Origin of the sequence: Andreprevotia chitinilytica DSM 18519 (assembly GCF_000711875.1) — a bacterium.
Lineage (GTDB): Bacteria > Pseudomonadota > Gammaproteobacteria > Burkholderiales > Chitinibacteraceae > Andreprevotia > Andreprevotia chitinilytica.
This window is the reverse complement of record NZ_JONM01000001.1, coordinates 1-230,686: the sequence shown is the minus strand read 5'-3', so window position 1 is coordinate 230,686 and position 230,686 is coordinate 1. Positions and strand designations below refer to the sequence as shown.

Genomic DNA, 230,686 nt, shown 5'->3' with positions numbered 1-230,686 from the left:
ACCCGTTTGTACTGCCTGCGACCGCGCGCCTAGCCAGAACCGCTGCGCTGGATTTTGTGAACTGTTCCAGCTGCCGGAATTTGCAGCGCTGCTTCCACGCCACTGTTCGGTTTTAGTCCCCTCGCCCATTTATGGGAGAGGGTTAGGGAGAGGGTGTCGAAAAGAACATTGCCCTTAAATACTGCCCTCTCCCCCGGCCCCTCTCCCATAAATGGGCGAAGGGAGAAATACACCGCCCCACTCAACCCAGGCAAAGGCTAGCAAATGAAATGGCCCACCCAACTCCCCCTGATCGCCATCCTGCGCGGCATCACGCCGGATGAAGTCGTCCCGCATCTTCGCGCCTTGATCGATGCCGGTTTCGACGCGATCGAAATCCCGCTCAATTCGCCAGACTGGGAAAAGAGCATCGCGCTGGCGGTGCACGAATTCGGCAAGAAAGCGCTGATCGGCGCGGGGACAGTACTCGATCCAGTTCAGGTCGAAGTGCTTGCAGCGCTGGGCAGCAAGCTGGTCGTCACACCCAATACCGACCCAGATGTGATCCACCGCGCAGTCGAACTCGGCCAGACCACTTGCATCGGCTGCATGACCGCCAGCGAAGCCTTCGCCGCGATCAAGGCCGGTGCGCAGGCGATCAAGATATTTCCCGGTGGCGTGCTCGGCCCGGCGTATATCCGCGCCCTCAAGGCGGTCCTGCCGTCAGAGCTGCCTGTGTTCGCCGTCGGCGGCATTACGCCGGCCAATCTGCACGAGTACCTTGCTGCCGGCTGCATCGGCGCAGGGCTTGGCAATGATCTCTACAAGGCCGGGCAACCGGTCGAACGTACCCGTCAACAAGCACAAGCCTTTGTACAGGCCTACAGGGAAGCCACCCGATGAAAATCACCAAGCTCACCACCTGGCGCGTACCGCCGCGCTGGCTGTTCCTCAAGATTGAAACCGACGAAGGCATCGTCGGCTGGGGCGAACCGGTGCTGGAAGGCCGCGCCAGCACGGTCGAAGCCGCCGTGCATGAAATGAGCGATTACCTGATCGGCCAAGACCCACGCCGTATCAACGACTTGTGGCAAGTGCTGTACCGCGCCGGTTTCTATCGTGGCGGCGGCATCCTGATGAGCGCCATTGCCGGCATCGATCAAGCATTGTGGGATATCAAGGGCAAGACGCTAGGCGTGCCGGTGTATGAACTGCTGGGCGGCTTGGTGCGGGACAAAGTGAAGACCTACAGCTGGGTTGGTGGCGACCGGCCGGCCGATATCATTCGCGATATCCAGGCTCGGGTGGACGTCGGCTTCGACACCTTCAAGATGAATGGCTGCGAAGAAATGGCCATCATTGACAACAGCCGCGCCGTCGATGCGGCCGTCGCCAAGGTGGCGGAAATCCGCAGTGCCTTCGGCAACAAAATCGAGTTCGGCCTCGATTTTCATGGTCGTGTTTCCGCGCCGATGGCGAAAGTGCTGATTAAGGAGCTGGAACCCTACCGCCCCCTCTTCATCGAGGAACCGGTGCTGGCCGAGCAAGCCGAGTACTACCCCAAGCTCGCCGCGCAAACGCATATCCCGATCGCAGCTGGCGAGCGCATGTATTCCCGTTTTGAATTCAAGCGAGTGCTGGAAGCCGGGGGACTCGCGATCCTGCAACCCGATCTATCTCACGCCGGCGGCATTACCGAATGCCTGAAGATCGCCGCAATGGCCGAAGCCTACGACGTCGCCCTCGCCCCGCACTGCCCGCTCGGCCCGATTGCGCTGGCGTCCTGCCTGCACGTGGATTTCGTCAGTTGGAATGCCTTCATCCAGGAGCAAAGCATGGGCATCCATTACAACAAGGGCGGCGAGGTATTGGACTACGTGAAGAACAAGGATGATTTCAAGCTGGAAGGCGGCTACATCAAGCCGTTCACCAAGCCGGGGTTAGGCGTGGAGATTGATGAAGAACTGGTGATCGAGCGCAGCAAACAGGCCATTGCCTGGAAGAATCCGCTATGGCGGCATAAGGATGGCAGCGTGGCGGAGTGGTGATCTAGCAAAACCCTGCTGGCGGCTTGAATTGCACGCTCAGGGCGAGACATCCGACTGTGACAAGCCATAGCGCTGGTAAATCGCAGCGATCTCGCCCCGCTCGCGCAATTTGAGCAAGGCCCGGCGCAATTGCGGCTCTAGCGCGGCGTTGCGCTTGTTCAGCACCAGTCGGAACGGCAACACCGGCCCTTCCAGGCCACTGTGGTAATCGCCGGTGGCGACATCGGCTTGGGCGTGCAACGCGCTCTGGACGGCTTCTCGCACGGCGCACAGCTCGTCGATACGGCCGGCGGCCAACATCCGCAAGCCACTGCCGATATCGTCGAGATCCTGAAAGCGGATCGTTGCATCCGGGATTTCAAACACTTTGCAAGTGCCGCGCAAACGTCCCATCCGCTTGCCGCCAAGCTCCTCAGAGGAATCCGGCGCCGGCGTGCGATAAGTCCAGACGCTCAGTTGCATCTGCCCGATCCGCACCAGGCGCAGGTAGTCGCGCAGCATGGGTTCACGGATAGGCGAGTCATCGATCACGGCCAGATCGGCCCGACCAGCCTGCAACTCGGCCAGTACACGGGCAAATGGCATGGTCTGGATGTCGAAATCCAGCTTGCTTTCCCGGGCCAAGGCGCTGACGATCTCGGTGTAGACACCCGGCTGTGGCTTGCCCGGCTCAAACGAGAATGGCTCGGCCAGTCCCAGCACGAAGCGTAGTTTTTCGGCGGCCATTGCCGGGGCTGCAGCGCACAGGCAGGCCAGTAGCAACACCGGCATTAACGGGTCGAGTATTCGTTTCAAAGGCATCTGATCCACCGATCTTTCCAAATCACCACGGTCTCTTCTGACTAACGCATAGCCAGCCGTTCTTGCTTACGCCCGCTCACGATAGCAGGGCACGCCGATTTACGTTCACAAAAAATCGCCCTAATATGTACATAATTTATGTACATATCGAAAGTGAATACCGTGCTTCAAATCAATGTGACTCAACTGCGCCAGCACCTGCCGCTGTATCTGGGCAAAGTGCAGGCGGGAGAAGAAGTGCAGATCACCATTCACGGCAAAGTCGTCGCCAGACTGATGCCGGAAGTGGATCACTCGGAAGCTGCGCTAGAGCGGCTGGCCGTCTTGCGCACAAAAGCCGTTGTTGGCGATTTGCTTGCTCCTATCGATGCGGGCTGGGGCAGCACCGATGATCATCTGTGATACCCATGCCTTGGTGTTCTGGGCACTGGCACCGGATCGGCTCACCCCCGTGGCCGCACAAACCATTGAGGTTGGCAAAGCGAATGGCACGCTGGGATGCGCCGACATCAGTCTGTGGGAAATCGCCATGCTGACCGAAAAAGGCCGTATCCAGCTGCCGATTCCGACTCAAGCATTCCTCGATGATCTGGTCGATGCGCTCAAGCTAAAGGTCTTGCCGATCTCACCCGCCGTTGCTGCCCTTGCACAAGGGGGCCAGTTCCCGCATGGCGACCCGGCCGATCGCTTGATCGGCGCGACGGCCATGACACTGGATGCCACGCTGGTCAGCGCGGATAGCCAGCTGGCCTTGGTGCCCGGCTTACGGGTGACTTGGTAATGCTCAATGCGCCCCCGTCACTGGCGCAGGCGTTGCTGATGGCGTAGGCGACGGGCTGGTCGGCGAGTGAGCGGGCGTTGCTGAGGGGCTACCCGTCGGGGTCGGGCCACCGGTTGACGCTGGGCTGCCGGTCGGCGGTGGTCCGCTCGTTGGCGCGGGGCCACCCGCTGGTGTCGGCGTCGGGCCCGTAGTCGCAGGACTTGGACGTGGCGCGCCTGCTGCCGGTGGTGGCGGCGTCGACGGCCGCGGCGCAGCGCTCGCATCGGTGAGCGTCTGCCGGCGCGCGGTATCAGACTGCACGTCCGAGGCATGCCGGGCCTGACGCTCGGTCGCCAACGCTGCGGCTTCCGCATCCGGGTTGATGGTATTGGCGCGGATGCGGTCAGCCTGTGCCTGTGCCGCCATGCGGTTGAGCGGCAGGTAATCGCTGCGGAAATTGATTTCCACTGACGAGCTCAGATCCAGATCGGTGTTCATCTCCTCGGTGCTCTGCGAGCGCTGCGTCGAGACATAGCCGATGGTGTTTTCCACCGAGGCGCTCGCCCCCCACGGCCCGACGCCGAAGCTGCCGCTGGCCGACACCTTGTTCTGGAAATTGAAACTGTTGCTGCTATCGTTCTGCGCTGCGCTGCGCGTATCGATGTGGAAGTGCATGGCGGCGTTGATCTTGCCGCTATCCACCACGATGCGCTGCATGCCCATCATCACCATCGTGGAGAGCATCTGCTGCCGTTGCCGCGCCATCTGGCGGCGGGCCAGCGGCACCAGTTGTTCCGGATTACCAGCGTCGATGGTGTCGGTCGGCTCCATGCCGAATACGGTCCGCAGCGCCTCCTGATCCGGCATGCGCCCCCCGTCGCGCAAATTCAGTTCGGGCGGATTGTCCGGGTCGGTGGAATCGGCGTTGTCGATCTGGAATGCATCCGGGAAGTGATCCGCCAGCCAATGCCGCGCCCCGTCGTTACTGAACTGGGTACCGGAAAAACCATCCAGCGAGGCGGAGACGTTGTTCAGCAGTTGCACATACATCTGCATCTGCTGCGAGGTGGAATCGAGCATGGCGCGGAAGACGCCATTGATGAGGTCGGTGACGAAGCGCGGAAACGACACCGCGTTCAGCACGCTTTGCGTGGTCGATGCCAAACGATCGGTCGCCGCGCCGAAGCCCGGCGCGTCTTGCGCACGTGCCAGCGGTTGGGGCGGCTTGCGGGGTTGCTGCGCCTCGATATGTTCACTCGCCCGGCGTTCTTCATCGATCAGTTGCGCCGCCGTTTGCGACACCCGCACCATCGCATGCGCCAGTTCACGGCGTTTGTCCGCCGCCATGTCCTGATAGCTTTTCGTACTCTGCAAATGATCGCGCACCGCCTGACGCAGCCACCCCGGCGGCGTTGCAGCGATGCCGGCCGGCTGCAGCGGCGCGTTCATACGCCGATGCTTCCCACCATCGACGGCACGGCCGGCACTGCGGGCGGGGGCGCGGTGCTCGTCGTGACCGTGGTCTGGGCGCTGCCGACCTGAGTATCACCGGGCACTTGCACCAGCCAGGTCGCCGCCGCATTGATCACCGCCTGAGACCGCGCATCGTGCGGATCGAGCGTGTAGTTGTTGGTGTGGGCGGCCTGGGCCAACCAGGTCAGGATCAGCTGGCCTGCCTGCCCGCGTTCGACATGGGCATGGATTTGCGAGGCATCCAGCCCGCGCTGATTCGCCACCAGGGCCACCAGCGCCCACATGCCGCGCACGTTGAAGGCAGTCTGCACTTCCGGCGCTTTCAGGACTTCCACCCCGTCGCGGATGTTCTGTATCAATTCACCGGCGGCGTAGGTCGCCATGCCGGCCAGCCGCCCCGCCAGAAAATCCGCCACCGCCTGCGCCGCTTGCGATACGCCAATCCCCGCCAGCCCGACGCCAATCTGCCCATAGCCATGCGGCTGCCAGATGGGGGGCTGCCATGCGTTCATCGTGCTGGCCATTTGCGTGCACAGGGCCTGCATCAATGATGTAAACGCCGGCTCCTCGAATACGTGGGCGAACAGTGTTTGCCGCTCGGTCGGGCCAAGCCGCTGGTGGCGGGTGCGCCAGAAGCCGAGCAATTTCTGGCCGACATTGCCGAGCGACTGGTTGATGGTGCCGCCGGTGAACAAGCCGGTAATCAGCTCCACGGCCGGCAAAAGCTGAGCCGATTCGAGTTCACGCGCCAGATACAACGGTCCGGCGGCTTCCAGCGAGGCGATCTGCTGCGGGTCAGAGACATCAGGTGGTAAATCCACCGGGTCGAGCGCATCCAGCGCCTGAGCACCGGCCGGCGCGGGCCGCAAGCCAAGCCGCCACTGCGCGAAGCCGAGGGCGCGATGCAGCCGTGCGGCAATGCGGTCGTCGTGGTCGGGGTGCATCTGCGTGCCCATAGCGACCCGCCTTCAATGCGCGGCAGCCGGTTGCGGTGCCGGGGCGGCTGCAGCTGGCGCAGCGGCAGGTGCCGCACCCGGCCTGTGCGCGTTCGGGTTGTTCGGATCGTACGGCGTGGCATTGCCCTGGATCGACGCGATCATCTGCGGCGTCGCCATCTTTTCCATCGGCAGATAGTCGGATTTGAAATTCACCCGCACCTCGCCGGTCAGGTTGGCTTTCACTTCCGCCTTCGATTCGGATGTTTCGTCCACCGACGACTGCACCGTCGTCACGTGGTCCTGCACATTCTGGTTGGCGGTCGCTGCACCGAAGAAGCCCCAACCGCCACCGGCCACACTGGTATTGACGTTGCGGCTGGCATTGCGGTCATACAACGATGCCCGCGCCTGCCGTTGCGCCTGATCGCTCGCCTTCAGGTCGAAGATCACCTTGGCGTGGATCATGCCGTCAGTCACGACGATGCGGTTGATGCCCAGCATCACCATCGATGCCAGCAACTGCTGCCGGCTCTTGGCGATCTGCACCTGTGCCGCCTGCACCAGCATCCCTTCCTGCTCCGGGTCGGATAGATCATCCACCGGCTTGCTCATGCCGAACTCGGTGCTCAGCGTCTTGAGGAAGGTCGACGGATCGTCACCGCTGGCGGTCAGGCGTGGCGTGGCAGGCTGGCCATTGCTGCCGCCGCTATCGGCCGACGAGGTATCCAGCCCGAGCTGATCCGGATATTTCTGCATCAGCCAATCCCGCGCATTGTTTTGCGAAATATTGTCGCGGGCAAAATCGGCCACCGATTGCGACACGCTCGCCAGTAACTTGCCGTAGGCCTCCATCTGCTTGATGGACGAATTGACGATGGCCTCGAACACGTTATGGATCAACCCGGCCACGAACAGCGGGAAGTCCACCTTCTGCACCAGCTCGCCGAACTGCTGTACACCCTGCTGCACCGCACCGGCCTGGAAATCCTTGCCGGCAAAGTTGCCGACTTCCTTGGATGCGGCAGCCTTGGCATCGTCCACCGCATCCTGTTGGCGGGCCAGCACACCGGGCTGCTCGACCACGTTCTGGCCCGGCGTCAGCTCGCGCTTGGCGAGGCCATCCGGGTTCGCCATATAGGCGGCGACATTGACCATCTGCCGGGCGATATCGCGCTTCTTTTCATCGGCCAGCGCCTGAAAACCCGGCGAGGCTTCCAGCAACTTGCGCACCTGTGGCCGCACGACAGCGAGCGTGTCGTCATCCAGCCACGCCGGCCGGTGGTCAGGCAGGTGCTCGCTCCTCCTCCCCTTCGGATCAGACGGGGGATCAGAGGGGGGACCGAATGGGGGATCAGACCGCCCATAACCGGGCGTGGCGCTGTGCATGATGCCGTTCCTCCGTCAGTGCGCAGCCGGGGCGGCCGGTGTAGCGGCAGGCGCGGGTACGGGTGCTGGTGCGGCAGCCGGGGTTGCTGCGGGCGCAGGCGCGCGCGTACCGGCAGTCGTTTTCGCCATGCCCGGCTGGGCGTTCATCTGGATGGCGGCAATCGCGGCCGGGTCGGCCATCTTGTCCAGCGGCAGGTAATCGCTCTTGAAATTGACTTCCACCACGCCGGACAGCGATGCCTTGGTGCTCAGGTCGGCATTGATATCGGTCTGCGAGGCGCTGGCGAGCTTGAGCACCGGCTGCGAGGTGGTGTTGTAGGTGCCCTTCGAGTAATAGCTCGCATCGCGATTGCTCTGTTGCGACGAGCCATCGCTGCCGGACGAACTGGAGCTTTGCGCGCCCTGGGTATTGCTTTCCATGTTGCCACTGCTGGTGGTGCTGTACTGGTCGCCGTAATCGAAGCGCTGCGCGCTCTGGCGGAACTTCATGTTGTCCTGCGCCTTGAAGTCATACATGACCTTGGCGGAGATCTTGCCGTCGGTCACCACGATGCGGTTGATGCCCATCATCACCATCGTTGCCAGCAATTGCTGGCGGCTGGTGGCCAGTTGTGTACGGGCGGCCGGCACCAGCTTTTGCTCGACGGTGTCGTCGTCCAGACTGCGCAGCGGGCCGCCATCGATGGGCATCTGATTGACGCGGCTCAGCGCGCTTTGCTCGTCCACGCCATCGCGCAGGGTGCAACGCGGCCCCGGTGGCGGACCACCGGAATCGCTGCCGAAGCCGCCGCCGAAGTCGTTGTTGACGGTGATCTGGAACAGATCGGGATACTGATCGACCAGATGATCACGCCCCTGATTGTCCGACACGTTGTCATCGCGGAACTGGTTCAGGCTCTTGGAGACATCCGCCACCAGCTTGGCGTAGGCCTCCATCTGCTGGATCGACGAGGTGACGATGGAGTGGAACACGCCATTGATGAGGCCAGACACGAACTCGGGGAAGTTGATCGCGTTCAGCAACGCGCCAGCCACCGCCGCCCCTTCACGTGCGCCCTGCGCCACGAATTTGCCGTCGCTGTTGGTATTGCTGCTATCGGTTTGCATCGAGACATTCTCGGCCAGCGCACGCACCGCCGGGGCGGTCTGGCTTGGGGCGAGGCGTTGCCCTTCCGGCTCGGCCAGATAGCTGCTGATTTTCACCAGATCATGCGCCAGCTGCCGTTGCGTGCCGTGATCGAGCCTGCCGTAGGCCGGGCTGCGCTCCAGCAGTTGGCGCACGCTGATGCGGGCCTGATCCTGCGTTTCCTGGCTGACGGCGACGGCCTGCGCCCGGGCTGGTGCGGGTGGCGCGGGATAGCGGGAGGCGGCGGTATTCATGGTCATGATGTGTTTCCTTGCGCGATGCGGGGCATTACTCAAGCAAAAACCGAAATTTCAAAACCCAAACCTCGAACCACAGAGGGCACAGAGAACACAGATGAAAACCAAGCGGCCAGCAAGAAGGTTTCTGTAGGAGCGAGCTTGCTCGCGATTGCATCGTGAATTGATGCGCGCCCATCGCGAGCAAGCTCGCTCCTACAGAAAACCTCGTTTTTCATCCGCTCTCTGCGCACGCTCCTTGTTCTTACGTGTGATTTGAGGTTGGTTTTCTCTGTGAACCTCTGTGCCCTCTGTGGTTCAGGATTTGCGGTTTTGCCGTTGCCCGCTCAAGCCATCTGCCGGCTTTCCTCAATCTGCCCGCCAATCTCGAACTCCAGCGGCCGCACATACAAACTGATCCGCGCCGAAGTCCGCGGCGTGACGCGGATGCTGAGCACCGAGAAATTCCCTTCCGTGCCCGCCTCATCCACCCCGAACGCATCCAGCCAGCGCTCCAGCGCCCCCAGTTGGCGTGGCCGTTCCGCCAAACCAAGTCGCACCAGATCGAGAAAACCATCCGGCACGTCCGGTAGCGCTGCAAGCAGGATTTCCAGTTTCAGCTCGACCCCTTCGTGCGTCTCGCGCAGGCCAAGCAGCACCGTGCCATGTGGCAATTCAAAGCGGCCGCCCAGCGCCAGCCCGACCACGCGCATCAGGCCTGGCAACTGGTGGCCGATGCCCAGCTGGTTCATCAGCGGGCTGAGATCAGTCAGCGACAACGGCCCCCGGTGCAGAAAGGTCACGCGCTGGCTGCCGGCCTCGCGCTTGCAACCAATCGAGGTAAAGATCGGCATCAGGCTGGGCATGATCGCGCAGGCCAAACGCGTGATCCGCGCCGTACCTTGCGACAGCGCATCGATTTGCGACGGCAGCAGCTCGTAGTAAATCTTGGCGGCGTAGAGGCCGTCCTCATCGAAGGCGCTGCCGAACCACGCGCCGTAGTTCATCCAGCTCAGGCCATTCATGCCGCGCCATTCTTCGCTGCGGGTATCGAACCAGCGCAAGGCATCGCGCCCGAAGACGCCGTTGATCAGCCGCCGCATTTCGCGGGTGGCTTCGTCGCGGCGCGATGACGGCGACGCGTGCGGCCCCAGCGGTTCAATGGTGAAACGCAGCGCGTTCGGCTCTTGCTCCGAGAACGACGGCTCGAACGGCACTGCGCCGGGCGTGAGCGCGTTGTTGCCGTAGGACGAATCGTCGTCCGGCAGCGCGAAGGTGCGCTTCACCATGTCGCCCACGAAATTGAGCGGATTGCTCACGTGCAAATGGCGCGCGGCATTGGTGATGGAGCGCTCGACATGACGCGCCATTGGCTGTCGGGTGTTGTAGAGGTCTGGCATGGCTGAGTCTCCTGTGAGCCGCCGATCCTGCTTTTCTCCCCTCGCCCATTTTTGGGAAAGGGGCTGGGGGTGAGGGTGGCTGGTTGATCAACCGCCCCCTCTCCCTAACCCTCTCCCCCTAAAGGGGGCGAGGGGACTAAGAGCCTGTTCACGGTCTCGTTGCGGCCCTCTACGCCCCAATACTGATCCCCACCGAATCGAGCACATCCTGCGCGACCGATGGCAAGGCAATCGGCTTCGAGGTGGTATTCGGCGCTTCGGTCGGCTGCGAGTACTCGTCGATGCGCGCCTCCTGGATGCCGCCCACGGCCAGCCATTGCTCGCAAGCGTTGACGAGATCCCAATCGGTCGGGTCCACCGTCGCCTTGCCGCCGCCGAGGCTGCGTAGCTGCGGGCTGCGCAGCACGTCGATGGCGATCACGTCGTTCACATAGCTGGACGACAGATTGCGGGCGTTCTTGGCCAGCCAGCGGATGATCACCGCGCCGGACTGGGCCTGCGTGCGGTAACGCACGCTGTTGCGCGGGCCGCCCAGGTAGCTGGCAGAGACTTGCTCGACCACCTGCCACATATCGCGGGCGCCGAACGAGCCCTTGATGTCCTGATCCGACAGCACACCGATGAACTCGCGGATGGTCGATTGCAGCTCGGTGGCGGCGAAGTAGGCGATGCCGTAGCCGTGCAAGGACAGATTGGCGGCCAGATCGCGGCCGGCCTTGCGTACCTGTTCCTGACTGACCATGCCGGGCGCCTGGCTGCGCAGCATGTTGTCGACGGTGAACTGACGCACATAGGACGACACGGCCGAGACGAAACGCAGCCACAGCTCGTTGAACTCGCGATTGGGCATATTGGTGTTCGGATCGCCGCCGGGCGCACCGAAGGCCCGCATATACAGATCGCGCCGCTCGCTCTCGTTCATCCGCTCGCTGGAACGCTTCAGGTAGCTGTAGAGGTAATCGCCCGCGCCGCCCTTGCCGATCGGCAGCATGCCGGTACGGAACAGATCGACCAGTTTCTCCACCGTCTGGAACAGCCGCAGCTCTTCGAGCATGTAGGAGAAATACAGCGCCTGCACCGCATGCAGATTGGATTCGACGATCTCGACGTCCGACTGGGCTTCCAGATCGGGCAAATCGATTTCGATCGCCGACGGCGGCGCGCCCTGGTCCATGCCGGAGACGTTCTCCAGCGCCACCCGCACGCGATCCGGCAACTGGCGGTCGTTGGCGGTCATGCCATCGGCGGCGATCTGCCGCACCACCGCCCCCAGTTGCTTGGCGCTGAGCGCAATCACTGCTTTGAGCATATCGGCAGTGATATTGGCGTTGTGCAACGCATCCGTCGCGGCCGGATCGACCAGCTTGAGCGCGATCTGGCTATCCAGCGTCACCGGCACGCTGTTGAGCACCAGCAGCTCGAACACCCGCTGGAACAAGGCCCGATTGGCGCGATACTCCCCCTGTGCCACCGAAACCTGCTGCACGAAGCGCGGGTTGGCCGGGTCAAGGAAGTTGTCCATCTCCATCAGGCCTGCAATCGCGACCAGTTCCAGCTCGGCCGCGGCCACGGCGATATCGGGGCCGTTTTGCACCCGGATCATTTCGCCGTTCCAGTTCGGATGCTCGCGATACCAGCGCGGCTGCGAAGTCGGCAGTACGCCATGCACCATCTTGGCTTCGTTCTCGCCTTCGGCTTGCGAACCGGCATGCCCGTCCACAATGGCGAGGAAGAACGGATCGACCGAGGTATTGCTGCCCAGCAGCAACCGCTTTTCCGTCAATTCGTCGGATTCATCGCTGCCCAACCCGCCCTTGCGGTGGGTGGCAATGTTCTCCAGCAGCTGCCGCCGCTCGCGCAAACGCGCCCTGGCGAGAAATTCCGACTGGCTCAGATCGACGAACAACAACACTTGTTTGGGTGCTTCCATGATTCCATTCCCTCCACCGCTTTGGGTTTCCATATTGCTGTTACTGCGATCCGCCGGGCTTGCCGGCGGCGGTTTCCCGCCGGGCGGGGCGTTCGGTTGGCTGCTGCCGGGTGTGGCACTGGCTGCAGCGGCTGGCGCGCTGGGCACCTGTTCCGCTGGAGGCGCTGGCCCGGCGGAGGGTGGATCGGCATTGGCCGGCGTGTTCTCTGCCGCGTCTGCGCCCGGTTTCTTTTTGGGGTTGGTCATGACGAACCTCCGGCGATATCAGCAGGTACAGCGGCGTGATTGGTGGCGCAAACCCCGGCCGACGGCGTCGTCCGGGCTACGGGGTTGCGGATGGCACGGCAATCAAACATTGGGCCGCCCTCCTTTCTCATCCGGCGTTGGCGACGCGACGTCTTCCCACGTCACATCGTCCTCATCCAGCAGCGTATCGAGCTGGTCATCGAGCAAACGCAACGCAGCCAGCGCATCGAGCACGCCATTGCCGGCCCCATCGGTGGTAGTCGCGAAGGGACGGGTCGAGCGGATGAGGACATCGCGGGCGGTAGCCGGGTCGAGCGGCAAGGCGCGGCGAGCGGCGCGGGCCACCAGTAACGCGGCCGTCGCCGTGACAAAGGGCGCGGCAAAGCTGGTGCCGGTGGCCCATTGGTAGACCGGTGCACTGTCTTGACTGCCGCCAACCGCGTTGCCGCTCTCCACGACCACGATCCCGCTGGTCTCGATCCGCTCCCCCGGTGCGCATAGCGCCACGTGCTCGCCACGGGTGGAGAAGTGGCTCAACCGGCCATCGGCATCGACGGCACCGACAGCGATCACACCGGGGTGTGCGGCCGGGAAAAAGCGCTCCGTCGCGCCGGAATTACCGCTGGCCGCCACCAGGATGCAGCCGCGTGCCAAGCCGTAATTGACCACTTCGGTATGCGGCGGCGGGTCGTGTTCACCCAGCATCGATTCCGGCGTGCCAAAACTCATGTTGATCACCTTGGCGCCCAGATCGATCAGCCGTTTCATGCCGCGATCGATATCGGCAATCGAGCCGATACCGACCGGTTTGTGGTTCTTGCCAACGGCCGTGCCCAGCACGCGCACGGGTAGCAAGGTGCTCTGCCCGGCCAACCCCGGCGGCATGCTGTCGCCCAATGCGCCGATGATGCCGGCGCAGCCGGTGCCGTGGCCGACATCATCGTCCGGCTCGTTGTCCGGGTGATGCGGGCCGATCAGGCGCAAATCGCCGCCAACGGCGCTGGCATCGAGCGCAACGGCATCGAAGCCGCGCCGCAGCTTGCCGGCCAGTTCGCGATGTTGCTGGGCCACGCCGGTATCGAGCAGCCCGACAATGACGCCCTCATCGCCCGGCTCGTAGCCGAGCGCTTCCGCAGTGCGGATCATGCGGCGCGTGCTCCAGCCGGCATCGTCACGCAGGGTGTCTGGTGCGGCTTGCGGCACTTCCAGCGACAGCGTGCAGAGATAGTTGGGCGAGACGTCTTCCACGCTGGCGAGCTGGCGCAGCGCATCGACCAGCGCCTCGAATCCGTCATCCGATTGCAATTCCAGCCGCAACACCCGCGCTACACCGCTCAGCATTTCGAGATCGTCGTAAGCCCGTGCGGGCATCGGCACACGCAGGTGGGAGCCGGCATAACGCGCGGCACTGTGCAGCCGGCAGGTGCGCGCCCCGCCGCAATGGTGGCGGATCAGCCGGTCGACCACGCCGCCATCGATGGTGTCGGCAAAGCTGGTCATGCGGCGCAGGCAGTCAGAGAACGTCGGCAGATGATCCGGCACTTCGCCCAGCGGCAGCCGCAGCAACAGGCGGCGACGCATCCGCCCGCCAAAGTGCGGGCCGCCTTCGGGCATCGGGTCAAAAGGCACGTAGTCGCTAAACATGGCGAGCCCCCTGTGACGGGGATTGCGGGCGACTTTGTGCCGAGGGCTGAATGATCGGCGGCGGGACCGGCGGCGGCAACTGCGCCGTGCAGCGTGCGCCGTCATCAAAGGTCAGCTCCGCTTCGCAGCCCAGTTGCATGGCATGCGGCGAGATCAGCAATTCGCTGTCGCTGGCGGCCAGCACGGGCACATTGCCGCCTGCGGCTTGCACCTGCGGCGGCCGCCCGCCCCGCAGCAAATTGAGGCCACGCAAACGCAACAGCGGCGAATTCGGCGGCACGGATTGCGGGTTAAGGTTGGCAGAGACCATTGGACCCACCGAGGAACCCATCAATGAACCATTGAGTTGGCCATTGCCAGGCGCCATCGCCGCATCCCCGCTCGGCGCATTGAGGTGTGGTTCGACATGCATGACCTGCGGCGCGGCGGCGCGCATCAATGCGGCTTGCAGGCGATTGACCGGCACGCGCGTGATGCGGGCGATCACGTCATCGCCGGCGCGGCTGCGCAAATCATTGAGCTGCGACATCGTCTGCACGCCCATGCGCTCCAGCCGGCGTTGCTCATCGGCATTGATGCTGTCGCCCAGCCCGTCCTTGAGACTGACATCGAAGTGCTTTTGCTGCGCGGCGAAATCGACCGAGTTCTCTTCGATCATCGGCTTGGTGATGGTGGTGAGGCTGAATTTGACGGTGCTGGCATCGGTATCACCGGGTGCTGCCGGGCGGAAATAGATGTCGTCATCGACGATCTGCACATAGGCCTTCAGATCGAGCGTCAATTCCTTGACCGCGAAGGTGAGCGGCAACTTGCCGACCCGCGCCTTGAGCGCCATCGACGCCTGCGCCTTGTCGAGCTGATCGGTCAGCGACTGGATGAAGACATCGAACGGCACGCCTTGTTGCTGCAACAGTGGAGGGATGGCATTACTCATGGCCGGGCCTCCTTGCTGGAGCGAACGTTGTTACTCCCCCCTTTGTGAAGGGGGGTGGGGGGGATTTCGACACAGTGCCAAGTTCAGATGCAGTGGCAACTTGAGAAGGCGCAGAAATCCCCCCTCCCCCCCCTTCGAGGAAGGGGGGAATGCCCAAGCTGGGTGTTGAATCCTCATCTTCCCCATCCACCCGCTCCCACCGCGCATGCATCCGCCCCAGCGGCAAATCAAAGCCCCCCGGATCGAGCGTGCGCGGCACGTCGGCGCACAGCAGGCATTGGCCATCGGCAAACACGTTCTGGAATTGCATCGGCAAGGTCAGCTCGACGCTATCGAGCAACAGCGGCACGCCAGCGTCGCGAGCCAGGTTGAGTTCCGACTGCAGCGCGTTGTGCATTTCCAGCAGCACGGCGGAGAGTTCGCGGATCATCAGGCTGGCCTCCCTTCATGTACTGCGGCGGGGGCCGGGGCGGTCGGTGTTGCGACCGGCGCAGCGGCCGGTGGCAATGCGGCTTGTGGTGCTGGCGCGGCGGCTGGGGCAGGCGCATTCAAACCCCGGTTGGCGGTTTCCGCCACGCGGGAATTGCGTTGCAGCAGCGCGATCTTGGCTTGATCCATCAGGCGGTCGAGCGGCAAGGTTTCGCTGACGAAATTGATCTTCACTTCGCCCAGCAGATCGGTCTTGATCGATGAATCGTTCTGCGCGTTCACACCCAGGGTGGACACCATCGTGCTGGCGCCGCCGCTATAAGACAGGCTGCCCCGCTCGCCCCAATTGGCGACGCCTTGCGGGTCGTTGCTGGTGGCGTAGGACACCTTGGCGGAATCCTCCGCACTGGCGCGGAACATCACCTTGGCCGAAATCGAACCATCCTTGACCGCCACGCGGTTCATGCCGAGCAGCACCATCGTTGCCAGCAGTTGTTGGCGATCCGCACCGGTGCGGCTGCGCACGATAGGCAGCAACTGGTTCTCCAACAGCTCAGTAGTGAGTTCGTTCCCTTCGAGATCGAAGTCCGCTAGCCACGCCGGGGACAAGCCTTCTCGCGCCGGAGCCAGTTGCGGGCCGATGGCCGGGTCGCTGGACAGCACCAGATGCACGTCGCCGGGATAGTGGCTGGTGAGCCAGTCCCGCGCCTGATTGAGCGTGACGTTTTCCTCGGTGAACTGGTCGACGGTCTTGGCGACCGCCGACACCAGGCCGGAGAAGCTTTCCATCTGCCGGATCGAGGCATCGACGATGGCATCGAAAGTGCCATGCACCAGACCGGCCACAAAGCCGGGGAAATCGATCTCGTTGACCATTGCGCCAGTGCGGTGGGCGATGGTTTCCGTGGCCGGCTGCTTGGGCGAGGTGGTGGTGGCTGGCGTCGGTGCCGGCGCGGGTACGGGTGCTGCGGGGCTCGGCGTTGGCGCAGCTGCGCTGTTACTGCCGTCGCTCTGGCTGCCGCCCAGACGCTGGGACAGCATGTCGACGGCGTTCAAGGCTTGCGCAGTCGCCGCTCCACCCTGGGTGGGTGGTGGCGGCGGGACGAGGCGCGGGTTCATGATTCGGGCCGCTCAAGCTGGCTATTTCAGCCAGGAACCGTGGCGTTCGAACGTGCCGTTGCCATACAGCTTGAGCTGCGTGACGGCAGTCGCCGCGCCATCCGGCAGGTTGCTGAAGCGGTAGGTGATGGTCACGTTCAGCGCGGCATAGCGCGGGGCTTGCGGCGGATAGGTCAGCGTGTCGTCGTCGATGGCGGCTTCCACCTGCAGCTGGTACGGCAGGCTGTCGGCCTGATCGGTGCGCACGACCGTGACATTGCCGAGCGCGCTGCCGTTGTGCTGCCAGCGCACTGCCAATTTGATCGGCACCGGGCCATCGGACAGGCGCGGCCAATCGTCGAGCGGGACTTCGGCGTGATCCGGCGCGGCGGAGGTGACACTCGGCTGGCCGGCTGGCGATTTGAAGCCCTGCAACTGCTCCAGCCGCCAGGACAAGTTGCCAACGCTGCCGGTCACCGCACTCATGGTCGTGCCGGGCACGTGGGACGGCGAAATCGTCGTTTCAGCATCCGTGCCGCTCACCGTCAAGCCCGCTGCCGTCAAACCGTTGACCCGCGCCCCGCCATGCTGGGGCGATTGTGGCGTTTGCTGGGGACGAGCGGGACGGGTGCGCTGATGCCGGGTCTTGTCCAGCGTATTGGCCTGATTGGCCGATAGCGTGAGCGCGAACGGTGCCACCGTGGCCGGCGTGCGACCGCCCAAACCGTTGGCATGGAGCAATTGCGCGCTGAGCGTGCTGCCTTCGGTACTGACGCGGCCTTCGTAGTACTGCACGAATTGCTGCCACGACATCTTCACCCGCTGGCCAGAGCCGGGATCGGGGTTATGGATGTAGACGGTGGTATCGGAACCATCATCCGCCCCGCCGCTTTCGATCCCGACCACCACGACCACGTGCCCGCCTTGTGGAAATTGCGAATCGACCCACAGCGGGCCGCTGCTGGCGAGCAATTGCCGGAAACCATCCAGCGTGTAGCTTTGCGGCGGCTCGGGAATCAGGTTCCACACATCCGCCAGCGGTTGCCGGTCACGCGGCCACAGGCCGTTGCGGTAGGCATCGATGGCCGGCACCTTGGCGGCAATATCCTGATCACTGATCGAAATCCGGTCACGCCAGCCCACCACCATCGAAGCCGAAGCCGCCCAGCACGACATACCACTGGTCTGCGCCGTGTACGGCACATCGCTCCAGAACACCGAGAACGGCGTGCCCAGCGCCGAGACCAGCCCGAATGGTGCGGCCGTCGCTTGCTGGCGGCCCTGCGTGCCGTCGGCGTGCAGGATCTGGGGTTGCATCACGCCACCTGTGCTGGTGGCACGGCCTTCATAACGGGTGATGAAGTCAAGCCAACGCATGCGCTGGCGACCCGCCGAGCCGGGCCACGGATCATAGATCAGCACATTGGTATCGGAGCCATCCGCCGCGCCATCGCTTTCCATCCCGATGACCAGCAGGATGTGACCGCCGCCGGAGCGGGTGCGGGTGGCGACCCACAGCGGGCCGCTGTTGGCGAGCAACTGCCGGAAGCCATCGAGCGTGTACGACTGTGGCGGCTCGGCCACCAGATTCCACACATCCGCCAGCACATGCCGATCCTGTGGCCACAGGCCATTGAGGTAGGCATCCACCACCGGCACCTTGGCAGCAATGTCCTGATCGCTGATGCAGGTGCTGTCGCGCCAACCGACGATCATGGCCGCCGCCGCCGCCCAGCACGAGCCAGTGCTGCTTTGCTGCTGGAACGGCACATCGCCCCAATACACACGGAACGAGCTGTCATCCAATGCTCTGGCCGGGTGGCGAATGCGCCGACGGTAGGGGCTGGGTTGGATGGGATCGGTGGTAGCAAGCGCCAGTGCGAACGACGAATCGCTGGCGACCAGATGGCCGACATAGCTCAGCACGCTATGCGTGAGCTGGACGATATCGCCCGGCGTGCTGACATCCGGCGCTTCGGTGGTGAGGGCCACGCCGGCACGGGCATAAGCTTCCAGCACCAGTTGCGAGCAATAGAACGAACCGGCGTTTTCCGGCGCAACCGACAGCCGCTGGCCGATCCATTCGCCAATGCGGGTAATCGGGTTCCAGATGCGGTAACCGGCATAGGCTGCGCCGGCGTAGTTGTAGGGCAAGCCGACCTGGCTGCGGGCATAGCTGACGACGGCTTGGCGATGCATATCGTCCAGATTCGGATAGCGGAAGGCCACGGCGAGGATGGCATCGCTGATCGCATCGGCCAGCGGATGCTCGATCACGCCCTGCCCGACTGCTTCGACCACCTTGCCGTCACCGATATAAAGCATGGCGTGGCTAACCGCCGAGATGCTGCCGCCACGGATCAGGTACGACGTGGCGTGGTCGGTGGTGGACACGATGATGTCGCCGGCCTGCAGCGCGGCTACGCCGATCGACTGGCCGCCCGCGCCGGGATCAAGCGGAATGCTTTGCGCACGAGCCGTTGCCAGCCCAAGCGTGGTGGTGCGGCCTTCGATCCAGGCGATCTTGGCTTCAGTCAGGCGCGTGCCTTGGTTTTCGGTATCGGATAGGCCGCTGACGTGCACGCCAACGAGGTGGATTTGCGGCTGGCCGCCGTTGTCGGTGATGTAGTACACCGGCGCGCCACTGGCCCCGGCCAGCGTCTGGATATCGTAGGAAAAGGTGTTGTCCTGCACGGTCTGGATGCGGCCGGAATGCAGGTGCTGCTTGTTTTCGTTGATCAGGTTGTTGATCTGCGGCACGCGGCGCGATTGCGATGAATAGCCGCAAACGATGATCGGGCTGGGCTGCGAGGTGAGCAGCTCTTCCATCAAATCGAACCAACGACCGTTCGGCGCGGCCTGCGGCGTGTTGTCCAGCACGGCGATATCGAAATCGTGGTTGGCGGTGTTGCGGCTGGCCGGAATGCGGAAACTGCTGGCGGCAACGGTATAGCGACCGAAGGGCTCGGCGGTGTCGTTGCGGCCGGGCACGACGATCAGATTGGTTTCGCCCTCGACCACGTGCGCGGCGGTCAGCAAGCGATTGCGGCCAACATAGAACGCCGTGCCGACATGCTCATCCCCCCCGCCCGCCGTCGGCCGGCGAATCTGGCAGATGGCGTGTTGCGGGTAGACGGTGGTGTCGGTGACGCCGAAGAACCAGGACAAGCTATCGCGCAGGAAACCGAGCTGATCCCACAATGTTGGCTGGTTGGACGGCACGATCAGATCAAGCGGCCGGGCGGTGGGCTTGCCGTTATAGGCAAGGCTTTGCGCGTGAGCCGGCCCAGGTGCGGACGAACTTGCCGTTGGCGCAGCCGGGGCCGAAGCGGTCGGGGCCGGGGCTGGCGCTTGCTGGGTTGGTGACTGTTGCGGTGCTTGCTGCGGTGCTTGTTGCCAGAGCCGATGATCGAAGCCATCGTCGTAGTGCGCGTCGGGCGCGGACGGTGTGGTACGAGACGCGGCGCTGCTCGCCGTATGGCCGTTGACCGCGGAGCTGCCGTTGACTGCGCCATTGGCGGGGCTCTGCGCAGCCCGGCCATCTGCCGCTGCACGACGTGTATCGGGGCTCGCCGTTGTGGGGACATTGCCGCCTTGGGCACCACCCCGATCACCGCCCCAAGCCAGACTGGAATCTTCACCGCGTGCTGCGCCGTAACTCGACGACACGTCGGTCGGGCTCGATGTCAAACGCCGCAGGCCACGGCCAGTCAGCCCGGCGATATTGATGAACGGACTACCGGTGGTGGGGGCCTGTACCGAGGTCGGCTCGGCGCGATTGCCTTCCGCATAGGTCGCCAAACCGAAGTAAAGCCGCTTGTTCCCCACGAAATGCGTGAGCACATCGGGCGGAATCAGATAGACCGCCTCGCCACGGCGGGCGCGCATCGCACCGGCGGCCCGGCTGGAATAGAAATTGTTGCGACCGCGCTTGGCACGGTTTTCGGGCTTGAACAGCTCCGGGTCGCTGGCGACCGCTACCTCGAACAGAGGATTGGGCCCGGTGCGGACGGTGAAGCCGACGATGGAGAAACGGTCATCAACCGTTTCCCGGTTTGCGCGAATCAGTGCCATGCCAATCTCCTGCTGGGCAACAGTCATTCATTCAATGACTTGCGATCACTCCACCTGCTCGCCCGGCGGCAGCGAAAGGCTGTCTTCCACCCCTTCCCACCAGCGGTCCTGCGGCGCGATGCCGACTTCCTCAAGAAAGGGCTGCATGAAGGCCGACATACCTTCCAGCGTGCGGAAAAACATGCGCTGATTGGAACGCACATGCTCGACAACGCCACGCCATTCACCGGCGGCATTTTCGATTTCGCGCTCCTCGCACCAGATCCGCACGATGAACACCGCCGTTTGGTCTTGCAGACGCTTTGCCATCCCGAGCTCGCTTGCCGGGTTACCTGTGCCGACAGGCACCCCACTTTCAGTCTTTGTCTGACGGAAGTATGTGCGGGCACTGTCACAGTCTGCTCACATCACGATCACCACAACATCACACATATGTAAGTTTTCAGATAGAAAATGGCAGCCATCACTGTCGAATCACGTATGCATTCGACAGTTACTGAGAATGTGGGCGAGAAGTGACGGGGGAAGTAGCCCGGATACTGTTGCGGCCGAGGGTGGCCGTGTATGGAATACAGCGAGCGAGCAACAAAAAAGGCCGAACGAGTCGGCCTTTTTTGCGAGGAAGTGCGTTGGTGAAGCGGCGTGATGCCGTTTCCTTAGCGGTTCGGCACCACGGCGCTGCCGATGAACTGGACCAGGCCTTCCGACGAATTTTGGGTCGTGGTGGCTTTGACCGAGTTGGCCGTTGCAGCGTGTTGGCCGTTTTGCAGCTGGAAGTTTTCACCCAGCGCACCGGCTTGAGCTGCGCCCATGGCGCCCAGGAAACCAACGGTAGCGATAACAGTAGCAAGCTTTTTCATGATGATGATCCTTTCTGTCTTGTGGTCAGAGCGCGTGATGCCGAGATGAGAGGCGGTTGGCCGTTGACTTGGCATCACGTGAAGGATGTCGTTCGGTTGTGTTGCAATGCGACATCGATGGACGTACTTTAGCCACACACGCTTCGCAAAAAAATAATCAATTTGTAGATTATTTGATTCTTATTTATTGATAATTACAACGATGTTTCCGCGTTGGCCTTGGGGGAATGTGAGGTGTGAGGTGTGAGGTGTGAGGTGTGAGGTGTGAGGTGTGAGGTGTGAGGTGTGAGGTGTGAGGTGTGAGGTGTGGCAAAGGGTGACACCACCGCTGCCTCTGTAGGAGCGAGCTTGCTCGCGATTGCATCGTGTCATCCACCATTGCCATCGCGAGCAAGCTCGCTCCTACAACAGGGCATGGTTGGCACCTAGAAAGGCGCGCTTCCGGCCTTCTTCTCCAGCAACAGCAAACTCTGCGCAATCCTGCCTTCTGCCACGCGCAGCGATTCGCGTACCTGCACCAGCTGTTGCTGCAGCTGCGCACGCAGCACGAGCGGGTCGTCGGTTGGAAACGCATCCGAGGCGGGTTCCACGTCCGTGGAGGGCGGAACCGCAGCAGGCGGCGCTGGCTTGACGGCAGCGTTGGCTGTTTCATCAGCGATGCGGCGATACAGCTGGATCGTTTCCGCCATCGGCGGGATTGCCAGCTCGTGCCGCAGCAAGTCACGACAAGCTTCGAACTGGCGCAAAGCCAGCGCACGCTGGCCGTTCTGCATATACAGCCGCATCAGATCGCGGTGTACATCCTCGCGCAGCGGATCGGCATCGAGAATACGGTGGGCATAGCGGATACCGCAGGCGTATTCGGTGCGGACGGTGGCGTATTCGACCAGCCGGCCAAGCGCATCAAGGTACAACCGCCGCATCCGCTCGCGCTCGCGCAAGGCCCAGTCTTCCTGATAATTGGCCAGCACGTCGGCGCGGTAGAGTTCAAGCGCATCGTTCAGTTCAGCGATCTCGGCCACATCCAGCTTGTGGATCGGTTTGTTGAGCAGGCGGCCGAGCTGGCTTTCGAAGATGTCGATATCCACCCAGCACGGCCCGTCGAAATTGAAGCCGACATCGCCGCGCGAGTTGGACTTGATCACCGACCCCGCCAGCATCGGCGCAGGTTCCACCAGTTTGCGCAAACGCCACAGGGCCGTATTCAGGCTACCGCTGGCATCTCCGGCACGCTCGCTCCAGAGCTGCGCCGCCAGCACACTGCGCGCGACCAGTTTGCCGCGTGCGAGCACCAGCAAGGCGAGCAGTGCCCCCAAGGAATACGGCAACTTGACCTGCCGCTCTGCCAGCGGCCGGCCCAGGCTTGCGGCCAGATGGCCAAACAACATCAGGCGTAGCGTGTCCACTTCTGCCCTCTTTTGCTGCCGCTGGTCGTGCCAGCATGGCTGCGTAATCTGCGCTTGCACAGTCCCACGCCCTAACCCGCCAATAGCGCGAACCAGCAACCGTGCCGCCCGGGCATGCCGCCGGGCGCCGATTTTGAGGATTGCATTCTGGGATGCTTTGTTGCGATGCGAAACGAGAAGCTGACGTACGGAATCATGCCATTGGCAGCCGTGTGTTCAGGATCACATTTGCTTGTTGAAAGGCGGCGATGCGGTTCATGGTGCAGTCAACATCGCCGGATTGAATCCGCCTTGGCGCCTGTCTACGATCTTTTCATGTATCGAGCCCCCTTCGCGGGAGGGGGAACACCCTGGCAGTGTCGTAGGGCGCAATCCCCGAAGGGCATTGCGCCGCATCTGTTCAGTGAATCGACTTCTCAGAAGATCGTGAACAGATTCCTAACAGCAGCCGCCGGTATTGCCCCACGGCGGCGTTTCGCCAAAGTGTTCGACCAGCAGATCGATGAAGGCCCGTGTTTTAGCCGGTAGATAGCTGCGATTCGGGTAAACGGCATACACCCAGACTTCAGGACGCGGAAAGTCCTGCAAGATTGGCACCAGTTCACCACTTTTCAGATATTGCTGGGTGAGGATCAGCGGCTGAATCGTCAGCCCCAAGCCTGCCAGCGCGGCCTTTGCGGCCATTTCGCCGTTGTTCACCCGCAGCTTGGGCTGGATGTTCACGGTAATGGCGCCATCCGGCCCGGTGAAACTCCAGGCCGTACCGTTGTTGGAATAGGCATAAGTAATGCAGGAGTGATCGACCAGATCGTCCGGCGTCTGCGGCGTGCCGTTGCGCTCCAGGTATTCGGGCGACGCCACCATCACGAAGCGGATCGGGCTGAGCCGCCGCGCCACCAGCGACGGGTTGGGATCAGCCGAGATACGGATGCCCAGATCGATGCCTTCGTCGACCAGATCGATCACCCGATCCGACAATTGCAGATCAACCTTCATTTCCGGATAGCGGGCGTAATAGTCGGCGAGCACCGGGCAGAGGTAGTTCACCGCAAAGGTGACTGGCACGCTGACCTTGAGCGTGCCACGCGGCTTGATGGTGGACTGGCCGACCGCGTGTTCCAGCTCGTCCAGATCTGCCAGCACATGCTGGCAACGCTCGAAATACACCCCGCCCGGCCCGGTGAGACTGAGCGCACGCGTGGTGCGGTTCAACAGCCGGATGCCCAGTTTGCTTTCCAGATGCTTGATGTGTTTGCTGACCATGGCAGTGGACATGCCAAGCCGATCCGCCGCACCGACAAAACTGCCGTTGGTCACGACCTGATTGAAAACCCGCATGCTGAGTAAGCTATCCATTCCGTTCATCCATCCATGTTTCGTTCTTTCGAAGTCGTCGCTGATCGGCACTGCGTCGGCGCGGCGACGGTACTGACACGTTGACGTCACTACACCATCTTTCCAACTGCCAACAAATAATTACAAACATAGAAAATAATAGCAAAGTCAATAGTCAACAACCACATTATTATCAATATCAAGGAATTAAATCATCTACATATCCACCATTTATCAACCAAACGAATGCCAATAAAGTACGTCCATCGATGTCGCATTGCAACACAACCGAACGACATCCTTCACGTGATGCCAAGTCAACGGCCAACCGCCTCTCATCTCGGCATCACGCGCTCTGACCACAAGACAGAAAGGATCATCATCATGAAAAAGCTTGCTACTGTTATCGCTACCGTTGGTTTCCTGGGCGCCATGGGCGCAGCTCAAGCCGGTGCGCTGGGTGAAAACTTCCAGCTGCAAAACGGCCAACACGCTGCAACGGCCAACTCGGTCAAAGCCACCACGACCCAAAATTCGTCGGAAGGCCTGGTCCAGTTCATCGGCAGCGCGATCGTGCCGACGCAATCGAGCGCCAACGTCACTCCACAGGCCCAAACTGAAAGCCTGGTTCGCTTTGCCAACGCCGCGGTGCCGCACGATCTCTGATCCTGCTGCTTCGCTGCAACAAAAAGGCCGACTCGATCGGCCTTTTTTTATTGTTTGCGCCCCGCTCTCGCCCTGTCTGCTCTAAAATACAAAGGCATATAAGAAAACATTAATGTACAGAACACATTTAGCGGGCGAGCTCATTCCATGGTGGACTTCAAGACAATTGCTTTAGCAGCTTCGGCAATGTTGATCCTGGCCAGCTGCGGTGGGGGTGGCGGTCAAACCAGTGCCGATAACGCAACCCTCGCCTCTACCACTGTCGCGGCACAAACCAGTGCCGGCTCCGTCGGAAGTGGCACCAGCTTTGCGTATGGGGCCACCAATGTTTCCGACCCCGCCGCCGTGCCAACCGGCGCGGTGTATTACGTTGCCACCACCGGCAACGACACCGATACCGGCGCGGCAGACCATCCCTGGAAAACCATTCAGCACGCCGCCAACGTCGTTCAGGCTGGCGATACGGTTTATGTGCACGCCGGCGTTTATAACGAAACCGTGACCGTTCCGACTTCGGGCTCGGCCAGTGCCGGCTATATCACCTTCCGCAATGTGCCCGGCGAAGCAGTCGTCCTCGATGGCAGCGGGCTTGCCGTTTCGGGCGGGGTGCAGGGCTTGTTCTCGCTGGTCAGCCGCAGCTATGTGCGGGTGATCGGTTTCGAGCTGCGCAACTATTCGGCCAGCGGCAGCGATATCCCGGTCGGTATTTTCGTGAGCGGTGCCGGTAATCACATCGAACTGCGCAACAACCACGTCCACCACATCGCCACTACCACCACGCCCGGCAACGCCTACGGCATCGTCATCTACGGCAATCAGGCGCCAGCCGGGCTGACCAACGTGGTGATCGACGGCAATGAAGTCGACCATCTGACCACCGGTTCGAGCGAATCGCTGGCGCTGGATGGCAACGTGCAGTACTGGCAAGTGACCAACAACGTTGTGCACGACAACAACAACATCGGCATTGATGCAGCCGGCTACTTCGGCACCTCGCCCCAGACCGCTTATGACCAGGCGCGCAACGGGCTGATTGCTGGCAACACCGTCTACAACATCACGTCGATCAACAACCCGGCCTATGGCGGCAGCTATGGCGCGGATGGCATCTATATCGATGGCGGCACGCAGATCGTGATCGAGCGCAACCGGGTCTATCAGACCGACTTGGGCATCGAGCTGGCGAGCGAAAACTACGGCAAGACCACGCACCAGGTCATCGCCCGCAACAATCTTTCCTACTTCAATAACCTCACCGGCATCTCGCTCGGCGGGTATGCGAGCAGCGTCGGCGGGACAAGCTATGTGAGCGTGGTCGGCAATACGTTGTTCGGCAACGACACCCAGCGCACCGGCTCGGGCGAGTTGCAGATCCAGTACCACGCCACCTCCAACCTGATCGAAAACAACGTGCTGTATGCCAACAGCCAAGGTTTGCTGATCAACCACATCGATAGCACGCTGACGCCCGGCACCCTCGACTACAACCTCTATTACACGGCCACCGGCGCCAGCCAAAGCCAGTGGGTATGGAAAAACAGCAGCAAGACCGGCTTCACGGCCTACAAGAGTGCATCCGGCCGGGATGCGCATAGCCAGTTCGCCGACCCGCAGTTCGCCGACCTCGTCGCACCAGACCTGCACATCGCCGCCTTCTCCCCGGCCGTCAACGCCGGCAACAACCTCGGCTCGGTTCTGTTGGGTACGGTGGATTTTGCTGGCAATCCGCGCCTGTCCACATCGCTGGTCTCACAAGGGGCGTATCAGCCTTAGGCGCGTCGAGCGTTTTTATGATGTTTGATACGGCCGGATTGCTGAATACGCCGAATTGACGCTCGCCAACGTGCTTGCTTTGATGCGCTGACCACCAAGAGGAGAAAAAGCGATGAGCAGCGCCGTCAAATCAATCTGGAAGAAACTCGCCCCCAAACCTGCCGGCAAATGGCTGTTTTCCAAGCTGGTGTGCCTGAAAGCGCCTTACTTCGCCAGCATTCACCCGCGTTTTGTCGAGCTGCGCGCCGGCTATTGCGAATTGCGCATCAACAAACGCCGCGCCGTGCTCAATCACATCGGCACCGTGCACGCGATTGCCATGTGCAATATGGCGGAGCTGGCAGCCGGTACGATGGTTGATTTCACCCTGCCCAACTCACACCGATGGATTCCCAAGGGCATGCAGGTCGAGTATGTGAAGAAGGCCGAAACCAATTTGCGCGCCGTGGCGAAGCTGGAGCCAGTTCCGACCTTTGGCGCTGCTACCGATGTGCCCGTGCCGGTAGAAGTGCTCGATGCCGCCAATCAGGTGGTCTTTCGCGCCGTGGTGACGATGTGGGTATCGCCGAAGAAAGGCTGATTGGCTGGCAACATTCAATTTGTTCGCGATAGCCACGGTGGAGCAAGTCATTAGAATGGCTTGGTGAGCCACTTTCCCTAAAGCCCCATGGAACTCCCCAGCCCCGCCGTTCTATTCGCCGGCTTCCTGTTCAGCCTGATTGGCTTCATCGCGTTTCGCTACGGCAAGAAGCAGCAACAAATGAAGACGATGATCATCGGCATTGCGCTGATGGTCTATCCCTACTTCGTGCCAGAAACGTGGATGCTGTATCTGATTGGTGTGGCGTTATGTGCGGGCCTGTATGTGTTTCGCGGGGGCTGAGCGGCGACCACACCGCCCAAGCCCCGATCCATCAAGCACTCTTTCCGGTCGCCGCATACGCTACGGATAACCGCCGCAACAGCGATGCATTCAATTCGCGATTGTGGCGTGACCAGTGCTTGGTGGACTTCTCGATCTCGGCCTTCAACTGCGCCGCCACCTGCCACTCGCCAGAAGTCGCCGCCCAAATGGCATATTCCGCCCGTGCTTCAAAACTCCCGAACCGCTGTACGGCGGACTCGAATTCGGCTTTCGCTTCGGTATTGCGGCCAGCACCACTCAAGGCCCGGGCCAGCAGCAGCGTGATTTGCTCCGCGCGATATCCCGGCTCGTTTGTGCGGATGACTTGCAGGTACGAAATCGCCTGCTCATAGCGTTTGCATTCCACAAATGCCCGCGCCGCGCCAAAACGGATATCCGGATCCGAAGCGAACGGGCCTTTCAGGCAAGCTTCATAATTTGTGGCGGCGTCTTCGGCAAGGCCGGCATCCAGCATGGCAGCGGCAAGGCGCATCTGGTTTTGCGCGGTCGGGGTGTATTCGAACGCCGCACGTGCTTCACGCAATTCGCGGGTCGGGTCGAGCACCTTGGTCGCCGCTTTGACGACTTTCTTCGCACCATGCTCAAGGCGGGAGCTAGGCAGGTAAATGGCGAAGCCATAAACAATGCTGCCCAGCAGCGGGAACGAAAACAGAATCAGCAGCCAGTACATCTGCTGTCCGGTTCGAACCGCGTGAACAGCAAAGTACAAAGCAACGAGCAGATGCAGGCCAAGACCGATGAATGGCATGGTGTGTCCTTAAAAACAGATTTGATTTATTGATGCACGAGCGCGTGGTGCCAGCGCGTCGCTGAGCCGGCTGCCAGCTGAGCGCAATGCTCGTTCGCAAACTCAGACTCAGTCGAACGATGGTCAGCGGTACCCCGATAAGCGGCGAATTCTAGTCTATTGTTTCCTATGCGCGTCAAATTTCAGGATCAGTCGTTCATGAACTGCTGCCAAGTCCATACCAATGAATAAAACCCGATTCAAATGGATGATTTGCTTCTGCATCGGGCTGATATCGCCACCATTGACTGCATACGCGAATGATTACGTCGTCGCCGTCGAAGCGCTGGATTACATGCCGCTTTACGATGGCAGCAAATCCAATGCCTATCACGGCTTTGCCAGGGACTTATTGGATTTGTTTGGAAAACGCTACAAACACACATTCAAATATCAGCCACTACCGGTCAACCGGCTGTTTGCCGAGTTTTATATGGAAGGGAAATACGATTTCAAGTTCCCCGACAACCCGGCATGGCAAGATGCCACCAGGAAAAACAAAACCATCGTCTATAGCGACCCGGTCATCACGCTGACAGAAGGGCTTTTCATCCCGGAAAAGCGCGTCAAACCGGGGAAGCGAAACATCAAATACATCGCCACCATCGCCGGCTTCACGCCGACGCCCTACCTGCCATTGATCGAATCGGGCCAGTTGACGGTCTACACGACCAACAGTTTTTCCAGCTTGTTCCAGATGAGCATGGTCGAACGGGTGGATGGCATCTATACCAATGCATTTGCCGTCAAATATTTCCAGAAGCACCAACCCGCGTCGCAAGAACATTTAGTTCTCGACAAATCATCGCCTTATATAACGACCGTGTTTTCTTTGGCCACCACCAAACACCCCGAGGTCATTGCCCAATTCAATCGTTTTTTGCGGGATGAAAACGGTGAAATCGCCAAATTAAGATCTGCTTATGGCATTACCGCAGAGATGCAATGATTGGCGCATTTTGCACTAAGCCGAATTGACATGGAAAAGCCCCGGCATTACTGCACCGGGGCTTCTCCATTTACAGCATGCGAACCGGAATTACCGGGCAGCCACTGCCGGCGAACTCGCCTTCACCGCCTTGCGAACCTTGGCAACCTCCTTGGACGAGACTGCCGGGGCATTGTTGCCCCAACTGCCGCGAATGAACGTCACCACATCCGCCACTTGCTGATCGCTCAGACGCCAGTCGAACCCCGGCATGGCGAGCGGCGTCGGCGCTTTTTGCGTTGCGGGCATTGTGCTGCCTGTCAACACGATATGGATCAGTGAGGTCGGGTCTTGGGTATTGACCACGCTATTGCCGGCCAAGGGCGGGAAGGTGCGGGCTGCACCATTGCCGCTGGAGCGATGGCAGCCGCTGCAGTTATCCAGATATTCCGGCGCGCCACGGGCTGAGATATCCCCTGCCATCAACGCCTTGGCCGCCGGGCTGCTGGCTGCCGTGGCTGCCAGTGCGGCCACCGAATACGCCGGCCTGGATGCTGGCGTTTGCGATTTCAGGTACGCCGCCATCGCGCCCAGATCCTCGTCGGTCAGATGCTGCGTGCTGTGCGCCACCACATCCGCCATCGCGCCGAACACTGCCGTCCGCTCGGAACGGCCGGTTTTCAGGTAGTCGACGATTTCCGCCTCGCTCCAGCTGCGCAGGCTGCCCTGCTCGCCGACCAGCGCCGGCGCGAACCAGCCATCCAGCGCTGCGCCGCCCAGGAAATGCTTACCGTCCGTTTCCGAGTAGGACTTTTCCTGTGCGCCAATACCGCGTGGCGTGTGACACGAACCGCAATGCTCCAGCCCCTGCACCAGATACGCACCGCGATTCCAGCGGACGGATTTCGTGTCGTCCGGCCGGTAAACGCCAGACGGCAGGAACGCCGTATTCCACAGCGAAATCCCCCAGCGCTGGTTGAACGGGAAACCCAGCGCGGTCTGCGCCGGCTGCTCCGCCACCGGGGCCACGCCATGCATCATGTAGGCATACAACGCCGCCATATCGTCATCATTGATCTTGCTGAACGACGGATATGGCATGGCCGGATACAGGTTGTGCCCGTCCTTGGCCTTGCCCTCCCGCATGGCGCGTTTGAAATCCGCCAGCGTGTAATTGCCGATGCCAAAGGTCGGGTCTGGCGTGATGTTGGTCGAATAGATGGTGCCAAATGGCGAGCCCATGCCCAGCCCACCAGCCAGCGGTTTGCCGCCCGGCGCAGTATGGCAAGCGGCACAATCGCCCAGCTTCGCCACATATGCGCCCTTCTCGATCAAGGCTTGATCGATCTTGGCTGGCGTGCCGGCTGCCTTGGCTTTGGCCTCAGTCCCCAGCGCCTCGGTGAGCTGCGGCTTCATCACCTCGACCGATTCGACATTCAGCGCGACCACAGTCGCCGCCACCAGCACCAGACCGCTGGCGATCAATAATTGCTTTTTCATCGCGCGGTCCTCCTCAAACCAACGGCCCAGGGTTTTTCAGATAGCGCTCGCGGATCGCGTTTGCCGACCAATACGCCAACGCGCCGACCAGCCCGGTCGGGTTGTAGCCGATGTTCTGCGGGAAGGCGCTCGCGCCCATCACGAACACGTTGTGCACATCCCAGCTCTGCAGATACTTGTTGAGCACGCTGCTATCCGGCCGCTCGCCCATGATCGCACCGCCCACGGTATGGGTGGTCTGGTACGGGCGCACGTCGTAGTGGTCGCCGAGCTTTTTCACATTGATGCCGATCGACTCCGGCTTCATCGCCCGGGCGATATCGGCCGTCTTGCCGGTCACGTATTGGCTCATACGGATATCGTTGTCGTGCCAATCGAAGGTCATGCGCAGCAAGGGCTGGCCGTAGGCATCGCGGTAGGTCGGATCGAGGTCGAAATACGCATCGCGGTAGGACATCACCGAGCCGTGCGTGGCGATGTTCACCGTGTGGCCATAGTGTTTCTTGATCGCGTGCTTCCAGCCTGCGCCCCATGCAGGCGTACCGGGCGGCACGCTCATTTGCTGGATCGGCCGGCCGCCGCTCTGGTTCACCATCACATACGCGCCACCGATGAAACCGAGCGGGCCGTGGTCGAAGTGGTCGCCATTCAGATCGTCGATGATCTGCCCGCCGCCGCCTGCGCCAATGAACGGGTTGATCGGCACGTCTTCGTTAAAGAATGCCGATACGCCGCCCATCATCTGGTACGCGTAGTTCTTGCCGACCACGCCTTTGCCGGTGATCGGGTCATACGGCTTGCCGATGCCGGACAGCAGCAGCATGCGCACGTTGTGCATCTGGAAAGCGGAGAGAATGACCAGATCAGCCGGTTGCTCCACCGTGTTGCCCTGTGCATCGATATACGTCACGCCAGTGGCGCGTTTGCCATCACTCGCCAGATTGATCTTCATCACCTGCGATTGCGCCCGCAGCTCGAAATTCGGCCGCTTGAGCAGCACTGGCAGGATGGTCGTTTGCGGCGATGCCTTGGAATAGTTGTAACAACCGAAACGCTCGCAGAAGCCACAGAAATTGCATGGGCCCATCTGCACGCCGTAGGGATTGGTATACGGCTGTGAAGCATTGGCAGCAGGCATCGAGAACGGGTGATAGCCCAGCTCGGTCGCTGCCTTGGCGAATAGGCTCGCGCCATAGACATCCGCGAGCGGCGGCAGCGGGAATTCAGTGGAACGGAAGCCTTCCAGCGGATTGCCGCCACTGTTCAGCATGATCTCGCCGTTCAGATTGCCCGCCTTGCCCGAGACCCCGGCCACCCGCTCGAAGAAAGAAAAGTACGGCTCTAGTTCTTCATACGAGACACCGAAATCCTGGATCGTCATATTGGATGGAATGAAGGATTTGCCGTAGCGCTCGATCACGTGGCTGCGCAAACGCAGCTCTTCTGGCAATACGCGCCAGTGCGCGCCATTCCAGTGCACGCCCGCGCCGCCAACACCGTTGCCCGGCAGGAAGGAGCCAAGCTGGCGATATGGCACAGCGGTATCGCCAATTGCATGCCGCACGCTGACGGTCTCGGTCGCCAGATTCTGGAACAGCTTGTAGCGCATGCCGTAGGTGAGTTCGTCGGCAATGCGCGGGTAGGCGAAATCGGGATTGGTATCGCGGTTTTCGCCGCGTTCCAGCGCCACCACATCCAGCCCGGCATCGGTGAGTTCCATGCCCATGATCGCGCCAGTCCAGCCAAAGCCGATGATGACCGCATCCACGGGTTTCTTTTTGATATGTGCCATGTCGTTTACCCCGCCTGACCGCTGATGCTGACCGGGCCGAGCGGATACTGCTCGCCGTGCCGGCTCACCCAATCGATGAAATCGGCGCGTGCGCCGGGGAAGCCGATCATCTTCCAGCTCCCCATATTTTTGTTGCCGCCGTGAATCGGATCAGCCAGATAGCCTTCCTTGGTGTTTTGCAGCAGAAAAGCGAAGAAATCCGTTGCGCTGGTTGCATCGAATTGAATCTGGCCTTTTTCCAACCCGGTCAATACCTGCTCTTGCTGCGAATGGTTCAACTCGGTAAATATTTTTCCGCCGAATTGTTTTTTGCAGTAATCATCGGTAGCCGCAATACCGGCACGATAGACCTCACGCGGGGGTTGTTTGCCTTGATAGCCAAATAGCGGCGAGGCCGGCAGATACGGCCCTTGCATATACCAATTGGCGGCCAGACCAAAGGCGGCCAGCATTTGCCGATCGATGAATTCCGGCACGCCGGATTCCACTGCGCCGGGGCCGACGTCATCGGCAGGAATCAATCGATCACAGGCGGCGTTGATGAAGCGCCATTCGGGGTCGGTGAAAAACTGGGGGATGTACTTGCTAGCGGTGTTGCTTGATGTGGCGCCAGCGCTGCCGGAGATCACGCTTGCCTGGCCTTGTTCCGGTGGCCGTCCGCATGCCCCAAGGGCCACCAGCGGTACGACGCTGAGCGATGCCTTGAGGAAGCGACGGCGCGATGGCTCGTCGGATGAATGATCCAATTTGATTCTCCTTGTTCGGTGTTGTTGCTTGATCAATCGCGTACACAGCGCGGCCTGAAGTAGATACACCGAATTGGAGATCAGATTCCCACTCAAAATGGCATTGAAAAATCCGCACGAATTCCAAAGCACGAATCCAATCACGAGAAAAGATATCGTTTACGCCTTGCAACGCTGATTTTTAAAGATACGCACCCATGGTCAATCAGCATTAACTTAATGTTTTCGCCAAACGGCTTCACCATTTATCAATGAAATCTCAAATTCAGCCGATTGGAATCCGGGTGAAAAATACACAAAGCCGCCTTTTGGACTAATGCCGCTCACTTAAGGAAATCGTCCCCTCGCCCTCCCGTGCAAGGCTTTAGCCTTATTCAGGGACAGCGGGAAAGGGCTAGGGAGAGGGTGCTTGCAACGACATTGCTCGTGGCACAACCCTCACCCCCGGCCCCTCTCCCACAAGTGGGCGAGGGGAGTCGTTAAGCGAGTGGCATTAGCCCGAAGGCGGCTTTGTAGAACTGCAATCCAACAAGCTACTTCATCAAGAAATCGTCTCAACCCCCTTGGTCAACAACTCCGGCGCCGCGACCGAACCTTTCAGCGCATCACGCAACGACGAACCCATCAACGCCTGCAACAGCCCCAACGCATTGGCCTCCCCGCCCACATTCACCTGCGGCACGATCGGCAACTTGGCTTCCTGGATCGCCTTGGCAAAGGCCTGGCCGAGTTCCTGCGCCAAACGGTAATCCGGGCCACCGTAGGCATCGACTTGCAACTGGGCGGCTTCGGCGGTGGCCTTACCCACCTTGCCGACCCGGTTGGCGTCGGCTTCGGCCAGCAAGTTGATCTGGCGTGCATGCGCTTCGGCCTCGATGGTCACGCGGTCGGCGTCGCCCTTGGCCAGCGCACGGATTTCGTTGGCTTTCTGCTCGGCCTTCATCGCGGCGGCTTTACCCTCGTTCTGCGCGATCTCGATGGCAATGGATGACTGCGTCAGCGTGGTCTGCTGCTTGGCCTTGGCTTCCGCCTCGCGCAATTCGCGCTCGGTGTGGGCCGATTCCTGCTGGCGCTTGTAGGTATCGATCTGCTCCAGCGCGATCTGGCGCAGGCGCAACTGAGTCAGGATGTTTTCGATCTCGTTGTCGCCCGCCGTCGATTTCGGCGTGCCGATCAGCACCTCTTGCAGCTCCAGGTTGTAGAGGCCAAAGCGCTCCTTCATTTCGTTGGCAGCCAAGGTCTGGATATCACTGCGATGCTGCAGCAACTCGATCAGCGTCTTGGTCTGCGCAATGTTCTTGAAGTAGGCACTCACCATCGGATCAAGCGTCTGCTCTACCAGCTTCTGGATATCGCCAAAGCGCTGCACCACCATCGGCGCTTTCTTGTAGTCAATGTGCACCACCACCGACAGCGGCAGGTTCGGCTCGAACGCATCCTTGGTGATCAGAGAAACTTCCTTCAGGTTCTGGTCGAACTGACTGCCAGCGGTGGCCGCTTCCCATTTCAGGATGAAGTTGGTGGTCGGCACCTTGATGATGTGGCCGGCATAGGTGTTGAAGGCGTATTTGCCCGGCAGCAGCGGCTCGCTCCATACCCCGCGCTGCCCGGTGGCGACCAGCTCGCCATGCTGGTAATCCGCGCCGGACACATCCTGGCCCGGCGTGCCGTTGTACGACACCACCACGCCGACGAAGCCGACTTCGATCACCGTTTTTGGCACGCCTTCCACCGTCGCGAACAGGCGGTTCAGGTAGTAAGTCCCCTCCACCAGCACCTGCAATTGGCGACCGCGATAACCACCGGCGGCAAGGAAGCGTTCCGGTTCCTGAAAGTTGTTGTGATACAGCACGGCGCGGACATCGGTGCCGCCCACGGTCGGGGCAATGATCTGGCCATCCGGCAGCGACGGGCCGTCATGCACTGTCACCACCCCCATCAAATCGCGGGAGCCATTGATCACCACCGGTGTGAAGCCCTCGCGGCTGGCGATCAGCTCATGCATGGACTGGATCACCGCGTTGTCATGCTGGCCCAGGCCGTGCGCAAAAATCTTGTCCGGCGTGATGACGACGAATTGCGCCAGATTGATGGCATACACGCCCTCGCGCAGCACCTTGCGTTGCGGGCCTTTTTGGCCGCCGGCAGCGAGGAAGGCGCGCACATCTTCAAACTGGTTGGCGCGGCTGTTGTCGCCCAAGGTTTGCGATGTGCCCAGCACCAGGCCATCCCGCGCAAACACGTAACCAATCCGCCCTTGCGGAATCGTGACCAGATCGCCGAAGTGGATGGCGAACTGAAACGGCACCATGAAGTGAAACCCACCGCGCAGCACTTCAGGCTGAAAGCCCGCCTCGCCCTTGAGCGCAATCAGGCCGGACTGGATCGAACCGGCGGTGCTCCATAACTTTTCGCGGATGCCGATGCGGTTGTTCGGCACATAGACGATGGCACGGGAGATACGGATCAAAACCACAACCAAGACGGCCACAGCTGCAGAAATGGCCCAGGCATAACTCGACATGTGTTGTCTCCAACAGACGTCGCCTTCGGGCTACTGCGCGTCTCGAAATCAGCGGGCGATGCTTTGTGCGGGCTGCTTCTAATGCGTGCGGTGCTTGGATCAATCCGGTACACCCGTACCTTCTTTTTCCAGGGGCCCGGGTGTATCCCCGGGTCGCTCGCTTCGCCTCAAGGGCGACGTTTATCCGGCTCTTGCTGAGCCGTAACTGGGGTATAGGTTATGTTGCGATGCAACACAAATATTTTGTATTTGCCCATATGAAGCCGTGAATCACTGCGGGACAGCGGCGCACACCCACCGCCAGAACAAGCGCATTTCTGCTGCACCGCAACCAAGAACCCTGCCCCTGAAACTTCGTAGGGCGGATCACCCTGCAAAGGGTGTTCCGCCGGTTACCGTGTACGGCGGAAAGCCCTACGACTGGTTCGCATGCCACAACACGTAGCCCGGACGGCTTCGCCGGCCGGGGTGGCACCAGATACCGCAGCCCCCCGGCCGCAAAGCGTCCGGGCTACATGATGCACACCAAGACAATCCGTTACCCATCAACAACATGCCGTTGTCCTCGCAAGCGCCCGGTGGATCATTATTCAGTTGCCGCCCCCAACCTTGACCGGAGGACGCCATGCCCCATCGGCTGCGTTACCGCACTGCCACCTGCGCCCTGCTCCTGCTTTCCTGCATGACCTATGCCGCAGAGAAACAACCCGATCTACACTGGCTCAATCGTCTGTCGTTCGGCGTGACCAGCGACCTCGTCGCCCGCGACAAACAACTGGGTGACCGGGCCTTTCTGGATGAGCAGCTGCGCGCCAAGGGCGACATGCCCATCGACATTCAGGCGCGCATCGAAGCCCTGCCCATCACCCAGAAAACCATCCCCGAATTCGTCGCCCAAGACGAAGACATGAAGCGGCAGGTCAACGCCGCCACGACGGAAGAAGACAAGAAGCAACTCAGCAAAGCGGAAGGCGATTTCACCAATCAGGCCATGCAAGACGCGATGCGCCGCCACCTGTGGCGAGCCATCTACTCCCCGAACCAGCTGCAGGAAAAGCTCACCTGGTTCTGGATGAATCACTTCAGCGTCTACGCTTACAAAGCCAATCTGCGGCTGACCATTCCCGATTACGAAGAAAAAGCCGTGCGCCCGTATGCGCTCGGTCACTTCCGCGATCTGGTGCTCGCCACCCTCAAGCACCCGGCGATGCTGGCTTACCTCGACAACACGCAAAACGCAGCCGGCCACATCAACGAGAACTACGCCCGCGAGCTGATGGAGCTGCATACCCTCGGCGTCGGCAGCGGCTATACGCAACAAGATGTGCAGGAACTGGCGCGCATCCTCACCGGCGTGGGCGTGAACTACAACAACCCGACGGTGAAGGTGAAAGCCGAGCTGCAGCAATACGTGATCCGCAATGGCGCGTTCGAATTCAACCCGCAGCGGCATGATTTCGGCGACAAACAACTGCTCGGCGCCACCATCAAGGGCAGCGGTTTTGCCGAAGTCGAACAAGCAGTCGACCTGATCTGCAAACAGCCCGCCACCGCCCGCTTTGTCAGCCGCAAGCTCGCCACCTACTTCCTCGGCGACAACCCGCCCGATGCACTGGTCGAGAAGATGGCGAAGACCTTCCAGCGCAGCGATGGCGACATCGCCGCCGTGGTGCGCACGCTATTCGAATCGCCCGCCAGCCACAGCCCCACGCCCAATCTGCGCGATCCGTTCCGCTACACCGTCGCCGCCATGCGGCTCGCCTACGACGGCAAACCGGTGAGCAATCTGCGGCCGGTGTTCAACTGGCTGAATCAGCTGGGCGAGCCGCTCTACGGCCGCCTGAGCCCGGATGGCTACGGCCTGACCTCGGCAGCGTGGAACGGCTCCGGCCAACTGGTGAAACGCTTTGAAATCGCCCGCGCCATCGGCAGCAACAACGCCGGCCTGTTCGACCCGGATGGCAGCACCCCGATGGGCATGAATGGCGTGGGCATCATCGGCTTCCCGCTGATCCAGCGCCCGATTTACTACAGCCTGCTGGAACCCACCCTGAGCCCCGCCACGCGGGAAACGCTCGACCGCGCCAACAGCGCGCAGGAGTGGAATCTCTTGTATCTGGCCTCACCGGAGATGATGAATGACTGATCTATCCCGCCGCCGTTTCCTGCAATCCGCCGCGCTCGGCGCCGGTACGCTGGCCATGTCGTGGTCATCGCAGCTCTGGGCCGTGCCCGCCGAGGTGCCCCGCGTGCTGGTCGTCTTCCTGCGCGGTGGTTACGACGCCGCCAACCTGCTGGTGCCCTACACCAGCGACGACTACTACCGCCTGCGCCCCAGCATCGCCATTGCCCGGCCGGACGCCGCCAACGTCAACGCGGCCTTGCCGCTGGATAGCGACTGGGCCTTGCACCCGGCGCTGAAGGATTCGCTCTACCCGTTCTGGCAACGCGGCGAGCTGGCCTTCGTGCCTTTCGCCGGCACCAACGACCTCACCCGCAGCCACTTCGAAACCCAGGACCGCATCGAGCTGGGCCTGCCGGACGATGCCGGCCAGGCGGATCGCAGCGGCTTCATCGGCCGGCTGGTGCAAGTGCTCGGCGGCCCGCCCGCCATCACCTTCACCGGCAACCTGCCGACCATCGCCACGGGCGGCGCAGCAATCCCCAATCTGTCGCTGCGGGACGTGAGCAAGGCCCCGTTCGACGAGCGTCAGTCGCAATTGCTGGTCAGCCTCTATCGCGGCCAGACGCTGGAAGAGCGCGTGCAGGAAGGGCTGCAGATGCGCCAAGGTGTCGCCAAGATGTTCGCCGACGAAATGCAGGCGGCCAATCGCGGCGCGGTCTCGGCCAATGGCTTCGAGCAAGAGGCGCGGCGCATGGGCAAGCTGATGCGCGAGCAATACAAGATCGGCTTTGTCGATGTCGGCGGCTGGGATACCCATATCTATGAAGGCGGCGCGACCGGCCAGCTCGCCAATGCGCTCGGCAATCTCGGCCGTGGCTTGAATGCCTTTGCGCAGGAAATGCAGCCGGTGTGGAAGAACACCGTCGTCATCGTCGTCTCCGAATTCGGCCGCACCTTCCGCGAGAACGGCAACAAAGGCACCGACCACGGCCACGGCAGCGTGTATTGGGCGCTGGGCGGTGCGGTGCGTGGCGGCAGGGTGCTGGGCGAGCAGATGCGCGTGTCGGAGGCGACCTTGTTCCAGAACCGCGATTTCCCGGTGCTCAATGAATATCGCGGCCTGTTCGGCAGCGTGTTCCAGCGGTATTACGGCTTGAATGGCAGCCAGTTGGACAAGGTGTTTCCGGGGGCCAGACCGGGGTCGATTGCGTTGTTGTAGTCCGGCGCGGTACGCGTAAAAAAGCCAGCACCCATCCAAGTGCTGGCTTTTTGCTATCCGTGAGCTTGTTCAAAGTCTTTTTGTGGCAACGGGTCACGCTGCCATCCCCCCTTTTTGAAGGGGGGCTAGGGGGGATTTCTGCGCCATCTCAACATCTACCGACGTCGAAATCCCCCTCAATCCCCCTTCGAAAAGGGGGAGGTAAAACCCTGCAGCGCTTCAAGTTGGCAGTTTGCGAGACTTTGAACAGGCTCTAAAACCCATTACTTCTTGTCCCGCTCCCTGAATTCCTTCAAATCCTTCGCAGACCCGCGGGCGAAGTCAATCGCCGCCCGCCGCTCTGATGCAACCGCAATCCCCGACTGCGCAAGTTGATACGCAGCGGATGCCGGTTCGACCAAGGCGGCCACGATCTGGAACAGCCGGCCTAATTCGGCCACGCTATCCATGCCATATTGGGCGATCTCGTCGTAAGTGTGGCCGGTTCGCGTCGGTGAAGCGCGGGCGAAACGAGGGATAGGACGTGGGGGTGGTGCTGGGGTGCCTTGCGGATTAGACATAGCGTCTCCTGTACAGGTTATGGCTCACCATTCCAACGCCAATCGGAGGTGGCAAGCACTGGGCAGGGTTGGCGTGCCGGCGTACAGGGAACCGGTGCATCCGAAGATGCCCCCACCCAGGCTCGCCATTGAAGACGCACCACGGGTGTTGCAGACATGAAAATGCCGCTGGGCAGCGGCTGTCTGCCTGTACTTAATCCAGGACGCCAATCCTGATTGCGCGACCGCGCAACGAGACGAAGTATTCCGCAGCCGCTTCGACCCGGTCAAGGCCGCAAGCTCGGCGTGTTAGCTCGTAGCCCGGACGGCTTGCCGGCCGGGGTAGCAATGCGGGCAAGTTGCATCCGGCATGGATGCGCTGCACCAACCCCGGCCGGCAAGCCGTCCGGGCTACGGGTCTGCGCAAGCGATAGCTGTGATTCAAGCGCTGCAATCGCGAGCAAGCTCGCCCAGGTTGGGCGGAGACATCGCGATATGCACTTCCATCCTTCCGTCGGTTTTCTGAGCGCATGAATTGTTAAGCGAATCTTCTTTTCCTAGGATTGAAAGCGCTTTCAAAAAGCGAACGACACATCTTCGTGTTGAACAAACAGAACTACTGGAGGAAGTAATGAAAAGAATGATCAGGAACTTAACGATTCTCCTCTTGAGCGGCGGTTCGCTGCTGACCGCCTCGGCAGCGCTGAGCGCGACCACCGGCGATTGGAGTTACTGCGCCGCGGAAAACGGAAATTGCATTTTCACCGGCACGCAGACCGTCCGCTATGGCGCGGGGACGACCTTCGTCACGCAAACGCTGGCATGGGGCGCATCCTGCAACAACGCGGCCTTTGGTGATCCGGTGCCGGGTGTCGCCAAGCATTGCGAGGTCAGCAATAGCTGGAATTCATGCGCCAGCGAAAACGGGACTTGCAGTTTTTCGGATACCGAAACGGTCCGATATGGCGCAGGCACCACTTACAACGCGAACGTCGTCACCGGTGGCGAAGGCTGTAACAACTCCGTGTTCGGCGACCCCGATCCGGGTATTGCCAAGCATTGCGATGCCGCGCCAACCACCTGGACCCAGTGCAGTGCCGAGAACGGACAATGCAGTTTTTCGGGCACGCAGATCGTCTTGTATGGCGCCAACGGCAGCTATACCACCAAGAGCCTGACCGACGGCGCAGCCTGCAATAACGGCACCTTTGGCGACCCCAGCCCGGGCAACGCCAAACACTGCTATGTGCCCGGCCTGCCCGTCCAGTCGTCCGGCTCCCAACCAACACCAACGCCGACACCGAGTGGTTTGCTGTTCAGTCCGTACAAGGATGTCACGATCAATCTGAACTGGAACACGAACGTGATCACTACGAACGTGACCGGAACCACGCAATCGGCGGTGTCCGCCATGCCTGGCAACGACAGCACGCTGACCTGGGCATTTGCAACGGGCAGCTGCGGTAGCGAGAACTGGGGTGGCCTCTTGGGCGCATCCATTGCCGCGGCAAACGTCAATGCCTGGGTACAGGCCGGCAAGAAGTACATCATCTCGACGGGCGGCGCGGCCGGTTCGTTCACTTGTACCAGTGACGCGAATTTTGCGACCTTCATCAACACCTACAACTCAGCCAACCTCGTCGGTATCGATTTCGATATCGAAGCGGGTCAGAGCCAAGCCGATATCAACAACCTGGTGCAACGCGTGATTGTGGCGCAGCAGAATCATCCGAACCTGCGCTTCAGCTTTACCGTCGCAACGCTGGGCGGCAACGTCAGCCCGAGCCTCGGGACTTTTGGGGTCGAGGTGATGAACGCGATCCAGACCTATGGCCTGAAGAATTACTACATCAACCTGATGGCGATGGATTACGGCAGCCCTGGCGGTGGTAACTGCATCACGGACAGCAGCGGCCAATGCCAGATGGGCTCGTCGGCGAATCAGGCGGTCATCGATCTGCACAATCAGTACGGCGTCCCTTATAGCCAGATCGAAGTGACACCGATGATCGGTGGCAACGATTCGGCAGGCGAGACGTTCACCTTGGCCGATGTGGCGACGGTGTCGAATTTTGCCAAACAGAACGGACTGGCCGGCGTCCACATCTGGTCGCTCGATCGCGACAACGATTGCGCACCCGGCTCTGCGTCACCGACCTGCAATTCCTATGGTCAGGCAGGCCGGCTGGGCTTTACCAAGGCGTTCTTGTCGGATCTTGGCTTCTAACGGATTCGGCGTCAGCAAAACGACTCCCCTCGCCCACTTGTGGGAGAGGGGCCGGGGGAGAGGGTCATGCAACATGCAGCTTCCTTTGCAAGCTCGCTCCTACGAATATCAACCACCCACGAAAAAGCCCGCCGAAGCGGGCTTTTTCTTCAACTGGCGCACATCACTGCATGTCATCCAGCTGCGGTGCAGGCTGCGCAGGCACGATATCGGTCGTGGCCTTGGGTTGCTGCATATCGTCGACTTGCTTGGCTGCGTTGAAACGGGTCGACGTATCCAACGCCGCCCCACCCTTCCTGGCTTGGTGCGTATCGAACGGGGTAATCAGATAGGGCAGCCCGAAATTACCCGCGCCACCCGCGGCACTACCCGATGCACCATTTGGACTACCAGCGGCATACACCGCGCTCGCGCCTATGGCGAGGCCCGTTGCCAACAATACGGAGAGGATCTTGTTCATGGTGAATTCCTGATGAGTGATAGGTTGAACAACAAACATCCGCTTTGCAGTTTCCGCCTCAAACAGGGCCTGCTCTGTCGTCCAATCACCAACATTCATGCAGGACAAACACCGATCCTGCACTGCTCATTCACCGGGTATGCAACGCCATGCAAAAACCCGCCGAAGCGGGCTTTCAACGTTGAGTATCCCCAGGCTCGAAGGGCGAACGGCGGGTTCGTGTCGCCGAATGTTTCGCTTGAACTAACTGCTCCCACCGCAAACCACAGCCGGCAAGCCTATAGGCTTATGCTTCAAATTCTTACAAACAAATAAATAAATTTATCAACAAAATACACAAATTTAATTTCATTTTTAGAAAGTAACGGCGTATACCATTCCGAGGTGCTCATCCCCTCAGATCCCCGAGGCCGTGCACCACTCGCAGCGGACGGCGCCACGCTGCACGTGCCATCACGACACACAACCCGACGGCACGTTCCGCGCCAACTTCAGGAGATCGAATCATGAAGCAAACCATGCTAAAAGCCGCAAGCAGCCTGCTGATTCTGGGTGGGGGGTTGATGTGCGCGCAATTCGCTGCGGCGACGGATACCGATATCGTCTCGGCCGACGTCAAGACCTGCAATATCAAAGGCAGCGTGACGATCACCATCGCTGGGGTGAATTATCTGGATGACCTGGGTTGCGCCAATCCGACCGATGAACCGGCACCGGGCGAGAATAAAAACTCAGCCGTCAATACCACTACGGTTGGCGTAACGGCCCTTAGCAATGTCGCGGGGGTAACCGCGCCGTTTGGCGATGCCAAGTACGACAACAGCGTGGCAAACAAAACAATCCTGACTGGCACGGCAGGCGAATCAGGCCTGAGCTTGGTACAAGGGTTGGTGCAAAGCACGGATGTTGCCGGCCAGGTCACATGCACGGCGGTCAGCGGCTCCTCGACGCTCAATTGCACTGCTGCAACCACCCTTGGCACGACTACCGTCAACGGATCGCCAATCTCGATTCCTGCGCAACCGATTCCGTTGAATTACACCATTGCCTTAACTGGCTTGAACGTGGGCATCAATCTGGCCGGCATCCCGGTTACGGTTCCCGTATCAGGAAGCCTGATCCTTAACGAGCTCGTCGTCACCGGCCTCAACACGCACAATGTCACCATCGCCCATAATCCGGTTCATCTCATCTTAAGCGGCAGCGCGAATGCACTTGGCAGCGGGCTGGTTGGCGTGAGCATTAATGTGATCGATGCAACTGCGACCAAGGCTGAATTTGCTTTATTCCTTGCAACGATCGTTGGGGAGTCAGTTGGCCTTCAATTCAAACCCGAATGAGAATGCACCCGGAATCCCAACAATATTAACTGCCCAAACCAATAGTCTTAATTGTCCAAACCAATACCGGGATGCGTTTCTTCCTTTCTATTCAATTAGAAATTGAGCGCAGCGACGATACCTGGTTGAGGTATTACAAAAGGCCACGTACCCGCGTGGCCTTTTTCCTGATCGCAAATCCCTACATCAACACCTTCACCAGCAAAAACCCGCTCGCCACGCTAAAGAACGAACTCGCCAGCCCCGGCAGCATGAAGCTGTGGTTCAACAGCCATTTACCAATGCGCGTGGTGCCGGTCTGGTCGAAGTTGATCGCGGCAATCACCGTCGGGTAATTGGGGATGAAGAAGTAGCCGTTCACGCTGGGGAACATGGCGATCAGCGCCGGCACCGGCAGGCCGAGCGCAATGCCCAGCGGCATCAGGGCGCGGATGGTGGCGGCTTGGGAATACAGCAAGATGGACATGGCAAACAGCGCCAGCGCGAACAGCCACGGTGCAGTGGTGATGGCGGATTGAATGTTATTGGCAAAGAAGGCCATATTGCTCTGGATGAAGGTATCGCCCATCCACGCAATGCCGAAGATGCCGATCACCGCCGCCGCACCGGCACGGAACACGCTGCCCTTCACCACTTGCTCCGGGTTGACCCGGCTCAGCAGCAGGATCAGTGCGGAGGCGCTCAGCATCACGATCTTGATGGCCGGGGCCATGTCCAGTTGCTCGATCTTGCCGTCGACCAGCCATGTGGGGCGCAGCGATGGGAACGAGCCGAGCAGCACCACCGAAAACGCCGCTGCCAGAAACAGCCATACCGAATACTTGGCGCTCTTGGGCAGGTCAGGACGGGCCGCGCCGGAGCGCACTTGCACCTCGCCATTGGCCAGTTTCTGCTGGTAAATCGCATCCTGATCGAGTTCGACGCCGAGCCGGCAAGCGACCAGTGCACCGGCCAGCGTGCCGATCAGGGTGGCGGGAATCGCGATCATCAGAATCTGGCCCAGATGGATGCCGCTGGGCGACAGCAGCGCCAGCAAGGCCACCGTGGCGGCGGAAATCGGGCTGGCGGTGATGCCGGCTTGCGAGGCGATCACGCTGATCGATAACGGCCGCTCTGGCCGCACGCCGGATTCGCGGGCGACTTCGGCGATCACCGGCAGTACCGAATAGGCCACGTGGCCGGTGCCGGCAAACAAGGTGAAGGTGTAGGTGATCAGCGGCGCGAACCAGGTGATCCGCTTGGGATGGCGGCGCAGCAGTTTTTCCGCCACGCGCACCAGATAATCCATGCCGCCGGCGGCCTGCAGACACCCGGCGGCGGTGATGACGGCGACGATCATCAGCATCACGTCGATGGGAGCCGATGCGGGGCGCAGGCCAAAGACGAAGGTCAGCACCGCCAGCCCCAGGCCGCCCATCACGCCGAGCCCGATCCCCCCCAAACGTGCGCCGATCAAGATCGCCGCAAGAACAACTGCAAATTCGAGCCAGAGCATTTGGGGTGCCTCCGAAAGCGTGATTGATGCCGTTATCATGCGACGCGCAGTTAATCCATTGTCATGAAGCAATGCAGCGAAAAATGGTAAATCTGACGTTGACAGCAGTAGTCACCCGATCTTGTTTACGCTAATAGTCACAACAATGTTACATACCAGAAAGAATGCTCCGGTACACTACTGAGTTACCCTGCCCCGAGCGCTTGCTATGTCTCTCTCCCCGGAAAAAGAAAAGTCACTGCTGATTGTGCTGATGCTGGTGATGTTCACCACCATCGTCGACTTCATGATCCTGATGCCACTGTCGCCGTTCCTGATGGCGGAAATGCACGTCACCCCCGCTACGTTCGGCATTCTGGTGTCGGCGTACTCATTGACGGCGGGGGTGTCGTCGCTGCTGGCGACATCGCTGGCCGACCGCTTCGATCGCCGCCATGCCTTGCTGGCTTGCTATGCAGGCCTGATCGTCGCCACGCTCGCCTGCGCGGCGGCCAGCAGTTTTTACACGCTGTTGCTGGGGCGCTGCATTGCCGGCTTGTTTGGCGGCGTGCTGGGGTCGATCTGCTTTGCCATCGTCGGGGATGTGGTACCCAACGAGCGGCGTGGTCAGGCCATGAGCTGGGTGATGCTGGGCTTCTCGCTATCGGCCGTGTTCGGCGTGCCGGCGGGCCTCTTGATTGCCAGCCACACCAACTGGCGCTGGCCGTTTGGCGTGCTGGCGGCATCATGTGCGCTGATCTGGCTGGTGGGGTGGCGCTTGGTGCCGGCCGTGCGCGGCCATCTGGTGGATCAAGCCAAGCGACCGCCCGTCAGCATGTTCACCAGCTACCGCGAATTGCTGGCCGTGCCAAACCACTGGTGGGCTTGCCTGATCACGGCCTGCCTGATGCTGTCCGGTTTCACCATCATTCCGTATATCTCGCCATCGCTGGTGGCCAACGTCGGCATCTCGCCGCACGACCTGATGTATGTCTATCTGGCGGGTGGCGCGGTGACGCTGCTGACCCGGCCGTGGATCGGCGGCATGACGGACAAGCATCCGCGCGCGCATGTGTTGGCATGGCTGGTGTTGGCCAGCTTCGTGCCGATCATGCTGGTGTCGTTGACCTTGCCGTTCCCGTTGCTCGGGCAACTGGTGATTTCATCGCTGTTCTTCATCTTCGTGAGTGGCCGCTTCATCCCCGCGACGGCGCTGGTCACGAGCGCCACCGAATCGCGCATGCGCGGCCGGCTGATGGCGTTCAATTCAGCGATCCAGAATTTTGCCGGCGGTGCCGCTGCGCTGATAGCGGGGCTGATCCTGTCGCAAGACGCCAGCGGCAAGCTGCTCAACTTCGGCTGGGTGGGCGTGCTGAGCTGCGTGTTCGGCGTGCTGGCGATCTGGGTGGCCAGACAGGTGCGGACGGTGTCTTGATGCATTCAACGCGGACGATTCCACGATTTTCTGTAGGAGTGAGCTGGCTCGCGATGACCCTATATCAACCGTCGCTATCGCGAGCAAGCTCGCTCCCACAAAAACCTCGTACATTGATTTTGGGGTGATTCGGGGAACGCATTTACAATACGGGCATTGAACCCACGCCAAAGTCGCCTTAACCGGCGACTTTGCATTTCTGTATCGGATTGGAACACCCATGTTGCGAATCACCGAACTGCGCCTGCCGCTCGATCACACTCCGGAAGAACTCACCGCCGCCATCTTGCAAAAGCTGCGCATTCCGGCCGCCGACCTGCTGGGCTGTACGGTATTCAAGCGCAGTTACGATGCCCGCAAGGGCAAACCGATGCTGCTGATCTACACGCTCGATCTGGACGTGAAAAACGAAGCCGGCCTGCTGAAAAAATTCGCCGACGACCGCAATGTGATGCCCACGCCGGATACCGGCTACCACTTCGTCGGCCAGGCTCCGGCCAACCTGCCGCACCGCCCCATCGTCATCGGCTTCGGCCCGTGCGGCATCTTCGCCGCGCTGATCCTGGCGCAAATGGGCTTCCGCCCGATCGTGCTGGAGCGCGGCAAGGAAGTGCGCGAGCGCACCAAAGACACTTGGGGCCTGTGGCGCAAGAACATCCTCAACCCGGAATCGAACGTGCAATTCGGCGAAGGCGGCGCGGGTACGTTCTCGGATGGCAAGCTCTACAGCCAGATCAAAGACCCCAAGCACCTCGGCCGCAAAGTGCTGACCGAATTCGTGAAGGCCGGCGCGCCGGAAGAAATCCTCTACGTGAGCAAGCCGCACATCGGCACCTTCCGCTTGGTGGGCATGGTGGAAACCATGCGCGCCGAGATCGAATCGCTGGGCGGCGAAATCCGCTTTCAGCAACGCGTGACGGACTTGCTGCTGGAAGACGGCTCAGACGGCCACAAGCAAGTACGCGGCGTGAAGCTCGCCAGTGGTGAAGCACTGCGCAGCGATCACGTGGTATTGGCGCTGGGCCATAGCGCCCGCGATACCTTCGAGATGCTGCACGAGCGCGGCGTGTTTCTGGAGGCCAAACCGTTCTCGATCGGTTTCCGCGTCGAGCACCCGCAATCACTGATCGACCGGGCGCGGCTCGGCAAATATGCCGGCCACCCGCTGCTGGGCGCCGCCGATTACAAGCTGGTGCACCACGCCGCCAATGGCCGCTCGGTGTACAGCTTCTGCATGTGCCCGGGCGGCACGGTGGTCGCCGCGACATCCGAAGAAAACCGCGTCGTCACCAACGGCATGAGCCAGTACTCGCGGAATGAGCGCAACGCCAACGCCGGCATCGTGGTCGGCATCACGCCGGCCGATTACCCCGGTGGCCCGCTGGCCGGCATCGCTTTCCAGCGTGCGCTGGAATCGAAGGCGTTCGAACTGGGCGGCGGCACTTATGAAGCGCCGGGCCAGCTGGTTGGCGATTTCGTGGCCGGCAAACCCTCGACCCAACTCGGCTCGGTCGAACCGTCGTACAAACCGGGCGTGAAGCTCGGCAGTCTGGCCCCCAGCCTGCCGGAATACGCCATCACCGCCATGCGCGAAGCCTTCCCGGCCTTCGATCGCCAGATCAAGGGCTTTGCGATGCACGATGCGGTGCTCACCGGTGTGGAAACGCGAACCTCATCGCCATTGCGTATTACACGTGGCGAAGATTGCCAAAGCTTGAACGTGCGCGGGCTGTTCCCGGCGGGTGAAGGTGCGGGTTACGCAGGCGGGATTCTTTCGGCGGGCGTGGATGGCATCAAGGTGGCGGAAGCGCTGGCACAGCAGGTGTTGGGGACGAGTTGATCAGCCCCGCTCAAACGGCATAAAACAAAACCCCGCGTTTGCAAGCGGGGTTTTTAGTGATGCCGGAGCGTGACCGACCCCGGCTACTTCTTATCCGGATTCTCCGGCGCTTTTTGCGTGACGGGCGAAGAGGCCATCGGCTTGTGCATCTTGTGCATCTTGGCCTTTTTCATGTGTGTTTTCGCCGGTGGCGCATCCGGATTTGGTGCCTTATCGCCGCCACCCATCGCGTTATCACCCATCGCAAAGAGCGATGTCGCAGCAAATACGGTTGCGACCGCTACAGATACAACTTTAAGCATGGTGTTTCTCCTGGAATCCGCGCTTCCATGAGCGTGTAGCTGCAGTATGGGAGTGGGTTTTCAAGGTGCGGCGCACGTAACGTTGCAGTATGTAACCGGGTGTATCCATATTTTTTCACCATGCCTTTCATCTGCCCAACCAACACAAACAACTTGTAAAACAAGCGACAGCTTCAGCCGGTCTTAACCTAAGATGCAGAACAATAAACACCGTTGGCAAATGCCAATACCAATCGGGGAATGAATTGAAGCCATTGCTTGCAGGTCTCGTTGTTTTCGCAGCCGGGATATTCTCAGCCGGGTTTGCCGCCCACGCAGCCAGTTTTGATTGCAACAAGGCCGCCACCCCGACCGAGAAAGCCATCTGTGCCGATAAAACGCTTTCCGCACTGGACGAACAGTTGACCCACGCCTACAAGCAAGCGCTGACACGGGCTGGCGATAGCCCCGCCAAGCTCAGGGCCGGTCAGCGAGCCTGGTTGAAGGATTTAAGCAATGAATGCCGCAATGGCATCGATTGCCTGAAGGGCCGCTATACAGAGCGGATCAAGGAACTCGATAACACGAGCGTCGCCCTGGCAACCGGTACGACCTATACCGGCTCGAAATTCAATATCGGCAACGCCTCGAAACAATACGATTTCGTGTTGAGGATGCGAGATAAATGCGATCCGCCCACCCAAGCGGACGACGGCACGTGCGAAGGCCCCGGACAGGTGCAGATTTATGCCAAGGGCGGTAAATCGCCACTGCAAACCATCAATATGGACAACATCTACGTCAGCTTTTCCAAATCGAAACAGCCATTGACCAATAGCGCTGCGATGTATGACTACCAAGGCGTGATCAATGTCGGCGATTTCAATTTCGACGGACAGGAAGATATCGCGATCCAGAACGGCAATAACGGCTCATATAGCGGCCCGAGTTACGACGTTTATCTGTTCTCGACCAAAACGAAGAAATTTGAATACAACGATTCGTTCAGTAGTTTGATTGAATCCACGCTGGGGTTTTTCCAGGTCGACCCCAAGCGCAAGCGCTTGGCCACCATGGCCAAGGACGGCTGCTGCTATCACGAATTCACCGAATACGCGGTCGTCAATAATGAGCCGGTCGCCGTCGCCCGCCGGATTGAGGACATGCGCAATGGCGACGGAGACACCGTGGTCGTGACCGAAGAAACGCTGGTCAATGGCAAATGGAAGAGCAAGACCAAGCGGGTGAAGCAATAGCGATCTATCGACGCAACACTCAAGCAGCCGGGCAAACATCGCCAAGTTCAATCGGCGCATCGCTTGGCTCGGCATCCGGGGCCGGGAATGCATGGCGGAAGGTGAACGCCGCCGCACTCGGGCCGTGTTCGCGCAATTGCATCAGTTTGGCTTCTGCCTCTGCCACATCCGGTCGATGGCCCTTGGGCACCCACCACAACACGAAGACCGCCTCAGCCACACGCTCGAACCACTCCTTGCGCCGCCGCAGGATTTCGACGTGGGCCGACTTGTAGACGTACTCGTTGAGCGAGGCCACATCCTGCCATACCGACATATTGACCAGTGTGCTGTCGCCCATCGGTCGTAGCGCAGTGGCATCACCCTCATCGGATTGCAAACGCCACACAAAGCCGGGTGATGCTTCCGCCAACGCGTTGATGCGGTCGAGGTTCGCCACGAAATCCGCCATGACCGGCGAATCCAGCGGTTCTTTCATGATGGCGATGTTCAGTTGGGCGAGTTCGTAGCGGGACATGGATGCTCCTGTTGAATGTGCCGGTGAATGTGCAAATCCGGTGACCACCGAAGGCCAGATACATTGCAGTGATGCACCACCACTTCAAGCGGCGCGTTGTGCAATCAACATCGAGTCAATGCGGCAAGGTGCCGCCCCAAGCCGCAGTGACATTGCCGCCAAGCCGCCATTCGCTAAAAGGGCGGCGCGGTGCCATGAGCGGCGGCAAGCGGCTGTCGCCGGTACGCGTGTAATAGGGCTCCACCCACGCGAGTTCATCTTGAAATGTCCAGGGGAACAGCGTCTGCGCGACCGGCGAGACCGTTGCAAAGCTGGCCGGGTTCTGCACCGCATTGATCACCAGATTGGCCAGACGGCCGATGGCATTTTGATTCTCGGCATAGAGATCGATGCCTTGCCGCTGCACCAATTCAGCCGTGAAAACCAGTGGCAGCAATGAGAAGACGTGATAGTGCAGCGCCCGTTCGCCGCGCTTGAGTTCCCGTTGCAATTCGCCATGCGGGCCGATGTCGTGAATCCCTTCACGCGCCCGTGCAATTCCGGCGTCGATCAGATCCTGCTGCTGCGCCACCGTACCGATCGCGACCAGATTCAGCCCGGCCCAGTAGACCAGATTGTTGTGCAAATGGTTGATGGCATCGGCATCACGCGTTGCGATGGCGATGCGGGTCAGCCACGGGGTGATGGCAGCAAGGCGATTCGCGCCCTCCCCTTGCCCGTCTTTAAGCAGACGTAACAGCACGAACGCGAAATCCGTCCCGGCCCAGGAGCGCTCGTAGTAGCCCTGATATCCGCTGATCGGCCCCATCAAAGCATCGGCGCGTGCCCAACCTTCCAGCAGGTCGAGTACGCAAGTCCACTGCCTGGCATCTGCCGCCTTGTTGAGTTGATCGATGAAAGCACGCATGGGCTTCACCGCCTGCTCGTAGCCGGCGGGGTCGTCGTAAAAGCCGGGCGGATCGATCGATTGCAGCGGCGGCGGCACCGTGCAAGCAAGCGCGGCGTGACTGGTGCCCAGCACAACCGTCAGGGTGAGCAAGAGGGTGTAGAGGATTTTCATCTTTGTGCCGCCTTCGCTGATTGGCCGATGTGCTTTGCCGAGCAAAATAACACACAAAATTGTCAGCTTAGTAAGTGAATTTATTATCAATTTCTTTCTTATTTAATAAATATTTCTTTCTAAAACAGTTTGAAATGGGTTCATATCCAAACTAAGTTTTGCTTCGGAGCGAGTAAGTGCTTTCCCAAACAAGTACGTTTGCCGAGAGCGAATCCAGAACCAAAACAGACAGAGGAATGGACATGGCTTCATATGATTTAATCGTCGTCGGTGGCGGCTTGATTGGCCTATCCACGGCCTATAACGCGGTCAGCCCGTACGGCGGGCATCCGGTACTGGACGGCGAAAAAGTGCTGGTGCTGGAGCAAGACGCCTTTTTCAACCAGCGCGGCAGCACGGCCGGCGCATCGCGGCAATTCCGCTTTCAGTATTCCGAGGAATACATGACGCAGCTGGTGATGGCGGCGGTGCCGGAGTGGGCCATGCTGCAAAAGCAGACCGTCACCGAGCTGATCCCCAATGTCGGCTGTCTCTGGTTTGGCGACCCTGATACGCCCACGACGGAAGGCGGCATCAAGCCGGCGATGGAAACCATGACCCGCCTGGGCGTGCCCTTCCAGCGGCTCAACTGTCGCGAGCTGGAAGAGTGGTACGGCTTTCGCAATCTGCCCGGCAATTACAGCGGTTTCTTCCAGCCCGGTGGCGGCATCATCAACGTGCCGGCCACCCTGCAAGCCATGTTCAACATCGCCCACAACCACGGCGTGCACCTGAAAGCGCATCACAAAGTCCTCAAGATCGAATCGGACGGCAAAGAAGTCACCGTCATCACCGATCAAGGCACTTATCACGGCAAGAAGCTGGTGCTGACCACCGGCGCATATGCCAACACCTTGCTGGAGCCGCTTGGCGTGCAGATCAACCTGTCGATCTGGAACATGGTGTCGGCCTACTTCCGCAAGACCCGCGCCGATATCGATTACCCGACCTGGTTCGCCTTCCAGAAAGCCAACGCCGCCAATGCCAACCTCTATTACGGCTTCCCGGAGGCCGACTGGTCGCACCCCGGCTATATCCGCGTCGCGCCGGATTATCCGTACCAGATCATCGATGAACCCAGCCAGCGCGTACCGCCGACGCCGGAGGATTTCGCCGGCACCAGCGCCTGGGTGGCCAACCATATGAGCGGCCTCTCACCCGAGCCGGACTTCACCTCGTCCTGCATGGTCGCGCTGCCGGCCGGCGACCAGCAATTCATCCTCGATACCCTGCCGGGCTATCCGAACATCGTGCTGTTCACCACCGGCTGGGCCGCCAAGCTGGTGCCGCTGCTCGGCAAGATTTGCGTGCAGCTCGCCCTCACCGGCCAGACCGCCTACCCCATCGCCCCATTCGCAATCCCGCCATCCGACATCACCGCAACCGGAGAACGCAAATGATCACGCTCAACGACATCCCTCACAGCACCGGCAGCCAGCCGAATCTGGAAATCGACGTCGCCGTGATCGGCGCAGGCGTATCCGGCCTGTACACCGGCTGGCGGCTGCTCGGCGGCGAGTTCAAACCGGACGGCCAACGCCCTGCCAGCGTGCACGTATTCGATCTGGCCGACCGGATCGGCGGGCGGCTGCTGTCGATCAAACTGCCGGGCATGGATGTGATCGGCGAGCTGGGCGGCATGCGCTACATGACCTCGCAGGAAATGGTCACCTCGCTGATCCAGAACGTCTTCAAGCTCCCCTACGACGACTTCCCGATGGGTGATCCGGCCGATCTGTATTTCTACCTGCGCTGCCAGCGCTTCCACGCCGATGCGTGGACCGATGCCCAGGCCAAGGGCGAGAAATTCCCGGTGCGCTACACCTTCAAGCCGGGGCAGGACGGCTTCAGCCCGGATCAGCTCTTCAACAAGATCGTTTACGACGTGCTGATGGCCGACCCGTGGTTCGCCGAGAACTATTCGTCCTTCGTGCAAAAGGATGGCGAATACATCTACAACTTCCGCCTCACCAGCCGGCAATGGAATGAGATCAAGCCCGAGCTGACCTACTGTTTTGCCGACAGCCCGTTCAACGGCATGAAGGTCAACAACATCGGTTTCTGGAACCTGATCAACGACCGGGTCGGCCAGGATGCCTATGATTTCCTCGCCGATGCTGGCGGCTATTACTCCAACACCATCAACTGGAACGCCGCCGAAGCCTTCCCGTACATGGTCGGGGACTTCTCCAACGCCGGCACCGAATACCGCACCATCAAGGATGGCTACGACCAGATCGCCTACGCGCTGGCGCAGGCTTATACCGGACTATCCGGCTCGCAACTGTGGCTGGAAAACCGCCTGGAAACCTTCACACGCGCGGACGACACCGGCTACCGTTACCAGCTCACCTTCTGGAACGAGCAGGGCAAATATCACTGGCACGTACGCGCCAACACCATCGTACTGGCCATGCCGCGCCGCTCGCTGGAACTGCTGGACCAGCAGAACTTCTTCTTCCACAAGGAAACCGCCAGGGAACTGCAGAAGAACATCGCCTCGGTGATCATGGAGCCGTCGTTCAAGCTGCTGATGGGCTTCGATGAACCGTGGTGGACAGAAGACTTCGGTGCGACCTCCGGCGAATCCGTCACCGATCTGCCGATGCGGCAGTGCTACTACTTCGGCGTCGACCCCAAGAACAGCCACTCGCTGTTCCTCTCCAGCTACAACGACATGCGCACCGTGCCGTTCTGGCAAGTGCTGATGCGCAACCGCGCCACACTCGCCACCTACGAAACCCGCCCCACCCGGCTGGTCTCGCAAGCGCAAATCACCAGCTGGCACGGCCAAACCCGCCTGCCGGGCGACCCGGTGCCCAAGGCCATGGTGGAAGAAGCCATGCGACAAGTGCGTGAACTGCACGGCCCGCAAAACCAGATTCCCGACCCCTACATCGCCCGCCTGCAAGACTGGACCGAAGACCCGTACGGCGGCGGCTACCACGCCTGGTGCGCGCACGTGTCGGTGAAAGACATCATGCCGTACATGCGCCGCCCCAAACCGACGGAGAGCATCCATATCACCGGCGAGGCCTATTCCGATGCGCAAGGCTGGGTGGAAGGCGCGTTCTGCGTCACCGAACTGATGTTGCAAGAATGGTTCGATATGGCGTGGCCAAGCTGGCTGAATCGGACTTACTACCTGGGCTGGTAAGGCAGGCACTGCAGCTTGGTGGCAGAACCGCTCCCGAATTCGGGAGCGGTTTTGTTTTGCCCGGAGACTCCCGTATATTGCATACCATTGAATCGAAGCTGATTGCCGCTCTTCACCTGACTCGCATTCATAACGCATCGCCAGTCCCAAGCGGACAAAATGAATCAGTAACCAAATTTCTGGATAACCACATGCGCCCAGGCTGGAACCCAACTCGCAGAAACAGGAATATTGGCACGAAAGCGCAAGGGTATGGATCAAACAATAAGCTGACCATTCCTGAATCATGGCATCAACCTAAACGATTCTATGAGAACCTAAACGCGTTCAAAGTGATTACTCGCACAATTGCTGAGCGTGATTTCCATTTCTTCATCGAGCCAACGAAGCCCGATTGGTTTTATCCATGTACCGTAGACGACATTTGCAAGGTACTGTCGCATTGCCCTCCTGAAGCGCTTGCTGCATTTGATCTCATCGTTATGCGCCAGCCGACTCGCAAGCAGCGCATCCTGAGTCCTGTTTGGGGACGTGCAATTTTTTTCTTCGATATCAATCAATACAGCGGCCCGGCAATTGTTATTGAGGCGCAAGACCTTAGTCCAATTGGATGGGGAAAATCAATCGATCCTGAACTGACTCGCGAGCTTGAACGGTTACGTCGAGATGGACACGAAGTTCGCAATACGCGACGAGGTCTGGAAATCCGCGTGACGCCGACTTCATTACGCAACACTGCCTTGTATCGCACACTACTGCATGAGCTCGGGCATCATGTCGACTACCAGCGCAGTACCGAAGATGAATGGGATCAAAAAACTCGAACAGAGAAAGAAGATTATGCGCACAAGTATGCGTTAGAGGCATATACCCTTCTTGCAAAACAGGGCGTTTTGCCTTTTGATCTAATCATTGATGAGCAATCTCTTCAATCGGATGATCTAAACCGGGATTGGTTCTACCTTCCCGAAGATGACCAAGCGACCTAAATCACGCCATGCCCATTACCGGATTCAATCACTACAACCTTCGCGCAGACCGCCCGATGCTTGATGTGCTCTGCGATTTCTACGTGAATATAATTGGCTTGCACCTTGGCTATCGGCCGCCGTTCAGTAGCTTCGGCTATTGGCTCTATATCGGACACCAAGATGTACTTCACCTTACTGAAGCGGGACCAGATGAAAAGCGTCTGATAAATATGCTCAACACATTCGATCATGTCGCATTTTCATGCACTGACTTACCAGCATTTGAAACTCGTTTAAGTGAATTCAATATCAGCTACCAAAGTGGCCTTGTACCGTTAACTGGTCAACATCAAATATTCTGCTCTGACCCGGCAGGCAATGGGGTCGAGCTGAATTTTGCAGAAAGCCCATAACTCGTAGGGCGCAATCCCCGCAGGGCATTGCGCCGCAGCTCGATCATCGTAATGAAAGGCAAAGGCGACTTCATTACCGTCAATTGGGGCATCAAGTATATGCTTCGCATGGCAGAATGATCGGCCCTCTGGGTAGCCAATCAGCCATTTTTATTCCAGGCAATAACGCGGCGCAATGCCCTGCGGGGATTACGCCCTACGGGCTGGGCTATCCACAATCGCCCCCCTCTAATACATTAGGCATCGACTACCCTTCCCTGATCGTTACAAAGGATTTTCAATGGCAATTGATTACTACGGTCTGTTCCCCTGCAAGGTTCGCGAGACGATCTCCGATGCTGATCTACTCAGAATGGAGAAGGCCCGCAATCGAGCCAACGCAGTGCTGGACTTGATGCGCAACAATCCACAGACCGCCACGGACAAACCGGAATCGGAGTGGACTTTCAAAGCTGTCGTGCTGGGGCCAAACGGGCCGCAAGAAACCGAGATGCGAATTGCCGACTTGCTTGCCGAGGCTGCGCCGTTGGAAGCGTTGGCCGGCCACTGCGCCAACTGCCCGGCCAATGTCCGCTCGGCTGATTTTGGCTGTGGTGGTGGCATTCATTACCCCATTACGGCGCAGGCCGAGCGTTGGTTGTTGTCGCGACTTCCTGATGACTTGAACTCCGCGCCGGGCCAATTGCTCATTCGGGCAATTGCCGATTTTGGCTTCGACGGCGCCGATATTGATGCCGCCCGCAACCGCAAAGAACTGTATGAAGCCGGCAAGCCGCTGGAGCGGAAATGGGGTGGTTTCTTTTCGGGGAAGACAAGAATTACCTCAAGCCAGATTCTGCATATGGCTTTCGGTGTCGGCAGCCTGCAACCAGCGCATGCAAAACTGATTGCCTATTTTCTTGGGTTTGTTAATGACGATTTCAACATTGCTGATAACCCGGCAAATCAGCCTCAGCGTGGTGACGATGACAGAACGGTTGAGATGAAATATTTCTTTTCGGTCGCGGCACACTCCGGCACGAATAACGTAGCTGTGCTGGTTGATGCCTGACCTGATGGCATCGCATTTGCAGGCGATGCCACCAGCATCATGATCCGGAGGACGAGTTGGGCTTGCTATACCCGTCCTCCGAAATACGCTGGGTCATACTGATCAAGGAAGCTGCAGCGATGCCCGCAGCACTTCAACAGTTTCGTCGCTCACGTAATGCGGCCCATCGAACAGATACACATCCCGACCGCCATAGTTGGCAAGCTGCGCCGTGAGTTCGGCTGGCGTTGCCGCCCGGAAACCGCCGCCGATTTGCGGGCGGAAGGCTTCGGCGATGAGGCGGAGGCGGGCTTTGCCAAGGCGTTTTTCCAGCGCATTCACGTAGTCGAGCGCAACGCGGGGTTCGCGAGCGTAAACACCAACGCCATCCTGAAAGAACACGCCGACATCCGCCGGCAGCCATGTCGCTAGAAAGTTGCCGAGTTCGGCGGGGCCGAGGTTGGCACTGTCGTAGGCACTGATCCACAGCGGACGTGGCAGTTGTGCCAGAAGCGGGCCGAGTTTGCTGGCGTCTTGCCAGGTGGGATCGACTTCGACCGGGAAATACCAACCAACCACATGCAGCGGCGTGGGCTGCGCGGCAAGGCAACGCGATTGGGCGATCAGGCTATCCAGTGAATTGCGGGCTTCTGCCTCGTCGAACTTGCCAGCCAGCCCGAGAATGACATCCTGCGCCCAAGGTTCTTGGGCGATGCGTTGCCAATCTGGCAGTACCGGTACCGGCGCGCCGCCGCAGCCTGCAATAAAGGCACTGCCGCTGACTGTAGTCCATTGCACCAATAAGGTATGCGCGCCGAGCCGATCCCATGTGCCTTTGGGATTGGCGGTTGCGTTGTCGGGTTGCCATGCGATGCCAGCGATGTGTACCGGGGCATGGGGTGGGGTTTGGCAGGCGGAGAGCGAGAGGGAGCTCACCATGAGGCAACACAGGGCAAGCAGGCGGTTTGGCATGAGCGGGAATGGGGGATGCGCGAGTAGGTGTTTGGCAGCTTAGCGCAATTGCGTGTTGCGCCCTCGCCCCGAGACCTCTTCCGGCCATAGCAGGGCAAAGTTAAAACCTTGCACACGAAGGCGAAAGGAAAGAGTCGCGCGACGTTGGGGTTTTCTCCCCTCTCACATCCCGTGCAAGGCTTTGCCTTGTTCAGGGACAGTGGGAGAGGGTTAGAGAGAGGGTGCCAGCAAGGTCATTGAAGGTTGCACGACCCTCACCCCCGGCCCCTCTCCCACAAGTGGGCGAGGGGAGAAAACCCGAGGGCGTTTGAGAACGCCAACCGATCAATAATAAAAAATCCCCCGCAAAAAGAACCCGCTCCCTCGCTCATCACCAGACACCTTGATGCGGTAGTGCATCGAAAGATCAAAGTACGAACGCGGTGCGGTGTAGTGATCCTCACGGAACCAGTAGCGCACGTTCACGCCGACGCCCGCGCCAATCGCCTGCCGGGTAGCAAAGGCGGAGCTGTAGTCGATACCGAGCACGGCATGCGGCCAGACCACGGCTTTGGCGGAACCGATGTCGATGACGGGCATACGGTAGCTGCGGCCGGCACGCCATTCGGATGTGGCGTAGCGGGTGCCGGCTTCGAAGTAATGGCCGGCTTCGGCATTTACGTCTGCTGTCCACCACGACGCCGCATCCACACGCAAATCAGTACCTTCGCCGAGCGAATAGCCGACCCGCGCCAGCCAATCGGATTGGCTGGCATCGCCAAGGCGGATCAGGCGTTCGAACGCGAAGGTGAGGTTTTGCTCGGTCAGCGGCTTCCAGCGCGCACCGACTGCGCCTTGCAGGCTGGCCGAGCCGGTGGCGTAGCCAGCCTTGCTGTAGAGCGAATCGAACAGGCGGGCGTAGAAATCAACGTAAGTCCCGTTGCCGGCGAGTGCGAGCGGACGCCAGAACACTTCCCCGCCCCAATACAGGCTGTCGCTTTGTGGATTGGTCGGGGCGACGCCGGTCAAGCCGCCCGCACCACGATAACTGAGGGAGGTATACGCCCCCCAGCGGCGTTCCAGATCGGCGACGGCACGGCGGGTATCGAACAGGGCTTGCGGCGCGAATTCCAGGCTGCCTGCGTCATTCGCATCAATCGCCTCGCGGAAGTAATGGCTGGCGTCCGGCAGCGCCTCGGCCCGTTGCGCGGTGTAGGCGGCATCCAGCAGCGCTTTGGCCGGCAATTGCTGGGCAGCATCAGCGCGGTTAAAGGCTTGATGGGCGGCCGCTGTGTCGTCGGCGGCCAAGGCCAGATAGGCACGTTCCACGTCTGATAGATCGGTAAAACGGGCGAGTGCAGCGCGGGCATAGCGGCGGGATTCGGCTTGCTCGCTGTTCGCCGCCAAGGCGCTGATCAGCAACTGCAGGTAGCTGCCGTTATCCGGCGCGATCATCACCAAGGCACGCGCTTTGGCGACCGCTTCGGCGTAATCGCGCGCGGCCATCGCTTTGTACGCTGCGGCGGCGAGCGAATATTGCGGATTGCTGGCAAGCCGCGCCGTGCACTCGGTCGCGTCGGCCACGGTCTTGCAATTGAGCGTTGGCGGCACGAGGGCCGTGTGCAGTGCATTGTCGCCAGGGTTGACCACCTGTAGCTCGGCCAGTTTGCGGCGTTCGGCTACATCGGCATCGGGTGAATCGATCGCCAGCAAGGCATCCAGCGCTGTTGCGCCCTCACCCGCCGCCAAGGCAGCGTCGGCCATGATCAGGGAGAGATTGCGGCTGGCTTTTGCATCCAGTTGGCGGTTGCCTGCCAGCACATAGTCGTCCTTCGCCCCGGCGCGATTGCCTTGCGCTTGTTTGGCATAGGCGCGCATCAGCAGCGGGGTGATGTCGTTGCCGTCTCGTTCGATGGCGGCCGTGGCGGCGGCTTCGGCAGCCGGGTTCTGTTGATCGCGCAACAGCGCATCGATCAATAGCAAACGGTAGGACATCACGCCCGGCGCGTAATCGATGGCGGCCTTCGCTGCGGTAGCCGCCTCCGGCCAGACTTGTTTTGACAGCGCCTCATACGCACGTCCGGCGGCGGCCAGTGCCAATTGCCGGCGCAGCAGATCGCGTTGCGCGCTCACCGCGTCATTCGGGCCGTCGCTGGCGAGCGTTTCGTCGGCTAAGCGCAAAGCATCGTCGAATTGGCCGGCGTGCTGCAGGCGGATGATCTCTGCCAGCTTGGCTTGCACCGGTGATACCAGCTGCGGCGCGGTCGAAGGCTGGACGGGTTTCACGGCCTTGCGTACCGAGCGCTTGTTCGCTGCCGCCTGTGCATTGCGCAGCAAGACCTTGAGCCGCGCCACGTCAGGCCGCAGGCGGATGGCTTCGCGGGCGTTCTGAATCGCGGTCGGGTAATCACCCCGGTCGTAGGCTTGGTAAGCCTCGTTGGCAACCTGATACGCCGGCCCGGTCAGTGGCAGTTCATCGGCAAATGCGCTGGCTACGGTCAGGGCGAACAGGCAGCCCACCAGATGGCGCGATTGAGTTCGGGTGTAAGTGGATAAGCGGGTCATACCGGCAGCGGTTCCTCGTCATCGAAGCGGACGAGCTGCGGCGCAACCGCCCTCGCCTGCTGTTCCTTGATCGCCAGCTCGATCGATGCCCGCGAAACCACACCGCGCTGGACGAGATAATCGCCAATGCGGCCATCCCGATCCGGGCGGTAGGCCACCAGCGCATCGTCGAACTGCTCGCGGCTGATGAGGTTGTGTTCGATCAGCACATCACCAATTAACGGCCTGCCGATCGCTTCAAATACCGTCTCGCTGCCACGCAGCAGGCGCAGGCCGGCGCCGATTTCGCTTTCCCGGGCGATGTGCTGGGCGATATCGCACCCCGTGGCGGTGCGAATCTGTTCGATGGCTTCGTCGGATAGCGGGTTGGCAACGGCGAGCTGCAGCAATCCGTCGTCCGACTGGCCAATCGGCAAGGTACGCCAGCGCACGCAATATTCTTCCGGCAGCAGCTCGGCATTGGCGCGCAGTTGCTCGGCATCGACTTGCGCGCGGGGCAGCTCAGCCTGAAAGGAAATCGCCTCGGCCAGCGTTTCGTCATCCAGCCAGCCTTTGGCCAGCAAGATGCGGCCGAGCGGCGCTTTGTGCTGCGCCTGATCGACCAGCGCGGCTTCGAGTTTGTCGGCATCCACGGCTTGCCACGCCAGCAGCAATTCACCCAGCCGTTGCCGCTTTTGCGCCAGTTGGGATGAGGATGGAAAGTCGTGCATGGTTTTGTCCCACACCATGCGTTTACCGAACAACAGATACGCCAGGAACATGCGCCACGCCCGCGCCACGGCCATGAAATTGATCACGTTGCCGACCACCATGCGCGGGATCGACATCAGCCCGTGTTCCCAGCCATAGAGCTTGGTAACGAAGTAAAAGCGCTGCACCACGCGCAAGCCCAGCGCCACGGCGGTGAATGTGGCGACGGCCATCAGCCAGCTGCCGGGTGCGAAGATCGGCGGAAAACGCATCGTCCACACCCCCGTCAGGGTGGCGACGTACAGCAGCATGAACTGGAAGAACAGCAGATAAGCAAAGATGCTCACGAACGAGGTGATGATGCCTTTGCGATCGCGAAACAACAGGTACTTGGTGGCGAGCGAACCGCGCCAGCCCAAGTGCTCCCAGCTCTGCAGCCCGATGCCGAGCACCCAGCGCGCCTTTTGCCGGTAGGCGGTGCGAAAGGTATCCGGGAAGTATTCGCGCACGCACAGCGCCATATCCAGCGTCAGTTCACGCGTGCGGCCAAAGCCGAACCAGCTGCTGCGCAGGGCGCGGAACTGCACCGGGAAGCGGGCAAAGATCGAGTTCATACCCAGCTCGGCCAAGCGTGCGCCGACGTCGTAGTCTTCGGTCAGACTCTCGGTATTGAAGGGTTGGTTATTGGTCTGATCCGACAGCGCCTTGAGCGCCCGGCGCGAGAAGCACGTGCCCACCCCGGCCGACGGCACCATGCCGGACACGCTCTCGCGCACCACCAGATCCTTGGCGTGCCATTCGGCGAACTCATCCATGTAAGTGCCGGCCACCAGCTCGTACCACTCGCGCTCCAGCGAGGTGACGGGCAACTGGATCATGTCCTTGCGGGGCAGCAGGTAATTGAAGAACTGCAGCTCCATCGGGTGCAGCACGTCTTCGCTGTCGTGCAAGATCACCCCGGCGAATTCCATGTTGTTTTCCTGCTCGTGCAGGAAGATGGCCTGGATGATCCAGTTGAGGCAGTCCGCCTTGCAGGTCGGGCCCGGATGCGGCACTTCCACGCGCTTGAGCTGGCGATAGCGGCGACGCATGCGCTCGACTTCGGCGATGGTGGCGGCGTCATTCACGTAGGTGCCGACGAAGACGACATAGCTGCGGTAGTCGAGCACGGTGACCATGTTCTCGATCATCTGCGCGATCACATCGTATTCGAGCCACGCCGGCACCATGATCGCCAGCGGCTGCTCGGCCCGCGCCTTGAGTTGCGCAGCGGTGAGCGGCTTGTAGCTGTTGGCCCGCTTCACCGTGAGCTTGCGGTAGATCTCGCGGGTCCAGTACCAGGCGTCGATGAACAGGTCATCGAGGCTGGAAATCAGGATCAACACCGCTGCAACGGCAGCGAACGATTCCAGCGCACTGTAGTAGTGGGCGAAGTAGATTTGCCAGGGTTGGGCGGTGATCTGATCCATGATTTGGGGCCTGTTTGGGTTTTCTTTGCGGCGTTTGTGATGTCGGAAACTGCTCGCGTGTCGCACATCCCGTAGCCCGGACGGCTTGCCGGCCGGGGGCTTTCCACCGGCGTCACCCCGGCCGGCAAGCCGTCCGGGCTACGGAGTTGGTAATGCGCCTGCGCATAGGATGGGTTAGGCCAACGGCCATAACCCATCGGGCAATGTGACTCGGGACTCCGCCGCGAATAAGGAGCAGATTGCCCTCTCCCCCGGCCCCTCTCCCGCAAGCGGGCGAGGGGAGCAATGCGGTGCGGTGGTGCTTAATGCCCTTCCCCACCCGCCTTGCGCCGCCGAACCTGCGCCACCCGAGCCGCAATCAACACGAACGCCACCACCCCCATAATCACCAGCCACAAGGTCATATGGCTTTCCCACAGCGACTGCGGGTTGCCCTCCTTGGCGAGCTTGCTGCCGGTCGGGTCGTTGGTATCCAGCTGCGATACCGGGCCGCCGTCACCTAATACAGCCACGTTGCCATGCGTCAGGCGGAACGGTTGATCCAGCGTTGGCGCGGCCTGGCCGACGGTGCGGTAAAGGATGCCGGTCTCGCCTGCGGCGGTGACGACTTCAACCGTCGCGACCCGATCCAGCCCGTTCAGCGACAGCACCGGCTCCTTGGCTTCCGCCGTCAAAACCAGGCTGCCGTTGCGGGCAGTCACGGCGGGTTTCACGTCGGCCAGGGCGGTATCGAAGGCCAGGAAGGCGTGTTCAGGCTTGGCCTCCTCGCCGGCTTTTGCCAGCTGCAACGCGGCGCGTTCCGGCGAAACGCCAGCGGCATCGGCCAGCCGGATCACCAGCGGCAAACTGGTGGCCGAGCTGTTCAACCAACCGGCCGGCACCAACACGCTGCTGTCACCGGCATACCGGCCGGCCATGCCGACGAAATCATTGCCAGCGGCGATTTTCTTCAGGCGCAGATGGCTGCTGGGTAGCAGCGACACCGGGAAAGCCGTCGGCTGATCGTGGCAGCGCAGTTGCGTCGGCTGGCGCAAGAAGGCGATGCGGATTTCATTACGGGCAGCCAGGGCATAGCGCGGGATCACGGCGGAAATCCGTTGCGGGCGGCCATCGGCGCGCAGGTGTTCGGCCCCCAGCAGAAAGTCGTTCAGGAAGATCGAGGCCACAGGCGCTTCGCCACCGGTATTCGGCGCGGCGGAGACATCGAAGACGATCTCGGTCGGCAAGCTGCCATCCGCGCCCAAGGCACCGATATCGAAGGTGGCGCTGCGGTCGGCGCGGGCGATCACGTCCAGCGTGCCGGCGGTGCCACCGAACTGAGACAACAACACCGTGGCATCGCCCTTTTCTGGCGCGGTGGCCGCGTTGATCGTCAACGCCTTGCCCTGCGCTACCGGCCGCCACAGGTTGCCGAACAGCCCGGCCACCTTGGCACCCGCATCACCGGCAACAGCGATCACCGGGTTGCCGGCCAGCGCCGACAACTGCACTTGATCCTTGCCGGGCAGTTGCCCCAACAAAGGCGAGGCGCTGGCTTGCCAAGCGGTGTAGGCCGCAGCGGCATCCGGGGCGGATGCTTTGATCTCGGTATTCAGCGCATCCAGCGACTTGCGTAGGCCGTCCTGCAAGGCTTGGTCGTTGACGACCAGATCGGCACGCAGCGGGCCTTGATTCCCCAAGGCAATCAGCGCGCCCCGCTCGGCATCGTTCTTGATGTGGTGCTGCGCTTCGCCGCTCGCCAGCGCGGCAAAGGCCGGGATGCTGCGCAAGCTGGCCGGTACGTTGAGCTTGCTCAGATTGACCGTATCGCCAACGGCTGGCAGCGCCCGCAACTGCACCCGCTTGCCGGCGCGTTCCAACGTCACGCCAACGCGCCATGCGGTGTCATACGACGCCGGCGCAAGTGCCCCCGCAGCGACCAGCAATACCGGCGCAGGCGGCAGCGCGCTCCAGGCCGTCGTCAGCGTTTTGATCGCGTTGCGGTCGTAGCGGTAGCTGAAACGCGAATCCGGCGCGACTTGCAGCGAGTTGCCGGGTGCGCGTTGATCGGTGCACATCAGCTCGGACACGATCGACGACCACGTGATGCCGAAGCGGACAAAACCACCGGCACGCGGCAGGCCGTCGATGCCGACCGACTGGCTGGCATCGCCTTGCGCTTCGGTCAGGCTGCGGGCGGCCACCGGGTAGCCATCTACCGCCAGCGTCATCGAAGTGCGGCCACCGTCGGCACGCAGGTACTTGGCGTTGAACTGCAGCGTGGCATCCGCCAGCGGCACACCGGCCGGCACGGGTAGATAGATTTCGCTTTGTTTGTCCGAGCCGGTGAGCACCGTCGGGCGCACAAAGCCCAGTTCGGCGAGGCTGACCTGCCGGCTAACCCAGTGATCGTCCGCCCATTGCTGGAATTGCTGTGCCGCGCCGCTGGCCGCCCAGGCGGAGCCGGTAAGGGTCAAATAGGCAATCAGCCCGAGTACGGAGATATCGCGCCGCAATGCCGTAGCACTGGGGGTAGTCCTGAAAGAGGGTGTCATGTTTTCGTCCGCGCAAATGAAAAGGAGTCGGGCTGAATCAGGCGGGCTGGCACGTTGCATCGCTGTGCTGTGGGCTACCGAATTCGTCGAAGGGCTGGCCAGTGAGGGCCGCGATGATGCGAGCCGAGGCATGGCCATCGCCGTAGGGATTGCGCACCGTAGCGAATTGCTGATGCACGTCGGGCTGGTCGTACAACTCGTTGACGGCGGCGACGATGCGGGCGCTGTCGGTGCCGACGAGGCGCACCGTGCCGGCCGCAACCGCTTCCGGGCGTTCGGTCACATCGCGCATCACCAGCACCGGTTTGCCCAGCGACGGCGCTTCTTCCTGCACGCCGCCCGAGTCGGTCAGGATCACGTGGGCTTGCTGCATCAGCCGCACGAAGCTCAGGTAATCCAGCGGTTCGATCAGGTGCACATTGGGCAGCCCGGCCAAGGTGGCGCGGACTGGGCCGCGTACGTTCGGGTTGAGGTGCAGCGGGTAGACAATATCGATATCCGGCCGGCGCGACAGATGAGCCAGCGCATCGCAAATCTGCGCAAAACCCGCGCCGAAATTCTCGCGGCGGTGGCCGGTGACCAGCAGCATCTTGCGATTGCGCGGCCGGAATGGCAGGTAGGAATCGAGCTTGGCGCACAGCTTCGGATCACGTTCGATGCGGGTGGCGGTGTGGCGTAGCGCATCGATCACGGTGTTGCCGGTGACGACGATGCGGCCGGCGAGGTTTTCTTCCAGCAGGTTGTCACGCGATCCGGCTGTGGGTGCGAACAGGTAGTCGCTCACCACGTCGATCACGCGGCGGTTCATCTCTTCCGGCCACGGTTGGGAGAGATCACCGGTACGCAGACCCGCCTCAACGTGAGCCACCGGAATGCGGCGCTGGAACGCGGCCATCGCGGCCACCATCGCCGTGCTGGTATCGCCATGCACCAGCACCCGATCCGGGCGAACGGCATCCAGCATCGGATCGATCTTGGCAAACAGGCGCTCGCACAGGCCATTGAGGCTTTGATTGGCGACCATGACATCCAGATCGTGATGGGCCTGGATATCGAACATCCCCATCACCTGTTCCAGCATGCTGCGATGCTGGCCGGTGGTGCACACCACCGATTCGATGCCGGCTGTGTGGCCCAGCGCACGCACCAGCGGCGCCATCTTGATCGCCTCCGGGCGAGTACCAAATATGGAAAGAATCTTCATCGCAGTCCCCAAGCAGGCCCTTGCCGTTAGGCAATCCCGCAGCAATGCGCCCCTCGTGTTTTTTTGTCAGCTGCAAGCTGACAAGACACTCCACTCGGCGCTCCGGACTGATCACATCTGGGAGCACATCAGGGAGCGCATGCGGGCGCGAATCCAATGACAAATCCACGGCCAAGCCTTCTGAAAGCGCGTGAATTTATGACAAGCGGGAATGTAATCGGGGATGCCTTAGAAAACGACCGAATTGACATTTGTTGACAGAATGAGTGCGGGCAGCCCGTAACCTGCAAATTCGCAAGCCCACCACGCATCGCCCCGCGCGAGTCAAACGACCCGCCCTGCGAAGCTGACCGCAATCAAACAGCAGTTTTTGATTGTTAATCCGGGAGGGGTGATCCAGGGATCAGCCAACCGTAGCCCGGACGGCTTTGCCGGCCGGGGTTTGCCTGTCGCAAAACCACGACCGGGTCTGCTCACACGGCGGCGGCCCCGGCCGGCAAAGCCGTCGGGGCTACGGGTTGGGCGAAGCGGGGCTTTCGAACAAACCCGGCAAGATCAAACAAAACGCCGAGCTGGCAGCGGGAAAGGCGTGGATGTCCATATAGCCTTGATGCCGGCGAACGGCGACTTCGACGAAGGCCAAGCCCAGCCCTACCCCATCGCTGGGCAGGCCATCGGCACGGCTGACGCGTTTGAAATGCGCCAGCATTGCCCCCTGTTTGGCCGCATCGATGCCGGGGCCTTCGTCGTGCACGCACAGCGCCCAATCATCGCCTTGCCGCGTCAGCACGCAACGCACCACGCCCTTGGGTGGGCCGTATTTGAGTGCGTTGTCGATCAGGTTGGCGACGGCGCGGGTGAGGATGGAGCGATCCGCCCAGCACCAGGCGGGGCTGTCCGGCACTTCGGTTTCGATACGGGCGCCGCTGGCGCTGGCCCGATCCCAGAATTGATCGGCGGCATCGAATACCACATCGATCAGATCGAGCGTATCTAACGTGTAGTCGCTCGATTGTGCCCGCACCAGATGCACGAAGTCATCCGCCAGCGCCAGGGTACGGCTGGCGTGGGCGGCGATCCGATCCAGCAAAGGATGCGACGCATCGGCGTGATCGCGCCGATGCAGTTCGATCAGCGCCAGAATCGACGATTGCGGCGAGCGCATATCGTGCGAGAGGAAGTGCAGCGCTTCTTCTCGCTGGCGTTGCGCACGCAGCAAGCGGGAAATATCCACGAAGCTGAAAATCCAGCCGATCTGCTCGCCTACGTGATTCCGCCGGGGAATGATCTTGAGCAGCAGGTCTTTATGTGAGGCATCCGTCACCCGATATTCGCGGACTTGCCGGAATGGCTTGGTGAGATCGGGCAATGCATCCGCATCGCTGACGGGGGACAAGCTATCCAGAACCGGCTGCACATGCTGTTCGACGCCGGGGCTCGTGGTCTCGAAATAGCGCTGTGCGGCCGGGTTGGTGAGCAACACCGCGCCACTGATGTCCGTCACCAGCACGGCGTAGTCGAGGCTATTCATGCTATCGCGCACAAAGCGCTGCAAGTCGCGCAGTTGTTCGATGGCATCGCTCATCGCATCGATGCGCCGATCCAGTTCGTCGCCCGGCACCCGGCTCAAGGGTGCAGTGGCGAGTAGTTTGTCCTCGCGCCGGATGCGTACCAGCTCGGCCGCCAGATAACTGAGCGCAAACTCCAGCCGCCGCCAGACCCACAGCGGGTAGACCGCGCCAATGCCGACAAAGGCGGCCAGCGGCGCGAACTGCACGCCAAACAATCGTTGCGCCCACCCGGCCGCCAGATAAGTGGCCGCCATCAACAAGGCCATGGTGAGCAAGGCCCAGCGGGAGCGGATGCTGTACAAGGCCAGCAGAGCGATCAGTACCGGCAAGGCGCAGAACAGCGCGTTTTCCCATGCCTCGGCCTTACGCAGATGCACGCCGCGCTGCAGTGAATCCAGCACATTGGCGATGATCTCCACGCCGGGCATCAAGGCATTCTGGCTGGCAATCGGCGTGGGATAGGCATCGCCCAGGCCGGGCGCGGTGACGCCAATCAATACGAATTTATCGCGCAGGAAACCGGCCGGCAGGCGGCCAGCCAGCACGTCGGCATACGACACGCGTTGAAAATGCCCCGGTGGCCCGGCGTAGGGAATCTGGATCTGATAATCACGCGACCAGAACGCCGACAGGTCCGACCCGCAACAGGCGGCCTCGTCCGGGCGGCGTTTACCCATCCATTGCGCAGGCGGAATCGACATGCCCGCCACATCCAGCAGCGCCAGCGACATATGGCTCCACCAGTTCGGTGCCAGCCCTTCACGCAGGAACACGCTGCGAGCGATGCCGTCGCGATCCAGTTCGATATGGATATGGCCAAAACCCTGCGCGCCTTGGGCGATCGCCCCGGTGGCAAAAACCGGTGCGGGGTCCGCGTGGCCTTGGCGCTCCATGCGCACCGGCAACACCACACGACCGAGCGCCAACAGCGCCTCGCCCAGTTGGCGATCGTCCGCTGGCTGCAATAGATCGGCTTCGCTCAGAATCAGATCGATGCCGACCGCACGCGGTTTTTCGGCACGCATGCGATCGAGCAAGGCGGCGTGAACGCTGCGTCGCCACGGCCAGCGCCCGATGCGATCCAGGCTGACATCGTCAATGGCGACGATCACGATATCGCTGGGCGCCGGCCGGGTATTCAACGCCGCCAGGTGGTCGACCATGGCGTTGTCCAGCCGCCCCAAGCCATTGAGATCGCCAAGGACGAAGACGCAGCCGATGACCAAAATCCAGAACCACGGCCAGCGCGGCAGCGCGATGCGCATGCGTTGAGCAAGCAAGCGCATCAGCGGGTCGACGAAGTCACCGACTGCCCGTTCCCCAAGCGCACCGGCCCGTCGCTCGTGCAGACAGCGGCGTTACCGTGAATGCGTCTGGCTGGCGAGAATGCCGAACGCAAGCCGTACGAATTGATGCTTTGCAGGCGCAGGTAATAGGCCCCGCACGTGGCCGGCAAATCCAGGCTCACGCGAGGTTCGGCGATTTCGACGGTGTATTTGATGTCCGCAAACGTTTGCTCGCTCGCCACTTGCACCAGAAAACGCGTGTTCGGCTCGGCCAGCCAATGCGCTTGCAAGCCGTTGTTGGAATCGAACACCGGTTCCGGCGTGCTCGGTGCCGGCACCGCCCGGAATCGGCTGATATCGCTGAACGGCCCTCGCTCCATCTCGCCGAGTGCGTTGGGCATCAGCGTAGCCACCCGCCAGAAGTATTCGCCCTCTTCGGCGGCATCCACGCCGAACTCGCAGGTGGCGGTATGCGATGTCGAGCTCGTCAGCAACGACGAGAAATCACCGTTGCGTGCGACTTGTAATTGATAGCCGCGGGCATCCGGCAAATCGGTGCACAGCAGGCGCACGCGCCCGAGACGCACGGCTTGATCCTGCTCGGGGGATTGGGCCAGCGGCGGGGCCGGTAGTGTTTTAACGCGCAAGGGCTGCACGCTTTCCATGCCGAACAAGCCGTTCTCGTCCAGCGCCCGCACACGCAGGAAATAGTCACCGTCTTGCAGTTGCGTGATCGTCGGCGGCAACGCGGCGGCATCATCGTTGAACAAGACCTGATCGAACTCGCGATCGGTCGCGATCTGCACACGATAAGCCACCGCACCCGGCACCGGGCTGATGGACAGCAGCAGTGGCAAGCGCTCAACCGGATTCGGGATCGTCGCCAAGTCTGGCGCGGGCAGTAGCGGATGCACGCTCGGCGCAGCGCCGGCACGCAACACAACCGCGCCCTCGCCTGCTGCCAGCATGGCCTCGTGATTGCCTTGCGATGCCAAGGCGACATGCCCTTCCACCACATCCGTCAGCGCCACGCGCCGCTGGCTGGACATCGCCACGCCAAAATGCGTGCCGCGCACGCCGGTCACAGCTAGCGGCGTTTGCACCTCGAAACGCGAACCGTCGCGCTGCGGCGTTACGCTGAAATCGAGCCGGCCATCGTTGAGCTTGAACACCGACTGGCCAAGATTCGCTTCATTGACTTCACGCATGCGCTGCACGCGGAACTCGGTATTGGCCGGCACTTGTACTTCTGAACCGTCATGCAGCTTGAGGCTGGCGAAACTGGCCGGACCGACACGTAAGGTATCCCCTTCGGCAACGACGCCATCGACTGCCAGCACCCGCAGCTGCCGCTTGTTATCGAGCACCGTTACCGTGCCGCGCACGTAAACCACCTTGGCGGTCTGCGCCACGCCGCGCAATTTGGAAACCGGCAGCTGGATGATCGAATCCGGTGGCAAGCGGGTCGGATCGGCCACCTTGTTCAGCTTGGCGAGCACGGGCCAATCGGCCACGCCACCCAGATAGCGGGCCGCCAGTGTGTAAAGGTTGTCGCCGCGTTGCACGCGATACGGCACGGTGCGCTCGGCAGCCAGGCCAAGCGTTGGCCCGATCAGGAGTGATAGCACGCATAGCGCAGTGATCGGCATGGACAGCCTGCGAGCGGGGCGGATCATTGGATTCCTCATGGTGCCTGCTCCTTGGTCATATCCCGGTCGTCCTCTTGCTCGGCCAGCGCTTCGAGCCGGTAGCCCTGCCCATACACGGCGGTGAGCCGATAACCGCGCACCGGGCGCAGATTAAGCTTGGTACGCAGCGACGAGACATGGGTATCGATACTGCGCGTCGGCAAATCCGCATCGATGCCCCACACGGTTTCGAGCAGATATTTGCGGGAGAGCAATCGGCCGCAATTGGTGAACAGGCACCGCGCCAGATCGAATTCCTTCTGCTTGAGCTCGATCTCTTGCCCGTCGAAAGTCAGCGTTCGGGTGGCCATATTGAACTGGTAGCCACCAAACGTGAGCAGCGGATTTTCCTGGCCGGGATAACTGCGGCGAATCAGCGCCTTGATGCGTGCCTTGAGCTCCTGCACCCGCATCGGCTTGACGATGTAATCGTCCGCCCCCGCCGATAGCCCCTCGACGATGTCCCGCTCTTCGGAGCGGTTGGTCAGAAACAGGATCGGCAAAGCGTGCTCGATATTGCTGCGCACCCAGCGCACCACCTCGATGCCGGAAAGATCCGGCAGATGCCAATCCACGATGAGCAGGTCGAAACTATCGCGCCGCAACTGGCGCAGCAGCGCTTCGCTGCGCTCGAACGGGATGCAGGCGTAGCCCATTTCCTTCACAGCACGCTGCACCAGATCGAGCTGGTATGGGTCATCATCGAGAGCGGCGATACGCATGGTGGGGGTCTCACTACCGGAAAACACAGAGCAATTCTGTATTCAATCAGGCATTACCTTAAAAATGCCCTACATTTGTTCCGCCCGGACTTTGGCGGTAGATTCAGCTCGCTGTCAACCAGACCAACATGTTTGCAACTGCCAAACCTGCCAAACCCAAGGAAAGCACCATGCGTTTTCATGCCAGCGGCACATTCGAAGTCAAACTCGTACCACAGCCCCTCGCCCATGCCGACACCGACGCAGCGCTGGGGCGAATGACCATCGACAAGACCTTTAGCGGGGATCTGCAAGCCACCAGCATCGGCGAAATGCTCATGGCGGGCACGGCGGTCAAAGGCTCGGCCGGCTATGTGGCGATTGAACGGGTGAGCGGCACGCTGCAAGGGCGCAACGGCACTTTCGTGCTGCAGCACAGCGGCACGATGAATCGCGGTGCAGCGCAATTGAGCGTGACGGTGGTGCCGGATTCAGGCACCGGTGAGCTGGTTGGGCTGGCGGGTACGCTGACCATCGATATCACGGACGGCCAGCATTTCTATGGGTTTGATTATTCGCTGTCGGCTGCGGACTGAATCGACACGTGTAGGAGCGGATTCCCTTTTTCGACTCAGCCCAGCGGCCAAGTCGCTGGCTCTGCCACGGGCAACGGGAACAAGGTGACGAAATGGCTGAGCACGGCTTCGTCGCCGTCGACGGCCAGATCGCCGGTGCTGATGGCATCAGCGAGCGGGCGACCGCCATAAACCAATGCACCCAGCGTGTTGGGGTCGGTCTTGACGACCACATCAGGCCGATCCGCACTGCCGCGCACCAGCACCATCTGACCATCGGCGATGTCGGCGTGAAACCAGTCCTCGCCTAATCTGATTTCGATACTGGTGTTCAGCCCGGCGGCAGCGTTGCCATCGAACATGGTGCGGAACGAGAGGATGAGGGAATCGATGCTGATCGGAGAACCGATCGGCAGGCATGGCGAGCGGGCTCCCCAACGACCGAGGGCCATGAGGATGGGCCCCAGTTCCAGCCCCCAATCGGTCAATTCATAGACCCAGGACGCCGCCGGTGGTGGCAACTTGCGCCGGCGCAAGACGGATGCCTGTTCCAGCTCGTCCAGCCGTTGCGTGAGCACGTTCGGGCTGATGCCCGGCAGGCCGGCGCGCAGATCGGTGAAGCGCTTGGGGCCAAGCACCAGTTCGCGCACGATCAGCAGCGCCCAGCGCTCGCCAACCAGATCGAGTGCGTGCGCTGCTGCGCATCCATCTTCGTAACTACGTTTACTTACCATGAGGGCATTTTAGCATTGATCCTACCGAATATCTTTTTAGTTGTTATTTAGGAGTTCAAAGTGCTAGGCTACAACCTAACAAGTTCAGATGCCCCACAACAAAGCCAGAGGAAAGCATGTTAAAGAAGGTTGTAATCATCGTCGTCGTGCTGATCGCCGCATTGCTTGTCTTCGCGGCGACCCGGCCGGACAACTTCCGCGTTCAACGCACCGCCAGCATCAAGGCACCGCCAGAGAAGGTTTTTGCACTGATCAACGACTTCCACCGCTGGGAAGCCTGGTCACCGTGGGAGAAACTGGACCCGAGCATGAAGCGGACTTTCAGCGGTGCGGAAAACGGTAAGGGCACGGCCTATGCATGGGAAAGCGAAGGCAAAGCCGGCGCGGGGCGGATGGAAATCACAGAGTCATCTGCGCCATCCAAGATCGTGATCAAGCTGGATTTCAGCAAGCCGCTCGAAGGCCACAACACTGCCGAATTCACCTTGGACGCCAAAGGCGACACAACCAATGTGACCTGGGCCATGTACGGCCCCAGCCCTTATATCGCCAAGATCATGGGCATCTTCTTCAATATGGACAGCATGATCGGCAAGGACTTCGAGACCGGTCTTGGCAACCTGAAAGCCGCCGCTGAAAAGTAAGCGGCAGCGCGTTGCGCGACATTTTCAAAAAAAAGAGGTTGGGTTTGTCGATTTCGCCAAACGCCATTCGTCGTAGTGATAGAGCGAGGATTGACCTCCAGTCGAATCCGGCCGGAAGCCTCGCTCCCAACCCATATTGATCCAAGAAGGACTCACACCATGCGATTCATGATCATCCGCAAAGCAGACAAAGACACCGAAGCTTATGTCATGCCGAGCGAAGAACTCCTCACCGCCATGTTGCAATACATGCAAGAACTGGCCAAAGCGGGCGTGCTGCTCGGCGGCGAAGGCCTCCACCCCACTTCGAAGTCCTCACGCATCAAGTTCTCCGGCGGCAAACCCACCGTGATCGACGGCCCCTTTGCCGAAGCCAAGGAGCTGATCGCCGGTTACACCTTGATCCAGGTGAAATCCCGCGAAGAAGCGCTCGAATGGGCCAAGCGCTGGCCCGCCCTGGATGGTAATGGCTCGGTCGAGCTGGAGCTGCGCCAGCTCTTCGAGAACGAAGACTTCGGCCCGGAACTGACACCAGAGCTGATCGAGCACGAAGCGGTCCTCCGCGCGCAAACCGCGGCACCGCGTTAAACATGAAGGACGGCACAGACCGCCCCTGACAAGCGCATCTAACAGATGCAAACACGGCGCGAGTCGGCCCGTCGCCTCGCGCAAAACCCAACCCCGATGGAGTGCACCATGACACTGAATTTTTATTTGATGTTCAACGGCACCTGTGAGGCCGCGTTCAAGTTCTACGAGAAGCTGCTGGGCGGCAAGATCGAAGCCATGCTGACGCACAGAGGCTCGCCGGTGGAAGCAGAAACGTCGCCGGAATTCCTCGACAAAATCCTGCACACGCGGATGACCGTGGGTAACTACGTGCTGATGGGTTCGGACAGCCCGCCCAATTACCACCAACCGGCACAGGGCTTTGCCGTCAATATCGGCATCGATGATGTGGCCGAAGCCGAGCGCGTCTTTACCGCCCTGGCCGACAATGGCCAGGTGAAGATGGCCTTTGAAGAAACCTTCTGGGCGACCCGCTTTGGCATGGTGGTCGATCGCTTCGGTACGCCGTGGATGATCAACTGCGGGTCGAAGCCGGTCGGCAACGCCTGACGCATCGTTGCCAGTGAACAGCACAAGTATGCTCGGCGGATGGGTTGAATAGCGGCATGCCGTCAGCAACCCATGCCGCCATCAACGCCGTCTGGCGGATCGAATCCGCCAAAATCATCGCCAGCCTCGCACGGATGGTGCGCGATGTCGGCCTTGCCGAAGAGCTTGCGCAGGATGCACTGGTCACCGCATTGGAACGCTGGCCAGAGTCAGGTGTGCCGGACAATCCGGCTGCCTGGCTCATGGCCGCCGCCAAGCATCGGGCACTGGATCAGCTGCGCCGACGCAAACTGCTCGAACTCAAACATGAAGAACTCGGCCGCGAGCTGGAAATTCAGCAAGACCTGGCCATGGCAGATGTCGAGGCGACCATTGAGGATGACGTCGGCGACGACTTGCTGCGCCTCGTCTTCACCGCCTGCCACCCAATCCTTTCCTCCGAAGCCCGCGTGGCGCTCACCTTGCGCTTGCTCGGTGGACTGACCACCGACGAAATCGCCCGCGCCTTTCTGGTGCCCGAGCCCACCATCGCCCAGCGCATCGTCCGCGCCAAACGCACCCTGGCCGAAGCCCGTGTGCCATTCGAGGTACCGCGTGCGGACGAACTCAATGCCCGGCTGTCATCAGTACTCGCCGTCATCTATCTGATTTTCAACGAAGGTTATTCGGCCACCGCCGGCGACGACTGGATGCGCCCAACCTTGTGTGAGGAAGCGCTCCGCCTCGGCCGTATCCTGGCGGAGCTCACGCCGCATGAGCCGGAAGTACATGGTCTGGTGGCGTTGATGGAAATCCAGGCATCGCGCTCACGGGCACGAGTCGGCCCGTCTGGCGAGCCCATTCTGCTGCTCGATCAAAACCGGGCACGCTGGGACTACCTGCTGATCCAGCGCGGGCTTGCCGCGTTGGAGCGTGCCGCAGCACAGGGCAGCGGTTTCGGCCCCTACGCTCTGCAGGCCGCCATCGCCGCCTGTCACGCCCGCGCCCATACCGCAGAAGAGACGGACTGGATGCGTATTACCGCGCTCTACGATGCGCTCTTCCAACTCATGCCCTCCCCCGTTGTGGCGCTGAATCGGGCGGTGGCAGTCTCGATGGCGTTCGGCCCGGCGACAGCGCTCGAACTCGTCGATGCGCTGGTCGATGAGCCCTTGCTCAAGGGCTACCACCTCTTGCCCAGCGTACGCGGCGATCTGCTCGCCAAGCTTGGGCGGAACGATGAAGCGAGAGCGGCGTTCGAGCTTGCCGCATCGCTCACGCGTAATAGTCGTGAACGGGCGCTGCTGTTGGCACGGGCGTTGGCGTGTGCGGGGCGGGCGCTCTGAGTAAGTTGTTCGCAATCCTTCAGTTATGCGCCTGCAGCGCGGTTTTAAAAGCATTACAGCGCGTTCCGCCGCGCAAACGGGGAAAGGACTTTGTCTCGCCAAAGCCCTCTCCACTCCAAAGGCGACCCCCGCTTGGCGGCCCTCCGGGCTACCCTCGGTCGGTCGCGAGCCTAAGGTCTCGCGACACTCCCTCGGCGCTGAGCGAAAGGGGAGAAAAACCCACAGTGCCACCATTGCTGAAAACACTGGCGGTAACTGTTTGCACAGTTTGTTGTTACGTAGGGCGCAATCCCCAAAGGGCATTGCGCCGCATCTGATTCACTGAACCAACTTCTCAAAAGATCGTAAACAGCTTCTCGGCCCTACTCCAACAACCTAGGCCCTGCCCCCTGTTCGGACAGCGCATCCAACGGATTACGCAACTTGCACAACTCCAGCGAGAGGCATCCGCAGCCAATGCAGCCACTCAGCTGGTCACGTAGCTGCGTCAGCGTAGCGATTCGCTCATCCAGCTCCGCTTTCCAACCATGCGAGAGCTCGGCCCAATCCGCCGCATTGGGCGTGCGCCCATCCGGCAATTTCACCAGTGCGTCGTGAATCGAGGCCAACGAAATCCCGATACGTTGCGCCACCTTGATGACCGCAACACGGCGCAATACATCGCGGTGATAGCGGCGCTGATTGCCTTGATTGCGCTGGCTCTCGATCAGCCCTTTGGCTTCGTAGAAATGAATGGCCGATACCGCCACGCCGCTGCGTGCCGCAACTTCGCCGACGGTAAGCAATTTGCCGATTTGGCTTGGATCGAGTTTCGCCATCGCAACCCCTTTACCTTAAGTTAACTTGAGGTTTTACACTTCGAACCGTCATCCCACAACGACCACGGAGCACCCCATGTCCATCGCCACAACGCAGGAACAGCAATTGGTCCGCCGGCTTTACGAAGACTGCTTCAACACGGGAAACCTGGCCTTGCTGCCCGAATTGCTCACCGATGATTTTGTTGGCGGGCGCGGCGAGCAAGGTCCGGCTGAATTTGCCAAGACGGTGGAAACGCTACGCACGGGGTTTCCCGATGTCCGTTTTGAATTGGATGATGTCATCGCCGAAGGGGATCGGGTTGCGGTCAGATGGACCTTTCATGCCACGCATGCGGGGCCGTTTGCCGGCGTGCAGGCAAGCCACAAGCAAGTCACCCAGAATGGCATCGCCATTTATCGGATCAGGGACGGCAAGCTGGCTCAGGCCTGGTTGCAGATTGATCGTTTGGGCATGCTGCAACAGATTGGCGGCTATCCAGCACCAGCGCAAAAATGAGGCTTGGCGGGTCTGTGCCAGAAACCGGGCAGGCCCGCCGTCTTCCTCACTTAATCCCGGAATTCAAATGCCTTGACCGGCAGCGCTGCGGCCGGAATCCGGTTCTCCTGCGCCACCGCACGGGATACTTCTGCATACCGGCGGGACCAATCCGTCAAAGCGGCAATGAACTTCTTTTGCCGTTCATTCAATTGATCCGGCAGCCAGATGGCCTCGCTGAATCCATACTCTTTCGGATCGATATAGCCCCAAAAGAAGTTCTGGCCGCGACGGTTGTATTTGACGTAACGGAAATAGATCACGTTGGGTGGATTGAGCGCATTGGGGATGTTCTTGGCGGCGCGGCCCAGATATGAATCAGGCGGCACGCCGATAAAACGATTCGGGATCGCGCTGATCTGCAGGCATTCCGGGTAGGCGGTCGTGACTTCCTGGCCAAAACGCTCCATCACCAGATTATTGTTGGCATCGTTTTCGCAATTCTTGTCATTCCAGCTGCGCGCTTCCGCCCTATGGGCCGTGCCGCCCAATTGCAGCACCATTTTGAAGCTGCGCTTGCCCGGCTGGTAAAACATGCCGTAATGCAGCTCATCCACCTTCTTGCGGCCTTGGGTATTGGTCGCGAATTCATCATCAGATGCGCCATTGGCGAAAATCCAGTCCCCCGGCGGTAGCAGCATTTCAAAGCCATTCACCTTGATGCTGCCCGAGACCGCCTGTTTCGCCTGCAGCGATTCGACCTCATTATTTGCCTCACCATGCGTATTCGGTTTCGCTGGGCGGCTGGTTTCTGCAACCGGCGCGGCTGTCGGCACGGTTGAAGGAATTGGCGTGGACCGATTGCCCGCTTGCTGCGCCTTTTCCTCTTTGGCCGCCGCCGCAGCTCTTCTGATCCGGGCTGAGCCGACAAAACGGCCGTGCGGGTAGTTGTTGAGGTACTCCTGATAACCCACAGCGGTATCGACCTGCAAGGCGGATTGCCAAGTCTCGCTTTCCAATTGTGCTGCATCGTGCACGCCAGTCTGGCCGCCGGCCGAGTTCTTGGGCGTATTGCTGGCCAGATAGATGTTTTGGGTGAGGCGATTATCTTCGGTGGGGACTTGCTGCTGGTTGGATAAATTGGCTACTTCCAGCCGGGTTTGCATGAAGACATCGATGATCGATAAACCCGGCTCGGTCAATTTTCTGGCGAGGATCGACGTATAGCGGCCATTTGCACCATCGCCATCGTCGGCCGTGCGACCGGGTTCGGTGGCATAAGCCACCAAGGTGCCAGTCGATGCCTGAATGCGCGCCAAGCCCCGGCTGGTGCCCTTGGTTTTACCGGCGAACGGGTTATTGCGGCAGGCATCCAGAATGATGATATTCGCCCCCTGCCGCCCTTCCAGCTGGGCCAGCAGCGAATTGAGCGGTAGCGCTCGCAGCGGAATATCGGCCTCTTTGTTGATCTTGGCTTCCACCGGCATCAGGTAGTTATCGCCATTGACCTGCAAGCCATGACCACTGAAATAGACCAATGCCACATCCGCATTGACCGCCATTTCCCCAAATTGGCTTACCACCTCTTCCATGCGTGATTTGCTGGCGTTTTCGGCATACAACACCTTGAAATTCAATTTCTCCAGGGTGGATTTCATCAATTTGGCATCGTTGATGGTATTGGCCAGACGCGGCGCGTCTTGATAGCTGCCATTGCCGATGACCAAGGCCACCCGGCCCGCGGCCTGAACGGTGACACAGATCAATAGCAGCACTAGCAGCAAACACCATCGGCAACGCATATCGGGAGGCTCGTTTCGCTGGATCGTATGCATTGACTCTAGTCGAAGGTGCACGTCTGCCCAGCACGGCGATGATTCAAATACCGCCAGACGTGCCCAAGCTCGCGCTCACCCTGTATGCCAAGCGATTCATGCAAGCTTGCCGCAATATATTTGCAGGATTCCAGCCGGTACGATGGGCCAGCGGCTTTCGAGCCAGCCCTGCCCTTGTCCAACCCCACCAAGGAACCACCATGAGCGATATCGAACAACGCCTTGCCGAACTGGGCATCACCCTGCCCCACGCCCATCCAGCGGCCGGCAACTACGCCAACGCCGTGCGCAGCGGCAATTTACTGTTTCTATCGGGCAAAGCGCCTTCCGGCGAAAATGGCGTGCTGCCGAAAGGCCGCTTTGGCGCGGAATACGATGTGGAGGACGGCTATCGCTTTGCCCGCAGCGCGGCGCTGCAGCTGCTGGGCGTGCTGCAAGCCGAGCTGGGTTCACTGGCACGCGTGGCGCGGTTTGTCGAGATTCAGGGCTTTCTGAACACCACGGCGGATTTTGAAGACCACGCCAAAGTCCTCGACGGCGCATCGGATCTGTTGAGCCAGGTGTTTGGCGAGCGCGGCGTGCATGCGCGCTCGGTGGTCGGGGCGCATTCGCTGCGCGGTGGCGTGCCGTTGACGGTGCGTGGGGTGGTTGAGGTGATCGACTAATTCAATACATTCGCCGATTGGTTGTTGTAGGAGCGAGCTTGTGCCCCGCAAGCGTGCGATGGCTTGCCATCGCTCAGCGAGGAAATGCTCTTGGGGTGCTCGCGATAGCGCTGGTCAAATCGTCGGTGCAATCGCGAGCAAGCTCGCTCCTACAATTTCTTCTGCGTGGCCCAGCAAACAGGCAGCACGAAGCGCGATGCGAATCAAAGCATCGTCGGCACTCGTCGTGAATCAGGGAATTTCTTGGGGGAATGTATGCAGTGAATGGCGCGCCCGGAGCGATTCGAACGCCCGACCCTTTGGTTCGTAGCCAAATACTCTATCCAACTGAGCTACGGGCGCGCTGACTGCAAAGACTCTGGATCAAGGCACTACGCGATCCAGAAGAGGCCGGATTATGTCAAAAGCACTTCCGCTTGGCAAGGTTGTGATCGCAAAAATATTCGAAAGGGATACAAAGCAATATGCAAATTGTCCCTGGCTAGGCGCACTGACGCAGACAGTACGATCCGTACGGCAAGTCATCGCAACAACGCCAGGGGCAATTTGCATATTGCGCCATCAATGAATCGTCGGCGGCTGGTTTAGCATCATTGCCAGCTCATCGATGATTTCCGCCCAATCGCCATCTTCCTCCAGCTCCTCCGCCAGGAACTCGGCTTGCGCCGGATTCCAGAACGCCGCCTCGGAGATCGGCACGCCGTCATCCAGCCGATGCGTACTCAAGAAGAAATCAATCGCAGGTGGGTCAGCCGGCAGACCCAATTGCTCGAACAATCCGACAAAATCGTGCTTGCTGGTATCCATGGCAGCCTCCGTTTGTCCCGTCACCACACCCCTGTCACTATAGCCATCCATCCCGCGCAGCCGTGCTAGGCTGCCGCTACAGACCCGCCAACGGGCAGAAAAATAAAGTAAAGAGGATACGGAGATGAAAGAAAAGCTTTGCCGGATGATTGGCAGCCGCGCGTTCGCGCTGTTTTTGTTGTTCTGGCTGTCGTTTGGCGCCACCACCAACCTGAACGACGTGCGGGCTTACAACCTGCAGCAAATGGGTGTCGATGCCGTCGTCAGCCACCACACCTTCGGCCTCGGGCTGAGCAAGGCACCGCAGCTGCAGCCTCTGGGTGACACCTTCCGCTATGGCGACCACACCCTCGCCGCCAAACAACCCGGCCAGTTCGTCTTTGGCGCGGTGCCCTACTTCTTCCTCAACCTGGTCGGCATCACGTACGAGCGGAACTACGATCTGGCCGCAACGCTGGTCACGTGGCTCTCTGCCGGCCTGATCGGTGCCTTGGCGCTGGCATTTCTCGACCGCTTGCTGAACCGTGTTTGGGGCTTCAGCCGCAGCGCCAGCTTGCTCGCAACCCTTTCAGTTGGGCTTGCCAGTCCGTGGCTGTGTTACGCCGGTATCGCTCATCACGATCTCATTGCCGGATCGCTGATCATGCTGGCGCTATACGCGATGGAATCAGACCGGATTCAACATAACGGACGCAGCACCAAACTCGCACTCACTGCAGGCGCATTACTCGGCCTGACGGTATTTACCTCGATGCTGCCTGCGTTGATCGTGCTGGTGATGGGGCTATCCATCCTGTTCAGCCGTCCGTTCAAGACCACACTGATTTATGGTTTGGGCTTCTTCATCGGCATCCTGCCGCTGCTGGCCTATAACGGCTGGTACTTCGGCAGCCCGTTCACACCGGCCAACGTGGCCGGTAACTACGCCGATACATTTTTCAGCTTCAAACTCGACCAATTCCTGCATCACCTGAATGCCTATCTCGGCTTTGGCGGTCTGGCGCTGTGGAAATACGCGCCGGTCCTGATGCTGGCACTTGCCGGACTCGTACTGCTGCCGAAGTCACTCAGCCACGTGAAGAAGCTCCTGTTCATCGCCATTGGCATGCATTTCTTCTACCTGCTGAATATCGAAACCCTCGGCACCTGCGAATACGGCCCGCGCTATCTGCTGCCGCTGCTGCCACTACTCGCCCCCGGTGTAGCTGCACTGCTGGATGTGCGCGCCAGCCCGACGGCAGCAATGAGCCGATTGCTGATTGCGGGTGGTTTGCTGATGACGAGCTTGCTCATCAATCTGGTCGGTGCCCTGCAAGGCACGATGTACTGCAATCTGGAGGAATTCGCGCTGTGGCAGCAGATCGGCGCTGTGCCGCATTTGCCGGACGGGCATTTGCCGGTGTTCTGGCTGTGTGCGGGAATTGGATTGGTTGCGCTAGCAGTAGCGACCTGGCAACGATTTGGCTTTGGAGAGAAGCTGGATAGGCTGACGGTGGAGAATTCTTGAGGGGTTTAGGGGTTATCAAACACCCCAACCGCCAACAAATCCCCCTGCGGCTGCGAGTGAAAATAAGCCCAAGCCGTTACCACCTCACCCACGGCATTACGCACCGCAATCTCCTTGCGCACGTAATCATCTGGATGGCCTTCCAGCACATCCAGATGTGCCAATCCATCCGCGTCGACCGCATACAATTCGCCCTCGACCGGGTATAGCGCCTCGTCTTCCACCAGAAAGGGGTAGCTGGTGGCATACAGCGCGTATTGCGCCACGGTCACCGCGGCGCCCTGGCAGGGCGCGCCGTTCAGCCATTTGTGGTTCCAGCCGCCCTGCTTGAGGGTGCCGTAGACGAAGACCTGCTGCGTTGCACTCATCGGAGCACCGTCACCCCGGATGTGGAAGTCGGTGTGGATGGCGCAGTGGATGACACGGATGGCTGGTTGCCAGCGTCTTGGTCATCCAGCATCAGCGCTGCGCTATCGCTGCACGCATCGCCTTGGCAGAGCCGCACGGCGATGCTCGCGCCCACATCAACACGCGCCACGCGGCCTTCACCGCAGTAGCTGGCGACGCGGGTGTTGGGCAATCTCGCATCGCCGGCCAGGCATTCACGCACCGATTCGTGCAATTTGCCAATGGTCTTGCCGCTGACCGGATCGAGCCATTGCCAGCTCATGGCCTTGCTGCTGGCCACGGCAAAACGTGGCAAGTGCCAGTTGACCACCCAGCCTTCCACCGTCGAGGCCTGCACCGCCAGCACTGGGGTTGCGGGCTTTGCCAGCGGCAGGATCACCTCTACGCCAGTGGGATCGCTCTGGCTGCATTCCAACGCGCTGCATAGTTTGACCGACAAGGCATGCGCGCCCGGTGTCAGCCCGGCAAGCGTGACCCGGCCGGACTGTGTGTGCGCGTCACTGGTTTCGAATGCCGCGGATTCCAGCAGCACCTTGCCTTTGTCCAGCACCTGCCAATAGCGGCCAGGCACGCCCCACCACATATTCCAAGCCAGCTCGATCGGCTCGCCTGTGGTCACATTCGGCAGCCAGCCCAGCGTTGGCGCATCGGGCGTGCCGCCGAGCGCATCGGCCCCTTGCCCATCCACCCACGTTTGCGCAGTCATGCTGGTGCAGGCCGGCGGCTGTTTGCCCGCGCCACCGGATGAGGGATTCGACGCGGTATTGCAGAGGCGGATTTCCAGCGCGTGGCGGCCAGCCAGAAGCTGGTCGATGGTGGCCTCGCCGCTTTGGATCGAGACGATATCGATACCACCGCCCTCGCCCTTCTTCACCAGGGGTCGCTGCGTGAAATTGCGCGAGCGCAGGCGCAGCACGCCGTTGTCCCATACCTCCCAATATTGCGCGACGGTGCCAAAGCCGATATCCCAACCGATTTTCACGCTATTGCCATCGAGCTTGTCGGGAATCGCATCGAGCACCGGTTTGATCGGGGCCTCCACGGTGAGCGCAGGAATGCGTTCGCCCTCGTATTCGGTTTGCGGCAAGGGCTGCAGCGAAGGATCGTTTTGCGCGGCCGGCAGCGGAGGTGCCACGGTTTGGCAATCAAGCATGCCGTAGCTCGCCGGTTTGCAAACGCGGTCACCGATGGCTTCCGCCTCGGAAGGGGTGAGCAATACTGCCTGGGCCTGGGCTGCCAGCAGCCCAAACATGATCGCAACGGTAATTCGCATCCGCTCCTCCTGCCTTCGATTTCAAAGGCTCTTTTATCGTTATTCGCAGTGATCCACCAACAACTGCAGGATACGCTCTCCGCGGAACTCGTTAATGCCAATGGAGTAAACCGCATGAATCCGCGCCGGCAGCGGATCGGCATGCTGAAAGCGCATCGCCTCCAGCACTTGGCCGTGCGCGTTAGCCAGCTTGAGCTTGAGATGCCGTTCGCCCACCACGCGCTGCTCGACTACGCGGAACTGCCCTTCAAAGCGCGGCGCCGGGAAGCCCTGCCCCCACACTTGCGATTCGAGCTTTTCCGCCACATGGAATGCGAACGCTTCGGCCGGCAACTCACCATCAGTTTCAATCACCCGCGTCAGCGCGGTTTCATCCATCAACTCGCGACAGACCGCCTCGAACGCCGCCTGAAAACGCGTGAAATCATGGTTGCGCAGACTCAGCCCCGCCGCCATCGCATGACCACCGAACTTGAGGATCAGATCAGGATGGCGCTTGGAGACCAGATCAAGCGCATCGCGTAGATGCAGACCGGGAATCGAGCGGCCGGAACCCTTGATTTCGTCGTCGTTGCCATCCGCGAACACAATGGTCGGGCGATGGAATTTATCCTTCACCCGCGAGGCAACGATGCCGATCACGCCCTGATGCCAATCCGGCCGGTACAAGGCGATGCTGTAACAATCCTCAACGGCGATGCTTTGCAGCGCGACTTCCGCCTCTTCGCGCATGCCGGCTTCGATCTCGCGGCGGGCGCGGTTCAATTGATCCAGCTCGCGGGCCAGCGGCAAGGCGGCGGCCTCGCTACCACTCAGCAAGCAGGCGATGCCAAAGCTCATGTCATCCAGCCGGCCGGCCGCGTTCAAACGTGGGCCAAGCGTAAATCCGAGATCGAAACAGCTCGCCTTCTGCGCATTGCGCCCGGCAGCGGAAAACAGCGCCATCACGCCCGGCGAAGCCCGGCCGGCACGCATGCGCTTGAGGCCTTGCTCGACCAGGATGCGGTTATTGGCATCGAGCTTGACTACGTCCGCCACCGTGCCGAGTGCAACCAGATCCAGCAGCGTCGCCAAGTTGGGTTCGGCTTTGTCGGCGAATGCGCCGCGTTGCCGCAGTTCGGCACGCAACGCCAGCAGCACGTAAAACATCACGCCGCAGCCAGCGAGATTCTTGCTCGGAAACGGGCAGCCGGGCTGGTTCGGGTTGACGATCAGGCACTCCGGCAGCGTATCGCCGGGCAAGTGGTGATCGGTGACCAACACATCAATCCCCCGCGCCTTGGCGGCCGCCACACCGGCGACGCTCGCGATGCCGTTATCCACCGTCACCAGCAGATCAGGCGTTTTTTGCGCGGCGAGCGCGACGATTTCCGGGGTCAGGCCGTAGCCATATTCGAAGCGGTTGGGGACAACGAAATCGACCGTCGCGCCCAGCATGCCCAAGCCTTTCATGGCAATCGAGCAGGCGGTCGCGCCATCGGCATCGTAGTCAGCCACGATCAGGATGCGTTCGCGCTTGGCGATGGCATCCGCCAACCGTGCACCGGCAGCGATGATGTTTTTCATGCTGTCGAACGGCAGCAGGCGTTTGAGTTCGTGTTCCAGCTCGGTCGGCGACGCAATGCCACGCGCGGCGTAGAGCCGGGCGAAAAGCGTATCGAGACCAGCTGCCAGCAAGGATTGCTGCAATTCGGCGGGGACGGCACGGGCGCGGATCAATGACATGTCACACGCCCTCCCACGGCAAATGTTGACCCAACCAGAAACGCCACAACCGCCCCTTGTTGATACTCGCCGCGAGACCAAGCTCGGGGAAGCTGAAAGTCAGCGTGCCGATACGGCCATCCTGCAGGGCAGCCAGCGCCGGGGCGAACCATTGCTCTTCCAGCCGCAGCCAGCCTTCGCGCCAGGCATGCGCGTCACCGTACAACGCGCCGTCACGCAGCGTGTCGTGCAGCACTAGCACATCGCTGTCGCCGCTGAATGCCAGCCGCTCCGGCACCGTTTTGGCGATGCCGCCGGCCGAGTGCATCAAGGCCACCAGCAAATCGTCGTTGCCATAAACCTGCGCGTGCGGCGCGATGGCCTTTTGCGCCAACGGATACTCGCCACCGCCCCACGGCCACACGCTGTTGATCGGTGGCTGGCCGACGCGCACGCGCTCATCGTTCACCGGATGCTGGTACAGGCACATCTGCATTTCATTCAATAACCGGTGCCATTTCAGCGCGCCCTCGCCTTGCGGCAGATGAGTATCGATGCTGGTGCCGATGGCAGTATCGAAGGATGTCCAGACCAGTTTGGGATCAGCCGGCAAGCGCAAGTACCAGCGATACGGCGTGGCGGCGACGAAGCGGAAACCATCTTCGGCAAACAACGTGTTCAAGCCCTCGCACAGTGCGTTGGCGTCCGCTTGCGTGAGCGGAAAACGCTGCACGTCGAACAGCAACAATTGATCGCGATCCGCACGCAAATGCACCGGGTCGGCCCGCAGCCAGTAGCCAGTTTCTTCATCCGGCAAATCGTGATAAAGCGAAATCGGCGCCTCGGCCGTGCCGGGTAGGCCGAAGCGTTGCAACAGAAAGATATCCAGGTCGAGCTTGGGCGCTGCGGTGCGCACGGCATGGCCGAGCAATTTGGACAGCGCCGGCAGTGACAAGCCCGCCACGACGGGCTTTTGGGACTCGGGATCGGGCCAGTTGGCGTGGGGAATGACAAGGTGGAGGTTCATGGCGGGATTTTACCCCATGGCCGCGCAGGGAGCGGTTACCCCTGTAGGAGCGAGCTTGCTCGCGATGGCAATGGTTCCTTCATCGATGCAATCGCGAGCAAGCTCGCTCCTACAAGCATTGAGCTGGGCGTAGCCCGGACGCGTTTTTTGCGGCCGGGGTGGCTTCGTTAACCATTGCCACCCCGGCCGGCAAGCCGTCCGGGCTACGGGTCACTCGGCTTGCGGCAAAACCAAGCCCTGCAACTCCGCCAACGGCGGCAATTCAGCCAGTTTCGCCAGCCCCAGGTCATCCAGAAACTGATCAGTGGTCGCGAGCAACTCCGGCCGGCCGGGGACTTCCTTGTGGCCGATCACTTCCAGCCAGCCGCGCTCTTTCAGCGTCTGGATGATGGCGCTGGAGACGGTCACGCCGCGAATCTCCTCAATCTCGCCCCGCGTTACCGGTTGCTTGTAGGCGACGATGGCGAGCGTTTCCATCACGGCACGGGAGTAACGCGGTGGTTTTTCCGGCTCTAGCCGGTCGAGGTAGGGCTGCATTTCCAGCCGGGCGCGAAAGCGCCAACCGGAGGCGAGCTTGACCAGTTCCACGCCGCGGCCATCCCAAGCGCCCTGTAAGACTTCGAGCTGATCGTTCAGGATCGTGGCGGTGATTTCTTCGGCGAACAGCCGCTTCATGGTGCTGACCGGCATCGGCTCCTGCGCGGTGAGCAGCGCGGTTTCCAGCACGGTGCGGATGTGGGCGAGTTCGCGGTCGGTGAGTTTGGCGTCGCTCATATGAATATCCGAAAACCGTCGCGAGCGGCTTGAGTGCAAGGAGGGCTCGCAGCAAGATCCGAGATAGTACAAGGAGTACAGCGAGGATTGAGCGAGAAACCGACGCAGCAATCAAGCTGCGCAGCAGGTTTGCGGGTATTCATATTCATGGCAGGGGGATGGCTTCCGTCATCTCTTCCGCGCCGAGCAGCCGCACGTAGATCGGCGCGAAGCCTTCATCCTGGCTGACGACGATGTATTTCTCCTTCACCAGCTCCAGCACGGCGATGAAGGTGACCACCAGCAGCGGCACGCGCTGCGTGAGGTCGAACAGTTCTTCGAAGCGGGCAAAACGACCATCTTTCAGCAGTTTGAGAATGGCTGTCATCTGCTCGCGTACCGACAAGGCGCTGGTCGCAATCTTGTGATGCTGGTTGCGCTTGGCCCGCGCCAGGATCGCCTGCCATGCGGCACGCAGATCGCCGGGTTTTACGTCCGGCAATTGCACGATCATCTCGCGCTCGAACAGCACGGCCACCAGCTGAAAATCGCGGCCGACTTGCGGCAGTTGGTCCAGCTCATACGCGGCCAACTTGATCTGCTCATACTCCAGCAAGCGCCGCACCAGCTCGGCACGCGGGTCGTTCTCGTCGCCCTCTTCGCTCGAGGTCGGGCGCGGCAACAGCAGGCGGGATTTGATCTCGATCAGCACCGCCGCCATCAGCAGGTATTCCGCCGCTAGCTCCAGCTGGGTGGACTTCATCGCGTCGACATACACCATGTACTGCCGGGTGACCTCGGCCATCGGGATGTCGAGGATGTCGAGGTTCTGCTTGCGGATCAGGTACAGCAGCAGATCGAGCGGGCCTTCGAACGATTCGAGCAGCACACGCAAGGCATCGGGCGGGATATACAGGTCGAGCGGCAGCTCGTGCACCGGCTCGCCGAGCACGTGGGCCAGAATGTCACCAAGCAATGGTTCGGGGACGGATTCTGTCACGGGCTCTGGCTGGGGCGTGTCGGGCTGGATATCGACCGGGGCATTCATGACCACGATGTTAACCGATCGCCAGTCGGCTCAGGGATACGACGGCTGCTCAATAAACCGCTGATACGCCCCGCCATCCACCAAATTAGTCGGCAGCAAGCCAATCGAGTAACTCAGCGTCAAATAGAACACGATCGGCAAGGCCAGCTTGAATTGCGGCGTATTCAGGATGCGGTCGTAGGCGATCACGATGGCGAATGGCGCGGTGGAAAGCAGATAGCGGCTCAAATCGCCGTGGAATACGAACAGGTTGAAGCCGAAGAACACCAGCGCATAGACGAATAACGTCCGGTGTTGCCACAGCAATAACGTACCCAGACCATAGATGGCGTAGAAGATCAGATACAGCTCGGAACCATGTGTATCGCCGCTGCCGGCCATACTGCGGAGGACTTCGAATGGCTTCAGGTTGATCAGCCCGCTATTCCAGCTGAAATAAGCCCAGAAATCGCCGTATTGCATCTGGAAGAAACTGAACGTGATAAACAACGGCAACAGCACCAGCGGCACCCAGGTGATGCTGAAATAACGGCGGGTGCGGATGAATTCGATCAGGAAGAACACGATGAACAACACGCCGACAATCCGCGTGATGCTCGTCAATCCGGCCAGCAGGATCGCCCAGAAAATCTTGTCGCGCTTATAAGCCAACAGGGTCAGACACACCAGCAGCATGAATAGCGGCTCGGTCGCGCCAATGGTTTTATAGAGCACCCAACGCGCCGGAATGATGGTCGAAACAATTGCCGAAAACAGCGGGCTTTGCACGCACTTGTATTCGAGCAACAGGTAATAGAACGCGACCGTGGCAGCGGCGGCGGTCACCAATGTGACCAGAATCATCGCCATCGGGTAGCTGAATACCAGCGCAAATAGGCGGATCAGCACCGGGTACAGCGGCAAGTGGCAAGCGAAATACGCTTGCGTGGTGCCGTAGCCGGTGAATGGATGATCACGCGGCACGTGGTACAGCGTTTTTGCCACTTCCAGATAATTCGGGCCGTCCCAATAGCGGGCCAGCATTGTCCAGTCGTCGTGGCTGGACAGGATCAACAGCAGGCTCGGCAGGAGCGAGCACACCACCAACAGCAGGATTTGCGCCGGCCGGCGCGAGAAAAGGCGCGCGCATTCCTGTGCACATGCCCGGCCGAGTGCGCAGGCGGCCTGTTTGATTTCGTTCATGTCTCCACCCAACTATTTGTTTTATTTGCCTCTGGGGCGAAGACGATTGTATGTGGAGTGGGTATCGACCGTCATTAACGCGTCATACCACTGTGGCTGGAACGCCCTCCGCGCAGACCACGCCTTTACGCCACAGCCAGCCGGCGATGCGCACAGCGGTTTGGCGGGGCATGCTGTTCGACCACACGTCGATCAGGTTGGCGAGCTTTTGCGCGTAGGGCAGCACGTATAACAAGGGGACGATTTCTTGCCCTTCAACGAAGGCCACCGGGCGGCCAAGGCTGGGCAGGCTGACCGCAAGGCGCAGCTGCACCCGGTCATCCACCACGCATGGCATCTGCACGATGGAGAGCTGCGGCGAGAGCGTGACTTGGCCGCGCAACATGGCGGTCAATCCACCAGCGGGCAGCCCCTGGCGGTCCGCCGGCGGGGCATCGGCCGTCAAAGCCTCACGGAGCGCCAGCAGTAGTGGTGTGTTGCCAGCGGCCAACTCAAATGCCTCGCCGCGCACGCGCCAGAAGGCATGCTCCCGGCCCGGCCACGCTTCGGCGTAATAGTTTTGCGTCCACCGCATGTGTCGCGCCACGGTTTCCACCAAGCGAGCCTGGAAAAAATCCATCGCCAAGCCTTCATCGGCCGAATCGTGCAAGACGGTATGCACCGCTGTGGCAGCTTGCAATGAAAAACGCATGGCTTTTTCGACGCCGCTGGATGACAGCGGATCAAGCGTAAAAGCGGCGTCGCCTAGTTTGAGCCGGCCAGCCAGCCCGCTATTTTCTGCTACGTGCGGACTGGCAGCGCAGGCTTGTACCGCGGTGTGGAACGGGGCCTCGGCCAGACGATGAAACATGCGGCTTTGCGCCAGCGTCGCCCGCAACCAGCCTTCCGGCTTGCCCGGCGCAAAATGGCGCGGGGTGGCCGGATCGCAAAAGGCCATCAACCGATAGCCACCCGTCGCCAACGGCGAGCCCCATAGCCAGCCTTCCGGCATGGCTTCGATGCGCGTTTCCGCATTGGTGGGCACCGCGCATTCGGCCCACAGTGCCAGCAAGGGCGGTGCGGTGGCATGTTGGTTGCGCCCACTGGCCTGCCGGCCGCAGGCATCGAGAATGAAGCGCGCGTTGATATCGAGCGTCTGGCCCTTGTGGGCGACTTGCACCAGCCATGCGCCCGCTTTGCCGGTCACCGATTTCACCGCCGCCGGCAGCATGCAATGCGCCCCGCGTGACTCGGCCAGCTGCAGCAGCTGCTGGTCAAAACACCCCCGGTCGACCATCAGACCCGTACCGCTACCCGCTTCGCGCAGCGCCACTTTCTCGCCACGCCAGATCACACGGGTTTGCAAGCCGGCACGGCGCGGCACGCGGTCCAGCAGGTCGCCGGCATCGAGGTATTCGAGGATATTGCGGATGCCCGGCGTGAGGGATTCACCGAGATTGGGGCGAGGCAGTGTCTGGCGGTCGATCAGGGCCACCTGATAGCCGAGCTGCAGCAGGCGTAGCGCGGCGGTCAGGCCGGCCGGGCCGGCGCCGATGATGAGGATGTCGGTGTTCACACGCAGCAACCTTGCTGTTTCTTTCCTCCCCTTTTTGCAAGGGGGATCGAGGGGGATTTCGACGTCATTGCAACTGGAGATACTACAGAAATCCCCCCTGGCCCCCTATGCCTGGACGAATCAGAAGATTCGCACACCACAAAAAGGGGAATACGGCGTCAACGAGATTGGGGGCAGAGGTTTAGCGTTCGCCACGTCCGTTCCTGCCCCTGCAGAACCAGCATTCAGCAACGACTGACCAAGCAGCCCTTCCGCCCATGCCAGCACTTCATCGAATGCCGGCGTGGCGATGCCAGCGGATCGGCACGCGGGCATCGGCGGGTACGGCAAGCAAAATGAGGTCGCTGTCCGGCACCGCCAACGCTGGATCATCAACAGCGTGAATACCCCCTGCCGATCAATTGCAAGCGCTGGCCGTAATGAACGGTGAGGGAATCGCCCCACAGCGCAGCACGACGTGTGAGCACCGAGACCTGCACATTGGGTCGGGTGGCAAGAATGGCGACAGCTACATAAGCAATGCTGCTGCCGCCACAGATGCAGACCCGCATGGTCAGGCGGTGGCGGGCGCTTAGCGTTGGAGCTGTTGTAGGAGCGAGCTTGCTCGTGATGACAACGGTGAATTAAGCAGCGCCATTGCGAGCAAGCTCGCTCCTACATGAGACTTCCATCCAAAAAAACGCCGTTCTCCTTCGCGGGAGAACGGCGTTTTTTGCCTAAGTGAACGGCACTACCCCGAAGGGGCGTAGGTGCGAGAGAAAACCGACGATTCAGCGGTGCGAATCGTCGTCCTCTTTCCAGCGGCCCGGCAAGGTGGGTTGCCGGCGAGTCGATGCGGGTGGAATGCCCGGCATCCGCGCCACCAGCAGCAACAGCCCCCACAGGATCAGCAGCACCGGCAGCAGCACACTCCAGCTGATGCCGTTGTGCTCATGCGCGAACACCATCGCGCCGGTGCCGATCAGCAAGGGGCCGACCACGACGCTTTGTGCGTTGACGCCATCGACCACCAGCACCGCGATACCGCCCGCGATCAGGCCGAAGATGACGATCCAGTCGGCTTCCGGCAGCAGATGCAATTCGCTCACCAGCCAGCCGGCGCCGATCACGATCAGGGCAATGGGAAACAGTGCGCTTTTCATGCTGGATTCCTCATCGAGTGGATCGGTCGCTTAGGTCGATCGGGGCAGATCAAGTGTAGGACAGCCCCATCGCCTCGCGCACGTCACGCATGGTTTCGCGTGCCAGCACGCGGGCGCGCTCACAGCCATCAGCGACGATGTTCTTGATCAGCGTCGGGTCTTCCAGATACGGCTGGGCACGTTCGAACATCGGCTTCTGCTCGATGAGCACGCTTTCAATCACTGGCGTCTTGCACTCGATACAGCCGATGCCGGCGGTCTTGCACCCTTCGATGACCCAGTTCTTGGTCGATTCATCCGAATACACCTGATGCAGCTGCCAGACCGGGCATTTTTCCGGATCACCCGGATCGGTGCGGCGCACGCGGGCCGGGTCGGTTGGCATCTGCTTGATCTTCTTGGCGACCGAATCCGCGTCCTCGCGCAGCGTGATGGTGTTGCCATAGGACTTGGACATCTTCTGCCCATCCAGCCCCGGCATGCGCGATGCGGCGGTCAACAGCGGTCTGGATTCCGGCAGGATCATCTTGCCGCTGCCTTCCAGATAGCCGAACAGGCGCTCGGTATCGCCGTGGCTCAGGTTCTGCGTGTCAGTCAGCAATGCGCGGCCGGCCTCCAGCGCTTCGACATCGCCACCTTGCTGGTAGCGGGTGCGCAGCTCTTCATACAACTTGCCCTTCTTGCCGCCCATTTTCTTGATTGCGGCCTGCGCTTTCTCTTCGAAACCGACTTCCTTGCCGTACAAGTGGTTGAAGCGGCGGGCGATTTCGCGGGTCATTTCCAAATGCGGCACTTGATCTTCGCCGACCGGTACAAGGTTGGAGCGATACAGCAGGATGTCCGCGCTCATCAGCACCGGGTAGCCCAGAAAGCCGTACATGCCCAGATCCTTGTGCGACAGCTTGTCGATCTGGTCCTTGTAGGTCGGCACGCGCTCCAGCCACGAGACCGGCGTCATCATCGACAGCAGCAGATGCAGCTCGGCGTGTTCCGGCACATGGCTCTGGATGAAGATGGCCGATTGCGCCGGATCGACACCCGCGGCGACCCAGTCGATCACCATGTCCCACACGCTTTTCTCGATGATGCCAACGTCGTCGTAGTTGGTCGTCAGCGCATGCCAATCGGCCACCATGAACAGGCATTCATATTCGCTTTGCAGCTTGACCCAGTTTTTCAGTACGCCGTGATAGTGGCCAAGATGCAGCTTACCGGTGGGACGCATGCCGGAGAGAATGCGATCGGGGAACATGTATTAAGTCCTAAGGTTGTTGTCGCGAATTATTGCTATTGGATGGCGGCGGCTATTCTAGCAGGCCGCGAGCCGGTCAGAACTGGGGAAGCAGGTGTTGCCAAGGCACTTGAACAACAGTGCCAATCACGACCAGTCCGAAAATGATCATGGGTGTCAGCACTGCACCGAGTACCTTCAAATACAACAAGGCGATCAAGATAAAGAAGCCATAGGGCTCGATTTTCGAGACAGCGACGGCTTGCTTGTAAGGTAACAGCGACACCAGAATCCGCCCGCCATCCAGTGGCGGCAGTGGCAACAGATTCAGCATCATCAAGCTCAAGTTGATCAGCACACCGGCTTGCGACATATACAGCAGCGGCAGCGCGAAGTAATTGCCAGCCATTTGCAGCGCCAGGGCCGCCAAGCCGCCCCAAATAAACGCCATTACAAAATTCGCGGCCGGGCCGGCAGCGGCAACCCACAGCATGTCCCGCTTCGGATTGCGTAAACGGCCAAAATTGACTGGAACCGGCTTGGCGTAACCAAACATCAGCCCGCCCGGCAGCAGCAGGAAAATCAGCGGCAGCAAAATCGTACCAACGAGATCGATGTGCTTGAGCGGATTAAGCGAAATCCGCCCCATTTTCCACGCGGTGTCATCGCCAAAGTGACGTGCCACATAACCGTGTGCGGCCTCATGGACCGTAATGGCAAACAATACGGGCAAGGCCCAGATGCACACCGTCTGGATGAAGTGCGCGATATCAAAACTGCCCATTGGGCCTCCTTCGCATTGGATTAGCGCTCACAGCCCGAATGGCGCGAGCGACCCGGTGCCCTGCCGCAGCAGTTCGGGGTAATCGTTGGACAGATCGACCACGGTGGTCGGTTCCGTACCGCAGTAGCCGCCCTCGATCACCAGGTCCACCTCATGCTCCAGCCGATCACGGATTTCCCAGGCATCGGTGAGCGGTTCGTCCTCACCCGGCAGCAACAAGGTGCTGGAGAGCAGGGGCTCACCCAGTTCTGTCAGCAGAGCCAGCGGCACCGCATGATTCGGCACACGCAAACCAATGGTCTGCTTCTTGGGGTGCCAGACGCGGCGCGGCACTTCCTTGGTGGCCCGCAGGATGAAGGTGTAGCTGCCCGGCGTTGCCGCCTTGAGCATCCGGTAAGCGCGGTTATCCACCTGCGCGTATTGGCCGAGCTGCGACAGATCGTGGCACACCAGCGTGAAGTGATGCTTGTCGTCCAGCTTGCGGATTTGCTTGATCCGTTCCAGCGCGTCCTTGTTATCGAGCTGGCAGCCGAGCGCATAGCAGGAATCGGTCGGATACACGACCAAACCGCCCTTGCGGATGATTTCGGCCGCTTGCTTGATCAGACGGGCTTGCGGGGTGTCGGGGTGGATGGAGAAGAATTGGGACATGAACTCTCAAAAACGTGTAGGAACGAGTCAAAAACTTGTAGGAGCGAGCTTGCTCGCGATTGCTCTGTTGCTCTTATAACCAGGCGGCATCCCACAAGGGATAGTCTCCAACCTTTTTCACCAAACCAGCCCTTAACGGATTTGCGATGACGTAGCGCGCAATCCCGAGAACGTCCTCGTCATAACGCAGTGCGCGGTCATGAAAACCCGATTGCCAGAGTTGCCCCTGACGATACAACGCGCGATTCACCGTGACTGCGCTCCGGGACTTTACTCGTTGCACCAACGCGGACAATGCAACCGTATTCAATTCAAGTAACCAATGCCAGTGATCCGGCATGACAACAAAAGCCAAGGTCTTCGCAGGCGCAGAGGCGAGTTCGCGGACAACAATTCGTCCAACCTGCCAATCTGCAAAAAACTGGCTACGTTCATGTGTCACTGAACTAACCAGATAAATCCGGCCGGATTCGCTGTAGCGACCTTTGCGTAACGTATGCCCTTGATGCCTCATTCCGCAGCGCTATCGCGAGCAAGCTCGCTCCTACAGGTCATTGCGGCTTCCTATAAATCGCCGCGCCAACGATGCCAAACCGGCTGGCAACCAATCGGCAAATCCGGATTGCAGCCCGGATCGCGAGCGCCTTCGCCGGTGGCGTGATAATCGGTGCCGCTGGAGGCCAGAAAACCGAACTCCTGGGCCAACCGGCCAAAACGGCCGACATCACCCGCACCATGCACGCCTGAGACCACCTCGATACCCTCGCCGCCCAGCCGTTTGAACTCGGTCAGCAACACGCGCATGGTTTCGTGGCCCATGTCGTAACGCGCCGGATGCGCCATCACCGCCACGCCACCCGCAGCGCGAATCCAGTCGATGGCCTCATGCAGCCGTGCCCATTCGTGTTCGACATAGCCGGGTTTGCCGCGCACCAGAAAACGTTTGAACACGCTCTTGGTGTCCTTGGCACGGCCGATCTCGACCAGGTAACGCGCAAAGTGAGTACGGCTGAGGATTTCCGGGTTGTCGGCGTATTTTTGCGCGCCGGCCAGCGCATCGGGCACGCCAGCCTTGGCAGCCAGCGAGTCGCTCATGCGTTGTGCACGCTCGGCCCGGCCGGAACGCACTTCGGTCAGCCCGCCAACGATCGCCGGATGCGCTGGGTCGAAGCCGAGGCCAACGATATGCAACGTGTGCTTGCCCCAGCTGGTCGAGACTTCAACCCCGCTGACGAATTGCACCCCGAGTTGGGCAGCTTCATCAGCCGCATCCGCAAGGCCACGCGTATCGTCGTGATCGGTCAGCGCCAGCAGCTTGCAGCCGCGTGATGCCGCCAGGCGCACGACTTCTCGCGGTGGCAACAGGCCGTCGGAGACATTGGAATGGCAATGCAAGTCAACAGGGGTCATGGTGCACGATCCGCTTCGAAGGTATCCGCCACATTGGCGGTGAGCCGGGCCATTTCGGCTTCGAGGCGGCGGGCCACCTTGTCGAAACGCAACTTCATCAACAGCACCGCACCAGCCAATAGCAGCGTGACGCCATTGGCGACGATCACCGGCAAGTCATGAATCACAAAGCCGTAGACAAACCACAGCACCACGCCAGTGACAAAAATGCAGTACATGCCGAGCGAAATATCCTTGGCCGAGCGCGAGCGCCAGACCATCCACACTTGCGGGACAAAGGCGATGGTGGTGCAGATGCCGGCTGCCAGGCCGAGCAGATCGGACTGGCTCATGCCGGGAACACGCCCGTAGAGAGATAGCGATCACCGCGATCGCACACGATGGTGACAATGACGGCGTTTTCGACCCGCTGCGACAGCTGCAATGCCGCCGCCAGCGCGCCGCCGGAGGAGATCCCCGCGAAAATGCCTTCTTCACGCGCCAGACGCCGCGCCATTTCTTCCGACTCGGCCTGATTCACTTCCATCATGCGGTCGATCTTGGAGAAATCGCAGATCGCTGGCACATATTCGGCAGGCCACTTGCGGATGCCGGGAATGCTCGCGCCATCCATCGGCTGCACGCCGACGATCTGGATCGCCGGGTTCACTTCCTTGAGATAGCGACCGGTACCCATGATGGTGCCGGTGGTGCCCATGCTGGAGACGAAGTGGGTGATCGTGCCTTCGGTATCGCGCCAGATTTCCGGGCCGGTGGTTTCGTAATGCGAGAGCGGATTGTCTGGATTGGCGAACTGATCCAGCACCAGCCCTTTACCCTCGGCCACCATCGTTTCGGCCAGATCGCGGGCGACTTCCATGCCGGCAACGAGGATCACTTCCGCGCCATAGGCTTTCATCGTCTGCACGCGCTCGACGCTGGAATTGGCCGGCATGATCAGCACCATGCGGTAGCCCATCATCGCCGCAGCCATCGCCAATGCGATACCGGTGTTGCCGCTGGTGGCTTCGATCAGCGTATCGCCGGGCGTGATGGTGCCGCGTTCTTCGGCATGGCGAATCATCGACAAGGCCGGGCGGTCTTTCACCGAACCGGCCGGATTATTGCCTTCAAGCTTGACGAGAATGGTGTTGGATGTGTTGCCGGGCAGGCGTTTGAGTTTGACCAGCGGCGTATTGCCGACAAAGTCTTCGAGATACTTGAACATTCGGCTCTCCAGGATCAGGCGAGTATACCGCCCGGCAGGAGCACCGCACGCAGCGCGTTGTCATGGTGTGGATTTCGCGGATTTTCAATATGCAAAAACCGAAAATCTCGCAGAGAACATGGGGAAAGCACACCCGTTCTCAAATCCTTGTAGGAGCGAGCTTGCTCGCGATGGCCATGTATCAATTAACGAAGCAATCGCGAGCAAGCTCGCTCCTACAAAGGGTTTCTCGCCGTTCTCTGCGAGATTTAAGGTTTCGAAATCTCACGGCTGCCCAACGTAAATCGCGATCTTGCCACGTGCCCGACCCGATTCCGACAGCGCATGAGCGGCCACGATGTCCTTGAGGGCAAACTCCGCCCCCACCACCGGCCGCACCACGCTGATATCGACCAGCACGGCCAACTCGCGCAGCACCGCGGCATCCGGCTGAATGAAGATGAAGGTGCTGCGCACGCCCAGCTCGTCCGCTTTTTTCTGATCGGGCGGGCGCACCACCGAGACCAGCAAGCCATCCGACTTGAGCACGCCCCAGGAGTCATCCTGCACTTGGCCACCCAAGGTATCGAACACCAGATCGACATCCCGCACCACGTCCTTGAAATTGGCACTGCGGTAATCGATCACTTCATCTGCGCCGAGCCCCTTCACGAAGTCGACATTCGGCGTGGAGGTCGTGCTGATCACATAGGCGCCGCGCCATTTCGCCAATTGCACCGCCAACGAGCCGACCCCGCCGGAACCCGCATGCACCAGTACCCGCTGACCAGCTTGCACGTCGCCGACTTTCACGATGGCATCCCAGGCGGTAATGCCGGCCAAAGGCAGCGATGCGGCTTCGATGTGGGAAATGGTCTTGGGCTTGGCGGCAACTTCGTTCGCCCGCACCGCGATGTATTCTGCATAAGCGCCATCGCGCACGATGTCTGGCCGGGAATAAACCGCATCACCCGGCTGAAAATCACGCACCTGCGCGCCAACGGCCTCGATCACGCCAGAGACATCCCAACCCAACGTCAACGGCAAGCGATGCGGCAGCATGGTCTGCAGATGGCCATTGCGAATATGCCAGTCCACCGGATTGATCGACGTCGCTACCACGCGGATCAGCACGTCTTCCGCACCGAGAGTGGGCAACAGCGCCTCTTCGAACCGCAGCACGCTACGGTCGCCATAGTCGTGGATTCGCACAGCTTTCATGATCAGCTCCTTGGGATGGTTGAGTGGCATGCTTCGCAAAACCTTCTGCCACCATTGTAGGAGCGGGCTGGCGTTTTGATCATCGCATTGTCGGCTCGGGCGGGAAGCTGCAATGAAAAAGCGGGGCAAGCCCCGCTTTGTCTCTTTCGCCGTGTGTCTGATTACGCCTTCAGCAGCGCATCCACATACCTTTTCACGCCCTCTTCCACCGTCAGGAACGGCTGGTCGTAACCGGCCTCGCGCAGCAAGGTCAGGTCCGCCTCGGTAAAGCATTGGTACTTGCCCTTGAGCGCATCCGGAAACTCGATGTACTCCAGCAATCCTTGCTTGATCAATTCCTCGTGGCTCAGCGCAGGCTTGCCTTCAGCGGCGCGGCAGGTATTTACCGTGGTGATCGCGATATCGTTGAATGGCTGGGCGCGACCGGTGCCGACGTTGTAGATGCCGCAGACTTCCGGGTTATCCAGGAACCACAGGTTGACTTTCACCACGTCTTCCACGCTGATGAAATCACGGGTGTGGCCGCCTGCCGGATAACCGCCGTATTCGCCGAACAGCTTCACCTTGCCGCTGTCGCGATACTGGTTGAAGTTGTGGAACGCCACCGATGCCATCCGCCCCTTGTGCTGCTCGCGCGGGCCGTAAACGTTGAAATAACGGAAGCCGGCCACCTGCGCGGTGATGCGCTCTTCCTCGATGCGGCGGCGCAAGACCTGATCGAACAACAGTTTGGAATAGCCATAAACGTTGAGCGGTTTTTCGCAATCCGGCGTTTCGATGAAGCCGTTCGAGCCATTGCCATACGTCGCGGCAGACGAGGCGTAGATGAACTGCGCTTCGTTTTCCTGCGCCCATTCGAACAACGACAGCGTGTACTGGTAGTTGTTATCCAGCATGTAGCGACCATCGTGCTCCATCGTGTCCGAACACGCGCCTTGGTGCAGGATGGCGGTCACTTGACCATCGAACGTGCCGGCCGCCAGTTCCTCGATGAAGTCGTGCTTATCGAGGTAATGCGTGATATCGAGATCGACGAGGTTATGGAACTTGTCCCCACGGGTGAGGTTGTCCACGGCGATGATGTCGTTCTCGCCACGCTCATTCAGCGCTTTGACGAGATTGGAGCCGATGAAACCGGCTGCGCCGGTGACGATGATGGTCATGAATGTGTCCCTGTTTTAAGTCATCGCAGATCAAGTGCGATGTGGGTATCTGAAGCAATGTTAAGGGGCGCATCGAAATCGTCGGCGATGCACAGTTTATCTTTCAAAAGCCCCGGAATACGTGGCAGGCGGGCAAATTGAAACGGGATCAACTTTGCAACTGGCCGACCAGCCTTGGTGATCACACACGTTGCACCGTGCTCGACTTCTTCAAGCAAGCGACCCATAGAGATTTCAGCCTCTTCAACACTGACTGTCATTTGCATGATCTTTAAATCCATCACTTACTCTTGCCGCGAGCACACCGCCAGGAACAACCACGCCCCGTGCGGCATCCACTGCTCGGTAAAGCGCCAGCTATGCGCCATGGTCGCGACGGCCGGCGATGGGAAGGCGATGTCCTGATCGTCGTCGAATCCACCGGTGATGCCATTGCACACGCCGCCCGGCGCGTTGAAATAGCCTTCTTCATAGCGCGGATTGTTGCGGCCCCAGCCTTGCAGCATGCAGGCATCGAACGGGTTGGCACCGAGCAGCCAGTTCAGCGCGTTGTCGCCATGCGCGGCGATCATGTCAGCGAACGCTTGATCTTCGCCCGCGAAGAAATCAGCGGTGCGCGCAGCAGCAGCGGCAATGGAACCAAGGCGTGCGTTCTCGCCTTGCCACCAATAACCGGATTCGTTGTCGTGCGGAATGAAGAACTGGTTCTTGCCGGCCTTGCCGATCTGCTTCACGTACTGGCGCGGGTAGCCGAACGGGTTGTTGATTTCGTGCGTGATTTTCAGCTCGAACGCATAGGCGCGGCGCAGGCTATCGCGGATGCGGCCGGCCAGCGGGGAGGCCGGCACGACTTCGAGGTAACGCAGCAAGGCGATATAGAGCAGCCCGGATTCTGCGGCGTGGAAAAACGAGCGCTCGCCATGCGCATCCGCACTGAACCAGCCTTCGTCGTTCTGACGTTCCAGCAGATTGAGCACGCGGCGGGTGGCTGCATCGGCATGGTCGCCCTCGCCAGTAATCGCCAACAACTCGGTCGCAGCCAACAGCGCGCAATAGTCGTCGATGATGTTTTCGACACCGTCTTCCAAATATTCGATGTTGTGCGCTTCGAGATGCGCAAAACCTTTCCTGGCCGCGGCAAGATAGTCCGCACGGGTAAAGTCCTCACCATCCCGGCCCAGCTGCGATGCCCGCGCCAGCGCGGCAATGCTCACACCGCCCCCCTGGCGATAAGCCGCTTGGTAAGTGGCGAACTTCTCGCCCTTCTGCGTTTTGTATTCGCAGATATCGCGGCGGTTTTCGTCCTTGCTCCACACGTCGAACACGGTCATGTAGAAGTAGCCGGCCGGATCTTGCATACGGATCAGGTAGTCCGCGCCATGCAGCGCTTCATCAACCATGCGCTCGTTGAACCATTTGAGCTGCTGCGGCAGGCGGGCCAGCCCGTCGATCAGGTTCCAGACCACGATGGGGGTCTGCTGCGGGTTCATGTACTGCGCGTACGAGAGGTGGCTCAAGTACTTGGAACAGTCACCGGAAGCGTCATACCAGCCGCCGTGCACATCGCGGCATTCATCGCTCCCCCACTTCGGACGCGAACGGTCGGCAATGTCATACAGCCCGGTGCAGCGCTGACCCTTGATGTAGTGGACGATGTCCGACAGCAACTGCGTACCCAGCAGCTTCGGCTTGATCGCGAAGGTATGTGACACCAGCGGCGGGCTCACGCCATCGATGGCGATGAAGTACTCGCCCTCGGCCGTCAGTGCCGAAAAATCCGCAGTACGAAAGAGCCAGGCCGAGCCCGTGGTCGCGCCCCAGTTGGCTACCGGCTTGGCCTCGCCGAGTTGACCCACGAACACGGATTCACGCGTTTCAGCGTTGTAGATGGTGAAGCCGCGGGCGGTGAAGCCGGCCGGCGCTTTAACCAATGCAGTTTTCTTGCTGCCCGGCTCGAAACCGAGGTGATTCAACAGTACCTTCACAATCTCTCCATATGGCCGATTTCGGCCAGAATTCCTCTGATCAACGATTTTTTAGTTTTAATTTCTAATTCAGTCCTGCAACACCTGGTGCGAGCAGGTTTTTGCAAGCCATTTATACAAACCATCTACTGCCAATTAACCAATCAACGCTCAAGCGCAGGATGGGTATCGAACGCTCAACCCATCCTACGACACCCGCGATTCAACTTTCCAATCAGGATTGCGCCCAATCAATGGGCGTCTTGTGGATGGATTGCAGCCAGGCATTGGCCTTGGAGAAATGCCCATTGCCGATAAAGCCACGATGCGCGGACAAAGGCGACGGATGCGGCGACGCCAAAATGCAATGCCGGCTGACATCAATCAGCGGCATCTTCTTCTGGGCATGTGCGCCCCACAGCATGAAGACGATGCCATCGTGGCGGGCCGCCAACTCGCGGATCAGCGTATCGGTGAAATGCGCCCAGCCGGTTTTGGAATGACTGGCCGCGCAATCCGCCTCGACCGTCAGCGAGGTATTCAACAACAGCACGCCTTGCGCCGCCCAGCCAGCCAGATTGCCATGCAGCGGCGGCGTAATGCCCAGATCGCGGGCGATTTCCTGCCAGATATTGCGGAGCGACGGCGGCGTCTTGATACCGACCGGCACCGAAAAACTCAGCCCGTGCGCCTCGCCCGGGCCGTGGTAAGGATCTTGGCCAAGGATGACGACTTTAACGTCTTGCGGCGCAACGGCCTGCAGCGCGGCAAACCAATGATCACGGGGCGGATAGATGATCTGCCCGGCGGCAATTTCATCGTTCAGAAAGGCTTCCAGTTTGGCAAAACGCGGGCTTGCCGTTTCAGCGGCCAGCAAGTCGCGCCAGCCAGAGGGGATTTGGTCGATCAACATATCAATCTGTGGTGGGGTTTTGAGTTGAATGCAGGCGGCGGATTTGCTCACGATGGCGACGGAAGATGGTGCGCTCCAAGGCATCGCGCAGCAGCTCGTCGCCGACGCGCCAAGCTGCGGTGCAACGCCAGTTTCCACCTTCGTTCACCGCGGATTCCAGGTGGATAGGCAGGCTGACGAGATAGGGAAAGAGGTTGCTCAGGGCAATACCCAGCCAGCTGTCGTCCTGATCGGGCTTCGCGGTAGCCCGCCATTCGACATGTTCCAGACCGAGTTTGACTTCGCCGACCGGGGGCAGCTGCGGCGTGAGCACACGAGCCAGCCACAGCAATTGCAGATCGAGCTTGGCATCTTCCGGTCGCACCTCTGCAGCGCCAGCTTGTTCGAACGCGGTCAGCACATCCAGATAGCGGCACGCCTCGAAGGTGGATTGCTGTGATGCCGGCAGCCAGACGACCGGCAACTCGGCAGCAAACCACACTCCATCGGAAAAATCGGCCATTTCGCGGCAACTCCCGGCATCTCGAACCGGGATTATACCGTGCCACCCTGATTTGCCGCGTGCAGCGGCATCGCCCTTTCGCCGAAACGGCACTTTGCTGCATCAGCCCGACTCAGAAACATCCTTGATTTCAATAAGAATTTTCTTGTTTTTCACACCAGACGGCACCCAACTATTTCCATTTTTTCCGCATGTAACCGTCTCCTAAGATTGCTGCAATTTTCACGTAGCCATCGTTCGGAGCCTGATCGTGCAGCAGCGTTACTTCCTCGACCTCCCCCGCTGCACTGCGCCACTCTCCGTCCAATCGTTTGCCGGCACCGAGGCCCTCGGCCAGCCGTACAGCATCACCATTCACCTCACCAGCCCGAATGCCGCCCTGCCCTTGCTGGCGCTGCTCGATCAACCCGCCGCGTTCTCGATCCGCCCCGCTACAGCGCTCACCGGCATCGCCACGATCGATGCCCAATTCCCACCCGTTCAGGCTCTGCGGCAATGGCACGGCGTAGTACGCGGCTTCGATCGGGTGAGCAGCTCTGCGGATGAAACCACCTACCGTGTCGTGATCGAACCGCGCCTTGCGCGGCTCGCCAATCACATCGACACCCGCCTATGGCAAAACCAGTCGCTGCCGGGCGTCATCGAACAGGTATTGCGCGAGCAAGGCGGCTTGAGCGGCGCAGATTTCGTGTTCCAGCTCACGGGGGATTTCCCGGTGCAGGAGCACATCACCCAATACCGCGAAAGCGGCCTGACCTTCATCCGCCGCCTGTGCGAAACCGCCGGCATCTGGTTCGGCTTCACCCAGCAAGACGACCGTGACGTCGTCCACTTCGGCAACGACCTCACGCACTACACCCGCATCAAGACAGCCGTTCCGCTACGAGCTACCGCCGGGCTGGAAAGCCCCGAACAGACCGAAGCGCTGCACGCCTTGCAGGTTCATACCCAACCCGCGCCAGCCTGCATCCAGCAGCAGGATTACAACTACCGCACCGCCAGCCAGCCGCTCTTGAGTGAAACGGCAGCGTCATCCGACCGTCCCGGCCATGTCGGCCAGCAATACCTTTGGGGCGACCACCCCAAGACTCCAACTGAAAGCCAAACCGCCACCCGCCTGCGTTTCGAGGCCGGGCATGCCCAGCAAGTCGTCGCGACCGGTGACGGCAACGTCGTCACCTTTGCCCCCGGCCACGTATTCCACACCGACTCAGCCGATGCCCTGTCTGAACAGATTGCCGAACACGGCTGGCTGATCGTCGCCATCGAGCACACCGCATCGCGCGGCCAAGCCTACGTCAACCATTTCACCGCCATCCCGGCCGACCGCGTTTACCGACTGCCTGTCGAAACGCCAAAGCCCAAGATCGCCGGCACCATTCCCGCTCGCGTCACCAGCCCCAACCGCTATCAATACGCCTTCCTCGACGAACACGGCCGCTATCGCGTCACGTTCAATTTCGACCAAAGCGACTGGCCCGCCGCCGGCAGTAGCCGCCCGGTTCGCCTTGCCAAGCCCTACGCTGGCGACACCTACGGCCTGCATTTCCCACTGATCGACGGCACCGAAGTCCAGATCGCGTTCCAGAACGGCGACATCGACCGCCCCTACATCGCCCACGCGCTGCACGACAGCCGCCACCCGGATCACGTCACCAACCATAACCACACCCGCAACATCATCCGCACCCCGGCCAACAACAAGCTGCGACTGGAAGACGAAAACGGCAAGCAACACATCAAACTCGCCACCGAATACGGCAAAAGCCAGCTCAACCTCGGCCATCTGGTTGACCAGACGCGGCAACAACGTGGCGCGGGGTTTGAGTTGCGCACGGATGAATGGGGGGCAATTCGGGCCGGGAAAGGCATCTTGATCAGCACGGATGCCCAAGCAAAGGCAGGTGGCAAGCAGCTGGACATGGCGGAAGTCACCACCCACCTGCAACGCGCGCTGGAACAAATGCAAGCGTTAGCCGATGCCGCCCAATTCGCCCAAGCCTTCGCCGCCGACATCAACAAGCAAAAAGACCTGCTGGAAGCTCGCCTGCAAAACCTCCAGCAAGCCGTGCTACTGATGCACGCCCCGGCCGGCGTCGCCATGACCAGCGACCAGCAGATGCAACTCTCAGCCGGGGACAACCTCATCGCCACGGCTGGCGGCAACATCGATCTGGGGAGCGTCGGCCAAACCACGCTCGCGGCCGGCAAGGGCGTATCGCTTTATGCCCAGCAGCAAGGCATGAAATTGTTCGCCGGCAAAGGCAAGGTCGAGATGCAGGCGCAAAGCGATGCCATGGACCTCATCGCCGAACAAGACCTCACCCTCATCAGCAGCGACGGCAAGATCAGCATCACCGCCCCCAAGGAAATCACCCTCTCAGCTGGTGGCGCCTACATCAAGCTCAAGGATGGCAACATCGAGATCGCCTGCCCCGGCGGCATTCTCAACAAGTCCGCCAGTTGGCAAAAACAAGGGCCAGCCCAAGCGCTGCCGCCGATTCCCGAGCTCCCCAAATCGGGGCCGCACGCACGCAAATTCGGCTTGATGGGGCTGGATGGCATCCTGCTCGCCGGCGCAGCCGCCACTGTTTACGGGCTGGAAGATGGCAAGAAAATCTGGAGCGAAAAAACCGACCGCAAGGGGCAAACGCCCCTGTTCGAAACCGGCTCACTGGAGAAATACATCGTCGAACTCGGCTTCGACGGCTGGAGCGGCCTCTTTGGCGATACCGAGGAGCCTGAAGACGAGGACGAAGAACCCTACGATCCAGGCATCAGTGACGAGCGCATGGACGGCGAACCGGAAGATGTCGACCCGCTGGCCTTCCTCGACACCTTGGCCGACATCGGCAGCGCCGCCCTGCATGGCGTTGCAGAGGCCGTACTCTGGCACGGCCCGAATGTCACCGCCGGCGACCTGATCCGCGGCGGCATTCGTGGCGGGATTTCCGCCATCCCGCGCCCGGAAGTCGACGAAGCCGACCAGAGCGCCAGCGGCATCCTGAGCAAAGCCGGTGCGCATGCACTGGACGGCGCCCTTGGCGCGGCCACCGACAAAGGCACCGATACCCGCTTCAGTGATCTGCGAAACAGTGCGTTGCGTGACGGCATCCGCGGTGGCATCTCCGCAATCCCCCGCCCAGAAATCGACGAAAACGACCAGAGCGCTAGCGGCACGCTGAGCAACGCGGGAGCCCGTGCATTGGATGGCGCACTCAACGCCGCTGCCGACAAGACCACCGATACCCGCATGGGCGATCTACGCGACAGCGCCCTGCGCGGCGCCCGCGACGCGCTACCAAAGCCCGCGACACCCGCAGCCGGCGCCACACCGCCATTCGTGCCCGACCCACCGAAACCGGAAAAGACCTGAGCCGCACAGGTGCGCAGCCACCAACACGGCCATCAACTCGGGAAGTCACATCATGACCCAAACGTACACCGTACAAAAAGGCGACACCCTCTGGGGCATCAGCCGTCACTTCAACACCGATATCCACCTGCTCGCCCGTCTAAATGGCTTGCGCGGTGAACAAGCCAACCGGCTCACCATCGGCCAACAGCTCACGCTACCGGAAAACGGTGAAGAGCCGGATACCGAACTCACCATCCGCCTGCTCGACCTCGCCTACCGCCCCCTCGCCAAGGCCACGCTCAAACTCGAATTCGACAACAAGAGCCGCGAGCACACCACCGACGGCGACGGCAAAACTCCAATCCTGCCCGTCCACGACCGCTCCTATGGCCTGAAGGTGCATTACCGCGAGCGCGACGGCAGCTACACCGTCATCGCCAACCACCCCACCCTGCCGCTCGGCCGTAAAACCCTCACCCTCACCTCGCGCAAGATGGTGATGGAAGGCACCACCGCGCCCAAAGAACGCAGCGAGCGGACAACGACGCAACAGGTGCGGGAACAGCTCAAGCAAGACAGCAAACCGCTCATCTTGCAGCCCCGCAAAGACGTTCCACCGCCTCCGGCTCAAAAACCACCCACCACTGCCAGCATGCCCACAGCCAAGCCGGCCCCCACAGCTGCAGCCATGCCAGCGGCGCAGCAGCGTGCGCCAACCCTGCCGCCAGAACGCAAACCAGAACCAGCAAAGCCCATAGAAATCCTCACCCGCACCGAAGGTGGCGCACCGACCCACATCGCCGCGCCCGGCTTCGCCAAAGAAAACCTCAAGCTGCACCCAATAAACGAAAAATTCGGCCAATTCATTCTGGATTCAGCCAGGAAATATGGATTCACCCCACAAGCATTGGCTGCGGTGATTGATGCGGAAGTGGGGGCAGAAAAACATGACCGCGAATGGAATCCCAAAGAGGTAAACCCAAACACAAAAGCAAGAGGTTTGGGTCAATTCATCGAAGCGGCATGGTTCGATGTCTGTGCCATCAAAGGCTCAGCAGTAAACACAACCTTGTGCAAAACGTACTCGCAGTACCACCGGTTTATCGCCAAGAAGGGCAGGCTGTATGGCTGCCGCAACACTGCCGGAAAGGACAAGAAAGGCAATCCGATCACCCGAGAAGCCGAGGAGGTCATCTCCAATTGCCGTGAAATTCTGGAATGGCGCAACAATGCCGAAATCGCTATTGAAGCTGCCGCTGCATATGGGGCACATAACCTACGGCTGTTGCAGAAAAATGGATTCCCCGTAGACAAGCTCACTCCATCGGATAAAGCCAAGGTAATTTATTTGGCTCATCACGAGGGATTTGCGGGCGCACTCCGGGCGTTGCGGGGGACTGATACAGATGCAGCAGCGAGAGCGCGACTAATAGATCAGGTAAACACGAAGGCCAATCAATATTTCGCGGACTTCGACAACAGCGCAGTAAAAGCCTATCTGTTCTGGCTATATGTAGACCTCGTTGATCGCAAGGTCGATGTCACCCACTTCGCCGTCAAGCCCGAACAGATCTCACCACCGCGCAACATGAGCGACATCGCCATTGCATTTGGTGGTGGCCCTGCCCCGGCAATGCCGCCTGGAATGCGCGCACGCCGGGATGCGGAAGCCGCCAAGGCAGCAGAGAAAGAGAAAACCAAGCAGGCTAAACAAGCGGTGCAGCTCATGGCACCAAAGGGCGCAGCTAACTCCAGCCCAAAAGCAAAGCCAACAGCCCGCCCTCAGGCACAAAATACACAGACAAGTACAGTTTCGTCGCCGCCAACAACCACGTCGGATGTGGCAAAAAACAATAAACAGTGGCGCGACCCACTCGACTGCAACGTGCTCAGAACCGCCAAGCTAGCCGGAATTATCGGGGCCTGTTACGGCGACAATGTACGCACAGACGAAGAGCAACAACCGAAAGCGCACCAAGGCATCGACTTAGCCTCCGCCATCGGCACGCCGGTATACGCGGTCGCGCCCGGATTAATTGTCGCTGTTGATAAAAGGTTTACCTCCAAGAGCGCCAAAAGCTTTGGCGCCAACGTTTTACTACAAGTAAATGTCAACGATCTGCCCGCAACACAGCGGGCCTATTACCTCAGCCAACGACCTCATGACACCATTCTGTACTTTTTCTACGCTCACCTCAGCCGTATCGACGTTACTTCAGATCGAAATAAAAATGCAGTCTCCGCAGGGGATTTGATAGGAGCGACCGGCTGCAGTGGCAACGCCCATCGGATGAACACAGTGAACTTGGGCGCCCATCTCCATTTCGAAGTGCGCTTCAGGAAAGGCGTATCTCGGGGCTTAGATGGCCGAGTCGATCCATTACCTTTCCTTCTCATCTATCCCCAATATCAACAGCAAGTTGAGCAGGCTAGAAAAGCCCGCAATCAATATTGGGCTGCAATCAACAAAAAGATGCTTCAGCCTACTTCAAAAAAAACCTGACTAGGAATCACCTTAATGCGCACTATTTTTTTAATATCACTCTGCATATTAACCACGGCTTGCCAACCGCCAGAATCAGCTAAGACTACAACGGTCTATGAAAGAACGCAGAATCCGTCAACGGCTAGCGGCATCAGATCATCTTTATCCGCCAGTGCTATTGGTGAAAATATTACTGAGCATGGCGAAGAAATGATCGAGGCTCGACAGCAACAGATTGACGAAGAGTTCGAAGCATTCAAGAAAAAACGTGCGGAAGATCAAGCCAAACTGCCAGACAACCAACGCGACCGCACCGGATACATCGGCACCGAAGATGTATTGGTAGAAAAATCCACCAATACCCGGATGCGAATGGATGCAACAGCCAGCACATGGCAAGGCAAGCCCACCATAGTACGCGAACTTAAAGTGATAGAAGGCGGCAACACCTATGGCTTTGCTGAAGGATTTGTTGATGGATGCAAAGAATCAAAATTTGAAATCAAGAAAAGCACACCCGAATGGATTCAGATATTCGACAACTGCCTAAATGACAATCGAGAAGATCTTCAATACAAATGGCTACTCTACGACAGAAAACATCACACTCTCGTGCAGTTATATTTAATCAATGGTGGCAATGAATTTCAAGAAATGAGGGACAACGACCCAGTGGCCAGTTACAAGAATGGAATATATTCGGTCTACTACCCTCACCTCAAGGATACAATTTATTTCAAAGTCAAAGGATTATTAAAACCTGGCCAACCCTGCCAGTGGAAATCAGGAGAAGATGGAGAGGACAACTCCGAAAAAGGATCAATCTGCCCGAACACTAATACCGTGGAGCCACTCACTGGGAAACCGGCTCAAAAAAACGACGTCACAAAAAAAATGACCACAACATGATTACATATCACCTTCCAAAGCTGTGCAACCTCCTTTTCCGGAAGAAAATTACGCCCTCAATTTAAATAGAACCCATAGAAATTCCATGAAAAATATACATTTAATCTCTATTACCCTACTCTTGGTTGCATGCAAACCACAACTGGCCCCGACAAATAACGTGCAAGTAGCCCAGGAGTCCGCAATCACGAATCGTAAAGTAAATACGCAAGATGCAACTCAAGCATTCAATCAAAACAAAAACATTATTTTCATGTCATCTTATACACAGCCCGATGGCCATACATTTTCACCATATGAAGCTGCAAAATTGACTCGCGACGCACCTGATCGCGACTCAGGAAAGCTAATCGAGATCACAACAGACGCGATAAGACTCTCTGACAAGCAACCCATCATCGGGGATCTTGATAACGACGGCTGGCCCGACGCTCTAGTCAATTACTATATTGATCCCTACGATGGCATGATGACTTTTGGTTTTTATGCGATTTTCCGTGGAGGAGAAAGTGGTTTGAAATTCGTCGCAAATATGCCATCCGGCTTTTCACAATACAACAACAGTTCCACAGAAATAAAAACCATAAAAAATGGTGTCGTACATGGAATTTATTTCGCACAGGATGGTAGTGAACAACCCGTACAGTATGTACTTCACAAAAATTCATTGGTTGAAATTCCAGTTCCAATTGAGATATCACAGCCATTAGCTATCAACGGATACATAGAAGTGGATGAGCCGACAGAAGAACTGACAACAAAACGGGCCAATGCCATTTTTGGAAAAATTTTTGCGAAATCAGATATCACCTTAAGTGCATGCATCGGGCGGTTCGATGATCGGCCAGCCGCCATGCAAATTTACAAAAATGCAAAAGTAGAAGTATCAGGCAACGAAGCTGAGCTAGATACCATGCTTGGTATTCCAAAACAGTTCACGATGAAATTTGGCCTCATTAATATAACAGCAGGAACCACACTAACACCGTTATTGCAAGAATTGAAGAAGTCCAAGAAATTTGATTTCTCCAACACGCACTCGGGCAAGCTGGAGAAACTAAATCTTTTTCCTGACGATGAAGAGGAAAATGAAGAATTATCTTATAACATAAAAGAAAAGCTTGCTTCAGCCAATTATACAAACGAGCTATTCATTCGGCCGTTAGATAGAGATGGATATTGGTTCCTTTACTTTCTTGATGAGCGGCTAGTCGCGATACAAAGCCGTCTTCCATGTTAAACATCAACGCTCATCACTTCTTGATCAAAATTACAGATCAGAGAAAACATAAAATGTATAGCATATCAAAAATATTGCTCGTGCTATTGATTACGGGCTGCCAACCTTCGACACAACCATCTACCATCAAGGCGAAGATTGCCCTTGATGCAGCAACTGCGCACAAAGAATTTGAGAAGAAAAAAGACGTCATATTTACAACAGACATTGATAGCGGAAAAGCTATTGACTATCCATTTGAAGTCCCAAAGACTCCACCATCACGCATTCAAAAAAATCCATTCACTGAAGAAAAAAAGATCGGAGAACCAACGCCTGACATCATGAAAACCGGCCCTCTTGATGAAATCATAATCGGGGATATTAACAATGATGGTTTAGCTGATGCGTTCGTACCCGCAACCGTAGATAACCCCGGGAAAAAGTCATTCTTTTATGCAATATTTCTTGGCTCACCTCAAGGCTTCAATTTTGTGGGAAACTTTGCAGCTGGCACGCAAGATCGACATGAGGCCTCCCAAATAAAACTCATTAGAATCAAAAATGGCATCATTGAAGGAGAGATTATTGACAAATACGTTGGTCGTCCGCTCATCCATTATGGATTTCATGACAACACTCTGTCTGAAATACTAATACCAGTCGCCTTGAAACACCCTTTAGCCATCAATACTTCTGCACTGCCCTTAGACCAAGCAGACAAACTATTTGGAAAAATATTAGCTACACGCAGTCATGTCGAATGTGTAAACACCCCTGTGAGTGATGATGCCTACGAACGGATTTATGCGAGCGCAATCATCGAAATATCAGATGACAAGGCATCCCTACAATCAATCATTGGCATCCCTGAGAAAATGACAATCAAACTTGACTCGATCAACATCACCTCTACAACAACGTTGACTGATCTCACACTCAACTTAAAGAAACTGAACAAATACGAATACATCGTTAACCGTCCAAGCAGATTAAGCGCCTTGCACTTGGTATCAGACCAAACAACTAGGCCAGTATCAAACAATGAAGAGGATGTTTCGGCTTATACAGAATATACCGACACCCTGAGCATCCGAAGCATGGATAGCGATGTAGCTTGGCAACTGTATTTTTTAGGGGAGCGATTGGTAGCCGTAGAGAATCTCGCTCAATGCTAGAAAATCCTTCTTTTTATGTGTCACCCCATCACACGTACACATTGGAAACACCATGGGCGGCATAATCCGTTTATTCGACAAAACCAGCCATAACGGCCACGTAAAATCAGCCAGCTCAACGCTAGATATCGAAGGCCGCATTGCCGCCGTAATCGGGGATATCGTTTCCTGTCCTATTCATGGTGACAACCCGATTGTGGAAGGCGATGCCAGCTGGCTGGATGAAGGGCGGGCAATCGTCGTCGATGGCTGCAAAACCGCATGCGGCAGTGTGGTGATCAGCAGCTTGCCGGAAACGGGATCTGAGTAAGCCATGCCTTGGCCAATTCCCGATATCCCACTCATCGCCCCGCCAAAACGGTTGCGCAGCTGGCGCTGGGCAGCGGCATGCGTCGGCGCAATTCTGCTCGGTATAACCTGTACCGTCTTGTTCTGGCCCAAAGGCACGGCAACGGGTACGCCCTGGTTTTGGACATGCGCCGCGGTATTTCCGCTTACCTTATGGGGACTCGTATTCTCGCTGCGCTTGCATCGGTTCGAACTCGCCAAGCTTGAAGCAGCAAATTGGAACGCGCATCGGGATCAAGCATTGCGGCGATGGGCACAATGGTCGCAACGCGGCTTGGCGATTGCTGATGCGGCGGTCAGTCTGCCGGCCGGGCTAGTGGTAGAAGATTTGGCGGGCATGCACGATAAGCCGCAGCCTGCCACCACGCCATTGATGCAATGGCGCGATGCAGAGAACACCGCAGCCCTGCACGATGCATTGGAATCGTTGCTTGAACGCATGCCTGCACTCCTACAGACCCCCGCTCCATTCGCCGTCCACCTGCAAGCTAGTACGGAAGCATTCGCTATATGTCGGGATGCACTCCATACGGCACTGAATCAATTGGGATTGCAATACCAGCCGGCAACAGCCCTGAAACCAGCCGATTTCTGCGAGCAAATCAATACCTGGCTAGACGCCAGCGAGCCGATGCCTTGGCGTTTGGTCGTGGCCTGCGATATCGCGCCGCAAGACCTGAATGACGATCCGACCTGCAGCGAAACCCTCTCTGCCTTGCTGTTTGCGCCCGACGAAGACGCCCACGAAGCATTGGCGCACTGGCAACGCCCCATGCCCACGATGGGCGATCAGTTCGCTACCGACCTGCCGCATTTGCTTGCAGCAAACGGCGTTCCGGCAGACACGGTTGCGCGGGCTTGGCTGGCAGGTGTGCCGCGCGATTGGCAAGGAACATTGATTTCGGCGGCAGATGATGCAGGTTGCACCCGTCTATTGCAAAACCAGACGCAAAGCATCCATGTGGCAGATCAAGCCGTCGGGCCAGTGGGGCCGGCCAGTTGCTGGCTTGGGCTCGCCTTGGCTGCACTCGCCATGCGCTATGTCTGCGCGCCGCAGATTGCGCTCGGCCAGCAAGACGATCAGGCAATCCTCAATCTGCTGTTGCCCGGTTAGCGCGCTTTTACCTTCTCAATCAAAAAGAATTTGGCAATGCGAATGCAAAAAGGCTTGGCCTTACCCCTGCTGGTGATGTCGCTATCGGTGCCCGTCATCCTGATCGTTTGGCTGCGGCCTTCTCTACTCGATGCGCTCACCCATCCGTTGTGGTGGAAGATTGGCATCACCGTTGGCATATCGTTGCTGTTGGCATTCCTGATCACGCCAATCGTTTTGCGCTTGGTATCAGGCCGCAACGACAAGGTGTTTAGCCAACAAAGCTATCAGCCACCGGCAACGCATCAGATCGCAGAACCTAACGCCTTGCCGGGGCTTATCTCCCTTCGTGCCCACCTCAAATCCAGCTACTCCTGGTTCACCCGCCGCCGCCTGCCCTGGCTGCTTGTCGTTGGTGACATCGTGCTGACGAAGCAGCATTTCCCCAATCTATTTACCCAAGGCTGGCTCGATACGGGTGAGGCTGTATTCATCTGGGCTGGCGATGGTGCGGCAGTCCCCGCCAAGGGCTGGCGGCGGCCGGCTGACGGCATCGTGGCCGTCACGGATGGGGCGATGGATTCGGACGCGCTATCGGTCGAAGTTGCGCATCTCACACAAGCTTGCCGTTATGCCCTGCCGGTGCAGCTGTGGTTATCCCCGGCAGGGGTAGATGGACAACGGCAGACCGGCACAGGGCTGATTTATGGCGGATTCGCGGAGCATACGGCGCGGGATGCAGAGCAAGTCGGAGCAATGTTGCAGCAACTTGTCGCACCATTGGCGAAGTCGGGTGTGGCGGCGATTCGGCAAGGGTTTGGATTGAGTTTCGATGCCGCACTGTCGGCTTATTTAGAGCAGCAAGGCCCGACGCAAGCAGTCTGGATCAGCCGGTTTGCGAGCGGGTTACATCGGCGGCAACGTTTGTGTGGCGCGCGGTTCCTTCCGGGTGCTGCTTCGGTGCCTGCGGGCACTGATGCGCGCTCGGCCATTGCTCCCACCGGACTGGCCATCTTGGCTTCCTCCACCCCAGTGTTGCGCGATCTGTGCGTGGTGCGTCCCGCAAAGCTGGCGTGGAGCGGCGGCGATTGGTTTTTTGGCGGCGTGGCAGTTTGCGCGGGGTTATGGGCTGTCGGGATGACAATTTCATTCGTCGGCAATCAGCGTTTGCTTGCGCAGGCCGAGGCACATGTAGCAACGCTGCAGGCCGCGCCGATACTGAAGCAGGCATGGCCGGCACTGCTGGCGGTGCAGGATGATCTGGCACGGCATGAACTACGTGCTGCGCATGGCGTGCCGTGGCGATTACGTTTTGGGCTGGATCACAACAAGGCAACGTTGGCGGCATTGTGGCAGCCCTATGGAACAGCAAGCGGCAAGTGGTTGGTGCAGCCGGTAATGGGGCAATTGCAGTCCGGTTTGCGGGCGTTGAATTCAGTCCCACTCGATCGTGCAGACGATGATCAATCCGGCACGGATTCAATCGGTCAGCAGGGTTATGAAACGTTGAAAACGTATCTGATGCTGGCGGAGCCAAAACATGCCGATGCGGCCTTCCTTGGGCCACGCTTGGCTGCGGCGGGGCAAGCATTATGGCCGGCTTTGTCGCCGGATAGCGTCAAGCAAATGGCTATGTTTTACGCGGGCCATCTACCCCTGCAACCGCAATGGAAAATGCCGGCTGATGCCGATGCGGTGTACGCCGCCCGCCAGACGCTTTCCGGCTTGATCGATGTAGAGCAAGCCGAAGACACGCTGTATCACGCGCTGCTCGCCAACACCAAGGCGAAGTATCCCGACCCGACCATGGGCAGTTTGCTGGGCGGGCGGGATTCGCGCGGTTTGTGGTCGGTGCAGGGACGTTTGCCGGGGACGTTCACGCGGCAAGCGTACGACGGCTATGTGCGCGAGGCGATCCTGCAGTTATCCAAGCATTCCGCGGTAGCAGGCGACTGGGTGCTGGGGGAGCAGCAGGTGCCGCTGACGGCCCAACCGGAGGAGTTGCAGGCACGGCTAAACCAGCGCTACTTCACCGATTTTGCCTACGCGTGGCAGGCGTTCCTGAATCGGCTGAGCTGGGTGCCAGAAGCCAGTCTCGCGGGCTCAGCAGAACAATTACGCACCTATGCCGATGCGCAGCAGTCGCCGTTGGCTGCACTAATGAAGACGGTGGCGTGGCAGGCGCAGACCGGCATGCAGACAACGACGCTAGCCGATTCACTGGTGGAAAAAGCCAAGGGGGTATTCAAGGACAAGGATGGCGATCCGGCCGCAGCGCGCATCGCAACCACGCCAAGCGGGCCGTTGAGCGAGGCATTCGGCCCCTTGGTACGACTGGTTGATGGCGGCAATGGAAATGGCGGCGAGCAAACATTGAGCCTGCAACGCTATCTGGATCGTGTCAGCGCGACGCGCTTGAAGCTCGATCAAGTCACCGCCGCCACCGATCCGGATGCCCTCGCCCGGCAGCTGGCGCAAAACCTGTTCCAAGGCCGGGCCAGCGATTTGATCGATGCGCGGCAATATGCCGAGCTGGTCGCGGCCAGCCTGGGCAGCGCCTATGCCGGCATGGGGCGGAACCTGTTTCTGCGCCCGCTCGATCAGTCGTGGCAAACCTTGTTGCAACCGGCGGCGGCCAGCATCAATCAATTGTGGCAAGACAGCGTGGTGACGCCATGGAACGGTCGGCTAGGCGGACGTTATCCGTTCGGCGATCTGACCGCGGATGCATCATTGCCGGAGCTGGCGCGTTTCCTGCAGCCCGGTTCGGGCGCCATTCCGCAGTTCGCCAGCACGCAACTGGCCGGCATCCTCACCCGGCGCGGCGAACAGTGGGAGCCCGATCCCATCTATGCGCAGACGCTGCAATTCGATCCGGCGTTTCTGAATGCGCTCAATCAACTGTCTTGGCTGGCGAGCCATCTCTATGCCGAAGGCGACACCCATTACCGCTTCCAGCTGTTGCCGATTCCGGCTGCCAAGTTGATCGAGAGCGAACTCTTGATCGATGCTCAGCGCCTGCGCTACTTCAATCAGAAAGCAGACTGGCAGACGTTCTCCTGGCCGGGCGACCCGGAACAAGCCGGCGCACGCCTCAGCTGGACATCCGTTCAGGCCGGGTTGCGCAAGCAGGATGATTACGCCGGCCGGTGGGCCTTATTGCGGCTGTTGGCAACGGCAAAGGTTGAGCAGATCGATAAGGCCAATTATCGGCTGCAGTGGGATTTGCCAGACGGAGAGAAGTTGCGCTACATCCTCCGCACCGAAGCGGGTGCCGGGCCGTTGGAGCTGCTGCAATTGCGGGGATTCAAGTTGCCGCAGCGGGTGTTTGTAACGAGAAAAGCGGCAGCAGCCAGTGCCGTAAAGGACAAGGCCGGATGAAAATGGCGACACTGATCGATCGCCGGGCTGCCCCGCAAAACCGGGTTACTTACAGGGCGAAAATATCGTCATTTTCGATAAGGTCAAGGCGATGCAAATCGCCTTGCCGTCCATCGGCTCGCCTGCAATCAATTCGCAACAGACCACAACGCAAAACCTGAAATACGGCAGCAGTTTAGGTGTGTCTTGGGCCCGAATAATTCCTCTGTCCAACCGCTGGCCGGCTGGGCCAGATACCCGGCACAGCCCACGTCGGGTAACATGCCGCACAGATCAAATCAGGGTGGAAATGGAAAGATGACGGTCATCGCGGTATTCAACCAGAAAGGCGGTGTAGGCAAGACGACGGTAACCGCCAACCTGGCTGCAGCGCTGGCCCAGAACGGGCATCACCCGTTCGTGATCGACCTCGATCCACAGGCACATCTGTCGCATTACTGGGGGCTGGATCGGCCTGGAAAGCCGCGTCATAGCGTGCACGAATTCTTCCGTGGCTTGGTGCCCCTCTCCGATTTGGCGATCCCGCTCGATAACGGCATCCACTTTGTGCCATCGCATCTTGAGCTTTCCAAGGTCGATGCGCAGATTACCCGCCATCGCGATCATATCTGGCGGCTCAAGCTGGGTCTGACGGCGGAAATGCTCGCTGACAGCACACCGACCCTGATCGACTGCGGCCCAATGCTGGGCGTGCTCAGCTTCGCCGCGCTGCTCGCCGCCGACCTGATCTTGGTGCCCGTCGCGCCAGAAACGCTGGCCCTGAACGGTGCCGCCATGACCGAACGCACTTTGCTGGGTCTGGAAAAGCTAGATACCCGCAAGCCACGCCGTTACCTGCTGAACCGGCACACACCCGGCAGCGTGTCTTCCGAAGCCGTGCTCAAGCAGATGCAGCGCCATTTCTACAACGAAGTCCTGAAAACACGTATCCGCGCCAGCGAATCGTTCGAAGCCGCGGTCATTGGTCAGAGCAATGTGTTCGATATCGAACCGAATGGCTCGGCGGCGCAGGATTTCGGTTTTCTGCTGGATGAGTTGGTGGAAAACGAGCTGGTCACGCTCTAAGGCTCGCCGCAAATGGCATTGCTCGTGGCGCTCAAGGACTACGCGGCAAAGGCATTTCGCTGGCAACGCGGCCGGCAAGGCACGGGTTACGACAAGATGCTGCTGCTCACCGCGCTGTAGCCGATCCCGTTCGATAGCTACCTGATCCGCTACCCCGAAGGGTCGGAAATCCCGCCGCATACCGATCCGGTACAGCAAGGTCGCCATTACCGTTTGAACATCATCCTGAAATCGCCGCGTGCTGGCGGTGAGTTCGTCTGCGCGACACCGATCTATGCATCCAGACGCATCAAGCTGTTCCGGCCTGATGCCTGCGAGCACAGCGTAACCCGCGTGATGGGCGGGAGCCGTTATGTGCTTTCGATTGGGTGGATTTTGGGCCGGTCGACCTAAAACATGCGCTAACGCGTAGCCGGGATGGTGGAGGAATAAGCCATCGCGCCAACCCCGGCCGGCGAAGCCGTCCGGGCTACTTGATGGTTTCAACAACCACGAAGTACTTCTCTACCGGTTCAACGACTTCGAACTGACCGACAAACCCGGCAGGAATCACGGCCGCTTCACCCGGGCCGACTTCCGTCACCACGCCATTTGCATCATGCAACCGCGCCCGGCCAGTCATCACGCAGAAAAACTCGTGTTTGTCCGGCGCGAACTGGATGCGCCAGCGCCCCGTTTCGCAACGCCAGATACCGCAAGAGATGCCGTCCTGCGCGTAATGCTCGAAGGTGGTGCGTAGCGGATTGCCCGCCTCCAAGCGATCCGGCCGCGGGCGGTCGTAGGCCGGTTCGACTGTTTGGCGACCAAAGTGAACGATGCCGCCCATCTCAAGACTCCAGATCGGACGACCAGCCGTCCGGGCGGACCAGCGCGTTGTTGAAGCGGGAATACATACCCTGGAACTGCAGCGGCACCTTACCAACCGGGCCGTTCCGGTGCTTACCGAGAATGCATTCGGCCAAGCCTTTCATGTTGGAATCCGGGTTGTAGTACTCGTCCCGGTACATGAACATGATCAAGTCGGCATCCTGTTCAATGGCGCCGGATTCGCGCAAGTCGGACATCATCGGGCGTTTGTCGGTCCGCTGTTCCACCTGCCGGGAGAGCTGCGACAGCGCGATGATCGGCACCTGCAACTCTTTCGCCAAGCCTTTGAGCGAGCGCGAGATTTCACTCACTTCGGATGCGCGGTTCTGATCCTTGCTACCAGCACGGCCTGCCATGAGCTGGATGTAGTCGATCACGATCAGGCCGAGCTGCCCGCCCACTTGCCGTGCCAGCCGTCGTGCCCGGGTACGCAAATCCAGCGCGGTAAGTGCGCCGGTTTCCTCGATGAAGATCGGTGCTTCGGACAATTTGTTCACGGCGTGGGTGAGGCGCATCCAGTCCTCGTCCTCAAAACGACCCGTCTTGAGTTTGTGCATGTCGATCTTGCCGATCGAGCCGACCATCCGCATACCGAGCTGCGCCGCGCCCATTTCCATCGAGAAAATGGCGACTGGCAGTTTCAGCTCACAGCCGACATGCTCGGCGATGTTCACTGAAAATGCGGTTTTACCCATCGATGGGCGACCGGCGACGATGATCAAGTCGCCTTTTTGCAGCCCGGAAGTCATCTTGTCGAGATCGAGGAAGCCGGTGGCAACGCCGGTGACTTCGGACGGGTTGTCTTGCTTGTAGAGGTAATCGATGCGCTCGACGATCTCTTTCAGGATCGGCGGCATCGAGATGAAGCCTTGCTTGCCTTTGTTCGACTGCTCGGCGATCTGGAATACCTTGGATTCGGCCTCATCCAGCAGATCAGCCGGTTCGCGGCCGTTCGGGTTGTAGGCAGCGTCGGCGATGTCGGTCCCGACGGAGGCCAACTGCCGCATCACCGATTTCTCGCGCACGATTTCGGCGTAGCGGCGGATATTGGCGGCAGACGGCGTATTGGCGGCGAGCATGCCGAGATAAGCCAGACCGCCGACGTAGGCCAGCTCGTTGGCATTGTCGAGCGACTCGGCGACGGTGATCACGTCGGCCGGGCGGTTATGCTCGATCAGTTTGGAGATGTGTTGCCAGATGCGACGGTGGTCATCGCGATAGAAATCGGCCTCGAACAAGATGTCCGCGACGCGATCGAAGGCCTGGTTTTCGAGCAGCAGGCCGCCCAGTACCGATTGCTCGGCCTCAATCGAATGGGGCGGCAGGCGCAGCGACTGAAGTTGCGCCGCATCTTCGGCGGATATAGGATGCTCGGTCATTTTCCGAACTGGCTTCTGTACAGGGAAAGTCGCATATTCTAGCTGCTTTTACCTGCCAAGCCGTCACGCTGATCCCCTACCAAGCCTATGCAGTCGATCCACAAGACCGTTCTTGTCACCCACTCCGCCGCAAAAATGATGGCGCTGGTGGATGCGGTCGAGGACTACCCCAAATTCCTGCCCTGGTGCGGCGGTGTTGAGGTGCACGAGCGCGGCGAGAACACGCTGGAAGCCACGGTGCGGATCGATTTTCTCAAGGTCAAATCGTACTTCCGTACGCGCAATCGCACCGAAGGACAGACGATCGACATGGAGCTGGTCGACGGCCCGTTCCAGCATTTCGAGGGCATCTGGCGCTTCACACCGCTGATGGACGACGCATGCAAGGTCGAGTTCGAACTGGATTACCAATTCCAGAGCCGCACGCTTGAAACGCTGATCGGGCCGGTCTTCGGCAAGATCACCGGCACCTTTGTCGATTGCTTTATCAAGGAAGCGGATCGCCGCCATGGTTGATCAATCCGTCACCCCGGACGAGATCACGGTCGAAGTCGTCTACGCAACGCCCGCGCAGCAGAAACTGGTACAGCTTCGTTTACCTGCAGGAACGACAGCATCCGAGGCAATCCACCGCTCAGGCTTGCTGGCGCTGTTTCCGGAAATCGACCTCACGCGCAACAAAATCGGCATTTTTTCGCGCGCAGTGAAGCCGGATGCGGTGTTGCGGGATCAGGATCGCGTGGAAATTTATCGCCCGCTGATCGCGGACCCGAAAGAAGTCCGCCAGCGACGGGTCGTTGAAGACCGAACCGTGAAAAAAGCGCGCAGAGCATTGGGCCGCTGAGCTGGGCACCGCAGCCATTCGGGCTACTTACCCGCAATAAAAAACCGGCTTGATGGCCGGTTTTTTATTCGCTACGGAAATGTCATCGGAAACGTCGTCGTTATTGTCCGCAGTTATCCGCGATATCTTTCTGGGCTTTGGCGATTTCCTCTTGCTTCTTTTCTGCCGGCAAGAATTCAAGTTCGCCTTTTTCGTTGGTGCTTCTCATCTGCGTCGCGTTTTGCAAGAAACTCAGGCGCGTTCTGGCTGCTTGGCAGGCTTGTTCGTTGACCTTCTTCTTGGCCGCCTCATTCGCAACGGCCGGCGCTGATGCTGCACCGGATGCTTTCGCATCGTCAGTCTTGCGCTTGTAACCAGATAACGAGCTGACCGGCAGATCCTTGGTATTCACCACGGATGCCTTTTTCTTTTGCGCACCAGCCGGCGGTTGATCCGAATAGTGCCAATTGCCGTTATCGTCTTTCCATTTGTAGATTTCGGCTTGAGAACTCGCCGCAACCAGCAAAAACGCAATACCGAATGTGATACTGAATAACAATTTCATGGTCTTCCCCATGTGGCTTCTGCCTGCAAATCTAGGCAAAACAAACGTTGCGGGCAAGCATTCTTACAGTTTGGCCGGTAAAATGCGCACATGATTGCTACACCTGCCGCCGCTGCGCGCTGTTTTCATTGCGGCGAACCTGTTCCAGAGTCCCCGGTTTTTCCCGTCCGCTATCGTCAAATCGAGCAGGCCACTTGCTGCGCCGGCTGCCAGGCGGTGGCGCAAAGCATCATCGACGCCGGCCTTGACGACTACTACACACAACGCGAGCGCCCAGCTCATCGCGCACAACCCTTGCCGGACGAATTGCAACAACAGTTGCAGCTGTATGACGACCCGCAACTGCAGCATAGCTTTGTCTACGTGGAAGAGGCCGATATCCGCGAAGCGGCGCTGCTGATCGAAGGCATCACCTGCGCCGCCTGCATCTGGCTCAACGAGCGTCACATCTCCCGTCAGCCCGGTGTGCTGGCGGTATCGATCAACTACACCACGCATCGGGCACGGGTGCGCTGGGACGAATCCAGAACGCATCTGTCGGCCATCCTGCAGGCCATCGCGGCAACCGGCTATCGCGCCCATCCCTATGATCAGGCCCGCCAAGAAGCGGCCCAGCAGAAAGCGCGCAAATCGTCGCTATTGCGGTTGTGGATCGCTGGCTTGTCGATGATGCAGGTGATGATGTTTGCCGTGCCGGTCTACCTGGCCCCAGCTGGCGATATCGACCCGCAATGGCTCACGCTACTGCATTGGGCCAGTTTCCTGATGACGCTGCCGGTTGCGCTCTACAGCAGCTGGCCGTTCTACCAGTCCGCCTGGCGCGATCTCAAGCAAGGTCGGACGGGCATGGATCTGCCAGTGAGCATCGGTGTGATCTCCGCCTTTGCCGCCAGCGTGCATGCGCTGTTTACCGGTCACGGCGCAATCTATTTCGATTCGGTTTCGATGTTTGTCTTCCTGCTGCTTGGCGGCCGCTACCTTGAGCAAGGCGCACGGCAACGCGCCGGAGCCGCGTTGGAACAGCTGGTGCGTTTGGCGCCAGCATTCGCCCACCATTTACCTGCCTGGCCAACGGAGCGGACCAGCCGGGAGGCAACGGTCAGCAGCCTCAAACCCGGTGACGTCGTGCTGGTGAAGGCTGGCGAAACCTTCCCGGCCGATGGCCTTGTGCTGGAAGGCACCAGCACCACGAACGAAGCCTTGCTCACCGGCGAGAGCCGCCCCGTCGCCAAGCACGTAGGCTCGACGGTCACCGGGGGCAGCAGCAACCAGGTCTCGCCGCTGATCGTCAGCATCGAGCAGGTTGGTGAAGGCACACGCTTGGCCGGCATCGTCCGCTTGCTTGATCGCGCCTTGGCAGAGAAACCCCGGCTTGCCCGCCAGGCGGATCGAATTGCCGGCTGGTTCGTGGCAACGCTCTTGGCCGTCGCCGCAGCCGCGTGGCTGTTCTGGCACTGGCACGACCCGGCGCACGCGCTGCCCATCATGGTAGCGGTGCTGGTCATCTCTTGCCCCTGTGCGCTCTCTCTGGCGACGCCGGTTGCGCTCACGGCGGCAACTGGGCGACTGGCGCAACGCGGGCTATTGGTGACGCGCGGTCATGCGCTGGAATCGCTGGCAAATGTCACTGACGTGGTCTTCGACAAGACCGGCACACTGACCCTAGGCGAGCCGCACGTCGTCGAAGCCTTGCCACTGGCAATGGCTATCGAACAGGCTCGCGCACTTGCAACAGCGCTGGAGGCTGCATCCGAACACCCGCTGGCAAGCGCGTTCGATGGCGCAACCACTTACACCGCACACAATGTCATCAACACCCCAGGCGGTGGCCTGACTGGCGACATCGATGGCATGCGCCACGCAATCGGACATATCGATTTTGTAGCCGACCATTGCGCCGCGCCACGTCCAGCGCTGGCTGGTGACGGATGGATCGTACTGGCGACCCAACATGAATGGCTTGCCGCTTTCCGGCTGGGCGACACGCTTCGCCCCGATGCCAAACAGGCCATCGCGACGCTACAGGCATCCGGCCTCAAAGTGCACTTGCTGAGCGGCGACCGCGCTGCGAATGCCACCCCAATCGCTCAAACCTTGGGCATTGACGACGTGCACAGCGAAGCCACCCCGCAAGACAAGCTGGCTTATCTGAAGCAGTTGCAAGCGAGTGGCGCCCGCGTGCTGATGGTGGGGGATGGCGTCAACGATGCACCGGTGCTGGCGGCCGCGAATGTTTCCATCGCGATGGGAGCGGGTGTGGATATCGCCCAATCCAGCGGCGATGCCATCCTGCTCGATAACCAGCTGGTACGCATCAGCGAAGCATTGCGCACCTCGACAGCCACTCGTCGGGTAATTCGACAGAACCTTGCTTGGGCATTAGGCTACAACCTGATCGCCTTACCGCTCGCGTTAGCTGGCTTGGTCACGCCCTGGCTCGCCAGCCTCGGCATGGCCACTAGTTCATTTATTGTGGTTGTCAATGCGCTCCGGCTAACCGGATACGGGAAAACGTGATTATGGAAAGTCTGTATCTACTCATTCCATTATCCGTTTTACTCGCTTTCCTGATTGGTGCCGTGTTCTGGTGGTGTGTGCGTAGCGGTCAATTCGAGGATCTGGAAGGACCTGCTTACAGAATCTTGCAGGACGATGATGCACCGCACAAAGAAGCGCAAAACAGCGCCGAAACACAAAAAACACCTGACTCGCCGGCTGACGAACGGTAAAATGCACGCCGGCTTCGGCTTGGCTTGATTCGCATCAAACCCGCACCCATTTCGGTGCGCTAATTTGCCGACGCATCCTATTACTTGCCCTTGTCCGGACTCCCTCTCCGACAAGGGAACGCTTTTTTGGGCCGCATGGCGCGTGACGCCGGCTTCAGACCCCAAGCACACACTTTTTTCAGTTTCGGAGCGCTATCGGAGCTTTTTTATGGAAAACCAAGCCACATACAATTACAAAGTGGTGCGGCAATTCGCCCTTATGACAGTCGTCTGGGGCATTGTCGGCATGCTGGTTGGGGTGCTTATCGCAGCCCAACTCGTCTGGCCCGAACTCAACGTCGGCCCCTACTTCCACTTCGGCCGCCTGCGCGCGCTGCACACCAGCGGCGTGATCTTCGCTTTTGGTGGTTGCGGCCTGATGGCCACCTCGCTGTATGTCGTGCAGCGCACCTGTAATGTCCGGCTACTCTCGGACAAACTCGCCGCCTTCGTATTCTGGGGTTACCAGGCGGTCATCGTTTCCGTGATCATCACGTACCCGCTCGGTATTACCTTCAACAAGGAATACGCCGAGATGGAATGGCCGATCAAGGTATTGCTGGCGATCGTCTGGGTGGCTTATGCAGTGCTGTTCTTCGGCACGCTGGCCAAGCGCAAGGTCAAGCACATCTACGTGGCGAACTGGTTCTATGGCGGCTTCATTCTCGCTGTGGCTCTGCTGCACATCGTCAACAGCGCCTTCATTCCGGTTTCGATGTGGAAGTCCTACTCGGTCTACTCCGGCGCCGTCGATGCGATGGTGCAATGGTGGTACGGCCACAACGCGGTGGGCTTCTTCCTGACCGCGGGCTTCCTCGGCATGATGTATTACTTCGTGCCCAAGCAAGCCGGCCGCCCGATCTATTCGTATCGCCTGTCGGTCGTCCACTTCTGGGCGCTGATCTTCACCTACATGTGGGCCGGCCCGCACCATCTGCACTACACCGCGCTGCCGGACTGGACCCAGTCGCTCGGCATGGTGTTCTCGCTGATCCTGCTGGCACCGAGCTGGGGCGGCATGATCAACGGCATCATGACCCTCTCCGGCGCATGGCATAAGCTGCGTACCGATCCGATCCTCAAGTTCCTGATCACCGCCCTCTCCTTCTACGGCATGTCGACCTTCGAAGGCCCGATGATGGCGATCAAGACCGTCAATGCGCTCTCGCATTACACCGACTGGACCATCGGCCACGTTCACTCCGGCGCGCTGGGCTGGGTGGCAATGATCACCATCGGTTCGATCTATTACCTGATTCCGCGCCTGTTCAACCGCGAGCAGATGTACTCGATCAAGTTGATCGAAGTGCACTTCTGGATGGCAACGCTGGGCGTGGTGCTCTACATCTCGTCGATGTGGATTGCCGGCGTGACGCAAGGCCTGATGTGGCGTGCAGTGAACCCGGACGGCACGCTGACCTACGCCTTCATTGACGCGGTCAAGGCCACCCATCCGTACTACTTCATCCGTGTCCTTGGCGGTCTGTGCTACTTCGGCGGCATGGTCCTGATGCTCTACAACGTGCTGCGCACCATTGCCGAAGGCAAAGCGGTGGATGCCCAGATTCCGGCCGTGGCCGCTCACGCCTAATCCCGTGCACATGGCCCCGCGTTCAAGGCAAATCGGAAGAAGAAAACATGGATAAAGTTCAGAAACTCATTGAAGAAAACGTGGCGTGGTTGATCGTGCTGACGATCCTCACCGTCAGCGTGGCGATGTTCGTCGAAATCCTGCCACTGATGTTCTCCAAATCGGTCACGCAGCCCATCGCGGGTGTCAAGCCCTACCCGGCGCTACAGCTGGCCGGCCGCGATATTTACCTGCGTGAAGGCTGCTACAACTGCCACTCGCAGATGATTCGCCCGTTCCGCGCCGAAACCGAACGTTATGGTCACTACTCGGTGGCTGGCGAATCGGTCTACGACCACCCCTTCCTGTGGGGCTCCAAGCGCACTGGCCCGGATCTGGCGCGCGTTGGCGGTCGTTATTCGGATGAATGGCATCGCACGCACTTGATGCACCCGCAAGACGTGGTGCCGGAGTCTGTCATGCCGTCGTTCCCGTGGCTGGCTGCCAACAAGGTCGATGGCGAATCGCTGCCGGCCAAGATGCGAGCCTTACGTACGGTTGGCGTGCCCTATACCGATGCCGAGATCGCCACTGCAACGAAGGATGTAGAAGGCAAGACCGAAATGGATGCCGTCATCGCCTATCTGCAAGGTTTGGGTCTGGCACTGAAGAACAAGAGATAAATCATGGAGCTTCAGGATATTTTTCGCATTGTGGTCACGCTGGCGGGCTTCATCTGCTTCGTCGCCATCTGTGTGTGGGCCTATGGCAAGCGTAGCCGTGAGGGGTTCGATGAGGCGGCCAACGCGCCGATCCTCGACGACGATACGCCGCATACACCCAAGCAATCGTCCTGACGCGCCTTGCGGAGAACTATGAAATGACAGATTTCTACAGCGGTTTCTGGGGCGTTTTCATCGCGGTTATCGTGATCGCCTCGCTGATTTGGCTGGCTTACGTACTGAAAAGCCAGATGGTGCTCAAGCTCAAGAAAGGCGAGCAGGCCCAAGTGCTTCACCACACCTGGGATGGAGACTTGCAGGAATACAACAACCCGCTGCCGGGCTGGTGGGTGGGCTTGTTCTTTCTGACCATTGTGTTTGCAGTCGGCTATCTGGTGGTCTATCCGGGTCTGGTGGTGTTCGGCAATGCCTGGGGTTGGTCATCTGGCGGTCAGTACCAAAAGGAAGTCACCAAGGCGGACAACAAGTACGGCCCGCTTTATAACAAGTTCCTGGCGATGCCGGTGCCGGATGTGGCGAAGGATCAGGAAGCCCATGCCATGGGCAAGCGCCTGTTCTACACCTATTGCATCCAGTGCCACGGCTCGGATGGTCGCGGTGCAAAGGGCTTTCCGAACCTGGTCAACCATGACTGGATGTATGGCGGCAGCCCGGAAAAGATCGTGGAAACCATCAGCGGCGGGCGCCACGGTCAGATGCCGGCGTTTGGCGCTGCGTTTGGCGAAGAAAAGGTCAAGGACGTCGCCAACTACGTGTTGAAGATCTCCGGGAACAACTTCAATGATGCGCGTGCGACACGGGGCGCGGCCACATTTGCCCAGGTTTGCGCGGCCTGTCACGGCCCGGACGGGCATGGCAATCAAGACGTTGGTGCTCCCAACCTGACCCACCCCAGCAAAGTGTGGCTGTATGGCAAGGCGGAATCGACCATCATCGAAACCATCACTAACGGCCGCAATAATGTGATGCCGGCGTGGAAGGACTTCCTCGGCGACGGCAAGGTACATGTGCTGGCCGGCTACGTGTACAGCCTCTCGCACAGCGAAACCAAATAAGAACCAGATGGTCTGCCCATGCAGGCATGGATCGGGCGGGATGCATATCCCGCCCGTTTTTCCTCATAGCACCGCGAAACACGCAAGACCAAGCCGTTTGTTGAAAGGGAAGACCTCCTTTCCTTCCAAGAAACCGTTTTGGATGAACCCATCATGAGCAAGAAACTGGCCGACATCCCCGTCAAGGTGATCCCCGCAGACGGGCCGGATGACGAATACGAGGAAATCCAGCTCTACGCCAAGCACAAGAAGCTGTATCCGCGCTGGATCAACGGCTTCTGGAACAAGTGGCGCATCTTCTTCGTCTTCGCCACGCAGCTGTTCTTCTACGGCATGCCGTGGGCCACCATCAACGGCCGCCAGGCCCTGCTGTTCCATCTGGCCGAGCAAAAGTTCTACATCCTCGGCCTCGTCTTCCTGCCGCAGGATTTCATCTACCTCACCGCCCTCCTGCTGATGTGCGCGCTGGGTTTGTTCGTCTGGACGGCGATTGGCGGGCGACTCTGGTGCGGCTACTCCTGTCCACAGACGGTCTACACGGAAATCTTCCTGTGGATCGAGAAATGGGTCGAAGGCGACCGCCCTGCCCGCATGAAGCTTGATCATGGTCCGCTCACGGCCCGCAAGGTCCGCCTCAAGACCATCAAACACGCCATCTGGATTGTGTTCGCCTTGTGGACCGGCTTCACCTTCGTCGGCTACTTCACCCCGATCCGCACGCTTTGGGCTGAGACCATCACCCTCACCATCGGCCCGTGGGAAGCATTCTGGGTACTGTTCTACGGCTTCGCCACCTATGGCAACGCCGGCTGGCTGCGCGAACAAGTCTGTAAATATATGTGCCCGTACGCTCGCTTCCAAAGTGCGATGTTCGATGCCGATACACTGGTCATCAGCTACGACGCCGAGCGCGGCGAGCAACGCGGCCGGCGTCAGAAAGGCTGCGACTACAAGGCCGAAGGCTTGGGCGACTGCATTGACTGCACCATGTGCGTGCAGGTCTGCCCGGTTGGCATCGATATCCGCGACGGCCTGCAATACGAGTGCATCGGCTGTGCCGCCTGTATCGATGCTTGCGACGAGGTCATGGATAAAGTCGGCTACCCGCGCGGCTTGATCCGCTACACCAGCGACAACGCGCTTCAGCACAAATACACCGAACGCGACATCATCAAGCGCATCACCCGGCCCCGCGTGGTGATGTATAGCCTGGTCCTGCTGATCGCCATGGGTGCAACCGCAACCGCTTTGGTGTTGCGCCAGCCGATCAAGGTCAACGTGTCACGCGACCGTGTCGCGCTAGTGCGCGAAGCCGACAATGGCTGGCTGGAAAACAGCTACCGCCTGCAGATCGAGAACGCCGACGAGGCCCCACACAGCTACAAGGTGAGCGTTGAAGGTCTGCCGGGCGTGAAATGGATTATGGAAGGCGGCGAGCACGTCAAGGTCACACCAGATGCACCGGTTGATGTTGGCATCCGCGTTCAGGCCGACCCGGCCAATGCCGGCCCGGGCAGCCACCCCATCCAGTTCGTGATCCAGGCCGAAGACGACCCGAAACTGGTCACCCATGAGAAATCGAGCTTTATCGGCCGCTGAACCACACGAACGCTCTTGAACACCAGCCCGGCGCCACCCAGCGCCGGGCATTGAAGGAAGCCTGCAATGCCTATCGCCATACCCACCCCATCTCCTGCACACCCTTGGTACAAGATGTTCTGGCCGTGGTTCCTGATGGCGCTCCCCGCCGTCGCCGTGGTTGCCAGCCTTTACACCTTCTACATCGCCGTCCGCACCAGCGACGGGCTCGTTGACGACGACTACTATCGCGATGGTCAGGCCATCAATCAGGAACTCGGCCGCGACAAGGCCGCCACTGCAATGGGCATTTCCGCGCAGGTGATTCTGAGCGAAGACGGCCGCAATATCCGCGTGCTACTGAACAAGGCCGCTGATGGTACGTTGCAACTCGACCTGTTGCACCCGACCATGGCGGGCCAGGACTCCCATCTGAAACTGCAGAGCGAAGGACCGATGCTCTATTCGGGTCAATTGGTTAAACCACTCTCACCCACGCATTGGGATGTCGAACTGGGCGATACAGCTAACCATTGGCGACTGCGCGGTCAGTGGCAGGTGGGTAATGGCGAACCACTGCAGTTGCAGTCGCATTGAGCAGTTTGAAAAAGTGATTTGAGAACGGGTGACTAGCCAACGCAGTCACCCGTTTTCGTAACTGCCTTCAGTGGAAGTCCCTGCTCACCGTCTCCAGCCGCCCCAGCCAAGCGGTCTTATCCACCAAGCGCTTGGCCAGCAGATGTACCACCTCCCCTTGCCGCTGCACCACGCCATACACCGCCATCAAACGCGATTGCAGCAGCTCGCGCCGGAACTGATCGCCCAAGTCCTTCTTGACGATCACGTTGACGTTGCCTGTTTCATCTTCCAACGTCACGAACGTCACTCCGTTGGCAGTGCCGGGATGCTGGCGACCAACCACGATGCCGCAAGCACGGGCAATCCGACAGTCCGGGCAAGCGCGAATTTCTTCTGCGGTGAGCAGCCGCTCCTGGCGCAGCCGTTTGCGCAACAGGCTGAGCGGATGGGCGCGTAGTGTTAGCCCGAGGCTGCGGTAATCGGTCACGATCTCATCGCCCAATGTGGGGGCCTGTATCGCAGGCACCGCATCCATATCGCTGGTGCCCAAATCGCACCGACCATCAAGGCCGCTAACCCGCCACCATGCCTCACGCCGGTGCTGTGCGAATGCCGCCAAGGCACCGGCTTCGGTCAGCGCCGTCATGGCGCGCCGATCCAGCTCGGCCAGCTGCTGTAGCGCCTCCACGCTCTTGAAGCCATCTGCTGGCCGGACGCTGGCAATCCGCCTGCCAACCTCCTCGCCCAGCCCCGTCACGCGATTGAAACCGAGCCGAACAGCGGGTTGGGGCAGCTGTTCGGCTGTCGGCTTGATGGTTGCCGGCGGCCCTGCTCCACTCCCAGCCTCCAATACGCTATCCCAATCGCTGTGCTGCACATCGACCGGCAAGGCCTCGATGCCATGCCGTTGCGCATCCTGAATCAGTTGATAGGCGGAATAGAACCCCATCGGCAGCGAATTGAGCAGGCCACATAGAAATGCAGCGGGTTCGAAGCATTTGAGCCACGCCGAGGTATATGCCAACTGGGCGAAACTCGCGGCGTGCGATTCCGGGAAGCCGTATTCGGAAAAACCTTCGATCTGCTGGATGATGCTTTTGGCGAAAGCTGGCGAGTAGCCATTCTTGGTCATACCATCGAGCAGTTGTTGTTCGTATTCTCTCAGCTTGCCTGTACGCCGCCAGGATGCCATCGAGCGGCGTAAATCATCGGCTTGGCCCGGTGTGAAATTCGCGGCTACTTCCGCCAGCCGCATCACCTGCTCCTGGAAAATCGGCACGCCCAGCGTGCGGGACAACACATCTCTTAGCACTTCCTTCTCATAAGTCACCAGTGCTGGGTTTTGCCGACGTTTCAGATACGGATGCACCATCCCCCCCTGAATCGGCCCCGGCCGCACGATCGCCACTTCAATCACCAAGTCATAAAATTTCGTTGGTCGCAGGCGAGGCAGCATGCTCATCTGCGCCCGCGACTCGACCTGAAACACACCAATCGCATCAGCGTGGCCCAGCATTTCGTAGACCGCCGGCACTTCGCGCGGCACGTGCTCCATGCCGAATGGCTTGTTGCGGATTGCCGAGACCAGCTGCAAGGTGCGGCGGATCGCCGACAGCATGCCCAATGCAAGGACGTCGACTTTGAGCAAACCGACGGCATCCAGATCGTCTTTATCCCACTGGATCACGGTACGTTCCGGCATGGCGGCATTTTCAATCGGCACCAGCCGTGCCAAAGGACCGCTCGAAAAAACAAAGCCGCCGACATGCTGGGATAAATGGCGAGGGAAACCGCGCAAGGTGTGCACGAATTGCAGCAGCAAGCGCACCGACCGGCTATCCGGATCAAGACCCGCTTCGATCATCCGCTGCCCGAGCTGATCGCGGCTTTCCCACCAAGAAAGATTCTTGGCCAGCCGATCCAGCTGATCTTCCGCCAGCCCCAGCGCACGACCGACATCGCGCAAGCAAGATTTGGTGCGGTAGCTGATCACCGTCGCTGCCAGTGCCGTGCGTTCCCGGCTGTATTTTCGGTACAAATACTGGATCACCTCCTCGCGCCGGTCATGCTCGAAATCGACATCGATATCCGGTGGCTCACCCCGTTCTTTGGAGATAAAACGCCCGAACAGCAGATTGCCTTCCTTGGGGTCGACCTCAGTGATGTGCAAGGCATAACAGACGGCCGAATTCGCCGCCGAGCCGCGCCCCTGGCACAGGATGCCCTGGCTGCGAGCAAAGACCACGATGTCATGCACGGTGAGGAAATACGGTTCGTATTCCAGCTCGGCAATCAACGCCAACTCTTCATGCACCTGCTTTTGCACCTTGCCCGGTACGCCGTCCGGGTAACGCTTGACCAGTCCCGCCGCCACCAGATTGGCCAGATGCTCGCTCGCCGTCAGCCCGACCGGCACCAGTTCGGAGGGATAGTCGTACTTCAGCTCATCCAGCGAAAACGTACAGCGCTCGGCGATGCGCAACGTCTCCGCCAGCAAGGCAGCCGGGTACACCAAGCCCAGTTGCAATCGGGAGCGCAAATGCCGTTCGCCGTTGGGAAACAAAGCGTGCCCACATTGCGCCACCGGCTGACCGATACGCACCGCCGTCAGCAGATCCTGCAGCGCCCGCCGAGAACGAACATGCATATGCACGTCGCCGGCGGCCACCAAGGGCAAGCCTGTTTCCTTCCCGAGCCATTGCAACTGGGCCAAGCGCCCACGGTCGTCCGGCCCTTGATGCAGCTCAACCGCGATCCAGCTGCGTTCCGGAAAAAACGTGGCAAACCAGGCGCCATCTCGTAACGCTGGCTGCGCGGATGGCAACCAGAGCGCGAGCAGGTGACGGGAGAAATCCGCGATATCGTCGCGATCCAGCCGGTACTCACCTTTTTCTGCAGCACGCCGACCACGCGTGATCAGCTCGGAAAGATCGCCATACGCCACCCGATCCGGCGCAATCAGTACCAGCTTCAAGCCATCGAGCAGTGTGAATTCCGCGCCGACCAGCAGCTTGAGGCCAGCTTCCTTCGCGGCCTGATGCGCCCGCACAATGCCGGCCAGCGAGCATTCATCCGTGACAGCCAAGGCGGCATACCCCATCGATTTGGCGCGTTCGGCCAGCTCACTAGCCCGCGAAGCACCGCGCTGGAACGAGAAATTGCTCAGGCAATGCAGCTCGGCATAGTCCGGCAGGCCAATCGCAATCGCGGATGAGGTGGGTGACTGATCAGGTACAGGCATCGGACTCACCCAAACAAGCCATGTAGCCACCAGTCCTGCGTGGCCCGGTCTTGAAAAATCCAATACCGCGCGCCAGACGGGCCACTCGCCACGTAATAATCCCGCGCCACCGTGGCATCGTCCCACCAGCCGGATTCGATCCGCTCGGCCCGACTGATGAAAGACAGCGGCTCGCCATGCCAGGGTTTTTCCTGCCGGATCGGCAGCTGTCTGGGGGCCGGCAACAACCAGCCGGGGCGCGGGCCAACCGGCAACGCGGCCGATTCAGCGCCCACAGGTGCAAGTGCCCAAGCGCGTTCGGGCCGGTGATCCTGCACAGTCACGATGCCATTCACCGCATCCTCACCCAGCCGGGCTTTCAGACGCGCCACCAGCAATTCAACCTCCACCTCGCCCGACTCACTACCGAACAAGGTCAATGGCCGGCCATTCAGCGTATGCAGGGTCTCAGCGACCAGCGTGATTGTTTTCACCGGTGCAGCCAGCGCGTAGTGCGCCACCCGCTCGCGCAACACCGCCAGCATCTCGGTAGTGCGCCGTGTCGGCCGGCCAAAGCCGAGGGATAAGGTGGTTGTGGGCAGTTCTTCATGCTGGAAACGAAACTGCACCGTCTGCACGCCCAAACCACGCCCGGTCAGGAACCCGGTCAGCTCGTCGATCAAGCGGCGCGCCAGGATCAGGAATATCTCGACCGTCTCGAACGGCCAATCCAAATCGATGCCGTGCTCGAAGCGATTAGGAGGAATGAAGGGTTCGCGTGGATCAGCGGCCTCGCCCAAGGCCCGCTCCAGCAACAAAGGCAAGGCGGGCGTAAAGCGGCGGGCCAGACCGGCATGTGGTAATGCCAACAATGCACCGACTGTCTCGATGCCCAGTTGGGTCAGGCCGGTTTCACTCTCGGCCGCCAAGCCCAAGCGCTTGACTGGTAACGGAGCCAGCGCCTCTGGCAAATCCGCACTCCTCAGCACTGGATCGCTCAACCCTTGCCAGGCACGCCATTGCGCGGCAAGCGGTGTCGGAGCGCATCCCAACACGGCATGATGCCCCAGTTGCTGCAGCCCATCCTCCACGGCCGTGATCAGGACAGGCAAACCACCGAAATACCGCAGGCAACCACCGATTTCCAGCAGCAAAGTCGCCGGCGACTCGATCACCACCGTTGGCGTGAATTGCTGTGCCCAGCAGGCCAGCGCGATCAGCGTTTCAGCCTCGGCCTGCGGCTTGCGCGAGAGGATGGTCAGCTCGTTCGCCAGCGCCAGCGCGGCAGAGAGCTTCATGCCAACCTGCAAACCGAGCGAAGCGGCTAATTCATCGACCAGAATCAAGCGTTCAGTGCGCCCTTCCGGCGAGACGACGATGCGCGGCAAGACCGACTGGGCCGGCTCAGCGGGCGACTCTTGAGGCGACAGATACACCGCCGTCGCGAAGACATCCAGCGGTAGTTGCGGCAATGCGAGCGCCAGCCAAAGCATGATGCCCCTCCTGAAATGACAACAACACCGGCTCGGTCAATGGCAAACCGCGCCGCTTGAGCACTCTTACCTGCCAGCCCTGCGGCGCTGGCGACACAGCCAGACGCAGCGGCAAGGGCAAGCCATCGACAGCAGCCTGTGGCATGCGGCCAGCCCGCACCAACAACCCACAGCCCCCGCCTTCACGCGCCGCCAGCTGCAGCCGGCGTGCGGCCCGATCATCCACACCGCCACAAAACCAGCCGAGCACCGCGCCGCAGCTGGATTCACGCAATGCTTGCTCCATTGTCCAGAGTGCTTCGGCCACGGAAGGCGGCTGCACCCGGATCAGCCGCTGCAAGCGCAGCCCCGCCTGCTGCCAAGCGGGTGCATAAGGAATCAGCGGCGGGTTCACCAGCACCAGCGCGGCCTGGCGGCTCAAGCGCGCCAGCATCGGCCAGAGCAATGCCAATTCGCCACTGCCGGGGCGTGTCACCAATAGTTCGGTCACAGCGGTGCGCGGCCAGCCGCCGCCGGGCAACACGGCATCCAGCGTGGCAAAACCACTGGCGAGCACATCGCCAGCAGTCATACCGCCAGCATTGCCTTGCCAGATGGCTGGGTGGCGCAATACATCGCGCAAGGCGGAGCTCATGGACTTGCTCGTGAGTAACCAGACAACTCGAGAATACAGAACGATCGTTCTATCATCAAGTTGTAGATTGATGAACGGCGCAACGCGAGCGCCCGCATACAGTCCGCATCAAGGCGGCCTGTGGCAGGTCAATTCACGCTATACAACGCGTTCAGGGGAGTGAATCAGGCTGGGAGAGCGAGTGAACGAGACGACAGCAGGGCCGGGAAAACCAGCTGCTCGATTTCAGCGGGCTCCGTGATCGTCCGGCAAGAGAGGAACAGCGCATCGGCCTCGGGATAGACCTTGCGCAAATAGGCCAGCCATTGCTTGAGCCGGCCGGCACGATGCTTGGGCAGCACTTCGGGCTCGACCTTTTGCCAGAAGAGGCGCAGCAGCGGCTCGATTTCTGCCCAGCTTGCGCCGCCCTGCCCCTTGGCGACACGCGCCAAACCGGGCGATGCAACCATGCCACGGCCGAGCATCACGTCATCACAGCCGGAAACAGTGCGACAGCGGTTCAGGTCATCCAGATTCCAGATTTCGCCATTGGCGATCAGCGGAATCTGGATCGCTTCACGGATGGCCGGCAGCTCTTCCCAATACGCTGGCGGCTTGTAGCCATCGGTCTTGGTCCGGGCGTGCACGACCAACTCTGCTGCGCCGGCCGATTCGATGGCTTGGGCGCATTCGAGCTTTCTGGTGCGATCTTCGTAACCCAGCCGCATCTTGGCAGTCACGATGATGTGTTTCGGGACGGCACGACGCACGGCGGCGACGATGTCGTGCAGCAACTCCGGCTCGGTCAACAGCACCGCACCGCCGCGATGGCGGTTTACCGTCTTGGCCGGGCAGCCAAAATTGAGATCGATCCCGGCCGGATTCAGCGCCGCCAGCTTGGCAGCGTTTTCGCCCAGGCACACCGGATCGGAACCCAGCAATTGCACCCGCACCGGCACACCGGCCGGCGTCTTGCTGCCATGAAGCAATTCCGGCGCGATGCGGTGGAAGACCTTGTTCGGCAGCAGCGTGCCCGACACCCGCACGAACTCGGTCACGCAGATATCCACGCCACCCAGGCGGGTGAGCATGTCGCGCAACACGTGATCGAGCAATCCTTCCATCGGTGCCAGATAAATCCGCACGCAGCTGTCCTTGAATCGAGTGAAGGCGGCATTCTACCTGAGTCAGTCTGCGACAACCCGCCGGGCCGACGATTGACACTGTACGTTCGTTCACCCAAAATGAGCGAACGAATGTTCTGTGAGCGAGTATCAAATGGGCACCCCCAACCGCGATACCGAATACCTGGGCAAGTTGCAGGATTACTACGCCGATTACCGCATCCTTCCGTCCTACGCCACGATCGGCGAACTGCTGGGCATGGCGTCCAAATCGGCGGTTTCGGCACTCGTCAAACGGCTGACACTGGCTGGTTTCATCGAGATGACGCCGGACAAACGCCTCGCGCCTACCAAGCGTTTCTTCGAGCGCGAGCTGGCCGATTTCAACGTCCCGGCCGGTCTGCCCGCCGCTGCCAACGATGCGATGAGCGAATCGCTCTCCATCGATGAATACCTGATCCCCCGCCCTTCCAACACCATCATGGTGAAAGTGCGCGGCGATTCGATGGTGGAAGCCGGCATTCACGATGGCGATATCGCCATTGTGGAAAAACGCCACGCAGCCAGCATTGGCGACGTAGTGGTAGCGATTGTCGATGGCGAATACACGCTGAAAGAACTGGCGCGAGACAAGCAAGGTTATCTGCTGCTGCCAAAAAACATCGACTTCCAGCCGATCCGCCCCAAGGAAGGACTGGAAATTTTCGGGATCATGGTCGGCCTAGTCCGTAAATATCGTTAGGAAACCGGTCATGACCGAAGCTCAACACTCTCCGCTCGGCAAAGCTGTCAGCTATGTCACGCAATACGATCCGAGCCTGCTGTTCCCCATTCCACGCCAAGGCAAGCGTGACGAAATCGGCGTAACCGGCACACTGCCCTTCATGGGCGTAGATATCTGGAACGGCTATGAGCTTTCCTGGCTGAACCCGCGCGGCAAGCCGCAAGTGGCATTGGCGGTCTTTCGCATTCCGGCTGATAGCCCGAATATCATCGAATCCAAGTCTTTCAAGCTCTACCTCAACAGCTTCAATCAGACCAAGCTGCAAAACAGCGAGGCACTGGCAACGCTACTCCGCGACGATCTCTCTCAAGCGGCTGGCGCACCGGTCAATGTCGAGTTGATCGAGGCGGAGCGCTTTACCGGCCAGAAGTTTGCCGAACTGGATGGCTACTGCATCGACAACCTCGATATCGAAGTCGACACCTACAGCCCGCAGCCCGGCTTGCTCAAATGCGATGAGGCCGATGCCCCGGTCGACGAAGCGCTCGTCTCCAACCTGCTGAAGTCCAATTGCCTTGTCACCGGCCAGCCCGATTGGGCCAGCGTGCAGATTCGCTATATCGGCCAGCCGATCAACCGCGAATCCTTGCTGCGTTATCTGATCTCGTTCCGCAACCATAATGAATTCCACGAGCAATGCGTCGAGCGCATCTTTATGGACATCCTGCGCGACTGCAAACCATTGAAACTCGCCGTGTACGCGCGCTACACCCGCCGCGGCGGGCTCGATATCAATCCATATCGCTGTAATTTCAACGGCCCTTTGCCGACTAACCTGCGAACCGCCAGACAATAGCAGCCGCATCGTGCGGCCGCGTTGCTCCGGCGGGCTACTGATCCGGGGAGAAACGCAATGCTGCGCAGCCCATCGAACTAGTCAGGAACGACACGTAATGGCAATTGAACTAGACAAAGGCATCCGCAAAGAGGCCATCGAGTCCATTGAGCGCTACTTTGCAACGCATATGGAAGAGCCAATCGGAAATCTGCAGGCAGATGCCTTGCTCGGTTTTTTTATCGATGAGATTGGCCCATCCATTTACAACAAAGCGGTGCAGGACGTTCAAGAGCGGCTGCAACAACGGATTATGGAAATTGATCTTGAAGTGCACGAAGAAGAGTTTGGTTATTGGCAAAAATACAAACGGCGTCGCTAATCAATCAGTAGCGATACCACCGTGCAATGGCTTGGTGTATTCCGATATATCAACCGGAATTTGCCCAAGCACTCATTGAGGAAAAATATCGTGAACAACCAATTAGAAACGGCAACCTTGGCTGGCGGATGTTTCTGGTGCCTGGAAGCGGTCTTCCAGCGTGTGCGCGGGGTCGAGAAAGCGGTATCCGGCTATATGGGTGGCCATACGCCCAACCCTGATTACCGGGCCGTATGCAGCGGTGACAGCGGTCATGCCGAAGTGGTGCAGATTACTTTCGACGCGAGCGTCGTCAGTTTCGATACCCTGCTCGACATCTTTTTCACCATCCACGACCCAACCACACTGAACCGGCAAGGCAACGACAGTGGCACGCAGTATCGCTCGGCGATTTTTTATCACGATGCGGCACAAGAGCAGGCGGCCCGTGCCAAGATCAAGACGTTGACCGATGCGCATGAATACCGGGACGCCATCGTCACGCAAGTCACCGCACTGCAAACGTTCTATTCGGCTGAGAATTACCATCAGGACTATTTCAACCGGAACCCTAATCAGCCTTATTGCATGGCGGTGGTTGGGCCAAAGGTGAACAAGTTGTTGAGCCACTTCGGGAAATTAACGGCCTAGTTGGTCATGAATTACGAAGCTCAATAGGTAAAATAGCCGGTTTAAAAGTCCGATACTATTTCTTCGAGAAAGAAGTACCGTTTTCCATGCAGGGAATATAGTGCTTTTTTCTGAAGATTCGCTGTAGGAGCGAGCTTGCTCGCGATGGCACTGTTTCATTCACCGTTGCCATCGCGAGCAAGCTCGCTCCTACAGAGTGCCTTTACAAGCCACTGTTTTGGCGGAAATCAAACCCAGCCGAAATGCATGAATGCACGCAACACAATCAACGCATAACCCGCTGCCAGCAAGTCATCCAGCATGACGCCAAACCCGCCCGGCACGCGCAGATCGAACCAACGAATCGGCCACGGCTTGAAGATATCGAACAGCCGGAACAGGCCAAACGCCAACGCCCAACCCAGCCACGTCATCGGCGTAAATGCCAGCACCAGCCACATCGCGACGATCTCATCGATGACGATGCCGCCATGATCGTGCACGCCCAAGTCCTTGCCGGTTTTGTCCGCCGCCCACCAACCCAGCAAAAACACCGGAATGCATAGCAGCGCGATCAGCTGCGGGCCGAGTACCAATGAGAGCAAGCCGTACAAGGGCACGGCCGCCAAAGTGCCCCACGTGCCGGGCGCCTTGCGCGGCAAGCCGCTGCCGAAACCAAGGGCAATGAAATGAGCCGGATGGGAGAACAGGAAACGACGGTCAGGTTGCATGGGCAGGGAAATCTTTGTGTGTTCAGACCGCGAAGTGGTCAAAACCAGAATGGGTGAGTGGGATAAGCTGCCCGGCAGCATCGCAAACAGAAACACCCTGCCCCGTTACCAAACGACCAATGCGGGTTAGCGGCAAACCCAGCGACTCAGCCAACGTAGACAAGACATCCCGTCTTGCGGCCGGTGCGCTGAAGCACAGCTCGTAATCGTCGCCACCTGCCAGTGCGGCTTCTTGCCGAAGCGGCTCAGGCAAACCGGCCAAAGCAGAGTGAACTGGTACAGCGGGCCAGTCCAGCTGGGCACCACATCTGGAACGTTCGCAAATGTGGTTGAGATCACCCACGAGCCCGTCGGAGAGATCAAGCGCAGCAGTTGCCAGACCCCGCAGTGCCAGACCCAACGTAATGCGTGGCGTCGGCAAATCCAGCTGGTCGAGGCATTCGGCAAGCTTGGCATCGTTCAACACCAGCCGACCAGTACGGTGCATCACCGCTGCGGCGGCCGCGCCGAGCGAGCCTGAGACCCACACATCATCGCCAGCCTGCCCGCCGTCCCGGCGCAAAGCCGCACCAGGGGGGACTTCGCCGGCGATCTGCACAGCAATCGTCAACGGACCACGCGTCGTATCTCCACCGATCAATTCCAGCTCGTGCTCGTCAGCCAGCGCAAAGAAACCATCGCAGAACGCAGCCACCCACGCTTCATCAATGGCCGGCAAGGCTATCGATAACGTGCACCAAGCGGGCTTGGCCCCCATGGCTGCGAGGTCGGAAAGATTCACCGCCAGCGCCTTATGGCCTAGTCGGCGGGGGTCGACATCAGCAAAAAAGTGCCGACCTTCGACCAGCATGTCGGCTGAGATGGCGAGCTGCATGCCCGGCGTGGGAGCAAGCAGCGCGCAGTCATCCCCCACACCAAGCAAAGCCCGGCCGCTCCGATTAAGGCGGGGCCGGGCAAAGTATCGGGCAATTAGCTCGAATTCGTTCACAAGTCGGAACTGAACAAGGCGAAATCAGTGGCGGCGCTTGGCGCGGATCGCTTCGATTTCTTCCGGGCGCTTGGCAGCGGCCAGTTTATCCAGCACGCCATTGACGAACTTATGGCCATCGGCACCACCGAAGGTTTTGGCCAGCTCGATCGATTCGTTGACGATGACCGGATATGGCGTCTCCGGCATCTGGATGATTTCGAACGCGCCAGCAAACAGGATGGCGGCTTCAACCGGACTGACTTCGGCGAAATCACGATCCACGTGCGGAATCAGCGCTTCCTTCAACACCGCAGCGTCTTTCAGCACACCGAACAGAATCGCCCGGAACAAGGCTTCGTCAGCGCGAGTGAACGAGGTTTCGCTATCGCGCAGATTGCGCTCGATCGTACCGGCCGTGTCACCCGTCAACTGCCACTGGTAGATGCCTTGCACGGCGAATTCGCGCGCACGGCGACGGGCGGACTTGGGCTTGGCCGGTTTGCCGGCTGCCGGGGTTTGTTGCTCGCTCATGCTTCCAGCGCCTCTTGCAGATTGCGTTGCAGATTGGCCATTTCGACCGCGACACGCGCCGCATCCTGGCCCTTCTCGACCATGCGGACTTCGGCTTGTTCGTCGGTTTCAGTGGTGAGAATGGCGTTGGCGATCGGAATACCGTAGTCCAGGCCAACGCGGGTCACGCCAGCGCCGGATTCATTCGAGACCAGCTCGAAGTGGTAAGTCTCGCCGCGGATGATCGCACCCAGCGCGATCAAGGCATCGTATTCGCCGGATTCAGCCAGCGTTTGCAGCACCAGCGGGATCTCCAGCGCGCCCGGCACGGTGGTGAACAGCAGGTCTTGTTCAGCCACGCCCAGTTCGGCCAGTTCAGCCAGGCAGGCATCGCGCAGGCCGTGACAGACGGGGGTATTGAAGCGCGCCATTACGATGGCAATACGCAGGCCTTCGCCATTCATATCGGGTTCGATCACGGGCAGGGTTCCGCTCATTCTTTTTTTCCTTTTTCAAGGCATTCGAAACCGGTGATTTCCAGTCCGAAGCCGGTCATGCTGGGGATTCTTCGTTCCGGCGACAGCAAACGCATCTTGCCCACGCCGAGATGTTTCAACATTTGCGCGCCGATCCCGTAGGTGCGCATATCCCATTTACGGGGCTTTTCCAGGCTCAGTTCCGGTAAGGCGCGAGCGAGCAAATCGGCGCCCGACTCGTCTCTATGTAGCAGTACCATCACGCCATTGCCGTTTTTAGCGATCGCTTCCAGCGAGGCCGGCACACTCCACGAGTGACCGGTGTGGCTCAGATCGAGCCAGTCCATCACCGACAGCGGCTCATGCACGCGCACCAGCGTTTCCGTATCCGGGCTGGGTTTGCCCTTGATCAAGGCCAGGTGGGTTGCCGTGGAGAGCTTGTCGCGGAAAACAGCCAGCTCGAATTCGCCGGCAAAGGTTTGAATCTTGCGACGACCGGCGCATTCGACCAAGGATTCGGTCTGGCTGCGATAGTGGATCAGATCAGCGATTGTACCGACCTTCAGCCTATGTTCCGCAGCAAATTCAAGCAGCTGCGGCAAACGCGCCATCGTACCGTCGTCGTTCATGATTTCGCAGATGACCGACGCTGGCTGCAAACCGGCCAGCATCGATAGATCGCAACCCGCCTCGGTATGGCCAGCGCGCACCAGCACGCCACCGGGTTGGGCCAGCAGCGGGAAGACGTGGCCGGGGGAGACGATATCGGCCGGCTTGGCATCGAAAGCCACCGCGGTCTTGATCGTCAGCGCGCGGTCGTGCGCGGAAATGCCGGTAGAGACGCCTTCGGCCGCTTCGATCGATACCGTGAAATTGGTGCCATGACCGGAGCCGTTCTGGCTCACCATCAGCGGCAGGTTGAGCTGCTTGCAGCGCTCGGCCGACAAGGTCAGGCAAATCAGTCCACGGCCGTATTTGGCCATGAAGTTGATGATTTCCGGGGTGACAAACTCGGCCGCCAGTACCAGGTCGCCTTCGTTTTCACGGTCTTCCTCATCGACGAGGATGACCATCTTGCCGGCACGAATGTCAGCAACGATGTCTTGAATCGGGGAAATGGCAATGGTCATTGTGCGGACTCCAGCGAGACCATGCGTTCGACATAGCGTGCGATCAGATCGATTTCCAGATTGACCTGACCGCCGACGACCAAACCGCCCAATGTCGTGACTTGCAGCGTATGCGGGATCAGATTGATGGAGAACTCGCAGCCGTCCGCCACATCGCGCACGAAGTTGGTGGTGAGCGATACGCCGTTGACGACTACTGAACCCTTCACCGCCAGATACTTGGCCAAAGCTTTCGGCGCACGCACGACCAGTTCGCGGTTATCGCCGACCGGGTCGAAACCGACCACATCGCCGATGCCATCCACGTGCCCGGAGACCAGATGGCCGCCCAGCCGATCATTCACGCGCAGCGCTTTTTCCAGATTGACCCGACCACCTTCACGATCGAGGCCGACGGTGCAGCGCAGGGATTCGTCCGACACATCGATGGTAAAGCGCGACCCCGGCAGCAGCTCGGTCACGGTCATGCAAGCGCCGTTGTGGGTAATGCTGTCACCCAATCCGATATCGGAGAAGTCGAGTTCTGGCGCATGCACGGTCAGGCGCACGCCGCCGGGGAAAGGTTTCACCTGCTCAATGGTGCCGAGCGCTTGGACAATGCCGGTAAACATCAATGCTTCCTTGTCAGGCGGGGATCGTGAGCAAATCGGGGCGTGACACCCGGATTCAAGCTCGATGACCCATGTTTTCTGCGGGTTTGCGGCCGGTTGCAGCCATCAGGCGTCACCAGCGAGCGTGCTTACAGCAGTAAAGCGCAAGGTGATGCGTTCATCTGCGCCGACCATACGGCGCTCCAGCACCTGCGGGGTGAGCTTGTCGGACAGGCTAGTCAAATTGAATTGCGCCATGCCCTGCCCTTCGCCGATCAATACCGGTGCTTGGTAGAGCACGACCTCGTCAGCCAGCCCCGCCAGCAGCACAGCACCCGCGAGCTGACCACCTGCTTCGACTGTTACTTCATTCATGCCACGCCGCCCCAACTCCAGCAGCAAGGCCGGTAGATCAACGCGACCATCCGGGCCAGCCAGCACGTTGACTTCTGCGCCGGCTGCCTCCAACGCGGCACGACGCTCGCTGTCTGCAGCGGCGACAATCAATACGCCCGGCGTCTGCAACAGCTTCGCCGCTGGCGGCGTGCGCAAAGCGCTATCGACCACCACACGCAATGGCTGGCGGCCAATGTCGAAGTCCCGCACCGTCAGTTGCGGATCATCGGCAAGTACGGTGCCGATACCGGTCAGCATGACGCAGGAACGAGCGCGCAACTGCTGCACATCGGCACGCGCGGCCGGGCCGGTAATCCATTGAGATTGTCCGTTCTTCAACGCGCTGCGGCCATCCAGACTTGCCGCAAGCTTCAGCCTTAACCACGGCCGGCCACGCACCATGCGCGAGAGAAAACCACGGTGATGCTCCAGCGCTGCTGCGTGCAATACACCGGATTCAACCTCGATGCCAGCGGCGGACAAGCGGGCCAAGCCCTGCCCGGCCACCAACGGGTTAGGATCGCGCAACGCAACCACGACACGGGCAATGCCAGCCGCAATCAACGCATCCGCGCACGGTGGGGTGCGGCCGTGATGGCTGCATGGCTCCAGCGTGACATAAGCGGTTGCACCCCGCGCAGCATCGCCAGCTATGCGCATCGCCATCACTTCGGCGTGGGGGCCGCCGGCTTTCTGGCTATGGCCTTCACCAACGACAACGCCGTCTTTTACCAACACACACCCGACGCTCGGATTGGGCGTGGTCATGCATTGGCCTTGCGCGGCCAGCATCAATGCACGCTGCATCCAGACGGCATCGGTCGGCGTGCTCACGACAGGGTATCCAGCCATTCGGCGATAAAGGCTCCCGTTTGCCGGCGCAAGGACGGGCCATATTCGCGGCTGAGCATGCGCAATTGGGCCATGTCGACGCCCGCGGCCTGCAATTCGCCACCGTGACCGATCAACCATTGCTCGGCGCGGCGTTCATCGAACTCCGGGTGGCATTGGAATGCCAATACGTTGGTGCCGACGGCATAGGCTTGGTTGGGATAAGCCGCACTGGACGCCAACAAAGTTGCGCCTTCCGGCAAATCAAAAGTATCGCCATGCCAGTGCAGCATCGAAGTCTGCTCACCGCCCAGCAAACGTGCCGGCGATGCCTTGCCAGCGTCGGAGAGCGTGAGCGGATACCAGCCGATTTCCTTGCCATTGCTGCCGGGGTACACCTTTGCGCCCAACGCCGTGGCGATCAGTTGCGAGCCCAGGCAGATGCCGAGCGCGGGCCGACGTTGTTCCAGCCAGCGGCGGATTGCGGCAATTTCATCGGCCAGCCACGGGTAAAGGTCGGTTTCGTAGACACCAAGCGGGCCGCCCAGCACCACCAAGAGATCGTGATCACCGGCGTTGGCCAACTCGGCTAGCGAATCGATGCCCGCTTCCAGATAACGAATGGCATAGCCGTGTTCCGCCAATGGCGCAGCCAAACTACCGAGGTCTTCGAAAGCGAGGTGGCGAATTGCCCAAAGTGTGCGCATGGTCATTCCTTGCGGGTGACTTCGCGGATCACGTCACGGAAGTCGTCAACATCGGAGAAACTGCGGTAAACCGAGGCGAAGCGGATATAGGCGACCTTGTCGAGCTTGGCCAGTTCGTTCATCACCATTTCGCCCACTTGGCGAGACATGATTTCGCGATCGCCGACCGTGAGCACTTTCTGGATGATGCGGGAGATTGCCTCATCCACCAGCTGGGTCGGCACCGGGCGCTTGTGCAGCGCACGCTGGAAGCTGGTGCGGATTTTGTCGCGGTCGAACTCGACCCGCTGGCCGGTGTTCTTGACCACTTGCGGCAGCCGTACTTCCGCCGTTTCGAAGGTGGTGAAACGCTTGTCGCACACCGCGCAACGGCGGCGGCGGCGCACTACGTCGCCTTCATCCGAAACACGCGAATCGACGACTTGAGTATCGGGAGAACCGCAGAATGGACATTTCATGATGGCTGGCGACGTCGCAGTAAGTGGATGGGAGCGGGCCGAATCCAGATGGGCCAAAAACGATTTGAGGGGCGGACGTTTTCACGCCTCACCCCTCACGCCTAACACCTTTCAGATCAAGCGCCGTAGACCGGGAAGCGAGCGGTCAATGCCTTCACTTTCTCAGCAACGGTAGCCAGATTGGCTTCGTCGTTCGGGTTGTCGAGCACGTCGGCAATCAGGTTGGCGACCTGGATCGCTTCCGCTTCCTTGAAGCCGCGCGTGGTGATCGCCGGGCTGCCGATACGGATGCCGGAAGTCACGAACGGGCTTTCCGGATCGTTCGGGATGGCGTTCTTGTTGACAGTGATGTGCGCCTTGCCCAGCACCGCATCCGCAGCCTTGCCAGTCAGGCCCTTCGGGCGCAGATCGACCAGGAACACGTGCGATTCGGTACGGCCGGAGATGATACGCAGGCCACGCTCGGTCAGCGCCTTGGCCATGGCTTGGGCGTTCTTGATCACCTGTTCCTGATAGGTCTTGAACTCAGGCGTCAGTGCTTCCTTGAACGCAACGGCCTTGCCTGCGATCACGTGCATCAGCGGGCCGCCTTGCAGCGTCGGGAACACGTTGGAGTTGATGCTCTTTTCGAACTCGGCCTTGGCCAGGATCAAACCACCGCGCGGGCCGCGCAGCGTCTTGTGGGTGGTCGAGGTGACGAAGTGGGCGTGCGGCACCGGGTTCGGGTAAACACCTGCGGCAACCAGACCGGCGTAGTGGGCCATGTCGACCATGAAATACGCGCCAACCTTGTCAGCGATTTCACGCATGCGCGCCCAGTCGAAACGCAGGGCATAGGCAGAAGCGCCGCCGATGATCAGCTTCGGCTTGGCCTCCAGCGCGATGCGCTCCATTTCGTCGTAATCGATTTCTTCTTTGTCGTTCAGGCCGTAGGGAACGATGTTGAACAGCTTGCCGGACAGGTTGGCCGGCGAGCCGTGGGTGAGGTGACCACCGTGACCAAGGTTCATGCCCATGACGGTGTCACCCGGCTTGAGGATGGAGAAGTACACGGCCTGGTTGGCTTGGGAGCCGGAGTGCGGCTGCACGTTGGCGTATTCAGCACCGAAAAGTTGCTTCACGCGGTCGATGGCGAGTTGCTCGATCACGTCGACATACTCACAGCCACCGTAGAAACGCTTGCCCGGATAACCTTCAGCGTACTTGTTGGTCAGTTGCGAACCTTGCGCTTCCATCACCGCCGGGCTGGTGTAGTTTTCCGAGGCGATCAGCTCGATGTGTTCGTGCTGACGCACGACTTCGCCCTGAATGGCGGCGGCGAGATCGGGATCGTATTGGGCGATGGTGACGGACTTGGAGAACATGGCGCGGCTTCCGTAAAGGCTCTGAAAGACGCGCATTTTATCATGCGACCGTCGTTTTTCGCATTGCAGCGTAAACCCGGTCGCCATGAATCGCTTTCATGCCCTGCCGGCTACCCGGCACATGCGCCTCGTCACCCACCACAAAGCCGCACGTACAACCGCTTTCTAGAGCCCCTTGACGGCGTAGATCGCCAAGGTGTTGCGCCAGTAACCCTGATAATCCATGCCGCAACCAAACAGGAAGCGGTCTTCGACTTCCAGCCCGACGAAATCGGCGCGCACGCCCGGTGCCTTGCGGTCGTGCTGCTTGTCGACCAGCACGGCCACCAGCACCTCACGAGCGCCCTGTTTCTTGCAGTACTCGATCACGGCAGCCAGCGTGTGGCCTTCATCGAGGATGTCATCGACGATCGCCACAGTGCGGCCTTTGAGTTCTTCGGTCGGCGCAACTTTCCAGTTGAGCGCGCCGCCGCTGGTCTCATGCCGATAGCGTGTGGCGTGCAAATAAGAACACTCCAGCGGAAACCTGAGCTTGGGCAGTAAATGACCGGCGACAATCAGGCCGCCGTTCATGATGGTGTAGACAATCGGGTTGCTGTGGGCGAGGCGCTCGGTCATGGCTGCGGCCATGCGATCCAGCGCGGCGAGCACTTCGGCCTCGCTGTGCAAGCAATCGGCGTTATCGATGATGGTGCGGGCTTCAGGTAGCTCTAGTGTCATGGTCAGTACTCCCCCTGCGGGGCCGGGGCAAAAGTTGAGTGGGAATCAGTGTCCTGCGAAATCGCAGATGGTATGCAACGGAATATTCAGTTCGCGAATCAGTCTGGAGCCACCAAGCTCGGGCAGATCAACGATCACAGCCGCTTCCACGACTGTCGCGCCGAGCCGGGTCAATAACTTGGCGGCGGCGATCATCGTACCGCCAGTCGCAATCAGGTCGTCAATCAGCAACACACGGTCACCGGCCTTGCAGGCGTCAGTATGGATTTCCACCGTCGCCGAGCCGTATTCGAGTTCGTACTCTTCCTGCACGGTGAGGAATGGCAGTTTGCCTTTCTTGCGGATGGGCACAAAGCCGAGATTCAGCTCATAGGCCACGACCGCGCCGAGAATGAAACCACGCGCATCAACACCAGCGACGATATCCAGTTTTTGATCCATGTAACGGTGGACGAACAAATCCACCAACACCCGGAACGTCTTCGGATTTTGCAGCAACGGCGTGATATCGCGAAACATCACGCCAGCCTGCGGCCAGTCCGGCACGGTGCGGATGTGCTGCTTGATGTAGTCGCGATCCAGCGGGCTATCCAAAGGGCTGCTCATGCGGTTTAGCCTTGTTTCAGGTTGCGGTGACACATTACGGGAACAGGGCGAACTTCACGACCCACAGCAAGGCAATCACGATCACGGCCGGGCGCAAGTCCGCGAAGCGGCCCGCCAGCAGCTTGATGGCAGCATAGCTGATGAAACCAAAGGCAATGCCATCGGCAATCGAGAAGGTAAATGGCATAGCTAATGCAGTCACCACAGCCGGTGCAGACTCAGTCAGATCGTTCCATTCGATCTCGGCCAAGCCACGCGCCATCAGCACCGCGACATAGCACAACGCCGGCGAGGTCGCATAAGCCGGCACGGAGCCTGCCAGCGGCGAAAACCAGAGTGCTGCCAGGAACAGGATGGCAACCACCACGGCCGTCAGCCCCGTGCGCCCGCCAACCGCAGTACCGGCTGCCGATTCGACATAAGCCGTCGTGGACGATGTACCCAGTGCGGCACCTGCGGCAATGGCCACCGAATCGGCCAGCAGCGCTTTCTTCAGGCGCGGCAACTTGCCGTCCTTGTCGAGCAGGCCAGCGCGGTGTGCCACGCCAACCAGCGTACCGGTGGTATCGAAGAGATCCACGAAGAAGAACACGAAAATGACGCCAGCCAAACCCGCGTTCAACGCCCCGGCCAGATCCATCTTGAACAAGGTAGGGGCCAAAGATGGCGGCGCGGAAACGATGCCTTCGAACTTGCTCAAGCCAAGGGCGATCGATATGGCGGTGACGGTCAGGATGCCGATGATGATCGAGCCATGAATGCGGCGGCATTCCAGCGCCACGATCAGGAAGAAACCAAAGATTGCCAGCAACACTTTCGGATCATGCAACGGCCCCAGCGTGACCAGCGTTGCTGGCGAGCCGACCACGACGCCGGCGCTCTTCAACGCGATCAACGCCAGGAAAAAACCGACGCCCGCCGAGATCGCGAGCTTGAGCGAATGCGGGATGGCATTGACGATGGCTTCCCGCACCTTGAACAAGCTCACAACCAGAAAGATCACGCCAGAGAGGAACACCGCGCCCAGCGCCACCTGCCAAGGCACGCCCATGCCCTTGACGACGGAGAAGGTGAAATAGGCATTCAAACCCATGCCCGGCGCGAGCGCGATCGGGTAATTGGCCACCAGCCCCATGATCGCCGTGCCCAAGGCCGCAGCCAGACAGGTCGCGACGAACACCGCATGCTGATCCATGCCGGTCATCGACAAGATCGATGGGTTGACGAAGACGATGTAGGCCATCGTCAGAAAGGTAGTGATCCCCGCCAGCACTTCGGTTTTTACATCGGTGCCATGCGCTTTGAGTTTGAACAACGCCTCTAACATCTACTTGTTTCCCGGATTGGATTTGTATCTATCTGATCGACTGATGGATTCACTGACGATGACTGGATTGATCTGGCGCGCAGGCAAGGCTCAATGCGCACCGATACCCAGCAAGGCCATCACGCCCAGCACCGCGAATACGAAGGCAGCGACAAAACGAACCGCCCGCAGCCAATTCATATGTGAGGCGACCCATTTACCCAACCAGACTGCTGGCACATCGGCAATCAGCATGCCGGTCGTGGTGCCCAGCACCACCTGCCATAGCGGCGAGTATTTGACCGCCAGCGTCACCGTCGCAATCTGGGTCTTGTCACCCAGTTCAGCGATGAAGAAGGCTATCGCGGTTGTAAGGAAGGCACCATAGGGTTTTACCACCGCTTCGCCCTCTTCCATCTTGTCTGGAATGAGCGCCCACACGGCCGTGGCAAGGAAACTGATACCGACGATCCAGCGCAGCCACTCCGGCGTGATGATGCCAGCCAGCAAGGTACCGACCCAGCCTGCAGCAAGGTGATTCAGGATGGTGGCGGCAAGGATGCCGGCGACGACAGGTAGTGGCTGACGGAAACGCGCCGCCAGCATCAGCGCCAGCAATTGCGTCTTGTCGCCCATTTCGGCAACCGCGACTACGCCGGTGGATACGAGAAAGGCATCGAAACTCATGGGAAAACTCCGGGGGCGGGCAAATGCAAGAGGCCGCCTCGCGGCGGCCCACCCAATTGGCGCAGCGAGGTGACCTCAAGTCTTGCCAAGCAGATTCCTTGCGAATCGCCAGCTGCACCATGAACCCGGCTTGCGCCGGCCTCAAGTCTGTTGATGCAGCTCCCGCTGTGCGTTGCGGGCGACTACTCCCCTGAAGACCGGCCGGATTCTAATCGCTGCGGCCAATCCGTTCAAGCTTCCAGACGACCACGAATGTGTTCGAGCAGGCCTTCACACCCATCCTCGACCAGATCCAGCACGTGTTCAAACCCTTCCGGCCCACCGTAATAAGGGTCCGGCACCTCGCGCTCGGCATGCTGGCGGGCAAACTCGAGAAACAGCCGCAACTTGTGGCGCTCTGCGGGCGGGCAAGCACGCTCGAGCAAGCGCTGATGACCTTTGTCCATCGCCAGCACCAGATCAAACTGGCGAAAATCAGCCGGCTTGACTTCCCGCGCCCGCAAATATGAAAGATCGTAGCCCCGTTTGGCAGCGTGGGCAGTCGCACGGCGATCAGGCGCTTCGCCAACGTGGTAATCGTGCGTACCGGCGGAATCCACCTCGACACGATCAGCCAAGCCGGCGCTTTCCACCATGCTGCGCAATACGCCGTCAGCAGTCGGACTTCGGCAGATATTGCCTGTGCACACAAATAAAACCGAATACTTTGCTTTTACGTTCATTGCGTTAAACCACCCATTCCGCGCATTTCAACACGCATTGGAAATGTCAAAAATCAAAACCATTTTTTGATGAAAGGACTCACTCCGCAGACCTCGTCATGGCGGGCGCCTCGAACTGCGCATTCATAGCTTGGCAATCCATTGGCTGTCCAGTGCCTCACTTCGTGCTCCGCGCCACGGGTGATTCTCTCGCAATTCGGCGTGCGTTCAGTCCGAATGATTGAACCACCCCGGCAGTAGGGGAGCACACCCGACCTACTGGTTCTAACCCGTATCAACACTCAGGTTTCAGCCATTTCGAGCGCTCATCTTGCTCTGCAGCAGGGCGCAAAACTGGTGCATATACTGATAACCACATCCGCTGCTGATAACTACGCATAGATATGAGGAGAAAGCCTTGACCACTACCGTGCTCATCGTTGATGACAGTCGTGTTTCCAGGATGATGCTACAGACCTACGCCAAAGAGACCCAGCCGGATTGGCATTACCTGGAAGCGGCCAGCGGGGATGAAGCCCTGCGGGTGGCCGAGGCACAAACAATCGATCTGGCGATCATGGATGTCAACATGCCGGGCATGAGCGGGCTGGATGCGGCGGCCTTGCTGCGGGAGCGGCAACCCGCAGCGACCATCGTGGTGTTGACGGCCAATGTGCAGCAATCGACCCGTACCAAAGCCAGCGAGCTGGGGCTGCATTTCGTCGAAAAACCCATTACACCGGACAGCGCCACCCGGATTCTGGCGCTGCTGGGTGAGCGCGATGCTTGAACTGACGGACCTGCAGCAGGACGCGCTGACGGAGCTTTTCAACATCAGCGTCGGTCAGGCCGCTTCGGTCATGAGCAAGATGGTCAACGAAGAAGTCACGCTTTCCGTGCCGGCGGTGCGTTTCATGAATGGCACGGAAGCCGCCGACATCTTCGACAACATTGGCAACCAGCGCGTCTCCAGCGTTTGCCAGCGGTTTTCCGGCACCTTTTCCGGCGAAGCGCTGCTGATCTTTCCGGAAGACAGCAGCCTTGAGATCGTCCGCCTGATGATCGGCAAAACGATACCGCTGGCGCAACTCACCGAACTCGAACAAGACGCGCTGACCGAAGTGGGCAACATCATCCTCAACGCCTGCCTCTGCTCCTTATCGGATTTCTTTGCCCAGCATTTCGACACCGGCATGCCCTGCCTGCGGATTGGCAGCGGCGCAGACGTCATTGGCGAGGAGCACCGCAACGAGCCGGTACTGTTCCTGCATGTCCGCTTCACCCTCGCCGAACGGAGCGTGGAAGGCTACGTGGCTTTTCTGATGAACCTGCCCTCGCTGCATGACCTGCGCGCCGGCATCGATCACTTTCTCGCAGAACTGAACGGTGGGGCCAGCGGCCATGAAACTGGCCTTGAGTGACACCGCGCTGGACCAGGAGCTCCTGTACAAGCTGCTGGATGCGCTGCAATTGGGCGTAATGTTGCTCGATGCCAGCCAGCACATCGTCGTCTGGAACAGTTGGCTGGCCCGCACCAGCGGCCGCCCCGCCGACCAGATACTGGGCCAGCGCTTCGCCGACACCTTTCCGGCGTTGAGCGACGGCCGGCTGATGCACGCCATCGAACAAGCTTTGCAGCGCCGGCTACCGGCGATCCTGTCTCAATCACTGAATCCCGCCCCGTTCGATCTCTATGCGCAAGGTCAGGAAGCCAGCCCGGCCAGCCGGATCAAGCAAGCCATCCAGATTCTGCCCTTGAGCGATGCCGCCGGGCAGCGCTATGTGCTGCTGCAGATTCAGGACGTCACAGCCGCCGTGCTGCGCGAACAATTGCTGGTCGAGCGGGCCGAGGAGCTGCGTCGCCACTCTTATGTCGATGGGCTGACCGGTGTCGCCAACCGCCGCCGCTTCGACGAGCAACTTCTGGAAGAATGGCGGCGGGCCGGGCGGGCCAAACGCCCGTTGGGTCTCCTGTTGATCGATATCGATCATTTCAAGCGCTATAACGACCGGTTCGGGCATCAAGTCGGCGACATCAATCTGCGTCTGGTTGCGCAGACCTTGGCGGCGGCCGTCCCTCGCACCGATGATCTGATCGCCCGCTATGGCGGCGAGGAATTCGTGGCCCTGCTGCCGAATACCGACCTGGATGGCTGCATGCAGGTTGGCCAGAACCTGCTGGAAGCCGTGGCGAAGTTGCGCTTGCCACATCCGGAATCCCCGCATGGCATCGTTACCGTCAGCATCGGCGTGGCCGCCATGCGCGATGAAGAACAGCAAGATGCGAGCACGCTGATTCTGGCGGCTGATTTAGGCATGTACCTGGCCAAACAGCGCGGCCGTAACCAGATCGGCACTGCCGACTGATCCCGGCCGGCAACGACAACGCATTTCGTGGAGTGCCCGCCCTTCATGGAGCAATCATCATGACCTTTGAGCCCTCCAGCGAGCATGACTTCTTCGGCGGCCTGCAAGCATTGGCCGCCAGTGCATTTCCAAAGGAATGCCGCACCTGCGGCCGTGTCTATGCCACCGCCGAAGCATTCCTGCAGGAAACCCGGCCGATCAGCAGCGACAGCAGCGGCTTGAAACAATCCGAGGACGACAACGGGGAATACATTGTCGAAGCCTTTCGGAACTGCGTTTGCGGATCAACGCTCATGGATGTCTTCGCCGACCGGCGCGCGCCGGATGACGCCGACCATCCGCGCCGGCAGCTGTTCGGTGAATTGCTGGAATATCTGGTCGCGAAACGTATAGAACGCGCCGTTGCCCGCCAGGAACTGTTGAAGGTCATGCACGGCGAGCACAGCGATCTGCTGGCGCAGCTCTGGTCAGACAAACTGGCGGAGCGCATCAAGAGCCAAGGCATGGCTGGCCGGTGACGCGTCAGCGGCAATAGGCGGTCATGACAGTGCGGGCTATAATCGCCGTTTTCCCGTATATCGGCTTTGCCCCCTATGTCGCCGCGCCTTGATCTGCTTCAGCCCTACCCGTTCCAGAAACTGCGTACGCTGTTCGCCGGCATCATCCAGAACCCGGCCTTGCCGCACGTCAATCTGTCGATCGGCGAGCCGAAGCATCCAACGCCACAGCGGGTAAAAGACGCACTGGTCGCCAATCTGGATGGCTTGGCCGCCTATCCAGCCACACTGGGTTCGGATGCGCTGCGCACCAGCATCGCCGCCTGGATCGAACGCCGCTATGCCGTCACTGCCGATCCGGCTCGTGAAACCGTGCCCGTCAACGGCAGCCGCGAGGCATTGTTCTCGTTCGCGCAAACAGTGATCGACACCTCTGGCGACGCGACACCGGTCGTGATTTCACCAAACCCGTTCTACCAAATCTATGAAGGCGCAGCCTTCCTGGCCGGCGCTGAACCGTTTTACGTCAATTGCACCGCAGACAACCGCTTTCAGCCGGACTGGGCCAGCGTGCCGGATGCAATCTGGGCACGCACACAGCTGGTTTATGTCTGCTCGCCGGGCAACCCGACCGGCGCGGTCGCGTCGCTGGACGACTGGAAGACCTTGTTCGCTCTATCCGACCGCCACGGCTTCGTGATTGCCAGCGATGAGTGCTATTCGGAAATCTATTTCAGCGGCGTCAAACCGCTGGGGGGTCTGGAAGCCGCCAAATTGCTCGGCCGCGGTTTCGAGCAACTGGTGGTGTTCTCGTCCCTGTCCAAACGTTCCAACGTGCCGGGCCTGCGTTCTGGTTTCGTCGCCGGCGACGCGAAGATCATCGAGAAATTTCTGCTATACCGCACCTACCACGGCTGCGCGATGAGCCCGCCCGTGCAGGCGGCCAGCGTCGTGGCGTGGGATGACGAAACGCATGTCGAAGACAACCGGCTGCAGTACGCGGCCAAGTTCGAGGCGGTGACGCCGGTCCTCAAGTCGGTACTCGACGTCGACCTGCCGGATGCTTCGTTCTACCTGTGGGCGAAGATTCCGCCATCGTTATTGAATGGCTCCGATACCGAATTCGCCCGCCGTTTGTTCGCCGAAGCGCATGTGACGGTTCTGCCGGGCTCCTATCTCGCCCGCGAAGCGCACGGCATCAATCCGGGTGCCGGTTACATCCGCATTGCCCTCGTTGCACCGCTGGCGGAATGCGTTACCGCCGCCGAGCGCATTGTTCAGTTCTGCAAGACCCATACCTCCTAAAACTAAGCTGATTGCATCACGACAAGGAACGACCATGAGTTCACAACTGCAAACCATCATCGATACCGCATTTGAAAACCGCGCCGACATTAATCCAGGCAACGTTTCGGCTGAACTGCGCGATGCAATCAACGAAGTGATCAATGGCCTCGACAAAGGCCAGCTGCGCGTGGCCGAGAAAATCGGCGGCGCCTGGCAAACACATCAATGGCTGAAGAAAGCCGTGCTGCTGTCATTCCGCATCAATGACAACGCCCCGATGCCGGGCGGCTCCACCCAGTATTTCGATAAGGTGCCGAGCAAGTTCGACAGCTACACCGAGGCGGACTTCCGCGCTGGTGGTTTCCGCGTGGTGCCGAACGCCATCGCCCGTAAAGGCGCGCATATCGGCAAGAACGTGGTGCTGATGCCGTCCTATGTGAACATCGGCGCATATGTGGATGAAGGCACCATGGTCGATACCTGGGCCACCGTCGGCTCCTGCGCGCAGATCGGCAAGAACGTGCACCTCTCCGGTGGCGTGGGCATTGGCGGCGTGCTCGAGCCGCTGCAGGCCAACCCGACCATCATCGAAGACAACTGCTTCATCGGCGCACGCTCCGAAGTGGTGGAAGGTGTGATCGTTGAAGAAGGCTCGGTGATTTCGATGGGCGTTTACATCGGCCAATCGACCAAGATCTATGATCGCGAAACCGGCGAAGTCAGCTATGGTCGCATCCCGGCCGGCTCGGTCGTTGTCTCCGGCAATCTGCCGTCGGCCGATGGCACCTACAGCCTGTATTGCGCCGTGATCGTGAAGAAGGTCGATGAAAAGACCCGTGGCAAGGTTGGCATCAACGAGCTGTTGCGCGGTATTTGATCCAACGGCGATCAAAGCAACGCACATGAAAAAGCCGGTGTTTGCGCACCGGCTTTTTTCATTCGTCCGGCTTACCCAAAAAGCTGGGCATCCAAGACCACACTGCTGTCGCTCAGAAAATCACATCGCGTGACACGCCATAACGACGCAGGATGCGGCGCAATTGCTCCAGCGCCTCGATCTGGATCTGCCGCACCCGTTCGCGCGTCAGGCTCAGATTGGCCGCAAGGTCTTCCAGCGTACAGACCTCATAGCCGTTGAGGCCATAACGGCGCTCGATCACCATGCGTTGCTTGTCGTTGAGTTGCTTGAGCCATTCGCGCACATAACGCTCGATTTCGGCGTTCTGCAGGATGGTTTCCGGGCCGTCGTGCTGGTCATCGGGGATGGATTCGCCAATGGTCAGCATCGGATCGATATCGAGCGGGGCATCGAGTGATGCGACCCGTTCGTTCAGGCCCATGATGCGGCGCACGTCTTCGACATCCTTGCCCACGAGATGGGCAATGTCTTCCAGCGTCGGCTCGTGGCCGAGATGCGCTTCCAGATGGCGTTGCGCCCGCAAGTAGACGTTCAGTTCCTTGATCACATGCACCGGCAGCCGGATCGTGCGGCTCTGGTTCATGATCGCGCGCTCGATGCTCTGGCGGATCCACCAGGTGGCATACGTCGAGAAACGGAACCCGCGCTCGGGATCGAATTTCTCCAGCGCGTGCATCAGGCCGATATTGCCTTCCTCGATCAGATCAAGCAGCGTCATGCCGCGGTTGATGTAGTGCTTGGCAATGTTCACGACGAGCCGCAAGTTATGCTCGATCATCTTTTGCCGGGCTTCGAAATCGCCCTGCACCACGCGCCGCGCCAGCGCTCTTTCCTGATCTGGCGTCAGCAAGGGGCTGTGGCCGATCTCGTTCAGGTAAATCTGTGTGACGTCACCGGTGCTTTCGGTGACATACGATGTTTCTGCTTCCTCAGTACCGCGTGACTCGGCTTCCGCCTCGCCTTCGCTTTCTTCATCCGCATCGTCGATGAGTTCCTCGTCATCGAGCGGTGTATCGTCTTCCAGGATATCGATTTGATCGTTCATGGTTTTTCTAACGGAATGAATTTAGCAGGATCGACCGGTTTGCCAAATCTGCGGATTTCAAAGTGCAGCTTGACCTGGTCGGTGTCGGTATTGCCCATCTCTGCGATCTTTTCGCCCTTTTTGACGCTGTCTCCTTCCTTGACCAGCAATTTATTGTTATGCGCATAGGCGGTCAGGAATTCCTTGTTGTGCTTGATGATGATCATCTTCCCGTAACCGCGAAGCCCTGCACCAGCATAAACGATCTTACCATTTGCTGACGCTAGAACAGGCTGCCCCATTTTGCCCGGAATATCAACGCCACGGGTTTCTTCGGTAAATGCCTTGAGTGGTTTACCCACCGTTGGCGACACCCAATCACTCACCTCAGCATCGTCAACCGTGGCGGTCGAATCAGCCTTTGTGCTTGATTTTTCATCGGTTTTAGCACTTTTTACATCAGAAGTCGAAGCGACTGCGGGTGTGGGGCGACTCACCGGCTTACTAGCGTCGTTTTGTGGTTTGGCCGCAACGTCCGGCCCGTCAGATAAACGTGCAACGCTGCTTGCATTTTGCGCGCTATAAGGCAGTTTCACTACCTTCGGGTATTGCAATGGCGCTTGTGGTGCGGGGCTGACGGCAGGCACTGCTGCTGAATCGTCAGTCTTGAGCGGCCTCGTCTCAACAGCAGTCGCGCTAGCGCCGTCCGGCGACGTCAAACGCAGTACCTGATCCACCTTGATGTCGTTGACGTCATTCAGGTTGTTCCAGGCCGCCAGCTCGCGATAGCTGAAGCCGTGATCCAGCGCGATCCGGTACAAGGTATCGCCCTTCTTGACCACGTAGGTGCCAGGACGTGGATCAGTACCTAGCGGCGTGACCGTGGCGGTGCCTGACTTGTTGCGATCGACGATCGGTGCCGACTGGGTGGCAGGGGCGCTTTGCGTGCGATCCACGATCGGCGCGGGTTTGCGCGGTTCGCTTGCGCAAGCGGCAAGCAGTAGAACAGCAGGCGCAATCAGGCGTTGCCAACTCACAAAACATCTCCTAGGTACGAGTTCCAATCCGGCGTCAGGCCAAACCTGGCAACAGCGGAACAAATTTAACTTTTTCCAACCGGCTTTCAAGCAGACCTTCTTCCCGACGCTCGATCAAGCGTAATTCTTGTTCATCAGTGCCGACCGGAAAAATCAGGCGGCCGCCGACAGCCAGCTGATCGAGCAGATTTTCAGGGGGAATCGGTGCAGCTGCAGTCAGCATGATCACATCGAACGGGGCGGACTCCGCCAAGCCCTTGCTGCCATCGGCATGCCGCAGCCGGGCATTGTAGGCGCCCAGCTTGGATAGGCGTTCACGGGCAACGCGAGACAAGCCGCCGATGCGCTCAATGCTGTAAACGGTTTTGAAGAACTGGGCCAACAGCGTCGTTTGGTAGCCGCAGCCGGTGCCGATTTCCAGCACTTTGTCGTGCCGCGCCGCGCCGAGCGCGATTTCGGTCATCCGGGCCACGATATAAGGTTGGGAAATCGTCTGGCCGAAGCCGATCGGCAACGCGGTATCGTCATACGCCTTGTGCGAGATGGCCTCGTCCACGAAGGCATGCCTTGGCACTTCGCCCATGATGGCCAGCACGCGCGCATCGCTGATGCCTTGTTGTTTCAAGCGGTCGATCATGCGTGCACGGGTACGCGCCGACGTCATGCCGGTGCCGCCCAGCTCAGAGAAATTCATTCGTGCAGCCATGATGCGATGTAGTCCCGTTGCGTATAGGCGGTCAAATCGATCGAGAGTGGCGTCACCGACACCTTGCCATTGGCGATGGCGTTGAAATCCGTTTCATCGCCCGCATCGGCAGCGACGCCCGGCGGGCCGACCCACCAGATGGTTTCGCCACGCGGGTTCTGGCTGCGGATCACGGGGGCTGATTTATGTCGGCGCCCCAAGCGCGTCACCTCAAAACCGGCCAGCTCATCGTAGGGACGATCCGGCACATTCACGTTAAGCAGGACTGCGCCCCGGATTGGATCGCGCGCCATCCGCTCGACCAGCTCGGCAGCGACACGGCCAGCGGTGGCGAAATGCTGTGGATTGCGCGAGGCAAGGGATAGCGCCAAGGAAGGGATACCGAGCAGATAACCTTCGGTGGCGGCGGCGACGGTGCCGGAATAGATGGTGTCATCGCCCATGTTCGCACCATGATTGATGCCGGAGACGACCATATCGGGCGGCGTTTCCAGCAAACCGGTGGCCGCCAGATGCACGCAATCGGTGGGCGTGCCATTCACATAATGGAAACCGCTTGGCGCAGTACGCACCGTGAGTGGGCGATCAAGGGTGAGTGAATTGCTGGAGCCGCTGCGATCACGCTCCGGCGCGCAGACAACAACGTCATGCCGCTCAGCCAGCGCAGCGGCCAGTGCGGCGATGCCAGGGGCGAGATAACCGTCGTCGTTGGAAATCAGGATGCGCATCTAGACTCGTTGGCATGTGTTTCACGAAGGCCGCGTCGCGCACGGATGCACCGGATTAGCGCGGCCTGATAGGCGGCTATTCTAGCCCCCTGCCGCACCGCCGCAAAATCGGCTAGTTGCGGCGTTGCACCAGTGTCGTGAGTACGCCCGTCGAGGCGATCAGCAACATGGCCAAATAGCTCGATGGCGGCAGCACATCGCCCCAGATCAGCACGCCGAACAAGGTCGAAAATACGACGGTCAGATAGGCGAAACTGGCCACAACCAGCGACTTGCCCTTGCGGTAGGCACGCGTCATCGACAGTTGCGCGCACGTCGCGGCAAAACCGAGCCCGATGATGATCCAGAGGTTGCTCCAGGTGAGTCTTGTCAGCGGCGTGGACTGGAACAGCATCCAGATCCCTGCGCCAATCGAAGACACGAGCGAGAAATAAAACACCGTGCGCCAATCCGGCTCCCCTGCCCGGCCCAGCTCATGGACATTCATATAGGCCACCGAGGCAAGCAGGCCAGACCCCAAACCGATCAGCCCGGTTACATAGTCTTGCTCGTTAAACGTGGGGCGCAACAGCAACACCACACCAACAAATCCGAACAGCACCGCCAGGACTTGCGAGCGTTGCGGCCATTGCCGCTGCCAACCCAAGGTCAGCAGCAGCAGGAAAATCGGTGAGGTGTAATTGAGCGTGACCGCCGTCGGCAGCGGCAGATGGGCAATCGCGTAGAAATACAGCATCAACGAGATGAAGCCGGAGATGCTGCGCGTGAGGTGCAGCTTGAGCATGGCCGGCTTTACCGCGACCGAGAGCCCCTGTGGCAGCACGATCAACAAGATGCCGGCAAAGCCCGCCAGGCAACGGTAGAACACCAGTTCGGCGGTCGAGAAACGCACGCTGCCGAGTTTGACAAATACCCCCATCACGCCGAAACACAGACCGGCCACGGCCATCCAGAACGGGCCGGAGTCACGCAAGCGCGACCATGAGAAAACAACAGATGAGCGCATTAGAACCTGAAATGAAAGAAGGCAGCGTGAATGCTGCCTTCTTTGGATTATCCGTCACACACCGGATACAAACGATACGGGATAGTCCGGGCTATTGCTTCGCCTGAGCTACCCAACCAACAGCTCACCCATCTCGCGACGGATGAACTGGTGGAAGTGGCGCATGCCGTCTTCCATCGGGCTTTGATACGGCCCGACTTCATTACGGCCGGCCTTGTAGAGTGCCTGCCGGCCCGCCTCCATCCGGTCGATGATCTCGCGATCTTCAACCGCGGTTTCGGCATAAGCCGCTTGCTCGGCCGCGACGAACTCCGGTTCGAACCAAGCAATGTCCTGCGGGTAATAGAACTCGCAGATGTTCTTGTAGCTGCGTGGCCCGGTCGGGATCAGCGTGGAGATCACCAGCGTATGCGGATACCACTCCACCATCACGTTCGGGTAGTACGTGAGCCAGATGGCACCGTGCGGCGGTTGTTCGTCACCGTAATACGCCTGCACCTGCTTGTGCCACTCCGCGTAGACCTTGGAGCCCGGCTTGGCGAGCGCGTTGTTGACGCCCACGGTCTGCACCGAATGCCAGTCGCCGAATTCCCAATTCAGATCGTCGCAGGTCACGAACTTGCCGAGACCGGGGTGGAATGGCTCGACGTGGTAGTCCTCCAGATAAACCTCGATAAAGGTCTTCCAGTTACCCACGTACTCATCCACCTGCACGCTGTGGAACACGTAGTTGGAGAAATCCAGCTGCTTGGCCACGCCGAGGTCTTTCAGATCGGCCTCGATATCGTGACCGTTCTTTTCGAACAGCAGCCCATTCCACTGCACCAGTTCCGTTTCGGGCAAATGCAGGCACGGGTTGCCGGGAAAGTGCGGCGCACCGGCCAGCTTGCCGTGCTGGTCATAAGTCCAGCGATGCAGCGGGCAGACGGTGTGCGCGTTGTTACCGCGGCCGGACAGCATGGTGGCCTGACGGTGACGACATACATTGGAGAGAAGCTTGACGCCGGTATCGGTACGCTTGAGGTACTGCGCGCCGCCGGTCATTTCCAGCACGTGATAATCGCCGCTTTCCGGCACCATCAATTCGTGGCCGATGTACTTGGGGCCGCGTTGGAACAGACGTTCCAGTTCATGCTGATACAGTGTTTCATCGAAATACGACGACACCGGCAATTGGGTGGTCATATCCAGCTGCAATGCTGCAGCCGTAGCCAGATTGGTCATTAGCCAATACCTCCTGGGCCAGAAGGTCTTGCCACTTTGTTATCAGTACGGATAACGATGGGTGGGCAAGCCATCAATAAAAAGCCGGTAACGCCGCCTCGCAGGCTGCAGAAACCGACCGCCGAAAAGCGCGAATTGTCGCGCAATTGCGCTCATCGGGCAAGTTTGGATACGTACGGAAAGCCGTGCTGGATGAAAACGGCGTTAGACATTTAGCATGTCTGTGGACGGAAATCCGCGTTCGGATCAAGTGCCGGTTGGGCCTGCAGCCGCCAAGCCATCCCAGTTGCCCGCTCGCAACTCCGGCAGCCTATCGCCCACCGCTTGACGCCCCTTGACCACCTTGCCGACCACATCGTTCAACGATGGCCAGCCGATCAGGATCGCGCCGGCATAGTGCCCATCGGCCACCACCAACTTGCGGTAGCGATGGCTGGCGGCATCTTCTTCGACGAACACTTCGTCCCCCGCTTCGGGATTGACGCGCCCCATGGACACCACTTCGGCACCGATGACCTTGAGGATGGTCGAGAGTACCGGTTCGGCATACGCCCGTTCCTCGCCTAGCGCGTTACATGCCGCGACTTCCGCCTGCTCGACCGCGACCGGCCACAGCCCAGGCACCTTGCCCTGCCATTCCGCCACATCGCCGGCGGCGAAAATATCGGCATCGCTGGTCCGCATAAAGTCATCGACCACCACGGCGCGGCCGAGATTCAGGCCAGCTGCCTTGGCCAAGGACACGTTCGGCGCGATACCGGCTGCGACAACAAAGATATCGGCCGGGATCGCCACTTCATCCTTAAGCGCCAAGATCTGCTGCCCATCGCCAGAACGGATCAACTTATCCAATTGCGCATCGACGATGATCTCCAGCCCCAGACTTTGCAGATAACGCTGCAACAGCAGGCCGCCCTTCTCATCCAGCTGGCGATGCAACAGCCAGGCGTTGCGCTCGACCACGCTCACATGCAGGCCCATCTTGTGCAATGCATACGCGGCCTCCAGCCCCAACAGCCCACCACCGGCCACGACGGCATATTGCGCGCCGGAACGCTGTGCATAGCTGCGCACGCCCATCGCATCGTTGGCGGTACGCAGCACGAAGCAACCATCTCCCCCGTAGCCATTGATCGGAGGCACGAAACTGCTGCTGCCGGTGGCCAGGATCAGCTTGTCGTAGTTCAGCGTTTCGCCATCAGCCAGCTCAACGGTATGCGTCGTCGGATCGATCCGCTTGGCGGCGGTGTTGAGCCAGACTTCGATATTGCGGTCGGCATACCAGTTATCCGGCAGCAAATAGAGGCCATGCATGGCAGAACGGCCGTAGATCAGCCGGGTGATCCCCATGCGGTTGTAGAGCGCGTGGTTTTCATCCGCGACGACTTGGATGATGCAATCCGGATGCCGGCGGCGCACGTGATCAGCGGCCGTCACGCCGGCAATGCCGTTGCCGATCACGATGACCTGTTTAACCGCCGCGTTGAATGAGGCTGGCAAAGGTGTGGCGTGGGCCGTCGCCCGTTCCGGCTTGAGTGCGATGCTGACGCTGCCGCCCTGTATCCGCGCGCAACAGGCCATCCGCGTATTGGATGCGTGACCAAGCCGGGCCAAGGTGTTTTTCTCGTCGTCACCGATTGGCGATAGATGCTCTGCCCCCGCTTTGACCGCAATGGGATCTGCGCCGCACACGCCCATCCGGCAGCCTGATTCAATGGCGCAACCGCCACGTTCGACCAGCTCCAGCAAGGTTGAGCCGGCTGCGGCTGGCAAGCGCCGTTGTTCCGGTTCGATCACCAACTCAGCCGGCGTTGCTGCACCCGCCTGCCGCAACGCTTCAGCCGCACCGGCGCCCAACTTGGCGGAGACATTGACGTTCTGCTCCGTGGTTTGCTGGCGGAACTGGTTTTCCCGCATCGCGCCGCGTGCGAGCCAAAGCAGCGTCAGCCCCAGCAGCGCGATGCGTACCGCCCAAGGGATGAGATCAGGAATGGCGACCCCGGTCAGCGTCGATACGCCATGCGTCCATGTCGGGGCGGCAAACCAGTAGTAACCATTGAAGGCAGCCGCGCCAAACAACAGCGTCAGACGGTTCTGCGACACCTTGGCAAAGACATCCAGCGTGTGGAACACCGCCAGACTGAGCGCGGCGTACATGGCAAAGCGCAGGTAGGTTTCGGCGATGCCCGCATCCACCGGCACGGTGAAAAACGCGATGATGAAACCCGGCAACGCACCAACGAAGAAGCGCCGGTAACCGGCATAGCGACGGTCTTCATCGTATTGGTCGGCGAGATAAGCCACGCCGGGGTTGAAGTCGTAGCAATTCTTGGTGCAGCCAACACAAGGCTGGCAATGCGCATTGCGGATCAGCACGAATGGCGTCTGGCCGTAAATGCGCTGCACCGGCAGCATGGGGCAAATGCTGCTGCACCAGCCGCTCTTGCCCTTGAACAACACCCCGCCTGTGAACGCACCAACCAGCCCGCCCATGATCAGCAAACCGCTCGCCAAGCCGCTGTGGTCGAACAGCGTCTTACGGCTGGACACCAGCAACAGGAACAGTGCGATCCCGACAACGTAGCTGTATTCGCGGATTTTCGTGGTATGTGCCCGGCCTTGCGTAAAGCCGAACAGACGTGGCGTCTGGTTCAGCGCCGCCATCGGGCAAACATTGCGCCACAGCCCCGGCGCGATGAAAAACACTGCCGGCAGCAGTGGCACAATGACCGACCACCACAAGATCAGCCCGGTCTTGGGCGCCAGCCATAGGGTGAGCGCCATCCCCACCGCACAACTGATGCTCAGCACGCGCAAGGCGTACCACACCCACATCGGCACCCGCGACTGAATCTGCAGGTAGTTGGGGAACAGGGTGACGGGCGCGTCCATTATCGGGTCGGCTGCGACAACATGCCGGTCAGACCACGCAACCGCAACGACAGGATGCGACCCAAGTCGAGCAAGACGACGCGTGCCAATTCTGGCGAGCGTCCGGCCAGCACTTCAAACGCATCGGGCGAGATGCCGTACAACTCGCCGGGCTGCAGTGCCTTGACCGTTGCCGAGCGCGGCTGACTATCGAAGAACGCCTGCTCGCCAAAAATCGAATTCTTGCTGATGACCGATACGCGCCGTGTCGGGCCGCCGCCCCAATTGGCGATGACCTCCAGCTCACCTTCCGCGACGATATAGAACGCACGCGTCCGCTCACCCTCGGTGACCAGCGTGTCTCCGATGGCGAAACGGCGGCGCTCGGCCACTGTCAGTAGTTGCTGCCAATCGGCCGTGGTGGCATTGCCAAGAAAGACCAGATCGGTAGCGGCATCGCCACCCGTTCCTGATCCATAGTCAAAAAATGAGGTGAAATTCATGGGGACTCCACACGCGGGCCATGCCCTTGGTAGAGCCCATTTTTCGCATCAATTCAAGACTTTCATGCCACCAACGCTGCCAGACGGTTTGCTTCATGCAACAGGGCAGCCAATCGCTCCGCACCGGTCAGAATCGCCGCCGGATCGGCATGGCTGAAGTTGAGGCGCAAATAACTCACATCGGGTGTCCCGGCGAAGAAGGCATCGCCCGGCATGACGGCAATGCCGGCATCCAACCCGGCAGCCAGCAAGGCGCGCATATCGACCGGTTGCCGCAGCTTCACCCAGAAGAACAAACCACCCACCGGCACCTGCCAACTCGCCAGCTCACCCAGATGCTGTGACAGCGCCACGTGCATCGCATCGCGCCGTTCGCGGTAGATTGGCAGAACACTTGCAACGTGCGCTGCCAATTCATTGCGCTCCAGGCAGTCGGCTACCAGCGCCTGGCTCAGGCGGTTGCTGTGCAAATCAGCCGCCTGCTTGAGGCGGGTCAGCGGGGTGATGAAATCGGGATGGACGATCAGATAGCCCAACCGCAAGCCGGGGGCGAGTGTCTTCGAAAACGAGCCCTGGTAAACCCAACGGGCACGCCGCAAACGACCGGTAATTGGCTGCGGGGCCGGTGCATCGTAGGCCAGATCGCGATAAGGGTCGTCTTCGAACAAGATGCCATCTGCAGCGTCCAAGCTGGCTGCAACGGCATCGCGCTCGGCATCGCTATAGCAATAGCCAGAAGGATTCTGGAAGGTGGGAGTGAGATAGGTGAAACGAGTTTGCGCCAGCTGCTGCTGTAGCGCCTCGATATCCGGCCCGTTATCGCCAACGGTGAAGCCACGGATATCCGCGCCGAACAAGCGAAACGCCTGCAATGCCGCCAGATAGGCTGGCGCTTCGGCCAGCACCGGCGTGCCCTCGTCGATCAGCAGCTTGCTGACGAGATCGATCCCTTGCTGCGAGCCATTAACGATCAACACCTGCGCCGCAGTGCAATCGAGGCCCAGTGATCGACCATGTGCAGCGACCAGCTCACGCAAGCGCGGCTCGCCCTCGGTTTGGCCGTATTGCCAGATATCCGGCAGCTTGCCGTCCGGCAGGCTGGGTTGATACAAGGCTTCTTCGGCCGGCAGGCCGCCAGCAAACGAGATCATGTCGGGCCGCGTGGCTGCGGCGAGGATGTCGCGAACCAGCGACGAGGTGAGGCGGTCGATGCGGCGGGCCAGCATGGGAAACTCCTTGAACGTGAACAGCCATTGGCAAGCGCCAAGGCCAAAAATTCCTGCTCACGTTGTGCGTGCCGCCGATGTCGCTGATCTACCTTACGCGGATGGGCGCGGCACTCAACGACCCGAACGCAGGTGAAATGCAATTAGGTCATGTATATTGACCAATATTCCGAGCAAGGCAAAACAAAGTCAATATGCTTGACCAAAATTACCCAAATCCCGCTGATCAACCGACTGAAGCGCAAGCCATCGAACTGCTGTTCTACGGCTACCGCGCCTTCACCGCCAAGCCCGATGCCTTGCTGGCCGAACGCGGTCTCGGCCGGGTGCATCACCGAATCCTCTATTTTGTCGGCCAGCAACCCGATGCCGCCATCGGCGAATTACTGGCGCGGCTGCGCGTGAGCAAACAAGCGCTCAACGGCCCTTTGCGCGAGCTACAACAGGTGGGTTTGATCGAGGCCGTATCTTGCGACGAGGACAAGCGGGTAAAGCGGCTGCGGCTCACTCAAGCCGGCGCAGCATTGGAAGCTGAACTCACAGCGAGCCAAGCCAAGCTGCTGCGTACCGTACTGGATAAGGCAGGGCCGGCAGCCGAAGCGGGCTGGCTGCAAGTGATGGTGGAGTTAGCGGCTGCGGATGCCGAACCGCCGGCAGGCCAAGAAGTATCTCAGTAGATAGGGGGCGTTGGCGGTCAATCAGTAGGAAACCGGCACCGGCTCCAGACTGCGCCAGAAATACCACGTCGCCACCGTGCACCACGGCTGCCAGCGTTCGGCCAGCTTGCGGATATCGGCTTTGGGCAGCCGTTCACCTCCGTGATAATTCAGCGCCACCGCCTTGATCAGGCCGATATCGTCCAGTGGCAACACGTTCGGGCGCAGCAGGTGGAACATCAGGAACATCTCGACCGTCCAGCGACCGATGCCACGAATGCTGGTCAGCTCGCTGATGATGGCATCGTCATCCCATTCCACCCAGTCAGCGGGTTCGAGACGCCCTTCTGCGTGGTGTTTGGCCAGGTCTTTCAGGTATTCCACTTTGCGGGCAGAAAGGCCGCAGGCGCGTAGTGCATCGAATTCAGCCTGCAAGACGCGATCGCTTTCCATGACTTCCAGATGCGCCAGCACTTTCCGGTAAACCGAATCGGCCGCCTTCACCGAAATCTGCTGGCCGACGATGGAACGCGCCAGTGTCTGAAACGCATCGCCGCGCCCTTCCAGGCTGATTTGCGGATAGGTGGCGATCAGTTTCGCCAGAATTGGATCGGCAGCACTGAGGTCCGCGCAGGCTTGGTCCCAATAGTCCGGCTTGCCGATCAGCATCAATCGCCCGCCACGGTCAGTTTGTCGATCAGGGTCGAGCCGACGCGCTTGCTGCTCGATGGCAGGATGTCATCGCCGATGCCGACGATGCCCTTGAAGATGTCGCGCAAATTGCCGGCAATGGTGATTTCCTCGACCGCGTACTGAATCACACCCTTCTCGACCCAGAAACCCGCCGCGCCGCGTGAGTAATCGCCAGTCACCATATTGATGCCGTGGCCGAGCAGCTCGGTGACCAACAGGCCAGTGCCGAGTTGCTGCAGTAGTTGTTCGAATGTCGCGGTCGCATCCACTAGCAGATTGTGCGGCCCCCCCGCATTGCCGGTGGTTTCCATGCCCAATTTGCGCGCGCTGTAGCTGGACAGGAAATAGCCGTTCAACACACCCGCCTGTACCAGCTCACGCCGCGTCGTTGCCACGCCTTCGCCATCGAAAGCGCCGCTGGCCTGCCCCCGCAACAGGAACGGGTCTTCAACGATATTGACGATGGGCGAGAACACCGACGTGCCGAGGCTATCCACCAGGAAGCTCGATTTGCGATACAGGCTGGAACCGCTCACTGCCGATACCCAATGTGAAATCAGCGAAGCAGCCACTGGCGCTTCGAACAACACTGGATATTCACCGGTTTTGACCCGGCGTGCGCCGAGCCGGCGTACAGCTCGCTCACCCGCCTTGCGACCAACTGATGCCGCCGAATCCAGATCGGCCTGCGCCCGCGCGCTGGTGTACCAGTAATCACGCTGCATACCAGATTCGTCTTCGGCGATCAGCGCAGCAGAAATGCTATGGCGAGAACTGTCGCCGTGACCGAGAAAGCCTAGCGAGTTGGCATATACCCAGCGCGTCGCCGAGGTATTGACTGTTGCGCCTTCCGAGTTGTCGATCCGCTCATCGACGCCCTGCCCGGCTGCTTCGCACTCTTTAGCCAGCTCAATGGCGGCTTCAACCGGCAATTGCCACGGGTGGTAAAGATCGAGATCAGGGAATGCGGTGGCGAGGCGGGTTTTATCGGCCAAACCGGCGAATTCATCTTCGGCGGTGTAGCGGGCAATCGCCAGCGCGGCACCAACGGAGTCGATCAAAGCCTGTTTGGAGAAATCCGAGGTACTCGCGTGGCCCTTGCGCTGGCCGAGGTAAACCGTGACGCCAACACCCTTGTCACGGTTGTATTCAATGGTCTCCACCTCCCCCAAGCGCACCGACACATTCTGGCCGACGCCTTCCGAGGCATCGACTTCCCCGGCGGTCGCGCCTTGGCGTTGCGCCTCTTCAAGCACGAATTGGGCGAGATCGGTGAGCTGCTGCTGGCTGAAGCTGAATTCGGACACGGGGCTTCCTTGTGAGGTAGGCGGGACTTAGGCTCTGTTGACGTTAGATTAGTTTTTACGCGACCGGGTATTTTGCCCCAAGACCGGGCATTCAACGTGCCGTGGTACGGGTACCATCAGCGGCGAATAACGCAGGATTGGGCAAAAGACCCAGTCGCCCAAAGGGCAAGCCCGCCAGCATGCCGGATGCTTTGTCGCCAATGCTCACAAAGCGCCAGCCTTGCTTGCGCTTGGCTTCGCGCGCCGACAAGCTGGCGGGCTTGCGTAAAAGCTAATCTAACGTCAACAGAGCCTTAGGTTAGGTGTAGTTGGGGTTTAGTAGGATAATAACGCTTTTGGCTCACGCATTCCCGCCATGGCAAAGCACAACAGCAGCAAACAAGACGCAGACGACGAAATCGAGACCGTCAGCAAATCCCAGATGAAGCGCGACTCGATTGCGCTGCAAGAACTGGGGGCCGCACTAATCCCGGTCGACAAGAAACGACTGGAAAGCCTGCACCTGCCAGAGCGCCTGCTGACCGCCATTCTGGATGCCAAGCGTATTACCGCTAACGGCGCGACGGCGCGGCAGAAGCAGTACATCGGCAAACTGATGCGTGATGTAGACCCGGCCCCGATTCGTGAACTGCTTGACGCGATGGCTGGCGTCTCTGATCGCCACAATGCCTGGCTGCATCAACTGGAACGTCTGCGCGACCGCTTGATCGATGACCCGAAGGCACTGGAAAGCTTCATCGTCGAGCACCCACAGGCTGATATCCAGCAGCTGCGCCAACTGATCCGCAATGTGCTGAAAGAGCGCGAGCAACTCAAGCCACCGAAAGCCTTCCGCGAGTTGTTTCAAGTGCTTCGAGAATACATCCCCGAGCCAGCGCTGCCCGGCACCGACGCAGACGCATTCGATGGAGACGAGGCGTGATTGCAAGCCAAACCTTCGCGGCGGTGTTCTTCGATATGGATGGCACCCTGATCGACTCGACCCCAGCCATCGAACTGGTGTGGCGGCGTTGGGCTGAGCGGCACGGCGTTGATGTCGACCTGCTGTTGAGCAAGATCCATGGCCGGCGCGGACAGGAAGTCATTCCGGAAGTCGCGCCGCATCTCGATGTTGCTGAAGAAGTTCGCCAACTGATCGCCGAAGAATCCGTCACCCTGGACGGCACGGTACGGATCGCCGGCGTGGAAACCGCCCTCGCCTCGCTGGGCGACGCGAAATGGTCCATCGTCACCTCGGCCACCCACGGCCTCGCCGCCGCCAAACTGGGCTTTGTCGGCTTGGCTATCCCCAAGCACTTGATTGGCAGTGAAGACGTCAAGAACGGCAAACCACACCCGGAACCGTATCTACTGGCTGCGGAACACCATCAAGTTCAGCCGGAACAATGCCTGGCATTCGAAGACGCGATCAGCGGCATCCGCTCTGCCAAGGCAGCAGGCATGACCGTCGTTGCCCTCGCCACTTCCCATCTGGTCGAACAGCTGACCGAAGCCGATCTGATCATCCGCGATTGGCACGATGTTGCGTTTCATATCACAGCAAATGGCATTCAGCTGCAGGTGCTGCGCGAACATGGCTGAAGCAATGCTGAAGATCGGGTTGGTTTCGATTTCTGACCGTGCCTCCAGCGGCGTGTATGAAGACAAGGGATTGCCTGCGCTAGCGGATTGGCTCTCTCATGCACTGGCAACCCCATTCACACTGGAACAGAAACTGATTCCGGACGAACAGCCACTGATCGAGGCCACGCTGAAGATGCTGGTCGATGAACTCGGCTGCCAGCTGGTACTCACCACCGGCGGCACCGGCCCGGCCCAACGTGACGTAACGCCGGATGCAACGCTCGCTATCGCCGACCGGGTCATGCCGGGTTTCGGTGAGCAAATGCGCCAGATCAGCCTGTATTACGTGCCGACCGCGATCCTCTCGCGCCAAGTCGGCGTGATTCGCGGCGACAGCCTGATCCTCAATCTACCGGGCCAGCCCAAGGCGATTGCCGAGACGCTGGAAGGCGTGAAGGACGAGGCTGGCAAGGTCGTCGTGCATGGCATCTTTGCGAGCGTGCCCTACTGCATCCAGCTGCTCGATGGCCCGTACATCGAAACCCGGCCCGAGGTCGTGACGGCCTTCCGACCGAAGTCGGCCATACAAGCCACGGCCCAAGCCAAGCCATAAACACCATCAAACCCAAGGATTGGAAGTGAGCGAACTGCTACCCTGCGTGGAAATCGAAACCGGCCCCCAGCCAACCGCCAGTGTCATCTGGTTGCACGGGCTTGGCGCTGACGGGCATGACTTCGCGGCCATCGTGCCTGAGCTTGGCCTGCCAGATGGCCTAGCAACCCGCTTCCTGTTTCCGCATGCGCCCCATATGCCGATCACCTGCAACAACGGCTATGTGATGAGGGCGTGGTACGACATCCTTTATTTCGACGAAATCAGTCGCCATGCCGATACCGATGGCGTCAAGGCGTCGATCGAGATAATCCGTGCGCTCATCGCCAACGAAAACGCGCGCGGCATACCGAGCGAGCGCATCATCCTCGCCGGGTTCTCGCAAGGCGGCGCCATTGCCTACACCGCAGGGCTTTTGCATCCCGAACAGTTAGCCGGCATCGTTGCGCTTTCCACCTATTTGCCCGCACCCGAATTGCTGACGAGCGACGCGTTACAAACCAATACCCCGGTTTTCGCAGCTCACGGCACGGGTGATCCGGTCGTACCGTTTGCACTTGGGCAACAGGCAGCGAGCAAAGTGGAACAACTTGGCAACACGGTGGAATGGCATGCGTATCCGATGCCGCATTCGGTCTGCTTGCCGGAAATACAGGCCATTGGCCGCTTTCTGACAAAATTGCTGAGCTGATCTTCGCTGCGCTGCGCAAACAAAAACGGCACTCGAAAGTGCCGTTTTTGCTTAATGCCTTTGCTGGCATGCGGGGCAAGCACTCAGCTTTCCTGTCGTAGCACCTGCACCGTCACCCAAGTCCATTCCACACCTTTTTCAAGCACCGACCCCAAGCTCACCGTAAACACCCGCTCACGCGCCTGCACCCGATAGACACGCCCCAAGCTGTAGTCCGCCGAGCGGATCAACAGCGTATTGACGTTAGCGCCCTCAACTTGATGCGGGATATAGAGCGCCGTACGCATATTCGGCAGCTCAACGCCAAACGGCGACATCTCAGCGACCGAAATCTGCTCCAGTCGATCTTGCTCGTCAGAATGCATGCTGACCGCAACCGGCGTGCTCGACAGCACCTGCACGCCTGCATAGACCTCGTCATCGCTCTTGCGGCTAAGACGCCGAACGACGCAAACCTGCCAGTTTTCATTCGCGCTCAAACGCAATCCGAGCAGCAAACCAGGGCGAACCCACTCGTTGTCGGAAAAACGCATCAGTGCGCCATAACCGCCGTTCGATTCGTTCTGGATCTCCCAAGTCGTCCAGTCTTGCTGCTTGACGGGGACGGTGTATGGATTTTGCGTCTGCTTCGATCGCGTACGCGAAGAAACGAAACCGTACAGGCGCATATCCATGATTTCGTCGTAATCGACCTGCGTCTTGGCTTCGGTGGGCTGCCGCGAGTATTTATCGTTGTCCGAGCGGACATGCGTGTAAATGCGATCCAGGCCGTGCACGATATCTGCCGCCTTTTGCACATCATGGCGCTCGCTTCGCTTCACTTCCGCATTGCGAATGGCCATGGTCCAGAAGACATCGAGGTGCTTCAGCAGCTCGACACTCGCCGGAGATCTGGCCTCGGAGCCCAGCCCCAGATCCTTGGGCGCAGCGCCTTGCTCAACACGGCGCAACACATCCTGCACGTCCGACATCATGTCGAACAGCCCCCAATAACGGAACGGCTCACCGCTGGAATCGGGCTGAATTTTCTGTGGGCCGGCAGGCGCCTGTAAATTGATGCAGAAATGGTGCCGATCCGGTTGGAGCTTGCGCGCCAATTGAATCAGCTTGGACCAGCGATCCAGCCACTGATCAACCCAGTCAAGCTGGCGTACCGAAAGATTGTTGTTCGATACCGTTGCCAGCATCAGGATCTGGATGTATTCGTCGGCGCAAGAAGTCACTTCATCCGGGTGGTGCGCATAGAGCGCAAACGGATTGCTGTCGAAACCATCCACCTCTGAAATACGATAAAGGCGATGGATCAGCGTCCAGAGCTCGCCAGGTACTTTTTCAAAGTGAAAGTAATACCATTTTGCCTGAATCGACAGGTAATGAAGGCTGCGCGCCAATACCTTGGGCATCAGCTCTTCAAATTTGGCTTTTTCCACCGATCCAGGCTCATGCTGGACAAACCGCTGATAAGCCAACACCCACGTCTGCGAAAATCCGCCAATGTCACGCCAAAGCTTCTGTTCAATTTCCTTGGACATGCGTGGATTGGAAATGTACTGATAGCAAATCGCTTCGAAGCCGGATTGCGCCGCCTCATCGATCGCCATCAGCGCCTGCAGCATTTCCACATTCAGTTTGCGCGGCGTGTTCAGGAAATCATCTAGCGTCTGCAATATCTTGACGCGCTGAGTGGGTGGGTCATCCTGGTCCAGCTTGGCGATCCACCCTTGGGCCTGCTTCAGGCCAACCAAGGGAGATTTATCGCGGGATAGCAGATTATTGAGCAATTCGCGCATATCGGTATCGTATCAAGCGGTGGCTTTCATGTCGGAGAGGTTTTCGTTCAACCAGCCCTGGGCGCTTTCCAGATCGTCGAACACCTCGATTTCTGCTTCTGAAATCAATTGATTGAGCCAGGCTGACCAAGTCACCCACTGATCATCGGCAACAATGGCAATGCGCTTGAAATCCCGGCGGTGCGCTCTGACAAACTGGATTTCTTCCACAGCCATATCCAGCGTATAGCCCAGCATTTCAGTCAGATCGAATAACAGGCTGGCTGAACCATGGAATCTGAGCTCATACAACACGTTATCTTCAAATTCACGATAATCGTGAACGGTGAATTCATGGACCACCGCAACATGCAGATAATTGGGTTCGTGGCTGATGGTAATCATAGTGCCTCCGCAAGCCTTTCTCTAATGCTCTGGGTCAGCATAGGCGATTTGCTCCACCGCCGCCCCGGCCATGTTGCACTTGACCAAGGGACGAGGCACACACCACGCCTTGCACACGCCTAAAACCTAAGCTGTCGAGCGCTGATTTTACTGGTCATCACGATTTTGTGACAGCGCTACGCCGACGCAAACCGGCCTATTGCTTCACCGATTGCTACAGTTGCTGCAAATCCAGCAGTAACTGCCGCGTATGCAGGTTCAAATCCCCGAGCACCTCGGCAAATGCTTGCCGCATCAAGATTTTTGTTTGCGCAAGCGCGCGTTCGCTACTGAAACAGCGCTTTGAAACATCCAGCAAGGTCTGACCGTCGTAACTGGGCAATCCGGGCCGGGATGGGACAATGCCGTTGGCCGGCAAATAGGCGTAGCTACTACCAACATCCACCGGCGTGCCATCGACGCAAGTAAGCCAATCTGGCGCGACGCCAAGATCGGCCAGCATGCCCAGTTCAAAGCTGCGCAATATGGGCTCGACCGACTGCCCTTGCTTGAGCGTGGTCAACGCGCGAATAGCGTCAAAATAAGCGACAAACAAAGTCGGGCGCGGCTCATCACGCTGCAACAACTTCATCAGCAGCTCGTTCAGATAGAACCCACACAGCAGCGGCAAACCGACCAATTGAGGCGATCCACCCTGCCACTCTGCGACGTGCAGCGTTTTGACATCGCCTGCGCCAAACCAGGACATCAACACCGGCTGAAACGCCAGCAACACACCGCGCAACTGCGAGCCGGGCCGCTGAGCACCACGTGCCACGATCATCAACCGGCCGTAATCCCGGCTGAAGACATCCAGCAGCTTGCTCGTCTCGCGATAGGGATATTGATGGAGGACAAAGGCCGGCTGCGCATCGATACGCTCGACCTTGCCCCCGGCCTTCCGGCTGCCGCGAACAGATGCCTTCATTGCGATGCGGTTGCGACTCGCGGTTTATTCGTAGCCAAACTGGCGCACCAGTCGGGTATCGTCCGCCCAGCCACTTTTGACCTTGACCCAGACTTCCAGAAACACCTTGGCTTCGAACAGTTTTTCCATGTCCTGCCGCGCCTCACTGGCGATCCGCTTGAGCTTTTCACCATTCTTGCCGATCAGGATGGCTTTCTGGCTATCGCGATCAACCAGAACAGCGGCATGGATATGACGCAACTCGCGGCCATCCTTGGTTTCTTCTTCGACAAATTTTTCGATTTCGACGGTCATGGCATAGGGCAACTCATCCCCCATCAAACGGAAGATTTTCTCCCGAATGATTTCTGCAGCCAGGAAACGCTCGTTGCGATCGGTGATCTGGTCTTCTTCGTAGAAAGGGACCGACTGCGGCAGCATCGGCTCAACGGCCTGCATCAACACGTCCAGCTTCTGCGCTTTCTGTGCGGAAATCGGCACGATCGCGGCAAAATCGCGTTGTTGCGCCATGCTCGACAAGAATGGGAGCAATGTTGCCTTGTCGGTGATTTCGTCCACTTTATTGATGACCAACACGACTGGCGTCTGCTTCGGCAATAGCTTCAGCACTTCCTGATCAGCAGCCCCGAACCGGCCAGCCTCGATCACGAACAAAATCACATTCACGTCCGCGAGCGTGGTCGTCACGCTACGATTCATCGCCTGATTCAAGGCATTGCGATATTTGGTCTGAAACCCCGGCGTATCTACAAAGACGAATTGCGCAGTTTCAGAGGTATATATGCCAGTAACCCGATGCCGAGTCGTTTGCGCTTTCTTGGAGGTAATACTGATTTTCTGGCCAATCAGCTGATTCATCAGCGTCGACTTGCCAACATTGGGGCGGCCGACAATCGCAACGAAGCCGCAACGAAAATCGCTCGGAGCCGTAGGCTCGATCATTGTTTCTTCAGACATGGTATTCAATACTCCAACCGGAGCGGGCTTAAAGCCGCTTGCCGGGATGACGATCCCTGAGGATGGATAGTGCCTCTGCCGCAGCTGATTGCTCGGCAATCCGGCGGCTTGGCCCTTCCGCCCGGGTTTCCACCTGCAAGGTGGCAATCCGGCAGCCGACTTCGAACACCTGATTGGGTGATTCACCGTCTTGCCGCAGCACCAGATATTCCGGCAAAGCTTGCTTGCGTGCCTGCAGCCATTCTTGCAAACCGGTTTTTGCGTCTTTCAACGCTTGCGTCGGATCGATTGCTGCGATTTTGCTCTCGAATAGTCGCAAAACCACCGCTTCTGCTGCATCAAAACCACCATCCAGCCAGATCGCCCCAAAGATGGCCTCAAGCGCATCGGCCAGGATCGACGGACGCCGATGACCACCGCTTTTGAGTTCTCCTTCACCCAGCCAGAGATAGTCGCCAAGTTGCAAACCACTGGCGACATCCGCCAAGGCTTCCTGCCGAACCAAGCTAGCGCGCAGACGCGACAGCTCGCCTTCAGACCAAGCGGGGAATTTCAGATACAGCGTACGCGCAATCGTGGCATTCAACACGCCATCGCCGACGAACTCCAGCCGCTCGTTGTGCGTGGACGAATGGCTGCGATGCGTAAGCGCCTGCTTGAGTAGCAATGCGTTCGAAAAATGATAACCGAGCGCCTGAATCAGGCGCTCGGGAGAAAGGACTACAGACACAATAGATAGACTTAGTTAGCGCCGCTGGATTTGCTGTACTGGAAATCGAACAACAGGCTGATATTGGCAACCAGCGGAACAGTCTGCTCGTAATTCACCGAAACCGTTGTACGCCCACCCGTTTGGCTGATTGCGAGATCGCTAGCGTGAACTGCTGAAATATTGCTGATCTCGGCATGCTTGGAAAATGATTCCTTGATCGCAGCAGGCGGTGCACCAGCTTGATCACGCACCACGTTATCGATCGCCTTCCTGACCGACATATATTCAACATAAGTCGGAATCACTTTCATCACGACCAAGGCCACGAGAACGACGACAATCGCAACCATGATAAACCCAAAAAAACTCAAGCCCCGCTGCGCACGCATAGTGGATCTCCAATCAGCCATTTATATTATTGAGCGATATTACAAATGATGCAGCCTATCAGGCCAATACAGCGATGATATTTCACACCACCGTACGGCCTCGGCCCAGCAACCTTTTGTCATCATAGCGGCAGTTTTTACAACTGCCGGGCTCTTCTGCTTAGTGCACTACTGTTCCAATCCGACCAAGCTGCTTGAGGTTGAACCAGACAAAAAACGCCTTACCAACAATGTACGAATCCGGCACAAAACCCCAGTAGCGGCTATCGGCGCTGTGGTCGCGATTGTCCCCCATCATGAAGTAGTAACCGTCGGGAACAGTGCAAGCAAAGCCATCGTCGTCGTAGCGGCAATTCTCGCGATACGGAAAATCAGCGACTTGTGACAACTGGACTGGCGGCTGATTGGGAACGGACAGCGTGTAGTAGTCCCGATCACCATACTTTTCCATTTGCTGCTCATTGCTGACCAGCGCCAAGCCCTCCTGATAATCAAGCGGGCCAGCCGGCATCGTAGGCACTGCCTTGCCATTAATGGTCAAGCGCTTGTGACGATATTCAACGGTATCACCCGGCACACCAATCACACGCTTGATGTAATCGATCTTGGGATTGCCCGGGAAATTGAACACCATCACTTCACCATGCTGCGGCTTGCCAAGCGGCACGATCACATTATTGAGAATCGGCAAGCGAATGCCGTAAGCGAATTTATTGACCAGAATAAAGTCACCGACGACCAAACCCGGCCGCATCGATGAAGATGGAATCTGATAAGGCTCGACCACAAAGGCGCGCAACAGAAAAACCACCAGAATCACCGGGAAAAATCCTCGGCCATACTCGACCCAATCCGCTGGCTGAGCATCGCCGCGCTTCTTCGCCAGCATGAATTTATCCAGTGCCCAAACCACGCCCGTCACCAACACAAACAGCAACATTGCCCAGGCAATCGACAACGTTTGCACCAGCAAGACAAATACGCCAATGATGGCGGCCATATAGCCGAACTGCACCAGTTGCGGCGGCTCGTTATTCTTCCGCTCTTGTTTGGCACCGAGTCCGATCAGGATCGGGCCAAGGATAACCAGGGCAATGCCGATATAAAGCCAGTTCATGCGGGGTCCTTGTTATTTGTCTGAAACCTGGAGAATCGCCAGGAAGGCTTCCTGTGGAATTTCCACATTGCCAACCTGTTTCATGCGCTTTTTACCTGCCTTTTGTTTCTCAAGCAGTTTCTTCTTGCGGGTAATGTCGCCACCGTAGCACTTGGCCAATACGTCTTTGCGCATGGCTTTGACGGTTTCACGCGCAATGATGTTCGCGCCAATCGCAGCCTGGATTGCGATATCAAACATTTGCCGTGGAATGAGTTCACGCATTTTCGATACCAATTCGCGCCCGCGATACACGCTGGTCCCGCGATGCACGATCAAGCTCAACGCATCGACTTTCTCGCCGTTGACCAGCACGTCAAGCTTGACCAGATCATCAACCTGGAACTGCTTGAAATCGTAATCGAGTGAGGCATAGCCACGACTGACCGATTTGAGCTTATCGAAGAAGTCCATTACGACTTCGGCCATCGGCAGATCGTAAGTCAGCATGACTTGCCGGCCCATGTACTGCATGTTTCGCTGGGCACCGCGCTTCTGATTGCACAGTGTCATCACTGCACCGACATAGTCCTGTGGCACCAGAATCGTTGAAGTGATGATTGGCTCGCGAATTTCCTCGATCTTGCCAAGATCCGGCAGGCGGGATGGGTTTTCGATCTCGATGATCGAGCCGTCTTTCATCAGTACCTCATACACCACCGTCGGCGCGGTCGTGATGAGATCCATATCGAACTCGCGCTCCAGCCGCTCCTGCACGATTTCGAGGTGCAAAAGGCCGAGGAAGCCACAGCGGAAACCGAAACCAAGCGCCTGTGAGACTTCGGGTTCGAAATGCAACGAGGCATCGTTCAAGCGCAGTTTTTCCAGGGAGTCACGCAATGACTCATAGTCGTGGCTTTCCACTGGATAAAGGCCGGCAAACACCTGCGATTTGACTTCCTTGAACCCAGGCAAGGGCGCTTCTGCGGCCGGTTTTACGTGGGTGATCGTGTCGCCCACTTTCGCGCTCGCCAACTCTTTGATGCCAGCAATCACGAAGCCCACTTCACCGGCCCGCAACGCATCACGTTGCACAGTTTTCGGGGTAAACACCCCGACCTGCTCGCATAAATTCTGCGCTTTGGTCGACATGAACAGCAATTTGTCTTTTGGCTTGATTTCGCCATCGACCACACGCACCAGCATCACGACGCCAACATAATTGTCGAACCAGGAATCGACAATCAGCGCCTTGAGCGGCCCCGCCGGGTTCCCCGTCGGAGGCGGTATCTTGTTGACGACTTCTTCGAGGATGTCTTCGATACCGATGCCGTTCTTGGCCGAGGCGCGCACCGCATCAGTTGCATCGATGCCGACAATGTCTTCAATCTCGTCGATCACGCGCTCTGGCTCAGCAGCGGGCAAATCGATCTTGTTCAGTACCGCGACCACCTCGACACCTTGTTCGATGGCGGTATAACAGTTGGCAACCGTTTGCGCTTCGACACCTTGCGAAGCATCGACGACCAGCAAAGCCCCTTCGCAAGCAGCGAGCGAGCGGCTGACTTCATAGCTGAAATCAACGTGCCCCGGGGTATCAATCAGGTTCAGGTTATAAACCTTGCCATTGCGAGCCTTGTATTGCAGCGCAGCGGTTTGCGCCTTGATCGTAATGCCGCGCTCTTTCTCGATATCCATCGAATCGAGCACTTGCGCACTCATTTCCCGCAGCTCCAGACCGCCGCAAAACTGAATAAAGCGATCGGCCAGCGTGGATTTGCCGTGGTCGATGTGGGCAATGATGGAGAAGTTGCGAATGTGATCCATGGACTTCCGTGTTACGAAAAAAGGGCACGCAACGCGTGCCCTGTATATGTGCTGTGGGGGCTGATTTTACCGGATTTTGGCCAAACACGTGTTGGCTGATTGAGACGCGGTGCAAACCGCCAATCGTTTTGCACCGCGTCGAGCAAAAGCCCCGTACTCAGGGTTGGTTAGATAACAGCCATTCTGGAGCCTTTCAAGACCGCCCCTTCGACCCATCGACGCATTTAGCGCGCGCCCAGCCAATCATTCAATGCGGCCAGATCGAGATGGTAGTGACAGATCTCTTTGCCCTCAGCCGTCTCGAGCACGGGCACCAATTCACCGTAACGTTCTTCAAGTCCGTCATCGTCATCGATATCAACCCAACGGACTGAAAAACCACGATTTGGTGCCAACGATGCCAGTTGCTCGCGCATTGTGGTGCACAGCGAACAATACTCGCGACCATATAGCGTCAAAGCGCTCATTTTTCCGCCTTTTCCGGGGCCTTGATCGACATAAACAAGGCACCGTCACCGCGCATGACCCTTAGTGGCAACGTTTCACCGGGCTTGAGTGCATTCAGCGCACCGCGCAGTTGCTGCATGCTGGTGAGGTCACTACCACCGATGCCGGCAATCACGTCATTCTGTTGTATCCCGGCACGAGCTGCCGCACCAATCGCCCCTTGCACCAACAAGCCAAACTTGATCCCGATTTCCTTCAGTTGCCGCGGATTGAGTTCGCGAACCGTCAAGCCGAAACGATTGCTATCTTCTTGCGCCTGCCCGCCCTTGTACTCGCGCTCACGGCTGGAGCCCGTCGCGACATCCAGCTTGCCAATCGTGACGCTGACATCACGCGCCACACGGTCACGCCAGATTTGTACCTTGGCAATCGTCGCCGGCTTGGTCGCAGTAACGAGTCGCGGCAGATCGCTGGTAGTCTGGATCGCTTGGCCGTTGTACTTGAGGATGATGTCGCCCGCCTTGAGGCCAGCCTTGTCAGCCGGGCCGTCTTTCTCGACAGCAGACAACAATGCCCCGCCCGCCTTGGTCAGGCCGAAGCTCTTCGCCAGTTCCTCGCTGACTTCCTGAATTGTCACGCCGATTTTGCCGCGCGTGACATGACCATTGGCTTTGAGCTCTTCCGCGACTTTCATCGCGACATCAATCGGGATCGAGAACGACAACCCCATGAAGCCGCCGGAACGGCTATAAATCTGCGAATTGATACCGACCACTTCACCGCTTAGATTGAACAGCGGGCCGCCCGAGTTACCGGGGTTGATCGCAACGTCGGTCTGAATAAATGGAACGAATGTCTCGTCCGGCAAGCTACGGCCCTTGGCGGAGACGATGCCAGCCGTTACCGAGTTCTCAAATCCAAATGGTGCGCCAATGGCAGCGACCCACTCCCCGACTTTCAGTTTCTCGGAGTTGCCAATGTCCACCTTGGGTAAGTTGGTCGCTTCGATTTTCAACAAAGCAACATCCGTGCTGGCATCCGACCCAATTACTTTGGCCTTAAATTCACGCTTGTCCGTCAGCTTGACCTTGATCTCGTCCGCCTGGGCAATCACGTGCGCATTGGTGAGGACATAACCCGCCGAGTCAATGATGAAACCCGAACCCAGCGATTGTGCTTGTCGCTCCTGGGGCTGGTCAGGCTGACCACGCTGCAGCGGCGGGGTTGGGAAACCAAAGCGGCGGAACAGATCGAATACATCGTCATTCGGACCACCCTGGCCAACCGCAGCAGTTTCGCGAATCGTCGCGGTGGTCGAGATATTAACGACAGCTTTGCCTTCTTTTTCGACAAGCTGGGTAAAGTCGGGCAATGCGACCGCAGGAGTGGCAGCTTGAGCCGCGGCCGAAAAACCGAGCGCCAGAAGCCCGGCAATAAGCCAGTGTTTCTTTATCATCACTTGTTCATCCATCCACAAAGCAAGGTTAGTTAATTGAAGACGCTTCGTTTCATTGGCAAACGAGCCGGCTAAACACCGATGCGCCAGCCGACAGCGTGATGCTTTCACTAAATAAGCGAGCAAACCAAACGCCGGCGGCATCTTGCAAGACAACGCTTGGTTCAGCTCGTTCACGGCAAAGTCATTTTTCACGCGATCAAGAATCAGTTGCGCCGGAACTCAGGAAAGCAATCAATTCAGCCGCGGCTCGGTCGCTTATTTATCTTTGAATTGATAAAGCGAGCTGAACAACTGAACGGTTTCAGGTGGTACCTCACCCAGTGCAGTCAGCAAATAAGGGCCTGCTTGTCGCGCAAAAACGCTCATGCCACCTTGCACCGTAATGCCAACCGGTTCGCGATTATCGAAGGGCTCGATAAATATGGAAACCACCACCAAGCCATCACTGTATAGCTGATGGGTCACCGGTTTATCTCGGCCTGGCATTGGCCGCTGCATTTGCTTGATCAACACAAAACCAGCAGGAGCAGACTTCACATCCCATTGCCTGCTACTGGCGGCAGGCATTGTCTGGCCAGACTCGACTTGCACTGGCTTGAGCGGGTGGGCGGATCGTAGCAATTTACGGCTGATATCCCCACCAATCTGGATTTGCGAGAAAACCTGCATTTCCAGCAGTTCGCGCCGCGCGCCCAACATGGCGGCTTTCAGCGTTAAGCCGGTTTCTGGCTGAACCCAAAAACGGTGTTGGAAACGCAGTTTATCTTTGGGTTCGAAATCGTAAATATCGGTTTCAAAACCGGCAACGCGCTCACGCCCGACGGCACGAATCTGGTATCCGGCCAAGACCTGCTCGGCTTGATCTGGCAATTGGCGGGGAAACAACTTGGCCAAGTGATGACGATCCAGGGAAATCGTCGAATTGTCCGGGGTATAGATGCTGACTTGGTCGCCTTGCCGCAGATATTCGCGCGGCGGGCCATCAAGTGACTCGCGCCGCTCGGCATCAAAATTGCCGTCGCGAATATGCACAACGCGCATCGCTTCAATCAGATCGCCGCGCTGGTGAATATAAACGCCTTGATATGACAGCTCTTGGGGAGCATGCGCCATGCGTCCCAAGAGCTGGGCCGCTTCTTGATTCGACAATAAATCAGCAGCACAGACGAGCGCTGGCGCAAGAAAACCCATCGCGAACAAAAGGCGCGCATATCGTTGCAAACCAAGCATGTGCATCATCGAGTTGCTTGTGCCTGATAAGAAACGGCCATTACATCCTGATTGGTAAATGGATTACCAAGATCTGCGCGGTGCGCGGCGATATAGGCACGCAGCCGACTCGTATCCGCAGTCGTCTGCGGTGTAGCGTTTTGCGCAAACTGTGCCCCCCCTGAAGGCAGGGAGGGTTGGGAGGCACCGTGATAAGCCTGCCAGGCGACGAGGCTGACGAACGCGACCGACGCTGCGACGGAAAATGGTGCCACTGCACGTTTGAGGATATCGCGCTTGCGGCGGCGAGCGGCCGGGGCAATCACGATTGGCTCTGCCGCCAGCCGAACACTGAAGCGCTCCATGAAATCAGGCGAAAGCAGCGGATGCTCATTGAGCGCATCACCCACCATATGCCAGTGCTGCCAGTCTTTTTTCAGCGCCGGATCAACAGCAAGCGCCGCAAGCAACTGGTCGCATTCAGCGTGGGGAAGTTCGCCATCAACCAGTGCAGACAGTTTTTCTTTCATTTGCATGACCTTCCAAAAGCCTCTTCAACCCTTACCAGCGCCGATCCTTACCAACCGAATCCAGCAGTGGCCTGAGTTTGTTCGCAATCGCTTCACGTGCGCGGAATATCCGCGAACGCACAGTTCCGATCGGGCAGTTCATCAATCCAGCGATATCTTCGTAGGACAAACCTTCCATCTCACGCAAGGTGATCGCTGTGCGGAGCTCTTCCGGAAGGCCGTCGACAGCCTCGTTTACGGTTCTGACAATCTCCCTGTTTGAGAGTTCAGACTCCGGCGTCGCATGATCCGGGATTTGTGCCGCCGCATCGAGTGTCTCACCTTCTTCGTCCTCATAGTCAGCCACAAGTTGCGGACGACGACCTTGAGACGCTAGATAATTTTTAGCTGTATTGATCGCAATGCGGTAGAGCCAAGTGTAGAACGCCGATTCACCACGGAAAGACGGCAGCGCACGATAGGCTTTGATGAAAGCCTCTTGGGTCACATCTTCGATTTCTGCCGCGTCACGGATGAGGCGTGACAACAGCCGGGCGATACGTCGCTGATACTTGATCACCAGCAATTCGAACGCGTGCTTGTCGCCGGCTTGTACCCGTGCAACCAGTTCTGCGTCGATATCCCGTTCGGTGGGTTTTTCCAATGCGTGCTCCGTACGGTCGGGCTGTATGCAATCCGGATACAGATCGTGGCTGACAAGCGGATTTGCAAGCACCGACAAGCCGGCGATTCTGACGGAGCCAGCCGGCCCCGGCAAGCGCAAGCGCTCTGTTATATTTACCTGTCTTATCGGTTGGATGGAACAAGCAATGCGGCAATTCGACGTACTGATCGTGGGAAGCGGACTGGGTGGCATGACCATCGCACTGCATCTGGCGGACAAGCTCAAAGTGGGTCTCATCACCAAGCGCAATCTGCGCGATGGCGGCAGTGGCTGGGCGCAAGGCGGCATTGCTGGCGTGCTGGACGACCACGACAGTGTCGAGCTACATATCAACGATACCTTTGTCGCTGGTGCCGGTCTGTGCGATCCCGAAGCAACCCGTTTCATCATCGAACACTCTCGCGAAGCCATCGACTGGCTGATCGCCATGGGCGTGCCCTTCACCAAGGATCAGTCCGGCGACATCAACTATCACGGCTATCACCTGACCCGCGAAGGGGGCCACAGCCACCGCCGCATCATTCATGCCGCCGATGCGACCGGGGCAGCCGTCATTGAAACGCTGGCGACCAAGGTGGCGGCGCACCCGAATATTTCCGTGTTGGAAAACCACATCGCGCTGGATCTGATCACCTCGAAAAAGCTCGGCCAGGACACGCAACGTGTCTGGGGCGCCTATGTGTACAACATCGAGACCGACAGCGTTGAGACGGTGCTGGCCAGCCACACCGTGCTGGCGACTGGCGGTGCAGGCAAGGTGTACCTCTATACCAGCAACCCGGATGTCGCGACCGGCGATGGCATTGCCATGGGCTGGCGCGCCGGCTGCCGGGTTTCGAACATGGAATTCATCCAGTTCCATCCAACCTGCCTGTATCACCCGGATGCCAAATCCTTCCTGATCACCGAAGCAGTACGTGGCGAAGGCGGCATTCTGCGACTACCGGATGGCACACGCTTCATGCCGGATCATGATGAGCGCGCCGAACTCGCCCCGCGTGATGTGGTTGCCCGCGCCATCGACTTCGAGATGAAAAAAGGCGGTTACGACTGCGTTTATCTCGATATCAGCTACAAACCAGCGCGCTTCGTCAAAGAACACTTCCCGACCATCTACCAACGCTGCCTGGAGCTCGGCATCGATATCACCAAGGAACCGATTCCGGTCGTGCCAGCTGCGCACTACACCTGCGGCGGACTGGTCGTCGACTTGAAGGGGCACACCGATGTAGCCGGTCTGTATGGCGTCGGTGAAGTGGCTTGCACTGGCCTGCATGGCGCGAATCGGCTGGCGTCAAACTCGTTGCTGGAGTGCATGGTACTTGGCAAGGCTGCCGCCGAAGACATCCTTGCCCAAGGCAAGATCAAATTGCCACAGGTGCCGGAATGGGATGAAAGCCGCGTTACCGATCCGGATGAAGAGGTGGTGATCTCACATAACTGGGACGAATTGCGCCGTTTCATGTGGGATTACGTCGGCATCGTGCGTACCAACAAACGCCTGGAACGTGCGCTGCACCGCATCCAGTTGCTACAAAGCGAAATCCACGAGTACTACAGCAATTTCCGCGTTGCCAACGACCTGATCGAGCTGCGCAATCTGGTGACGACGGCGGAATTGATCGTGCGTTGTGCAATGGCGCGCCAGGAAAGCCGGGGACTGCATTACAGCCGTGACTACCCGGATATGCTGCCGGACGCCAAGCCCACCATCCTGCAACCCTGATCGCCTTGGTCAATACCGTGCCGGATGCAGAAACGTCCGGCACGTACCTTCAATCGTTGCCACCACCACGCCCCTGCCCAGGGCCACCGCCGTGTATTCCCTCGCCGTGCTTGCCGCGACGGTGAGGATGCTCTTCCGGGCCGTGTCCGCCGTTGCGGTGCGCCCACTGTTTCACCCCTCCGACGAAGTCATGATGTGGCTGGCCTGCATGCTGCTTGTGTTCCTCCCGCAGCTTTTGGCGCCGCTCTTCACGATCTTGGGATACATGCTGCATCCGTGCTTCGACACGCTCCCGTCCCCGGTCAAGGCGAGCTGGATTGAGGGTAAAACCATCACCTGAACGCTGATGCAGCCGTTGCAATACGTTGTTGAGATGAACACGGCGGTCAAACTGCTGCAAGCGTGACCACACACCCAATTGCCGCGCCTGCATTGGCTCCGGTTTGCCTGTGCCACGCCCTCCCAGCCAGACGTTTTGCCGGGGGGAGACGTCCACCTTGCCGTTCGCCCCCTCGAACACCGTCCCACCGGCATGCACGGTGTGATAAGTGCCAGCTGGCATATCCGGATTGGTGTCGTCGGTCACCACAACAGCATCGTAATCGGTGCCCCGAATACCGATGGTTGCGGTCGGCGTATTCAGGCGATAGCTGCCCGGGTTCAGGTGACCGATTGCGCCAGTCACCGAGCGCATCGCCCCTTGCAGCAGCGAAAACCAGCTCTTGCCTTGCTGCGGGGTATCCGGGTCGTAGTGATACGCGTCGACGCGCAATTTGGCATTCTGGCGCAAGGAGACACTCGCACCGTCCTCCATGCTCAGCACCACCCAGCTATTCGCCGCTGTCGTGACGGTGTCACCGATATTCACTGCATCACCTGTATGCAGTGCGACAGGGGCAGCGGATGCGCGAATCACACTCACCGTGCCGCCCAAAGCATTCACCTTGCCGCCATCGGCCCAGATTCCGGTACACGCCAACGCGGTCACACATGCCAACAACAGCCCGGACCAGATTTTCATCATTCACTCCAAGATCATCGCAGTGGGGAACAACTGCCTACCCGCCATCCTGTTCAGCGTAGCCAACGGTACACTGCGCACAACACCGAATTTTAGCCGCGAATCAGGTTAGCCTCGCTTGCAATAGCCAAAGCTGACCTTTGCGCCAATTGATCGTGCCAGTACTCGCCGAACATCATTGCTGAAGTTTATGGCTTGGGTAAATCCAGTGTTTACCTGTCACGGCGACGGCCAGCCATACCGCTGACGCCGCTCCGATCAATAAAAACGCCCGGCAAGCCGGGCGTTTTTATTGCCAATATCGAAAAATCAGGCCACGAAGCGCTTCAGCGCCTTGGCAAGGCGCGCTAAACCTTCATCGATATCCGCATCCTCAATCACCAGCGATGGCGCCAAGCGGATCACATTCGGGCCAGCCATCAGCACCATCAAACCTTCTTCAGCAGCCAGGTTGAGGACGTCCTTGGCTTTGCCCTCATATTCCGGCTTCAACACCGCACCAATCAGCAGCCCCAAGCCACGCACCAGACTGAACACGCCAACGTCAGCATTGATCTTCTCAATCCCGGCCTTGAAACGGTCATGCTTAGTCTGCACGCCAGCCAGCACTGCCGGGGTAGTGATCACGTCCAGCACCGCACCAGCCACAGCGCAACCGAGCGGATTACCACCATAGGTGGTGCCATGAGTACCGGCCACCAGATGCTTGGCAATATCGGCCGTGGTCAGCATGGCACCAATCGGGAAACCGCCGCCCAGACTCTTGGCCGAGGTCAGGATATCCGGCGTCACGCTGAAGTGCTGATAGGCATACAGGCTGCCGGTGCGGCCGGCCCCCGTTTGCACTTCGTCGAAAATCAGGAAAGCGTTGTGCTTGTCGCAGAGTGCGCGCACGCCCTGCAGGAACTCCTTGGTTGCCGGCAGCACACCGCTTTCACCAAGGATCGGTTCCAGAATCACGCATGCGGTATCGTCATCAATCGCCGCTTCGAGCGATTTGAGGTCGTTGTATTCAAAGTGGCTGATGCCGGCCGGCTTGGGGCCAAAGCCATCGGAATACTTCGGCTGACCGCCGACGCTGACCGTGAAGAAAGTACGGCCGTGAAAACTGTTCAGCACCGACAGCACCTTGTGCTTTTGCGCACCGAAGCGCTCGATGGCGGCGCGGCGGGCGAGCTTGAGCGCAGCTTCGTTAGCCTCGGCGCCGGAATTGCAAAAGAACACCTTGTCGGCAAAGGTCGCATCGACCAGCTTCTGCGCCAGCGCCAGCGCTGGCTCGTTAGTGAACACGTTGGAGACGTGCCAGAGCTTGTTCGCTTGCTCGGTGATCGCCTTCACCAGCGCCGGGTGGCAATGACCGAGCGAGTTGACGGCGATGCCACCTGCGAAATCGACATACTCCTTGCCTGCCTGATCCCACACGCGGCTGCCTTGCCCGCGCACCGGCACGAAGGCGGCCGGGGCATAATTCGGCACCATGTATTGGTCGAAATCAGCGCGTGTAATGCTCATTGCAGTGTTCCTTATGTGATCTCAGTTTGATGTCAATGCTTGTTTCAACGCATGCGGGGGGCCGGAAACGAAAAAGGCCGCCTTGCGGGCGGCCTTTTTTCTGTGTCACTTAGCCTTTCTTCTGGCCAGCGAGATAAAGCCACGTTTCCACCACGGTATCCGGGTTCAAGGATACCGTTTCGATGCCCTGCTCGACCAGCCATTGCGCGAAGTCCGGATGATCCGAAGGCCCTTGGCCGCAGATGCCGACATACTTGTTCAACTTGCGGCAGGCACTGATCGCCATCGCCAGCATCGCCTTCACCGCGTCGTTACGCTCATCGAAGCTGACCGATACCGGGCCACCGGAATCGCGATCGATGCCCAGCGTGAGTTGGGTCATATCGTTCGAACCGATCGAGAAGCCGTCGAAATACTGCAGGAACTGTTCTGCCAGCACCGCGTTGGCCGGGATCTCGCACATCATGATCACGCGCAGGCCGTTCTCGCCACGTTTGAGGCCATTAGCTTCCAGCAGATCGATCACCTTGGCCGCTTCAGCCACGGTGCGTACAAACGGGATCATCACCTCGACATTGGTCAGCCCCATGACATCGCGCACTTTCTTGACCGCGCGGCATTCGAGTTCGAAGCAATCGCGGAAAGCCGGGTCGACATAACGTGCCGCACCACGGAAGCCCAACATCGGGTTTTCTTCGTGCGGTTCGTAATCCGGGCCGCCAATCAGATTGGCATATTCGTTCGACTTGAAGTCCGACAGGCGAACGATGACCTTTTTCGGGTAGAACGCAGCGCCCAGCGTCGCGATGCCTTCCGCCAGCTTGTCGACGTAGAAATCAACCGCCGAACGATAGCCAGCCATGCGCTGCTCGACCTGCGCCTTGATCTCGGGCGCGAGGTTCGGATACGCCAGCAGCGCCTTCGGGTGCACGCCGATCATACGGTTGATGATGAACTCAAGACGGGCCAGGCCGACGCCTTCGTTCGGCAGTTGGGCGAATTCGAATGCCAGCTCCGGATTGCCGACGTTCATCATCAGCTTCACCGGCGATTCCGGCATCTTTTCGAGCGCGACTTCCATCTTCTCGAACTTCAACAGGCCTTCGTACACATTGCCGGTATCGCCTTCAGAACACGACACCGTCACCAGATCGCCGTCTTTCAGCACGCGAGTCGCGCTGCCGGTACCAACCACGGCCGGAATGCCCAGTTCGCGGGCGATGATCGCGGCATGGCAGGTACGGCCGCCACGGTTGGTGACGATAGCGGCAGCGCGCTTCATCACCGGCTCCCAATCCGGGTCGGTCATGTCGGACACCAGCACATCGCCAGCAGCGACCTTATCCATTTCAGAGACATCGCGAATGATGCGCACGCGGCCTTGGCCGATCTTCTGGCCAATGGCGCGGCCTTCGACCAGTACCGTGCCTTGCTCCAGCATGCGGAATTTGCTCAGTTTTTCCGCGGCGCTTTCCTGCGATTTCACCGTTTCAGGACGGGCTTGCAGAATGTAGAGCTTACCGTCGATGCCATCACGGCCCCACTCGATATCCATCGGGCGCTCGTAATGCTTTTCGATGATCAGTGCGTAGCCAGCCAACTCTTGCACTTCTTCGTCGGTAATCGAGAACTTGCGGCGATCCGCTTCATTCACATCGACGGTTTTCACTGACTTGCCAGCAGCAGCTTCCAGATCGAATTCCATCTTGAGCGCCTTGCCGCCCAGGTGCTTGCGCACGATGGCCGGTCGGCCGGCTTGCAGCGTCGGCTTGTGCACGTAGAACTCATCCGGGTTCACCGCGCCCTGCACCACGGTTTCGCCCAGGCCATAGCTGGCGGTCACGAACACCACTTGATCGAAGCCGGTTTCTGTATCAATGCTGAACATCACACCAGCCGCGCCCTTGTCCGAGCGCACCATGCGCTGGATTCCGGCGGACAGCGCCACCAGCTTGTGATCGAAGCCCTTGTGCACGCGATAGGAAATGGCGCGGTCGTTATAGAGCGAGGCGAAGACGTGCTTGATCGCCTCCAGCACGTTGTCTGCGCCGATGATGTTCAGATAGGTTTCTTGCTGACCGGCGAACGAGGCATCCGGCAAATCTTCCGCAGTGGCGGACGAGCGGACGGCCACGGTCACGTTGTCGCCAAGCTCCGCGTAACGCGCGCGGATTTCAGCTTCCAGCGCAGCCGGGAACGGCGTGGCGAGAATCTGCTCGCGGATCGATTTACCGACTTGTGCCAGCGCCTTCACGTCATCCACATCCAGCGTGGCGAGCAAGTCATCGATGCGGCTAGCGAGATTGTCATGCGCAACGAACTCGCGATAAGCATGCGATGTCGTGGCATAACCGCCCGGCACGCGCACGCCCTTGGCGGCCAGTTGTGAAATCATTTCGCCGAGCGAGGCATTCTTGCCGCCCACAATCTCCACATCGCTCATGCGCAGTTCCACGAAATCAATCACATTCCGGTTGATCAGATGTGGGGCGGTCGGGTGTGCGGACATTGGTGGCCTCGTTTGGTAAAGGTAAAGTAATTGGTATTGTTGAATTCGTTATGGACTGCAGGCAGCATCCCGAAGATGCTGCATTGCGATAATCTTGCCTCCATTCTAGGCAGCAGGGCATGCCGGCCTAATCGGGAGAATCGAGTAATCGCTAACCCCTACCTTGCAACTTGAAGCTCAGGAAGCCGTCGCAGGCTATTTCTCTGGGCTAAAACAAGAAAATAATGGTTTTCCCGCAGGGCTGTTGCCCGGCGGGCTGGATATGCTGCCGTAATATTGCAGCGCACAGTACAAAATTCGGGGAGTCACATGCCGCGCACCGCTTTTTTTATTTCCGACCGGACCGGCATTACCGCCGAAATGCTCGGCCACAGCCTGATCACCCAATTCGAAGACGTCAATTTTCGCCGGGTCACACTGCCATATATTGACACCCCTGAAAAAGCCCATGAAGCCGCCGAGCAGGTGCGCCGACAAGCCGTCATCGATGCCTGTGAGCCGATCGTTTTTTCCACTATCGTCGACGACCAGCTCCGCAGCCTGATCCATGTGGAAGAAGCGCTGACGCTGGATTTCTTCGAAATCTTCATCGGCCCGCTGGAAAAAGCCCTCGGCCGCGAATCCTCGCATACCGTCGGCAAATCCCACGGCATCGTCAATTTCGAAGAATACAAAAACCGCATCGACGCGGTGAACTTCGCCCTGGCGCATGATGACGGTGTGATGCCGCGCGATCTGAACGAAGCGGACATCATCCTGATCGGCGTATCGCGCTCCGCCAAAACGCCGACCTGTCTGTATCTCGCGCTGCAATACGGCATCAAGGCCGCCAATTACCCGCTCACGCCGGAAGACTTCGGCAATCACACGCTACCCAAGCTGCTGCTGCCCTACCGTACCAAGCTGTTCGGCCTGACCATCGACCCGGTTCGGCTGTCGCAAATCCGCGAGGAGCGCAAACCCAACAGCCGCTACGCCGCGATCGACAACTGCCAGTTCGAGATCGGTGAGGCGGAAGCGCTGATGCGCCACGTTGGCGTGCCTTATCTCAGTTCCACCACGCGGTCGATCGAAGAGCTGGCGACCTCCATCATGCACACGGCGGGCCTGACCCGGCGTACCTACTAGGTTTCTGGATGCGTACTGCGTTCTTCATCTCCGCCCGCACCGGCATCACCGCCGAAATGCTCGGCCACAGCCTGATTACCCAGTTCGAACACATCAGTTTCCGTCGCATTGCGCTGCCCTATATCGACTCCAGGGAAAAAGCGCTGGAAGCTGTGGCGCAGATTCGACAACAGGCTGAAATCGACGGGGTGCGGCCAATTGTGTTTTCGACTTTGGTCGATGAAGAACTGCGTGGCCTGTTCAAGATCGAGGAAGCGCTGACCTTCGATTTTTTCGGTCACTTCATCGAGCCGATGGAGCAAGAACTCGACACCAAGTCATCACACGCCGCCGGCAAGGCACACGGCGTGGCCAGCTTTGACGAATACAAGAGCCGCATCGACGCCGTGCAGTATTCGCTCAGCCACGACGACGGCAGCATGGCCAAGAATCTGGCCGATGCGGACGTCATTCTCGTGGGCGTCTCACGCGCCGGCAAAACGCCAGCCTGCCTGTATCTGGCGATGCAATACGGCATCAAGGCCGCCAACTACCCGCTCACGCCGGAAGATTTCGTCGACCACGCCTTGCCCACGCCGCTACGGCCATTTCGCAACAAGCTGTTCGGGCTGACCATTGAGCCGGAGCGGCTCTCCGTCATTCGCGAGTCGCGCAAGCCGGGCAGCAAATACGCCACGCTGGATGCCTGCAAACATGAGGTAGTCGCGGCCGAGCGGCTGATGCGCCAGCTGGGCATTCCATTCCTCAACACCACGCAGCTCTCGATCGAAGAGTTGGCGACCCATATCCTGATCGACGCAGGGCTGAAGCGCCGGATTCATTGAACTGTGCCCGACAATGAACCGCACCCGGACGAGACTTTTCATAAGCGGCTCCGCCGGCAAAGCCGTCCAGACTACGGGCTATATGCGTCGTGCAAGTTAAATCGGCTTTCGCCCCCAGAAACGAACCGGTAAACTCGCGGGCAAATTGTAATAACTGCCGGCCACCCGCCCCATGCCCCCTCGTTTCCCCGATCCCGCATCTGCATTTGAATTTCGCAGCGTAGGCGTCAAGCTGCTGACCTTCGTGCCGGCCACGCTCGATCCGGTGAAGCTGGAAGCGGGGTTGCGCGAACAGCTGGGCAGTGGCGAACACATGTTGTCTGGCGAGCAACTTGCCCTCGATTTCGATAGCCTGCCCGATCTGCCCTCCGCTGTTGAAGTGGCAGCACTGGTACAACTACTACGCCAATATCAGCTGAAACCGATCGCCGCACGTGGCGGAAATGCCGATCAACGCGTTGCGGCCCGCGAAGCCGGTTTAGTCATCCTGAACGAAGACAGCGTCAGCCCGCCCGCTCCCGCGCCGAAAGCCGCCGAAGCCCGCGTGCCGGCCTTGGTTATCAACCGTCCGGTACGCACCGGCCAACAGGTCTACGCCAAGGGTGGCGATCTGGTCGTACTGGCACTGGTTTCCGCCGGTGCCGAAGTGATCGCTGACGGCAATATCCACGTTTACGCGCCCTTGCGCGGCCGTGCCTTGGCCGGCGCACGTGGCGATACCAGCGCGCGGGTCTATACCACCTGTCTGGAAGCCGAGCTGGTTTCGGTCGCCGGCATTTACCGCACGCTGGATGAAACACTGCCCACCGCGCTCCGTTCACGCCCGGCGCAGGTTTTTCTCGATCAAGACAAGCTCGTGCTCGAAGCACTGAATGGCTAAGGCCAACAACGAATAACTGACGGGTTGGCGCGGATGGTTTTGGCTTTACAGCGGCCAAGGCACCCGATGCGAACCCAACAATAACGATTACTCGAATAAGGACTGCACTGTGGCAAAAATCATCGTCGTCACCTCCGGCAAAGGGGGCGTAGGCAAGACCACCACCAGCGCCAGCTTCGCCTCTGGCCTTGCGCTGCGCGGCTTCAAGACTGCCGTGATCGACTTCGACGTGGGCCTGCGCAACCTCGACCTGATCATGGGTTGCGAGCGCCGTGTGGTGTATGACCTGATCAACGTGATCCAGGGCGAAGCCAACCTCAAGCAAGCGCTGATCAAGGACAAGAACTGCGACAACCTGTTCATCGTCCCCGCCTCGCAAACACGCGACAAAGAAGCGCTGACGCGTGAAGGCGTCGAAAAAGTCATCGCTGATCTGCGGCACGAAGGGTTCGATTACATCATTTGCGATAGCCCGGCCGGCATTGAAAGCGGCGCGCTGATGGCCGCGTATTTCGCTGATGAAGCGCTGATCGTCACCAACCCGGAAGTCAGCTCGGTGCGCGATTCCGACCGCATCATCGGCATTCTCGACGCCAAGTCGAAGAAGGCTGAAGAAGGCGGCACGGTGAAAACCCATCTGCTGATCACCCGTTACAGCCCGAAGCGGGTCGACAGCGGCGAAATGCTGTCGCTGGACGACGTCCAGCACCTGCTGCGCATTCCGCTGATCGGCGTCATTCCGGAATCGGAGACCGTGCTGCAAGCATCGAACTCCGGCACGCCGGCAATCCACCTCGCCAACACCGATGTTTCCGAGGCGTACAAAGATGTAGTGGCCCGCTTCCTTGGCGAAGAAAAGCCACTGCGCTTTATCGAAGCTGAAAAAGCGCCATTCTGGAAACGGTTGTTCGGGGGTTAAGCGATGTCGATACTGAGTTACTTTTTCGGCGAAAAGAAAAAAACCGCCGCTGTGGCCCGTGAACGGCTGCAGATCATCCTGGCCCACGAGCGTGCGGGCGGCCGCACCACGCCGGATTACCTGCCGCAGTTGCAAAGAGAGCTGATCGAAGTCATCTCCAAGTATGTCTCCGTCAATCCGGAAGACATCAAGGTACAGCTCGACAAGAAAGACGACTTCGAAGTACTGGAAGTGAATATTGTTTTGCCTGAAGCCGCACGGCGTTAGAATCTTTCTGACTCGATTCAAGCTGAATTCAACTGACGATTGAACTTACCGACAGAGAGGCACAGCCTCTCTTCGTCATTCTGGAAAGCCTATGTCCATCACCATCAAGACCGCCGAAGACATCGCCGGCATGCGCATCGCCGGCCGATTGGCCAGCGAAGTGCTCGACTACATCACGCCGTATGTGAAACCCGGCGTCACCACCGGCGAACTCGACCGCCTGTGCCACGAATACATGGTGAACGTGCAAGGCACGATCCCTGCTCCGCTCAACTACTGCCCACCCGGCTACACGCCGTATCCGAAGTCGATCTGCACCTCGATCAATCAGGTGATTTGCCACGGCATTCCGGGCGACAAGGTGTTGAAGGACGGCGACATCGTCAATCTCGACATCACCGTGATCAAGGATCGCTACCACGGCGATACCAGCCGCACCTTCCTGGTCGGCGAGCATTCGGCCCCGCACGCCAAGCGCCTCACCCAGATCACCTATGACTGCATGTGGCTCGGCATCGAGAAGATCAAGCCGGGCGCGCATCTGGGTGACATTGGCGAAGTGATCCAGAAATACGCCGAAAAAGCTGGCTACTCAGTCGTACGCGAATTTTGCGGTCACGGCATCGGCACGGTGTTCCACGAAGACCCGCAAGTGCTGCATTACGGCCGCGCCGGCACTGGCGTCGAGCTGAAAGCCGGCATGATCTTCACCGTCGAGCCGATGATCAACGCCGGCAAGAAAGAGATCAAATCGATGCCGGATGGCTGGACCATCGTCACCAAGGACCGCAGCCTGTCCGCCCAGTGGGAACACACCGTGCTGGTCACGGAAACCGGCTACGAAGTGCTGACGGTCTCCGCCGGCACACCTCCCAAACCTGAGCGTTACCTGCTCGCCTGACACAGAGCATTGAAAAACTACTGCGAAGCCCGAATCCCGCGTTAAAAAATGGCTCAAAATCCTCATTTACCCTGAGTAAACTCCGGTTTTTCGCCATTTTTTTCCTTGTCTTCGGACTTCTCGCTACGTTTTTCAAAGGCCTGATAACCCTGAACCGAGAATCGCCATGCCGGACACTGCCCTCCTCCCACGCGATGCAGCCGGCACGGCCCCGCCCCGCCCCGTTACCGCCCTGCGGCAGGACTACGTGATCGGCAAGGCGGCCTTGCAACAAGGGTTCACCAACCCGGCCGCTGCCTCGCCAGTGCTGCATCAGCTGGCCAAACTCACCGATCAGACGCTGATCGAGCTATGGGAGCGCCACCACTTCACTGCCGATGTGCTGCTGATTGCGGTCGGCGGTTACGGCCGGGGCGAGCTGTACCCGTATTCCGATATCGATTTGCTGATCCTACTGCCGGATCAACCGTCACCTGGTCTGCTGGAAAAACTGGAAATCTTCGTTGGCGAGCTGTGGGATGTCGGCCTCGAAGTCGGCCATTCGGTGCGCACACTGGCCGATTGCCTCGCGGAAGCCGAAAAAGACATCACCGTGCAGACCGCACTGCTGGAATGCCGCCGCCTCACCGGTGATGTCGCGCGTTTCACGCTCTTTCGCGACACGGTGCACCGCTATATCGACCCGAAGGAATTCTTCGAGGCCAAGCTGCTTGAGCAACAAGCGCGTTACGGCAAGTTCCTCAACGCCACCTACAAGCTCGAACCGAACCTGAAAGAAGCCCCCGGCGGCCTGCGCGATCTGCATCTGGTCGGCTGGATCGCCGCCAGCCTGGGCTTGGGGCGTGATTGGCGTGCCTTGGCTGCGCTGGGCATGCTCACCCGTGAGGAAAGCCAGAAACTGCGCCGCGCCGAGCGCACCTTGCGCGTGATCCGCATCCAGCTGCACTGGCTCGCCAAGCGCCGCGAAGACCGTATCCTGTTCGACTACCAGAACACACTGGCACGCGACTTCGGCTTTACCGACGACCTCGTCAACCGCGGCAGCGAACGCTTGATGGCGCACTACTACCGCGCCGCCCGCATCATCAGCCAGCTCACGCCGTTGCTGCTGCACGCCTTGCGCGGACGCATCTTTTCGCAGATTGGCATCAAAGTCGTCCCGCTCAATGCGCGCTTCCAGCTGCGCGGCAGCGTGCTGGAAATCACCGCGCCGGATATCTTCCGCCGCGAGCCCTCCAGCATCTTTGAGTTGTTCCTGCTGTTCGAACAACAGCGCGAAATCACCGACATCGCCCCGGAAACCCTGCGCGCCTTGTGGCATGCGCGGGCGCAAATCGACGACAACTTCCGCGCCAATCCGCTCAACAAGCTCTTCTTCATCCAGCTGTTCCGCGAGCCACGCGGGCTGACGCGCGTGCTGCGCCGCATGAACCAGTACGGCGTGCTCGGTCGCTACATCCCCAAGTTCGGCGATCTGGTCGGCCGCATGCAGCACGACCTGTTCCACGTCTATACGGTCGATGAACACACGCTGATGGTGCTGCGGAACATGCGCCGCTTTGCCGTGCCAGCGTTCACACACGAATACCCGCTGTGCTCGCGCCTGATCGAAGAATTCGCCCGGCCGGAGGTGCTGTATCTGGCCGCGCTGTTCCACGACATCGGTAAAGGGCGTGGCGGCGATCATTCCACCATCGGGCGCGATATCGCCGCCGAATTCGCCAACAGCCATCCGCTACCGGACGAAGACCGCGCGCTGATCCCGTGGCTGGTCGAGCATCACCTGACCATGTCGCACGTGGCGCAAAAACAGGATGTCTACGACCCGGAAGTGGTGCTCAAATTTGCTGAACTGGTCGGCGATCAGCGCCGGCTGACCGCGCTTTACCTGCTCACCGTGGCCGATATCCGTGGCACCAGCCCCAAGGTCTGGAACGCCTGGAAAGCCAAGCTGCTGGAAGACCTGTTCAAGGCCACGCAACGCCATCTGGCGCAAGACCAGGTGCCGCCTGCCTCGTGGCTGGAAGAACGCCAGGAAGAAGCGCTACGGCTGCTACAGCTGTACGGCATGCGCGCCGATGCGCATCAAGCCTTCTGGAATGAGCTCGACACCGTCTACTTCCTGCGCCATGACGCCCGCGAAATCGCCTGGCACACCCGCCAGCTCTACAGTCGCTTCAACACCAGCGAACCCATCGTGCGGGCGCGTTTGTCTGAATCCGGCGAGGGCTTGCAAGTACTAGTGTATTCGCCGGACATGCCCGACCTGTTCGCCCGCATCTGCGATTTCTTCGGCCGTGCCGGCTATAGCGTCTTCGATGCACAGATCCACACCACCCGCAACAACTACGCGCTCGACAGCTTCTACGTCTACATCCCCGAGCATCACGGCGAGAACTACCGCGACCTGATCGGCTACGTGGAATTCGAGCTGGCAAAACGCCTGAAAGAAGCCGGCCCGTTGCAGCCACCGGCCAAAGCGCGGATTTCGCGGCAGCAGAAGCACTTTCCGGTGCAGCCACACGTGCTGATCCGGCCGGATGAGCGTGGCCGCTACAACGTGCTTGCCATCGCCGCCGGCGACCGCCCCGGCCTGCTCTCGACCATTGCCCGCGTGCTCGCCACGCACCGCATCGCCATCCATAGCGCCAAGATCATGACGCTGGGCGAGCGCGCAGAGGATCACTTCTTGATCTCGGGGCCGGTGTTATCGGATGAGCGCATGGTGCGACAGATCGAGAACGAACTGCTGCAGGCGGTGCAGGTCAGTTAGGGCCCAACCCTTGTAGGAGCGAGCTTGCTCGCGATGACTCAGGTTCGTTAAACGAAGCAATCGCGAGCAAGCTCGCTCCTACAGAACAACCGACTTCCCGCCGTGACAACACTACCAACCACTCCAAATACGCCCACTTCCACCCGTCCGCTCACCTGGCTGGTCGCCGTCGGCTTCTTCATGCAGTCGCTGGACAGCACCATCGTCAACACCGCCTTGCCGGGCATGGCTATCAATCTGGGCGAAAGCCCGTTGCGCATGCAATCGGTGGTCATTGCCTACGTGCTGGCCGTTGCACTGCTGATTCCCGCCTCGGGCTGGATTGCCGATCGCTTTGGCACCCGTCGCGTTTTCTTCGCCGCCATCGTGTTGTTCACGCTCGGCTCGCTGGCCTGTGCCGAATCGGCCACCTTGGGTCAGTTGGTCGCTGCGCGTGCACTACAGGGGGTCGGTGGCTCGATGCTGTTGCCTGTCGGGCGACTGGCGGTCTTGCGGGCAGTGAAGCGCGAGGATTTTCTGGATGCCATGGCGTTTATCGCCATCCCCGGCATGATTGGCCCGCTGGTGGGGCCGACGCTGGGCGGCTGGCTGGTCGAAGCCGCATCGTGGCACTGGATCTTTCTGATCAATATCCCGGTCGGCATCGTCGGCGGCATCGCCACGCTCAAATTCATGCCGGATTTTCGCGATAGCGATCAGCCGCCCTTTGACATTCCCGGCTTTACCTTGCTTGCCATCGGCATGGTCATGGTGACGCTATCGCTGGAAGGGCTGGCCGAGTTGGGCTTTCAACAAGCCGCTGTTGCCGTGCTGCTGGTTGGCGGGCTGATCTGCATCACCGCTTACTGGCTGCATGCCACACGGGCGCAATATCCGCTCTTTCCGCTATCCCTGTTCCACACCCACAGCTACGCCGTCGGCGTGACCGGCAATCTGTTCGCCCGCCTTGGCATCGGGGCGATGCCGCTGCTACTGCCTTTGCTGTTGCAGGTCAGTTTCGGCTTTACGCCACTGGAAGCGGGCCTGTCGATGATTCCGATCGCGCTGGCGGGCATGTTGTCACGGCAGACCGTTTCGCCCCTGGTCAGGCGGTTTGGTTATCGCAACGTGGTAGCTGGCAATACCGTGCTGCTGGGGCTGATGATCGCCAGTTTTGCCTTGCTCACCCCCGCCGCGCCGCATTGGGTGCGAATTCTGCTGTTCGCCGCGTTCGGCGCGGTCAACGCCATCCAGTTCACGGCGATGAACACCCTGGCGCTGAAAGACCTGGATTCAGCACAAGCGAGCAGTGGCAACGGTTTGCTGTCGATGGTGATGCAATTGGCGATGGCGCTGGGCGTGGCGGCTGGTTCAGCCATCCTGGCAGCATTCGCCTCGCACTATGAGCTGCGATTGCATGTCACGACCGATCCGCTGCAAGCCTTCCACGCCACCTTCATCTGTGTCGGGCTGATGACTGCCGCTTCGGCGGGGATTTTTCTGCAGCTGGACAAAGATCGCGCAGAGCGTGGCACGACGGGACCAGCCCAGGCTCACGAAACGCTGGACTGATCCTCGCGCAGGCGCTTGACGTCACGCGCGGGCGGCGCGCCGAAGAAGCGACTGTACTCACGGTTGAACTGGGACTGGCTTTCATAGCCGACGCGGTGTCCGGCCGTGCCCGCATCCACCCCTTCGCTCAGCATGATGCGCCGCGCCTCTTGCAGGCGCAGTTGCTTCTGGAATTGCAGCGGGCTCATAGCAGTGACCGCCTTGAAGTGCCCGTGCAGGGAGGACACGCTCATATACACTTCCCGCGCCAGCTCCTCGACCACGAGCGGCTCGTGGAAATGCGCATGCAACCAGCTGATCGCCCGCGCCATGCTCAGGCTGTGGTTTTCCGACAGCGCCATCTGCGCCAGTCTCCAGCCATCCGGCCCTCTGAGCAGGCGGTACAGAATCTCCCGCACGTAAAGCGGCGCCAATGCCGGGATGTCATCCGGCGTATCCACCAGATAGACCAGCCGTAACACCGCATCCAGCAAGGTCGGGGTTAGATCACCCGTGAACATGCCCCGCTGCACCTTGCGGCTTGCCAGCCGCTCCGCACCGCACATCTCCAGCACCGCCGCCGCAATGTCTTTGGTCTCGAAGTCGATCCGCATCCCGAGGACGGGCGTCTCCGGGCTCGCGCCGATGTGTTGCGTGGAAACAGGCAGGTTCTGCGAGACCACCAGATAGCGGCTGCCGTCGTAGACATACACATCGTCATTCAGAAATACGCGCTTGCTGCCCTGCGCGAGGATGCAGCAGGTCGGTTGATAGATCGTGTGGGCAGGATGCTGCGCGCGCGTGGCACGCCCGAAGAAGAGCCCCGGCACCGCAGTCCCGTGCACCCCATCCGAGCCGGTATGGCGTTCGATTTGCGCGGCCAGACGCGCCCGCATCACGGTGATCTGTAACTGTTCGGCAGAGCGGTCGCCCTGCTCCGCTTGTATCAGGGATGTCAGCATAGTCAGCATCCTCCGCGCTCCTTTCCAAGTCGTCATCACTTTACCGCGCCGCCTGGAGGATTGTGCAAAAAATCGAGAGGATCGAGCAAAGCCAAGAGAGGATTAGGCAAAGCTGTTAACTTTGCATTACAGCTGGCAAGCTGACGTATCTCGTTGTCACAACGCACAAAGCCAAGGATTGAATCCTATTGTCATACCGGTTTGCATGTACCAACCATATTCATACCGATAGGATCAGGCAAAAAAATTCAAGGATTGATCATAACGATCAAGATACCCCCGTCATAGAATCCATGAACGTTTCCGGCGTTGGTCAGGCGTGAACGCGGTTGCGATAAAGACCATACAAATGAAAGGTTTATTCAAAATAAATTTCAGCATACTGATGGTTGAAATCAGTAAAGCAACCACCAACTTCACCGCCTGAACACCGGCTCGCTCCCCGGCCGATGCCCCGCCCCCGCCTTACCGCATGCCGCAACACGGCATGTGGCCCGGCAAATGGCGGCGTCGGCCCAACCGTCGAATCGACGGTTTGCTCGCCCCGAGCCGGCGAAACCAACGCCATGCATCTCGACCCGTCCTTGAGTACCGGCCAGCCACGGCCTGCCTCCCGGGGACATCTATCGCCTTTGAACAGGAAAGGAATGACCCATGAAATCGACTCTTTCGTCGCCTCTTTCATCCAAGGGAAAGCGCCTGCGCCAAGTTGGCGTGGTGGGTGCCTCCTCCATCGTGGGGCTGGCCATCGTCGCCGCCTTGGCCACGCATCGCTCGGCAGCCAACGCACCGGCAGGCGCGCCACCGGCCATGCCGGTTTCCGTCGCCGAGGTCGCCGCGTCCGAAATCACCCAGTGGGGCGACTTCTCCGGCCGGCTCGAAGCGGTGGAGCGGGTCGAGCTGCGGCCTCGCGTCGCTGGCACTGTGCAGAAAATCCACTTCCGCGAAGGCGCGCTGGTCCAGCAGGGCGATTTGCTGGTGTCGCTGGACCCGGCCCCTTACGCGGCGGACGTCGAGCGCGCAGATGCGCAAGCCGCCGCGGCCCAGGCGCGCCTGCAACAAGCCCGTACCGAGCAAGCGCGTTCCGAGCGTCTGCTGGTGGAACACGCCATTGCGCAGCGTGAGTTCGACGAGCACAGCAACACGCTGCGCGAAGCCGAAGCCAACCTGCGCGCCGCTCAGGCCTCGCTGCAATCGGCCAAGCTCAGCCTCAGCTACACGCAGGTACGCGCGCCGGTGGCGGGCCGTGTCGGCAAGATCGAAATCACCGCGGGTAACCAGGTGGCGGCCGGCCCCGGCGCGCCGACCCTCACCACGTTGATGTCGGTCAACCCGATCTACGCCAGCTTCGATGCCGACGAACAAGCCATCGCCAAAGCGCTGGCCGAACGCAGCACGCTGGAACGCATCCCGGTGCAGATCGGCACGATGGCCCAGGACGGCACGCCGCTGACCGGGCACCTGCAGCTGATCGACAACCAGATCGATGCCAAGAGCGGCACGGTGCGCGTGCGCGCGGTGTTCGACAACAAGGAAGGTAGCCTGATGCCCGGCCAGTTCGTGCGGGTGCGCATGGGCACGGCCGCCAAGGCGCAGGCGTTGCTGATCAACGAACGGGCGGTCGGCACCGATCAGAACAAGCGTTTCGTGATGGTGGTCGGCGCGGGCAACAAGGCCGAGTACCGCGAAGTGCAGCTGGGTGCATCGGTCGGCGGCCTGCGCGTCGTCTCGGAAGGCTTGAAGCCGGGCGAGCGCATCGTCGTCAACGGCCTGCAACGCGTCCGCCCCGGCGGGCTGCTCGCCCCGACGCTGGTGACCATGGACGAAAAACCGGAGCTGCAAGCCAAGACTGCCACTCCCCGGAAGAAAAGCTAAGCACCTGACGGAACACCACCATGAATCTCTCCAAGTTCTTCATTGATCGCCCGATCTTCGCCGGCGTCATCTCCGTGCTGATGTTGCTGGCCGGGTTGATCGCCGTGCGCGGCTTGCCCATTTCGGAATACCCCGAAGTGGTGCCGCCGCAGGTCGTGGTACGCGCCAACTATCCCGGCGCCAACCCCAAGGTCATCGCCGAAACCGTCGCCACGCCGCTGGAGGAAGCCATCAACGGTGTGGAAGGCATGCTCTACATGGGCAGCCAGGCCACCACCGACGGTCTGATGACCCTCACAGTGACCTTCAAACTGGGCACCGACCCGGACAAAGCCCAACAGCTGGTGCAAAACCGCGTCAGTCAGGCCGAGCCGCGTCTGCCCGAAGAGGTCAAACGTCTGGGCATCACCACGATCAAGAGCTCGCCCGACCTGACGATGGTCGTGCACTTGCTCTCGCCCAACGGCCGCTATGACATGACCTACCTGCGCAATTACGCGGTACTCAACGTCAAGGACCGCCTGGCGCGCTTGCGCGGCGTGGGCGACGTGGCCTTGTTCGGTTCGGGCGATTACGCGATGCGTGTCTGGCTCGACCCGCAAAAGGTGGCGCAGCACGGTCTGTCGGCCAGCGATGTGGTCAACTCGATCCGCAACCAGAACATCCAGGCGGCCGCCGGCGTCGTCGGCGCGTCGCCGGGTCAGCCGGGCGTGGATCTACAACTCTCGATCAATGCCCAGGGCCGCCTGCAGACCGAAGAAGAGTTCGGCGACATCGTCGTCAAGACGGATGCCAACGGCGCGGTCACCCGCCTGCGCGACCTCGGCCGGCTGGAGTTGGGCGCATCGGGCTATTCGCTGCGCTCGCTGCTGGATAACAAGGACGCCGTGGCAGTGCCGATCTTTGCCGCGCCCGGCTCCAACGCGATCGATATCTCCGACCAGGTGCGCGCCACCATGGCCGAGCTCAAGCAGAACATGCCGGAAGGCGTGGACTATTCCATCGTTTACGACCCGACCCAGTTCGTGCGTGCGTCCATCGAATCGGTCGTGCATACGCTGCTGGAGGCCATTGCGCTGGTCGTGCTGGTGGTGATCCTGTTCCTGCAAACCTGGCGGGCATCGATCATTCCGCTGCTGGCCGTGCCCGTATCGGTGATCGGCACTTTCGCGGTGATGCATGTATCCGGCTTCTCGATCAACGCGCTGTCGTTGTTCGGTCTGGTGCTGGCCATCGGCATCGTGGTGGACGATGCGATCGTGGTGGTCGAGAACGTGGAACGCAACATCGCAGCCGGCCTGACACCACGCGAGGCCACGTACCGCGCAATGCGCGAGGTAAGCGGCCCCATCATCGCGATTGCACTGGTGCTGATCGCGGTATTCGTGCCGCTGGCCTTCATCACCGGCCTGACCGGCCAGTTCTACCGCCAGTTCGCGCTGACCATCGCCATCTCCACGGTGATCTCCGCCATCAACTCGCTGACGCTGTCGCCGGCGCTGGCCGCGATGCTGCTGAAGGGGCATGACGCGCCCAAGGATGCGCTCACGCGGGGCATGGACAAGGTCTTCGGCCGCTTCTTCGCTGCCTTCAACCGTGTGTTCAAGCGCGGCTCCCAGGCTTACGGCGGCGGCGTGCAACAGGCGATCCGCCGCAAGACGCCGGCACTGCTGATCTACGCCGTTCTGCTCGTGCTGACGCTGGGTCTGTTCAAGGCCGTGCCGCATGGTTTCGTGCCGGCCCAGGACAAGCAGTACCTGATCGGCTTCGCCCAGCTGCCTGACGGCGCCACGCTGGATCGCACCGAGGATGTCATCCGCCGCATGACCGACATCACGCTGCAGACCCCCGGCATCGAACACGCCGTGGCTTTCCCGGGGCTGTCGATCAACGGTTTCACCAACAGCTCGAATTCCGGCATCGTGTTCGCCACGCTCAAGCCGTTTGAAGAGCGCAAGGGCAAGGCGCTGTCGGCCGGTGCCATCGCCGGCAACCTGAACATGCAGTACGGCAAGATCCAGGACGCGTTCATCGTCATGTTCCCGCCCCCGCCAGTACAGGGGCTGGGCACCACTGGCGGCTTCAAGCTGCAACTGGAGGATCGCGGCGGACTGGGTTACGAGGCGCTGGACCAAGCGGTCAAGGCCTTCATGGCCAAGGCTTACCAAACGCCTGAGCTGGCCGGCATGTTCACCAGCTATCAAGTCAACTCGCCGCAGCTGTATGCCGGCATCGACCGGACCAAGGCGCGGCAGCTGGGTGTGGCGGTCACCGACGTGTTCGACACCATGCAGATCTATCTGGGCAGCCTGTACGTCAACGACTTCAACAAGTTCGGCCGTACCTACAGCGTGCGCGTGCAAGCCGATGCACAGTACCGCGCACGGCCGGAGGATGTGGGCCAGTTGAAGGTGCGTTCGGCCTCGGGCGAGATGGTGCCGCTCTCTGCGCTGATGAAGATCGAACACTCGGCCGGCCCCGACCGGGCGATGCGCTACAACGGCTTCCTGTCGGCCGATATCAACGGCGGGCCAGCCCCCGGCTTTAGCTCGGGTCAGGCGCAGGAAGCGGTCAAGCGCATTGCCGCTGAAACGCTGCCGCCCGGCATCACCTTTGAGTGGACCGAGCTGACCTATCAGGAGATTCTGGCCGGCAACTCCGCCATCTGGATCTTCCCGCTGTCGATCCTGCTGGTGTTCCTGGTGCTGGCCGCGCAGTACGAAAGCCTGAGCCTGCCGCTGGCCATCCTGCTGATCGTGCCGATGGGACTGTTGTCCGCCATGACCGGCATCTGGCTCTCCGGCGGCGACAACAACGTGTTCACCCAGATCGGCCTGATGGTGCTGGTGGGGCTATCGGCGAAGAACGCGATCTTGATCGTCGAATTCGCCCGCGAGCTGGAATTCGCCGGACGCACGCCGCTGGAAGCCGCCATCGAAGCCGCCCGCCTGCGCCTGCGCCCCATCCTGATGACCTCGATGGCCTTCATCATGGGCGTGCTGCCCCTGGTGCTGGCCAGCGGTGCCGGCGCAGAAATGCGCGCGGCCATGGGGGTGGCGGTGTTCGCCGGGATGATCGGCGTGACGGTATTCGGCCTGTTCCTGACCCCGGTGTTCTATGTACTGGTCCGCGCCCTTGCCCGCAACCGGCCGCTGAAGCTGCACGGCGCGGAGGCACACCATCTGGACGCCTTCGCCGGCACCGAGGCCATGCATGCCACGCTGCAGGGCGGCGGCAACGCCAACCCGCATCCCGCCGCACCGCGCAACGACCATGCGTGATGCATGAGGAGAACCAAGCAATGATGCCCAACAAGAAATACCTGATCACTCCCCTGCTGGCCGCGCTGGTGCTGGCCGGCTGCGCCAATGTGCCGGTGTCCGAGCCCCATGCGCTGCCAGCCACGCCGGCAGCCTTCAAGAATCTGCCGCGCACCGCTGAAGCCGCGGCACCCGCTGCTGCACCCGCTACTCAGGGTCAGTGGTGGCAGATCTTTGCCGATTCCCGGCTCGACGAGCTGATGGATCGTGCCATGGCGCACAACACCACCGTGCAGGCCGTCGCAGCACGGCTGGCACAGGCACGCGCCATTACCCGGCAAACGGGCTCGGTGCGCGCGCCGCAGGTCAGCATCGATGCCTCGTCCGGACGGCAAGGCGGCGAGTACTACAAGTCCATAGGCCAGGCCGGGACGCTGCACCAGCTGCGGCTTGATGCCTCCTACGAGGTCGATCTGATCGGTCGCCTGTCCAAGCGCACCCAAGCCGCACGCCTCGACGAACAGGCGGCGCAATCGTTGCTGGCCAACGCCCGGCTGCTGGTGCAAGCGGATGTCGCCCAGACCTATTTCGCCATTCGCGCGGTTGACGCCGAGCGCGCCCTGATGCGTGAAACACTGGCCGCCTATCGCGACTCCCTCGGCTTGACCGAGCGGCGGTACGCAGCGGGTGACGTGGCAGAGCTGGATGTGGCCCGGGCCAGAACCGAGGTCGCCGCCAACGAATCGCTGGCCTTGGCGCTGGACCGCAGAAGGCAAGAGCTGGATACCGCGCTGGCCGTGCTGGTTGGCGAGGTTCCCAGCGTCATGAGTCTGGCCGAGGGCAGCTGGAGCGACAGCTTGCCGGCCGTGCCTGCCGGACTGCCCAGCGCCATACTGACCCGCCGCCCGGACATCGCAGCGGCCCAGGCCAGCTATGAAGCAGCCCAGAAGCGCGTCGATGTCGCAAAGACCGCGTGGTTCCCCAGCCTGACCCTCACTGCCGCAGCCGGCGGTGCATCATCGGAACTCTCCGAGCTGCTCAAGTCATCGGCCAGCCTGTGGGGGTTGAATGCCTTGCTGAGCCTGCCGCTGCTGGACGGCGGTCGCCGTGAAGCCGGCATCCAGTCTGCAGCGGCGCAGCAGGACGAAGCGGCCGCGTATTACCGCGAGCAAGTGCTGCAAGCCTTCAAGGATGTGGAAGACCAACTGGCCGGCCTGACCCTGCTGGAGGCCCAGCAAAAGGCACAAGCCGAGGCCGTCAACGCGTCTGAACGCGCCATGGTGCTGTCCGACTCCCGCTACCGCAACGGCATGGTCAGCCAGCTCGAACTGCTGGATTCGCGGCGGACGATGCTCGCCAACCGTCGCCAGGCCCTGCAGGTGAAGGCCGCGCAGTTCCAGGCCACGGTGGCGCTGGTCAAGGCGCTGGGGGGTGGTTGGTCATCGTCCTGATTGCGGGCGGGGGTCCGGTGTGAAGAGTCTGTTTACGATCCAAAACCGCGTCTCCGAAGCGCTTCAAGGTGTTACCTCCCCCTTTGTGAAGGGGGATTGAGGGGGATTTCGACGTCATCACACATTGAGATGCAGCAGAAATCCCCTCTAGCCCCCAATGCCTGAACGAATCAAAGATTCGCACGGCACAAAAAGGGGGGAACAACAGCGTTTTCTGCCATTGGCAAAGATCGTAAACAGCCTCTAAGTTCCGTAGGGCGCAATCCTATAGCTGGGCGAATCAAAGATTCGCACGCGAAAGGCATTGCGCAGCATCGAGTCCCTGAACCGACTTCACAAATGACGTGAACAGTCCCTAAAACCGGCCCGCCGCAAACGCCGCCACCGCCTGCGCCAGTTGCTCCGCAGCGGGTGTCTGGCGTGCCCAGTGGTGCCAATACAGCGGCACGGCCAGCGCGTCGCCCAGGGGCATCAGCTGCCCGGCTTGCAACACCGCATTCACCTGCGGCAACGGCGCGACGGCATAGGCGATGCCTGCCGTCGCAGCGGCGAACAAGGCGTTGGAATCGGGGATCACGTGGCAAGGGTAAGCGCCTTCGATCAGGCCGAACCCTTCGCGCAACCAGCGGCGATGCAGGCTGTCGCGGTGGCCGAACACGGCGGCCGGCGCGGCGGCAAGGCTTTGCGCCGACAAACCCCACGCAAAATAGGTCTGCTGAAATGCGGGGGTCGCCACCGGTAGGTAATTCAGCGTACCCAGCGGCATCACCGCGCACCCGGCGACCGGTGCCGCTTGCGTTGCAATACAACCCAGCACCGCGCCGCGCTTGAGCAGATCAAGCGTGTACGCCTCATCGTCCACCACGCAATCGAGCAGCATCCGCTCCGCCGCGAGTGTCGGTGCCAGTGCCTCGACCAGACCGACGGCGAGGCTATCGGCATTCACGCCGATGGGCAGCGTCACCCAGTCGCCCGTTTCACCGCCCTGCCCAGCCTGCAGTTCCGCCTCCAGCAAACGCACCTGCCGCACGTGGGCCAGCAAACGCTCGCCCGCCAGCGTCGGCCGTACCGGATCGCGTGATAACAGCACGCAGCCGTGTTTCTCTTCCAGTTGGCGAATGCGCTGCGATACCGCCGATTGCGTGAGATTGAGCCGTCGCGCCGCGCCGTCGAAACTGCCGGCCAGCGCGACCATTTCCAGGGCTTCGAGAAGTTTGTAATCAAGCATGGCAAGACGTGAGTTCGTGGATCACCTCTTTTACCACGCAGCGCGATGAGCGCAACATCTTTGCCAGGCCAGCGAGGGGAATTCCGAGCTGAATCAGCCCGGAACTCCCCGTTTCACTCCGCCTTGCCGGGCAAGCTCAAATCGCCCGACGCCACATCAAAGACATTGGCAACGCATAGCAAGGGCTCATGCGCGCTGGCGTTGATGCGCAAGCCGGCGGTCACGCCGTCAAACGCCACGCCTGCGAGGTTGTTCACGTTATCGAACGGCACCCGCACACTCACCACGTGGTGATCGAACTTCGGCGCATAGCCGGGGCTGTCGATCAGCAGCGGCACGCCGGGCCAGGTTTTGGGCAGTTTCGGCGTGCTGCCGGCCGGGATGTCCTTCACCTTCAACGCACCCTTGCCGCATGCCTCGTCCGGCCCGAGCACCACCCAGTGGCTATGCCAATCCGCACCCTTGGTATTGAACAGCGGCGTGTCGTCAAAATCGGGGTGGGATGTCACTGCCAAGGCGAGAATCCCCGCATCCTTGTCAAAACCCACTTCGGCGGGGTCGATCTTGGTGGGCCAGACGTAGGAAAACACATCGCTACCGGTGAACTTGCCATGCTTTTTCGGTTTGACCGCGCCCGCCTTGCCGCTCACCGCCATGGTGAATTCAAGCCAGTGCTTGGCGGCATCGACTTTGACATCGGCATGGACGATATCGAACGCCGCCTGCTTGGCAGAGCCGGCCTTGGCCTCGATACCATGCGCGAACGTTTGCGCCACGGCCAGGCTGATTACGGCCAGCACGCCGGCACGATTCAATCGGGATGGGATTGTTGCAGTCATTTCGGGCACCTTTTTATCTGGAAACGGCAGCAGCGCCTGCCTATGCCACAAACGGCAATGGATATCGAACAAGCGCTGAATGACGGCAAGCCCGACCCGCGATGTTGCACAGCGGATCGGGCTTGCTGCTTGGGTGGTTATTTCAAATCGTCAATCGAAGCGCCGAAATTGATGTGATAAACCTCATCACCCAACAACAGGGCCGGTACGGATTTCACGCCGCTGGCAATTGCCTCCGGCACACGACCCTTGTTCTCGCCCAGATGAACGATTTCGAGCTTGAAACGAGCCGGGTCGAGCGAATAGGCCAGATTCTTTTCGGCATCGATGCAAACGGGGCAACCGGCGTGGTAAAAAACGGCTTTGCTGCTCATGGCGTGATCCTCTTGGGTGAGTGTGTTGCCAAGCCGGAAATCGGCTGGCACGGACTCAATCTAAGGCGCGCCCAATGGGCTGAACAGCGGGCACTTTTCGGTGCCCTACCCACTTTTCGGGGTAAATTGCCAATGAATAAACGGAATAATTTTTTGCAGCCTGACCTCAGCAATAGGGATCGCAGCGAATACCAGAAACTGGAAGACGTGGTCGGCTGCAAATGGTCGGTGTCGGTATTGCAGTCCATTGAGGCCGGCATTACGCGGCCAGGGGCACTGGAGCGCCATATCACCGGCATATCCACCAAAGTATTGAGCGAGCGGTTACGCAAGCTGCATCTTTATGGCTTGATCGAGAAACTCACCTTTCCGGAAATCCCGCCCCGCACCGAATATCACCTCACCCCTGCCGGCAAGAAACTGGCCGCCATCATTCGCCAGATTCATTCGCTGGATGAGGAAATGGCTGCCGAGGGCTCCGGCCAATAAAGCCAAGCCGACATACCGCAGCGCCTTGGCATTAGCTCCGCTGATCCACCATAAATATTCATCGTTTTACCTGCCACTGCCGTTCTGCTGAAATGCGCAGCTATCTAACGCACTGGATCACGCCATGAAACCCGTCAACGGCCCGCAACTCGTCGCCATCGCCAACCAATATGGCACCCCTTGCTGGGTGTACGACGCAGCGGTGATCCGCGAGCGGATCAGCCAGCTCAAGCAGTTCGACGTGATCCGCTTTGCGCAAAAGGCCAATTCCAACACCCACATCCTGCGGCTGATGCGCGAACAAGGCGTGAAGGTGGATTCGGTTTCTCTGGGCGAGATCGAGCGCGCTTTGGCGGCAGGGTTTACCGTGGGCGGGAATGCTGATGACCACCACTCGGGCATCGTCTTCACCGCCGATTTGCTGGATCGCGAAACGCTGGCCCGCGTAGTGGAGCTCAAGGTGCCGGTCAACGCCGGCAGCCCGCAGATGCTGCAGCAACTGGGCGAGGCCAGCCCCGGTCATCCGGTGTGGTTGCGCATCAACCCCGGTTTCGGCCACGGCCATAGCCAGAAGACCAATACCGGCGGCGATACCAGCAAGCACGGCATCTGGCATGAACAGCTGGATGAAGCCTATGCGCTGATTGACCGTTACCAGCTCAAGCTGGTCGGCTTGCACATGCACATCGGCTCCGGGGTGGATTACAGCCACCTCTCCAATGTGTGCGATGCGATGGTGGAAAAGGTGAAGGCGTCCGGCCGCGATCTGCAGGCGATTTCGGCTGGTGGCGGGTTATCCATCCCCTACCGCGCAGGTGGCGAGCGCATCGATACCGCGCATTACTTCAGCCTGTGGGACAAGGCGCGCAAGGAAGTCGAAGCGCATCTGGGCCATCCGGTGACGCTGGAAATCGAGCCGGGCCGCTTCCTGGTGGCCGAATCGGGCAAATTGATTGCCGAAGTGCGCGCCAAGAAAGATGCCGGCCGCAATCACTTCGTGCTGTGCGATGCCGGCTTCAACGACCTAATGCGCCCGGCCATGTATGGCAGCTATCACGAGGTATCGGTGCTGGATGCCGCCGGCAAAGCGAAAACCGCCGCAGCCCGGCCCAGCGTGATTGCCGGCCCCTTATGCGAATCCGGCGACGTATTCACGCAGGAAGAAGGCGGCACCGTCACGCCGCGCGATCTGCCGGCTGCCGAAGTGGGCGATTACCTGGTGTTCCACGATGGCGGCGCTTATGGCGCGAGCATGAGCAGCAACTACAACACGCGTCCGCTGATCCCAGAGGTATTGGTGGATGGCGCGGCCGTGAAGCTGATCCGCCGCCGCCAGACCGTGGCTGAACTGTTGGGGCTGGAAGAGGTATAAGACTTCACCGCCCGGTTCCACCACCGGGCGTTACCAACCAATTTGGCTCCTCGCTCATGGCCGTTCCAGTGGTGCCGATGGTCAGGGCATTCTTATCGATATCGCCAATGTGCTGGTCAGCACGCTTTTTCTGGCGCTACCATTTTTCCATTAAGAACCCTTGCAGGAGCTAGCCATGTCTACCACTCATGTCTATGTCGCCCCCGGTTTCGAAGAGGTTGAACTGATCACCATCGTCGACGTACTGCGCCGCGCTGGCATCGACACCACTATGGTGTCGCTCACCGAAACGCTGGACGTCACCGGCGCGCACAACATCCTCGTTCATGCGGATGTGCCGTTCTCCGCAGTGGACGGCCAGCTGGCCGATATGATCGTGCTGCCTGGCGGCGGGCCGGGAACGCAGGCGCTGGCGGCATCCACCGCCTTACACGCACGCCTGCACGCCTACCGGGAAGCCGGCAAACGTATCGCCGCCGTTTGCGCCGCGCCCACCGTGCTGGCGCGCACCGGACTGCTGGAAGGCGTTGCCGCCACTTGCTTCCCCGGCTGCGAACCCGTGTTGGCTGAGCACGGCGCAGTCGTCCAGACCTATCAGGTCGTCACCGATGGCCACATCACCACCTCACGCGCGGCGGGTACCAGCGGGTTGTTTGCATTGGAGCTGGTGAAACTGTTGGCCGGCGAGGCCAAGGCGACCGAGGTGGGACGAGCGATGCTCTATCTGTAGCCTCAGGCACGACTGCCTGTTGGAACAAAAAACCCACGCTGAACGTGGGTTTTTTGTTGCCCTGGCATCGTCGTTCCAGAACGGCGGGATCACCAGAAACGCGTACGGACTGCGCAGTTCAGCCACTCGGGGCGAACAGGATCGCAAATCAAGCGACTTCAAAATCGTTGTACACAAACTTCGACTCTGCCCGATTCTTCCTTGCCAATAGCACCGCTTCCGTCCAGGTCTGATCCACGTCCTCGGATGAATGATCCTGGGTAGCAAGGCAAATCCTCGGCGCGAAGAAGTCGTCGAACAACATCCGCGCCAATCGCTCGTCACTATCCTTGCCCCACCCCGCCGTGCCATTGGTCAGCACAAAGACCGGGGCTGATGCGACATTCACGCCCAGCAAGCGCTCGAAGACATCTCGGAGGGTGAGGTGCAAATCCCCCCAGCTCCGCACGGCCCCCGTGCTGTCGAAGACCTGGTGCAGCTTGATCTGCTGCGGTGCCGATGAGGCGGCTTCCAGGCTGAAGCGCGGATAGGCGCTGCGTAGCGGCGCCAGGAAGGTATCAAAGATATTCGATTGGCTTCTTGCGCCATGCGCCGCGCGGGCTGTCGCGGCTGCCGGTCGGCCAGTCGCCGCTTTGGCCCCGGTCACGCCGACACCGGCAACGACCAACGCCTCTTCACCGACAAAGGCCCGTTTGCCATTGAAGTCGATCAAGGCATCCGGGTGTGCGGGCCGCCCCACCAAGGCCGGTACGACACCACGCGGCTTGTCTTCGTGGGCATAGCCCACCTGCACCACATCCAGCATCCAGTTGCCCAGCGGCAAAGCTGCGGCTTGCAAAACAATGACGACGATCTTTTCCGACTCACTCACGATAACGCTCCTAACTCGGGCCACTATTGGAAATTGGCTAACCTTGGGTAGAACTCGGCCCGGCGCGGATTTTTAACACATACTAAGAAAGTTAAATGTAAATAAACGAAACAGTAATATTACAACCACTTTATATAAGTCTTTTATTATAAATTAATACAAAATTGTCTTTTACTGATTGAAATGCGGCCAGAGGCCCGAAGAGCAAGCGTGAAGACGTTGTTCTACCTCATCTTCAGGCTATGGGGGCTACGCATTCAGAAGAAAAGCACCCAGCTGCGAGCGGCCAGATTCAATAAGCAAACAGCCCCGATCGGGGCTGTTGATGGTCTGCCGCGAGCGCAAACGCGGCTTAACGTGTAAGCAACGACGGCGGCGCGCCGCCGGGCTTCGCCAGCTCATACACCGTCTTACCGCGCAGCTTGAAGAGATCCGCCGCGTGGTAGAGGTTCTCCGAGTGGCCTACGTAGAGCAGACCTTCCGGCTTCAGCAGTGGCGCAAAGCGCTGCAGGATCTTGAGCTGGGTCGGCTTATCGAAATAGATCATCACATTGCGGCAGAAAATCGCATCCATCGGCCCGCGGATCAACCAATCCTGCGAGATCAGGTTGAGCTTGCGATAGACGATCATGTCGCGCAGCTCTTGCTTGGCCTGATATTTGCCGCTGGCGTGCTTATCGAAGAAGCGCTTGACGCGTACCGAGCCGAGCTTTTCGACTTCTTCCGCCGCATACAACCCGGCCTTGGCCGTTTCAAGCACATTGGTATCAAGGTCAGTCGCGATGATCTTGACGGGCGGGCGCAGGGTATCGAAGGCCTCGCAGGCGGTGATCGCGAGCGAATACGGTTCCTCGCCGGTGCTGGAGGCCGAACACCACAAGTTGAGCGTGCCGACGCTGCGATGCCCGCGCAGATAGTCCGCCAGGATGTCGAAGTGGTGTGATTCGCGGAAAAACGAGGTGAGATTGGTCGTGAGCGAGTTGGTGAACAGCTCCATTTCCTTGCTGTCGCCGCGCTCGAGCACTTTCAGGTATTCGTTGAAGGTATGCAGATGCAGCGCTCGCAAGCGCTTGGCCAGCCGGCCGTAGACCATATCGTGCTTGGCCGGCGACAACGCGATACCGGCATAGTCATAGATCAACTTGCGAATCTTCTCGAAGTCTTGCTGGGTGAAATCGAATTCTCGCGCAGGGGTCGACATGGTACTTAGTCCCGACAAGCCAGCTTGAAATGGGGGTTTCTGATCCTGATTCAGCATAGACGCTAACCTTGTTCAACCTTTTGTCGACGACGATCGGAGACGCGCTTCAATCCCAGCAGCATAACGCACCGGCACCGTTAGCGCCGCATGACCGGATTGGCGCAGCAGCAGATTGATTTTCTCCAGCCGGGCCAGCATCGCGGCATCGACATTCACCTCATCCGCCGCAGCCAGCTTGAGCGACAGCGCCACCGCCTCTTGATGCATTTCCAGCTCCGGCGGGATATAGCCGGCGTTCTTCAGCACCCGATACGCAATCCGTTGATGCTCAGGTACGAGCGGATCGAGTTCGTCATCCGGCAAAGGCGCGCCTGCGCCCGGCAGGTTGTCGAATTCACCGGCATCACGCGCCTGCGCGATGCGGCGTTCGGCCAGTTCGGTGAGAAACCACATGGTGGCCTCCTGCGTTCAGTTCACAGCCCCAGCTCGTTCCAGATCGCATCGACACGGGCCACGACATCCGGCCGGCGCTCGATCACCCTGCCCCATTCCCGGTTGGTTTCCCCGGGCCATTTATTGGTGGCATCCAGGCCCATCTTGCCGCCCAAGCCGGAGACCGGGCTGGCGAAATCAAGGTAGTCGATCGGCGTATTTTCGACCAGCAGCGTATCGCGCACCGGGTCCATGCGCGTGGTGATGGCCCAGATGACCTCTTTCCAGTCCCGCGTGTCCACGTCGTCATCCACCACCACGATGTACTTGGTGTACATGAACTGGCGCAGGAACGACCACACGCCAAACAGCACGCGCTTGGCGTGGCCGGGGTATTGCTTCTTGATCGAGACAATCGCCATGCGGTAGCTGCAACCTTCGGCCGGCAGATAAAAATCGACGATTTCCGGGAATTGCTTTTGCAGGATCGGCACGAACACTTCGTTCAGGGCCACGCCCAGCATGGCCGGCTCATCCGGCGGCTTGCCGGTGTAGGTGCTGTGGTAGACCGGATCATCGCGGAAGGTGATGCGGTCGATCTCGAACACCGGGAACCAGTCCTGCTCGTTGTAGTAGCCGGTGTGGTCGCCATACGGGCCTTCCAGCGCGTGCAGATAGCCGCCAATCTCCTTAATCGGTGCGCCATGCTCGGACACGCCTTCAAAACCCGGCTCGCAGGCTTTGATCGCGCCTTCCAGCACGATTTCCGCCGTGGCCGGCACTTGCAGGTCGTTGCCGATGCAGCGTGTCAGCTCGGTCTTGCCACCGCGCAGCAGGCCCGCGAACTGGTATTCGGACAAGGTATCCGGCACCGGCGTGACCGCGCCAAGGATGGTTGCCGGGTCGCAACCGAGCACGACTGCAATCGGGAATGGCGTGCCGGGGTTTTGCTTGGCGTGCTCGCGAAAATCCAATGCCCCGCCGCGATGCGCCAGCCAGCGCATGATGACCTGGTTCTTGCTGATGACCTGCTGGCGGTAGATGCCGAGATTCTGGCGTTTCTTGTACGGGCCGCGTGTCACGACCAAGCCCCAGGTAATCAGCGGGGCGATATCGCCCGGCCAGCAGTGTTGCACCGGGATCTTGGCCAGATCGACATCCGGGCCTTCCAGCACGTTTTGCTGGCATTCGCCCTTGCGCACTTCCTTGGGCGCCATGCTCAGCACCTGCTTGAGCAAGGGCAGCTTGTCCCATGCGTCCTTGAAACCTTTGGGCGGTTCAGGCTCCTTGAGGTAGGCCAGCGTCTTGCCGATTTCGCGTAGCGCGCTGACTTCTTGTGCGCCCATGCCGAGCGCCACACGGCGCGGTGTGCCAAACAGATTGCCCAGCACCGGCATGCTGTAACCCGGCACGTTCTCGAACCAGATCGCCGGGCCTTGCGCGCGCAGGGTGCGGTCGCAGACTTCGGTCATCTCCAGCACCGGCGATACCGGCACGGTCACGCGCTTGAGTTCGCCTAGGGTTTCCAGTTGCGCGCAGAAGTCGCGCAGATCGCGGTATTTCATCGTTTTGGATGGGCTGTGCAGGGAAGCGGCGATTGTACCGTCGAAAACGAGAATGCCCGGCATCGCCGGGCATTCTCGCAGTAGAGCCTACGCATCTGGGCGACGAAAAAAGCCCAGCGTAGCGGTTCTGGCTAGGCGCGCGGTCGAAGACTGTACAAACGAGTACGGCAAGAGCGCGCAACAACGCCAGAAGGGCTTTGTTCGCCGCGTTGGTTCAGCCGGAAATCGTCATCGTGGCGCGATAAGTCTGGCCCGGAGCAAGCTCGAGTGCGTTGTCGAACACATCGCCGCGCTCCACACAGACAAAGTGCAGGTAGTGCTCGCGCACGTCGGCCGCCTTGAGCGCATCCTCACCCGGATTCCAGACGATGGCGCTCTTGGTATTGCTGACGACGTGAGTCGAACCGGCGCTGCTCTTGATGATCTGCTCGGCCGGCACATCGAGGTAGACCGAATCATGGCGGCCAACGATCGTTACCGGCCCTTGCTGCACGGCGCGCGAAACGCCGCCAATGGTGTCGATGCGCGCGCAGCCATCCAGGCCATCGATGGCAATGTCCGCGACTTCCGGCACGCTGAAATAGGTGTGCATGGCGGCCGAGAACTTCACCGGTGTAGTGCCTTTGTGCTCGGCCAGCAATTCCACTTCCAGCGCCTTGCCGACGATCACGGTGTACGCGAAACGGAACGGATGCGGCCAGAGTTTGAGGGTGGCTTCGCTTTCGGTCAGTTCGAGTTGCACGCGGGTACGGCCATCAGCCAGGGCTTCGGCAGTGGTCAACGTCCAGAGCGAGTTGCGAGCAAAGCCGTGCGCCGGCAGATCGTCCGGATGCTTGCCGAACCACGGCATGCACAAGGGAATGCCGCCACGCACCGCTTTGCCTTCGGCATAGGCTGTCAGCGGCGAAGTCCACAGCAGATCGCGGCTGCCAGTCGGCGTGAACGACAACAGCTGCGAGCCTTGCAGGGTGAGCGTAGCGCGGCCCTGTGCGTTGTCGATGACCAGAATCTGCAAACCGTCGCCCTCACCGCCAACCAGCGCAGTGGAAGAAACGACCGATACGCCAGGAACATCGGCAAGGCGGGAGTCGAAAGCGGATAGGCTAGACATGGCAGATTCCTCGATCAAAGCGGGTTAACACGCGGGCTCAAGCCCTCTGGAAACCAAATTGGAAACAAACTGGATCATGGATGATGCCCGGCTGATCACTTGCGATCCAGTGGATTGGCGTTACGCCAGATCGATGGATTGCGCGCCGGATCAAGCCAGAGCGACAGCCATTTGAAGGTACGGCGATAGGCATCCTCGGTGGCCTTCGGATCGGGCGCGGTGGTCACGCCTTTGCCGGGATTCACGCCGTTGGGAACGTCAAAGCGCTGTTTGTATTCGCTATTGGGTACGTCGAAATCGTGATAAACGCCAGGATAGGTCACCACGTGGAAGGTGTCGCCCACGATACGGTCATCCAGTTGCTTGCAGGCATCGGCGGATACCCAGTCATCCGCCTCGCCGATCAGCACCAGCGTTGGAATGATGGGGTTGTACTGTTTCTGCTTGAGCAAGGACGTGCAGGACGGGTAGAAGGCCACGGCGACCTTGATGCCGGGGTTATTGCGGCCAACCAGTTTGAGGACCGTGCTTGCTCCGTTTGACCAGCCCAGCACGCCCACCCGGTTCGCATCGATCTCGCGCCGCGCTTTCAGCCACGTGATGGCGAATTCCGCATCATCGACCCGGGTACTGCTGCTGATCTTTCGTTCGGCCAGCGGCACGGTGCAGGTTTCGCGCACGCCACGCGTGGTGAAGCTATCGAGCATCAGCACGCCGTAGCCCAGCTCCTGCAACAGGCTGGACATCCGGGCCGGCCGCGCCATGAGCACGCCGCCCTTTGTCCACAAGCCGCCGCAACCGTGCAGCAGCAGCATCGCGGGTGCATCGTTACCGCCCTTGGGCGGGGGAAGATACTCGGCCGACAGCGTGACGCCATCCGGCCCGGGAATCTTGACCGTGGATGCAGACGCCGCAACAGCGACCAGGAATGTCACAAAAATGAAAAGTTGTTTCACGAGAATCTGTTAAAGGCCATTCAGAAGACAACTGGCGGAACCAAATGCACGCCCCTTTGTCGGCGCGCACTCTAACATATCGCTACACACCAAGGCACGTCGGGCTATAGACTACAGCAGCCAATCGGCTCCCTCCTTCCACTGCAAGAAACCCTACGGAACCCCGCCATGAGCGACACATTGCGCATCGACGTCGATTCCCGAGGCGTTGCAACGATCACGCTGAACCGGCCCGAACAACGCAATGCGGTCGATGAGGTCATGATTGCCGAGCTGCATGCGAGCCTTGCGGCGCTCGCCCAGAACACCAGCGTGCGTGTGCTGGTCCTGCAAGCCAATGGTAGTGCATTCTGCGCGGGGGCCGATTACCGCTGGATGCAGCGCGGCCTCGAAGCGGACCAGCACGACAATTTCGAAGAAGCGCTCCGCCTCGCACGAATGCTGCAATGCCTGGATCGCTTTCCAACGCCGACGATTGCTCGCGTACACGGGCCGGCGCTGGGCATTGGCGTGGGGCTGATCGCCTGTTGCGATTTGATCGTCGGCGCGCATTCCAGCTGGTTCCGGTTGCCGGAAGTACGCCTGGGGCTGGTGCCGGCGGTCATCGGCCCGCATGTGATCGCCAAAATCGGTACTGGCGCGGCGCGGCGCTACTTTCTCACTGCAGAAACCATGACGGCGGAAACCGCCAAGCAACTTGGCTTGGTACATGAAGTGGCGCCGGATGAGCATGGTTTGAATGCAATGGTGGGGCACTGGGTCTATGGACTGTTGCAAAATGGCCCTCACGCCGTCACCACGGCCAAGCGGCTGATCGCCGCTGTGGCGCATCGCCCGATCGACGATGCCTTGATATCGGATACCGCTCATCGGATCGCGCACTTGCGCGCTCACCCGGAGGCCCGCCAAGGCATCCGCACCCATCTGGACGATGCGCGCCCCAGCTGGCTGGAAACGCTGGATTTCGCCAACCTGGTGACAGACGACCCCTCTGAAACGACAAAGGGCTGAACATCTGTTCAGCCCTTGGGTCACCACTGCGTGCGACAAATACTTTCACGAAAAGTAATTTCTTTTCTTCTCGGCCCATTGTGCTTCCGCAACCGTCAACAGACGGAGCTGTGGCTGTGGCACTTCCAATGCTTTCGGGGCCTGCAGCGCGACTTCCTGTTGCAGATCGCTGCATGTTCCGGCCACCTCGAACATCGGTTGATTGCTTTCAATGTCATAGACATAGAGCATGATGGCCTCCTTGCGATCAGTGCTGCGGGTAAGACAAACCTTACTCCCTATATCGGCACGAATCGAGAGAAATTCAATCCCGATATTGAGAAGTGAGGCAAAACCGCACACATGCTGCCGCTCACCCGATCAGTGCACTCGCCCGTCTGGTGTATGGGTTCCATGCCCATGGAATAACTGCGCCACATCGATCGCATCGAAGTGGTAGCCCTTGCCGCAGAATTCGCAGGTCACGTCGACGTGCCCCTTCTCAACCACCACGCTATCCACTTCATCCTTGCCAACCATCCGCAACATGCTGCCCACCCGATCACGAGAGCAGGTGCAGGCGAAACGCGGATCGGCTGGGTCGAATACACGGACTTGTTCCTGATGAAACAGGCGATAGAGGATGTCACGCGGGGCCAAGCCCAGCAGTTCTTCGGTGGTGATGGTTTCGGAGAGCTTCTGCACGCGATCCCAAGCATCCGGGTCGCCCTGGCCGGCTGGCAGTTTCTGCACCAGCAGACCGGCCGTCTTGCCATCCAGGCACGCCAGCCACAAGCGCGTTTCGAGCTGCTCGGAATGCGCCATATAGTGCTCGATGATCTCGGCCACGCCCTGCCCTGACTCAAAGCCGACGATGCCTTGGTAGGCCTCGCCTTCGTTCGGGTCGAGCGTGATCATGAACTTGCCGTGCCCGAGCAATTCGCCAAGCGACACATCCGGCACGTCGCCCTCCCAACGCGCCATCGCACGGATGGTGTGCTCGCTGGTGACTTCGACCACGATCAGCTTCACCGCGCCGACGCCATGCATCTGCATGATCAAGGTGCCGTCAAACTTGAGCGTGGCCGATAGCAGCATCGCGGCAGACATCAATTCGCCGATCAGCTTTTGCAGCACGGGCGGATAAGGATGGCGGGCCAGCACTTCCTTATAGGCGGCATCGAGCTGCACCAGCTCGCCGCGGACCGGCGCGTCGTCAAAAATGAAACGTTCAAGCGTGTCTTGCATCTGTTTTCCTTCATGCCGCGCTTGCATTGCGGCCTATCTATTCAATGTGTTCGGGCAGCCCGGCGTTCGGTTCACAAACCCAGCAGGCTGCGATGAATCTTCACCACCGCCTTGCGGATGCGGGTCGGTTCGTTCACGCAGCAGCACGGACGATGCAGCTCGCCGGGGAAAAACACCGCGAACATGCCCGGTTGCAAATCAACGAATACTTCACGGGCCGGCGTAGCAAAAAAAGCGATGTCGTGCGTATCGCGCCGATCCTCGACCACTTCGCGATCCGCGCCGGGCAGCGCCACGCCGTAGCGTTCTTCGCCGACCAGCAGCAACTGGATGTCTGCATGTTCGCGATGCGCTTCCGGGCGCTTGTCGCTGGCCGGGCGGGTTTCCATCTCTTGAATCATGAAGAACAGCTTGTCGCTGGCCGCCCCTAACTCTTCGAACCGATACCGCCCCGCCGGCATACCGGCCAAGTCCTGCTTTTGCAGCAACTCCAGCGCCTGTACTACTGCGGCCGGCAAGACCGGGCGTTGCTGTTGCCAGTTGGCAAGATCGCACAGAATCATTGCAGCCTCACTCTGCCAACGGCAACGTGTAGATCGTCATCGGCAGGCTGGATGCAACGTCAAACGTGCAGCCGGTCTCGACACCGATTTTCGCGATATCCGCCGCCGTCAGGTCGTCACGATCGTAAACCGCGTGCATGGCGCCAATGGCGTAATCCCGGCCGCTACCGATCGCCCAATAGCGCTCGAATTCGTAAACCTCGCGCAGACTGAACACGCCGTAGATGCCATGCGGATTCGCCAGTAGCACCGTCATCTGGCTCGATTCGTAGGCTTCGTCTTCCTCTTCATCCGGCTTGAGGAAGTACTCCTCCTTGAGCTTGGGATGCAGCTTGCGAAAGCTATCGAAAATCGCCATGCGGCTGGTGAAATCCAGCGTCTTGGCTTTTTTCAGCGCGGCCTGCAGCACCAGATCGTGCGCGGCGCTGCCGCAGATCGAAAAGTAGCCACCATGTGCTTTGAAAATCTTGTTCCACTTGGTATCGAACGCCGCCGACAGCCGCGTATCCCCAAAGGTGGACTGGCTATCGGCGGCGATGGCCACTTCATTGCCTTTTTTTACGACGACAACCGTGGTCATCGGGTTTCCTCAATCAATTGAATCAATTTGGCCAACGCCAAACGCACTGTTTGTGCCCGCACCGCAGCGCGATCCCCGGCAAACAACTGGCGCTCGGTCACGATGCCAACGGGTGTACCCCAGGCGAACCAGACCGTGCCGACCGGCTTCTCGGCTGAACCACCGCCCGGCCCGGCCACGCCAGACACCGCCACGCCCCACTGCGCACCCGCTTGCTCCATCGCGCCCTGCACCATGGCGGCCACGACGGGCTCGCTCACTGCACCAAGACCTTCGATAAAGGCCGGCGGCACATCGAGCATGCTGATCTTGGCTGCGTCGGCGTAGGTCACATAACCGCGATCAAACCAGTTGCTGGAGCCGGCCACATCCGTAATCGCGCCGGCAATCAAGCCACCGGTGCACGATTCAGCCGTGGTGATGGTTTGGCTGCGCGCCAGCAGCAGCTGGCCGAGCTTTGCAGCGAGTGAGTAGGTATCGGACATGGTGGCAAGCGTTGGATTTTGCAAATCGATCACCGAATCAATACCCAAATCAATCACTCGGCAGCTCGTTCACCGGCACTTTCAAAAAGTGCTCGCGGTAGAACTTGAGTTCGTCGATCGATTCGTAGATATCCGCCAGCGCGGTGTGCTTGCCTTGTTTCTTGAACAGCTTGTAGACCGCCGGCTGCCAGCGCTTGCACAGTTCCTTGAGCGTGGAGACATCCAGATTGCGGTAATGGAACCAGTCTTCCAGCTTCGGCATCCAGCGCGCCATGAAACGGCGATCCTGGCAGATGGAGTTGCCACACATCGGGCTACCCAGACGCGGGCTGTATTGGGCGATGAATGCCAGCGCTTCCACCTCGACCTGCTCGGCGGTATGCGTGGATGCCTTCACGCGGTCGATCAGGCCGGAACGGCCGTGTGTGCTCTTGTTCCAGTCATCCATGCCATCGAGCACGGCGTCCGGTTGATGCACGACCCATACCGGGCTTTCGGCCACGGTATTGAGATTGCTGTCGGTGATCACGATGGCGAGTTCGATGATCTTGTCGTTCTGCGGATCGAGACCGGTCATTTCCATGTCCAGCCAGATCAGGTTGTTCTGGTCTTGCGCCATTGCGCGCTCCTTGCATCGCTTGGGGATGCGCGATTCTACCATCCGCCGCTGCCTAGGCCCGGCTGTGAGATAATCGCCGGCTCGACGTCTGCCAGCCCTAGCAATGACCGCCCACAGCTTTTCCGTCCTCTTCGTGTTCGCGTTGTTTGTCAGCATCCTGCTGCAATTGTGGTTGGCGCAACGCCAGATCAACCACGTACGCCGCCACCGCGCCGCAGTGCCGGCCGAGTTTGCCGAAACCATCACCCTGCAAAGCCACCAACGCGCCGCCGATTACACGGTGACCAAAACCCGCTTCGGCATGGTCGGCACACTGTATGAAGCGATCATTCTGGTGCTGTTTACACTCGGCGGCGGTATCGAGTGGCTGACGCAACTCTCGCAAAGCTGGTTCACCTCGCCGATTGCTGCCGGCGTCACCATGATTGCGCTGCTGGCGATCATCAACACGTTCCTCACGCTGCCTTTGTCGTGGATCGCCACTTTCAAGATCGAAGCCGCGTTCGGCTTCAATCAAAGCACACCCAAGCTGTGGCTGGCTGATCTGCTCAAAACCACCGGCATCGCCGCCGTGATCGGCCTGCCGCTGATCGCAGTGGTGCTCTGGCTGATGGGCCGTATGGGCAGCAACTGGTGGATCTATGTGTGGGCAACCTGGGTGGGATTCTCGCTGCTGCTGATGTGGATCTTCCCGACCTGGATTGCGCCCCTCTTCAACAAATTCGAGCCGCTGCCGGATGAAACCCTGCGCAGCCGCATCGAAAATCTGCTGGCCCGTTGCGGCTTCAAGACCAGCGGCATTTTCATGATGGATGGCAGCAAGCGTTCCAGCCACGGCAATGCCTATTTCACCGGGCTGGGCAAAACCAAGCGCATCGTGTTCTTCGATACGCTGTTGAAGCAGCTCGATGGCGACGAAATCGAAGCCGTGCTCGCGCATGAACTCGGCCACTTCAAGCGCCGCCATATCGTCAAGCGGATGGCCTGGACCTTCGCGCTGATGCTGGGCTTGCTGTGGGTGCTCGGCCAGCTGCTGGTCGAACCGTGGTTCTATCAGGGCCTTGGCGTAACCACCCCCAGCACCGCCAACGCGCTCACGCTGTTCTTTCTGGTGTTGCCGGTGTTCACCTTCATCTTCGGCCCCGTCGGCTCGATCATGTCGCGCAAGCACGAATATGAAGCGGATGCCTACGCCGCCGAGCAAGCCTCCGCCACCGACCTGATCCACGCGCTGGTGAAGCTCTACCGCGACAACGCCGCCACGCTGACGCCTGATCCACTGCATAGCGTGTTCTACGACAGCCACCCGCCGGCCGCCCTGCGGATTGCGGCACTGCAGAAACTGGCATGATTGCGGCCCGGCGGCGGTTCGCCTAAAACGGTCTAAGCGCCTGTTTTCATGAGGAAACGGGCGCCTCCCCTAGAAAGCATCGTTAACAAGGACCTGCCACCATGTCGCTTTCCCAGGAAACCTGCCAAGCCAACGCCGCCAAGCTCGACGATATCGCCGCCGAAATGCTTGCCTCCGAACTCAACGAATGGCTCGTGCTCAACGGCACGCTGGAAAAAACCTTCCGCTTCAAAGACTTCTACCAGACCGTCGCCTTCGTCAACGCGGTGGCCTATATCGCCAACAAGCAGGATCACCATCCCGATCTGGAAGTAACCTATAGCCGCTGCAAGGTGGTGTGGAGCACCCACTCCGCCGGCGGCTTGTCCCGTAATGATTTCATTTGTGCCGCGCGCATCGACGCGCTGTAACCCCACCCTGGAAACCAATTGACCGATACCGCCCGCATCGTCGCCAGCCACGGCAGGTCCTACATCGTTGAACTGGCCGATGGCGCACGCCGCATCGCCAGCGCCCGTGGCAAGAAAAACGATTTCGCCTGTGGCGATCAGGTCAGGATCAAGGTATTGAACGCCGAGCAGGCGGTGATCGAAGGCGTGATCGAACGCAAGACGCTGCTGTATCGCTCAGACCAATGGCGGCAAAAGCTGATCGCCGCCAACGTCACCCAACTGGTGATCGTGGTCGCGCCGGAGCCCAGCTTTTCGGACGAATTGATCGGCCGTGCGCTGATCGCAGCCGAGGCGGGTGGCATCCAGTCACTGATCTGCCTGAACAAGGCCGATCTGCCCGAGGCCCGCGTTGCGCTGGAACGGCTTCAGTACTACGTCGGGCTCGGCTACCCGGTCATCGAAGTCTCGGCGTTGCAAGATGCCACGCCCCTGCGCGCCAAGCTCGAAAACGAAACCAGCGTGCTGGTCGGCCAATCCGGCATGGGCAAATCGACGCTCACCAACGCGCTGATCCCGGATGCCAAGGCCCGGGTCAACGAGATCTCCGTCGCGCTCGATACCGGCAAGCACACCACCACCAATGCCACGCTGTACAAGCTCGACGCGCAATCCGAGCTGATCGATTCGCCCGGCCTGCAGTCGTTCGGGCTGGCGCACGTCAAAGCCGAAAACCTGCCCTTCTACATGCCGGACTTTCGCGCCCTGATTGGTCAATGCCGCTTCAACAACTGCCGCCACCGCCAGGAGCCGGGTTGCGCAATGCAAGCCGCCGTTGCTGACGGCAGCATCAAGCGTGAACGCTTGCAGCTGCTGCACCGGCTGCAGGATGAACTGACTGCGGCTGCGGCGTATTGAGGCAAATCCGAGGGATTGCGGCTTCCTATCGATCTCCCGCTCCAGGTTTCCTCCCCTCGCCCACAGTCCCTGAACAAGGCTAAAGCCTTGCACGGGAGGGAGAGGGGCCGGGGGTGAGGGTGGTGCAACGTTCTTGGCAAATACCCTCACCCTAGCCCTCTCCCGCACACGGGAGAGGGAACAAAGATCAGACTTTTCCGCCTCGCCCACATATTCCCCTGCCCGCCCACCCCAAACACACGAATTCCGTGAAATGCCCCTGTGCCATTTCTCATCGCAACTCATTGATTTTATTGAACAGTAAAATCAATTTCGTGAAGTCACCCCCGCCATCGTCTTGTCATCCCCATGCCATCCGGGCGCAATACGGCAGCTCGCGAATCACCTTGGCGTAGAGCCGCCGTGACCGGTTCCACCACCGGCAAGCCACGATGGAGAGATGAACGATGGAACGAAGCAAACGGCTACGGCCACTCATGCTGGCGCTGTTACTGGCTGGCAGTTCAATCACGGTGAACGCATTCGCGGGCACACCACTGGCGGTCAGTTATGTCGCCGGCGCGATCCAGCCGAACAACGTCAGCACGGCGCAAATGCAATCCCAAGTCGATACGGCCTATAGCGCGTGGAAGAGCCGCTATGTGCGTACCGACCCGAAAGACGCCAGCCGCCTGTACGTCTGGTTCGGTTCCAGCTCCGGCAAGCAAGTCGTCTCCGAAGGCCAAGGCTTCGGCATGGTCGCCGTGGCGCTGATGGCCGACCGCGACAGCAACGCCCGCACCACGTTCGACGGTCTGTTCCGCTATTACCGCGCTCACCCGAGCCAGAACAACGCCGCCCTGATGGCCTGGGCACAGGCGCTGAGCGGTGGTGCGCTGGTGGATACCGAAGGCGCGGATTCCGCCACCGATGGCGATCTGGATGCCGCCTACGCCATGTTGCTTGCGGATCAGAAATGGGGCTCGACCGGCGCGATCAACTATCGCAGCGAAGCCATCAAGACCGTCAACGCGCTGATGAACAGCACGGTCAACCAGTCCGAATGGATTCTCAAGCTGGGCGACTGGGCGGCGGATAGCGATGCCAAGTACGGCAAAAGCACGCGCGGTTCCGATCTGATGTTCGAACACCTGCGCGCTTTCTATGCCGCCACGGGTGATACGCACTGGCTGCAAGTCATCGACAAGAGCTACGCCATCATCAACAGCGTGTATCACCAGTCCTCGCCATCCACCGGCCTGATCCCGGATTTCATGGTCAAGAGCGGCAGCGACTACGTGCCCTCCCCACCCAACTTCCTCGAAGCCGATACCGACGGCAAATACAGCTGGAACAACTGCCGTGTGCCGTGGCGGTTCAGCCTGGATTACCTGATCAATGGCGATACGCACGCACAGGCGCTGCTGCAAACACTCAACCGCTGGATCAGCACCACCGCCACCGGTGGCGACCCGAACAAGATTCGCGGCGGCTACGAGCTGAACGGCACCGCGCTGACCACCGACTGGGAAATGGCCTTCGCCGCGCCCTTCGCCGTCAGTGCCGCCATCGACAGCAGCAACCAGGCGTGGTTGAATTCCCTGTGGAGCCGCATCACTCAAGGCCCGACCAACGATTACTACGCCGATTCGATCCGGCTGTTATCGATGATCGCCGCCGCCGGCATGTGGAAACAGCCGGGCGTGAGCGCTCCGACGCCAACACCCACCGCAACACCAGTACCAAGCCCAACACCCGCACCAACACCGACGGCGACACCCGCGCCGACGCCCAAGCCCAGCGCAACGCCGGTTCCAACACCCAAGCCGACAGCCACCCCGACGCCAACACCGACCGCCACGCCCACACCGGCCCCAACGCCGGTACCCGGCTGCCCGGCATGGGCGGAAGGCAACACCTACACGGTCGGCAGCTGCGTCAGCTACAGCGGCGTGCAATACACCGCACTGGTCACCCATACCGCCTACGTGGGCACCAACTGGACGCCACCCACCACGCCGTCGCTGTGGCAGCCGCGCTAGCGCAGGCAATTCGTTTCACTCCATTTCCCGGCGACTTGATCTCCTCCAGCCGCCGGTAATGCACCTCCCCTTCGAGGTTGTTTCGGGCAGGCCATTTGGCCTGCCTCTTTTTTTGTCGCACATACGGCAAGCAGCGCCAACAGCCTTGAAAATCGTAAACACATTGTTTACATTTCTGCCATGATCCTCTCGTTCCAGCACAAGGGCCTTGGCCGGTTTTTCGAATCCGGTAGCAAGTCCGGCATTCAACCGCATCACGCCGACAAACTCCGGGAATTGCTGACCGCCCTCAATGTGGCAATCAGCGCTGACGACTTAGCCCGACCCAGCTGGCGATACCATCAACTGCATGGCGACTTGGGCGGATTTTGCTCACTGACGGTCAACGGGAACTGGCGAGTGATTTTTCGTTGGGTTGGGCAGGATGTAGAGCTGCTGGATTATCTGGATTACCACTAAAGGAGGGCACGATGGACATGCATAACCCCGCCCATCCGGGCGAAATTCTCGCAGGCTGGATTGACGACCTGCACAAGAACATCACAACGTTTGCCGAGCACATCGGCATTTCACGCGTGCAGCTTTCCAAAATCGTTAACGGTCGTGCCGGCATCACGGCAGATATGGATTTGCGGCTGGCCGACGCACTGGGCACCACACCCGGTTATTGGCTGCGACTGCAGGCACAGCATGATTTGTGGCAGGCCCGTCAGCACGAACGGCCGCATATTGGGCGGCTGGCGGCTTAACGCTGCATGCATCGCCAAGCTTGTTGGGCTTCGCTGCGCTCAACCCTCCCTCCCCAAACCCGCACAAACCCAAAAGGCCAGCACCTTCCCAGGTGCTGGCTTTTTCCCGTTAAAACCGCCTACTTCCTGTCTTGCTCTTTCGGCTGCGGTTTCGCGAAGACCCGTGCCGCATCGATGGCGCAGAATCGTTCATTCGCCAGCGATACGCCCGACTTCGCCACTTGATAGGCGGCGGAGCGGGTGTCGACGAGGTTGACGAGGATCTGAAACAAGCCGCCCAGCTCCGCCACGCTATCCATGCCGTGTCGGGCGACATCATCCAGCGCGCGGATGACAGGTGGCGTTTCGTAGCGAAACCGTGGGGTGGGTGGTGGTGCGGGGGTGCTATGGGGAGAGTTGGGCATGAGTGCCTCCTTTCTGAGAGTTCTACTCACCGCTCCGAGTCCAATCGGAGGTGGCGAGCACTAGGCAGGGTTGGACTTACCGGCAGAAAGGACCCGGTGCACCCGAAGGTGCCCCATACCTAGGCTCGCCATAGAAGAAGGCGTACCAAGGGTATCGCAGACAATAAAAATGCCGCTTGAAGCGGCTCGTCCGCCTTTCTGTCCCGGGAGTCCAATCCCGATCGCGCTATTGAACGCGACGTCGCAAAAGTATCCCAGCCGGTCTGGCTTGGTCAAGGCAGAAACCGTAGCCCGGACAGCTCGCTGGCCGGGGTGACAATGCGGGCAAGTTCCATCCTCCGTGGATACACGAACCAACCCCGGCCGCAAAATGCGTCCGGGCTACGTGGGCTGCATGTGTAGGCTGGGTTGAGCGCAGCGAAACCCAACCTTGTATCTTGTTTCCCGTGATGGTTAGCTCCCATCACACGAGGCAGCGGCAGCTTGGACCCCCCCTGAAGGCCTGGACCTTGCGACGTAGATCAAGCCCGCTGCCTCACCCTCCTCGCCAATTAGACACTGAACGGTAGCCAAGGGCGCGACCCTGTATGCACAAGGCAAGTGGGCGACGTGGCACTTTCTTCATCTTCTCGATCTTTTCTCATCATGCACTTTCTCGGTATCGACGTTTCCAAAGCCAAACTCGACTGCTGCCTGCTCGTTGACGTAGCAGCCGGCAAACGCAAGACCAAAGTCATCGACAACACCAAGGCCGGCAT

Annotated in this window: 211 protein-coding genes, 1 tRNA gene and 2 pseudogenes; 86 read left to right on the top strand and 128 right to left on the bottom strand. The window is 59.7% G+C overall.

What is annotated here, in order from left to right:
* Nucleotides 1–264 precede the first annotated feature (264 nt).
* Nucleotides 265–882, top strand: coding sequence for a 2-dehydro-3-deoxy-6-phosphogalactonate aldolase (locus BR41_RS01080; protein WP_035051745.1), 618 nt, complete (start codon nucleotides 265–267; stop codon nucleotides 880–882).
* Nucleotides 879–2,027: a galactonate dehydratase gene (dgoD, locus tag BR41_RS01075; protein WP_035051742.1), complete on the top strand. Its 1,149-nt coding sequence runs from the start codon at nucleotides 879–881 to the stop codon at nucleotides 2,025–2,027. Before BR41_RS01080 ends, dgoD begins: the two co-directional genes overlap by 4 nt.
* Before the next feature lie 36 nt (nucleotides 2,028–2,063).
* Here dgoD and BR41_RS01070 read toward each other — a convergent pair whose 3' ends face one another.
* Nucleotides 2,064–2,828 carry a substrate-binding periplasmic protein gene (locus tag BR41_RS01070; protein ID WP_156970498.1) on the bottom strand — a complete coding sequence of 255 codons (765 nt, stop codon included), beginning with the start codon at nucleotides 2,826–2,828 and terminating at the stop codon, nucleotides 2,064–2,066.
* A gap of 162 nt (nucleotides 2,829–2,990) precedes the next feature.
* Between BR41_RS01070 and BR41_RS01065 the strand changes: the two genes are divergently transcribed.
* Together BR41_RS01065 and BR41_RS01060 are read left to right on the top strand one after the other, a co-directional pair.
* Entirely contained in the window at nucleotides 2,991–3,230 is a 240-nt protein-coding gene (locus tag BR41_RS01065) for a type II toxin-antitoxin system Phd/YefM family antitoxin (RefSeq protein WP_035052411.1), read from the top strand.
* Complete coding sequence (locus BR41_RS01060; RefSeq protein WP_035051738.1) at nucleotides 3,217–3,609, top strand: type II toxin-antitoxin system VapC family toxin; 393 nt, start codon at nucleotides 3,217–3,219, stop codon at nucleotides 3,607–3,609. The genes BR41_RS01065 and BR41_RS01060 overlap by 14 nt, the downstream gene beginning before the upstream one ends.
* 3 nt (nucleotides 3,610–3,612) lie before the next feature.
* Here the strand turns inward: BR41_RS01060 and BR41_RS01055 are convergent, their stop codons facing one another.
* The 15 genes from BR41_RS01055 to BR41_RS00985 all read right to left on the bottom strand — a co-directional run bounded on the left by BR41_RS01055 (nucleotide 3,613) and on the right by BR41_RS00985 (nucleotide 24,124).
* Nucleotides 3,613–5,037, bottom strand: a complete 1,425-nt coding sequence (locus BR41_RS01055; RefSeq protein ID WP_035051736.1) for a hypothetical protein — start codon at nucleotides 5,035–5,037, stop codon at nucleotides 3,613–3,615.
* Entirely contained in the window at nucleotides 5,034–6,017 is a 984-nt protein-coding gene (locus BR41_RS01050) for a hypothetical protein (RefSeq protein ID WP_051709708.1), read from the bottom strand. The genes BR41_RS01055 and BR41_RS01050 overlap by 4 nt, the downstream gene beginning before the upstream one ends.
* 12 nt (nucleotides 6,018–6,029) lie before the next feature.
* Nucleotides 6,030–7,385: a hypothetical protein gene (locus BR41_RS01045; RefSeq protein ID WP_211251625.1), complete on the bottom strand. Its 1,356-nt coding sequence runs from the start codon at nucleotides 7,383–7,385 to the stop codon at nucleotides 6,030–6,032.
* Nucleotides 7,386–7,400: 15 nt separating this feature from the next.
* A complete protein-coding gene (locus BR41_RS01040) occupies nucleotides 7,401–8,771 on the bottom strand; it encodes a hypothetical protein (protein WP_211251624.1) in 1,371 nt (456 codons plus the stop codon).
* A gap of 323 nt (nucleotides 8,772–9,094) precedes the next feature.
* A complete protein-coding gene (locus BR41_RS01035) occupies nucleotides 9,095–10,147 on the bottom strand; it encodes a hypothetical protein (RefSeq protein ID WP_035051730.1) in 1,053 nt (350 codons plus the stop codon).
* Between the two features lie 169 nt (nucleotides 10,148–10,316).
* Nucleotides 10,317–12,323, bottom strand: coding sequence for a hypothetical protein (locus BR41_RS22530; protein WP_051709706.1), 2,007 nt, complete (start codon nucleotides 12,321–12,323; stop codon nucleotides 10,317–10,319).
* A 102-nt stretch (nucleotides 12,324–12,425) separates the two neighbouring features.
* Nucleotides 12,426–13,967, bottom strand: a complete 1,542-nt coding sequence (locus BR41_RS01025) for a S8 family peptidase (protein ID WP_245615774.1) — start codon at nucleotides 13,965–13,967, stop codon at nucleotides 12,426–12,428.
* The gene (locus BR41_RS01020) at nucleotides 13,960–14,901 is read right to left on the bottom strand and encodes a hypothetical protein (protein ID WP_084186748.1); all 942 of its coding nucleotides are present in this window, start codon (nucleotides 14,899–14,901) and stop codon (nucleotides 13,960–13,962) included. Before BR41_RS01020 ends, BR41_RS01025 begins: the two co-directional genes overlap by 8 nt.
* Complete coding sequence (locus BR41_RS01015; RefSeq protein WP_035051729.1) at nucleotides 14,894–15,331, bottom strand: hypothetical protein; 438 nt, start codon at nucleotides 15,329–15,331, stop codon at nucleotides 14,894–14,896. Before BR41_RS01015 ends, BR41_RS01020 begins: the two co-directional genes overlap by 8 nt.
* The gene (locus tag BR41_RS01010; RefSeq protein WP_156970497.1) at nucleotides 15,331–16,449 is read right to left on the bottom strand and encodes a hypothetical protein; all 1,119 of its coding nucleotides are present in this window, start codon (nucleotides 16,447–16,449) and stop codon (nucleotides 15,331–15,333) included. The genes BR41_RS01015 and BR41_RS01010 overlap by 1 nt, the downstream gene beginning before the upstream one ends.
* A 21-nt stretch (nucleotides 16,450–16,470) precedes the next feature.
* Complete coding sequence (locus BR41_RS01005; RefSeq protein WP_169741226.1) at nucleotides 16,471–20,502, bottom strand: papain-like cysteine protease family protein; 4,032 nt, start codon at nucleotides 20,500–20,502, stop codon at nucleotides 16,471–16,473.
* A 45-nt stretch (nucleotides 20,503–20,547) separates the two neighbouring features.
* Nucleotides 20,548–20,811, bottom strand: a complete 264-nt coding sequence (locus BR41_RS01000; RefSeq protein ID WP_035051723.1) for a hypothetical protein — start codon at nucleotides 20,809–20,811, stop codon at nucleotides 20,548–20,550.
* Nucleotides 20,812–21,158: 347 nt separating this feature from the next.
* Nucleotides 21,159–21,362: a hypothetical protein gene (locus tag BR41_RS00995; protein WP_035051720.1), complete on the bottom strand. Its 204-nt coding sequence runs from the start codon at nucleotides 21,360–21,362 to the stop codon at nucleotides 21,159–21,161.
* 425 nt (nucleotides 21,363–21,787) lie between these two features.
* On the bottom strand, nucleotides 21,788–22,768 hold the full coding sequence (locus tag BR41_RS00990) for an AfsR/SARP family transcriptional regulator (RefSeq protein WP_156970496.1): 981 nt from the start codon (nucleotides 22,766–22,768) through the stop codon (nucleotides 21,788–21,790).
* Nucleotides 22,769–23,206: 438 nt separating this feature from the next.
* Nucleotides 23,207–24,124: a LysR family transcriptional regulator gene (locus BR41_RS00985; RefSeq protein ID WP_035051718.1), complete on the bottom strand. Its 918-nt coding sequence runs from the start codon at nucleotides 24,122–24,124 to the stop codon at nucleotides 23,207–23,209.
* Nucleotides 24,125–24,487: 363 nt separating this feature from the next.
* Here BR41_RS00985 and BR41_RS00980 point away from each other — a divergent pair, with 363 nt between their 5' ends.
* From BR41_RS00980 to BR41_RS00965, 4 genes are all read left to right on the top strand, one after another.
* Nucleotides 24,488–24,769, top strand: a complete 282-nt coding sequence (locus BR41_RS00980; protein WP_035051715.1) for a hypothetical protein — start codon at nucleotides 24,488–24,490, stop codon at nucleotides 24,767–24,769.
* 186 nt (nucleotides 24,770–24,955) lie between these two features.
* Nucleotides 24,956–26,542, top strand: coding sequence for a right-handed parallel beta-helix repeat-containing protein (locus BR41_RS00975; protein WP_051709699.1), 1,587 nt, complete (start codon nucleotides 24,956–24,958; stop codon nucleotides 26,540–26,542).
* Nucleotides 26,543–26,654: 112 nt separating this feature from the next.
* A complete protein-coding gene (locus BR41_RS00970) occupies nucleotides 26,655–27,122 on the top strand; it encodes a hotdog fold domain-containing protein (RefSeq protein WP_035051714.1) in 468 nt (155 codons plus the stop codon).
* A gap of 87 nt (nucleotides 27,123–27,209) precedes the next feature.
* Nucleotides 27,210–27,425, top strand: a complete 216-nt coding sequence (locus tag BR41_RS00965) for a hypothetical protein (protein ID WP_035051712.1) — start codon at nucleotides 27,210–27,212, stop codon at nucleotides 27,423–27,425.
* A 31-nt stretch (nucleotides 27,426–27,456) separates the two neighbouring features.
* On the opposite strand, the gene BR41_RS00960 is transcribed toward BR41_RS00965, so the two are convergent.
* Nucleotides 27,457–28,215, bottom strand: coding sequence for a hypothetical protein (locus BR41_RS00960; RefSeq protein ID WP_035051710.1), 759 nt, complete (start codon nucleotides 28,213–28,215; stop codon nucleotides 27,457–27,459).
* Nucleotides 28,216–28,498: 283 nt separating this feature from the next.
* Here BR41_RS00960 and BR41_RS22525 point away from each other — a divergent pair, with 283 nt between their 5' ends.
* Nucleotides 28,499–29,203: a substrate-binding periplasmic protein gene (locus BR41_RS22525; RefSeq protein WP_169741225.1), complete on the top strand. Its 705-nt coding sequence runs from the start codon at nucleotides 28,499–28,501 to the stop codon at nucleotides 29,201–29,203.
* A gap of 90 nt (nucleotides 29,204–29,293) precedes the next feature.
* On the opposite strand, the gene BR41_RS00950 is transcribed toward BR41_RS22525, so the two are convergent.
* The 4 genes from BR41_RS00950 to BR41_RS00935 form a co-directional block, all read right to left on the bottom strand.
* Nucleotides 29,294–30,682 (bottom strand): c-type cytochrome, encoded by a 1,389-nt coding sequence (locus BR41_RS00950; RefSeq protein WP_084186744.1) that lies wholly within the window; start codon nucleotides 30,680–30,682, stop codon nucleotides 29,294–29,296.
* A gap of 13 nt (nucleotides 30,683–30,695) precedes the next feature.
* Nucleotides 30,696–32,474, bottom strand: a complete 1,779-nt coding sequence (locus tag BR41_RS00945) for a GMC family oxidoreductase (RefSeq protein ID WP_035051708.1) — start codon at nucleotides 32,472–32,474, stop codon at nucleotides 30,696–30,698.
* A 5-nt stretch (nucleotides 32,475–32,479) separates the two neighbouring features.
* Nucleotides 32,480–33,220 (bottom strand): gluconate 2-dehydrogenase subunit 3 family protein, encoded by a 741-nt coding sequence (locus tag BR41_RS00940; RefSeq protein ID WP_035051706.1) that lies wholly within the window; start codon nucleotides 33,218–33,220, stop codon nucleotides 32,480–32,482.
* 541 nt (nucleotides 33,221–33,761) lie between these two features.
* Nucleotides 33,762–35,744, bottom strand: coding sequence for an SPFH domain-containing protein (locus BR41_RS00935; protein ID WP_051709694.1), 1,983 nt, complete (start codon nucleotides 35,742–35,744; stop codon nucleotides 33,762–33,764).
* 625 nt (nucleotides 35,745–36,369) lie between these two features.
* On the opposite strand from BR41_RS00935, the gene BR41_RS00930 reads away from it, so the two are divergent.
* Together BR41_RS00930 and BR41_RS00925 are read left to right on the top strand one after the other, a co-directional pair.
* Nucleotides 36,370–37,890, top strand: a complete 1,521-nt coding sequence (locus tag BR41_RS00930; protein ID WP_051709692.1) for a DUF1800 domain-containing protein — start codon at nucleotides 36,370–36,372, stop codon at nucleotides 37,888–37,890.
* Nucleotides 37,883–39,088: a DUF1501 domain-containing protein gene (locus BR41_RS00925; RefSeq protein WP_035051703.1), complete on the top strand. Its 1,206-nt coding sequence runs from the start codon at nucleotides 37,883–37,885 to the stop codon at nucleotides 39,086–39,088. Before BR41_RS00930 ends, BR41_RS00925 begins: the two co-directional genes overlap by 8 nt.
* A 263-nt stretch (nucleotides 39,089–39,351) precedes the next feature.
* On the opposite strand, the gene BR41_RS23905 is transcribed toward BR41_RS00925, so the two are convergent.
* A complete protein-coding gene (locus tag BR41_RS23905; RefSeq protein ID WP_156970495.1) occupies nucleotides 39,352–39,648 on the bottom strand; it encodes a hypothetical protein in 297 nt (98 codons plus the stop codon).
* A 610-nt stretch (nucleotides 39,649–40,258) separates the two neighbouring features.
* Here BR41_RS23905 and BR41_RS24490 point away from each other — a divergent pair.
* Nucleotides 40,259–41,854 carry a glycoside hydrolase family 18 protein gene (locus BR41_RS24490; protein WP_211251623.1) on the top strand — a complete coding sequence of 532 codons (1,596 nt, stop codon included), beginning with the start codon at nucleotides 40,259–40,261 and terminating at the stop codon, nucleotides 41,852–41,854.
* A 163-nt stretch (nucleotides 41,855–42,017) separates the two neighbouring features.
* Here the strand turns inward: BR41_RS24490 and BR41_RS00915 are convergent, their stop codons facing one another.
* The gene (locus BR41_RS00915) at nucleotides 42,018–42,314 is read right to left on the bottom strand and encodes a hypothetical protein (protein WP_156970494.1); all 297 of its coding nucleotides are present in this window, start codon (nucleotides 42,312–42,314) and stop codon (nucleotides 42,018–42,020) included.
* Nucleotides 42,315–42,820: 506 nt separating this feature from the next.
* Between BR41_RS00915 and BR41_RS00910 the strand changes: the two genes are divergently transcribed.
* Nucleotides 42,821–43,654: a hypothetical protein gene (locus BR41_RS00910; protein ID WP_035051699.1), complete on the top strand. Its 834-nt coding sequence runs from the start codon at nucleotides 42,821–42,823 to the stop codon at nucleotides 43,652–43,654.
* 181 nt (nucleotides 43,655–43,835) lie between these two features.
* Here the strand turns inward: BR41_RS00910 and BR41_RS00905 are convergent, their stop codons facing one another.
* The gene (locus BR41_RS00905; RefSeq protein ID WP_035051697.1) at nucleotides 43,836–45,149 is read right to left on the bottom strand and encodes an anaerobic C4-dicarboxylate transporter family protein; all 1,314 of its coding nucleotides are present in this window, start codon (nucleotides 45,147–45,149) and stop codon (nucleotides 43,836–43,838) included.
* 208 nt (nucleotides 45,150–45,357) lie between these two features.
* On the opposite strand from BR41_RS00905, the gene BR41_RS00900 reads away from it, so the two are divergent.
* Together BR41_RS00900 and BR41_RS00895 are read left to right on the top strand one after the other, a co-directional pair.
* The gene (locus BR41_RS00900; protein WP_035051695.1) at nucleotides 45,358–46,563 is read left to right on the top strand and encodes an MFS transporter; all 1,206 of its coding nucleotides are present in this window, start codon (nucleotides 45,358–45,360) and stop codon (nucleotides 46,561–46,563) included.
* Nucleotides 46,564–46,783: 220 nt separating this feature from the next.
* Nucleotides 46,784–48,403, top strand: coding sequence for an NAD(P)/FAD-dependent oxidoreductase (locus tag BR41_RS00895; RefSeq protein ID WP_035051693.1), 1,620 nt, complete (start codon nucleotides 46,784–46,786; stop codon nucleotides 48,401–48,403).
* 83 nt (nucleotides 48,404–48,486) lie between these two features.
* On the opposite strand, the gene BR41_RS00890 is transcribed toward BR41_RS00895, so the two are convergent.
* Nucleotides 48,487–48,705, bottom strand: coding sequence for a hypothetical protein (locus tag BR41_RS00890; protein ID WP_035051690.1), 219 nt, complete (start codon nucleotides 48,703–48,705; stop codon nucleotides 48,487–48,489).
* A gap of 245 nt (nucleotides 48,706–48,950) precedes the next feature.
* Here BR41_RS00890 and BR41_RS22520 point away from each other — a divergent pair, with 245 nt between their 5' ends.
* Nucleotides 48,951–49,940, top strand: a complete 990-nt coding sequence (locus BR41_RS22520; protein ID WP_169741224.1) for a lysozyme inhibitor LprI family protein — start codon at nucleotides 48,951–48,953, stop codon at nucleotides 49,938–49,940.
* 19 nt (nucleotides 49,941–49,959) lie between these two features.
* Here the strand turns inward: BR41_RS22520 and BR41_RS00875 are convergent, their stop codons facing one another.
* Nucleotides 49,960–50,457, bottom strand: coding sequence for a DUF3291 domain-containing protein (locus BR41_RS00875; protein ID WP_051709685.1), 498 nt, complete (start codon nucleotides 50,455–50,457; stop codon nucleotides 49,960–49,962).
* Nucleotides 50,458–50,572: 115 nt separating this feature from the next.
* On the bottom strand, nucleotides 50,573–51,517 hold the full coding sequence (locus BR41_RS00870; RefSeq protein WP_035051688.1) for an alginate lyase family protein: 945 nt from the start codon (nucleotides 51,515–51,517) through the stop codon (nucleotides 50,573–50,575).
* 242 nt (nucleotides 51,518–51,759) lie between these two features.
* Here BR41_RS00870 and BR41_RS00865 point away from each other — a divergent pair, with 242 nt between their 5' ends.
* The 5 genes from BR41_RS00865 to BR41_RS00845 all read left to right on the top strand — a co-directional run bounded on the left by BR41_RS00865 (nucleotide 51,760) and on the right by BR41_RS00845 (nucleotide 57,148).
* Nucleotides 51,760–52,956: an FAD-dependent oxidoreductase gene (locus BR41_RS00865; RefSeq protein WP_051709891.1), complete on the top strand. Its 1,197-nt coding sequence runs from the start codon at nucleotides 51,760–51,762 to the stop codon at nucleotides 52,954–52,956.
* A complete protein-coding gene (locus BR41_RS00860) occupies nucleotides 52,953–54,713 on the top strand; it encodes a flavin monoamine oxidase family protein (protein WP_035051684.1) in 1,761 nt (586 codons plus the stop codon). The genes BR41_RS00865 and BR41_RS00860 overlap by 4 nt, the downstream gene beginning before the upstream one ends.
* Nucleotides 54,671–55,702: a hypothetical protein gene (locus BR41_RS00855; protein WP_156970493.1), complete on the top strand. Its 1,032-nt coding sequence runs from the start codon at nucleotides 54,671–54,673 to the stop codon at nucleotides 55,700–55,702. The genes BR41_RS00860 and BR41_RS00855 overlap by 43 nt, the downstream gene beginning before the upstream one ends.
* Nucleotides 55,703–55,710: 8 nt before the next feature.
* A complete protein-coding gene (locus BR41_RS23405) occupies nucleotides 55,711–56,097 on the top strand; it encodes a VOC family protein (protein WP_084186742.1) in 387 nt (128 codons plus the stop codon).
* Nucleotides 56,098–56,377: 280 nt separating this feature from the next.
* Complete coding sequence (locus BR41_RS00845; protein WP_035051680.1) at nucleotides 56,378–57,148, top strand: hypothetical protein; 771 nt, start codon at nucleotides 56,378–56,380, stop codon at nucleotides 57,146–57,148.
* Nucleotides 57,149–57,250: 102 nt separating this feature from the next.
* Here BR41_RS00845 and BR41_RS00840 read toward each other — a convergent pair whose 3' ends face one another.
* The 8 genes from BR41_RS00840 to BR41_RS00805 all read right to left on the bottom strand — a co-directional run bounded on the left by BR41_RS00840 (nucleotide 57,251) and on the right by BR41_RS00805 (nucleotide 71,807).
* Nucleotides 57,251–58,066 carry an alpha-amylase family protein gene (locus BR41_RS00840; RefSeq protein ID WP_051709680.1) on the bottom strand — a complete coding sequence of 272 codons (816 nt, stop codon included), beginning with the start codon at nucleotides 58,064–58,066 and terminating at the stop codon, nucleotides 57,251–57,253.
* Between the two features lie 357 nt (nucleotides 58,067–58,423).
* The gene (locus BR41_RS00835) at nucleotides 58,424–60,643 is read right to left on the bottom strand and encodes an NfrA family protein (protein WP_035051678.1); all 2,220 of its coding nucleotides are present in this window, start codon (nucleotides 60,641–60,643) and stop codon (nucleotides 58,424–58,426) included.
* Nucleotides 60,640–62,802 (bottom strand): glycosyl transferase family protein, encoded by a 2,163-nt coding sequence (locus BR41_RS00830; protein ID WP_051709677.1) that lies wholly within the window; start codon nucleotides 62,800–62,802, stop codon nucleotides 60,640–60,642. The genes BR41_RS00835 and BR41_RS00830 overlap by 4 nt, the downstream gene beginning before the upstream one ends.
* 302 nt (nucleotides 62,803–63,104) lie before the next feature.
* Entirely contained in the window at nucleotides 63,105–65,336 is a 2,232-nt protein-coding gene (locus BR41_RS00825; RefSeq protein ID WP_035051676.1) for a cellulose biosynthesis cyclic di-GMP-binding regulatory protein BcsB, read from the bottom strand.
* A gap of 37 nt (nucleotides 65,337–65,373) precedes the next feature.
* A complete protein-coding gene (gene wecB / locus BR41_RS00820) occupies nucleotides 65,374–66,540 on the bottom strand; it encodes a non-hydrolyzing UDP-N-acetylglucosamine 2-epimerase (protein WP_035051674.1) in 1,167 nt (388 codons plus the stop codon).
* Between the two features lie 511 nt (nucleotides 66,541–67,051).
* Nucleotides 67,052–69,397, bottom strand: coding sequence for a CHASE2 domain-containing protein (locus BR41_RS00815; RefSeq protein ID WP_084186740.1), 2,346 nt, complete (start codon nucleotides 69,395–69,397; stop codon nucleotides 67,052–67,054).
* Nucleotides 69,397–71,085, bottom strand: coding sequence for a FecR family protein (locus tag BR41_RS00810; protein WP_084186739.1), 1,689 nt, complete (start codon nucleotides 71,083–71,085; stop codon nucleotides 69,397–69,399). The genes BR41_RS00815 and BR41_RS00810 overlap by 1 nt, the downstream gene beginning before the upstream one ends.
* Complete coding sequence (locus tag BR41_RS00805) at nucleotides 71,082–71,807, bottom strand: response regulator transcription factor (RefSeq protein ID WP_035051668.1); 726 nt, start codon at nucleotides 71,805–71,807, stop codon at nucleotides 71,082–71,084. The genes BR41_RS00810 and BR41_RS00805 overlap by 4 nt, the downstream gene beginning before the upstream one ends.
* Before the next feature lie 128 nt (nucleotides 71,808–71,935).
* Between BR41_RS00805 and BR41_RS00800 the strand changes: the two genes are divergently transcribed.
* Nucleotides 71,936–72,382, top strand: a complete 447-nt coding sequence (locus BR41_RS00800; protein WP_245615773.1) for a DUF3224 domain-containing protein — start codon at nucleotides 71,936–71,938, stop codon at nucleotides 72,380–72,382.
* Between the two features lie 35 nt (nucleotides 72,383–72,417).
* Here the strand turns inward: BR41_RS00800 and BR41_RS00795 are convergent, their stop codons facing one another.
* Nucleotides 72,418–73,095: a winged helix-turn-helix transcriptional regulator gene (locus BR41_RS00795; protein ID WP_035051667.1), complete on the bottom strand. Its 678-nt coding sequence runs from the start codon at nucleotides 73,093–73,095 to the stop codon at nucleotides 72,418–72,420.
* A gap of 116 nt (nucleotides 73,096–73,211) precedes the next feature.
* Between BR41_RS00795 and BR41_RS00790 the strand changes: the two genes are divergently transcribed.
* The 4 genes from BR41_RS00790 to BR41_RS00775 all read left to right on the top strand — a co-directional run bounded on the left by BR41_RS00790 (nucleotide 73,212) and on the right by BR41_RS00775 (nucleotide 76,183).
* Nucleotides 73,212–73,739 carry an SRPBCC family protein gene (locus BR41_RS00790; protein WP_035051665.1) on the top strand — a complete coding sequence of 176 codons (528 nt, stop codon included), beginning with the start codon at nucleotides 73,212–73,214 and terminating at the stop codon, nucleotides 73,737–73,739.
* A 159-nt stretch (nucleotides 73,740–73,898) separates the two neighbouring features.
* Nucleotides 73,899–74,327: a YciI family protein gene (locus tag BR41_RS00785; RefSeq protein ID WP_035051656.1), complete on the top strand. Its 429-nt coding sequence runs from the start codon at nucleotides 73,899–73,901 to the stop codon at nucleotides 74,325–74,327.
* Between the two features lie 108 nt (nucleotides 74,328–74,435).
* Entirely contained in the window at nucleotides 74,436–74,858 is a 423-nt protein-coding gene (locus BR41_RS00780) for a VOC family protein (RefSeq protein ID WP_035051653.1), read from the top strand.
* A gap of 56 nt (nucleotides 74,859–74,914) precedes the next feature.
* Nucleotides 74,915–76,183, top strand: coding sequence for an RNA polymerase sigma factor (locus BR41_RS00775; RefSeq protein ID WP_035051651.1), 1,269 nt, complete (start codon nucleotides 74,915–74,917; stop codon nucleotides 76,181–76,183).
* 362 nt (nucleotides 76,184–76,545) lie between these two features.
* On the opposite strand, the gene soxR is transcribed toward BR41_RS00775, so the two are convergent.
* The gene (soxR, locus tag BR41_RS00770) at nucleotides 76,546–77,001 is read right to left on the bottom strand and encodes a redox-sensitive transcriptional activator SoxR (protein ID WP_035051649.1); all 456 of its coding nucleotides are present in this window, start codon (nucleotides 76,999–77,001) and stop codon (nucleotides 76,546–76,548) included.
* 76 nt (nucleotides 77,002–77,077) lie between these two features.
* Between soxR and BR41_RS00765 the strand changes: the two genes are divergently transcribed.
* Complete coding sequence (locus BR41_RS00765) at nucleotides 77,078–77,500, top strand: ester cyclase (RefSeq protein ID WP_035051647.1); 423 nt, start codon at nucleotides 77,078–77,080, stop codon at nucleotides 77,498–77,500.
* Between the two features lie 50 nt (nucleotides 77,501–77,550).
* Here BR41_RS00765 and BR41_RS22515 read toward each other — a convergent pair whose 3' ends face one another.
* Nucleotides 77,551–79,281, bottom strand: coding sequence for a caspase family protein (locus tag BR41_RS22515; protein WP_169741223.1), 1,731 nt, complete (start codon nucleotides 79,279–79,281; stop codon nucleotides 77,551–77,553).
* 233 nt (nucleotides 79,282–79,514) lie between these two features.
* Here BR41_RS22515 and BR41_RS00755 point away from each other — a divergent pair, with 233 nt between their 5' ends.
* Nucleotides 79,515–79,979: a RidA family protein gene (locus BR41_RS00755; protein WP_035051644.1), complete on the top strand. Its 465-nt coding sequence runs from the start codon at nucleotides 79,515–79,517 to the stop codon at nucleotides 79,977–79,979.
* A gap of 265 nt (nucleotides 79,980–80,244) precedes the next feature.
* Here BR41_RS00755 and BR41_RS00750 read toward each other — a convergent pair.
* Nucleotides 80,245–80,321 (bottom strand) — tRNA-Arg (locus tag BR41_RS00750).
* Nucleotides 80,322–80,540: 219 nt separating this feature from the next.
* Nucleotides 80,541–80,786, bottom strand: a complete 246-nt coding sequence (locus BR41_RS00745; RefSeq protein WP_035051641.1) for a DUF2789 family protein — start codon at nucleotides 80,784–80,786, stop codon at nucleotides 80,541–80,543.
* 124 nt (nucleotides 80,787–80,910) lie between these two features.
* On the opposite strand from BR41_RS00745, the gene BR41_RS00740 reads away from it, so the two are divergent.
* Nucleotides 80,911–82,293: a hypothetical protein gene (locus BR41_RS00740; RefSeq protein WP_156970491.1), complete on the top strand. Its 1,383-nt coding sequence runs from the start codon at nucleotides 80,911–80,913 to the stop codon at nucleotides 82,291–82,293.
* Nucleotides 82,294–82,298: 5 nt separating this feature from the next.
* Here the strand turns inward: BR41_RS00740 and BR41_RS00735 are convergent, their stop codons facing one another.
* From BR41_RS00735 to BR41_RS23895, 22 genes are all read right to left on the bottom strand, one after another.
* Nucleotides 82,299–82,661 (bottom strand): gamma-glutamylcyclotransferase family protein, encoded by a 363-nt coding sequence (locus BR41_RS00735; protein WP_035051638.1) that lies wholly within the window; start codon nucleotides 82,659–82,661, stop codon nucleotides 82,299–82,301.
* Complete coding sequence (locus BR41_RS00730) at nucleotides 82,658–83,974, bottom strand: chitinase N-terminal domain-containing protein (RefSeq protein WP_035051636.1); 1,317 nt, start codon at nucleotides 83,972–83,974, stop codon at nucleotides 82,658–82,660. Before BR41_RS00730 ends, BR41_RS00735 begins: the two co-directional genes overlap by 4 nt.
* Before the next feature lie 39 nt (nucleotides 83,975–84,013).
* Nucleotides 84,014–85,699, bottom strand: a complete 1,686-nt coding sequence (gene recJ, locus BR41_RS00725; RefSeq protein ID WP_035051634.1) for a single-stranded-DNA-specific exonuclease RecJ — start codon at nucleotides 85,697–85,699, stop codon at nucleotides 84,014–84,016.
* 1 nt (nucleotide 85,700) lies between these two features.
* On the bottom strand, nucleotides 85,701–86,705 hold the full coding sequence (locus BR41_RS00720) for a hypothetical protein (RefSeq protein ID WP_035051633.1): 1,005 nt from the start codon (nucleotides 86,703–86,705) through the stop codon (nucleotides 85,701–85,703).
* 210 nt (nucleotides 86,706–86,915) lie between these two features.
* Nucleotides 86,916–87,479 (bottom strand): SMC-Scp complex subunit ScpB, encoded by a 564-nt coding sequence (gene scpB, locus BR41_RS00715; protein ID WP_035051631.1) that lies wholly within the window; start codon nucleotides 87,477–87,479, stop codon nucleotides 86,916–86,918.
* A 145-nt stretch (nucleotides 87,480–87,624) separates the two neighbouring features.
* On the bottom strand, nucleotides 87,625–88,506 hold the full coding sequence (locus BR41_RS00710) for a segregation and condensation protein A (RefSeq protein ID WP_035051629.1): 882 nt from the start codon (nucleotides 88,504–88,506) through the stop codon (nucleotides 87,625–87,627).
* 30 nt (nucleotides 88,507–88,536) lie between these two features.
* The gene (locus BR41_RS00705) at nucleotides 88,537–89,688 is read right to left on the bottom strand and encodes a hypothetical protein (RefSeq protein WP_035051626.1); all 1,152 of its coding nucleotides are present in this window, start codon (nucleotides 89,686–89,688) and stop codon (nucleotides 88,537–88,539) included.
* Nucleotides 89,689–89,770: 82 nt separating this feature from the next.
* A complete protein-coding gene (qhpG, locus tag BR41_RS00700; RefSeq protein ID WP_169741222.1) occupies nucleotides 89,771–91,243 on the bottom strand; it encodes a flavin-dependent monooxygenase QhpG in 1,473 nt (490 codons plus the stop codon).
* 770 nt (nucleotides 91,244–92,013) lie between these two features.
* Complete coding sequence (locus BR41_RS00695) at nucleotides 92,014–92,385, bottom strand: hypothetical protein (protein WP_051709667.1); 372 nt, start codon at nucleotides 92,383–92,385, stop codon at nucleotides 92,014–92,016.
* A gap of 49 nt (nucleotides 92,386–92,434) precedes the next feature.
* Entirely contained in the window at nucleotides 92,435–93,637 is a 1,203-nt protein-coding gene (locus BR41_RS00690; protein WP_035051622.1) for a tryptophan--tRNA ligase, read from the bottom strand.
* 76 nt (nucleotides 93,638–93,713) lie between these two features.
* The gene (locus tag BR41_RS00685; protein WP_035051620.1) at nucleotides 93,714–94,400 is read right to left on the bottom strand and encodes a site-2 protease family protein; all 687 of its coding nucleotides are present in this window, start codon (nucleotides 94,398–94,400) and stop codon (nucleotides 93,714–93,716) included.
* 27 nt (nucleotides 94,401–94,427) lie between these two features.
* Nucleotides 94,428–95,051 (bottom strand): L-threonylcarbamoyladenylate synthase, encoded by a 624-nt coding sequence (locus tag BR41_RS00680; protein WP_035051618.1) that lies wholly within the window; start codon nucleotides 95,049–95,051, stop codon nucleotides 94,428–94,430.
* Between the two features lie 73 nt (nucleotides 95,052–95,124).
* Nucleotides 95,125–95,565, bottom strand: coding sequence for an REP-associated tyrosine transposase (locus BR41_RS00675; RefSeq protein WP_035051616.1), 441 nt, complete (start codon nucleotides 95,563–95,565; stop codon nucleotides 95,125–95,127).
* Nucleotides 95,566–95,615: 50 nt separating this feature from the next.
* The gene (locus BR41_RS00670; RefSeq protein ID WP_035051612.1) at nucleotides 95,616–96,461 is read right to left on the bottom strand and encodes a 3',5'-nucleoside bisphosphate phosphatase; all 846 of its coding nucleotides are present in this window, start codon (nucleotides 96,459–96,461) and stop codon (nucleotides 95,616–95,618) included.
* Nucleotides 96,458–96,793 (bottom strand): SemiSWEET transporter, encoded by a 336-nt coding sequence (locus BR41_RS00665; RefSeq protein WP_084186736.1) that lies wholly within the window; start codon nucleotides 96,791–96,793, stop codon nucleotides 96,458–96,460. Before BR41_RS00665 ends, BR41_RS00670 begins: the two co-directional genes overlap by 4 nt.
* Nucleotides 96,790–97,668 (bottom strand): cysteine synthase CysM, encoded by an 879-nt coding sequence (cysM, locus tag BR41_RS00660; RefSeq protein WP_035051610.1) that lies wholly within the window; start codon nucleotides 97,666–97,668, stop codon nucleotides 96,790–96,792. Before cysM ends, BR41_RS00665 begins: the two co-directional genes overlap by 4 nt.
* 264 nt (nucleotides 97,669–97,932) lie before the next feature.
* Nucleotides 97,933–98,868 (bottom strand): NADP-dependent oxidoreductase, encoded by a 936-nt coding sequence (locus tag BR41_RS00655; protein ID WP_035052361.1) that lies wholly within the window; start codon nucleotides 98,866–98,868, stop codon nucleotides 97,933–97,935.
* Between the two features lie 161 nt (nucleotides 98,869–99,029).
* The gene (gene rfaD, locus BR41_RS00650) at nucleotides 99,030–100,031 is read right to left on the bottom strand and encodes an ADP-glyceromanno-heptose 6-epimerase (protein ID WP_035051607.1); all 1,002 of its coding nucleotides are present in this window, start codon (nucleotides 100,029–100,031) and stop codon (nucleotides 99,030–99,032) included.
* 20 nt (nucleotides 100,032–100,051) lie between these two features.
* On the bottom strand, nucleotides 100,052–100,312 hold the full coding sequence (locus BR41_RS00645; RefSeq protein WP_211251621.1) for a type II toxin-antitoxin system Phd/YefM family antitoxin: 261 nt from the start codon (nucleotides 100,310–100,312) through the stop codon (nucleotides 100,052–100,054).
* Nucleotides 100,313–100,315: 3 nt separating this feature from the next.
* Nucleotides 100,316–102,016, bottom strand: coding sequence for a glycoside hydrolase family 9 protein (locus tag BR41_RS00640; RefSeq protein WP_035051605.1), 1,701 nt, complete (start codon nucleotides 102,014–102,016; stop codon nucleotides 100,316–100,318).
* Between the two features lie 214 nt (nucleotides 102,017–102,230).
* Nucleotides 102,231–102,908: a uracil-DNA glycosylase gene (gene ung, locus BR41_RS00635; RefSeq protein WP_035051604.1), complete on the bottom strand. Its 678-nt coding sequence runs from the start codon at nucleotides 102,906–102,908 to the stop codon at nucleotides 102,231–102,233.
* Nucleotide 102,909: 1 nt separating this feature from the next.
* Nucleotides 102,910–103,410, bottom strand: coding sequence for a PilZ domain-containing protein (locus tag BR41_RS23895; RefSeq protein ID WP_035051602.1), 501 nt, complete (start codon nucleotides 103,408–103,410; stop codon nucleotides 102,910–102,912).
* Between the two features lie 250 nt (nucleotides 103,411–103,660).
* Between BR41_RS23895 and BR41_RS00625 the strand changes: the two genes are divergently transcribed.
* From BR41_RS00625 to BR41_RS00585, 9 genes are all read left to right on the top strand, one after another.
* Entirely contained in the window at nucleotides 103,661–106,786 is a 3,126-nt protein-coding gene (locus BR41_RS00625) for a type VI secretion system tip protein VgrG (RefSeq protein ID WP_051709663.1), read from the top strand.
* A gap of 52 nt (nucleotides 106,787–106,838) precedes the next feature.
* Nucleotides 106,839–109,271, top strand: a complete 2,433-nt coding sequence (locus BR41_RS00620; RefSeq protein WP_035051600.1) for a LysM peptidoglycan-binding domain-containing protein — start codon at nucleotides 106,839–106,841, stop codon at nucleotides 109,269–109,271.
* A gap of 15 nt (nucleotides 109,272–109,286) precedes the next feature.
* On the top strand, nucleotides 109,287–110,162 hold the full coding sequence (locus BR41_RS00615; RefSeq protein ID WP_156970489.1) for a hypothetical protein: 876 nt from the start codon (nucleotides 109,287–109,289) through the stop codon (nucleotides 110,160–110,162).
* An 85-nt stretch (nucleotides 110,163–110,247) separates the two neighbouring features.
* A complete protein-coding gene (locus BR41_RS00610) occupies nucleotides 110,248–111,402 on the top strand; it encodes a hypothetical protein (RefSeq protein WP_156970488.1) in 1,155 nt (384 codons plus the stop codon).
* Nucleotides 111,396–112,559, top strand: a complete 1,164-nt coding sequence (locus BR41_RS00605) for a hypothetical protein (RefSeq protein WP_035051594.1) — start codon at nucleotides 111,396–111,398, stop codon at nucleotides 112,557–112,559. The genes BR41_RS00610 and BR41_RS00605 overlap by 7 nt, the downstream gene beginning before the upstream one ends.
* Before the next feature lie 52 nt (nucleotides 112,560–112,611).
* Nucleotides 112,612–112,869, top strand: coding sequence for a PAAR domain-containing protein (locus BR41_RS00600; protein WP_035051591.1), 258 nt, complete (start codon nucleotides 112,612–112,614; stop codon nucleotides 112,867–112,869).
* Between the two features lie 3 nt (nucleotides 112,870–112,872).
* Complete coding sequence (locus BR41_RS00595) at nucleotides 112,873–114,021, top strand: KPHS_23130 family T6SS system protein (RefSeq protein WP_505578014.1); 1,149 nt, start codon at nucleotides 112,873–112,875, stop codon at nucleotides 114,019–114,021.
* 36 nt (nucleotides 114,022–114,057) lie between these two features.
* On the top strand, nucleotides 114,058–117,381 hold the full coding sequence (locus BR41_RS00590; RefSeq protein WP_084186732.1) for an ImcF-related family protein: 3,324 nt from the start codon (nucleotides 114,058–114,060) through the stop codon (nucleotides 117,379–117,381).
* A gap of 297 nt (nucleotides 117,382–117,678) precedes the next feature.
* The gene (locus tag BR41_RS00585; protein WP_035051583.1) at nucleotides 117,679–118,446 is read left to right on the top strand and encodes a ParA family protein; all 768 of its coding nucleotides are present in this window, start codon (nucleotides 117,679–117,681) and stop codon (nucleotides 118,444–118,446) included.
* 469 nt (nucleotides 118,447–118,915) lie between these two features.
* On the opposite strand, the gene BR41_RS00575 is transcribed toward BR41_RS00585, so the two are convergent.
* Both BR41_RS00575 and dnaB read right to left on the bottom strand, forming a co-directional pair.
* Nucleotides 118,916–119,272: a cupin domain-containing protein gene (locus tag BR41_RS00575; RefSeq protein ID WP_035051581.1), complete on the bottom strand. Its 357-nt coding sequence runs from the start codon at nucleotides 119,270–119,272 to the stop codon at nucleotides 118,916–118,918.
* 1 nt (nucleotide 119,273) lies between these two features.
* Nucleotides 119,274–120,692, bottom strand: a complete 1,419-nt coding sequence (gene dnaB, locus BR41_RS00570) for a replicative DNA helicase (protein WP_035051579.1) — start codon at nucleotides 120,690–120,692, stop codon at nucleotides 119,274–119,276.
* Nucleotides 120,693–120,779: 87 nt separating this feature from the next.
* Here dnaB and BR41_RS00565 point away from each other — a divergent pair, with 87 nt between their 5' ends.
* Complete coding sequence (locus BR41_RS00565) at nucleotides 120,780–121,208, top strand: type II toxin-antitoxin system RatA family toxin (RefSeq protein ID WP_035051577.1); 429 nt, start codon at nucleotides 120,780–120,782, stop codon at nucleotides 121,206–121,208.
* On the top strand, nucleotides 121,201–121,536 hold the full coding sequence (locus BR41_RS00560; protein ID WP_035051575.1) for an RnfH family protein: 336 nt from the start codon (nucleotides 121,201–121,203) through the stop codon (nucleotides 121,534–121,536). The genes BR41_RS00565 and BR41_RS00560 overlap by 8 nt, the downstream gene beginning before the upstream one ends.
* Before the next feature lie 100 nt (nucleotides 121,537–121,636).
* On the opposite strand, the gene BR41_RS00555 is transcribed toward BR41_RS00560, so the two are convergent.
* On the bottom strand, nucleotides 121,637–122,137 hold the full coding sequence (locus BR41_RS00555) for a DUF4124 domain-containing protein (RefSeq protein ID WP_156970487.1): 501 nt from the start codon (nucleotides 122,135–122,137) through the stop codon (nucleotides 121,637–121,639).
* A gap of 33 nt (nucleotides 122,138–122,170) precedes the next feature.
* On the opposite strand from BR41_RS00555, the gene BR41_RS00550 reads away from it, so the two are divergent.
* From BR41_RS00550 to BR41_RS00515, 8 genes are all read left to right on the top strand, one after another.
* Entirely contained in the window at nucleotides 122,171–124,597 is a 2,427-nt protein-coding gene (locus BR41_RS00550) for a heavy metal translocating P-type ATPase (RefSeq protein WP_035051571.1), read from the top strand.
* 2 nt (nucleotides 124,598–124,599) lie between these two features.
* Nucleotides 124,600–124,809, top strand: a complete 210-nt coding sequence (gene ccoS / locus BR41_RS00545) for a cbb3-type cytochrome oxidase assembly protein CcoS (RefSeq protein WP_035051570.1) — start codon at nucleotides 124,600–124,602, stop codon at nucleotides 124,807–124,809.
* 208 nt (nucleotides 124,810–125,017) lie between these two features.
* Nucleotides 125,018–126,439: a cytochrome-c oxidase, cbb3-type subunit I gene (gene ccoN / locus BR41_RS00540; protein ID WP_035051568.1), complete on the top strand. Its 1,422-nt coding sequence runs from the start codon at nucleotides 125,018–125,020 to the stop codon at nucleotides 126,437–126,439.
* 47 nt (nucleotides 126,440–126,486) lie between these two features.
* Complete coding sequence (gene ccoO, locus BR41_RS00535; RefSeq protein WP_035051567.1) at nucleotides 126,487–127,101, top strand: cytochrome-c oxidase, cbb3-type subunit II; 615 nt, start codon at nucleotides 126,487–126,489, stop codon at nucleotides 127,099–127,101.
* Nucleotides 127,102–127,104: 3 nt separating this feature from the next.
* On the top strand, nucleotides 127,105–127,275 hold the full coding sequence (locus BR41_RS00530) for a cbb3-type cytochrome oxidase subunit 3 (protein WP_035051564.1): 171 nt from the start codon (nucleotides 127,105–127,107) through the stop codon (nucleotides 127,273–127,275).
* A gap of 23 nt (nucleotides 127,276–127,298) precedes the next feature.
* On the top strand, nucleotides 127,299–128,216 hold the full coding sequence (gene ccoP, locus BR41_RS00525) for a cytochrome-c oxidase, cbb3-type subunit III (protein WP_035051562.1): 918 nt from the start codon (nucleotides 127,299–127,301) through the stop codon (nucleotides 128,214–128,216).
* A 153-nt stretch (nucleotides 128,217–128,369) separates the two neighbouring features.
* Nucleotides 128,370–129,815 (top strand): cytochrome c oxidase accessory protein CcoG, encoded by a 1,446-nt coding sequence (gene ccoG / locus BR41_RS00520; RefSeq protein ID WP_035051560.1) that lies wholly within the window; start codon nucleotides 128,370–128,372, stop codon nucleotides 129,813–129,815.
* A gap of 66 nt (nucleotides 129,816–129,881) precedes the next feature.
* Nucleotides 129,882–130,391, top strand: a complete 510-nt coding sequence (locus BR41_RS00515; RefSeq protein WP_035051558.1) for a FixH family protein — start codon at nucleotides 129,882–129,884, stop codon at nucleotides 130,389–130,391.
* A 67-nt stretch (nucleotides 130,392–130,458) separates the two neighbouring features.
* Here BR41_RS00515 and BR41_RS00510 read toward each other — a convergent pair whose 3' ends face one another.
* The 4 genes from BR41_RS00510 to BR41_RS00495 all read right to left on the bottom strand — a co-directional run bounded on the left by BR41_RS00510 (nucleotide 130,459) and on the right by BR41_RS00495 (nucleotide 136,844).
* Nucleotides 130,459–133,614, bottom strand: a complete 3,156-nt coding sequence (locus tag BR41_RS00510) for an error-prone DNA polymerase (protein ID WP_051709660.1) — start codon at nucleotides 133,612–133,614, stop codon at nucleotides 130,459–130,461.
* A gap of 5 nt (nucleotides 133,615–133,619) precedes the next feature.
* Nucleotides 133,620–135,086: a Y-family DNA polymerase gene (locus tag BR41_RS00505; RefSeq protein WP_051709656.1), complete on the bottom strand. Its 1,467-nt coding sequence runs from the start codon at nucleotides 135,084–135,086 to the stop codon at nucleotides 133,620–133,622.
* Nucleotides 134,998–135,720, bottom strand: a complete 723-nt coding sequence (imuA, locus tag BR41_RS00500) for a translesion DNA synthesis-associated protein ImuA (protein WP_035051557.1) — start codon at nucleotides 135,718–135,720, stop codon at nucleotides 134,998–135,000. Before imuA ends, BR41_RS00505 begins: the two co-directional genes overlap by 89 nt.
* Nucleotides 135,721–135,884: 164 nt before the next feature.
* Nucleotides 135,885–136,844, bottom strand: a complete 960-nt coding sequence (locus BR41_RS00495; RefSeq protein WP_035051555.1) for a tRNA dihydrouridine synthase — start codon at nucleotides 136,842–136,844, stop codon at nucleotides 135,885–135,887.
* Nucleotides 136,845–136,977: 133 nt separating this feature from the next.
* Here BR41_RS00495 and BR41_RS00490 point away from each other — a divergent pair, with 133 nt between their 5' ends.
* The 4 genes from BR41_RS00490 (at nucleotide 136,978) to msrA (ending at nucleotide 139,394) form a co-directional block, all read left to right on the top strand.
* Entirely contained in the window at nucleotides 136,978–137,565 is a 588-nt protein-coding gene (locus BR41_RS00490) for a LexA family protein (protein WP_035051553.1), read from the top strand.
* Nucleotides 137,566–137,575: 10 nt separating this feature from the next.
* On the top strand, nucleotides 137,576–138,403 hold the full coding sequence (gene queF, locus BR41_RS00485; protein ID WP_035051550.1) for an NADPH-dependent 7-cyano-7-deazaguanine reductase QueF: 828 nt from the start codon (nucleotides 137,576–137,578) through the stop codon (nucleotides 138,401–138,403).
* Nucleotides 138,404–138,500: 97 nt separating this feature from the next.
* The gene (locus BR41_RS00480; protein ID WP_035051548.1) at nucleotides 138,501–138,764 is read left to right on the top strand and encodes a DUF2164 domain-containing protein; all 264 of its coding nucleotides are present in this window, start codon (nucleotides 138,501–138,503) and stop codon (nucleotides 138,762–138,764) included.
* A 90-nt stretch (nucleotides 138,765–138,854) separates the two neighbouring features.
* Entirely contained in the window at nucleotides 138,855–139,394 is a 540-nt protein-coding gene (gene msrA / locus BR41_RS00475; RefSeq protein WP_035051546.1) for a peptide-methionine (S)-S-oxide reductase MsrA, read from the top strand.
* 227 nt (nucleotides 139,395–139,621) lie between these two features.
* Here msrA and BR41_RS00470 read toward each other — a convergent pair whose 3' ends face one another.
* The 15 genes from BR41_RS00470 to BR41_RS00400 all read right to left on the bottom strand — a co-directional run bounded on the left by BR41_RS00470 (nucleotide 139,622) and on the right by BR41_RS00400 (nucleotide 151,577).
* Nucleotides 139,622–140,104 carry a phosphatidylglycerophosphatase A family protein gene (locus BR41_RS00470; RefSeq protein ID WP_211251620.1) on the bottom strand — a complete coding sequence of 161 codons (483 nt, stop codon included), beginning with the start codon at nucleotides 140,102–140,104 and terminating at the stop codon, nucleotides 139,622–139,624.
* 22 nt (nucleotides 140,105–140,126) lie between these two features.
* Nucleotides 140,127–141,092, bottom strand: a complete 966-nt coding sequence (gene thiL, locus BR41_RS00465; RefSeq protein ID WP_035051544.1) for a thiamine-phosphate kinase — start codon at nucleotides 141,090–141,092, stop codon at nucleotides 140,127–140,129.
* 24 nt (nucleotides 141,093–141,116) lie between these two features.
* A complete protein-coding gene (nusB, locus tag BR41_RS00460; protein WP_035051542.1) occupies nucleotides 141,117–141,605 on the bottom strand; it encodes a transcription antitermination factor NusB in 489 nt (162 codons plus the stop codon).
* Nucleotides 141,602–142,081, bottom strand: a complete 480-nt coding sequence (gene ribH, locus BR41_RS00455; protein ID WP_035051540.1) for a 6,7-dimethyl-8-ribityllumazine synthase — start codon at nucleotides 142,079–142,081, stop codon at nucleotides 141,602–141,604. Before ribH ends, nusB begins: the two co-directional genes overlap by 4 nt.
* Entirely contained in the window at nucleotides 142,078–143,190 is a 1,113-nt protein-coding gene (ribBA, locus tag BR41_RS00450; protein WP_169741220.1) for a bifunctional 3,4-dihydroxy-2-butanone-4-phosphate synthase/GTP cyclohydrolase II, read from the bottom strand. The genes ribH and ribBA overlap by 4 nt, the downstream gene beginning before the upstream one ends.
* The gene (locus BR41_RS00445) at nucleotides 143,187–143,801 is read right to left on the bottom strand and encodes a riboflavin synthase (protein WP_035051538.1); all 615 of its coding nucleotides are present in this window, start codon (nucleotides 143,799–143,801) and stop codon (nucleotides 143,187–143,189) included. Before BR41_RS00445 ends, ribBA begins: the two co-directional genes overlap by 4 nt.
* Nucleotides 143,802–143,906: 105 nt before the next feature.
* Complete coding sequence (gene ribD / locus BR41_RS00440) at nucleotides 143,907–144,983, bottom strand: bifunctional diaminohydroxyphosphoribosylaminopyrimidine deaminase/5-amino-6-(5-phosphoribosylamino)uracil reductase RibD (RefSeq protein ID WP_211251640.1); 1,077 nt, start codon at nucleotides 144,981–144,983, stop codon at nucleotides 143,907–143,909.
* 23 nt (nucleotides 144,984–145,006) lie between these two features.
* The gene (locus tag BR41_RS00435) at nucleotides 145,007–145,714 is read right to left on the bottom strand and encodes a glutamine amidotransferase (protein WP_211251619.1); all 708 of its coding nucleotides are present in this window, start codon (nucleotides 145,712–145,714) and stop codon (nucleotides 145,007–145,009) included.
* Nucleotides 145,715–145,716: 2 nt separating this feature from the next.
* Nucleotides 145,717–146,172, bottom strand: coding sequence for a transcriptional regulator NrdR (nrdR, locus tag BR41_RS00430; protein WP_035051533.1), 456 nt, complete (start codon nucleotides 146,170–146,172; stop codon nucleotides 145,717–145,719).
* A gap of 116 nt (nucleotides 146,173–146,288) precedes the next feature.
* The gene (glyA, locus tag BR41_RS00425) at nucleotides 146,289–147,536 is read right to left on the bottom strand and encodes a serine hydroxymethyltransferase (protein ID WP_035051531.1); all 1,248 of its coding nucleotides are present in this window, start codon (nucleotides 147,534–147,536) and stop codon (nucleotides 146,289–146,291) included.
* Between the two features lie 165 nt (nucleotides 147,537–147,701).
* Nucleotides 147,702–148,256: a hypoxanthine-guanine phosphoribosyltransferase gene (locus tag BR41_RS00420; RefSeq protein ID WP_035051529.1), complete on the bottom strand. Its 555-nt coding sequence runs from the start codon at nucleotides 148,254–148,256 to the stop codon at nucleotides 147,702–147,704.
* Nucleotides 148,257–148,301: 45 nt separating this feature from the next.
* Nucleotides 148,302–148,862, bottom strand: a complete 561-nt coding sequence (locus tag BR41_RS00415) for an adenine phosphoribosyltransferase (protein WP_051709653.1) — start codon at nucleotides 148,860–148,862, stop codon at nucleotides 148,302–148,304.
* A gap of 34 nt (nucleotides 148,863–148,896) precedes the next feature.
* Nucleotides 148,897–150,189 carry an NCS2 family permease gene (locus BR41_RS00410; protein WP_035051526.1) on the bottom strand — a complete coding sequence of 431 codons (1,293 nt, stop codon included), beginning with the start codon at nucleotides 150,187–150,189 and terminating at the stop codon, nucleotides 148,897–148,899.
* Between the two features lie 90 nt (nucleotides 150,190–150,279).
* A complete protein-coding gene (locus BR41_RS00405) occupies nucleotides 150,280–150,855 on the bottom strand; it encodes a TMEM165/GDT1 family protein (RefSeq protein WP_035051525.1) in 576 nt (191 codons plus the stop codon).
* Between the two features lie 230 nt (nucleotides 150,856–151,085).
* Nucleotides 151,086–151,577, bottom strand: coding sequence for a low molecular weight protein-tyrosine-phosphatase (locus tag BR41_RS00400; protein ID WP_035051522.1), 492 nt, complete (start codon nucleotides 151,575–151,577; stop codon nucleotides 151,086–151,088).
* Nucleotides 151,578–151,974: 397 nt separating this feature from the next.
* On the opposite strand from BR41_RS00400, the gene BR41_RS00395 reads away from it, so the two are divergent.
* The 6 genes from BR41_RS00395 to dapD all read left to right on the top strand — a co-directional run bounded on the left by BR41_RS00395 (nucleotide 151,975) and on the right by dapD (nucleotide 156,584).
* On the top strand, nucleotides 151,975–152,346 hold the full coding sequence (locus BR41_RS00395; protein ID WP_211251618.1) for a response regulator transcription factor: 372 nt from the start codon (nucleotides 151,975–151,977) through the stop codon (nucleotides 152,344–152,346).
* Nucleotides 152,339–152,977, top strand: a complete 639-nt coding sequence (locus BR41_RS00390; protein WP_035051520.1) for a chemotaxis protein CheC — start codon at nucleotides 152,339–152,341, stop codon at nucleotides 152,975–152,977. Before BR41_RS00395 ends, BR41_RS00390 begins: the two co-directional genes overlap by 8 nt.
* Nucleotides 152,958–153,923: a GGDEF domain-containing protein gene (locus BR41_RS00385; protein ID WP_035051518.1), complete on the top strand. Its 966-nt coding sequence runs from the start codon at nucleotides 152,958–152,960 to the stop codon at nucleotides 153,921–153,923. Before BR41_RS00390 ends, BR41_RS00385 begins: the two co-directional genes overlap by 20 nt.
* A 59-nt stretch (nucleotides 153,924–153,982) precedes the next feature.
* Nucleotides 153,983–154,441 carry a hypothetical protein gene (locus BR41_RS00380; RefSeq protein ID WP_051709647.1) on the top strand — a complete coding sequence of 153 codons (459 nt, stop codon included), beginning with the start codon at nucleotides 153,983–153,985 and terminating at the stop codon, nucleotides 154,439–154,441.
* A gap of 75 nt (nucleotides 154,442–154,516) precedes the next feature.
* Entirely contained in the window at nucleotides 154,517–155,725 is a 1,209-nt protein-coding gene (gene dapC, locus BR41_RS00375) for a succinyldiaminopimelate transaminase (protein ID WP_035051516.1), read from the top strand.
* Nucleotides 155,726–155,759: 34 nt separating this feature from the next.
* Nucleotides 155,760–156,584, top strand: coding sequence for a 2,3,4,5-tetrahydropyridine-2,6-dicarboxylate N-succinyltransferase (dapD, locus tag BR41_RS00370; RefSeq protein WP_035051514.1), 825 nt, complete (start codon nucleotides 155,760–155,762; stop codon nucleotides 156,582–156,584).
* 112 nt (nucleotides 156,585–156,696) lie between these two features.
* On the opposite strand, the gene rpoS is transcribed toward dapD, so the two are convergent.
* The 9 genes from rpoS to BR41_RS00325 form a co-directional block, all read right to left on the bottom strand.
* Nucleotides 156,697–157,671 carry an RNA polymerase sigma factor RpoS gene (gene rpoS, locus BR41_RS00365; RefSeq protein ID WP_035051512.1) on the bottom strand — a complete coding sequence of 325 codons (975 nt, stop codon included), beginning with the start codon at nucleotides 157,669–157,671 and terminating at the stop codon, nucleotides 156,697–156,699.
* Nucleotides 157,668–158,687, bottom strand: a complete 1,020-nt coding sequence (locus BR41_RS00360) for a peptidoglycan DD-metalloendopeptidase family protein (RefSeq protein WP_035051510.1) — start codon at nucleotides 158,685–158,687, stop codon at nucleotides 157,668–157,670. Before BR41_RS00360 ends, rpoS begins: the two co-directional genes overlap by 4 nt.
* Nucleotides 158,688–158,721: 34 nt before the next feature.
* Nucleotides 158,722–159,381, bottom strand: coding sequence for a protein-L-isoaspartate(D-aspartate) O-methyltransferase (locus BR41_RS00355; RefSeq protein ID WP_035051508.1), 660 nt, complete (start codon nucleotides 159,379–159,381; stop codon nucleotides 158,722–158,724).
* Nucleotides 159,378–160,121: a 5'/3'-nucleotidase SurE gene (gene surE, locus BR41_RS00350; protein ID WP_035051506.1), complete on the bottom strand. Its 744-nt coding sequence runs from the start codon at nucleotides 160,119–160,121 to the stop codon at nucleotides 159,378–159,380. Before surE ends, BR41_RS00355 begins: the two co-directional genes overlap by 4 nt.
* A gap of 112 nt (nucleotides 160,122–160,233) precedes the next feature.
* Complete coding sequence (locus tag BR41_RS00345) at nucleotides 160,234–161,127, bottom strand: DMT family transporter (RefSeq protein WP_245615771.1); 894 nt, start codon at nucleotides 161,125–161,127, stop codon at nucleotides 160,234–160,236.
* Between the two features lie 108 nt (nucleotides 161,128–161,235).
* On the bottom strand, nucleotides 161,236–162,351 hold the full coding sequence (locus tag BR41_RS00340; protein ID WP_035051502.1) for an aromatic ring-hydroxylating oxygenase subunit alpha: 1,116 nt from the start codon (nucleotides 162,349–162,351) through the stop codon (nucleotides 161,236–161,238).
* A gap of 246 nt (nucleotides 162,352–162,597) precedes the next feature.
* Nucleotides 162,598–165,243: an FAD-dependent oxidoreductase gene (locus BR41_RS00335; RefSeq protein WP_051709644.1), complete on the bottom strand. Its 2,646-nt coding sequence runs from the start codon at nucleotides 165,241–165,243 to the stop codon at nucleotides 162,598–162,600.
* The gene (locus tag BR41_RS22510) at nucleotides 165,243–165,725 is read right to left on the bottom strand and encodes a cyclic nucleotide-binding domain-containing protein (protein WP_051709641.1); all 483 of its coding nucleotides are present in this window, start codon (nucleotides 165,723–165,725) and stop codon (nucleotides 165,243–165,245) included. Before BR41_RS22510 ends, BR41_RS00335 begins: the two co-directional genes overlap by 1 nt.
* A gap of 62 nt (nucleotides 165,726–165,787) precedes the next feature.
* Nucleotides 165,788–166,951, bottom strand: coding sequence for an aminotransferase-like domain-containing protein (locus BR41_RS00325; protein ID WP_035051500.1), 1,164 nt, complete (start codon nucleotides 166,949–166,951; stop codon nucleotides 165,788–165,790).
* Between the two features lie 194 nt (nucleotides 166,952–167,145).
* On the opposite strand from BR41_RS00325, the gene BR41_RS00320 reads away from it, so the two are divergent.
* Nucleotides 167,146–167,628, top strand: a complete 483-nt coding sequence (locus BR41_RS00320; protein WP_051709638.1) for a MarR family winged helix-turn-helix transcriptional regulator — start codon at nucleotides 167,146–167,148, stop codon at nucleotides 167,626–167,628.
* 21 nt (nucleotides 167,629–167,649) lie between these two features.
* Here BR41_RS00320 and BR41_RS00315 read toward each other — a convergent pair whose 3' ends face one another.
* A complete protein-coding gene (locus tag BR41_RS00315) occupies nucleotides 167,650–168,276 on the bottom strand; it encodes a DNA-3-methyladenine glycosylase family protein (protein ID WP_035051498.1) in 627 nt (208 codons plus the stop codon).
* On the bottom strand, nucleotides 168,276–169,607 hold the full coding sequence (gene pmbA, locus BR41_RS00310; RefSeq protein WP_035051496.1) for a metalloprotease PmbA: 1,332 nt from the start codon (nucleotides 169,605–169,607) through the stop codon (nucleotides 168,276–168,278). Before pmbA ends, BR41_RS00315 begins: the two co-directional genes overlap by 1 nt.
* A 355-nt stretch (nucleotides 169,608–169,962) precedes the next feature.
* Here pmbA and yjgA point away from each other — a divergent pair, with 355 nt between their 5' ends.
* Genes yjgA through BR41_RS00290 form a run of 4 tightly spaced genes read left to right on the top strand, consistent with a single transcriptional unit; the run spans nucleotide 169,963 to nucleotide 172,474 of the window.
* Nucleotides 169,963–170,529 carry a ribosome biogenesis factor YjgA gene (gene yjgA / locus BR41_RS00305; RefSeq protein ID WP_051709635.1) on the top strand — a complete coding sequence of 189 codons (567 nt, stop codon included), beginning with the start codon at nucleotides 169,963–169,965 and terminating at the stop codon, nucleotides 170,527–170,529.
* Nucleotides 170,526–171,188 (top strand): HAD-IA family hydrolase, encoded by a 663-nt coding sequence (locus BR41_RS00300; RefSeq protein WP_051709632.1) that lies wholly within the window; start codon nucleotides 170,526–170,528, stop codon nucleotides 171,186–171,188. Before yjgA ends, BR41_RS00300 begins: the two co-directional genes overlap by 4 nt.
* Nucleotides 171,181–171,783 carry a molybdopterin adenylyltransferase gene (gene mog, locus BR41_RS00295; RefSeq protein WP_084186728.1) on the top strand — a complete coding sequence of 201 codons (603 nt, stop codon included), beginning with the start codon at nucleotides 171,181–171,183 and terminating at the stop codon, nucleotides 171,781–171,783. Before BR41_RS00300 ends, mog begins: the two co-directional genes overlap by 8 nt.
* A 25-nt stretch (nucleotides 171,784–171,808) precedes the next feature.
* A complete protein-coding gene (locus tag BR41_RS00290; RefSeq protein ID WP_035052325.1) occupies nucleotides 171,809–172,474 on the top strand; it encodes an alpha/beta hydrolase in 666 nt (221 codons plus the stop codon).
* An 83-nt stretch (nucleotides 172,475–172,557) separates the two neighbouring features.
* On the opposite strand, the gene BR41_RS00285 is transcribed toward BR41_RS00290, so the two are convergent.
* The 13 genes from BR41_RS00285 to rpoE all read right to left on the bottom strand — a co-directional run bounded on the left by BR41_RS00285 (nucleotide 172,558) and on the right by rpoE (nucleotide 184,884).
* Nucleotides 172,558–174,264: a cyclic-di-GMP receptor FimW-related protein gene (locus BR41_RS00285; RefSeq protein WP_035051494.1), complete on the bottom strand. Its 1,707-nt coding sequence runs from the start codon at nucleotides 174,262–174,264 to the stop codon at nucleotides 172,558–172,560.
* A 12-nt stretch (nucleotides 174,265–174,276) separates the two neighbouring features.
* Nucleotides 174,277–174,648 (bottom strand): SpoIIAA family protein, encoded by a 372-nt coding sequence (locus tag BR41_RS00280; protein ID WP_035051489.1) that lies wholly within the window; start codon nucleotides 174,646–174,648, stop codon nucleotides 174,277–174,279.
* Nucleotides 174,649–174,862: 214 nt separating this feature from the next.
* The gene (gene recO, locus BR41_RS00275; RefSeq protein ID WP_035051487.1) at nucleotides 174,863–175,615 is read right to left on the bottom strand and encodes a DNA repair protein RecO; all 753 of its coding nucleotides are present in this window, start codon (nucleotides 175,613–175,615) and stop codon (nucleotides 174,863–174,865) included.
* Between the two features lie 24 nt (nucleotides 175,616–175,639).
* Complete coding sequence (gene era / locus BR41_RS00270) at nucleotides 175,640–176,572, bottom strand: GTPase Era (protein ID WP_035051484.1); 933 nt, start codon at nucleotides 176,570–176,572, stop codon at nucleotides 175,640–175,642.
* Between the two features lie 28 nt (nucleotides 176,573–176,600).
* On the bottom strand, nucleotides 176,601–177,302 hold the full coding sequence (rnc, locus tag BR41_RS00265) for a ribonuclease III (RefSeq protein WP_035051481.1): 702 nt from the start codon (nucleotides 177,300–177,302) through the stop codon (nucleotides 176,601–176,603).
* An 11-nt stretch (nucleotides 177,303–177,313) separates the two neighbouring features.
* Nucleotides 177,314–177,673 carry a DUF4845 domain-containing protein gene (locus tag BR41_RS00260; protein ID WP_051709629.1) on the bottom strand — a complete coding sequence of 120 codons (360 nt, stop codon included), beginning with the start codon at nucleotides 177,671–177,673 and terminating at the stop codon, nucleotides 177,314–177,316.
* A 160-nt stretch (nucleotides 177,674–177,833) separates the two neighbouring features.
* A complete protein-coding gene (lepB, locus tag BR41_RS00255) occupies nucleotides 177,834–178,790 on the bottom strand; it encodes a signal peptidase I (protein WP_035051477.1) in 957 nt (318 codons plus the stop codon).
* Nucleotides 178,791–178,802: 12 nt separating this feature from the next.
* Nucleotides 178,803–180,596 carry a translation elongation factor 4 gene (lepA, locus tag BR41_RS00250; RefSeq protein ID WP_035051476.1) on the bottom strand — a complete coding sequence of 598 codons (1,794 nt, stop codon included), beginning with the start codon at nucleotides 180,594–180,596 and terminating at the stop codon, nucleotides 178,803–178,805.
* A 224-nt stretch (nucleotides 180,597–180,820) separates the two neighbouring features.
* Nucleotides 180,821–181,063, bottom strand: coding sequence for a glutaredoxin family protein (locus BR41_RS00245; protein WP_035051474.1), 243 nt, complete (start codon nucleotides 181,061–181,063; stop codon nucleotides 180,821–180,823).
* Nucleotides 181,060–182,676, bottom strand: coding sequence for a DegQ family serine endoprotease (locus tag BR41_RS00240; protein ID WP_245615770.1), 1,617 nt, complete (start codon nucleotides 182,674–182,676; stop codon nucleotides 181,060–181,062). The genes BR41_RS00245 and BR41_RS00240 overlap by 4 nt, the downstream gene beginning before the upstream one ends.
* A gap of 81 nt (nucleotides 182,677–182,757) precedes the next feature.
* Nucleotides 182,758–183,732 (bottom strand): MucB/RseB C-terminal domain-containing protein, encoded by a 975-nt coding sequence (locus BR41_RS00235; RefSeq protein WP_169741219.1) that lies wholly within the window; start codon nucleotides 183,730–183,732, stop codon nucleotides 182,758–182,760.
* 5 nt (nucleotides 183,733–183,737) lie between these two features.
* A complete protein-coding gene (locus BR41_RS22505; protein WP_169741218.1) occupies nucleotides 183,738–184,241 on the bottom strand; it encodes a sigma-E factor negative regulatory protein in 504 nt (167 codons plus the stop codon).
* Nucleotides 184,242–184,272: 31 nt separating this feature from the next.
* Nucleotides 184,273–184,884, bottom strand: coding sequence for an RNA polymerase sigma factor RpoE (rpoE, locus tag BR41_RS00225; RefSeq protein ID WP_035051470.1), 612 nt, complete (start codon nucleotides 184,882–184,884; stop codon nucleotides 184,273–184,275).
* Between the two features lie 166 nt (nucleotides 184,885–185,050).
* Between rpoE and nadB the strand changes: the two genes are divergently transcribed.
* On the top strand, nucleotides 185,051–186,631 hold the full coding sequence (gene nadB / locus BR41_RS00220) for an L-aspartate oxidase (protein ID WP_035051469.1): 1,581 nt from the start codon (nucleotides 185,051–185,053) through the stop codon (nucleotides 186,629–186,631).
* A 49-nt stretch (nucleotides 186,632–186,680) separates the two neighbouring features.
* Here nadB and BR41_RS00215 read toward each other — a convergent pair whose 3' ends face one another.
* The 3 genes from BR41_RS00215 to ppsA form a co-directional block, all read right to left on the bottom strand.
* On the bottom strand, nucleotides 186,681–187,652 hold the full coding sequence (locus tag BR41_RS00215; RefSeq protein WP_035051468.1) for a FecR family protein: 972 nt from the start codon (nucleotides 187,650–187,652) through the stop codon (nucleotides 186,681–186,683).
* 309 nt (nucleotides 187,653–187,961) lie between these two features.
* Complete coding sequence (locus BR41_RS00210; RefSeq protein ID WP_035051467.1) at nucleotides 187,962–189,164, bottom strand: aspartate aminotransferase family protein; 1,203 nt, start codon at nucleotides 189,162–189,164, stop codon at nucleotides 187,962–187,964.
* A 109-nt stretch (nucleotides 189,165–189,273) separates the two neighbouring features.
* Nucleotides 189,274–191,673, bottom strand: coding sequence for a phosphoenolpyruvate synthase (gene ppsA / locus BR41_RS00205; protein WP_084186725.1), 2,400 nt, complete (start codon nucleotides 191,671–191,673; stop codon nucleotides 189,274–189,276).
* Between the two features lie 309 nt (nucleotides 191,674–191,982).
* On the opposite strand from ppsA, the gene ppsR (BR41_RS00200) reads away from it, so the two are divergent.
* From ppsR (BR41_RS00200) to mdtD, 8 genes are all read left to right on the top strand, one after another.
* Nucleotides 191,983–192,801 (top strand): posphoenolpyruvate synthetase regulatory kinase/phosphorylase PpsR, encoded by an 819-nt coding sequence (gene ppsR / locus BR41_RS00200; protein ID WP_035051466.1) that lies wholly within the window; start codon nucleotides 191,983–191,985, stop codon nucleotides 192,799–192,801.
* An 8-nt stretch (nucleotides 192,802–192,809) separates the two neighbouring features.
* Nucleotides 192,810–193,625, top strand: coding sequence for a posphoenolpyruvate synthetase regulatory kinase/phosphorylase PpsR (gene ppsR / locus BR41_RS00195; RefSeq protein ID WP_035051464.1), 816 nt, complete (start codon nucleotides 192,810–192,812; stop codon nucleotides 193,623–193,625).
* Nucleotides 193,626–193,797: 172 nt separating this feature from the next.
* On the top strand, nucleotides 193,798–194,505 hold the full coding sequence (minC, locus tag BR41_RS00190) for a septum site-determining protein MinC (protein WP_035051460.1): 708 nt from the start codon (nucleotides 193,798–193,800) through the stop codon (nucleotides 194,503–194,505).
* 109 nt (nucleotides 194,506–194,614) lie between these two features.
* Nucleotides 194,615–195,424: a septum site-determining protein MinD gene (minD, locus tag BR41_RS00185; protein WP_035051458.1), complete on the top strand. Its 810-nt coding sequence runs from the start codon at nucleotides 194,615–194,617 to the stop codon at nucleotides 195,422–195,424.
* Between the two features lie 3 nt (nucleotides 195,425–195,427).
* Nucleotides 195,428–195,691, top strand: coding sequence for a cell division topological specificity factor MinE (gene minE / locus BR41_RS00180; RefSeq protein WP_035051457.1), 264 nt, complete (start codon nucleotides 195,428–195,430; stop codon nucleotides 195,689–195,691).
* A 91-nt stretch (nucleotides 195,692–195,782) separates the two neighbouring features.
* Nucleotides 195,783–196,592: a type I methionyl aminopeptidase gene (map, locus tag BR41_RS00175; protein ID WP_035051456.1), complete on the top strand. Its 810-nt coding sequence runs from the start codon at nucleotides 195,783–195,785 to the stop codon at nucleotides 196,590–196,592.
* A 166-nt stretch (nucleotides 196,593–196,758) separates the two neighbouring features.
* Entirely contained in the window at nucleotides 196,759–199,365 is a 2,607-nt protein-coding gene (locus BR41_RS00170; protein WP_035051455.1) for a [protein-PII] uridylyltransferase, read from the top strand.
* Nucleotides 199,366–199,467: 102 nt separating this feature from the next.
* The gene (gene mdtD / locus BR41_RS00165) at nucleotides 199,468–200,916 is read left to right on the top strand and encodes a multidrug transporter subunit MdtD (protein WP_051709622.1); all 1,449 of its coding nucleotides are present in this window, start codon (nucleotides 199,468–199,470) and stop codon (nucleotides 200,914–200,916) included.
* Here mdtD and BR41_RS00160 read toward each other — a convergent pair.
* Nucleotides 200,898–201,857: an AraC family transcriptional regulator gene (locus tag BR41_RS00160; RefSeq protein WP_035052309.1), complete on the bottom strand. Its 960-nt coding sequence runs from the start codon at nucleotides 201,855–201,857 to the stop codon at nucleotides 200,898–200,900. The genes mdtD and BR41_RS00160 overlap by 19 nt on opposite strands.
* Before the next feature lie 654 nt (nucleotides 201,858–202,511).
* On the opposite strand from BR41_RS00160, the gene BR41_RS00155 reads away from it, so the two are divergent.
* The 3 genes and pseudogenes from BR41_RS00155 (at nucleotide 202,512) to BR41_RS00145 (ending at nucleotide 208,443) form a co-directional block, all read left to right on the top strand.
* Nucleotides 202,512–203,732, top strand: coding sequence for an efflux RND transporter periplasmic adaptor subunit (locus BR41_RS00155; RefSeq protein WP_035051454.1), 1,221 nt, complete (start codon nucleotides 202,512–202,514; stop codon nucleotides 203,730–203,732).
* Nucleotides 203,733–203,752: 20 nt separating this feature from the next.
* Nucleotides 203,753–206,881: pseudogene (locus tag BR41_RS00150) on the top strand (efflux RND transporter permease subunit); the annotation flags it as partial.
* A gap of 152 nt (nucleotides 206,882–207,033) precedes the next feature.
* The gene (locus BR41_RS00145) at nucleotides 207,034–208,443 is read left to right on the top strand and encodes an efflux transporter outer membrane subunit (protein ID WP_035051451.1); all 1,410 of its coding nucleotides are present in this window, start codon (nucleotides 207,034–207,036) and stop codon (nucleotides 208,441–208,443) included.
* A 355-nt stretch (nucleotides 208,444–208,798) separates the two neighbouring features.
* Here the strand turns inward: BR41_RS00145 and BR41_RS00140 are convergent, their stop codons facing one another.
* From BR41_RS00140 to BR41_RS00130, 3 genes are all read right to left on the bottom strand, one after another.
* Nucleotides 208,799–209,671, bottom strand: a complete 873-nt coding sequence (locus BR41_RS00140; protein WP_035051449.1) for an ArgP/LysG family DNA-binding transcriptional regulator — start codon at nucleotides 209,669–209,671, stop codon at nucleotides 208,799–208,801.
* A 113-nt stretch (nucleotides 209,672–209,784) separates the two neighbouring features.
* Nucleotides 209,785–210,510 (bottom strand): hypothetical protein, encoded by a 726-nt coding sequence (locus BR41_RS00135; RefSeq protein WP_035052307.1) that lies wholly within the window; start codon nucleotides 210,508–210,510, stop codon nucleotides 209,785–209,787.
* A gap of 137 nt (nucleotides 210,511–210,647) precedes the next feature.
* On the bottom strand, nucleotides 210,648–210,884 hold the full coding sequence (locus BR41_RS00130) for a thioredoxin domain-containing protein (RefSeq protein ID WP_035052298.1): 237 nt from the start codon (nucleotides 210,882–210,884) through the stop codon (nucleotides 210,648–210,650).
* 153 nt (nucleotides 210,885–211,037) lie between these two features.
* Here BR41_RS00130 and BR41_RS00125 point away from each other — a divergent pair, with 153 nt between their 5' ends.
* From BR41_RS00125 to BR41_RS00115, 3 genes are all read left to right on the top strand, one after another.
* Nucleotides 211,038–211,373, top strand: coding sequence for a winged helix-turn-helix transcriptional regulator (locus tag BR41_RS00125; protein ID WP_211251616.1), 336 nt, complete (start codon nucleotides 211,038–211,040; stop codon nucleotides 211,371–211,373).
* A gap of 124 nt (nucleotides 211,374–211,497) precedes the next feature.
* Nucleotides 211,498–212,745 carry a diaminopimelate decarboxylase gene (lysA, locus tag BR41_RS00120; protein WP_035051445.1) on the top strand — a complete coding sequence of 416 codons (1,248 nt, stop codon included), beginning with the start codon at nucleotides 211,498–211,500 and terminating at the stop codon, nucleotides 212,743–212,745.
* Nucleotides 212,746–212,920: 175 nt separating this feature from the next.
* Complete coding sequence (locus tag BR41_RS00115) at nucleotides 212,921–213,475, top strand: DJ-1 family glyoxalase III (protein WP_035051443.1); 555 nt, start codon at nucleotides 212,921–212,923, stop codon at nucleotides 213,473–213,475.
* Nucleotides 213,476–213,623: 148 nt separating this feature from the next.
* Here the strand turns inward: BR41_RS00115 and BR41_RS00110 are convergent, their stop codons facing one another.
* The 6 genes from BR41_RS00110 to BR41_RS00080 form a co-directional block, all read right to left on the bottom strand.
* The gene (locus BR41_RS00110; RefSeq protein WP_035051441.1) at nucleotides 213,624–214,346 is read right to left on the bottom strand and encodes a hypothetical protein; all 723 of its coding nucleotides are present in this window, start codon (nucleotides 214,344–214,346) and stop codon (nucleotides 213,624–213,626) included.
* Between the two features lie 352 nt (nucleotides 214,347–214,698).
* A complete protein-coding gene (locus BR41_RS00100; RefSeq protein ID WP_035051438.1) occupies nucleotides 214,699–215,547 on the bottom strand; it encodes a CheR family methyltransferase in 849 nt (282 codons plus the stop codon).
* Between the two features lie 72 nt (nucleotides 215,548–215,619).
* Complete coding sequence (locus BR41_RS00095) at nucleotides 215,620–216,000, bottom strand: DnaJ family domain-containing protein (RefSeq protein WP_035051437.1); 381 nt, start codon at nucleotides 215,998–216,000, stop codon at nucleotides 215,620–215,622.
* A gap of 20 nt (nucleotides 216,001–216,020) precedes the next feature.
* Nucleotides 216,021–217,544 (bottom strand): 4-hydroxy-3-polyprenylbenzoate decarboxylase, encoded by a 1,524-nt coding sequence (ubiD, locus tag BR41_RS00090; protein ID WP_035052295.1) that lies wholly within the window; start codon nucleotides 217,542–217,544, stop codon nucleotides 216,021–216,023.
* Nucleotides 217,545–217,758: 214 nt separating this feature from the next.
* Nucleotides 217,759–218,655: a D-hexose-6-phosphate mutarotase gene (locus BR41_RS00085; protein WP_156970485.1), complete on the bottom strand. Its 897-nt coding sequence runs from the start codon at nucleotides 218,653–218,655 to the stop codon at nucleotides 217,759–217,761.
* A gap of 95 nt (nucleotides 218,656–218,750) precedes the next feature.
* Nucleotides 218,751–219,611, bottom strand: a complete 861-nt coding sequence (locus BR41_RS00080; protein ID WP_051709617.1) for a dienelactone hydrolase family protein — start codon at nucleotides 219,609–219,611, stop codon at nucleotides 218,751–218,753.
* Nucleotides 219,612–219,779: 168 nt separating this feature from the next.
* Here BR41_RS00080 and BR41_RS00075 point away from each other — a divergent pair, with 168 nt between their 5' ends.
* On the top strand, nucleotides 219,780–220,622 hold the full coding sequence (locus BR41_RS00075; protein ID WP_051709614.1) for an enoyl-CoA hydratase-related protein: 843 nt from the start codon (nucleotides 219,780–219,782) through the stop codon (nucleotides 220,620–220,622).
* A 45-nt stretch (nucleotides 220,623–220,667) separates the two neighbouring features.
* Here BR41_RS00075 and BR41_RS00070 read toward each other — a convergent pair whose 3' ends face one another.
* The 6 genes from BR41_RS00070 to orn form a co-directional block, all read right to left on the bottom strand.
* Complete coding sequence (locus BR41_RS00070) at nucleotides 220,668–220,853, bottom strand: hypothetical protein (RefSeq protein ID WP_035051435.1); 186 nt, start codon at nucleotides 220,851–220,853, stop codon at nucleotides 220,668–220,670.
* A 129-nt stretch (nucleotides 220,854–220,982) separates the two neighbouring features.
* Nucleotides 220,983–221,849: an Hsp33 family molecular chaperone HslO gene (gene hslO / locus BR41_RS00065; RefSeq protein ID WP_035051434.1), complete on the bottom strand. Its 867-nt coding sequence runs from the start codon at nucleotides 221,847–221,849 to the stop codon at nucleotides 220,983–220,985.
* Nucleotides 221,850–221,920: 71 nt separating this feature from the next.
* A complete protein-coding gene (locus tag BR41_RS00060; RefSeq protein ID WP_035051432.1) occupies nucleotides 221,921–222,412 on the bottom strand; it encodes a NanQ anomerase/TabA/YiaL family protein in 492 nt (163 codons plus the stop codon).
* A 7-nt stretch (nucleotides 222,413–222,419) separates the two neighbouring features.
* Entirely contained in the window at nucleotides 222,420–222,992 is a 573-nt protein-coding gene (locus BR41_RS00055; protein WP_035051431.1) for an MFS transporter, read from the bottom strand.
* Nucleotides 222,989–223,534 (bottom strand): CinA family protein, encoded by a 546-nt coding sequence (locus tag BR41_RS00050; protein ID WP_505578013.1) that lies wholly within the window; start codon nucleotides 223,532–223,534, stop codon nucleotides 222,989–222,991. Before BR41_RS00050 ends, BR41_RS00055 begins: the two co-directional genes overlap by 4 nt.
* Nucleotides 223,527–224,096, bottom strand: coding sequence for an oligoribonuclease (gene orn, locus BR41_RS00045; RefSeq protein ID WP_035051430.1), 570 nt, complete (start codon nucleotides 224,094–224,096; stop codon nucleotides 223,527–223,529). The genes BR41_RS00050 and orn overlap by 8 nt, the downstream gene beginning before the upstream one ends.
* A 103-nt stretch (nucleotides 224,097–224,199) precedes the next feature.
* Here orn and BR41_RS00040 point away from each other — a divergent pair, with 103 nt between their 5' ends.
* The 6 genes from BR41_RS00040 to BR41_RS00010 all read left to right on the top strand — a co-directional run bounded on the left by BR41_RS00040 (nucleotide 224,200) and on the right by BR41_RS00010 (nucleotide 229,524).
* Complete coding sequence (locus BR41_RS00040) at nucleotides 224,200–225,447, top strand: M48 family metallopeptidase (RefSeq protein WP_035051428.1); 1,248 nt, start codon at nucleotides 224,200–224,202, stop codon at nucleotides 225,445–225,447.
* Nucleotides 225,448–225,548: 101 nt separating this feature from the next.
* Nucleotides 225,549–225,857: a 4a-hydroxytetrahydrobiopterin dehydratase gene (locus BR41_RS00035; protein ID WP_035051420.1), complete on the top strand. Its 309-nt coding sequence runs from the start codon at nucleotides 225,549–225,551 to the stop codon at nucleotides 225,855–225,857.
* A gap of 18 nt (nucleotides 225,858–225,875) precedes the next feature.
* A complete protein-coding gene (gene rsgA, locus BR41_RS00030; RefSeq protein ID WP_035051418.1) occupies nucleotides 225,876–226,754 on the top strand; it encodes a ribosome small subunit-dependent GTPase A in 879 nt (292 codons plus the stop codon).
* A gap of 446 nt (nucleotides 226,755–227,200) precedes the next feature.
* Complete coding sequence (locus tag BR41_RS00025; protein ID WP_084186724.1) at nucleotides 227,201–228,775, top strand: glycosyl hydrolase family 8; 1,575 nt, start codon at nucleotides 227,201–227,203, stop codon at nucleotides 228,773–228,775.
* Between the two features lie 180 nt (nucleotides 228,776–228,955).
* Nucleotides 228,956–229,234 (top strand): type II toxin-antitoxin system RelE/ParE family toxin, encoded by a 279-nt coding sequence (locus tag BR41_RS00015; RefSeq protein WP_035051416.1) that lies wholly within the window; start codon nucleotides 228,956–228,958, stop codon nucleotides 229,232–229,234.
* A gap of 11 nt (nucleotides 229,235–229,245) precedes the next feature.
* On the top strand, nucleotides 229,246–229,524 hold the full coding sequence (locus tag BR41_RS00010; RefSeq protein ID WP_035051413.1) for a HigA family addiction module antitoxin: 279 nt from the start codon (nucleotides 229,246–229,248) through the stop codon (nucleotides 229,522–229,524).
* A 119-nt stretch (nucleotides 229,525–229,643) separates the two neighbouring features.
* On the opposite strand, the gene BR41_RS23885 is transcribed toward BR41_RS00010, so the two are convergent.
* Entirely contained in the window at nucleotides 229,644–229,928 is a 285-nt protein-coding gene (locus BR41_RS23885; protein ID WP_156970483.1) for a hypothetical protein, read from the bottom strand.
* A 645-nt stretch (nucleotides 229,929–230,573) separates the two neighbouring features.
* Here BR41_RS23885 and BR41_RS24985 point away from each other — a divergent pair.
* Nucleotides 230,574–230,686: pseudogene (locus tag BR41_RS24985) on the top strand (IS110 family transposase); the annotation flags it as partial.

Bases quoted from the DNA above. Each gene is read 5' to 3' on its own strand.
- BR41_RS01080 (WP_035051745.1), top strand. From the start codon at position 265: ATGAAATGGCCCACCCAACTCCCCCTGATCGCCATCCTGCGCGGCATC.
- dgoD (WP_035051742.1), top strand. From the start codon at position 879: ATGAAAATCACCAAGCTCACCACCTGGCGCGTACCGCCGCGCTGGCTG.
- BR41_RS01070 (WP_156970498.1), bottom strand. From the start codon at position 2,828: ATGCCTTTGAAACGAATACTCGACCCGTTAATGCCGGTGTTGCTACTG.
- BR41_RS01060 (WP_035051738.1), top strand. From the start codon at position 3,217: ATGATCATCTGTGATACCCATGCCTTGGTGTTCTGGGCACTGGCACCG.
- BR41_RS01055 (WP_035051736.1), bottom strand. From the start codon at position 5,037: ATGAACGCGCCGCTGCAGCCGGCCGGCATCGCTGCAACGCCGCCGGGG.
- BR41_RS01050 (WP_051709708.1), bottom strand. From the start codon at position 6,017: ATGGGCACGCAGATGCACCCCGACCACGACGACCGCATTGCCGCACGG.
- BR41_RS01045 (WP_211251625.1), bottom strand. From the start codon at position 7,385: ATGCACAGCGCCACGCCCGGTTATGGGCGGTCTGATCCCCCATTCGGT.
- BR41_RS01040 (WP_211251624.1), bottom strand. From the start codon at position 8,771: ATGACCATGAATACCGCCGCCTCCCGCTATCCCGCGCCACCCGCACCA.
- BR41_RS01035 (WP_035051730.1), bottom strand. From the start codon at position 10,147: ATGCCAGACCTCTACAACACCCGACAGCCAATGGCGCGTCATGTCGAG.
- BR41_RS22530 (WP_051709706.1), bottom strand. From the start codon at position 12,323: ATGACCAACCCCAAAAAGAAACCGGGCGCAGACGCGGCAGAGAACACG.
- BR41_RS01025 (WP_245615774.1), bottom strand. From the start codon at position 13,967: ATGTTTAGCGACTACGTGCCTTTTGACCCGATGCCCGAAGGCGGCCCG.
- BR41_RS01020 (WP_084186748.1), bottom strand. From the start codon at position 14,901: ATGAGTAATGCCATCCCTCCACTGTTGCAGCAACAAGGCGTGCCGTTC.
- BR41_RS01015 (WP_035051729.1), bottom strand. From the start codon at position 15,331: ATGATCCGCGAACTCTCCGCCGTGCTGCTGGAAATGCACAACGCGCTG.
- BR41_RS01010 (WP_156970497.1), bottom strand. From the start codon at position 16,449: ATGAACCCGCGCCTCGTCCCGCCGCCACCACCCACCCAGGGTGGAGCG.
- BR41_RS01005 (WP_169741226.1), bottom strand. From the start codon at position 20,502: ATGGCACTGATTCGCGCAAACCGGGAAACGGTTGATGACCGTTTCTCC.
- BR41_RS01000 (WP_035051723.1), bottom strand. From the start codon at position 20,811: ATGGCAAAGCGTCTGCAAGACCAAACGGCGGTGTTCATCGTGCGGATC.
- BR41_RS00995 (WP_035051720.1), bottom strand. From the start codon at position 21,362: ATGAAAAAGCTTGCTACTGTTATCGCTACCGTTGGTTTCCTGGGCGCC.
- BR41_RS00985 (WP_035051718.1), bottom strand. From the start codon at position 24,124: ATGGATAGCTTACTCAGCATGCGGGTTTTCAATCAGGTCGTGACCAAC.
- BR41_RS00980 (WP_035051715.1), top strand. From the start codon at position 24,488: ATGAAAAAGCTTGCTACTGTTATCGCTACCGTTGGTTTCCTGGGCGCC.
- BR41_RS00975 (WP_051709699.1), top strand. From the start codon at position 24,956: ATGTTGATCCTGGCCAGCTGCGGTGGGGGTGGCGGTCAAACCAGTGCC.
- BR41_RS00970 (WP_035051714.1), top strand. From the start codon at position 26,655: ATGAGCAGCGCCGTCAAATCAATCTGGAAGAAACTCGCCCCCAAACCT.
- BR41_RS00965 (WP_035051712.1), top strand. From the start codon at position 27,210: ATGGAACTCCCCAGCCCCGCCGTTCTATTCGCCGGCTTCCTGTTCAGC.
- BR41_RS00960 (WP_035051710.1), bottom strand. From the start codon at position 28,215: ATGCCATTCATCGGTCTTGGCCTGCATCTGCTCGTTGCTTTGTACTTT.
- BR41_RS00950 (WP_084186744.1), bottom strand. From the start codon at position 30,682: ATGAAAAAGCAATTATTGATCGCCAGCGGTCTGGTGCTGGTGGCGGCG.
- BR41_RS00945 (WP_035051708.1), bottom strand. From the start codon at position 32,474: ATGGCACATATCAAAAAGAAACCCGTGGATGCGGTCATCATCGGCTTT.
- BR41_RS00935 (WP_051709694.1), bottom strand. From the start codon at position 35,744: ATGTCGAGTTATGCCTGGGCCATTTCTGCAGCTGTGGCCGTCTTGGTT.
- BR41_RS00930 (WP_051709692.1), top strand. From the start codon at position 36,370: ATGCCCCATCGGCTGCGTTACCGCACTGCCACCTGCGCCCTGCTCCTG.
- BR41_RS00925 (WP_035051703.1), top strand. From the start codon at position 37,883: ATGACTGATCTATCCCGCCGCCGTTTCCTGCAATCCGCCGCGCTCGGC.
- BR41_RS23905 (WP_156970495.1), bottom strand. From the start codon at position 39,648: ATGTCTAATCCGCAAGGCACCCCAGCACCACCCCCACGTCCTATCCCT.
- BR41_RS24490 (WP_211251623.1), top strand. From the start codon at position 40,259: ATGAAAAGAATGATCAGGAACTTAACGATTCTCCTCTTGAGCGGCGGT.
- BR41_RS00915 (WP_156970494.1), bottom strand. From the start codon at position 42,314: ATGAACAAGATCCTCTCCGTATTGTTGGCAACGGGCCTCGCCATAGGC.
- BR41_RS00910 (WP_035051699.1), top strand. From the start codon at position 42,821: ATGAAGCAAACCATGCTAAAAGCCGCAAGCAGCCTGCTGATTCTGGGT.
- BR41_RS00905 (WP_035051697.1), bottom strand. From the start codon at position 45,149: ATGCTCTGGCTCGAATTTGCAGTTGTTCTTGCGGCGATCTTGATCGGC.
- BR41_RS00900 (WP_035051695.1), top strand. From the start codon at position 45,358: ATGTCTCTCTCCCCGGAAAAAGAAAAGTCACTGCTGATTGTGCTGATG.
- BR41_RS00895 (WP_035051693.1), top strand. From the start codon at position 46,784: ATGTTGCGAATCACCGAACTGCGCCTGCCGCTCGATCACACTCCGGAA.
- BR41_RS00890 (WP_035051690.1), bottom strand. From the start codon at position 48,705: ATGCTTAAAGTTGTATCTGTAGCGGTCGCAACCGTATTTGCTGCGACA.
- BR41_RS00875 (WP_051709685.1), bottom strand. From the start codon at position 50,457: ATGTCCCGCTACGAACTCGCCCAACTGAACATCGCCATCATGAAAGAA.
- BR41_RS00870 (WP_035051688.1), bottom strand. From the start codon at position 51,517: ATGAAAATCCTCTACACCCTCTTGCTCACCCTGACGGTTGTGCTGGGC.
- BR41_RS00865 (WP_051709891.1), top strand. From the start codon at position 51,760: ATGGCTTCATATGATTTAATCGTCGTCGGTGGCGGCTTGATTGGCCTA.
- BR41_RS00860 (WP_035051684.1), top strand. From the start codon at position 52,953: ATGATCACGCTCAACGACATCCCTCACAGCACCGGCAGCCAGCCGAAT.
- BR41_RS23405 (WP_084186742.1), top strand. From the start codon at position 55,711: ATGCCCATTACCGGATTCAATCACTACAACCTTCGCGCAGACCGCCCG.
- BR41_RS00845 (WP_035051680.1), top strand. From the start codon at position 56,378: ATGGCAATTGATTACTACGGTCTGTTCCCCTGCAAGGTTCGCGAGACG.
- BR41_RS00840 (WP_051709680.1), bottom strand. From the start codon at position 58,066: ATGGTGAGCTCCCTCTCGCTCTCCGCCTGCCAAACCCCACCCCATGCC.
- BR41_RS00835 (WP_035051678.1), bottom strand. From the start codon at position 60,643: ATGACCCGCTTATCCACTTACACCCGAACTCAATCGCGCCATCTGGTG.
- BR41_RS00830 (WP_051709677.1), bottom strand. From the start codon at position 62,802: ATGGATCAGATCACCGCCCAACCCTGGCAAATCTACTTCGCCCACTAC.
- BR41_RS00825 (WP_035051676.1), bottom strand. From the start codon at position 65,336: ATGACACCCTCTTTCAGGACTACCCCCAGTGCTACGGCATTGCGGCGC.
- wecB (WP_035051674.1), bottom strand. From the start codon at position 66,540: ATGAAGATTCTTTCCATATTTGGTACTCGCCCGGAGGCGATCAAGATG.
- BR41_RS00815 (WP_084186740.1), bottom strand. From the start codon at position 69,397: ATGCGCTTGCTTGCTCAACGCATGCGCATCGCGCTGCCGCGCTGGCCG.
- BR41_RS00810 (WP_084186739.1), bottom strand. From the start codon at position 71,085: ATGAGGAATCCAATGATCCGCCCCGCTCGCAGGCTGTCCATGCCGATC.
- BR41_RS00805 (WP_035051668.1), bottom strand. From the start codon at position 71,807: ATGCGTATCGCCGCTCTCGATGATGACCCATACCAGCTCGATCTGGTG.
- BR41_RS00800 (WP_245615773.1), top strand. From the start codon at position 71,936: ATGTTTGCAACTGCCAAACCTGCCAAACCCAAGGAAAGCACCATGCGT.
- BR41_RS00795 (WP_035051667.1), bottom strand. From the start codon at position 73,095: ATGGTAAGTAAACGTAGTTACGAAGATGGATGCGCAGCAGCGCACGCA.
- BR41_RS00790 (WP_035051665.1), top strand. From the start codon at position 73,212: ATGTTAAAGAAGGTTGTAATCATCGTCGTCGTGCTGATCGCCGCATTG.
- BR41_RS00785 (WP_035051656.1), top strand. From the start codon at position 73,899: ATGCGATTCATGATCATCCGCAAAGCAGACAAAGACACCGAAGCTTAT.
- BR41_RS00780 (WP_035051653.1), top strand. From the start codon at position 74,436: ATGACACTGAATTTTTATTTGATGTTCAACGGCACCTGTGAGGCCGCG.
- BR41_RS00775 (WP_035051651.1), top strand. From the start codon at position 74,915: ATGCCGTCAGCAACCCATGCCGCCATCAACGCCGTCTGGCGGATCGAA.
- soxR (WP_035051649.1), bottom strand. From the start codon at position 77,001: ATGGCGAAACTCGATCCAAGCCAAATCGGCAAATTGCTTACCGTCGGC.
- BR41_RS00765 (WP_035051647.1), top strand. From the start codon at position 77,078: ATGTCCATCGCCACAACGCAGGAACAGCAATTGGTCCGCCGGCTTTAC.
- BR41_RS22515 (WP_169741223.1), bottom strand. From the start codon at position 79,281: ATGCGTTGCCGATGGTGTTTGCTGCTAGTGCTGCTATTGATCTGTGTC.
- BR41_RS00755 (WP_035051644.1), top strand. From the start codon at position 79,515: ATGAGCGATATCGAACAACGCCTTGCCGAACTGGGCATCACCCTGCCC.
- BR41_RS00745 (WP_035051641.1), bottom strand. From the start codon at position 80,786: ATGGATACCAGCAAGCACGATTTTGTCGGATTGTTCGAGCAATTGGGT.
- BR41_RS00740 (WP_156970491.1), top strand. From the start codon at position 80,911: ATGAAAGAAAAGCTTTGCCGGATGATTGGCAGCCGCGCGTTCGCGCTG.
- BR41_RS00735 (WP_035051638.1), bottom strand. From the start codon at position 82,661: ATGAGTGCAACGCAGCAGGTCTTCGTCTACGGCACCCTCAAGCAGGGC.
- BR41_RS00730 (WP_035051636.1), bottom strand. From the start codon at position 83,974: ATGCGAATTACCGTTGCGATCATGTTTGGGCTGCTGGCAGCCCAGGCC.
- recJ (WP_035051634.1), bottom strand. From the start codon at position 85,699: ATGTCATTGATCCGCGCCCGTGCCGTCCCCGCCGAATTGCAGCAATCC.
- BR41_RS00720 (WP_035051633.1), bottom strand. From the start codon at position 86,705: ATGAACCTCCACCTTGTCATTCCCCACGCCAACTGGCCCGATCCCGAG.
- scpB (WP_035051631.1), bottom strand. From the start codon at position 87,479: ATGAGCGACGCCAAACTCACCGACCGCGAACTCGCCCACATCCGCACC.
- BR41_RS00710 (WP_035051629.1), bottom strand. From the start codon at position 88,506: ATGAATGCCCCGGTCGATATCCAGCCCGACACGCCCCAGCCAGAGCCC.
- BR41_RS00705 (WP_035051626.1), bottom strand. From the start codon at position 89,688: ATGAACGAAATCAAACAGGCCGCCTGCGCACTCGGCCGGGCATGTGCA.
- BR41_RS00695 (WP_051709667.1), bottom strand. From the start codon at position 92,385: ATGAAAAGCGCACTGTTTCCCATTGCCCTGATCGTGATCGGCGCCGGC.
- BR41_RS00690 (WP_035051622.1), bottom strand. From the start codon at position 93,637: ATGTTCCCCGATCGCATTCTCTCCGGCATGCGTCCCACCGGTAAGCTG.
- BR41_RS00685 (WP_035051620.1), bottom strand. From the start codon at position 94,400: ATGGGCAGTTTTGATATCGCGCACTTCATCCAGACGGTGTGCATCTGG.
- BR41_RS00680 (WP_035051618.1), bottom strand. From the start codon at position 95,051: ATGTCCCAATTCTTCTCCATCCACCCCGACACCCCGCAAGCCCGTCTG.
- BR41_RS00675 (WP_035051616.1), bottom strand. From the start codon at position 95,565: ATGAGGCATCAAGGGCATACGTTACGCAAAGGTCGCTACAGCGAATCC.
- BR41_RS00670 (WP_035051612.1), bottom strand. From the start codon at position 96,461: ATGACCCCTGTTGACTTGCATTGCCATTCCAATGTCTCCGACGGCCTG.
- BR41_RS00665 (WP_084186736.1), bottom strand. From the start codon at position 96,793: ATGAGCCAGTCCGATCTGCTCGGCCTGGCAGCCGGCATCTGCACCACC.
- cysM (WP_035051610.1), bottom strand. From the start codon at position 97,668: ATGTTCAAGTATCTCGAAGACTTTGTCGGCAATACGCCGCTGGTCAAA.
- BR41_RS00655 (WP_035052361.1), bottom strand. From the start codon at position 98,868: ATGAAAGCTGTGCGAATCCACGACTATGGCGACCGTAGCGTGCTGCGG.
- rfaD (WP_035051607.1), bottom strand. From the start codon at position 100,031: ATGACCATCATCGTCACCGGCGCAGCCGGTTTCATCGGCTCCAATCTC.
- BR41_RS00645 (WP_211251621.1), bottom strand. From the start codon at position 100,312: ATGGATTTAAAGATCATGCAAATGACAGTCAGTGTTGAAGAGGCTGAA.
- ung (WP_035051604.1), bottom strand. From the start codon at position 102,908: ATGTTGATCGACCAAATCCCCTCTGGCTGGCGCGACTTGCTGGCCGCT.
- BR41_RS23895 (WP_035051602.1), bottom strand. From the start codon at position 103,410: ATGGCCGATTTTTCCGATGGAGTGTGGTTTGCTGCCGAGTTGCCGGTC.
- BR41_RS00620 (WP_035051600.1), top strand. From the start codon at position 106,839: ATGACCCAAACGTACACCGTACAAAAAGGCGACACCCTCTGGGGCATC.
- BR41_RS00615 (WP_156970489.1), top strand. From the start codon at position 109,287: ATGCGCACTATTTTTTTAATATCACTCTGCATATTAACCACGGCTTGC.
- BR41_RS00610 (WP_156970488.1), top strand. From the start codon at position 110,248: ATGAAAAATATACATTTAATCTCTATTACCCTACTCTTGGTTGCATGC.
- BR41_RS00605 (WP_035051594.1), top strand. From the start codon at position 111,396: ATGTTAAACATCAACGCTCATCACTTCTTGATCAAAATTACAGATCAG.
- BR41_RS00600 (WP_035051591.1), top strand. From the start codon at position 112,612: ATGGGCGGCATAATCCGTTTATTCGACAAAACCAGCCATAACGGCCAC.
- BR41_RS00595 (WP_505578014.1), top strand. From the start codon at position 112,873: ATGCCTTGGCCAATTCCCGATATCCCACTCATCGCCCCGCCAAAACGG.
- BR41_RS00590 (WP_084186732.1), top strand. From the start codon at position 114,058: ATGCGAATGCAAAAAGGCTTGGCCTTACCCCTGCTGGTGATGTCGCTA.
- BR41_RS00585 (WP_035051583.1), top strand. From the start codon at position 117,679: ATGACGGTCATCGCGGTATTCAACCAGAAAGGCGGTGTAGGCAAGACG.
- BR41_RS00575 (WP_035051581.1), bottom strand. From the start codon at position 119,272: ATGGGCGGCATCGTTCACTTTGGTCGCCAAACAGTCGAACCGGCCTAC.
- dnaB (WP_035051579.1), bottom strand. From the start codon at position 120,692: ATGACCGAGCATCCTATATCCGCCGAAGATGCGGCGCAACTTCAGTCG.
- BR41_RS00565 (WP_035051577.1), top strand. From the start codon at position 120,780: ATGCAGTCGATCCACAAGACCGTTCTTGTCACCCACTCCGCCGCAAAA.
- BR41_RS00560 (WP_035051575.1), top strand. From the start codon at position 121,201: ATGGTTGATCAATCCGTCACCCCGGACGAGATCACGGTCGAAGTCGTC.
- BR41_RS00550 (WP_035051571.1), top strand. From the start codon at position 122,171: ATGATTGCTACACCTGCCGCCGCTGCGCGCTGTTTTCATTGCGGCGAA.
- ccoS (WP_035051570.1), top strand. From the start codon at position 124,600: ATGGAAAGTCTGTATCTACTCATTCCATTATCCGTTTTACTCGCTTTC.
- ccoN (WP_035051568.1), top strand. From the start codon at position 125,018: ATGGAAAACCAAGCCACATACAATTACAAAGTGGTGCGGCAATTCGCC.
- ccoO (WP_035051567.1), top strand. From the start codon at position 126,487: ATGGATAAAGTTCAGAAACTCATTGAAGAAAACGTGGCGTGGTTGATC.
- BR41_RS00530 (WP_035051564.1), top strand. From the start codon at position 127,105: ATGGAGCTTCAGGATATTTTTCGCATTGTGGTCACGCTGGCGGGCTTC.
- ccoP (WP_035051562.1), top strand. From the start codon at position 127,299: ATGACAGATTTCTACAGCGGTTTCTGGGGCGTTTTCATCGCGGTTATC.
- ccoG (WP_035051560.1), top strand. From the start codon at position 128,370: ATGAGCAAGAAACTGGCCGACATCCCCGTCAAGGTGATCCCCGCAGAC.
- BR41_RS00515 (WP_035051558.1), top strand. From the start codon at position 129,882: ATGCCTATCGCCATACCCACCCCATCTCCTGCACACCCTTGGTACAAG.
- BR41_RS00510 (WP_051709660.1), bottom strand. From the start codon at position 133,614: ATGCCTGTACCTGATCAGTCACCCACCTCATCCGCGATTGCGATTGGC.
- BR41_RS00505 (WP_051709656.1), bottom strand. From the start codon at position 135,086: ATGCTTTGGCTGGCGCTCGCATTGCCGCAACTACCGCTGGATGTCTTC.
- imuA (WP_035051557.1), bottom strand. From the start codon at position 135,720: ATGAGCTCCGCCTTGCGCGATGTATTGCGCCACCCAGCCATCTGGCAA.
- BR41_RS00490 (WP_035051553.1), top strand. From the start codon at position 136,978: ATGGGCACCCCCAACCGCGATACCGAATACCTGGGCAAGTTGCAGGAT.
- queF (WP_035051550.1), top strand. From the start codon at position 137,576: ATGACCGAAGCTCAACACTCTCCGCTCGGCAAAGCTGTCAGCTATGTC.
- BR41_RS00480 (WP_035051548.1), top strand. From the start codon at position 138,501: ATGGCAATTGAACTAGACAAAGGCATCCGCAAAGAGGCCATCGAGTCC.
- BR41_RS00470 (WP_211251620.1), bottom strand. From the start codon at position 140,104: ATGCAACCTGACCGTCGTTTCCTGTTCTCCCATCCGGCTCATTTCATT.
- nusB (WP_035051542.1), bottom strand. From the start codon at position 141,605: ATGAGCGAGCAACAAACCCCGGCAGCCGGCAAACCGGCCAAGCCCAAG.
- ribH (WP_035051540.1), bottom strand. From the start codon at position 142,081: ATGAGCGGAACCCTGCCCGTGATCGAACCCGATATGAATGGCGAAGGC.
- ribBA (WP_169741220.1), bottom strand. From the start codon at position 143,190: ATGACCATTGCCATTTCCCCGATTCAAGACATCGTTGCTGACATTCGT.
- BR41_RS00445 (WP_035051538.1), bottom strand. From the start codon at position 143,801: ATGTTTACCGGCATTGTCCAAGCGCTCGGCACCATTGAGCAGGTGAAA.
- ribD (WP_211251640.1), bottom strand. From the start codon at position 144,983: ATGCAGCGTGCATTGATGCTGGCCGCGCAAGGCCAATGCATGACCACG.
- BR41_RS00435 (WP_211251619.1), bottom strand. From the start codon at position 145,714: ATGCGCACACTTTGGGCAATTCGCCACCTCGCTTTCGAAGACCTCGGT.
- nrdR (WP_035051533.1), bottom strand. From the start codon at position 146,172: ATGAAATGTCCATTCTGCGGTTCTCCCGATACTCAAGTCGTCGATTCG.
- glyA (WP_035051531.1), bottom strand. From the start codon at position 147,536: ATGTTCTCCAAGTCCGTCACCATCGCCCAATACGATCCCGATCTCGCC.
- BR41_RS00420 (WP_035051529.1), bottom strand. From the start codon at position 148,256: ATGACACTAGAGCTACCTGAAGCCCGCACCATCATCGATAACGCCGAT.
- BR41_RS00415 (WP_051709653.1), bottom strand. From the start codon at position 148,862: ATGAGCAGCCCTTTGGATAGCCCGCTGGATCGCGACTACATCAAGCAG.
- BR41_RS00410 (WP_035051526.1), bottom strand. From the start codon at position 150,189: ATGTTAGAGGCGTTGTTCAAACTCAAAGCGCATGGCACCGATGTAAAA.
- BR41_RS00405 (WP_035051525.1), bottom strand. From the start codon at position 150,855: ATGAGTTTCGATGCCTTTCTCGTATCCACCGGCGTAGTCGCGGTTGCC.
- BR41_RS00400 (WP_035051522.1), bottom strand. From the start codon at position 151,577: ATGAACGTAAAAGCAAAGTATTCGGTTTTATTTGTGTGCACAGGCAAT.
- BR41_RS00390 (WP_035051520.1), top strand. From the start codon at position 152,339: ATGCTTGAACTGACGGACCTGCAGCAGGACGCGCTGACGGAGCTTTTC.
- BR41_RS00385 (WP_035051518.1), top strand. From the start codon at position 152,958: ATGAAACTGGCCTTGAGTGACACCGCGCTGGACCAGGAGCTCCTGTAC.
- BR41_RS00380 (WP_051709647.1), top strand. From the start codon at position 153,983: ATGACCTTTGAGCCCTCCAGCGAGCATGACTTCTTCGGCGGCCTGCAA.
- dapC (WP_035051516.1), top strand. From the start codon at position 154,517: ATGTCGCCGCGCCTTGATCTGCTTCAGCCCTACCCGTTCCAGAAACTG.
- dapD (WP_035051514.1), top strand. From the start codon at position 155,760: ATGAGTTCACAACTGCAAACCATCATCGATACCGCATTTGAAAACCGC.
- rpoS (WP_035051512.1), bottom strand. From the start codon at position 157,671: ATGAACGATCAAATCGATATCCTGGAAGACGATACACCGCTCGATGAC.
- BR41_RS00355 (WP_035051508.1), bottom strand. From the start codon at position 159,381: ATGAATTTCTCTGAGCTGGGCGGCACCGGCATGACGTCGGCGCGTACC.
- surE (WP_035051506.1), bottom strand. From the start codon at position 160,121: ATGCGCATCCTGATTTCCAACGACGACGGTTATCTCGCCCCTGGCATC.
- BR41_RS00345 (WP_245615771.1), bottom strand. From the start codon at position 161,127: ATGCGCTCATCTGTTGTTTTCTCATGGTCGCGCTTGCGTGACTCCGGC.
- BR41_RS00340 (WP_035051502.1), bottom strand. From the start codon at position 162,351: ATGACCAATCTGGCTACGGCTGCAGCATTGCAGCTGGATATGACCACC.
- BR41_RS00335 (WP_051709644.1), bottom strand. From the start codon at position 165,243: ATGGACGCGCCCGTCACCCTGTTCCCCAACTACCTGCAGATTCAGTCG.
- BR41_RS22510 (WP_051709641.1), bottom strand. From the start codon at position 165,725: ATGAATTTCACCTCATTTTTTGACTATGGATCAGGAACGGGTGGCGAT.
- BR41_RS00325 (WP_035051500.1), bottom strand. From the start codon at position 166,951: ATGCTGGCCCGCCGCATCGACCGCCTCACCTCGTCGCTGGTTCGCGAC.
- BR41_RS00320 (WP_051709638.1), top strand. From the start codon at position 167,146: ATGCTTGACCAAAATTACCCAAATCCCGCTGATCAACCGACTGAAGCG.
- BR41_RS00315 (WP_035051498.1), bottom strand. From the start codon at position 168,276: ATGCTGATCGGCAAGCCGGACTATTGGGACCAAGCCTGCGCGGACCTC.
- yjgA (WP_051709635.1), top strand. From the start codon at position 169,963: ATGGCAAAGCACAACAGCAGCAAACAAGACGCAGACGACGAAATCGAG.
- mog (WP_084186728.1), top strand. From the start codon at position 171,181: ATGGCTGAAGCAATGCTGAAGATCGGGTTGGTTTCGATTTCTGACCGT.
- BR41_RS00285 (WP_035051494.1), bottom strand. From the start codon at position 174,264: ATGCGCGAATTGCTCAATAATCTGCTATCCCGCGATAAATCTCCCTTG.
- BR41_RS00280 (WP_035051489.1), bottom strand. From the start codon at position 174,648: ATGATTACCATCAGCCACGAACCCAATTATCTGCATGTTGCGGTGGTC.
- recO (WP_035051487.1), bottom strand. From the start codon at position 175,615: ATGAAGGCATCTGTTCGCGGCAGCCGGAAGGCCGGGGGCAAGGTCGAG.
- era (WP_035051484.1), bottom strand. From the start codon at position 176,572: ATGTCTGAAGAAACAATGATCGAGCCTACGGCTCCGAGCGATTTTCGT.
- BR41_RS00260 (WP_051709629.1), bottom strand. From the start codon at position 177,673: ATGCGTGCGCAGCGGGGCTTGAGTTTTTTTGGGTTTATCATGGTTGCG.
- lepB (WP_035051477.1), bottom strand. From the start codon at position 178,790: ATGAACTGGCTTTATATCGGCATTGCCCTGGTTATCCTTGGCCCGATC.
- lepA (WP_035051476.1), bottom strand. From the start codon at position 180,596: ATGGATCACATTCGCAACTTCTCCATCATTGCCCACATCGACCACGGC.
- BR41_RS00245 (WP_035051474.1), bottom strand. From the start codon at position 181,063: ATGAGCGCTTTGACGCTATATGGTCGCGAGTATTGTTCGCTGTGCACC.
- BR41_RS00235 (WP_169741219.1), bottom strand. From the start codon at position 183,732: ATGCTTGGTTTGCAACGATATGCGCGCCTTTTGTTCGCGATGGGTTTT.
- BR41_RS22505 (WP_169741218.1), bottom strand. From the start codon at position 184,241: ATGAAAGAAAAACTGTCTGCACTGGTTGATGGCGAACTTCCCCACGCT.
- nadB (WP_035051469.1), top strand. From the start codon at position 185,051: ATGCGGCAATTCGACGTACTGATCGTGGGAAGCGGACTGGGTGGCATG.
- BR41_RS00215 (WP_035051468.1), bottom strand. From the start codon at position 187,652: ATGAAAATCTGGTCCGGGCTGTTGTTGGCATGTGTGACCGCGTTGGCG.
- BR41_RS00210 (WP_035051467.1), bottom strand. From the start codon at position 189,164: ATGAGCATTACACGCGCTGATTTCGACCAATACATGGTGCCGAATTAT.
- ppsA (WP_084186725.1), bottom strand. From the start codon at position 191,673: ATGTCCGCACACCCGACCGCCCCACATCTGATCAACCGGAATGTGATT.
- ppsR (WP_035051466.1), top strand. From the start codon at position 191,983: ATGCCGCGCACCGCTTTTTTTATTTCCGACCGGACCGGCATTACCGCC.
- ppsR (WP_035051464.1), top strand. From the start codon at position 192,810: ATGCGTACTGCGTTCTTCATCTCCGCCCGCACCGGCATCACCGCCGAA.
- minC (WP_035051460.1), top strand. From the start codon at position 193,798: ATGCCCCCTCGTTTCCCCGATCCCGCATCTGCATTTGAATTTCGCAGC.
- minE (WP_035051457.1), top strand. From the start codon at position 195,428: ATGTCGATACTGAGTTACTTTTTCGGCGAAAAGAAAAAAACCGCCGCT.
- map (WP_035051456.1), top strand. From the start codon at position 195,783: ATGTCCATCACCATCAAGACCGCCGAAGACATCGCCGGCATGCGCATC.
- BR41_RS00170 (WP_035051455.1), top strand. From the start codon at position 196,759: ATGCCGGACACTGCCCTCCTCCCACGCGATGCAGCCGGCACGGCCCCG.
- BR41_RS00160 (WP_035052309.1), bottom strand. From the start codon at position 201,857: ATGCTGACATCCCTGATACAAGCGGAGCAGGGCGACCGCTCTGCCGAA.
- BR41_RS00155 (WP_035051454.1), top strand. From the start codon at position 202,512: ATGAAATCGACTCTTTCGTCGCCTCTTTCATCCAAGGGAAAGCGCCTG.
- BR41_RS00145 (WP_035051451.1), top strand. From the start codon at position 207,034: ATGATGCCCAACAAGAAATACCTGATCACTCCCCTGCTGGCCGCGCTG.
- BR41_RS00140 (WP_035051449.1), bottom strand. From the start codon at position 209,671: ATGCTTGATTACAAACTTCTCGAAGCCCTGGAAATGGTCGCGCTGGCC.
- BR41_RS00135 (WP_035052307.1), bottom strand. From the start codon at position 210,510: ATGACTGCAACAATCCCATCCCGATTGAATCGTGCCGGCGTGCTGGCC.
- BR41_RS00130 (WP_035052298.1), bottom strand. From the start codon at position 210,884: ATGAGCAGCAAAGCCGTTTTTTACCACGCCGGTTGCCCCGTTTGCATC.
- lysA (WP_035051445.1), top strand. From the start codon at position 211,498: ATGAAACCCGTCAACGGCCCGCAACTCGTCGCCATCGCCAACCAATAT.
- BR41_RS00115 (WP_035051443.1), top strand. From the start codon at position 212,921: ATGTCTACCACTCATGTCTATGTCGCCCCCGGTTTCGAAGAGGTTGAA.
- BR41_RS00100 (WP_035051438.1), bottom strand. From the start codon at position 215,547: ATGTCGACCCCTGCGCGAGAATTCGATTTCACCCAGCAAGACTTCGAG.
- BR41_RS00095 (WP_035051437.1), bottom strand. From the start codon at position 216,000: ATGTGGTTTCTCACCGAACTGGCCGAACGCCGCATCGCGCAGGCGCGT.
- ubiD (WP_035052295.1), bottom strand. From the start codon at position 217,544: ATGAAATACCGCGATCTGCGCGACTTCTGCGCGCAACTGGAAACCCTA.
- BR41_RS00085 (WP_156970485.1), bottom strand. From the start codon at position 218,655: ATGTCTAGCCTATCCGCTTTCGACTCCCGCCTTGCCGATGTTCCTGGC.
- BR41_RS00075 (WP_051709614.1), top strand. From the start codon at position 219,780: ATGAGCGACACATTGCGCATCGACGTCGATTCCCGAGGCGTTGCAACG.
- BR41_RS00070 (WP_035051435.1), bottom strand. From the start codon at position 220,853: ATGCTCTATGTCTATGACATTGAAAGCAATCAACCGATGTTCGAGGTG.
- hslO (WP_035051434.1), bottom strand. From the start codon at position 221,849: ATGCAAGACACGCTTGAACGTTTCATTTTTGACGACGCGCCGGTCCGC.
- BR41_RS00060 (WP_035051432.1), bottom strand. From the start codon at position 222,412: ATGATTCTGTGCGATCTTGCCAACTGGCAACAGCAACGCCCGGTCTTG.
- BR41_RS00055 (WP_035051431.1), bottom strand. From the start codon at position 222,992: ATGACCACGGTTGTCGTCGTAAAAAAAGGCAATGAAGTGGCCATCGCC.
- orn (WP_035051430.1), bottom strand. From the start codon at position 224,096: ATGGCGCAAGACCAGAACAACCTGATCTGGCTGGACATGGAAATGACC.
- BR41_RS00040 (WP_035051428.1), top strand. From the start codon at position 224,200: ATGACCGCCCACAGCTTTTCCGTCCTCTTCGTGTTCGCGTTGTTTGTC.
- BR41_RS00035 (WP_035051420.1), top strand. From the start codon at position 225,549: ATGTCGCTTTCCCAGGAAACCTGCCAAGCCAACGCCGCCAAGCTCGAC.
- BR41_RS00025 (WP_084186724.1), top strand. From the start codon at position 227,201: ATGGAACGAAGCAAACGGCTACGGCCACTCATGCTGGCGCTGTTACTG.
- BR41_RS00015 (WP_035051416.1), top strand. From the start codon at position 228,956: ATGATCCTCTCGTTCCAGCACAAGGGCCTTGGCCGGTTTTTCGAATCC.
- BR41_RS00010 (WP_035051413.1), top strand. From the start codon at position 229,246: ATGGACATGCATAACCCCGCCCATCCGGGCGAAATTCTCGCAGGCTGG.
- BR41_RS23885 (WP_156970483.1), bottom strand. From the start codon at position 229,928: ATGCCCAACTCTCCCCATAGCACCCCCGCACCACCACCCACCCCACGG.